Origin of the sequence: Pseudonocardia sp. Ae331_Ps2, from assembly GCF_001932405.1 — a bacterium.
In the GTDB taxonomy this organism is placed as follows: Bacteria; Actinomycetota; Actinomycetes; order Mycobacteriales; family Pseudonocardiaceae; genus Pseudonocardia.
In genome coordinates this window covers 208,947-432,878 of record NZ_MCIM01000001.1, presented here as the reverse complement: position 1 = coordinate 432,878, position 223,932 = coordinate 208,947, and the positions used below count along the sequence as shown (strand labels likewise).

Here is a 223,932-nt window from a genome sequence, read left to right as displayed (position 1 = left end):
GCCCACGACGGCCGGGCCGCCGACCTGCTGCTCGAGCAGCTGCGCCGGGTCGTGCCGGTGGTACGCGCCGACCTGGGCTGAGCCGGGCGCGGCGCCGTCGTTCACCGCCGGGCCCTCGTGCCCGCCGGATGGAGACGCATCATCCGGTCAGTCCGGTCCGCGATAGGTGTGCCCGGTGGGTGTGGTCGTGACGACGGCTCCGTCGGGTGTTCGGGTGACGTGCCATCCGGGTTGTTCGCGGATGTGGTTGTGGAACTCGCACACCCCTCGTCCGTTCTGCAACTCGGTGCGGCCGCCGTCGGCGGCGCGGTGGATGTGGTCGATGTGGCGGGCGGGGGCGTCGCAGTAGGGCTCGGTGCACCGGTTCCCGGCTCGGGCTTTCACGAGGGTGGCGAGCAGTCCGGTGAAGGTGCGTTGGCGTGAGTCGCCGCCGATGACCAGACCTTGGTCGGTGAGCAGGCGGCGTAGTGATGCGGTGCCTTCGCTGGTGGCGAGCAGCTCGACCGGGATGGGGCCGAGGCCGGGGATCTCCGCGGGGAGTGGGGAGGTGGGGTCGAGCAGGGCCTGGACGGGGACGGTGACCTGGACTTCGAGGTTGACCGCGGTTGCGGTGGTCTGTCCGGTGAGGCGTTCGACCAGGGTGTCGGCCATGATCTGCCCGCGGCTGCGGGTCAACGGTGCCGGGTCGACCTGGACCTGGATGAAGGCTTTCTGGAGTGCGGCGAGGCAGGCCGCGCCCTGTGCGGCGGTGAGGTAGGCGGTGAGGTAGCTCATCGCGTCCGGTGCCGGTCGCAGGGTGACCCGACGTTCGGCCGCGGCGGTGTGGACGCGGGCCCGGAAGCGTTCGGGGGCGATCTCGGCGACCAGGCGGCGGGTCATGGCGCGCAGGCGCCCGATGCCGTAGCGGGTGAGGTCGTGTGCGGCGAGGCGGGTGTCGACCTGCCTGCGCCGGTGTGGGTCGAGGTCGCGGCATTCGACGGCGATCGCGGTGACCTTCGCGGCGCTGAGCTGTCCGGCGGTGTGCAGGCCGCGGATGTGGTCGAGTCCGGTGTGCAGGTCGCGGGCGTTGGCGAGGCGGGTGCGGGCTTCGGTGGTGGAGATCCGGCAGGCGAGCTGGATCTGGGCGACGACACTGCGGTGGAGCCGCTCGGGGTCGGTCCGGGCGCGGTCGGTCCCGTCGGTCCGGTCGTCGGTGAGGTGGTTCTCGACGTGGGCCCGGGCGAACGCCCGGATCCGACTCGCCTGCAGTGCGGCGAGGGAGGCCTGGAGCGACTCGATCTGCTGGATCTGGTCGATCAGGTCCGTCTCTGTCAGCGCAGAGGTGTCGGCGGTGTGGGCGTGGTCGAGGAGAAATCGGAACAGATCGAGGTCACCGGTCGGGGACCCACCCGGGCCCACGCCGGTGGCATGGTCGGGTGGCTCTTGGGTCGCGGTCACACTGTCGACGATAGTCGAACACGTGTTCGGTCGCTAGTTTTCGTTCGCAATCGCGAATCTCTGACCTGCGAGGACAGGGCAGCAGAGTCATGCCCCGCCTACCCGCGAGGAGTCAACCGCGCGTTCGGCAGCTCCGGCGCCGGCAACGTCGACTCCCACGCGTCCGGGAACATCCCGAAGCGGCCACCGTCCCGCCCCCCGGCGGCACGCTCGTCCTGCCACTGCTCCCGGAAGGCCACGACCTCGTCGTGGGTGGAGCCGACGAAGTTCCACCACATCACGATCTGCTCGCCCAGCGGCTCCCCGCCGAGCAGCACCAGGCGGGCGCCGTCGTCGCCGGCGTGCAGGTCCAGGGTCGTCCGGCCCGGCGGGAGGTACACGAGCTCGGCGGCCGCGGTCGCGGTGCCGCTCACCTGCGCCGAGCCGGTGTCGACCAGCACACCGTGCTCGAACCCGGCGTCGACGTCCAGCGTCACCGACGCGCCGGCGGGCAGCACCACCTCGGCGCCGAGCAGCGGGGTGAACGTCGGTACCGGCGACGACGACCCGGCCAGCGATCCGAGGAACACCCGCAGCGCGGCGTCCCCGGCCTGCACCCGGGGCGGTGCGTAGTGCTCGAAGCGGGGAGTGGTCTCCCGGTGGGCGGCGGGCAGCGCCAGCCACAGCTGCACCCCGTGCAGCACCTCGGTGTCGGGGGTGGAGAACTCCGAGTGCGCGATGCCGGATCCCGCGGTCATCAGGTTCAGCTCACCCGGGCGCACGATCGCGTGCGCGCCGGTGGTGTCGCGGTGTTCGACCCGGCCGGTGAACAGCCACGACACCGTCGCGAGCCCGGTGTGCGGATGCCCCGGCACGGCCATCCCACCGGTGTCGGCGACCCGGTCCGGGCCGTAGTGGTCCAGGAAGCACCAGGCCCCGATCAGCGACCGGGTGCGCCGCGGCAGCGTGCGGCGCACCGTCATCGCGCGCGGCCCGCCCAGCGGCACGTCGCGCGGGGTCACCAGCTCCCCGTCGGCGGCGTCGCCCCCGCAGACGACCTCTTCCGGCGCGGTCTCGACGTTGCTCACCGCGCGCTCCTCCGGACGGCGGCGACGGCGTCGGGCGTCACCGGGTCGATGATGTCGGCATAGCCCTGATGGGTCGACACCCAGCGCCGCACGTACGGGCAGACCGGCACGATCCGCTTCCCGGCGGTGCGGGTGTCGTCCAGCGCGAACCGGACCAGGGTGCTCGCGAGCCCGCGCCCGGACAGCTCCGGATCGACCTCGGTGTGGTGGAAGATCCGCTGCCCGTGGTCGTCGACGTACTCGGCCCTGCCGACCACGGTGCCGTCGATCAGGATCTCGTAGCGGTGGTGGCCCGTGTCGTGGGTGACCACGGTGTCGTGGTCGGTGTCGTGGTCGGTGTCGCCGGACATGTACTCAGCCTCTCAGGACGCGCGGCGCCGCACCACGCGGCGCAGGTTCACCGGCTCCCGCAGGTGCCGGCCCCTGACGTCTCCGAACCCGTCATGCGGCGACGGTGTTCCGGGCGGGGGCCGTCTCGACGGTCACGACCACCGCCACCATCACCACCGCGGCCACGACCGGGGTGAACGGCGCGAACGCCGACAGCCCCAGCAGCACCGCCAGCAGGACGACGGCGGCGCTGCGGCCGGCGGCGAGCACGGGGCGCAGCGCCAGCGCCCACACCCCGAGGACGAACAGCGCGACCGGCACGGTCAGCGTCGCCCCGGCCGCGGCGGCGGACAGCCCGGTCCCGGTGGTGTCGACGTCGACGGCCACCTCGATGCCCGCCGAGAAGGCGCCGGCCGCGGCGAAGACGAGGTAGTGGCCGTAGCCGTGCACCAGCGCCCGCGGCATGGCCCGCAGGTGCTCGTGCTGGCTGTGGGCGAAGTAGACCCACCACATGCCCGCTGCCAGCACGAGCCCGCACGCCGAGAGCACCAGCAGCGGGCCGAGGTGCTCGGCGGAGGACAGCGCGTCGACCACGGCCGTCGTCGACGCCAGGATCGACTCACCCAGCAGGATCAGGGTGAACAGGCTGTAGCGCTCGGCGATGTGGTGCGGGTGCCACGGCGTCGACCGCGCACGCTCGGCGACCACCGGGACCGCCAGCTCGGCCAGTGCCAGCACGACGAACCACACCGGGTGCGGGGCGACGAGCACCCAGGCGATCCACAGCAGCTGGACGACGGCGATGCCGCCCGCGTAGCGGAGCGCGGTGGTCCGCAGCGCGGGGTGCGACCGCGCCGCCCGCAGCCACTGCGTGACCATCGCCAGCCGCATCACCACGTACCCGGCGACGAGCACGCCGTAGCCCTCACCGGCCATCGCCGAGGGCGTCCCCGCGGCCATGACCAGCGCGCCCGCCATCTGGACCAGGGTGGTGGCGCGGTAGAGCCAGTCGTCGACGTCGAAGGCCGAGGCGAACCAGGTGAAGTTCATCCAGGCCCACCAGATGCCGAAGAACACCATCAGGTAGGACCCGACCCCGGCGCCGACGTGCCCGCCGGACTCCTCGTGGTGCAACGCCGCCGACGACAGCGACACCGCCACCACGAACACCAGGTCGAAGAACAGCTCCAGCGGGCTGGCCACCCGGTGGGGCTCGTCCGGATCGCGGGGGCGCATCTCGCGCAGACCGAGGTTCACACCGCCCATCGTTGCGCGCCGCACTACCCTTCGGCAGCGCCGACACGGGAAAGGAGCCCACCGATGACCACACCGGACATTCGGCCGCGGGTGCTGCGACGGGAGGGTGACTCCGAGGTCGCTCCGATCGAGCTGTTCTTCGACCTCGTCTACGTGTTCGCGATCGTCCAGGTCTCGCACACCCTGCTCTACCACCTGACCCCGATCGGGGCGCTGGAGACGGCGGTGCTGTTCGCCGCGGTCTGGTGGCTGTGGAACTACTCGGCCTGGGCGATGAACTACCTGGACCCGGGACGCCCGTCGGTCCGGATGCTCAACGCCGGGCTGATGCTGGCGGCGCTGGGGATGGCGCTGGCCCTGCCGGGCGCGTTCGGCGAGTCCGGGCTGCTGTTCGCACTGTGCTTCGCCGCCGCCCAGATCGGGCGCCCGCTGTTCCTCGTCGTGACCATGCGCGGGCACGTCATGGCCCGCAACTACCGCAACCTTCTGGTGTGGAGCACGGCCGCGTCCGTGCTCGTCGTCGTCGGCGCGTTCCTACCGCCGGTGGCGCGGCTGGTCGTCTGGGTGCTGGCCGTCGCCGTCGACATGGCCGGGCCGCGGTTCGAGTTCCGGGTGCCGGGGCTCGGGCGCACCCCGATGGACGAGTGGCCGACCGACGTGGAGCACCTCGCCGAGCGCAACCGGCTGGTGTTCATCATCGCGCTCGGCGAGTCGATCCTGATCATGGGTTTCACGCTGTCGGAGATGGAGGACGTGACCCCCTACGCAGTGGTGATCACCCTGCTCGGCTTCGCCGGTCTGGTCGCGCTGTGGTGGTCCTACTTCGCGCTCGCCGGGCACGGCACCCGGGCGAGCTCCGGCGACGGGTCGACCCGTGCGGCGCGGGCCGCGTTCGCCTACGCGCACGGCCTGATGGTGGCCGGGGCGGTGCTGTTCGCGGTGGCGATCGACCTGCACCTCACGCACCCGGAGAACACCCCGGCGCTGGTGCTGACCTCGGTCGGCGGTCCGCTGCTCTACCTCGCGGGCAACAAGCTCTACCTGCAGGGCCGCACCGGGACGGTCGGGCGGTCGCGCTACGTGGCCGCCGCGATCCTGGTGGTGGCTGCGGTGGTCGCGCTGGTCGCCGGACACGCCCTGCCCGCGATCGCGATCGGGCTGGTCGTGCTCGCCGTGGTGATCGGCCTGGCGGTGGCCACCGAGCTGACCGAGCGGCGCGCCTAGTCCGGGTCGGCGGCGTCGCGCAGCGCGTTCTCCAGCACCTCGCTCAGCGCGGGGTGGATCCAGTACTGCACGTCGGCGAGGCGCTGCGCGGTCACGCCCAGCGCCATCGCCTGCACCAGCTGCTGGACCAGCGTCGACGCCTGCGGGCCGAGCAGGTGCGCCCCGAGCAGCGTGCCGTCCGGGGCGACGAGGACCTTGCAGAACCCGCGCTGCTCCTCCATCGCCCAGCCGAAGGCGACATCGGCGTACTCGTGGAACCCGACGCGGAACTCCAGGCCCTCCTCGCGGCACTGCTGCTCGGTGCGGCCGACGGTGCCGATCTGCGGGGTGGTGAACACCGCGGCCGGGACGAACCCGTGGTCGACCTCGCGCAGGTCGTCGGGGTGGGCGAGGTTGTGCCCGACGACCTCGGCCTCGTGGTTCGCGACGTGCTTGAGCGGGTGCGGGGACGAGATGTCGCCCAGCGCCCACACCCCGTCGGCGGTGGTGCGGCCGTGGGCGTCGACGACGACGCGGCCGGCGTCGTCGGTGTCGATCCCGGCCCGGTCCAGGTCGAGCCGGTCGGAGTTCGGGCGGCGCCCGGCCGCGACGAGCAGCCGGTCGGCCCGCACCTCGGTGCCGTCGTCGAGATGCAGCCGTACGTCGCCCGCACCGCCGGTGACCCTCTCCACCGTCCGTCCGGTGTGGACGGTGAAGCGCTCGCGGGCGGCGTCGGTGAACCGCGCCACGACGGTCTCGTCCATCCCGCCGAGCAGGGTGTCGGCGCTCTCGACGAGCGTGACCTCGCAGCCGAGCCCGCCGAACACGTGCGCGAACTCCGCTGCGATGTAGCCACCGCCGATGATCGCCAGGTGCCCGGGCAGCTCGTCGATCCGCATGATCGTGTCGGAGGTGTCGAACGGGACGCCCGAGTCGGCGACCGGCGGCGGGACCACCGGTCGCCCGCCGACGGCGAGCACGATCCGGTCCGCGGTGAACTCCGCGGTGCCGCCGTCGGCCAGGTCCACCGCCATCGCGCGTGGCCCGGTGACGCGGGCCGTGCCGTCGTAGACGGTGCCGTGGTCGCGGCGGTGGTCGCGGCCCTCGTCGCCGATCGGGTCGAGTCGGGAGAACACCCGGTCCCGGATGTCGCTCCAGCGGATCCGGTCGATCCGGGCGTCCACCCCGTAGGTCGACGCCGCGCGGACCGTCTCGGCGACCTCGGCGGTGTGGGCGAGCATCTTGGTCGGGATGCAGCCCACGTTGAGGCAGGTCCCGCCGAACCGGGTCGCCTCGACGTGGGCGACGTCGAGACCGTCGAACCGGTCGTCGACGATCGTGTTCCCGGATCCGGTGCCGACGACTGCGAGATCGTGATGGGCCACCCGCCGAGCCTAGGAAGACCGGCGCCCTCCCGCGCGTCGACGCCGGGCGGGGCCGTCACCGGGCGATCGGCGTGCGGTACCGGCACCGCACTGGCACCCTGACTGCGGCGGTGGCGCGGCGCCCCGCGGGAGGCGGCCGGTGATGACCGATCCGACGGAGGGCCCGGGGGGAGTGCCCGGCCTGTCCGCCGCGACCGCGGAGGGCGGTGGTCTGACCCTGGAGGCGGTGCCGCACCCGTCGGGTCCGGTGGTGCTGCACGCCGTCGGCGACGTCGACCTCGCGACCGCGCCGTTCCTGGCCGAGCAGGTGGGCGACTGGCTCGCCGCGGCCCCACGGATCGTGCTGGACCTGTCCGGGGTGGGCGTGTTCGCCTCGGCCGGGATCTCGGTGCTGCTCGACTGCCGGCACGCCGCCGTCGCGGCCGGGGTGGTCCTGGAGCTGTACTGCGGCGCGGCCCGCCAGGTCCGCCGGGTCCTGCAGGTCACCGGCACCTGCGAGCACCTGCGGGTGCTCGACCCGCACCCGCCGCCGGAGACCCCCGACGGCCGCGCCCCGCTGTTCCCGGTTCCCGACTGACCCCGGTCCTCAGCCGAGCAGCTCCCGGCCGGTCCGGTGCCGGTGCAGCACCTGGACGTCGGTCGTGCCCTCCCGCAGCGACGCCGAGGTGTCGGACATGTGCTCCAGCAGCGTGTCCGCGAAGGCGATGACGGCCGGTGTGGGGGCGATGTCGGCGCGGCGCGCCAGCGCCACCGTGCGGTGGATGGCCGGGTTGAGCACCGTGCGCCGCAGCCGCGGCCGCCCGATGAACGTCAGGTCCGGCACCACCGCCACCCCGGTGCCGGCCTCGACCATGCGCAGCACGGCGTCCATCTGGCCGCCCTCGACCGCGATCCGCGGCGTGACCCCGGCGACCGCGTAGGCCCGCAGGGTCACCTCCCGCAGGTCGTAGCCCTGGCGCACCATCACCAGGTCGTGGCGGGCGAGCTCGGAGACGGTCATCGACCCGCGCGGGGTCAGCGGCCTGCGTGCCCGTGGGGAGGCGACCGAGAGCCGTTCGCGGAGCAGGGGAGCGGTGTGCAGCGTCGGGTCCACCCCGTCGGGGGGCACGATGACCAGGGCGACGTCCAGCGCGCCCTGGACCAGTGCCGCCTCCAACGGCTGCGAGCCGTCCTCGGCCAGCTCGACGGCGATCTCGGGGTGCCGGGCGTGGAAGACCCGCAGCACGTCGGACAGCACGCCGATGCACAGCGACGGCGTCGCGCCGACCCGGACCCGGCCGCTGCGCAGGCCGACCATCTCGGCCACCGTCGTGCGGACCATGTCGGAGTCGGCGAGCATCCTCCGTGCCAGTGGCAGCACCGCCTCACCGGCCGGGGTCAGCGTGACGACCGACCCGCGGTTGATCAGCGGGGAGCCCAGCTCGTCCTCCAGCGCCCGCAGCGCGCGGCTCAGGGTCGGCTGGGCGACCCCGACCTGGTCGGCCGCCCGAGTGAAGCTGCGCACGTTTGCCACGGCGACGAAGTACATGAGCTGCTGAAGTGTCACATGCATAGCCTACGGCTATGACCGGAGACCGTTTCATGCATTGGACTGCCTTACCCGTTGGTATGTCCACTGGACGACGTGGTCACGATGTCCGAGAAGTCCCGGGCCGGCGGCGGAGCCAAGCCCGCCGCGCCCCGGCGTCCGCGCACGCCCAGTGCGCTGCTGAAGTTCGTGATGGCGGTGAGCGGCGTCGTGCTGCTCGGCTACGTCACGTTGCACATGATCGGGAACCTGAAGATCTTCTTCGGTCCCGAGGCGATCGATCACTACGCGGCCTGGCTGCGCACCATCCTGGAGCCGGCGCTGCCCTACTCGGGCATGCTCTGGATCGTCCGTGTGGTGCTCGTCGTCGCGGTGGTCGCCCACATCTGGTCGGCGACGGTGCTCGCCCTGCGCGCGCGCAAGGCCCGCCCGATCAAGTACGCGGGTGGCTCCTACCAGGTCAAGGGCAGCTACGCGGCCCGCACCATGCGCTGGGGCGGCGTGATCATCGTGCTGTTCGTCGTCTACCACCTGCTCGACCTCACCGCGGGCACGCTGAACCCGAACGGCGTGCACCTCGCGGTGGCGGACAACCTCGCGGCCGACTTCACCCCCGCCCGCTGGTACGTCACCCTGTTCTACGTCCTCGCCGTCGTCGCGCTGGGCTTCCACGTCCAGCACGGCATCTTCTCGGGCATCCAGACGCTCGGGTGGTCGTCGAACAGGCGTGAGCGCACCATCAAGGTGGTGTCGACGGTCTTCGCCGCCGTGCTGACCCTCGGCTTCATCTCGGTGCCCCTCGCCGTCACGTTCGGAGTGGTCTGACCCATGACTGACGCCTCGTCCCACCACATCTCCTACGCCGACTACACGACCGGTGAGCCGGTCGTCGACAAGGCGGTCCCCTCGGGTGCCATCGAGACCCGCTGGGAGCGCCGCCGATTCGGCGTCAAGCTGGTCAACCCGGCGAACAAGCGCTCGAAGAAGATCATCGTCGTGGGCTCCGGCCTGGCCGGCGGCTCCGCGAGCGCGACGCTCGGCGAGGCCGGCTACCACGTCAAGACGTTCTGCTACCAGGACAGCCCGCGGCGTGCGCACTCGATCGCCGCGCAGGGTGGCATCAACGCGGCGAAGAACTACCGCAACGACGGCGACAGCGTCTACCGGCTGTTCTACGACACCGTGAAGGGCGGCGACTTCCGCGCGCGGGAGTCCAACGTCCACCGGCTCGCCGAGATCTCGCGGCAGATCATCGACCAGTGCGTCGCGCAGGGTGTCCCGTTCGCCCGCGACTACGCCGGTCTGCTCGACAACCGCTCGTTCGGCGGCGTGCAGGTCTCCCGCACCTTCTACGCCCGCGGTCAGACCGGCCAGCAGCTGCTCATCGGCGCCTACCAGGCGCTGGAGCGCCAGGTGAAGGCCGGCACCGTCGAGATGTACGCCCGGCACGAGATGCTGGAGCTGATCGTCGTCGAGGGACGCGCCCGCGGCATCGTCGCGCGCGACATGGTCTCCGGCGAGATCGAGGTGCACACCGCCGACGCGGTCGTGCTCGCCTCCGGCGGCTACGGCAACGTCTTCTACCTGTCGACCAACGCCAAGGGCTGCAACGTCACGGCCTCGTGGCGGGCGCACCGCAAGGGCGCGTTGTTCGCGAACCCCTGCTTCACCCAGATCCACCCGACCTGCATCCCGGTCTCCGGCGACCACCAGTCGAAGCTGACCCTGATGTCGGAGTCGCTGCGCAACGACGGCCGCGTCTGGGTCCCGAAGAGGCTCGGCGACGACCGCGGGCCGAACGAGATCCCGCACGAGGAGCGTGACTACTTCCTCGAGCGCAAGTACCCGGCGTTCGGCAACCTGGTGCCCCGTGACATCGCGTCCCGGGCCGCCAAGGAGGTCTGCGACGAGAAGCGCGGTGTCGGTCCGTCGGGTCTGGGTGTCTACCTGGACTTCGACGACGCGATCCAGCGGCTGGGCCGCAAGGCCGTCGAGAACAAGTACGGCAACCTGTTCGAGATGTACGAGCGGATCACGGGGGAGAACCCCTACGAGGTCCCGATGCGGATCTTCCCCGCCGTGCACTACACGATGGGTGGCCTCTGGGTCGACTACGACCTGCAGTCGACCATCCCGGGCCTCTACGTGGCCGGCGAGGCGAACTTCTCCGACCACGGCGCGAACCGCCTCGGTGCGTCCGCGCTGATGCAGGGTCTGGCCGACGGCTACTTCGTCCTCCCGGTCACGATCGGCGACTACCTGGCCAAGAACGAGCTCGACGCCGTCTCCGACGACGCGCCCGAGGTCGTCGAGGCCGTGCAGTCGGTCACCGACCGGATCGACCAGTTCCTGTCGATCAACGGCACCCGCACGGTGGACTCGTTCCACCGCGAGCTGGGCCAGATCATGTGGGACTACTGCGGCATGGAGCGCACCGAGGACGGTCTGCGCAAGGCGCTGGACCGCATCCCCGAGCTCCGTCGCGAGTTCTGGAGCAACGTCAAGGTGCCGGGTACCGGCGCGGAGCTGAACCAGAGCCTGGAGAAGGCCGGCCGGGTGGCCGACTTCCTCGAGCTCGGTGAGCTCATGTGTCTCGACGCGCTCGTGCGTCGCGAGTCGTGCGGCGGTCACTTCCGCGCGGAGAGCCAGACCGAGGACGGCGAGGCGCAGCGCGACGACGAGAACTTCTCCTTCACCTCGGCCTGGGAGTACACCGGACGCGGGCAGGCTCCGGTCCTGCACAAGGAGGAGCTCACGTTCGAGTACGTGCACCCGACCCAGCGCAGCTACAAGTAGGAGGACCGACGGACATGAAGCTCAACCTGAAGGTCTGGCGCCAGCGCGACGCGGTCGACAAGGGGCGCCTGGTCACCTACACCGTCGACGCCGACGAGGACATGTCGTTCCTCGAGATGCTCGACGTGCTCAACGAGAAGCTGATCCTGTCCGGCGACGAGCCGGTCGCGTTCGACCACGACTGTCGCGAGGGCATCTGCGGCTCGTGCAGCATGGTCATCGACGGCCGTCCGCACGGCCCGCAGCGGGCGACCACCACCTGTCAGCTGCACATGCGGCACTACTCCGACGGCGACACGATCGTCATCGAGCCGTTCCGCTCGGGCTCGTTCCCGGTCATCAAGGACCTCGTCGTCGACCGCGCCGCGTTCGACAAGATGATCCAGGCCGGCGGCTACGTCTCGGTGAACACCGGGTCGGCGCCGGAGGCCAACTCCAACGCCGTGCCGAAGTCCGCCGCGGACCGCTCGTTCGCCGCGGCGAACTGCATCGGCTGCGGTGCCTGCGTCGCGGCCTGCCCGAACGGGTCCGCGTCGCTGTTCCTGGGCGCGAAGCTGACCCACCTGGGTGAGCTGCCGCAGGGTCAGCCGGAGCGCTACGAGCGCGTCGTCAGCATGGTGGAGGAGCACGAGGCCGCCGGGTTCGGTGGCTGCACCAACACCGGCGCCTGCGCCACCGCCTGCCCGAAGGAGATCCCGCTCGACGTGATCTCCCAGCTGAACCGCGACTACCTTGCGGCCACGGTGGGCGGCCGCAAGAAGTAGGACGCACCGTCGCGACGGCCCGGGCCACTCCTTCCGAGGGGTGCCCGGGCCGTCGTGCGTCGTGCGACGTGTGACCCACGTCTCGATGGAACGGCCAATCGCCATCCCGACGTAGATCACATGTGATCTGCGTCGTACTCTCTGGCGACCACCGCACCGTGCGTGCGGCGGGTGTTCACGAGGACACGACGTCGTGTCAGGTCTCTTCGGCGTCGTCGAGACGACAGGAGCTCCCGTACGTGTCATCCACCACTGACGCGTCCACCGGCCGGGCCACCATCGCCGCGCGCACGCTGCGCACGGACCGATGGTGGCTTCCCCCGCTGGCCACCTTCGTGGCGTTCGTCGCCTGGGTCGCGTACGCGACGGTGCGGGCGTTCATGCAGGACCACTACTTCGTCCCCGAGTACGGCTATCTGACGCCGTTCTACTCGCCGTGCGTCTCGACCGGCTGCTTCGAGGAGGCAGCGCACTTCGGCCGCTTCCTGCCCGACGTCTGGTGGCTGCCCTACGCGGCGGTCTCCCTGCCGTTCCTGCTGCTGTTCCGGCTGACCTGCTACTACTACCGCAAGGCCTACTACCGGGCGTTCTGGCTCTCCCCGCCGGCCTGCGCGGTCGCCGAGCCGCACCGGCGCTACACCGGTGAGACGCGCTTCCCGCTGATCCTGCAGAACGCGCACCGCTACTTCTTCTACATCGCCGGGATCATCACGCTGATCAACACCTACGACGCGGTGCTGGCCTTCGCCAAGCCCGGCGGCGGGTTCGGCCTGGGGCTGGGCAACATCATCCTGGTCGTGAACGTGGTGCTGCTGTTCGGCTACACGCTGTCGTGCCACTCGTGCCACTCGTGCCGCAGCGCCGTCGGCGGGCGGCTCAACCACTTCTCCAAGCACCCGGTCCGCTACAAGCTCTGGACCCAGGTCTCGAAGCTGAACACCCGGCACAACCAGTTCGCCTGGGCGACGCTGGTGAGCCTCGCCGTCACCGACTTCTACGTCATGGCCGTCTCCGCCGGCTGGATCAGCGACCTGCGGATCGTGGGGTGAGCACCGAGATGGACGAGCAGATCGAGCGGCACGACTACGACGTCGTCGTCATCGGGGCCGGCGGTGCCGGCCTGCGGGCGGCGATCGAGGCGCGGCTGCAGGGCAAGCGGACGGCGATCATCTCCAAGTCGCTGTTCGGCAAGGCACACACCGTGATGGCCGAGGGCGGCTGCGCGGCGTCGATGGGCAACGCCAACCCGAACGACAACTGGAAGGTCCACTACCGCGACACCATGCGCGGCGGGAAGTTCCTCAACAACTGGCGGATGGCCGAGCTGCACGCCAAGGAGGCCCCGGACCGGGTCTGGGAGCTGGAGACCTACGGCGCGCTGTTCGACCGCACGAAGGACGGGAAGATCAGCCAGCGCAACTTCGGCGGGCACACCTACCCGCGGCTGGCGCACGTCGGCGACCGGACCGGCCTGGAGCTGATCCGCACCCTGCAGCAGAAGGTCGTCTCGCTGCAGCAGGAGGACCTCGCCGAGACCGGCGACGCGGAGTCCCGGATCCGGGTCTTCCACGAGTGCACGATCACCGAGCTGTTCACCACCGACGGCGCGATCTCGGGCTGCTTCGGCTACTTCCGCGGCGACGGTCGGTTCGTGCGCTTCGACGCCCCGGCGATCGTGCTCGCCACCGGCGGCGTCGGGAAGAGCTACTCGGTCACGTCGAACTCCTGGGAGTACACCGGCGACGGCCACGCGCTGGCCCTGCGCGCCGGCGCGACGCTGATCAACATGGAGTTCCTGCAGTTCCACCCGACCGGCATGGTGTGGCCGCCGTCGGTGCGGGGCCTGCTGGTCACCGAGTCCGTCCGCGGCGACGGCGGCGTGCTGCGCAACACCGACGGCACGCGGTTCATGTTCGACTACGTGCCGGACGTGTTCAAGGAGCAGTACGCCACCACCGAGGAGGAGGGCGACCGCTGGTACACCGATCCGGACAACAACCGGCGCCCGCCCGAGCTGCTGCCCCGCGACGAGGTCGCCCGGGCCATCAACTCCGAGGTCAAGGCGGGCCGGGGCACCGAGCACGGCGGGGTGTTCCTCGACGTGTCCACCCGGCTCAAGCCCGAGGAGATCCTCAAGCGGCTGCCGTCGATGCACCACCAGTTCAAGGAGCTGGCCGACGTCGACATCACGAAGGAGCCGATGGAGGTCGGCCCGACCTGCCATTACGTGATGGGCGGGGTCGAGGTCGAGCCGGACACCGCGATGTCGAGGGTGCCCGGCCTGTTCGCGGCCGGTGAGGTCGCGGGCGGCATGCACGGCTCCAACCGGCTCGGCGGCAACTCGCTGTCGGACCTTCTGGTGTTCGGCCGTCGCGCCGGGCTGCACGCCGCGCAGCACGCGGACCGGGGACGGCCGGCCGTCGCCGAGGCCGACGTCACCGCGGCGCTGGAGCGGGCGATGCTGCCGTTCTCCGGTGCGACCGCCGGTGGGGAGAACCCGTTCGTCGTCCAGCAGGAGCTGCAGAAGACGATGCACGAGCTCGTCGGGATCATCCGCAAGGGCGAGGAGATGGAGCTCGCGCTCAAGAAGCTCGAGGACATCGCGACCCGCACCCGCACCGTCTCGGTGGAGGGGCACCGCCGCTTCAACCCGGGCTGGCACCTGGCCCTGGACCTGCGCAACATGTTGCTCGTCGCGCTGTGCACCGGGAAGGCGGCCCTGGAGCGCCAGGAGTCGCGGGGTGGGCACACCCGCGACGACTTCCCGGTCATGGACTCCGACTGGCGCCATGTGCTGCTGGTCTGCCGCGCCGTCGGAGAGGACGGCATCGAGCTGACCCGTCAGGAGCAGCTCCCGATGCGGCCCGACCTGTTCGACCTGTTCGAGATGGACGAGCTGAAGAAGTACTACACCGGTGACGAGCTGGGCGGTCACCGGGCCGATGCGGAGGGACCGCGATGAGCAGCCATCTCCACCACTTCCGCGTCTGGCGCGGCGACGACACCAAGGGCGAGCTGGTCGACTACCCGGTGGAGGTGAACGAGGGCGAGGTCGTCCTCGACGTCATCCACCGGCTGCAGGCCACCGAGGCCGGCGACCTGGCCGTGCGCTGGAACTGCAAGGCGGGCAAGTGCGGCTCGTGCTCCGCGGAGATCAACGGTCGGCCGCGGCTGATGTGCATGACCCGGATGAACACCGTCGACGACAGCGAGGTCGTCACCGTCACGCCGCTGCGCAGCTTCCCGGTGATCCGCGACCTCGTGACCGACGTGTCGTTCAACTACACCAAGGCCCGTGAGATCCCCAGCTTCACCCCGCCCGAGGGCGTCGCGCCGGGCGAGTACCGGATGGCGCAGGTCGACGTCGAGCGGAGCCAGGAGTTCCGCAAGTGCATCGAGTGCTACCTGTGCCAGAACACCTGCCACGTGGTCCGCGACCACGAGGAGAACAAGGAGGCGTTCGCCGGGCCGCGCTACCTGATGCGGATGGCCGAGCTGGACATGCACCCGCTCGACGCGCACGGCAACCGCGCCGTCGAGGCCCAGGAGGAGCACGGACTGGGGTTCTGCAACATCACCAAGTGCTGCACCGAGGTGTGCCCTGAGCACATCAAGATCACCGACAACGCGCTCATCCCGCTCAAGGAGCGCGCGGTGGACCGCAAGTACGACCCGCTGGTGTGGCTGGGGGACAAGATCTTCCGTCGCACCGGGAGCTGAACGTGTCCCCGCACCCCGGCGACGGCCGTCGCACCCGCCGCACGGGGTGCGGGGACCGCGCCGGAGGTGCGACGGGCCGCTCAGCCCTCCATCGACCGGCGGATCTCGGCGAGCCGCTCGGCCGCCCTGCGCTCGCGTTCGGCGAACGCGTCCTGGGCCTCCGCGGCGCGCACGTCGCCGCCTGCGAGGTCCTCGGCGGCCGCCGCGGTCGCGGCGCGTCCCTCGATGCGATCGCGCACGTAGGAGAACGTGGGGACGCCGTCGTCGGTGTAGTCGGTGACCGGCTCGACCGGGTCGGGCACGGCGGGGTCGGCAGGCTCCGGGTCGGGGACGGCGGGCAGGCGGGTCGGATCGGTCATCGGGCCTCCTCGGTTCCGCCGTCGACGGTAGGCGATGAGAACGCCGCGCGCGGACGGTCCACACCGGTATGACGACCTTTGCGCTGGTCCCCGGGGCGGGGACCGACACCTGGTACTGGGGCCCGCTGGTACGGGAGCTGACCCGGCGCGGCCACCGCGCCGTGCCGGTCGAGCTGCCCTGCGACGACGACGCCGCCGGACTGGAGGACTACGCCGACGCCGTGGTGGCCGCGGTCGAGGGTGCCGAGGACCTGGTGGTCGTCGCGCACTCCTTCGGCGGGTTCAGCGCGCCGCTGGTGTGCGACCGGATCGCGGTGCGCGAGCTCGTCCTGGTGACGGCGATGGTGCCGCAGCCGGGCGAGTCCGCGGCGCAGTGGGGCGCCGCGACCGGCTCCGGTGCGGCGCTCGCCGAGCAGGCCGCGCGCGACGGGCGCGACCCCGACGACGTCGTCGGGCTCTTCTACCACGACGTCGACGAGGCGGTCGCGAACGAGGCGCTGCGCCACGAGCGCGACCAGTCCGCGACGCCGTGGAACCAGCCGTGGCCGCGGGAGTCCTGGCCGGAGGTGCCGACCCGGTACCTGCTGTGCCGCGAGGACAAGCTGTTCCCGGCCGCGTTCGTCCGGACGATGCTCGCCCGCCGGCTGCGCGGCGTCGTGCCCGAGATGGTGTCGGGCGGGCACCACCCGATGCTGTCGCACCCCGGGGAGCTGGCCGCGGCGCTGCTCGGCCGCTGAGGACGGCCCCCGAGGACGGCCCCCGAGGACGGCCCCCGAGGGCGGGGGCCGGTGGCAGGCGATGATGACGCGGTGGCGCGCACACGGATCCGGGAGCTCGTGGTGGTGCACGACGCGGCCTGTGCGCCGTGCTCGCGGATCGCACAGGAGCTGCCGGGCTGCGTGCGGGTCCGGGTCCGGGCGCGCTCCTGCCGCGAGCCGCGGCTGGCCGAGATCTACCCGAACCTCCCGGCCGCCGTCGCCGGGTGCCGGACGCCGGCGGTCGGCGTGCTCCGCACCGACGGGCAGGTCCGCTGGTGGACCGGGATGAGCGGGGTGGTCGGCCTGGCTCCGGTCCTGCGACCCGGGGCGCTGCCGGCCGCGGTGCGCCTGCTGCGCGCGGCGGCGACGGCAGGTCGATGATCGTGGTCCGTCCCCGGAACGAGGAGGTCCCGCTCGTGGACACCGTCGCCCGCCCGCTCGACCACGGCCCCGGCCTGCTGTTCTGCCCCGGGAACCGGCCCGACCGGTTCGCCAGGGCACTCGCCGCGGCCGACGCCGTCGTCCTCGACCTGGAGGACGCGGTCGGCCCGGACGACAAGGACGGCGCCCGTGCCGCCGTCGTCGACGCCCTGGCGGGGCTGGACCACACCCGGGTGGTCGTCCGGGTCAACGCGCCCGGCACCCCCGCCCACGACGGCGACGTCGCTGCGCTGGCCGCCCACCCGGACCTCACGCTGATGCTGCCGATGGCGACGAGCGCGGCCGCGGTGGAGGCACTGGCTCCGCACCCGGTGATCGCGCTGTGCGAGACCGCGCACGGGGTGCTGGAGGCGCCGTCGATCGCGCGGGCGACGAACTGCGCGGGCCAGATGTGGGGCAGCGAGGACCTGCTCGCCGACCTGGGCGGCCGCACCGGGCGCGCGTCCGGCGGCGGCTACGGCCCGGCGCTGACCGAGGCCCGCACCCGGATCCTCTACGCCGCGCGTGCCGCGGGCCTCGACCCGGTCGACACCGTGCTGACCGACATCGCGGACACCGACACCCTGCTCGCCGACACCCTCGACGCGGTGGCCGCGGGGTTCGCGGCGAAGGCCTGCATCCACCCGTCGCAGGTCGAGGTCGTGCGCCGCGGGTTCCGGCCCACCGACGCCGAGGCCGAGCACGCCCGCGCCCTGCTCGCCGAGGCGCAGCGCCACCCCGGGGTGTTCCGGTTCGGCGGGGAGATGGTCGACGCGCCGGTGCTCGCCCGGGCCAGGGCGGTCCTGCGCCGCGCCGAGGCATAGACGGCGTCTATGGCAGAGCTCGGAAGCATCGATCGCGCGACGGGACTGCGCGTCGGTCCGGCGACGCTGTACCGGACATGGACATCACCACACTGGCCGGACAGGACCTGCTGATCGTCGGCGGCGGCTCGGGCATCGCCCGCGCGCTCGCCGCCGACGCCGTCGCCGAGGGGGCGACGGTCACCCTCGCCGGGCGCGACCCGCAGCGGCTCGCCCCGGTCGCGGACGCGGTGGGCGCCGCCACCGCCCGGATCGACCTGACCGACGAGGCGAGCATCGCCGCCTTTGCGGCGACCTCGGGGCCGCTGGACCACGTCGTGTCGCTCGCCGCCGCGCCCGCCAACGGGCCGGTCGGCGAGCTGGACCGCGACGCCGTCCACACCGCGTTCGACGCGAAGGTCGTCGGCCCGCTGCTGCTCGCCAAGCACCTCGCCCCACTCGTGCGCGGGTCGTTCCTGCTGTTCTCCGGCGTCGCGGCCTGGCGCCCGGCGCCCGGCCGTTCGGTGATGGCGACGACCAACGGCGCCGTCGCGTTCCTCGCCGAGGCGCTCGCCGTCGAGCTCGCCCCGGTCCGGGTCAACGCGCTCTCGCCCGGCATCGTCGACTCCGGCCAGTGGGACCGGCTCGGCGACGGCAAGGACGCCTTCCTCGCCGCCACGGCCGCGGCCAACCCGGCGCGGCGCACCGGCACCCCGGCCCAGCTGTCCGCCGCGGCCCGGTCGCTGCTCACCAACCCCTTCGTGACCGGCACGACCCTGCACGTCGACGGCGGTGGCCGGCTGGCCTGACCGGCGCCGCTCAGGGGGCGAGCTGCGCGGCGACGGCGGCGGGCACGGGCACCCCGCGCCGTCGCAGTGCGGCGACGAACGCCGCCACCACCGGGTCCCGGCCCGGCCGGGTCAGCGCGACGACCTCCCGGTCCTGCGCCGGGGCCAGCGCCCGCACCACACCCGGGGCACCCGCGGGCAGTGCCGTCACCGGCACCACCGCGACGCCCAGCCCGGCGTCGGCGAGCCGGGCCGCGGTCGTCGCGCTCCGGGTGCGGGTCACCGCGTCGAGGCGGACGCCGTGCGTGGCGGCGAGGGTGTCGAGCCAGCCGGCCAGGCCGTTGGCGGGGTCGTAGTGCACCACCGGGCCCTCGCCGAGCGCGACGACCGGGACCGGCCCCGGCGCCCCGGCGAGCGGATGGCGGCGGGGGAGCACCGCGACGAGCGGCTCGCGGCCGAGCACCTCGGCGTCGGCGCCGTCACGGCCGGGCGGCGGGCACACCCCCACGTCGGCCGCGCCGTCCGCCACCCGGGCGGCGATCTCGTCGGCGCTGGTCAGCTCGGTGAGCTCCACCCGGGTCCGGGCGGTGGCACCGGCGGCGGCCCGCAGCACCGGGGCGAGCAGACCCGCGGTCATCGTCTCCGCGCACGCCACCCGCAGCACCCCGGCGCCGCCGGCCGCGACCGTGCGCCCGGTGGTCAGCACCCGACCCGCGGCCTCCAGCGCGGCGACCGCGTCGGCGTGCACCGCCCGCCCCGCGACGGTCGGGCGCACCCCGCGCGGCAGCCGCTCCAGCAGCGGGGTCCCGACCTCGCGTTCGAGCTGGGCGAGCTGGTGGGACAGGGCGGGCTGGGACAGGTGCAGGGCCGCTGCCGCCCCGGTCACCGACCCGTGGTCGAACACGGCCACCAGGCATTCCAGCGCACGCAGTGTCGGCACGGCGACAACCTACGGGCACGGCGGCACGGTGATGACTAGCGTGGTCGCCGTGACGATCTCCGGGTACGGGTCGTGGCCGACACCGGTCACGTCCGAAGTGGTGGTGACGGCCGCGGTGCGGCTCGGGGAGGTCCGCCCCGACGGTGCGCCCGGCACCGAGGACACCGGGGTGGTGTGGGCCGAGGGCCGCGCCACCGAGGGCGGGCGGACCCAGCTGGTGCGCCGCACCGACGACGGCACCCGCACCGACCTGCTGCCGGCCGGGGCGAACGCGCGCTCGGCCGTCCACGAGTACGGCGGCGGCGCGTGGTGGCTGCACCCCGGCAGCCCCGGCACCGTCTTCTACGTCGAGTGGGCCGACCAGCGCCTGTACCGGCTCGACCGCGGCGGCGAGCCGGTCGCGCTCACCCCGGAGCCCGCGGTGCCCCGCGGTGACCGCTACGCTGACGGCGACGTCGCCCCCGACGGCACCTGGATGGTCGCGGTCCGCGAGCACCACCACGCCGAGCACACCCCGGCGGCCGAGGTCGTCAACGAGATCGTGCGGCTCGACGCCCGCGTCCCGTCGGAGCCGGAGGTGCTGGTCAGCGGCCCGGACTTCGTCGCAGCACCGCGGATCTCGCCGGACGGCGGCACCCTGGCCTGGCTGTCCTGGAACCACCCGTCGATGCCGTGGGACGACGTCGAGCTCACCGTGCGCGACCTGGCGTCCGGGGTGGACACCGTCGTCGCGGGTGGGCCGGGGGAGTCGGTCACCGAGCCGCAGTGGCAGCCCGACGGGTCGCTGACCTTCCTCAGCGATCGCACCGGCTGGTGGAACCTCTACCGGTGGCCGCCCGGCCAGGACATCGAGGCGCTCGTGCGCATCGACGCCGAGATCGGTGTGCCCGGCTGGGCGCTGGGCGGGTCGCGCTACGCCGTCCTGGAGGACGGACGCGTCGTGTTCGCCCGCTCCTCGCGAGGCTTCGACGCCCTGGTCGTGCGGGAGGTCGACGGCCGGATCATCGAGCTCGACACCCCGTTCACCGCGATCGGCTCGGTGCGCGCCGACGGGCCCTACGCCGTCGTCTGCGTCGCCGGGTCGCCCACCGCCGAGCCGGGCGTGCACCGCGTGGTGCCCGCCCCGGAGGGAGCCGGGGAGCCCGGCGCGGCCGGGGTGCAGACCCTGCGCGCCCCGCGCGACCTCGGCCTGCACCCGGAGACGGTGTCGGTGCCCGAGCCGATCACGTTCCTGTCCACCGACGCCGCGGGCGGCCCGCGCACCGGCTACGCGCTGTTCTACCCGCCGCTGGGGGCCCACGAGGCCCCCGAGGGCGAGCTGCCGCCGTTGCTGGTGGTCATCCACGGCGGCCCGACCGGCTCGGCGACGCCGGTCCTCTCGGTCGCCGTGCAGTACTGGACCAGCCGTGGGTTCGGGGTCGTCGACGTCGACTACGGCGGCTCCACCGGCTACGGGCGCGCCTACCGCGAGCAGCTGAAGGGGGCGTGGGGGATCGTCGACGTCGCCGACTGCCTGGCCGCGGCCCGCACGCTGGCCGACGCCGGACGCGTCGACCCGGCCCGGATGGCGATCCGGGGCGGCTCGGCGGGCGGGTTCACCACCCTGGCCGCGCTCGCCCGGGACGACACCCCGTTCTCGGCGGGGGCCGACCACTTCGGCGTCGCCGACCTGGCCGCGCTCGCCCGGGACACCCACAAGTTCGAGTCCCGCTACCTCGACGGGCTGGTCGGGCCGTGGCCCGACGCGGAGGCGGTCTACATCGAGCGGTCCCCGCTCACCCACGTCGAGCGGTTCTCGACCCCGCTGATCGTGCTGCAGGGCGACGAGGACGCGATCGTCCCGCCGAACCAGTCGGAGATGATCGTCGACGCGCTGCGCGAGCGTGGGGTGCCGGTCGCCTATCTGTTGTTCGCCGGTGAGCAGCACGGCTTCCGGCAGGCCGCGAACATCCGCCGGGCGCTCGACGCCGAGCTGGCGTTCTACTCCCGGGTGTTCGGGTTCGCGCTGCCGCCGGAGGAGGGCATCGAGCCGGTCCCCGTCGAGAACCTGTGAGTCCCGGGCACTTCGTCGCCCGCGTCACCCTGGACCCGGACGCGCCCACCGACGGCTACCCGTTCGACCTGGGGGTCGTGCGGTGGCTGCGGGCGCACGGCGGGCTCGCCCTCTACCCGGGTGTCACGTTCCTGGTGGGGGAGAACGGTTCCGGCAAGTCCACGTTCGTCGAGGCGCTGGCGGTCGCGCTGGGGCTGAACGCCGAGGGCGGCTCGCGGTCGTTCCGGTTCGCGACGCGGGCGAGCGAGTCCGACCTGGGGTCGCACCTGCGGCTGGCGCGCCGGCCCGGCCGGGAACGGAGCAGCTTCTTCCTGCGCGCCGAGTCGTACTACAACGTGGCGACGGAGGTGGAGCGCCTCGACCGGGAGGGCGGCGGGCCGCCGTTGGCCCAGGCGTTCGGCGGCACGCCGCACGAGCGCAGCCACGGGGAGTCGTTCGTCGCGCTGATGACCCACCGGTTCACCCCGCGCGGGCTCTACCTGCTCGACGAGCCGGAGGCCGCGCTGTCGGTCACCGGGGCCCTGGCGGTGCTGGCCCGGATGGTGGACCTGACCGCGCGGGGCAGCCAGTTCGTGGTCGCCACCCACTCGCCGGTCCTGCTCGCGCTGCCCGGCGCGACGATCCTGCAGCTCGACGACGACGGCGCGGTCCGCCGCGTCGGCTACGACGAGGCGCTCCCGGTCGCCCTGACCCGCAGCTTCCTCGCCGACCCGGACGCGTTCCTGCGGCACCTGTAGACGGCGACGGGCCCGGGAGGACGAGGTGTCCTCCCGGGCCCGGGCACCGGGGCTCAGACCGGGGCGCCGCCGGCGGGTGCCGGCGTCGGAGCGGCCTGCGGGGTGGCCTTGCGCGGCCCCTGCGACAGCCGCTTCTCCACCAGCCGCGACAGGCCGGTCAGGATCAGGCACAGCCCGATGTAGAGGACCGCGACGACCAGCGCGACCTGCAGGATCGGCGATCCGAGCTGCACCTGGCTGCCGAGCTGGCGGGCCACGAGCAGCAGCTCCTCGTAGAGGATCAGGAAGCCGAGCGCGGTGTCCTTGAGGACCACCACCAGCTGCGACAGGATCGTCGGCAGCATCGACCGGACCGCCTGCGGGAGCAGCACCGAGGACATCACCTGGGTCTTGCGCAGCCCCAGGGCGTAGGCGGCCTCGCTCTGTCCGCGCGGGACCGCGTTGATCCCGGCGCGGAACACCTCGGCGAGCACCGAGCCGTTGTAGAGCATCAGGCCGAGCACGACGGCCCAGAACGCGGAGATCTCGATGCCCGCGCCCTGCGACATCCCGTAGTACATGATGAAGATCAGGACCAGCAGCGGGACGGCGCGGAAGAACTCCACGACCACCGTGCACGGGACCCGGACCCAGGCGTGGTCCGACAGCCGTCCGGCGGCGAACACCGCCCCGAACACCAGCGACAGGACCGCCGCGACGAGGAAGGCACGGACGGTGTTCCACAGCCCGTCGAGGATGCGGACCTGGATCGCCTCGTAGGTGATCCAGTCCCACATCCGGCCGCTGAACTGGCCGGTGGCCCAGAAGCGGTAGAGGACGAACCCGAGGGCCGCCAGGATCACCGCGACCCCGACGACGCCGATCGTGCGGTTGCGGGCGCGGGCCGCGGGGCCCGGGATGTCGTAGAGGACCGAGCTCATCGGGCCACCCCCCAGCGGGCGTCGAGGCGGCGCTGGACCCAGGTCAGCGGGGCCACCAGGATCACGAAGATCAGCGCCACCCACAGCAGCCCGACGAGCACGTTGTAGCCGCGCTCGGAGAGGTTCTGGTAGATGCCGCCGGCCTGGAACACCGAGAAGCCGGACGCGATCGTGGTGTTCTTCAGCAGCGCGATCTGGATGTTCGTCATCGGCGGGACGGTGGCGCGCACCGCCTGCGGGAGCACCACCTGGCCGAGGGTCTGGGTGAAGGTGAAGCCCAGCGCCCGCGACGCCTCCGCCTGCCCGACCGGGACCGTGTTGATGCCCGACCGCACGACCTCGCACACGAACGCGGCGGTGTAGAGGCTCAGGCCGACGCTCGCGAGCGCGAAGAAGCTGAGCTGGACGAGCTCGAGCCGTGGGTAGGCGAACGTGAAGAAGAACAGCACCAGCGTCAGCGGGGTGTTCCGCAGGATCTGCACGTAGCCGGTGCCGAAGGCACGCAGCGCGGGGACGGGGCTGACCCGCATGCCCGCGATCAGCGTGCCCAGCAGCAGCGATCCGATCGCGGCGACGACGAAGAGGCCGATCGTGCCGGCGAACCCGCCGACGTAGAGGTCGAGGTTGTCCAGCAGGACATCCACCGGGCGGCTCTCCTTTCTCTGGTCCCGACGTGTCTGGACCCGACGCGGCCCGGCGGAGTGGTGACGAGGTCACCGCCCCACCGGGCCGCGGTCGGGATCAGTAGCGCTCGATGGCCGGCGGCTGGGCCTGGGTACCGGACTTGCCCAGGGTGCCGTCGTAGATGGTCTTCCAGGTGCCGTCGTCGATCGCGGCCTGCAGCAGGTCGTTGATCTTGTTGCGGAGCGCGGTGTCGGCCTTCGGGACGCCGATGCCGTAGGGCTCGGAGGAGAACTTCTCCCCGACGACCTTCAGCTGCTCCGGGTTCTGCGCGGCGTAGCCGAGCAGGATCGCGTCGTCGGTGGTGACGGCGTCGACCTGGTTGTTGATCAGCTGGTCGACGCACTGGGTGTAGGTCTGGAACTCCACGACCTGGTCGGTGAGCTTCTGGTCCTTCACCCGCTGGATCGGGGTGGAGCCGGTGACCGAGCAGACCCGCTTGCCCTGCAGCGTCTGCGGGCCGGTGATCGTGTTGTCGTCGGCACGCACGAGCAGGCTCTGGCCCGCGACGTAGTACGGCCCGGCGAACCCGACGCGCTGCTTGCGCTTGTCGTTGATCGTGTAGGTGCCGACGTAGTAGTCGACGTCGCCGCGCTCGATGTTGTCCTCGCGGGCCGCCGACGGGATGACCTTGTACTCGATCTGCTCGGGGGAGAAGCCGAGACCGCCCGCGACCATCCGGGCGATGTCGATGTCGAACCCGGAGAACTCGTTGGTGGTGGCGTCGCGGAAGCCCAGGTTCGGCTGGTCGTCCTTGACACCGATCACGACGCGGCCGCGCTGCTTCATGGCGTCGAACGTGGGGGAGCCCTCGACGGTCACGTTCTGCGCGACGGTCGGCTGGTAGCCCGAGCTCTCGGCGCCGGGTGTGCCCTCGCGGCCGCAGCCGGCCAGGGCGAGGGTGGCGGCCAGGGCGGCCGCCACCAGGATGCGGGTTCTCTTCACGGTTCGCTCCGCTCGTCGGGGGGTGGTGGTGGAAGGCGTCCTCAGTGCGAGAGGATCTTGCCGAGGAAGTCCTTGGCACGGTCGCTGCGCGGGGCGGTGAAGAACTCGTCCGGGGTCGCGTCCTCGACGATCTCGCCGTCGCTCATGAACACGACGCGGTGCGCGGCCCGGCGGGCGAAGCCCATCTCGTGGGTCACGACGACCATCGTCATGCCCTCCTTGGCCAGCGAGGTCATGGTGTCGAGCACCTCGTTGACCATCTCCGGGTCGAGCGCCGAGGTCGGCTCGTCGAAGAGCATCACCTTCGGCTTCATGGCCAGCGCGCGGGCGATCGCCGCGCGCTGCTGCTGGCCGCCGGACAGCTGCGCCGGGTACTTGTCGCGCTGGTTGGCGATGCCGACACGCTCCAGCAGCGCCAGACCAGTCTTCTCGGCCTCGGCCTTGGACACCCCGCGCACCTTCAGCGGTGCGAGGGTGACGTTCTCCAGGATCGTCTTGTGCGCGAACAGGTTGAACGACTGGAAGACCATGCCGACGTCGGCGCGCAGGGCGGCCAGCGCCTTGCCCTCCGCCGCCAGCGCGGTGCCGTCGATCTCGATCGTGCCGGTGTCGATCGGCTCGAGCCGGTTGATCGTGCGGCAGAGTGTGGACTTGCCGGAACCGGAGGGGCCGAGGACGACGACGACCTCCCCACGGGCGACGTCCAGATCGATGTCGCGCAGCACGTGGAGGTCGCCGAAGTGCTTCTGCACCCCGGCCATCCGCACCATGGGTGTGCTGGACGCGGGCGGGCTGGTCATGCTGCCTCCGGACATGGCGAGAGCCTGGACGGAACGGACATGCGAGTCCACCACCTTGAGGAACCTTTAGGGTCTCGGCCACGTAACGGAAAGGGCGGCCACCGGTGCACATCCTGCTGATCGAGGACGACGACCGGGTCGCCGCCGCGCTGCGCCCGGCACTGCACCGGCACGGGATGACCACGACCCGCCTGGACCACGGCCGCGGCGCTGTGGACCACCTCGACGGCGTCGACGTCGTGCTGCTCGACCTGGGGCTGCCCGACGCCGACGGGCTCGACGTCTGCCGGGCGATCCGCGCCGTCTCCGAGGTCCCGGTGCTGATGGTGACCGCTCGCGGCGAGGTCACCGACCGCATCGCCGGGCTGCACACCGGCGCCGACGACTACCTGGTCAAGCCCTACGACATCGGGGAGCTCGTGGCCCGGGTGCACGCGGTGCAGCGCCGCCGCAAGATCGGCGACGACGGCACCGTCGTCCCGGCCGGGTCGGCCCCGGTGACCGTCGGCGACGTCCGCGTCGACCCCGAGCGGTACGAGGTCACCGTCGCCGGGGAGCAGGTGGTGCTCACCCGCAAGGAGTTCCAGGTGCTGTCCCTGCTCGCCCGCGCCGACGGCGCCGTCTGCACCCGCGCCCAGATCGTCGCCGAGGTGTGGGGGCGCGGCTGGGCGGGCGCGAACCGGACCCTCGACGTGCACGTGGCGACCCTGCGGACCAAGCTCGGCCGCCCCGAGCTGGTGCGGACCGTCCGCGGCGTCGGGTACCGCTTCGCCGCCACCGAGGACTGAGAGGGGAACGGCGACGTGCGCAGCCGGCTGCTGCTGGTCGTGCTCGTGCTCGTCGGGCTGCTCGCCGCCGGGCTGGGCGTCCCGCTGGCCTGGACCGCCGCCCAGCGGGCCCAGGAGGAGGTCTTCACCGACCGCCTCACCGACACCATCTCCTTCGCCTCCACCGCCCAGCGCCCGCTCATCGAGACCCCCGCGGGCAGCTCCGCGCTCGCCACGTTCACCGACGAGATCACCCGCTACGACGACGTCTACGGCGTCGCGGTGCTCGTCCTCGACCGGACGGGGCGCACGGTGACCGCCTCCCGCCCGGCCGACCGGCTGCCCGAGCTGGGCGACTACGCCGTCGACCGGACCGAGGTCGCGCTCGCCGGGCGCCGCTCCTCGACCTACCCGCTGCTCATGCCGTGGGACGACCGGCCGCTGGTGCTGGCCGAGCCGGTACTCGTCGACGGCGAGGTCGTCGGCGCGGTGGTGACGGTGTCCCCGACCGACGCCCTGCGGGCCGAGGCGGTGCGCACCTGGTCGCTGATCGCCGGGGCCGCGGTGTTCGCGCTGCTCGCCGGGATCCTGGTCGCGCTGCCGCTGACCGCCTGGGTGCTGCGCCCGGTCCGCCGGCTCGACGAGGCGATGGACCGGGTCGGGACGGCCGTCCTCGCCGGGGGGCCGCCCGGTCCGCCGTCGCGGCGCAGCGGCCCGCCGGAGCTGCGCTCGCTGGCCGAGTCGTTCGACCGGATGACCGAGACGGTGCGCGAGGCGCTCGGCGCCCAGCGCGCGTTCGTCGCCGACGCCTCCCACCAGCTGCGCAACCCGCTCACCGCGCTGCGGCTGCGGCTGTCCAACCTCGACGGGCACGTCGACCCGGCCGCCGCCGACGACCACCTCGCGGCGATGGAGGAGGCCGAGCGACTGTCCCGGGTGCTCGACGGACTGCTCGCGCTGGCCCGCGCCGAGCGCGCGGTGGAGGACCCGGGCGTCGCCGAGGACACCGACCTCGACGTCGTCGTCGCCGAACGGGTGGACAACTGGCGGCCGCTCGCCGAGCACTCCGGGATCGAGCTGCGCCGCAGCGGCCCACGCGGCCTGCACGCCCTGATCGGCGAGCCCGCGCTGGAGTCGGTGCTCGACGCGCTGCTGGACAACGCGCTCAAGTACACACCGCCCGGGCGACGGGTGCGGGTCGCGACGCTGCGCACCGCCGACCGGATCGGGGTCAGCGTCGTCGACGGCGGCCCCGGCCTCGCGCGCGAGGACCGGGCGCGCGCCACCGACCGGTTCTGGCGGGCACCCGGGCAGGCCAACGTCGAGGGCAGCGGGCTCGGCCTGGCCATCGCGGTGCGGACCGCGGCCGCGGCCGGCGGGAGCCTGCAGCTGAGCGACGCACCCGGCGGCGGGCTCCGGGTCACACTGTGGCTGCGGCCCGCGCCCTCCGCGGTGCGTGACCGACCCCCGGCCCCCGGAGAGGACGTGTGAGGAATGCGGATCGGCGAGCTCGCGGAACGCACCGGCGTGAGCGCACGCATGCTGCGCTACTACGAGCAGCAGGGTCTCCTCGCCCCGACCCGCGGCAGCGGCGGCCAGCGGGAGTACGGGACACCGGAGGTCGAGCGCGTCGCCCTGCTGCGGACGCTGTTCGACGCCGGCCTGTCGAGCCGCACGATCGCCCGGCTGCTGCCGTGCGTGGACACCCCGAGCCTGCGGACCGCCGAGGACGCCTTCGCGACGATGGCCCGTGAGCGGGACCGGCTGCGCGAGGCGATGGGGACCCTCGGGACCGCCGTCGACGCCCTGGAACGCCTCATGGCCGGGAACAGCGAGCACCGGGCCGCCCTCGCCGCCGCGCGCCCGGCCGGGTCCGCCGACCGGTGACCTGGGACACGATCACTGGAACCTGACACCGGTGGCAGGTCATAGCGTGCCGGCGTGGTCAACGCATACGGATACCGCGCCTTCGGCGGCCCCGACGTCCAGGAGTTCCTCGACCGCCCCGCCCCGGTGCCGGGTGCGCACGAGGTCGCGCTCGCCGTCGCCGTCGCCGGGGTCAACCCCCTCGACCACGTCCTGCGCGCCGGCGGGGTGCCGATGATCAACGGGCACCTCCCGTTCCCCCAGGTCCTCGGGATGGAGGCCGCGGGGGTGGTCACGGCGGTCGGGACCGCCGTGACGGGCCTCGCGGTCGGGGACAGGGCGTTCGGGTTCGCCCTCACCGGCGCCGGGACCTACGCCACCGACACGTTGCTGCTCGGCTCGGCCACGGCCCGAACGCCGGACGCGCTGTCCGACGAGTGGGCGGCCACCGTGCCGGTCGCCGGGACCACCGCGCTCGACGTCGTCGACCAGCTGGCACTGCCGCGCGGTGGCCGGTTGCTGGTCAACGGGATCGGCGGGGGCGTGGGGCTGGCCGTCGCCCAGCTGGCCCGCGCCGGTGGGCTCGAGGTGATCGGTACCGCGGGCGTGACCAAGCGCGACGTCGTCACCGGGACCGGGGCGGTGTTCGTGGACCACCGCGCGCCCGGTGCGATCGACCGGCTGCGCGCGTTCGCCCCCGGCGGCTTCGACGGCGTCGTGGACCTCGTGGGCGGCGCGTCGCTGCGTGCCGTCGCACCGCTCGCCGCCACGCCACGGGCCGTGGTCTCGGTCGGGGACCCCACGGTCGGTGAGGTCGGCGGCGTCGTCGTGGAGCGCCACACCGACCGCCGGACCCTGGAGCGGGTCGCGGCGCTGATGGTGCAGGGCGTCCTCGACCCGCACGTCACGGCGGTGTACCCCTTCGACCGGGCGGCACAGGCCCTGGCGCGGGTGGAGGACGGGCACGCGACGGGGAAGACGGTGCTCGACCTGTCCGCGCGGGGTCAGCGAGGTCAGCGAGGTCAGTAGCCCTTGGTGGCCCGGTAGAACTCGACGGCGCCCTCGTGCAGCGGGATCGGCTGGGTGCCGATGGCCGAGCGCGAGTCGACGGTCACCGCGGCCGGGCTGGCCTGCGTCAGCCGGGGCTGCTCGTCGAAGGCCGCCCGGATCAGCGCGCGGGCCAGGTCGGCGTCCATCCCCTCGGTGACCAGCAGCGCGTTGCGCACCGACAGGCACGACACCGGGCCGGGCAGCCCGTAGGTGTTCGCCGGGACCGTCGCCACGGAGTAGACGGGGTACCGCTCGCGCATCCGGTCGAGCACCCCGCCGAGCTCCAGCAGCCGGATCGGGACCCGGGCGGCCAGCTCCCGCACGCCGTCGGTGGGCACCCCGCCGGACCAGAAGAACGCGTCGAGACGGCCCTCGACCAGCGCCGTCGCCGCGTCCGGCAGCCCCAGCTCCGCGCGGGTGCCCAGGCCCGCGACACCGATCCCGGCGACGTCGAGCAGCCGGATCGCGATCGGCTGGTAGCCGCTGCCGCCCGGGCCGATCGACACCCGTCGTCCGCGCAGGTCGGCGATGCTGCGCAGGCCGGAGTCGGCACGCACGACGAGGTGGGTGACGTCGTCGTAGAGCCGGGCCAGTGCGCGGGGCTCGGTCGGGCCGGTGACGCGCGCGGCGACGTCGGCGGCCACGTCGACCTGGCTGATCGCGACCGCCGCCCGCCCGTCGGTCAGCAGCTCCATGTTCTGTGCGCTGCCCGCGGTCTCCAGCACCCGGGGGGCGGCGGGGAGCCCGAGGCGTTCGTGCCAGATCTCGGACAGCGTGCGCGCGAGGTTGATGTACACCCCCGGCTGCACCCCGCCCGCGATCACCAGCGGCTCGGCGGGCCGCGGTCCGGTGCAGCCCGGGAGCACCGCCCCCGCACCCAGTACGACGCCCGCACCCAGCAGGGCGCGCCGCGTCAGCGGGGGACCGGACCGGTGCATCGGGCCATCATCCCCGACGGCCCCGTCCCGGCGCCGTTCGCCGGGGCGCCTACCCTCGGGTGTGTGAGCCGCAGCTACACCGTGCGCACCTACGGGTGCCAGATGAACGTGCACGACTCGGAGCGGATGGCAGGTCTGCTGGAGGACGCCGGGTACGCCCGGGCCGAGGACCCCGACACCGCCGACGTCGTCGTGTTCAACACCTGCGCGGTGCGGGAGAACGCGGACAACAAGCTCTACGGCAACCTCGGGCACCTGCGCCCGCGCAAGGTCGCCAACCCGGACATGCAGATCGCCGTCGGCGGTTGCCTGGCCCAGAAGGATCGCGACACGATCACCCGGCGGGCGCCGTGGGTCGACGTCGTGTTCGGCACGCACAACGTGCACGCACTGCCGACCCTGCTGGAGCGCGCCCGGCACAACGACGAGGCCCAGGTCGAGATCGCCGAGGCGCTCGAGGTGTTCCCCTCGACGCTGCCCGCGCGCCGCGACTCCGCCTACGCCGGCTGGGTGTCGATCTCGGTGGGCTGCAACAACACCTGCACGTTCTGCATCGTGCCGTCGCTGCGCGGCAAGGAGCGCGACCGCCGCCCCGGCGACGTGCTCGCCGAGGTGCAGACCCTCGCCGCCGACGGCGTGCTGGAGGTGACCCTGCTCGGGCAGAACGTGAACGCCTACGGCTCGGACATGGGTGACAGGCAGGCGTTCTCGAAGCTCCTGCGGGCCTGCGGCGAGGTCGAGGGGCTGGAGCGGGTGCGGTTCACCAGCCCGCACCCGCGCGACTTCACCTCCGACGTCATCGCCGCGATGGCGCAGACCCCGAACGTCTGCCCGCAGCTGCACATGCCCCTGCAGTCCGGCTCCGACGACGTCCTGCGCCGGATGCGTCGCAGCTACCGCTCGGAGCGGTTCCTCTCGATCCTGGCCGAGGTGCGGGAGTCGATCCCGCACGCGGCGATCACCACCGACATCATCGTCGGGTTCCCGGGCGAGACCGAGCAGGACTTCGCCGACACCCTCGACGTCGTCGAGCGGGCCCGGTTCGCCGCGGCGTTCACCTTCCAGTACTCGAAGCGGCCCGGCACCCCGGCCGCGGACCTGCCCGACCAGCTGCCCAAGGCCGTCGTGCAGGAGCGCTACGAGCGCCTCGTCGCGCTGCAGGAGCGGATCTCCTGGGAGGAGAACCGCACGCAGGAGGGCACGGTGGTGGAGCTGCTGGTGTCCACCGGCGAGGGCCGCAAGGACGCGGCGACCGCCCGCCTCACCGGTCGTGCCCGGGACGGGCGGCTGGTGCACTTCGCCCCCGGTACCGCGACCGGCATCCGGCCCGGGGACGTCGTCACCGTCCGGATCGACCGGGGCGCCCCGCACCACCTCGTCGCCGACGGCGGCGTGCTCACCCACCGCCGCACCCGCGCCGGCGACGCCGCCGAGGCCGGCGAGCGCCCGTCCGGGGCACCCACCACGCTGGGGCTGCCGGCGTTCGGCGCTCCGGCGTCCGAGCCGGCTCCCGCCGCGCCGTCCTGCGGCGTCCCCGCCACCACCGGAGGTCCCCGATGAGCGACGTGTCCCCGCAGACCCGCGCCGAGATCGACCGGGCCGGGCGCGGCGTCGCCCGCCGGATCGACCCCGGCTCGCGCGCCATGCTGATCGCGGTGGCGATCGTCGCCGCGGTCGCCGCGCTGCTGCTGCCGTGGGTGGCGGGCACCCCGGGCTGGCAGGTGCTGTCCTCGGGCACCTCCGGGCCGCTCCCGACGCTGTTCTCGTTCACGATGACCGGGTTCGCCGTCGTGGTGTCGGCCGCGGCGCTGCTGACCCGGCTGTGGGCACTCGCGTGGTTCGCGGCCTTCGGCTGCGGGATCTCCTCGGTGAACGGGCTGTGGGCGATCTGGTCGCAGCAGACCGGCGCCGAGGCCGGGCCCGGGTTCGGGATGGTCCTCGGCGTGGTCGCCGTGGTGCTGCTGACCTTCGTGTGGGCGGGCGCCGCGCTGCAGCGCGACTGACCCCCTACCGCTCGTCGACCGCCTGCTCGGCGGCGGTGAGCCACTCCCGCCACTGTGCCGCCTGCGCGCGGGCCTGCTCGGCGCGCCTGCGGTCACCGGCCGCCCCGGCCTTCTCCGCCTGCGCCTCGAACTGCTCGACCCGCGCCCGGAACTGCTCGACGCGTGCCTGGGTCTCGGGGTCGGTGCGGCGCCACTGCGCGTCCGCGGCGGCGGCGACCTTGTCCTCGATCCCGCGCAGCCGTCCCTCCAAGGTGCGGATCTCCTCGCGCGGGACCTTGCCGATGGCCTCCCAGCGCTCCTGGATCTCGCGCAGCCGGGCCCGTGCGCCGTCCGGGTCGGACAGGTCGATCGTCTCGGCCTCGGCGAGCAGCGCCCGCTTCGCCTCGGCGTTCTCGGCGAACTCGGTGTCGCGGGCGGAGAAGTGCTCGCCGCGGCGGGCGAAGAAGCGGTCCTGCGCGCCGCGGAAGCGGGCCCACAGTGCGTCGTCGGCCTCGCGGTGGGCGCGGCCCGCCGCCTTCCACTCGGTCATCAGGTCGCGGTAGGCGGCCGCGGTCGCGTTCCACTCGTCGGAGTCGGCGAGGGCCTCGGCCTGCGCGACGAGCTCCTCCTTGCGGGCCTTCGCGGTGACCCGCTGGCGGTCGAGGTCGGCGAAGTGGGAGCCGCGCCGCCGGTTGAACGCCTCGCGGGCCTTCGAGAAGCGCTTCCACAGCTGCTCGTCGGTCTTCTTGTCGACGCCGCGGATGGTGCGCCACTCGTCGAGGATCGCCTTGTACCGGTCCCCGGCCTGCTTCCACTGGGTGGAGTCCACGGCCATCTTCTCGGCCTCGACGGCGAGCGCCTCCTTGCGGGCGACGGCGTCGTGCCGGGCGCGCTCGCGCTCCTCCTTCGCCGCGCTGACGCCCTGCTCGGCGAGGCCGACCAGCTCGTCGAGCCGCGTGCGCAGGGCGGGCACGTCCCCGACCACGTGCGCGGAGTCGAGGCCGTCGCGCAGCGCGGTCAGCGCGGTCAGTGACGCCTTCGCATCCCCGCCGCCGGCGATCCGCGCGGCGAGCACCTCGGTCTCGGTGACCAGCGCGTCGAACCGCTTCGCGTAGTGCTCCAGGCCCTCGGCGGGCGGCCCGGCCTGGTAGGAGCCGACGACCCGCTCGCCGTCGGCGGTGACCAGGGTGATGGTGCCGTCGTCGTCGGCGCGGCCCCAGCGGCCCGGGTCGTCTGCCGCGGAGGGCACCGGGGACGGCAGGGCGGCGGGCGGTGCGGGTGGTGCGACCGCGGCCGGGGTGGGCACGGGTCGGGCGGCGGGCGGCGGTCCGGGCCGGGGCGGCCCCGGCTTCGGCGGGGTGGGCCGGGTGGGCTCGGCACCCTGTCCTGCAGCGTCGGTCGCGTGGGTCTCGGACACCGGTAGGTCCTCCTCGTTCGGCCCGCCGCGGGGCGGGCGCCCCGTGCGGACGTCCGTCCGGGGCCGTGCGCGCACCGGATCCTCGCGCGGTGCGGAGGCCGGAACGGCGATTCAAGCAGGTCCACCGCCCTCGGGGGAACCGCGTGCCCTCCGGCCGGGTACGGGAGTCGTGGCCGCGGGCGCTGATTACCCTCGGAGCCCGTGCCCGCCGCGATCGCCGTCCTGCCCCAGCCCCCGCTCCTCGTCCCCGCCCTGAGCGGCGACGCGGCGGTCGAGACCGAGGGGCTGCGCGAGGCCGTCGTCGCCGCGGTGACGGGTCTCGCCGCGGCGGCCCAGCGCTGGGTCGTCGTCGGCGCCGACCCCGGCGGGCGGCGCACCGTGGACCCGGGCACCCGCGGCACCTTCGCCGGCTACGGCCGCGACGTCCCCGTCGCGCTGCCCGGCCCGGCCGGTCCGGACGAGGGCGCCGAGCTGCCGCTGCCGCTGCTGGTCGCGGCCTGGGCGGCCCCGGCCGGGGTCGGCTCGGCGCGCGGCGAGCTCGTCGCACCGGACACCCCGGTCGCGGACTGCCTGGCGCTGGGCGCCGAGCTGGCCGGCGAGGGGGTGGGGCTGCTCGTCGTCGGTGACGGCGCGGCCAAGCACACCGCGAAGGCCCCCGGCGGGTTCGACGGCCGGGCCGAAGCGTTCGACGCCGTCGTCGCCGCCGCGTTCGACGCCGGTGATCCCGAGCCGCTCGCCCGGCTCGACCCGGACGGCGCCGCCGCGCTCTGGGCCTCGGGCCGCGCGCCGTGGCAGGTGCTGGCCGGTGCCGCGCGCGGGCGCTCCTGGACGGCGGCGCACCGGCACACCTCGATGCCCTACGGCGTCGCCTACCACGTGGCGCTGTGGGAACCGGCGTGAGCGCGCCACCACCGGCTGCACCACCGCCGGCCGCGCCGGCACCGGCCGCACCGCCGCTGGTCGCCGTCGTCGGGCCGACCGCGACCGGGAAGTCGGACCTGGGCCTGGAGCTGGCACTGGCGCTGGACGGCGACGTCGTCAACGCCGACGCCATGCAGCTCTACCGCGGTCTGGACATCGGCACCGCGAAGCTCGCCCCGCACGAGCGGCGCGGCGTCGTCCACCACCAGCTCGACGTCCTCGACGTCACCGAGACCGCCTCGGTCGCGGCCTACCAGCGGGCGGCCCGCGCGGTCATCGAGGAGCTGCGCGCCGCCGGGCGCACCCCGGTGCTGGTCGGCGGCTCGGGGCTCTACGTGCAGGCCGTGCTCGACGAGCTGGAGTTCCCCGGCACCGACCCGGAGCTGCGCGCCGAGCTGGAGGCCGAGCTGGAACGTGACGGGTCCGGCGCGCTGCACGCCCGCCTCGCCGCGGCCGACCCGGTCGCCGCCGAGCAGGTGCTGCCCTCGAACGGCCGGCGGATCGTCCGCGCGCTGGAGGTGATCGCACTGACCGGCAGGCCGTTCCGCGCGACCCTGCCCGGTGCCGGCGTCCCCCGCTACGACGCCGTGCTGCTCGGCGTGGACCGCGACGTCGCCGAGCTCGACGAGCGGGTCGCGCTGCGGGTGGACCGGATGCTCGACGACGGCCTGGTCGACGAGACCCGCGCGCTGCTCCCGCGCGGGCTCGCCCACGGCCGCACCGCGTCCCGCGCGCTGGGCTACCGGCAGGTGATCGAGGCCCTCGACCGCGACCCCGACCACCCCGACCTCGCCGTCGTCCGGGAGGAGACGGTCCGCGCGACCCGGCGGTTCGTGCGCCGCCAGCGCTCCTGGTTCCGCCGGGACCGGCGCATCCACTGGCTCGACGGCGCCGACCCGGACCTGGTGGCCTCGGCGCGTGCGGTGCTCGCTCGTAGGCTGGTGGCATGACCGGCGGCATCGCGTTCAGCAAGGGGCACGGCACGCAGAACGACTTCGTGGTGCTGCCCGACCCGGACGCCGCGCTCGACCTCACCCCGGCCCGGGTCTCCGCGGTGTGCGACCGCCGCCGCGGCCTCGGCGCGGACGGGGTGCTGCGGGTCGTGCGCTGGGCGAAGCTCGCCGGTGAGCCCGGCGTCGGGGAGCCCGTCGACGGCGTCGAGTGGTTCATGGACTACCGCAACGCCGACGGCTCGCTCGCCGAGATGTGCGGCAACGGCCTGCGTGTGTTCGCCCGCTACCTGCACGAGCGCGGCTGGGCCACGGGTGGCCCGGTCGGCACCCGCAACGGGGTGCTCGACACCGCCGTCGGGCCGGACGGGGTCTCGGTCGGGCTCGGGACGGTCGGCGTCGGCCCGGCGTCGGTCGCCACCAGCGGCGACGCGCGCTTCGACGGCATCGCCCTCGACGTCGGGAACCCGCACCTGGCCTGCGTCACCGCGGCCGACCCGGACACCCTCGACCTGACCCGCGCGCCCTCCTACGACCCGGCGCTGTTCCCGAACGGGGTGAACGTCGAGTTCCTGACCCCGCTGGACGGCCCCGCCGACGGCGGCCGCATCCGGATGCGGGTGCACGAACGCGGTGTGGGGGAGACCCGCTCCTGCGGCACCGGGACCGTCGCGGCCGCCGTGGCCGCGCTGCGGCACGCCGGGCACACCGCCGGGGACGTGCAGGTCACCGTTCCGGGCGGGTTGCTGCGGGTGACGGTGGAGGCCGGCACCGACGAGCGGACCGGGCCCACGACGCTGCACGGCCCCGCGGTGCTGCTCGCCTCCGGCGAGCTGGACCGTGCGTGGTGGGACGCTCCCGCCTGAGGCCCGCGAATCGGGGCGGACACGAGTCCCGCGACGTGGGAGGATGGGGGCAAGATGACTGATGCCCACACGCACCCCTCCGTGACCCCTTCCACGTCGAACCCGGTTCCGACGGGTGGCGAGCTCGACCTGGAGGAGCGCACGTCGCTGCGCCGGATCCACGGGCTGTCCACCGAGCTCACCGACATCACCGAGGTCGAGTACCGCAAGCTCCAGCTGGAGCGGGTCGTGCTCGTCGGTGTCTGGACCGAGGGCACGGCCGAGCAGGCCGACAACTCGATGACCGAGCTGGCCCGCCTCGCCGAGACCGCCGGTTCCGAGGTGATGGACGGCCTCGTGCAGCGCCGCTCCAGCCCGGACCCGGCCACGTTCATCGGCTCCGGCAAGGTCGAGGAGCTGCTCGGGGTCGTCCGCGCCACCGGCGCCGACACCGTGATCTGCGACGGCGAGCTGTCACCCGGCCAGCTCCGTCAGCTGGAGGAGCGGCTCAAGGTCAAGGTCATCGACCGGACCGCGCTGATCCTCGACATCTTCGCCCAGCACGCCCGCTCCCGGGACGGCAAGGCCCAGGTCGAGCTCGCGCAGCTGTCCTACCTGCTGCCGCGGCTGCGCGGCTGGGGTGAGGCGCTGTCCCGGCAGGTCGGTGGCCGGGCCGCGGGCGGCGTCGGTATCGGTGGCCGTGGCCCCGGTGAGACGAAGATCGAGCTGGATCGGCGCCGCATCCGCGCGCGGATGTCGAAGCTGCGCCGCGAGATCGGTGCGATGCGCCAGGTCCGCGAGACCCAGCGCGGCAGCCGTCGCCGCAACGAGATCCCCTCGGTCGCGATCGTCGGCTACACCAACGCGGGCAAGTCGAGCCTGCTCAACCAGCTCACCGACGCCGGGGTTCTGGTGCAGGACGCGTTGTTCGCGACGCTGGACCCGACCACCCGCAAGGCACAGACGCCCGACGGGCACGACTACACCCTCACCGACACCGTCGGGTTCGTGCGGCACCTGCCGCCCCAGCTCGTCGAGGCGTTCCGCTCCACGCTGGAGGAGGCCGCCCGGGCCGACCTGCTGGTGCACGTCGTCGACGGGTCCGACCCGCTGCCCGACGACCAGATCGCCGCGGTCCGTCAGGTGCTCGTCGAGGTGGGGGAGGCCGCGGGCGACACGATGCCCCCCGAGCTGCTCGTGATCAACAAGATCGACGCGGCCGGTGACCTCGCGCTGGCCCGGCTGCGGCACGCCCAGCCGGACGCCGTGTTCGTCTCGGCACACAGCGGCACCGGGATCGACCGGCTCCGCGAGCACATCGCCGAGCGCCTGCCGCGCCCGGACTACGAGGTCGACCTCCTGCTGCCCTACACCGAGGGTGCGCTGGTCGCGCGGCTGCACGACGACGGCGAGATCCTCGCCGAGTCCCACACCGCCGACGGCACCCGGATCCGGGCGCGGGTGAAGCCGGAGCTGGGCACCGCGGTGCTGCCGTTCGCGGTGGCGGGCTCTGCCGTCCCGATCGGGACCGGCGCCGACCTGCCGGCGACGGCAGCGGGCCACTGAATGGGCGGCCGGGTGGGCGGCCGCGTCCGGGGGTCGTGGCCCGCCGCCTGACCATTGTCGTCTGCCTGACCACTGTCCTCTGCCTGGCCGGTGCGCTCACGGGTGCGGCCGCGCCGCCGCCCGGGGCGCACCCGGTCTGCACCGTCGACGATCCGCGGCTGGCGGAGCTGTCCGGGCTGGTCGCGCAGGGCCCGCCCGGCGGAGCCCCGCAGCGGTACCACGCGATCGTCGACGGCGGGGGGACCGCGCGGACGTTCACCCTGGACCCGTCCGGCTGCGCAGTCACCGGAACCCGGCAGGCCGACGTCCCGGTCACCGACGTCGAGGACCTCGGGCTCGGGCCGGGCGGGGATCTCTGGCTCGCCGACACCGGTGACAACGGGGCACAGCGTGGCTCGGTCCGGCTCGTCGTGCTGCCCCCGGCCGGGCCGCCACGCGTGTACGACCTGGACTATCCGGACGGTCCGCGCGACGTCGAGGCGCTGCTGGTCGGCGACGACGGCGTGCCCCTGCTGGTGGACAAGACCACCGGGGCCGCCGGGGTGTACCGACCCGACGCACCGCTGCGCGAGGGCGGGGGCCCGGTCCCGCTGCGTCGGGTGGCACAGGTCGTGCTGCCCTGGTCGGGCACCGGTGGCGGGCCGCTCGGGGCTGCCGGATCCCGCACGATCACCGGCGGCGGGGTCTCACCGACCGTGGCCGACGGCGGACGCGCCGCCGTGCTGCGGACCTACACCGACGCCTGGGTGTTCCCGCTGCCCGTCGGCGGACCGGCGACGGCCGACGTGCTGGTCGCGGCGCTGGGCGGGGCACCACTGCCGGTGCCGTTGCCGGACGAGGCCCAGGGCGAGGCGATCGCCCCGGACGGCCGGGGTGCATTGCACTCCGGCAGCGAGGCCCGGGGCCCGACCGCGGCGGCGATCACCGTCGTCCCGGGCGCGGTGCCCGCGGCGACCGGCCCACGGGCACCGGTCGTGGCCCAGCCCGCCGAGGTGCCGGAGTACCGCACGTACCCGTCGTGGCTGCCCGCCGCGGGCGGGGCGGCGGTGCTCGCGGTGCTGCTGGTGACCGGTGCCGTCGCGATGTCCCTGCACGGACGGCGCCGCCGGTCCCGCTGACCGCGGGAACCGGGCGCCGCCGAGGAGGTCAGAGGCGGCGCAGGACCGCCACGACGCGGCCGAGGATCGACGCGTCGTCACCCGGGATCGGGTCGTAGGCGTCGTTCGCCGGCATCAGCCAGATGTGCCCGTCCTTGCGGCGGAACGTCTTCACCGTCGCCTCGCCGTCGATCATCGCGGCCACGATCTCGCACTGCTCGGCCACCGGCTGCTGACGCACGACGACCCAGTCGCCGTCGGTGATCGCGGCGTCGACCATCGAGTCACCCTTGACGTTGAGCAGGAACAGCGTGCCCTCGCCGACGATCTCGCGCGGCAGCGGGAACACGTCCTGCACGGCCTGCTCGGCCAGGATCGGGCCACCGGCGGCGATGTCGCCGATGAGCGGCACGAACGCCGGCGCCGGCCGCGCGGAACGCAGCTCGGCGGTGTCGGCGTCGGAGTCCGACCCGTCGGTGCCGGCGATCTGCTCCGGGCTGCGGACGTCGACCGCGCGGGTGCGGTTCGGGTCGCGCCGGAGGAAGCCCTTGCGCTCCAGGGTCCGGAGCTGGTGGTGCACCGACGAGGTGGACGTGAGGCCCACCGCGTCACCGATCTCGCGGACGCTGGGCGGGTAGCCGTACCGGTCCACCCAGTCCCGGATGACGGCCAGGACCTTCTTCTGCCGCGGGGTCAGGCCGCGGGTGTCGGTCGCGGGGTCGGGGAACTCCCGGACCGTCGCGGATCCCCGGTCCGCGGCGGTGCCGGTCACGCCGGGACCACCGTGTCCGGTGTCGTCCGCTGCCATCGCATTCGCCTCCTCGGGGTACTTACGGCGACGACCCTAGCCGTCGCGGGCCCGTTCGCCAAACATGCGTTCGAAGTCGCCCGGGGCGTGTCGTGGATTCCGTCGGGCCGTGGTGGTAGAACATCGCACAGGCGTTCGATCGAACACCGGTTCGATCGGTCTGGTTCGATCGGATGCCGTCCGCGTCGCCGTCCGGCCGCGCGGGGCGACCGGCAGCGGGAACGGCAGTGGGGGTGGCGATCGTGGACGCAGCGGTCATCGGGGGTATGACGGTCATCGGACGGGCTCCGGTCGGCACCGCGGCCGGCGCGGTGCGGCCCGTACCGACGCCGGGTCCCGTGCGCCGCGTGGTGGCGGCGGTGGGTGTCCTGCTGGCCTCGGCGGCCGCGGTCGTCGCGCTCGGGGTGGTCGCCGACGTCGCCGCCCACGGCCCGGCCGTGCCGCCCGCGGTCGGCGCGCCACGCTGAGAGCGTCTCCGGCACGTGCGGTGACCTGCGGAGACGCGGTTGTTGTCGGTGTCGGGTGCTACACCGCTCGTACGCCCGTTCGACCGGGCTCGGGGAAGGGCCGGTCGGGAGCGGGGGAGACGAGACCGCCCGGGGGACGGGCGGTCCGACGGCAGGAGGAACCATGCGAGAGCTCGACGAGCGGATCCGCGACCACGGCGCGGTCGGCTGCCTGACCGGTGCCCCCGCGCCCGGCACCCCCACCTCGCGCGCCCGGCGCGCCGCCCGGGAGCGGGTGCGGGCGGCGGAGGGTGTGGCCGGTCCGGCCGGTGCCGGCTCGTCGGCCGTCGCGCGCGCCGCGCACCGGTGGGCCGCCCACGGTGCACGGGAGCGCGCACTGACCGAGTCGGTCGCGCGGCACCCCGCCGCCCGTTCCCGGCGCGCCACGGCGTCCGGTGTCTCGGCAGCCGGTGTCTCGGTGCCTGGTGTCCCGGTGCCTGGTGTCTCGGCGCCCGGTGTTCCGACGTCCGGTCCGACGGCGCCTGGTCCGACGGCTCACGGTCCGACGGCTCACGGGCGTGCGGCCCGGACCGCGGCACCGGTCGGTCCGGCGGTCCCGCGTGGCGTCACCGGTGGTCCGAACGTCGCGGTCCGGACGCCCCGCTGCACCACCTCGGCGCCGGGCTCCACGGCGACCCTGGTGCGGCCCGCCCGGGTCGCGGCGCCGTCCGGTCCGCGGTCGGTGGCCGTGCCGGCGCCGCGCACGGTCCGTCCGCTGGACCGGCGTTGCCTGGTCCCGGCCCGCCCCCGCCCGGCCCGCAGCCGGGTCCGCGGGCGCCTGGAGCGGTTCCTGACCGGGGTCGCGGTGCTGCTGTGCGCCACGACCGCGGTGGTGGCGCTCGGGCTGCTGGGCGACGCGGCGGCGGGCTGGAACGCCCCCGCGGCCGCCGTGCCGTCGGTCGGTGCCGTGCGCTGAGGAGTGTCGGGGCCGCGGTGCGGTCTCGTGGGCTGGGCCGGTGGCCCGGAGTGGTGCCGGCGTGTCCGGCCCGGGTCATGCAGTGGTGCGGTGCCGACGTGTCGGGCTCCCGGGGCGGAGCCGGTCGGGCGTGCCGTGGTGCGGTGCCGGCGCGGCGACCGTGGTCACGGCGGTGGCGGTGCGGTGACGGTGTGGAGCGATCCGGCGCCGTGTCGGCGTCGCATCGGGTGACGGCATGCGCCGGGCCGGCACGCGGATGTCGGGCGGCGGTCGCCGGGATGTCGCCGGATCGTCGGCGGTGAGCCGCCGGGCGCGTCGGCAGGGCGTGTCCCCGCATCGGGTGGCCGCCGGTCGCGGTCCCCGCGGCGCGACGGACGGCGCCGCGCGTGACGTTCCTCGGCGCCACCAGCGCCGATGTCCCCCTCCATGATCGTCGGCGACGAGCCGGTCGCGGAACGTGGTGTGCAACGCTCGGATCCCGATCGGGCGAAGCTCGGCGCGGCGTGGGCCCCGGGATGGCGGACCCCTAGATGTAGGGGTTACATTGACGTTGTTCCGCCACTGGTTGGGGGGATGGATTGCTGCGGAGAGTTTCCGGAACGTTACGGGAGAGGGTGTGAGCGTCCATGCGCTGCCCGTTCTGCCGGCACCCGGATTCCCGCGTGATCGACTCACGGACCGCCGACGACGGGACCTGCACCCGTCGGCGCCGGTCCTGCACCTCGTGCGGACGCCGGTTCACCACGGTCGAGGAGGCCGTGCTCGCCGTCGTCAAGCGCAGCGGGGTGACCGAGCCCTTCAGTCGACAGAAGGTCGTCAGCGGGGTTCGGCGGGCGTGCCAGGGCCGGCCGGTCGACGAGGACGACCTGCAGCAGCTCGCCCACCGGGTCGAGGAGACCGTGCGGGCACGCGGGGCGGCGGAGCTTCCCAGCCACGAGGTCGGACTGGCGATCCTCGGGCCGCTGCGTGAGCTCGACGAGGTCGCGTACCTGAGATTTGCGAGCGTCTATCGCTCCTTCTCCTCCATCGAGGACTTCGAGAAGGAGATCGCCGACCTGCGTTCGGCGGCTGCCGGGGAAGCAGCCGACGACGAGGCCGGCCACAACCGGGACGGGTGAGCCGCTCGGCGGCACGGGTCCGGCGCGCACCCCGCGAGGGGGCGACCGGTACCGGCCGTCGTCGCAGGTCGTACCGGAGGGGAAGACCGTCCGCGCACCCCAGCGCGCGGGTGGTACACGGTGACAAGTGCGGAGGCATGCATGACCGAGACCGTCGGGGGCCCGACGACAGACACCGGTGAGAGCGCGGCTACCAAGCCGGCGCGCAGCCGCGGGAAGACCGGCGCCAAGCGCGCGCCCGGCCTGACCGTCCAGCGTGTCTTCACCACCGAAGGGGTCCACCCCTACGAGGAGGTGGAGTGGGAGCGCCGCGACGTCGTCATGACCAACTGGCGCGACGGCACGGTCAACTTCGAGCAGCGCGGCGTCGAGTTCCCGCGCAGCTGGTCGGTCAACGCCACCAACATCGTCACCAGCAAGTACTTCCGCGGCGCGGTGGGCTCGGACACCCGTGAGTCGAGCCTGAAGCAGCTCGTCGAGCGGGTCGTCGGCACCTACAAGCGGGCCGGTCTCGAGCACGGCTACTTCGCCACCGAGGGCGACGCCGAGATCTTCGACCACGAGCTGACCTGGATGCTGATCCACCAGGTGTTCAGCTTCAACTCGCCGGTGTGGTTCAACGTCGGCACCGCCAGCCCGCAGCAGGTCAGCGCCTGCTTCATCCTCTCGGTCGACGACACCATGGAGTCGATCCTGAACTGGTACCGCGAGGAGGGCCTGATCTTCAAGGGCGGCTCCGGTGCCGGCCTGAACCTCTCGCGCATCCGCTCGTCGAAGGAGCTGCTGTCCTCGGGCGGCACCGCCTCGGGCCCGGTCTCGTTCATGCGCGGTGCCGACGCCTCCGCGGGCACCATCAAGTCCGGCGGCGCCACGCGGCGCGCGGCGAAGATGGTCGTCCTCGACGTCGACCACCCCGACATCGAGGAGTTCGTCGAGACCAAGGCCAAGGAGGAGGCCAAGGTCCGCGTCCTGCGCGACGCCGGCTTCGACATGGACCTGGGCGGCTCCGACATCACCTCGGTGCAGTACCAGAACGCCAACAACTCCGTCCGCGTCACCGACGAGTTCATGCGCGCGGTCGAGGAGGGCACCGACTTCGGTCTGCGTGCCCGGATGACCGGTGAGGTCATCGAGCGCGTCGACGCCCGCAAGCTCTTCCGCGGCATCGCCGAGGCGGCCTGGAACTGCGCCGACCCGGGCATCCAGTACGACGGCACGATCAACGACTGGCACACCACCCCGGAGTCCGGCCGCATCAGCGCGTCGAACCCGTGCTCGGAGTACATGCACCTGGACAACTCCAGCTGCAACCTCGCGTCGCTGAACCTGCTGAAGTTCCTCGACTCCGACGACCGGGTCGACGCCGAGACCTTCGCCAAGGCCGTCGAGCTGATCATCACCGCGATGGACATCTCGATCTGCTTCGCGGACTTCCCGACCGAGCCGATCGCCGACACCACCCGGAAGTTCCGCCAGCTGGGCATCGGCTACGCCAACCTCGGCGCGCTGCTCATGGCGACCGGCCACGCGTACGACTCCGAGGGCGGCCGCGCGCTCGCCGGGTCCATCACCTCGCTGATGACCGGTGCCGCGTACAAGCGCTCCGCCGAGCTCGCCGGTGTCGTCGGTCCGTACGAGGGCTACGCCCGCAACGCCGAGGCCCACCAGCGGGTCATCCGCAAGCACGCCGCGGAGAACGACCGCATCCGCACCTTCGCCTCCAGCACCCCGGTGCAGAAGCTCGCCACCCAGGTCTGGAAGCAGTGCCAGGACATCGGTGAGGTCAACGGCTGGCGCAACGCGCAGGCGTCGGTGCTGGCCCCGACCGGCACGATCGGCCTGATGATGGACTGCGACACGACCGGCATCGAGCCGGACCTGGCGCTGGTCAAGTTCAAGAAGCTGGTCGGCGGCGGCTCCATGCAGATCGTCAACCAGTCGGTGCGCCGGGCCCTGGACAACCTCGGCTACCAGGCCGAGCAGGCCGAGGCGATCGTCGAGTACGTCGCCGAGCACGGCCACGTCGTCGACGCCCCGGGCATGAAGCCCGAGCACTACGAGGTGTTCGACTGCGCCATGGGCGACCGGACGATCGCCCCGATGGGCCACGTCCGCATGATGGCCGCCGCGCAGCCGTTCCTGTCCGGCGCCATCTCCAAGACGGTCAACATGCCCGAGCGGGCGACCGTCGAGGACGTCGAGCGGATCTACCTCGAGGGGTGGCGCCTCGGTCTCAAGGCCCTGGCGATCTACCGCGACAACTGCAAGGTCGGCCAGCCGCTGTCCGCGGGCAAGGGCGGCGACAAGAAGGCCGGCGGTGACACCGCGGAGGCCGAGAAGGTCACGGTCGTCGAGCAGCGGCCGGTCCGCAAGCGGCTGCCGAAGAAGCGGCCCAGCGAGACCGTGTCGTTCACCGTCGGCGGCGCCGAGGGCTACCTCACCGCCGGCAGCTACCCCGACGACGGCCTCGGCGAGATCTTCGTCAAGCTCGGCAAGCAGGGCTCGACCCTGGCCGGTGTGATGGACGCCTTCTCGATGTCGATCTCGGTGGGCCTGCAGTACGGCATCCCGCTGGAGTTCTACGTCTCGAAGTTCTCCAACCTGCGCTTCGAGCCGGCCGGGATGACCGACGACCCGGACGTGCGGATCGCGACCTCGGTGCTGGACTACCTGTTCCGCCGCCTGGCGCTGGACCACCTGCCGTACGAGAAGCGCGCCCAGCTGGGCATCTTCTCCTCCGACGAGCGGTCCGCCCAGGTCGAGAACGACTACGGCACCGGCGAGAAGCTCGACATCGAGGAGTTCCGTTCCTCGGTGCCGACGATCGAGGAGCGCAAGGAGGCCGGTGCCGAGCCCGCACCGGTCGAGGTCGGCAGCTCCACCGAGCTGCTCGAACTGCGGCTGGGCAAGGCCGCCGACGCCCCGCTGTGCATGACCTGCGGGACGAAGATGCGCCCCGCCGGGTCCTGCTACCTCTGCGAGGGCTGCGGCTCCACCAGCGGCTGCAGCTGAGCGACACCGCACCACACCGGGGCGGCTCCGACATCGGGGCCGCCCCGGCGCGCGTGGCGGTGCAGGATCGTCGGTGCAGGGATCGTCGGTGCAGGGATCGGAGACCGGGTGACCGAGGACCGCACCGCGGAGGTGGCCGGGCGCCTGCGCGTCGACCCGCGGGTGCTCGCCGTGCTCGTCGCCGCCCCGTGGCGCGTCGCGGACGGCCACGACACCGCGCCCGTCGCCGAGCCGCCGGGGGAGCGCGGCACCGTCTACGTGGGCGTCCCGTCCCCGGCGGAGCTGCGTGAGCTCGACCTGCCGACCGACGGGCTGCGGCACTTCGGGCTCACCCCGGCCGACCTGCGACGCGGCGGCTGGACCGATGCGGACCTGCGTTCGGCGGGGCTCCTCCCACCCGGCGCGGAGCCGGACCCGGTGGCCTGGTTCGTCGCGGGGGAGCCGCCGCAGCTGATGCTCGGGTTCGACCCGTCGGGGCCGGTGCTGCTCGCCCGACCGGAGCCCCGCTGGGACGGCCACCTCCCGGTGCTCGACCCGGCCGACGCCGTCGAGGTGCCGGTCCTGCCCGGCTGCGACGACCCGGACGGCGACCCCGGGCTCGCCATCCGCCAGGTGCGTGACGGGCTGCTGCGCCGGGCCCGGCGCCGGCTCACCCACTGCGTGATCTGCCTGCGCCCGGTGCACCGGGCCGCGACGGTGCACGGCGCCTGCCACGGGTGCGCCGGCAGCTGGCTCGGCGTCGTCCTCTGACGCCGGCCCGGGTCAGGTCGCCGACACCGGACCCGGCCGCGCCCCGGCACCGGCGGGCGGGGGAGGGCAGCGCAGCAGCTGACGCCACTGCTCGGGGCTCCACCGTGCCGGGTCGGTGGAGTCGAGGAACTCCTCCAGCACCCCCACGAACCGGGCCGGGTCGCTGTGGTGCGGGAAGTGCCCGGCGTCGTCGAACACCTCCAGCCGGCTGCCCGGCATCGCCGCGTGCGCGGTGTGGGCGTGCGCGAGCGGCACCACCGCGTCCCGGGCGCCCCACACCAGCATCGTCGGCATCCCGCGGGTCAGGTAGCAGCGGTCCAGCATGGTCACGACCTGCCCGCGCCAGTCGACGACGGCCCGCAGCGTCCGGATGAACGCCGCCCGCGACGTCGCGTCGGGCAGCGCGTCGACCAGCCGGAGCAGGTCGGCGGCGTCACGGCCGAGGTCGGCGCCGACCAGCCGCAGCGCGTCGAGGGCCCACCCGATCTGCCACCGCAACGGCGGCAGCTGCGAGGCCGCCAGCACCGCCTGCGCACCGGGCAGGCTGACCGCGCGCAGCAGCGGCGTCACGTCCGGGCCCGCCCCGCCGGTGCCGACCAGCACCAGGCGCTCGGTCCGGTCGGGGTACTGGTAGGCGAACTGCATGGCGACGCCACCGCCCAGCGAGTGCCCCACCAGCGTCGCGCGCGGGACACCGAGGACGCCGAGGAGGTCCCGCACGCCGTTGGCGTAGGCGGCGACCGAGTAGTCCGCGCGCGGCTTGTCCGAGTGCCCGTGCCCCAGCAGGTCAGGGGCGATCACCAGGTGCCGCCGGGCCAGCGCGGGGAACACCGCCTCCCACGTCGCCGAGCTGTCCCCGATGCCGTGCACGAGCACCACCGCCGGCCCGGACCCGGCCACCCGGAACGCCCGCCGGTAGCCGTGCACGGTGCGGAACCGCAGCTCCGAGTCCCGCGGCGGCACGACGCCGAGCCGGTCGCCGACCGGTGCCGGGCGCGAGGTGGGGGCCGCCATCGGACCGACGGTAGGACCGCCGCGTTACCCCGGTGTTGCCGTCGGCGAACGGCGCCACGGCACCTAGGGTCGGCGGCGTGAGCGAGCGCTACCGGGTCGTCCCGGCGTCCTACGTCCTGCTGTTGCGCGGCACCGGTGAGCGCACCGAGGTGCTGCTCCAGATGCGTGCCGGCACCGGGTTCATGGACGGCCACTGGGCCGCCGCCGCGGCCGGGCACGTCGAGGCCGGCGAGGACGCGGCCGCCGCCGCGGTGCGCGAGGCCCGGGAGGAGCTCGGCGTCACCGTCGACCCCGCCGACCTGGTCCCGCTCACGGCGGTGCACCGCACCGGGCGCACCGGGGACCCGGTCGACGAACGCGTCGACTTCTTCTTCACCTGCCGTCGCTGGACCGGCGAGCCACGCCGCGCCGAGGACGGGAAGACCGCGGGCCTGGACTGGTTCGCGCTCGCCGACCTGCCCGCCGACACGGTCCCGCACGAACGCGCGGTGCTCGACGCCCTGCGCGACGGCGACGTGGCCGCGGTCCGCAGCCACGGCTTCCGGTAGCGGCCTACTCCGGGTCGACGAGCTGGATCTCGACGGTGACGTCCGGGCTGTCGCTGTCGTCGGGGTCGATCGCCCAGTGCAGCACCCAGTCGACCTCGTAGTCGTCGCGCCGCCGGCCGGGTGGGGCGAAGTTGACCCACTCCCCGGCCCGGGGGAGCGTCTGGAACAGCCGGACGAAGTCGGGCTGCTGCCCGATCCTCACCCGCGCGGTGATCGGTGTCTGCGACGACGGGGAGCCCACGGCCCGAGATGCTGCCCGACCGGAGCGCCGCGCGCCACGCCCCGTCCGCACGCGGTTCAGGGCCGGACGGCGCCCAGGAACCAGCGGTCCACCGAGAACGGCTCGTCGCCGCAGGACGCGACGCCCGACGCCCACGCGTCGACCTCGGCCCGGGTGAGGCCGCACCGGCCCGGCGCGGCCTCGGCGACCATCTCCCGCAGCGCGGCGCCGTAGCCGGTGGAGGCCGGCCCGCGCATCGGCATCCGTCGTGTCCACTCCCCGTCGAACCCGGCGCGCTGCAGCAGCGGGCCCAGCTCGTAGGGCAGCCGCGACCGCGGCACCGTGCTGCACCACGCGTCGCGGATGCGGCGGTGCCGGTCCTGCCCCGGCCCGGGCCAGTGCAGCGAGGTCCAGTCCGTGTCCAGCACGAGCAGCCGCCCACCCGGGCGCAGGACCCGGTACAGCTCGGTGACGGTGGCCGGCAGGTCGTCGACGAACTCCAGGACCTGCAGGCAGGCCACGGCGTCGTACGGACCGCCGGGCAGCGAGCCCGGACCGGCCAGCGCGCGCTGGGTGACGACGGCACGGGTGCCGCACCGGCGTCGCGCCAGCGTCACCATCACCGGGTCCGGGTCGACCCCCGTGGCACCCGGACCGACGGCCCTGGCGACGTCGTCGAGCAGTTGTCCCGGTCCGGTCCCGACGACCAGGATCTGCTCGCCGGCCCGCGGGCCCAGCAGCTCCAGGGTCCGTTCCCGTTCGGTCCGGGCCTCGGGGTGTCGTAGGTGTCCGCGACCCTCCGTGCGCTCGCGGCGTCGACCGGCAGCATTCCGGCTCCCTAGTCTCAACCGCCGGTGTAGCGCGCCGACTCGATCAGCGCCTCCACCGACTCCGGTGGCACTCGGAACGAGCGCCCGAACCGCACCGCGGGGAGCTCCCCGGAGTGCACCAGCCGGTACACCGTCATCCGGGAGACCCGCATCCGGTCCGCCACCTCTGCCACGGTGAGGAACGGCGCGTCCTGCCCGGACCGTTGCTCCGGGATCCCTGCCGCCATGCTGCGTCCCTCCTTCGCCGACCCGCCCCCAGGCCGACCCTCTGATCACCGAACGCAGGGACGGTAGCGCGGATCGGGCCACCCTCCCGGTGCGATCGTGTACCACCCTCGGGTGGACTGTCCGGAAAATGTCGACTGTCGGTGCCCGGCCCGACACGTGGGGTGATGATGTGCCCCGCAGGAGGGTGCGGCGCCCCCGGATCCGGTCATCTATCGTCGGGCGGTGACCGCCGCTTCCACCGTGACCGATGACGACCCGGACGGCGACTGGACCGCGCCGGGCGTGTTCCGCAGCGCCCCCGGGGTGTACCGGATCCCGCTGCCGCTGCCGCAGGACGGGCTGCGGGCGGTGAACGTCTACGCACTCGCCGACGACACCGGCTGGACCCTGATCGACTCCGGCTGGGCGATCGACGAGGCCCGCGACCTGCTGGGCAAGGCGCTGGCGGCGCTGGGCTCCGGTTTCGGCGACGTCCGCCGCTTCCTGGTCACCCACGCTCACCGCGACCACTACACGCTGGCCTCGGTGCTGCGCCGCGAGTACGGCACCCGGGTGCTGCTCGGGGCGGGGGAGCGCCCGAACCTGGAGGTCATCACCGACCCGGCCCGGCCGCCGGGCGAACCCGACCGGTCCCGGCTGCTGCGTGCCGGTGCCGCCGGCATCGTCGACGAGCTCGGCCGGGCCGGGCCGTGGCCGCGTCCGCTCCCCGAGGAGTGGGAGGCCCCCGACGAGTGGGTCGCCGACCGCGCCGCCATCGCCGTCGCCGACCCGGCCGGCACGCGCACCCTGACCGCGGTGGAGACCCCGGGGCACACCCGTGGGCACCTCGTGTTCGCCGACGAGGCCCACGAGCTGCTGTTCGCCGGGGACCACGTGCTGCCCCGGATCACCCCGTCGATCGGCCTGCAGCCGTCGCCGGTGGCGAGCCCGCTCGGGCAGTTCCTCGACTCGCTGCGCCTGGTCCGGTCCCGGCCGGACGCGACCCTGCTGCCCGCGCACGGCCCGGTCGGTGGCGGCGCGCACGCTCGCGTCGACGAGCTGCTGGCCCACCACGAGGTCCGGCTCGCCCAGTGCCGCGACGCCGTCGCCGCGGGCCATCCGACCGCCGACGCGGTCGCCCGGGTCCTGCGCTGGACCCGGCGGGAACGCCGGCTGGAGGACATGGACCTGTTCAACCGGACCCTCGCGGTCCTGGAGACCGGGGCGCACCTCGACGTGCTCGCCGACCTCGGTGAGCTGCGCCGGACCGAGGTTCCCGACGCCGCCACCGGGGTCGCCGTCGCCACCTACACGGCCTGACCCGCGCGCCGGGCCGCGACACGCCGCGCACCGTTCACCCGGTAGTCGTGTCGGGGTGGCTCCCCGGAGCGGAATCGGGCAGAGTGAGGTCACCGGAGTCCACTCACGCCACGGAGGTCACCACACCCACACCCAGCACATCTGTACCGCGGGTCCCAGCACCGACCGCGCTGCGCCGAGGACGTAGGGGAAGACGATCCTCGTCGACGACAGCGGAGGTTGGCAGTGAGCACACGCGGAGTGGTGTTCGTCCACTCGTCGCCGACTGCGGTCTGTCCGCACGTCGAGTGGGCGCTCTCGGGCGTTCTCGGAACGCGGGTCTCCCTCGAGTGGTCCGCGCAGCCGGTGGCGTCCGGTCAGATGCGGGCCGAGTGCACCTGGAGCGGTCCCGCCGGTAGCGGCGGGGCGCTCGCGGGGGCGCTGAGGGCCTGGTCGATGCTGCGGTTCGAGGTGACCGAGGAGCCGAGCCCCGGCGTGGACGGGGAGCGGTTCATGCACGTCCCCGGCCTCGGCATGTGGCACGGTCGCACCAGCGCCAACGGCGACGTCGTGCTGCCCGAGGACCAGCTGCGCACGGTCATGGCCGAGCACAGCGGCGCCGGGCTGTCCCGGCGTCTGGACCAGCTGCTGGGCACCGCCTGGGACGACGAGCTGGAGTCCTTCCGCTTCGCCGGTGACGGCGCGGCGGTGACGCTGCTGACCCACCGGGTCGGCTGAGCCGGCCCGGGCCGGGCAGACTGTCGTCCCATGGGGGCGAGGAGTGAACGGCCGGGCCGCGATCACGGTCGGCGTCCTGCTGGTGGCACTGGTGGCCGTCGGCGGTGTCGCGTGGACGGTGTCCGGGACGACCCGCTCCGGCGTCGCCCCCGCGTCCGCGCCGCAGACGGTGCCCGACGACGGCGCGGGCAGCAGCGAGGTGACCATCAGCGCGGGCGCCGCCGAGCACCCGGCCGCCCAGCTGGTGATGCAGCAGGTGCAGCTCTACTTCAACGCGGTCAACGGCCGCGACCACGCGACCTGGACCCGCGTGGTGAACCCCGAGACCGCCGACCGGCAGCCCCGCGAGGCGTGGCTGGAGGGGATCGGGTCCACCGTCGACGGCACCATCCGCATCGACCGGATCGACTCCACGAGCGGCGGCGGTGTGCTCGCCCTGGTCCGCTTCATCAGCGTCCAGGACCCGAACGACGGACCGCCCGGCCTGCACGTCGGCCGGATCTGCTGGCAGGTCGCGTTCCCGATGGCGGGCTCGCCGCCGCGGATGGACGTCGGCGACCCCGACGGGATCCTGCGCGCCCCCTGCTGAGAGGGCCGTGCGGGTCCCCGGCCGGGGACCCGCACGCCAGGCGTCAGGCCTTGGTGAACACCAGCGAGGCGTTGTGCCCGCCGAAGCCGAACGAGTTGTTGACCGCGGCGTCCACGGTCATCTTCCGCGGCTCGCCGGCGACGACGTCCAGCTCGACCTTCGGGTCCTTGTCGGTGAGGTTGAGCGTCGCGGGGATGATGTCGTCGCGCACGCTGAGCAGCGCGATGATCCCCTCGACGGCCCCGGCCCCGCCCACGAGGTGCCCGAGCGCCGACTTCGGCGCGGTCAGCACCGGGTGGTCGCCGAACGCCCGCCGCACGGCCGTCGCCTCGCCCACGTCGCCGACCACCGTGGAGGTGGCGTGGCAGTTGACGTGGACGATGTCCGAGGCGGTCAGACCGGCCCCGGCCACCGCCTTCTGCATCGCCCGGATCTGGCCCTCGCCCTCGGGGTCGGGCCCGGTGATGTGGTAGGCGTCGGACGTCATGCCGACACCGGCGAGGCGGCCGTGCACGGTGGCACCGCGGGCCTTCGCGAACTCCTCGCGTTCGAGCACGAGCACGCCCGAGCCCTCACCGAGGACGAAGCCGTCCCGCCCGGTGTCGAACGGCCGGGAGGCGCCCTCCGGGTCGTCGTTGCGGGTGGACAGGGTCCGTGACTGCACGAACCCGGCCACGGTGATCGGGACGATGCAGGACTCGGCGCCGCCCGCGAGGACGACGTCGACCTCCCCGTCGCGCAGCAGCTTGTAAGCCCAGGCCAGGGCCTCGGCGCCGGTGGCGCACGCCGAGGCGGGGGAGTGCACCCCGCCCTTGGCCTTGTACTCCAGGCTCACGAGCGCGGCCGGCCCGTTGGGCATGAGCATCGGCACGGTCAGCGGCGAGACCTTGCGCAGCCCGTGCTCCTCGAGCAGGTCGTCCTGCGCGAGCAGCGTCGGTGCGCCGCCGATGCCCGCGCCGATGACGACGGCGAGCCGCTCGGCCTCGACCGCGGCCCCGTCCTCGCCGGGGACCGGGCCGAGTCCGGCGTGCGCCCAGGCCTCCTTGGCCGCGACCACCGCGACCTGCTCGCACCGGTCCATCCGGCGGGCCTGCACACGGGGCAGGATCTCGGTGGGCTCCACGGCGAGCTGGGCCGAGATGGACACCGGGAGGTCGAACCGCTCGACCCAGTCGGCCCGGGTGGCCCCGACCCCGGACTTCCCGGCGAGCAGCGCCTCCCAGGTGGAGGCGGCGTCCCCGCCGAGCGGGGTGGTGGCCCCGAAACCGGTGACGACCACTCCGTCGGTCATGACGTCTCCTTCTCCCCGGCGGACAGCTGCACGCCGGTACCGATCACTGGTGCTTGGCGATGAAGTCGACGGCGTCGCCGACGGTCTTCAGCTCGGCGAGCTGGTCGTCCGGGATCTTGGCGCCGAACTTGTCCTCGGCCTGCACGGCGATCTCCACCATCGACAGCGAGTCGATGTCCAGGTCGTCCACGAAGGACTTCTCGGGGGTCACCTCGGCGGTGTCGATGCCGGCGACCTCCTCGACGATCTCGGCCAGCCCGGTGAGGATCTCGGCGTTGTCAGCCACGATGGTTCTCCTTGCGCGATGGTTGGGTGCGGGTGCCAGGTCGGGGTGCCCGGTCAGGGGCAGACGACGACCTGTCCGGCGTAGGACAGTCCTGCGCCGAAGCCTACGAGGAGCAGCACGTCGCCGGACCGTACCCGGCCGGCCGTGCGCATGTGGTCCAGCGCCATCGGGATGGACGCGGACGAGGTGTTGCCGGAGTGCACGATGTCGTCGGCGACGACCATGTCCTCCCGGGCGCCCTTCTGGCGCAGCTTCTTGGCGACGGCCTCGACGATGCGGAGGTTCGCCTGGTGCGGGATCAGCACGTCGATGTCGGCGGGGGTGAGCCCGGCGCGCTCGATCGCGCCCAGCGCGACCGGCGCGATCGCCGTCGTCGCCCAGCGGAAGACCGCCTGGCCCTCCTGGTGCAGCTTGTTCGTGCTCTCGCCGAGGATCCGGATCGTGGAGGCGATGTCACCCGCGCTGCCCCAGACGACCGGACCGACACCCACCTCGTCGGGGCTCTCCGCCGGGCCCAACAGGGCGGCGCCCGCGCCGTCGGCGAAGATGATGCAGGTCGACCGGTCGTCCCAGTCGACCCAGTCCGACAGCTTCTCCGCGCCGATGACCAGCACGTGCCGGGCGGAGCCGGCGCGGATCATGTCCGAGGCGACACCGACGCCGTAGCTGAAGCCCGCGCACGCGGCGTTGAGGTCGAACGCGGCGACGCCGTTCGCGCCGACCCCGGTGGCGACCTGCGCCGCGGCGTTCGGGATCGGGTTCGGCATGGTGCAGGTCGCGACGACGACGGCGTCGAGCCCGGCCGGGTCGAACCCCGCGTCCTTCAGCGCCGCCGTTCCTGCCTCGACCGCCATGTCCGGCAGTAGGGTCTCGGCGTCGGCGATGCGCCGCTCGGCGATGCCGACGCGGCTGCGGATCCACGCGTCGTCGGTCTCCACCCGCTTCGCCAGGTCGGCGTTGGTGACGACGTGCTCCGGCTGGAAGCTGCCGACGCCCAGGATGCGGGCTCCGGCGACGGTGTCGGCCAGTCGCATGCGGCTCACTTCCCGTGCTCGGCGATCAGGTCGACGGCGGCGTCGAGCTGCTCGGGGGTCTTGAGGGCCAGCGTCGGGGTCCCCTTGACCGCGCGCTTGACGAGCCCGGTCAGCGTCGCGCCCGGGGGCAGCTCGAGGGTCGCACCGGTCCCGTGGTCGGCGAGGGTCTGCATGCAGGCGTCCCAGCGCACCGGCCGGGTGACCTGTGCGACGAGCCGGCGCAGCGCCTCGGCGCCGGTGTCGACGGTCCCGCCGTCGGCGTTGGAGAGCAGGGTGAGCGTCGGATCCGACACCGGCACCGACGACGCGTGGCTCTCCAGCGCGGCGCGCGCGGGCTCCATGTGCGCGGTGTGGAACGCCCCGGCGACCGGGAGCGCCTTCACCCGTGCCTTCTCCGGCGGCGACGCGACGAGCTCGGTGATCGCCTCCTTCGTCCCGGCGGCGACGATCTGGCCCGCCCCGTTGCGGTTGGCCGGGTCGAGACCCAGCTCGGCGAGGCGGGCCAGCACGATCTCCTCCTCGCCGCCGAGCACGGCGGCCATCGAGGTCGGCGCGACGGCGCAGGCGGCGGCCATCTCGCGGCCGCGGACCCCGGCGAGGGCGACGGCGGCGTCCTCGGTCAGCACACCGGCGATCGCGCAGGCGGTGATCTCGCCGATCGAGTGCCCGGCGACGAGGGTCCCGGACGGCAGCTCGACCCGCTCGCGCAGGCGGCGCGCGGCCAGCAGACCCAGCGTGACGATCAACGGCTGGGTGACCGCGGTGTCGGTGATCTCCTCCGCGTCGGCGGTGGTGCCGAGGCGCGTCAGGTCCAGCCCCACGGCGTCGGACCAGCCGGCGACGGCCTCCGCCGAGGCCGGGTCCTCCAGCCACGGAGCGAGCATGCCGGGGGTCTGGGCCCCCTGGCCGGGTGCGAGCAGGGCGATCACGAGGACATCACACACCTCTCGGGGTCGGGGCCGGGATACCGGTTACGACGAAGTCGGACCACCGAAGTTGTAGGAAACCTACGACACGCAGGTGTGACCGGGGCCTCGTTACCGATCCGTAGGGGCCGGTGTTTGTAGGGTTCACGACAACGCCCCGCCCGCCGGGACACGGACGCCGTCGACGTCGGGATCATGCTCCCCGGTCGGGTCCAGGGGAGTCAGCGGGGTGTGCGCGGCGACGGCCGGCCCGTCGGACGCGCGGGCGGTGCGGTCCGCGACGAGCGCGGCACGCAGCACGAACGCCTCCCGCGGGTCGGTGGGGGAGCGTCCGACGAGCTCGCCGATGCGCCGCAGCCGGTAGCGCACCGTGTTGGGGTGCACGTACAGCGCGCGGGCGCAGCCCTCCAGGTTCGCCCCGCCCTCCAGGTAGGCGGCCAGGGTGCGCAGCAGCTCGCCGCCGGTGTCGTACAGCGGGGCCAGGACGTCCTCGGCGAGCCGGCGCCGCGCCGCCGGATCGCCGTGCAGGGCCCGCTCCGGCAGGAGGTCGGCGGCGTCGACCGGGCGGGGCGCGTCGGGGTGCCCCGGGGCCGCGGCCAGTCCGGCCAGCGCCTCGGCGACGGCGCCGCCCGCGGTGGCCAGGTCGGTGCTGGGCGGGCCGGAGACGACCGGTCCGGGCCCGAAGTGCCCGGCGACCTCGGCGAGCACCCGCGCGGTGACCGCGCTCGTCCCCGGTGCCGGTCCGCGTCCGGCCGGTGCCCGGCGCGCAGAGGTGGTCTCGGCGAGCCGGTCGGCGACCCGGCGCGCGGGCCGCCCGGTCAGGTGCAGCAGGACCACCAGCCGGCGTCCCTGGACGCCGACGAGCACGTCGTGACCGAGCCGCGCGGCGACCCGGCGCAGCTCCACGATCAGCTGCGGGGACTCCGGGCCGGACCCGGGTGCGGAGCCGACCAGGCAGTGCACGGGGGCGGCCGGGTCCCAGCCGAGCGCGGCGGCCCGGGAGACGAGCGCGCCGTCGGTGTCGCCGCGCAGCACGGCGTCGACGACGAGTGCCTCCAGCCGGGCGTCCCAGGCGCCGCGGGACTCCGCGGCGCCGGCGTACACGGTGGCGGCGGCGAAGGCGATCTCCCGGCCGAAGCGCAGCACGGCCTCGGTCAGCTCGTGGCGCTCGGCGTCGTCGGCGAGCGGGGGCAGGTGCTCCTCGAACACGTCCGCGGCGATGCGCACGAGCTCGACGGTCTGGCGCAGGCTGATCCGCCGGGCCAGGTCGCGCGGCGCGATCCGGAACGCCTCGGCGGTCAGCGGGGTGGTGCGGTCCGGCTCGCGCAGCCAGGACACGAAGTTCGCGACGCCGGTCTGGGTCACCAGGGCCACGCCGGCGCGCTGGTCGGCGGGCAGCCCGGCGAACCACGAGCAGCGCCGCTCCATCTCCGCCAGACAGGCCGCGGCCAGCCTGGAGGAGGCGAGCTCGAGGCGGCGCAACGTCGCGTCCGCGACCGGGTGGCGGTGCACGTCGGGCAGCATGACACGACGATGGACGCACCCACAGGACACGTCACGCTCCGGCGCGCGGATTCGCGGGCGCGCACGCGGACCGGCTGGCTCGACTCGTGGCACAGCTTCTCCGCCGGCGCGCACTACGACCCGGCCAACACCCACTTCGGGCTGCTCCTGCTGCACAACGAGGACCGGCTCGTCCCGGGGCGCGGCTACGACGAGCACCCGCACCGCGACACCGAGATCCTCACCTGGGTCCTCGACGGCGAGCTGGAGCACCGCGACAGCGCCACCGGACGGACCGCACGGGTCGGGCCCGGCGGGGTGCAGTACCTGGGTGCCGGGTCGGGTGTGCGCCACTCCGAGCACGCGACGCCGGACGGGGGCGTGCGGTTCGTGCAGATGTGGGTGGTGCCCGAGGAGCCCGGCGGCGACCCGCGCCACCTCGTGCGGGAGGCGGACGAGTGGGCGCACGGCGACACGGTCGTCCTGGCCTCGGGGCTGGAACGGCACCGCGACGCGACCCTGCTGCCGCTGCGTCAGCGCGCGGCGGCGCTGTCGGTGGCACGGCTCGCGCCGGGATCGGCCACGGTGCTGCCGACCGCCCCGTTCGTGCACGCGTTCATGGCACGCGGGGACGCGACGCTGGAGGATGTGCCCGGAGACGCGCTCGCCACGGGCGACGCGGCCAGGGTCGTCGACGACGGCGGCCGGCGGGTCACCGCCGGGCCGGCCGGGGCCGAGCTCCTGGTGTGGGAGATGCACGCGGCGCTGGGGTGGTGACACCCGGGCACCGCGGAACGCGGCCGGGGCGCGGGCCTCGGCCGGTGCGGCCTGCTGCGGTCACCGCGCCGGGCGGGTGACCGGGCGGCTCAGAGCGGCGTGACCGCGCTGGCCTGCGGCCCCTTCTGCCCCTGCTCGATGTCGAACGAGACGCGCTGGCCCTCGTCGAGGCTCTTGTAGCCGTTCGTCTGGATTGCCGAGTAGTGCACGAACACGTCCGCACCACCACCGTCGGGGGCGAGGAAGCCGTAGCCCTTCTCGCTGTTGAACCACTTGACGGTGCCTTCTGCCATTACCGCTCCCTGGAGATCATCGGCCCGGAACACTCCGCCCCGGACCGCGGGCCAGCGGCGCACACGGTCGACGCCCTGGTCAGGACGGCGAGTCGCGAGGACGAGTGATCACCGCCACCGCCGTCGCGCGGAGCCTATCGTGATCTGCGCCGCCCTGGGAGGGGCGAAAACGGACGACGGCCCGCCTCCGGTGGGGGAGGCGGGCCGTCGCGGGCCGGGTGGGGTCAGGCGGCCCCGCCGTCGCCGATCTGCGGGCCGGCGGCCTGCGGGTCGTCGATCTTGTAGCCGGCCGCGGCCTCGGCAGCGGTCTCGGTCTTCACCAGGCCCTGCTTCGCCAGCAGCGACAGCGCGCCGCCGACGATGGACTCGGCGTCGACCGCGAAGTGCCGGCGCACGGCCGGACGGGTGTCGGACAGCCCGAACCCGTCGGTGCCCAGCGACAGGAACGGCGCCGGGGACCACTGGCGGATCTGGTCGGGGACCGCGCGCATCCAGTCCGAGACCGCCACGACCGGGGCCTCGCCGTTGTCGCCCTCGGCCAGCTTCTGGGTCACGTAGGGCACGACCGGCTCGTCGCCGGGCTTGAGCAGGTTGGCGTGCTCGGCGTCCACGCCGTCGCGGCGCAGCTCGCCCCACGACGTCACCGACCAGACCTCGGCACGGACGTCCCACTCGTCGGAGAGCATCTTCTGTGCGGTCAGCGCCCACGGCAGCGAGACGCCGGAGGCGAGCAGCCGCACCACCGGGCCGGTGCCCTCGGGAGCCGGGGCGAAGCGGTACATGCCGCGCAGGATGCCCTCGCGGTCCACGTTCTCCGGCTCGGCCGGCTGGCGGTAGGGCTCGTTGTAGACCGTCAGGTAGTAGATGACGTTCTCGGGCTTCTCGCCGACCATCCGGCGCAGCCCGTCCTGGACGATGTGCGCGACCTCGAAGGAGAACGCCGGGTCGTAGGCGACGACGGCCGGGTTGGTCGCCGCGAGCAGCAGCGAGTGGCCGTCGTTGTGCTGCAGGCCCTCACCGGTCAGCGTGGTGCGACCGGCCGTGGCGCCGACGAGGAAGCCGCGGGCCATCTGGTCCGAGGCGGCCCAGATCGAGTCGCCGGTCCGCTGGAACCCGAACATCGAGTAGAAGACGTAGACCGGGATCATCGGCTCGTCGTGCGTGGCGTAGGACGTGCCCGCCGCGGTGAACGACCCGACCGACCCGGCCTCGTTGATGCCCTCGTGCAGGATCTGGCCCTGCTCGGACTCCTTGTAGGCGAGCATCAGGTCGGCGTCGACCGAGGTGTAGTTCTGGCCGTTCGGGTTGTAGATCTTCTGGCTCGGGAACATCGAGTCCATACCGAAGGTACGGGCCTCGTCCGGGATGATCGGCACGAAGCGCGCGCCGATCTCCTTGTCCTTGATGAGCTCGCGCAGCAGCCGGACGAACGCCATCGTCGTGGCGACCTCCTGCTTGCCGGACCCCTTCTTGACGAAGTCGTAGACCTTGTCGCCGGGGAGCACCAGCGGCTTGCTGGCGGTCCGGCGCGACGGCAGCGGCCCGCCCAGCTGGCGACGGCGCTCCCGCAGGTACTGGATCGCCTCGTCCTTCTCGCCCGGGTGGTAGTACGGCGGCAGGTACGGGTCGGCCTCGAGCTGGGAGTCCGAGATCGGGATGCGCTGCTCGTCGCGGAACTGCTTGAGGTCGTCGAGCGTGAGCTTCTTCATCTGGTGGGTGGCGTTGCGGCCCGCGAAGTGCGTGCCCAGGCCGTAGCCCTTGATGGTCTTGGCCACGATGACGGTCGGCTGGCCGTGGTGCGCGGTCGCCGCGGCGTAGGCCGCGTGCACCTTGCGGTAGTCGTGGCCGCCGCGCTTGAGCTTCCAGATCTCGGCGTCGCTCATCGGCTCGACGAGGGACTTGGTGCGCGGGTCGCGGCCGAAGAAGTGGTCGCGGACGTAGGCCCCGTCGTTGGCCTTGTAGGTCTGGAAGTCGCCGTCCGGCGTGGTGTTCATCAGGTTGATCAGGGCGCCGTCGCGGTCGCCGTGCAGCAGGGCGTCCCACTCGCGGCCCCAGATGACCTTGATGACGTTCCAGCCGGCGCCCCGGAAGAACGCCTCCAGCTCCTGGATGATCTTGCCGTTGCCCCGGACCGGGCCGTCGAGGCGCTGCAGGTTGCAGTTGACGACGAAGTTCAGGTTGTCCAGACCCTCGTTGGCCGCGACGTGGATCAGACCGCGCGACTCGGGCTCGTCCATCTCGCCGTCGCCGAGGAAGGCCCACACCTGCTGCTGCGAGGTGTCCTTGATGCCGCGGCCGCTCAGGTAGCGGTTGAACCGCGCCTGCATGATCGCGTTCATCGGGCCGATGCCCATCGAGACCGTCGGGAACTCCCAGAAGTCCGGCATCAGGCGCGGGTGCGGGTACGACGGCAGGCCGCCGCCCGGGCCGGCGTGGCTGAGCTCCTGGCGGAAGCCGTCGAGGCGGTCCTCGGACAGGCGCCCCTCGAGGAAGGCGCGGGCGTAGATGCCGGGGGAGGCGTGCCCCTGGATGTAGATCTGGTCGCCGCCGCCCGGGTGCTCCTTGCCGCGGAAGAAGTGGTTGAAGCCGACCTCGTACAGGGTCGCCGACGAGGCGTAGGACGAGATGTGCCCACCGACGCCGATGCCCGGCCGCTGCGCGCGGTGCACGGTCATCGCAGCGTTCCAGCGCACCCAGCGCCGGTAGGTGCGCTCGACGTCCTCGTCGCCGGGGAACCACGGCTCACGGTCGGTCGGGATGGTGTTGACGTAGTCCGTCGCGGTCAGCGACGGGACGCCCACGTGCTTCTCGCGGGCGCGCTGCAGCATCGTCAGCATGAGGTAGCGGGCGCGCTGGCGGCCGGCGTTGTCGAGGACCGCGTCGAAGGACTCCAGCCACTCGGCCGTCTCCTCCGGGTCGATGTCCGGGAGGTGGGCTGCCAACCCGTCCCGGATGACGTTGACGCGGCGCGGCTCCCCGTTGTCGGTGTTGCCGGCCCTGCTGCTCTGCGCGGTCAAGGGTTCTCCCTGCCTGATTCCGTCGGTGGCCGGGATCGCCCGGCCCTGTCGTACCCGCCGCCGGCATGTGGGGCGACGTCGCCGGCCGGACTCGGCAGTCGTGGCCGTGGCTCGGTCCATCGTGCCTGTTCCGGCGCGGTCCCGAAACTCGTCGTTCACGAAGTCGGGCTCTTGCCGCGAGGATAGGTACTACTCGTACGTAACTGAACGGAGGGCGGGGTGACCTGCGCGTCACCGGGGCGCGAACCCCGGGCCGGTTGCATCGGGTCGGGCCCCCGTGATCGGATGCCCCATCCGATTTCGCGCGAAGGGTGGCGCCCGCACGCGGAACCGAAGACGATGGACTGCGTGAGCAGCGTGAAAGGGGAACGAGTGGTGACCGCGGCAGATGCCGGTGCGTCCGACATCGCGGCAAAGCTCGGCATCGAGCCGGGCATGATCGTCCAGGAACTCGGGTACGACACCGACATCGACGACCAGGTCAGAGAGGCCGTCGAGGACACGACCGGTGAGGAGCTCCTCGACGAGGACGCCCAGGAGGTCATCGACGTCGTGCTCCTGTGGTTCCGCGACGGGGACGGCGACCTGATCGACACCCTGGTCGACGCCCGAACACCCCTCTCGGACGAGGGATTCGTGTGGGTCCTGACACCCAAGACCGGCCGTGACGGCCACATCCAGCCCTCCGAGATCGCCGAGGCGGCTCCGACCGCCGGGCTGTCGCAGACGTCCAACGCGACGCTCGGGGACGACTGGGTGGGGTCGAAGCTCGTGCCGCCGAAGCAGGGGAAGGGCAAGCGCTGAGCCCAGTCGTCGAGGGCGCGGTCGCCCCGGACTTCGAGCTCCCCGACCAGAACCGGCAGCCGGTCTCGCTGGCGTCGGTGCTCGGGTCGGGGCGCTCGGCCCTGCTCGTCTTCTACCCGTTCGCGTTCTCCGGGATCTGTGGCGGGGAGCTCGAGGCCGTGCAGTCGACGCTCGGGGACTTCCAGAACTCCTCGGTCCAGGTGCTGGCGATCTCCTGCGACCCGACGTTCTCGCTGGCGGCCTGGGCCACGTCCGCGGGATTCGGGTTCCCGCTGCTGTCGGACTTCTGGCCGCACGGGGCCGTCGCGTCCTCCTACGGGGTGTTCGACACCGCGAAGGGGATGGCGTTGCGGGGGACGTTCCTGGTCAGACCGGACGGCACCGTCTCGTTCACCGAGGTGAACCGGCCGGGGGAGCCGCGGGACCAGGACGGGTGGCGGCGGGCGCTGTCGGCCGTGTGAAGATGTCCGTCCCGGGCGCGTAGCTCAGCGGGAGAGCACTCGGTTTACACCCGAGCGGTCGCAGGTTCGAACCCTGCCGCGCCCACGCATCTGACCAGCAGGTTTACTGCAATCAAGATCACCGCTCGGTCTTCGTGACACGTTTCGTGACACGAAGGGCTCGTGTCCTCGGTCGATGACATGGGCGAGGGCCGGTCGCCGGAGGCAGCGCGGGACGATCGACAGGCTGCCGAGCGGCCCGCTGCGCGTCCGCGTCTACGGCGGGCAGGAGCCGGTATCGGGGAAGCGGAACACCCTCGTCGGGGTGATCGAGCCCAGCCCGCGCCAGGAGGCCCGTGCCTAGGCCGCGCGCACCCGGCTCCTCAACGCCGTCGACGAGCAGCGCAGCCCCCGCACGAGCGCGACGCTGGACCAGCTGCTCGACCGGTACCTGGAGACCCTCGACGTTGGCGCGACCACGCACCGGGCCTACACCCGGTACCTGGAGCTGCATGTCCGTCCGTTCCTGGGGAGGACGAAGGCCGGCGCCGTCGGGGCGGAGGCGCTGGACTCGCTCTACGCCGAGCTGCGTCGCTGTCGCGACCACTGCTCGGGGTCGGCGTAGCGCGTCGATCACCGGACGCCGCGGGAGCACGAGTGCGACGGCCGGTGCCGTCCGCGCTGCTGTCGGCCGCTCGCGCCGGCGACGATCCGGCACCTCCACTTCGTGCTGAACGGTGCGTACTGGCGTGGGCGCGGTGTCAGCGTAGCTGTACTCGGGGGCGCAGATGCCGAAGCAGATCGAGTCCGGGGCAATGACGGTGGGGTGGGCACCTTCCTAGGGGCAAGGTGTTGGCCGCGGAGCAGGGGCTCGCGCCGAGCACGGTGCACCAGGCGTCCGAACTGCTGCGGGGGCGTTCTCGTCGGGGAGCCGGGGCGAGCGGCCGATCGTTGTCGCGCCGTCGACTGGGGAAGAGAATGTGGCTGCCGGGGGAGCCCTGGCCCACCTTGGCCTTGAATGAGCTTCCGTCCCGCCGTGAGCGTTCTGCTCTGTCGAGGGCGTTGAGACGCGGCGATCCGATCCCGGTCGCACAACGCGGCCTGGCCCTGCGGGTTGGTCGCGAGCAGACCCGGCTGAGCTGGCACTACCCGATACTCGTCATTGTCTGGGCGCTCAACGCCGTCAGCCGGGATGGCTGGGATCGGTACTTGCACCTCGGGCTCGTCGCCGGTTGGCTCGTTCTGTTGGGCTACATGGTGTGGTCGTCCGTCGGATGCGCGCCCGTGTCCGGGAACTGGAGAGCGAAGCATGACCACGGTGTGTCTGCCCATTCCCATCGTTTCGGCCGCGCCCTAGTTGTGATTGCGGTGGCCCTTCCCGTTCTGGTTTCCTCTGATCGGGTCGGTGCTCCTGGCGCCGCGCGGCCTATCGTCGTACCTATGGGCGCGTGGGGTACCGGCTTGTTCTCCAGTGATCTGGCGTGCGATGTACGTGATGAGTACCGGGAACTGCTCTCCGGCAAGGTGTCGGATGAGGAAGTGGAAACCCGCATCATCGCGGAGTATGCAGAGATCGAGGAGGACGACGTCCCCGAGTTCTGGATCGCGTTCGCGATGACTCAATTCAAGGTCGGGCGACTCAGCAGCGAAGTCCGCGAGCGAGCGGCGCGTTTCATGGCGAACGGATCGGACCTGGTGCGCTGGGAAGACTTCGGACCCAGGACGGTCGATCGACGCCGGGCAGTTCTGGAGAGAGTGGCCGAGCAGATTGCAGGCGAGCAGTCAGCACGGAGAACGATCCGCCGCGAATGGCGATACGAAACCGATCTCGAAGCGGGCGACGTTCTGGAGTATATGTCAGAAAGCGGCAGGGTGGCACTCTTTCGTGTCGTCGCAGTTCGTGCGGAGTACGGTAGATCTCCGCTTCTGCAGCGCCTCGACTTCGCCGGCGATATGAATCCAAGTCTGTCGGAGATCGAGGCGCTCCCGAACCGGTCGCACTCCGCACAGTCCCGCTATCGGTACGCGGCAACCTCAGTCGTCAAGTATCGGAAGCGTGACCTGGACTGGTGCGACGTCGGGTTTCGACGACTCGGAAGGGCGGCTGTACGTGCAGACGACGAGAGGTTCGTCCTCTGCTGGGAATTGCAGTGGGATCAGCTCTCGGCGGACCTCGAAGCTGTACTGACCGGCGCCGCGTCTGTCGATGAGTTCGCGAGACGCTGAGGATGTGCCCGGCCGTTACTGGCGTCTTCCGCGGCTCCGCGTCTGGCGGGTCGATACCCTCGCTGGAACCTTTTGTCGATCAGCGGATCGTCATCGCCGTGGCCCCTTGTGGGACTCCCAACGCATCGCGGGGGATCTCCCGTCATCGCATCGGTGACGGCGTCCTGATGCCTGGCTCAATCCTGCCTCCGGAGGCTCTGTGATCAATGCGATGTAGCCCGAGGGGTGCCTAGTGCCACCCTCGCGGTTCTCGTGGACTAAGGAATCGTGGAAGCCATCCGGGCGAATCGGCCGCCGGGTTGCTGGAGGGACCAGACCGGGCCGGACGACGGCGCACGGCCGCATGGCCAGGGACCTCGCCGAGCACATCAGCACCGGATCTTTGGCCCCGGATGCGCCGCTGGCGAGCGAGGCCGCGGAGATGCGGCAGTGCTGCGTCTCTCGCAACACGGCGCGGCGGGCGTGCAAGGGTGTTGTGTCCCGGCAGCTCGACCTTCGAGCGACAGCGATGCCCGGTCAGCTAGGTCATTCCTCCTCGAACTAGCCTGGCCAACGCTGTTCCGAGCTCGACCGGAACGGCGTTCCCGATTTGGCGGGCGATGGATACCTTGGCTCCACACCATTGATAGTCAAGTGGGAAGGTCTGTAGGATTGCACCTTCGGCGAGGGTGAGCGGGCGGTTTTCGCTCGGGTGGAGATAGCGTCCTTTCTCGGGCTTCACGAACTCGGTTCGGATCGTGACGGAGGGCTTACCCCAGTGCAGGCGGCCCATGACATCCAACGAGCCGGTCTTGTGCTTGCGCCAGCCCGAGGTTTGCAGTTCCCAAGGCAGGTCCGTGCGGTTTCCCCCCTCGGGGATGGCGGCGAACCGTTCAAGGGACAGCGGTTGGAAGTGGCGGGTTACATGGAGCTGAGCCGTCTTGAATGCTCCGGGGACGGAGCGGCCGTCGAAGTCGAAGATCTCGTCGGGCAGGTCGATGTGGCCCGGATCGACCGAAGCCGGGAGGCCGGCCAATGCCTGCCTGACGGTGGCGAAGCTCTCGGGTTGCGCCGCGAACCTGCCCCTGGGCTCGGGCAGGGGGTCACGGCTCGTGTGTCTGCCCAGTACGACGGCTCGCTTACGCAGCTGAGGAACGCCGAACTCGGCTGCGTTGAGGATGTAGGGCTGCAACTCGTAGTTCCGGAGCGGACCGTCGGGGCCGGTTGCGAGCTGCAGGAGGGCCCACTGCGGGGACTTGAAGAAGGCTGCGACGTTCTCGATGACGAAGTAGGAGGGCTGCACGGTCTCGACGACCCGGACATACTCGCGCCACAGGCGGTTCCGGTAGTCCAGTGGGTCCCGCCGACCGAGGTTCGAGAAGCCCTGGCATGGAGGCCCGCCGACGACGATGTCTGCCGCTGGGATCGACGACGTGGGCCAGTCCTCGATCCGTCCGTGGAAAAGGTGCTCGCGGCCGTAGTTCGCGGCGTAAGTCGCAGCTGCGGCTCGGTCTAGCTCGACCGACGCCACGACCTCAAAGGTGAAGGTGGTGTCGAGATCGCGGTTCGCATCGAGGAAACCCCTGGTCAGGCCACCACAACCCGCAAAGAGGTCGACGAGACGCAAGGCTGTCACGAGTGTAACCTAGCCGGCCGCACCGACAACCCTCCGCATGCCCGTCGGAGTGTCCTCGAACGGACTTGTGGTAGCACTCGGGACATCGTCAGAACCAGGGAGGACAGGGTGTCGAACGATCGTCCCGTGGCTTCCAGCGCCGCGGTCGCCGCGCGCATGAGAAGGGCCCGGCGCCGTGACACCGCGCCCGAGATGTTGGTCCGTAGGGAGGCACATCGGCGGGGTCTTCGCTACCGGGTCGACAAGGCGATCCCGGGGATGCCGCGTCGTCGTGCCGACATGATCTTCGCGGGTGCGATGGTGGCGGTGTTCGTCGACGGCTGCTTCTGGCACTCTTGTCCGGACCACACCAGCATCCCGCGCGCGAACCGGGAATGGTGGATCGCGAAGTTGGAGAAGAACCAGCAGCGCGACCGGACGACCGACACACATCTCCGCGAGCTCGGTTGGACGGTCCTGCGGTTCTGGGAGCACGACGATCCGGTGGCAGCGGTGGACGTCGTCGAGATGGCCGTTCGGGGTCACTGAGCGTGCAGGTCCGCCTCACGGATCGCGGCGACGGAGCCGGCCGCCTCACGTCGGATCTGCTCGCAGAGGTCGGCGTAGCCGAGGGCGTCGAACTCGATGACCGGAGCCGTCCGTAGGAGACGCTTGAGGACGTCGCGCAGCACTCGCCGGTCGGCGAAGCCGCCCTTGTCGACGCTCGGCCAGACGTCCGAGAGAGCACGGATGAGGGCTCGGCTCCCACCGAGCCCGGCCCGTCGAGCGAAGATCTGGTCGAAGTCGGCTTCGCCGAATGTTCCGATGAGGCGGTAGGGGTCGGTCTCGCTCGGCACAGCCGTGAGGTGGGCGCGCCACCACAGCCGACCCCAGACGTGTCGGGTGATGTCTGTGGCGAGGAAGCGGTCGCCGGTGGGCTCGCGGTAACGCCAGAACGACACGTCGGGCAGCACGACGAGAGCCAGGAATGCCCAGATCGGTCGGACGGACGCCTCGGCGGCGACCAGCCCCATCCGCGCGTGGAGCAGGCGGGCGATGTCGAGGTCGAAGTTGCTGTGGGAGCGGCGACGTCCGCCGCCGGGGAAACCGGCGTCCACGGCGACCTCGAGGACCCGGCCACGCAGGTTCTCGAGCTGCTCGCGGCGGACGCGGTGTCCGCCCGTCGCGGCGAACACGGCCGACGGGTGGGCGAAGGTGTGCTCGGTGGTCAGCTCCTCCACTGTGAGCTGCTGGTAGCGGTCGAAGAGTTCGGTGGCGGTGGAGTCGAGCAGTCGCGGATACAGGATGCTCATGTGCTCGCCAGCAGACCCGTGGCGTTCTGAATCCGGGTCGTGAACAGGATGGGTTCGTGCTTGCGTTCGCGGCGCAGTGCGTCGAGGTCCCGCTCGGGAAAGGTCGCAACCAGCACGGACGTGAGCAGCGCGCCTACGGTGCCGGCGGCGTAATCGTTCGCGGGGTCGAACTCGTCGTCGACGACGGCGCGTTCCACGAGGGACCGGACGACCTCGCTCTGCACGGTCGAGAGCACCAGCCGGTCCGCTTCCGTCGGATCCGCGGCGTTCTCCAGCGCGGAGGTCACGACGGGTCGTCGCTTGTTGGCGAGGAGCAGGATCGACCCGAGGGCCTGCGAGTCGAGATCCTCGCTGAGTTCGAGGTGCCACGCTGCACCGGACGGGTACCTCACCTGCTCGAAGTCGACGACGGCCAATGGGAACAGGACCGCGTCCCCCTGGAGCATCACCGAGTGCACCTCCCGCCAGAGGACACTGCCGGGACGGCTCGGTGCGGTCGCGGACGATCCCGCCTCGGCGGCTTGCAGGATCAGGCTCGTCTCGAGGTCGAGCCTCCCACCGAGCTCGTCGCCGGGCAGCTCGAAGTCGATCTCCAGCTCTGCCCCGTCGACAGCGGGCACAGGACCCTGCCAGGCCTGCCCGCGCAGCGACGAGTTCGCGGCCGCCCACACGACGGTGAGGGTGACCGCGGAACCGGCCGAGAGCCCGCAGGCTTCGCGGGCACGCAGCCCGTCCACGCGCATGGGTCGCTTCAGGTGGAGCACCGTCCCGTAGTCCCAGTCGGGTAGATCGAGCGGTAGCTCGTCGACCGAGTCGCCGGTGAGACGCAGCCACGGGCCGATGGTGACGACGTCGCCGGGTGGGCGTCGGTAGGGGTACGCGCGGCTCACGAGGAGGCGACCCCCTCGGCGCGGGTGCCGGTGACGACGAGGTCGGTGATGGTGTCCGGCACCGGCAGCACGACGAGCTCGACCTCCGACGGGCTCGCGACAACACAGGTCTCAGTCCTGCGCAGCCCCGCTTCTGTCGACCAGAACAGAACCTCGGGACGTGCCGCGCCCACGGGAGCGTCGTCCTCGCGTCCGCGTTCGCCGAGACCGACGGAGAGTCGGACCTGGAGGAGGACCGGGCCTGGCCCGGTCACCGAGAACCGCTGGGCGAGGACGACCTTTCCCTCTCGCTCGTCGACGGCCGGTTCGGTCAGCTCGGTGACCCGTACCCTGTCCCGGGGCGTCGGCGACGGACGCCCGCCGCCTCCGCTGCCGGCCCCGCGTCCGTCGCCACCCCCGGGCGAGTGGGCGTCGGGGCGGGCGAAGGCCGCGGCGACGATGCCCCCGAGAAAGTTGCTCGCGGCGCCGAGCGCTACCCCGGTCTCGGTGCGAACTGGGGCAGCTGCGGAGCCCTTGAACCGGGCGAGTTGCTCCTTGATCCGCCTGAACGTGACGTTCACGAACGTCTTGTCCTGACCGGCCAGTTGCTGGCTCACCCAGTCGTCGTGCGTCGGGGGCTCGCTGGCGGCGAACACATCGTCCAGATCGTCGGCCGCGCGGAAGACTCCCGCGTAAGCGCGGTTCACCGAACCCGTCTCCGTCTGCTCGAGGTACCGGACGACGAGCTCAGGGGAGCGCATCAGACAGATGTGGTGCGGGTCGCCCGGAACCCCCGCATATGCGGCCGCGAGGCCAGCGGAGTCAGCGGCCATGGGCAGGACGAAATCTTCCTTCACCGCGAAGGTACCGAGTTTCCGCTTCGGGCTCTTGCACTCCAGCACCTCGCCCTTTCCGTCCCGTTGCGCGCGGTAGGCCTCGACGAACATGTCCAACGGGTAGGTCTCCGCGGGGTCGGGAACCGGGAACGTCGTACCACTCGCCCGGACCTCGGCGACGAGCCGGTTGTCCCCGCGTTCGGGCAGCATGATCGGCCACAGCTGCCATGCGAGGGTGTTCGCGAGGTGCCGGGCCCCGTCGCCGACGTCCTCGAAGTCGTCGAGGTTCGGATCGAGGACGACGAGGGTGGTGCCGGTCTCGTTGTCGGCGAAGTGGAATAGGCCCAGGCTGCGGGCGACGGTGTCGGCCTCGGCACCGCGGAGCGGCTCGACGTGACCCTCCTGGACATCTCCCCACCAGTGCCGCCCGGTGAACGGGCGGGTGTCGTCGGTGGGGGTCTCGCGGCCGTCGAACGACTCCCGCATTGCGATGCCGATCAACCGGGACTCCAACCCGACGCCGGGGACGTCGGTCCGCGTGTAGACGAGGATCGTGCCTACTTTGGACATCCTGTATAGGACGGCCTTCCCGTAGCCGTAGGTGCCGCCGCCCTGGTGGGTGTCGCGCTTCTCGCCGACGTTGAGCACGAACGAGACCCAGTCGCGACGGTCGGCGGCGACTTCGTCGGCCCTGGTCGGCCCACCGAGGCCCTTCGTACCGCGGTCCACGACGGACAGCAGTCGTACGTTCGGAGTCCGGACGAGCCTGCCGATCCCGAGATTGGGTTCCCGGTTCGCAGGCGGGGTGAGCAGCCGTTCCCAGTTCGGCCGATGCGTCGGGGCCACCGTGGTGAGCTCCAGTCGGAACGACGTGGGTCTGTCACCGAGCCGCGCGTCCCACGAGTTCTGCGCCGTCTCCCGCACGAACACCGTCAGCGGGTCGACGGGCGGGCGACCGAGCTGGTTGCGAATGCCCTCGGATGCGATCGCGCCCGTCGGTGGAAACGGCTGGGACCACCAGCGTGGCGTGATCACGTCTGCTCCAGGAGAGTCTCGACGGGATCGGTGTCGGTGCGCGCTGCGACGGCCGGTGCGCTGTCGAGGTCCACGTCGTAGTCGACATGGTCGAGGCCCGCCAACTCCGCGTCTCCGGTCAGGCCTGCAGCGACGATGCGTGGGAAGCCCGGTCCGACCTCGAAGGTCCGCTGCTCGACGACCTCGAACACCCGACGCGAGTACACCTCGCGCTCCGACCGGGTGTAGCCGGCCTGCAGCAGGGCGCCGAGGAAGGTGGCCTCGTCGTCGGTGATGTCGAGGATCTCGTCGACTAGTTCGGGCACGGACCGTCCGCGGTCGGTACGCAGCCGGAACCAGGTCAGCAGGAGCCGGCCGTCACCTCCGTCGAGCTGGCCGAGGCCGTGGACCCGGGCGGTCCGGGACTCCGGTGAGGTCGTGCTCTTCACCTCCAGGGCGGTCGTGCCGCGGTGGAAGTCCTGCCTGCTCTTCAGCGGGCCGGTCCAGAAGGCGACCGCCCCCGGGTCGCGGTCGACCATCGCCCGTACGACGGTGAGCTCGCCGAACAGGCCGGCCAGCTCCTCGGGGCCGAGCGTGTGTCTGGAGCCGGAGAGCAACGCCCGCCAGTCGGCGAGGGTTCGCCGCAGTGCGGCGACGGCCCTCTCCGGGGCAGCGGCGATCCGCTCGACCACCTCGGCGCAGAGCGCGGTGAACAGGTCACGAAGTCTGTCGTCGACCAGCGCCAGCGAGGCATAGACCCGGTAGCTGGTCTCATCCTCCAGCACCTGCCGGCGCAGTGTGACCGCGCGCCCGTCGACGTCCTCCTGCAGCGTGTGCTTCCCGTCGATGGGGACGAGCAGGTGTCGGGCCCCGGTGTTCCGGACGCCGACCAGGACCGGGCCGAACTTCGTGTCGGTATCGGTGGATGCGGTCCGGAACAGGCTGACCACGGGCCTCGCCGCGGCCGCAGACCAGAGATCCTCGAGCCGGCTGCCGTTGACGGTCACTCGTCGTCCTGGTCGAGGATCGAGAGGTCCTCCTCCTCGACGAGGACCTTCGACAGGTCCGCGCTCATGTACTCGACGTCGGAGTCCTTGTCCTCGGGGCGCGGGAACACCAGCGCCACGCCCATCACGACGTCGTCGGTCGGTGCGGCGAGCGGAACGCGACCCTTCTTGGCGGTGGGCTCGGACCACGGATCGATCGGGTACATCAGCAGGAGACCCTCGTTCGGTCGCTGCTCCCGTCGCCTCGCATCGAGCTCGGAACGCTTGGGCTGGCTGCTCGCGATGTCGAGGTCGATCGCCTCGTCGCGGCTACCGGACAGGGTCTTGATGTCCGCGACGCCGTCGAAGTCACTGTCCTCGTCGTAGGACAGCCGTGCCCGTCGGACCATCCGGACCTCGACCCCGGAACCCAGGTCGCACCGCTTCGTGTCCGCCCTGGGCTGCGAGTTGCCGATGACGCCGACGCTCCAGCGGCCGAGAGAGCCTGCGCGGACCCGCTTGCGGATGTACTCGGCGATGCGCCCGGAGTCGCCGTCCGACGAGCGCTCGTGGAACGAGTACGACGTGAGGAACTCCAGCACGTGCTCGTGCGGGACATCGGTGAACAGTGCCGTCTCGTTCCGGGCAGTCCTCGCCGACCCGTCGCGCGCGGCGCGGCACACCAGGGTCCGGGCCGCGGCGGCGTTCGCCTCCAACCAGGAGAGGCCGTTATCGGAGACGTCGAAGAAGCGCGACTCCACCAGCTGTCCGCCGTAGGCCGCGACGGCGCGGACGGCGCTGGTCATCTTGGCTTTGGCGGTGATGCTCATCTTCGGGTGCGTCCTCAGGCGCACGGCGAAGTTCCGCGGCGTCACGCCCGGGTTCATGTACCGGTTGATGTCCAGCCGCATCTCGGCTTCGACCGTGGCCAGGTGGCTGAACCAGTCCATGAGCTCGTCCGTCATCCAGATGCGGGGCAGATCCGCGTAATGATTGCGGTAGCCGAACCAGCGGCCCATCTGCAGCAGGGTGTCGTAGGCGGACACGGCGCGGACGAACAGGCTGGAGACGAGGCCTTCGAGTGTGAGGCCGCGGCTCAGCGTGTTGCCGCCGACGGCGATGGCGGTGACGGGGCCCGACTCGTAGTCGAGCCGGTCGGTGCTGCGGTAGTTGTCGATCACGACCGTCGTGGCTTCGACGACATCGGGCAGCTCGACAAGGAGGTCCTCGAACGGGACGGTGGTCTCGCCGAAGTCGGCTGCGGGCACCCGCGCCGTCTCTTTGGCCCACGTCGTCCGCAGCCGGTCGAGTAGCCCGGGGTCCTTTGTGGTCAGGCCGGTGAGCATCCGATTCTTCAGCTCCAGCAGCGGATCCTTGAACCGCTCGTGCACGGCGGTCTCGGTAGTGGTGTGGATCAGCATCGTCGAGTGCTCGTTGCCGCCGCCTCGCAACTTGCGGGCGGCAGTGAGGTGTTCTCAGTAGCGGGTTGATCATGTCGTGCGGTCGTACTCGGTGTGGAGTAGTACGAGCGCAGCTGCGGTGATCGCGCCGGTGCGCCAGGGACATAGCGTGACTCGCCGCAACGCGGCGAAGGTGGTCTTGAGCAGGGCGTTTCCGCGTTCGGCCAGAGCACGAAGGGCTGAGTGCAGGGTGTTGACGGTGCGCTGGTTGACCGTCTGCCCGCGGCCGGGGGCGAGTTTGATGGGCACGGTGAGCCGGTCGGCTTCGCCTTCGTAGCCGAGGTCGCCCAGCGCGGCGTGGGTGTCGTCGGTGAACGCGGCCAGGCCCTCGAGCAGCCCGGGGTGGGTACGGGCGCAGCGGGTGTCGTGCTCGCGGCCCGGCCGCACGTCGCTGGTCCATAGCGGCCATCCATCAGGTGCGGTGAGGACCTGGATGTTCCCGCCGTGGCGGCGGTGCTTGCCCGACCACCACAGGTCGACCCCGGGGGTGAGGCCGAGCGCGCGGCACCGGTCGGTGGCGATCAGGGTGCCGTCGAGATTCACGTGGGTGTGCCCGGCTGTGCGGGCGGCGAGCAGGGCTCCGTGCAGGCCGGGTGCGGCCGCGGCGAGGACGTCGATGCCTTCGTGCAGGTAACGGTAGGCCGTTGCAGTGCTGATCGCGTTGTCACCGGCCAAACATCGGACCCGGGTAGCATCACAGAACCAGCGGATCACCAGCACTGCCTGGGCGAACGGGGTCAACGCCCGCCGCCGGGTGCCACGTCGACGGCGTTGAAGGACCAGGAGCCGCGCCAGATAGGCCACGGTGCGCTCCCCGATCGGGAGGACAGCGGTGTAGGTGACAGGATCAGACATGCAGGACCTCGGTGACGGTGTCGATCTGTGCTGGACCGAACCGATCTACCGGGGTCCTGCCCCGTTCCCGCTCATCTCACCACCCTCGGCGTGTCGCCACGACCTGCCACCCCGCTACTGAGAACACCTCAGTGGCCAGCCAGAACCACTCCACGGAGCGTCGTAGCGAGTGAGTCACGCCCGGGTAGAAGTCCGCGACGTCCTTCTTCGCCCGGGGCTTGAGGTCGTCGACCTCGTCGTCGGGGACGGTCCGGACCATGTCGAAGCCGCCGGGTAGGTCGGCCGGGTCCTCGCCGGGCAGTAGCTCACGCCCGAAGAGGATCTCGGTGCCCTGGTAGCCGATGGGCTGCGGCAGGTTGACGATGAAGTCGCGAGGGTAGAAGTCGGTCGTGTCCGCCGGGTTGATCAGCAGGTTTGCGAACGGGGTGGCCGTGTAACCGATGTCGCCGACCTTCGGGAACTTACTCATGACCTGGTGAAGTAGCGGGTTGATCTTCGCCGTGGCGACGGTGGACTGGTCGGCTTCGTCGTCGATGATCAGGGTCGGGGTCCTAGCGAGGTAGTCGCCGCCCTTGTCCAGCCAGTCGCGGAGCTTGCGGAGGACCGCGGCGTTCTTCTTGACCACCAGCAGCATGTGATGGCCCTTGGTTGCGAAGAAGACCTGCGGGTTGCCGCCCGGCGGGGTGAAGTCCTTCAACTCGGTGGTGACCTCGTGCCAGAGGTCTGGGTTGGCGTGCACGAGGTCGCCGGCGAGCCGGATCTGGGTCTGTCGACGCAGCGTGTTGTGGATGCCGGACAGCACGATGAAGAGTCGGTAGCCGCGATCCGCTGCCTTGGCCATGACTGCGGTGAAGTTCGTTGTCTTGCCGGACTGCACGAACCCCACGACGAGGCCACGGGTGCTGAACTTGTCCTGCTTGGGGTGGTCGAGCAAGGAGAGGATCTTGGTCGACGCTTCGTCGACCGACGCGATGTTGTCGGCACCGAAGTTCTTGGCCTGCAGCGACTTGACGACGGCAGGCCAGTTGCGGTCGGAGTCCTTCGGGCCCGTGTACCAGGTGGTTCGTCCATCCCGCCAGACCGACGGCGGCTGGTCGAGATTGCGAATTCTGACGGTCTCGCCTTCGTGCTTCTCCCGCACGGCCTTGATCAGAGGGGCCGGGACCATCATGGTCTCGAGCTCCTTGACGGCGTCCGCCGGTGAGCTCGTCTCGCAGTGCTTCAAGAAGACCTGGTAGGCCCGCTCGATCTGCTTCTCCGACAGTCCGTCAGCCACCCGGTTACCCCCACGTGTCCCCTTCGGATGTTCGAGAGAGTAATCAGCCAAGAGCAGCGGAGTGTTACTGGACCACTCGTGCGGGTGACCACGGCGAATTCAGGCGGTCGAAGCATCTAGCTCAACGAGTTCGGCGAATATCTCGGAGGGCTTCTTCCAGTTGTGGATCTTACGGGGTCGGTCGTTGATATCGCAAGCCACCATCGCCAGATACTTCGGGTCCGAGGTGATTTCCGTGCCTTTCGGGAAGTACTCGCGCACGATGCGGTTGAGGTTCTCGTTGCTGCCGCGTTCCCACGGCGAGTGCGGGTGGGCGAAGTACACCGGCATCGACCCCTTGGTGACGGCGGCGTGGCCGGCCATCTCCGCCCCGCAGTCCCAGGTCAGCGAGGCCCGCATGTGGGCGGGCAGGCCACTGGTGGCGGCGATGACCCCACGGCCGACGGTCAGCGAGTCGCGCCCGTGCAGCGGAACGAGCACGAGGAACCGGGAGGTGCGCTCGACCAGGGTCCCGACGGCGGTCTTGCCGTCCTTGCCGATGATCAGGTCACCCTCCCAGTGCCCGGGCACCACACGCCCCTCGGCGTTGACGGGGCGCTCGTCGATGTAGACGGGGTCCTTGATCCGCGGAGCCGGTGGTGGCTTCCGTCCGCCACGTCGAGTGGTGCGCCCGGAGCGCAGTGCGAGCAGCTCGCGGGCCAGGGTGGACACCGGGGTGGCATAGATCCACTGGTAGATCGCCTCGTGAGACACCCGGCAAGCCTGATCGTCGGGATACTCGGTCGGCAACCGGCCCGCGATCGAGGCCGGTGACCAGCCACGACGCAGCAGAGCGTGCACGATCCCGCGCAACCGCGGATAGCGGTCCACCGCGAGCTGCTTCGGGCGCGCCCGCGCCGCCTGGGCCCGTTCCTGCGCTGCCGCGGCCCGGTACTCGTGGCGTCCGCCGTGGCGACGGACCTCACGAGAGATCACCGACGGATCACGACCCACCACCGAGGCGATCTGCTTGTAGGACAAGCCTTCCGCCAGACCCCTCGAGATCTCCTCCCGATCCGACAACATCAACATTTCACGCACGGAACATCCTGTCCCGCCCAACTCGCCAAGATCAAGTGCTACGACCGGCAGAACTCACCCACCTGTTGCTCCTGCCTACGATGGTGGGCTCTCTGGTGGCGGTGATCCTGCGGGTCACGGTCCCTCGAGTTCCGTTCACGCTGAGAGTGGCATCTAGGTGTACTGACCAGAGACGTCGGTCGAGGTCATGTGACGACACGACCTTACTGATCTTGAATGGCGAGGACCTCCTGCGGAGGGTGTGGAGCTGTCAAAGGCGCCCATGCTTACAACCACAGAAGGTCCTTGGTGGGCCACGGCAACGCCCCGCTGGCCGAGTCAGACTGTGACCTGCCGAACCGTGCCGTGAGCGTGGCCCAGTTCAGCAGGCAGGGTGCGGACCATCTGTACCTGCCCCGGGCCGTCTCCTCCTCGGCGTATGGCCGTGTGGTCGGCTCCCAGGGGATCGATCTGAGGGCAGGACCTCATCTTCGTTTCCGAGAAAGAGTCTCTACGGCACCCAGGGCGGTTCAGGCCCCGGGGTCCTGAGCGACCAAGTCGCCCAGGACCCGGGCCAGCGTCGCTCGCGCCGGTTCGTCGAGCGCCGCGAACAGGCTGTCCAGCACTCCGGCGGCGATGCGGTGCCCCTCGGCCAGGGCGGCCCGCCCGGTCTCGGTGAGGGTGTGCTCGAGGCGTCGACCCCGCCCCGCCGTGCGCTCGATCAACCCGCGACCGAGCATCCGATTCGCGAGCGTGCCGAACGCCTGATCGCTCTGGAAGGTCGCCGTCGCGAGCGTGTGCCCGGATGCTCCCGGCATCCGGTCGATCGCGCGAAGGGCATCCCACTGCACGAGTGTCACGCCGGCCTCCTGCAGGGCGGCATCCAACGCCCGGTGGTTGCGGTACTGCGCCCGCTTGATCATCTGGCCGAGCAGTTCGAGATCCGTTGCCACGGTGCTACTGTATCAACATACTTAGATCAATATGTTGATACAGGAGTGACCATGGCTCGCCCCGACACCACCCGCACCGCGCTCGTCCTCCATGGAGGGGGTGGTCCTGGCACCGTCGCGCCGCTCGTCGAGCACCTCTCCGCGTCGATGCGCGTCATCGCCCCCACCCACCCCGGCTGGGACGGCACCCCCGGAGTGGACAGCGTCGCTTCCATCGCCGATCTCGCGACGCACTACCTCGCACGACTTCGTGAACAGGGCGAGTGCGGCGTCATCGTCGTCGGCTCGTCCATCGGCGGCTGGGTGGCACTCGAGATGGCGCTGCAGGCCGCGGCCGACGACCGGTTCGCCGGCACGGTGGGCGCAGTGCTCGACATCAACGGGACAGGTGCGGTCGTCGAAGGCGAGCCAGGTGCCGACTTCTTCGCCCTCGATGCGCGGGGGCTCGCCGAAGCGGCCTGGCATGACCCCGAGCGTGGCTACCGGGACCCGGCTTCACTGACGGACGAGCAGCGCGCCGTCCAGCAGTCCAACGGACGGGCGATGGCCGCCCTGGCCGGACCGACACTGAGCGATGCGACCCTCCTCGGCCGACTGGGGGCGATCGCAGTACCGACGCTGGTCGTGTACGGCGCCAGCGACCGGATCGTCACGCCTGCATACGGTCGCGCGGTCGCGGCGGCGATCCCGGGCGCGTCCTTCGCCGAGGTCCCCGCTGCCGGGCACCTTCCCCACCTCGAAGCGCCTGCCGCGACGTGGGCCGTTATCGACCCCTTCCTCGCTCGGCTCTGAGACCGGCCGAACCGGCACCTCACCGGTCGCGAGATCCTGGCGTCGAGCCGCTTGACCCGGCCCTCGGGGCCACCCGGAGCGTCGTCGTTGCCGGGCATGTGGCTCGGTTGACGAAGGAGGCGACGTGGACGAGTTCACGACCGGCGGGTTCGCCCGCGCCACCGGTCTGCCCCGCAAGGCGCTGCGGCTCTACCCATGCCAGGATCAGGAACCCCAGCAGACCGGCGACGGAGTTGAACACCGAGGTCAACGTCAGGGCCAGCGAGTCGCTCGACCCATCCTCCCGCGGACGACCCGACGGCTCGGAACGAGGCACTGCGGCGACGCTACGGGAGCCCCGGGGCGAGTGGCCGACCGGTCACACGTGCAGCTCCGAGCACTCGCCCCGGGCGATCTGCGCGCGGAACACGGCGTCGAGCGGGCTGCTCGGCTCGTCGTCGAGCGAATCGACGAACACCGCCACTATCCGCCCGTCCTGACCTGCCGCGATGCGCCCGAGCATCGCTCGCCACGCGGCGAGGTTCGGGTGTCGGTACATGAGCGCGGCCTCGGCCGGGGCCAGGAGATCCACCGCGCTCTGCAGAGCGGCGGGCGTCAGGTCGTAGGTTCCCGTGCCCGTCCGTCGGCCGGTGACGATCCCGAGGACCAGCGCGGGGAGGCGGTGCAGCCAGCCGACGTTGACCACCGGGAACGACCACCCGGTGCCGTCGTCCGTCGGGACGAACGCGACCCCGTAGGCGGCCGTCGGGGTCCAGCCGGGCATCCGGGCGGTGAACCGGTCCACCGCCGCCTGGATCAGCTCCGGTGTGGGCCACTGTTCGTCGAGACTCATGCCGCACAACTACCGGACTGCCACGGCCGCTCGGGAGCGGTTTTCCGGCGAGCGCGGACCCCGTGTCAGCGGGGGATTCCGCCCAGGTCTTGACCTGAAGCCGGGGTCAGCCCCGAAGCTCACCGCATGAGCACCTCGACGGCCTGTTGGGCCTACCTGTTCGAGCACCCCGGCGCCGATCCCGCGCGTGACCGCCTCGTCCTCGACTCCGGGGGGCAGCGCTCGCTGATCGTCGCCGTCGCCTCGACGGCGGACGCCCCCGCCGTCGCCGCCGGCCTCGTCCGCGACGAACAGGTCACGCTGATCGAGCTGTGCGGCGGCTTCGGCAGCGGTGACGTGGCCGCGGTCGCCGCCGCCGTCGGCGAGCACGCAGCCGTCGGGCACGTCGTGTTCGGGGTGGACCAGATCCCGGCTGCCGCGGCCTATGCGACGGCGGCCACCGCGGCGCTGTCGGCCGCCGCCTCCACCCCCGACGCGGCGTCCTCACCGGCACCCGGTCGCCGATAGCGCCGCCTGGTCCACGGCGTGCGTTCACCCCGTGCGCAGCCGGCTCGTCGGCGAGATGCGCACGGCGGAGCCGGCCGCGGGGGAGGGGCGCGCTCGCCGCGGGCCCCGTCGCGGCTTCGGCGGGGTCGGTGTGCCAGGGGACCTCGACCACCCGACGGTGATCAGCGACCGGACGGGCGAGGAGACACACCTAGGCCCGGTGCTCCGCGGGAGGGGGAAGACCGAGCGCGGCGAGGGCGGCGCCCGTCAGCTCGCCCGCCGCCACCGGGTAGCGCCGGAGGTGGGGGATCCGTGCGCAGTCGTCGACGATCGTCCTCGCGGTCCTGACCAGCGTCGCGGCGTCGGCGTCGGGCAGGTCGGGGCGGGCCGCCGAGAGCCATCGCTGCCACTCCGCCACCTCGTCGGCCTGGATGCGGTCGATGCGCTCGCGGGCGGCGTCGGGGAGGTAGAGCCGTTCGGTCAGCCGGACGGCGAGCAGGTCGGTCGCCTCGAGCGCGACGCGCACGTAGCCCGCTACGAGCAGGCCGAGGACCGCTTCGTCCGGGCCGGGGGTGCGTAGTGCGCGTGTCGTCTCCAGCGCGAGCCACTCGTGCAGCCGGGTGACGGCGGCGACCAGGATGTCGGCCTTGGTGTCGAAGTACCGGTAGAGGGCGGGCCCGACGACGCCGACCCGGCCGCCGATGTCGTCGATGCTCACCCCGGCGAAGCCCTTCGCGCGGAACTCCCGCGCAGCGGCCCCGACGAGCTGCTCGCGGCGGGAGGACGGCGCCCGGTCGGAGGTCCCCACCGAGCCGTCCGCGACGGTGGCCGCGGGGGCGGCGATCACCCGCCTGCTCGCCTCGGCCAGCTGCTGGGCGAGCCGGGCGCGGGGGAGCGGGGTGTCGTAGAAGCCCGCTCCGGAGATGATGCTGACGATGACCCAGCTGCGGAGGTCGGTCACCTCGGGGGACAGGTCGCCGCGGGAGGGGGAGAGGAGGAGCTCGTCGAGCTGCCTGCCGATCCAGCGGGTCCTGTCGCGGACAAGCTGGAAGTCCTGGGCGTCGAGGTGGCGGGCCTCGCGCTGCCACAACAGGGAGAGCCGGCGGCTGTCCAGCGCGGCCTCGGTGAGCGCGCCGAGCGTGGTGTCGAGGCCGCGCTCACCGGGCGGCAGCGCGGCCAGCGTCGTGATCGTGTCGACGACGTGCTGCTGGTCCTCGAGCACGACGTGCGAGAGCAGGGCCCGCTTGTTGGCGTAGTGGCGGTAGAGGGCCCGCGCGGTGATCCCGCTGGCCTCGGCGATGTCGTCCATCCGGACGGCGTGGAACCCGCGGAGGCTGAAGAGCTCCCCTGCGTTGCGGGCGATCTCGGCCCGCCGGTTGCGGGGCCGGGACCGCGGTGGCGCGCTCGCCGCGTCCATGCCGTGGTCTCCTCTCGCCGTCCCGATCCTAGCGAGGGAGACCACGGCCCGATCTCAGGTGGGCGTGCCCCGCCGCCCCACCGACGCGGTGGCGACGGCCCCCGTCGACTGCCCACGGACGAACTCCTCGACCGTGGTGGCGTTACAGCTCATGTACAGCGTGGCGAGGTCCTCGCCGCCGAACGCGCACGCGACCGCCTGCGCTCCGGTCACGGGGACCTTGTCGGTCAGCTCACCGCCCTCGACCACCCGGTAGAAGCCGGCGTCGTCCCCGGTGGTGAGCGCATTGCCGAACCACACCCCTCCGTCGGTGTCGAGGGCGATGCCGTCCGGCATGAACGTCTCGGGCAGCTGTGCCCAGACGTGCGGGTCCGACAAGGTCCCGTCGGGCGCGCGGTGGTAGGCGGTGATCCGGTGCAGGAAGGTCTCCGCGAGCAGGAGGCGCCCGTCGGACGTGAGCGCCATGCCGTTGGGGAACAGCACGTCGCCCTCGACACGCCGGACGGTGCCGTGGGGGTCGACGTGCGCCAACGCCGTTGGCCGCGGGTCCTCGGTTCCGACGGCGAACCCGAAGTTGCCGGCGTAGGCGTGCCCGTCGGACGTCACGAGCATGTCGTTCCCGGGGCCACCGGCGATGTCGCTGAAGTCGGCGTAGGTGCTCAGCGCGCAGTCCGTCCCGATCCGCTGGATCGTCGCGTCGGTCTGGGAGACCACCAGGGGGGTGCCGTCCGGCAGGAACCCCAGGCCCGACGGTGCGCCCGGAACCCGGGCGACCGTGGCGGCGTCCCCGTCGGGGGCGAAGGTCAGCACCGTGCCGGCGAAGAAGTCGCTGGCCCAGAGCGCGCCGTCGTGCCAGCGCAGGCCTTCGAGGAACTGGTGTCCGGTGGAGAACCCGGTCGGGGTGTGGAGCTTCATCGCGTCACTTCCGTGTCGATTCGAGGGTCGTGTGCTCGCGCGCCAGCTCGCGGAGCCGGAACTTCTGGATCTTGCCGCTGGGGTTGCGGGGCAGGTCGTCGACCAGGAGCAGGCGCTCGGGGAGCTTCTGGCGGGCCATCCGCCGCGCGGTCAGCCACTCGACGAGCGCCGGCAGGGTCACCTCGCGACCGGTCTGCGCGACGACGACGGCGCAGACCCGTTCCCCGAGCACCGGGTCGGGGGAGGAGACGACGGCGACGTCGGCGACCGCGGGGTGTTCGAAGAGGTGGTCCTCGATCTCCTTGGCGCTGATGTTCTCCCCGCCGCGGATGATGATGTCCTTCTGGCGCCCGGTGATCTCGACGTAGCCGTCGTCGTCGATGTGGGCGAGGTCGCCGGTACGCAGCCAGCCGTCGTCGGTGAAGGCCGCGGCGTTGAGCGAGGCGTCGAGGTAGCCGAGGAACAGCTCGGGCCCGCGCACCTGCAGCTCACCGTCCGGGGCGAGCCGTACCTCGGTGGCGCCGATCGGCCTGCCGTCGGTCCGCGCGCGCTTGTCCACGGGATCGTCGGCGTTGCAGGCCGTGGCCGTCGGGTACTCGGTGGACCCGTAGCCCCGGCTGACGGTGCAGCCCAGCGCCGTGGTCGCGGCCCGGACCAGCTCCGGCGGGACGTCGGCGCCGCCGCACGCGAAGACGCGCAGCGAGCTCACGTCGCGTTCGGCCAGCGAGGGGTGGTGGACGAGCCCGTGCAGGAACGGCGTGGCCGCGACCGTGAACGTGCACCGGTGCTCCTCGATGAGCTCCAGACCCCGACCGGGCTCCCACACGTCGAGCAGGACGACCGCGCTGCCCAGCATGAACGGCAGCTGCAGTCCGTAGAGGACACCGATGATGTGGCCGACCGGCGAGGGCATGAAGACGACGTCGGTCGCGGAGAGCCCGAAGAAGTCGATGATGCTGCGGTTCTCGTGGTCCAGGGTGTCGTGGCTGTGCAACGCGCCCTTGGGCGCCGAGGTCGTACCGGAGGTGTAGAGCAGCAGGGCGATGTCGTCCGGGGCCCGGGGCGTCCGGACACCGTCCGCCCGGCCCTCGCCGAGGAGAGCGTCGAAGCTCAGCGTGCCGTCCCCGCCGTCCACCACGACGACGGTCTCCAGCTCGGGGACCTCGTCGCGGATCTCGTCGAGCATGGCCGGGTAGTCGAAGTCGCGGAACAGCCGCGGGACCACGGCGACCTTCGAGCCGGCCTGGCGCAGGATGAACGCCGTCTCGCGGTGTCGGTAGATCGGGATGATCGGGTTGCTGACCGCGCCGAGCCGGATCGCCCCGAGGTGCACGACGACCGCCTCGGCCCGGTTGGGGAGCAGCCAGGACACGACGTCGCCGGGGCCGACCCCGCGCCCGTGCAGCGCCGAGGCGAACCGGTTCACCGCCTCGTCGAGCGCGCGGTAGGTCCAGCGCCGCCCCCGGTCGACGACGGCGGTCGCCTCGGGGCTGCGCGCCGCGGCCGTGGCCAGGTGGCCGTCGACGAGGTTCCCCGCCCAGTGACCGGCCTCGACGTTGCGCCGGGCCTGCTCGTCGTCGGGCCTGGTCGCTCTCATGACTGCCTCTCGGGGTCCAGGAGCGCCGCGCCGACGTGGTGCCGCAGCTCGGTCTCGTCGCCGTACCAGCCGCGCAGCGCCAGGGCGCGCCGGTAGTACCAGCTGACGTCGGTCTCGGTGGTGAAGCCCATGCCGCCGTGCAGCTGGATCGCGTCCTCGCAGACCCGGACGGCGGCGTCCGCAGCGTGTGCCTTGGCCGTCGAGGCGATCAGGTCCAGCTCCGGAGGCGACGCCCCGCCGGCGTCGGCGAGGGCGGCCAGGCAGAGGTTGTGCAGGCCGGTCGACCGCGCGGACATGTCGGCGACGAGGTGCTTGACGGCCTGGAAGCCGCCGATCGGCCGGCCGAACTGCTCGCGCTGCCCGACGTGGGCCACGGTGCGGTCCAGCGCGCCGCGGGCGAGACCGCCGAGCTCGCAGGCGAGCAGCAACCGGCCCCACGACCGGATCCGGTCCCCGAGCCCGTCGTCGGTGACCAGGGTGTGGGCCACCGCGCCGTCGAAGGAGACGGACGCGAACGCGACCCCCGGATCGGCACTGGCCAGGGGCTCGACGCGCACCCCGGGAGCGTCCGGGTCGACCAGGCAGACCGTCGTACCGTCGACGACGACGAGCACCCCCGCCTGCGCGGCGAACCGGACGGCGGCGACGGACCCGACGACCTCCCGCCCGGTGACCGCGACCGACCCGAGGTCGCCCGGGACCGACGCCCCGGGGTCGACGAGCGCGGGCGGTGTCCCGTCGGCGGCCGGGACGATCTGTTCGACCAGCGCCGGCAGCAGACTGTTCTCCAGCAGCGGCCCGGGAAGCAGGTGCCGTCCGTACTCCAGGAACACATGGCCGAGAGCGGCCGGTGGTGCGCCGATCCCGCCCCGGTCCTGCGGCACGGCCAGGGAGTACCAGCCCAGTCCGGCGAGCTCGGATGCCAGGCCCGCGTCCCAGCCCCCGCCGTCCAGGAGCGCACGCCGCCGTTCACCGGTGTGGGACCGGGTGAGGTAGTCGTCCACGGCGGACGCGAAGTCGTCGTGATCAGCCACGGGGCAGCCCCAGGAGTCGTTCGGCGACGATGGTGCGCTGGATCTGGGCGGAGCCGCCGTAGATGGACGCGGCCCGCGAGTAGAGGTGCTCACGGGCCCAGCGGTCGGACCGCAGGCCGCCGGGCCGGGCGCCGGGCACCGCGCGCAGTGCGCCCAGCAGCCCCGCGATCTCGGCGAACACGGTCTGCTCGACGTCGTTGAGCACGAGCTTGTCGACGGAGTCCAGCGGTGTCGGGCCGGCGTCGGCGACGAGCCGGGCGGTGGTCTGCCGGGTCTGCGCGTCGAGGACCCGCATGGCGACCTGTGCCCGCCCGACGGCGGCCCGGGCCCGGGCCCCGGCGACACCGTGCGCGCGGAGCTCGCCGACGGCGTCCTCCAGCGCGACCTCGAGCTCCACCCGGCGGCGCAGGGTGGCCGCCCCGCGCTCGCTGCCCAGCGTGTGGGTGGCGATCGTCCAGCCGTCGTTCTCGTCCCCGAGCAGGTTCCGCCGCGGTACCCGGACCTCGTCCAGGAAGACCTCGCAGAACTCCCGGTCGCCGGTCATCTGCCGGATGGGCCGGGCGGTGATGCCGGGGCTCGTCATGTCGACGAGCAGGTAGCTGATGCCCGCCTGCTTGCGCACGGTCGGGTCGGTACGGACCAGCAGCGCACACCACTGCGCCTCGTGCGCCCAGCTGGTCCAGATCTTCTGGCCGCTGACCACGTAGTCCTCGCCGTCGGCGACCGCGCGGGTGCGCAGGGAGGCGAGGTCGGACCCGGCGTCGGGCTCGGAGAAGCCCTGGCACCAGATGTCCTCGCCGGAGAGCATGCGGGGCAGCAGCTCGCGACGCTGCCGGTCGGTGCCGTAGCGGTCGATGGACGGCCCGACGACCTCCAGACCGATCAGGCCGACGGGCTGGGGGGCACGGGCCCGCACGAGCTCCTCGACGAACACCAGCTGGTGGGCATGGGTGAGCCCGCCACCGCCCGCCTCCCGCGACCAGGCGAGGCCCAGCCAGCCGGCGTCGGACAGGGTCTTCTGCCAGCGGCTCAGCACCGCGAACCGGGCGTCGGGGTCCGACGGGACCTCGGGGGCCCCGGTCGCGGCGAGCCGGGCCCGGGCCCGGGCCCGGAAGTCCTCCAGGGATTCCACGGTCACCGTCCCGTGTAGACCGGTTCGCGGCGTTCGAGGAACGCGTTCACGGCCTCCTTGGAGTCCTCGTAGCCGGACAGCTCACGGGTCCGGTCCTGCTCGAACTCGTAGCCGGACCTGAGGTCGCGGTACTCGATGCCGTTGAGGCTGCGCTTGGCCAGCCGCAGCGTGACGGGGCTGTGCCGGGCGATGGATCGCGCCAGCTCCCGGGCCTTCGCGAGGAGCTGCTCCTCCGGGACGATCTCGACGATGCCGCCGTAGGGCAGCAGCGTCTCGGCGGGGTAGAGGTCGCCGGTGTAGTGCATCAGCCGGACCACGCCCTGCGGCACGAGCCGGGACAGGTGCTTCGCGCCGCCCAGCACCCCGACGGTGACCTCGGGGGTGGCGAACCGGGCACCCTCCGCCGCGACGACGAGGTCGCACGATGCCGCGATCGCCAGACCCGTCCCCACGGCGGCCCCGTGGACCGCCGCGATCACCGGGTAGGCGGAGTCGTAGATCGCCCAGAACGCCTCCCGGGCCTGCTCGAGCTGCTCCGGGGCGTTGTCGGGGTCCAGGGTCCGGAACGCGTCGAGGTCGTTGCCCGCGCAGAAGTGCTTCCCCCGCCCGGCGAGCACGACGACGCGTGCTTCGGGGAGGTGACGCTCGACGTCGCCGAAGAACGCGCGGATCTCACGGTAGAACTGCTGGTCGACCGCGTTCACCGGCGGGCGGTCGAGCCACACGGTGGCCACCGGGCCCTCGGTCTCCCACTTCAGGAACTGCAGATCGCTCACGGGGTGTCCTCTCCTCAACGGTGGTAGGCGGCGGCGAACGCCTCGAGCTCGCGCGGGACGTCGCTGCCCGCGGGCTGGAAGTGGAGCCAGTCGCAGCCGGCCTTCTCCAGCTCGGCGAACCGGTCCCGCCACTGGTCACGGGTCAGCGCGAGCCCGGCCGCGGTGATCACCTCGCCGGTCACGAAAGGCCGGTCGATCTCGTTGACCCCGACCACGTGCCGGTCGTGCAGGGCGATGTGACGGACGCCCTCGGGGATGTGGTCGTAGGCCGCGGCCCACGCGTGGCCGCTCTCGCCGAGCAGCTCGTCGATCACCCCGTGCTCGACGGCCCAGTGCAGGAACAGCCCCGCGCCGTGGCCCGCGGCGTCGATCACGCGCTCGGAGCCCGGGTCCTCGCCCTCGTCGAGCACGGTGCCGATGAGCATCATCATCTGCGGCCCGAAGCCCGGCTCGGGCGCGGTGATCCGGAACAGCTCCGCGCCCAGGGACCGGGCGACCCCCGTGCCCTTCGGGCCTTCGCCCGCGACCCCCCAGGGGACCGAGATCGGCAGGGCCGGGCCGAAGCGGGCGTCGGGCTGGATGAGCTGCATGGTCGCGCCCTCCCACTCCACCTGCTCGCCGCGCAGCAGGGCCCGCACGACCTCGGTGTAGTGCTCGACCCGCGCCCACGGCACCGGTGGTCTGCCCATGGCGAGGCGGCCGGTGAAACCGCTCCCGATCCCGATGAGGACGCGGTCCGGCCCGGCCGTGTGCACCAGCGTGGTGATCGCCGAGGCGGTGACCATCGGGTGGCGCAGACTCGGGATCAGCACCCCCGGCCCCAGCACGATCCGGTCGGTCCGCTCCGCGGCCTGGTTCAGCACCATCCAGACGTCCGGGTACAGCGCGGGCGAGTCGTAGCACAGCGCCCTCTCGTAGCCGAGCTCCTCCGCGATGCGGATGTGCTCCGGAGTCTCCAGCGACGTGGCGAACGAGCATCCCAGCTTCATTGTCGGGTCTCCCGGTCGAAGGGGTCGGGAGTCGGAAGTTAGGGCCGATGGACATAGCTTGTCAATCAGCGATAACTGGATAGCATGGGCGAACAGATCGATCAGCAGTCGTCGATGCGCGAATGTCCATCACTGCTCACTGGGTCGACATGGAGGTCGAGATGCTGGTGCACTGTCTGACGCTCACGTTCACGGAGTCCGCGACCACGGCCGACGTCGAGGCGTTCCGGGACGCGATCGCGCGGCTGCCCGGCCAGGTCGGCGTCCCCCTGCGCACCCGGCAGGGTTCCGACCTCGGTGAGCGTCCGACGAACGCCGACTACGCGGTCGTCTCCGAGTTCGCGAGCGTCGAGGACTTCCGGACCTACCTCGCCCACCCGGCCCATCTCGCGGTGCCCCGGGACCACGTCCGGTCCGTGCACAGCGTCCAGTTCCACGTCGTCGAACCGGACTGAGCCTCGGTGGCCCGGGCTCCGGTGCTGACCCGTCGTTGCGCGCACCGGGCGCCGTCGGGCCCGTGGCGTGGCGGGCCGGTCAGCTGCGCGGGTCGCGTTCGGCCCGCTCGCGACGGAGCCGGTCGAGGTCGTCGGTGGCCAGCGCGTTCCAGAACCGCAGGGCCGCGTGCTCCATCTCCAGCCCCAGTTCGATGGTGATCATGCGCGGCTCGGCCCACTCCTCCCGGCCGTGCCCGAGCTGACCTCGGCGGGCCCGGACGAGCACGGGTACCGGATCGGCGCGGTGGTGCGGCAGCGCGCGGTCGAGCACGATCCGGCGGCCCGGGAGGCCCCGCTGATCGGGATGGCCCTGCCGTTCGTCGGGCATCGCGAGCTGCGCAGTGCGGGCCGGGACGGCATGAGGCCGGTCCCGGTGGGTCAGGTCGTGGCGGCCGGAGCCGGCCAGACGAAGCGGTCGTCCGCGGCGTAGTCCTCGCACCGGGCCTGCAGCGCTGCGGTGACCTGGTCGGGGGCGTCCGCCCCGACCAGGAGCCGGAACGGGCCGTCGGGTGCGTGGACGTGCTGGCGCAGGGCCTCGACCGCCTCCGCCACGGGCGCACCGAGCGGGCCTTCGGTCCGCCACGGCACCTCGGCCGTGCCGAACAGCTCGCGCCGCAGGTCGTCGTAGTCCGCCGACGGGCTCGCGAAGTGCATCCCCGAGCCCGCCCAGTCCGTGTCGAACCCGCCGAGCTGGGCCACGGTGACGCGGACGCCGAAGCGCGAAACCTCACCGGCGAGCGCCTGGGAGAAGCCCTCCAACCCCCACTTGCCCGCGTTGTAGAGACCGAGGGTGGGCATGGCGCCGACCGCGCCGGTCGTGGAGATCTGGACGATGTGCCCGGCGCCCCGGGCGCGCAGATGGGGGAGCACCGCCTGCGCGACCCACAGCGGGCCGAGCAGGTTCGTGTCCACGATGCCGCGCGCCTCGGTCTCGTCGACCTCCTCGATCGCGCCGACGAGGCCGTACCCGGCGTTGTTGACCACGATGTCGAGCCGGCCGAAACGCGCAATGCCGGAGGCGACCGCGGCTCGGACCGCGTCCCGCTCGCGGACGTCGGCGACCGCCACGTGCAGCGTCGACGGGAACTCCCGGTCCAGGTCGGCGAGTGCGTCGGCGCGGCGGACGGTGGCCACCACCCGTTCCCCGGCGTCGAGCGCGGCCCGGGTCAGCGCCCGGCCGAGGCCGCGGCCGGCGCCGGTCACGAACCAGACAGGTCGTTCGGTCACGGGGCTCTCCTCGGCGGGGCGGGCGCTCATGCCCACAACGATACGGAACGTTCCGTATCGATTGCTATCGTGGCCGGGTGGACGACGACAGCCGTGACCGCCCGTCGGCACCGGTCGGTCGCTCCGAACGGGCACGGACGGCCGCGCTCTCCGCGGCGCTGGCCCTGGCGACGGAGCTGCCGTATCCGCAGGTGACGATGGAGGCGATCGCCGCGCGTGCCGGTGTCGGCAAGGCGACCCTCTACCGGCGGTGGCCGCACCGGGGTGCCCTGCTGGTCGACGCCGTGGCCCACCGCAACGCGGCGGCCGCCGCCGGCGGCGGGATACCGGACACCGGTGACCTGGTCGCCGACCTGACCGCGGTGCTGCGGTCGGTCGTCGACGAGCTCGCGGACCCCGGATGGGACGCGCTCCTGCGGGCGCTGTGCGTCGAGGCGCTCGTCGACACCGGCATCGGGGCGCAGGTGCTGGAACAGGTCTTCGCCCCGCAGATCGCCCTGTTCGCCGACCGGTTCGCGACGGCGAGGGCCGCCGGTCAGATCGACGGCTCCGTGGGCGACGTCGAGGCGTTCGAGCTGGTCGTCGCGCCGGTCTTCCACCGGTGGCAGCTGCGGACCGGGGTGCTCGACCACGCCTACGGCGACGCCGTCGTGCGGCGCGCGTGCCGGGCGCTCGCGCCCTGAGCGCCCGGATGCGCCCCGCCGCGCGGGCGACCGGTCGACTCCGGTGCCTCGGTGACCGTGGAGCCGATCAGTGCCGCGACGCCGGAGCGAACCCGGGAACGCCCGCCCGCGCGGCCGACCCGAGGAACGCCCGGCGTTCCGCATCGATCCGTGCGGTGATGCCGGGCTCGGCGGTCGGGCCGAACCCGACCTCCGGCCGGGACCCGTCCAGCAGGGGGAACACGGCGTCACAGAACTCGTCCGGGTCGGCGCCGTGGGCCGCGCCCGGTCCGGCGAGGCCCGTCGCCACGGCGGGCGGGATCAGCTCGACGACCTGGCAGCGGGTTCCGTCCAGCGCCTCCCGGAGGGTCACGGTGTAGCTGTGCACCGCCGCCTTCGCCGCGCTGTAGACGGGGGCGAACGTCTGCGGGACGAAGGCGCCACCCGAGCTGACGTTGACCACGAGAGCGGGCCCGCCCCGGTCCAGCATCATCGGGACGAGCAGCCGGGACAGGTGCAGCGGAGCGGACAGGAGCACGTCGATCTCGTTCTGGACCTCCGACCACGGGGCGTCGTCCGCGGCGATCCCCACCCGCCGTTGGATACCCGCGTTGTTGACCAGGACGTCGAGCGCGGGCAGTACCCGGCGGCCGTGCTCGGCCAGCCGTTCACGCTCCGTGGGATCGGCCAGGTCACCGGCGAAGGTCTCGACACCCGGTTCGCCGGCGGCGACCGCGGCGAGCCGCCCGGCGTCCCGCCCGGTGACCAGGACCCGGTGTCCCGCTCGCCGGTAACGCCTCGCGAGCCCGAGACCTATGCCCGCGCTGCCTCCGGTGATCAGGACCGAGCGTGTGTCAGGTGTTGTCATGTAAATAATGGTGGACCTGCTGGGTTTACATGACAACCGGCCGGTAGGATGATCTGCATGACACCGCCGCTGGACGAGGCCGAGACCGCCCGGTGGGTCGCGTGGAAGCGCGCGAACGATGCCGTGAACGCTGCGGTCGCCACCGCGATCGGCGACGCGTCGGGGCTGTCGGTCGCGGACTTCTCGGTGCTGTCGCGGGTCGTCGAGCACGGGGGCGGACGGATGGCCCAGCAGGAGCTCGGGGACATGCTCGGATGGCAGCGGGCGCGGCTGTCGCGCCACCTGGGACGGATGGCCGAACGGGGGCTGGTCGACCGCGACACCGACGCCGACCGGCGGCGTCGGGTCGTCGTCACCGAATCGGGCCTGCGCTCGCTGCGGGCAGCCCGGCCCGCGCACGCCGACGCCGTCCGCCGGGTCTTGCTCGCCCCCACCTCCAGCCCGAGGGGCGACGAGTTCTGGGCCACGCTCGTCCGGCTCGCCGACCGGGAGGACCCCCGCGGTGGTGGGGCCGAACGGGGTGATGGCGACCGCGGTCCGTAACCGGTGCGCCTCCGATTCGTTGAATCGGGACGGCTACCGCAGGGGGGCGTCGTGTCAGGACCGAGATGGGACCCGGACTCGGGTCGCTGGGTGCTCGGGGACGAGTCGTCCCCGGTGGCCCGCCGCGGACGACGCCGGTCGGTCGAGGTGATGGACCGGTCGGGCGGCGATGTGGAGCGCCCGGCCCGTGATCTCTCGCCCGAGGACCTCGTCGCCGGGATCGTCTTCCCGCCCGCAGGGGAACCCGGGGGTCGATCGGTCGGGACGCGGGGTCGTCCCGGGTCGATGACGGAGCGTGACGATCTCGCCCGGCGAGGAGCGGGCCGGATCGACCACGGCTCCCGGCGCGGGCGTCGCCGTGCACCGGAGAGCGCCGGACCGGGCGCGCCCTCGTCCGACCGGACTCCCGGGGGATCACCGACCGAGGAGCCCTACCCCGAGGACCCGTACCCCGAGGACCCGTACGCCGAAGGAGCGCGTCAGAGCGCGACGGTGCGGCCCCGGCCGCACCCAGTGCGCCGGCCGCCGGCGGTCGTGTCCCCGCCCGGGCACGACCACAGTGGTCGTCCCCGCCACGGCGGCCGCCGGCGGGCCGAGGACCGCGACGGGAGTCGGTACGGCCTCGGCGGGTTCGCGACCGCCGGCCCCGGGGACGACCCGGACCCGTGGGACGGTCCGGAGACCGGACCGGTGCCCGACCTCCGTGCCGCCCGCCCCCGACGCGTCGACCGGGCCCCGGAGACGGCGTGGGACGCGCGCGGACTGCCGCTCGTCGAGGCCCGGCCGGCCGACCCGCACGACCTCGGGTACGACCCGCGCGACCTCGACCTCGACCTCGACACCGACCTCGACCGTGGCGCCGACCTCGACACCGACGCCGACGACATCGGGGTGGAGCCCGACGACCGCCCGGAGGACCCGCCGCGGCGCGGACGCCGACGGGCGGTGCGGGCGGAGCCCCGTCGACGCCGATGGCCGTGGGTCGTCGGCGTCGCCGCGGCGGCTGCCGCGGCCGTGCCGATCGGGTTCGCCGTGTTCGGCGGCACCGGGGACCAGACCCCGGCCGCGTGGCGGGAGGGGTCGGTCGCGTTCGGGGCGTCGACCGGCGGCGGCCAGCCCGGCGTCGTCCCGGCCGCCGACACCCCGGAGGCGGACACCGCGCCCCACGGCGCGCCGGCTCCCGACGCCGCCGGGGGCGCGCCGGGTGAGGTCACCTTCGAGGTGAACGGCTCCGGCACGTCACGGATGATCACCTTCGGCGGTGGGTCGTCGGTCGGCCAGGCCTCCGAGGTCCCGCTGCCCTGGCGGCGGGCCGTCACGGCCTCGGACGAGCCCGCCGAGTACTCGGTGATCGCCTCCGGCGGGGACGGCGAGATCTCGTGCCGGATCCTCGTCGACGGTGCCGTCATCTCCGAGGAGACGGCCGGGAGCGGTTACTCCGCGGTGTCCTGCGTCGCCCGGCACTGACCGGCGACCCCGGCGGGTGGTGCCGCGGTCAGTGTCCGGCCTCCCGGAACCGCTTCCGTGACTCCTCCAGCTCGGCCTCGGCCGCCGCCCGGTTCGCCCAGTCGGCGCCCTCCACACTCTTGCCCGGCTCCAGGTCCTTGTAGATCTCGAAGAAGTGCTGGATCTCCCGGCGGTGGAACTCGGGCAGGTGGTGGATGTCGCGCAGGTTCTCCAGCCGCGGGTCGTGGGCCGGGACGCAGAGGAGCTTGTCGTCGCCACCCGCCTCGTCGGTCATCCGGAACATGCCGATGGTGCGCACGAGCACGAGGACGCCGGGGAACAACGGCTCGCCGGTGGTGACGAGGAGTGCGTCGAGGGGGTCGCCGTCCTCCCCGAGCGTCTCCTCGACGAAGCCGTAGTCGCCCGGGTACTGGGTGGCGGTGAACAGGGTGCGGTCGAGCCGGATGCGCCCGGACTCGTGGTCCACCTCGTACTTGTTGCGGCTGCCCTTCGGCACCTCGACCAGCATGTCGAACTCCACGGGCTCCTCCGACGCGTTGGCGTCAGGACAAGGGCATACACGCTCGCCCGTCGGGGCGCACCCCGCGGAGGGGCGGGGACCGCGTGGCGCGCTCGGCGGTGCCCGTCGGCGGCGGGCGGTGCCCGCCCGGCACGGCCGCGCTCAGGGTCATCGGCCGTCGGTGACCCCGTCGGCCCAGCCGGCCCAGCCGGAGAAGTCCAGGGTCCCGGCTCGGTCGAGCCGATCGGCGAACGCGAACAGCGCCGGTGCCGCGGTCGGGTGGACGTCGAGGGCCTCACGCAGCTGCGCGCCGACGCAGGGCAGGTCGGTGAACACCGTCAGCCCCCACACCGTGCAGGCCTGGCCACCGGGTGCGCGGACGAGCGGTCCGAGCGCCCGGACCGCGGCGAGCAGCTCGGCGAGCAGCTCGTGGTGCGCCGGGTCGGTCGCGGCGGTGGCCACCGCACCGCCCGCGGCCCAGGCCAGGCCCTCGACCTCGTCGTCGGCGCGGTCGTCGACCCAGGCCGCCCGCAGCGGCCCGGCGAACCGGGTGACGGCGTCGGCGACGGTGGCCCGGCCGGCCAGCAGGTCCTCGACGAGGGCGCGGTAGGTGGCCTCGGCCTCGGCGAACTTCACGGAGCGCAGGCTAGTTCCTCCGGTCGGCGAAGCCGGCGGGCAGCTCTTCCGGGCCGACGGCGATGACCGACTCGTCGTCGACGCCGACGTGCTCGAACAGCGTGATCTCGGCGAACTCCGGGATCGTCTCGATGGGGTAGGTCGGCCCGGCGTCGCGCAGCTCGCGCATGCGGTCGAGGTGCGCGTTCTGGAAGCAGACGGTCTCCCTGCCGTCGTCGGCGACCCAGCGCGGGAAGAAGATGGTGCCGTGCAGACGCCGGCGGACCGGCATCACGCAGACGACGACCGAGGTGCCGGTCGGCTCGTTCCAGGACACCTTGTAGACGCCCTCGTCGAGCCGGACCAGGTCCACCTCCTGGTCCTTCACCCAGCGCCCGCCGACGTGGCCGCTGTGGATCCGGTAGTCGATGGTGTGGTCGTTCTTCACGTACATCTCGTACTGCCAGCCGTTCTCGTAGGTGTAGATGAACCGGTGGCCGACGACGGCGGTCAGATCGTTCTCGTCCATGTAGATAGTTTTGCTTCAAAACTGTTCTGTGGCAATGCGACGTGCGACACTGTGCCGGTGACGACGACCGCCGCGCTGCTCGTCCGTGAGCTCGGTCCGCTGCGGCGGACCCTGCTGCGCCGCGCCAGGACCGCCGCCGACCTGCCGGATCTCTCCGAAGCGCAGATCGAGCTGCTCCGCACGCTGGCCGCGGCCGGGCCGCTCGCCCCGAGCGAGCTGGCTGCGAGGCTGCGTCTGGCCCGCTCCACCGTCAGCAACCTGTTGCGCACGCTCACCGCCGACGAGTTCGTGCAGCGACGCGACGGCGCCGACCGGCGCACCGTGCTCGTCGCCGTCGCGCCGCGGGCGACCGAGGCACTGGGTCGCTACGACGCGGCGGCCGAGACCCTGCTCGGTGTGGCGCTGGACCGGCTCGCCCCGGCCGACCGCGCGGCGCTCGCCGTCGCCGCCCCGGTGCTGGCCCGGCTCACCGCGGCCCTCGACGCGGGCTGACGCGGCACTGTTGTCCGGACCTCGCCTCCTCCCTGCGGTGGAGGCGCGAATCGTCCTGTGGACCGATTCGCCGGAGCGCGCCGACGGGCAGGCTCGGAGACGTCCCCGAGCCACCTGCGAAAGGCCCCACGATGACGACCGAGTGCCCGGCCATGGTCCGCCTGAGCGACGCCATCGGCCGCACGGTCGCGGCCGGTACCGCCCGCGCCACCCTGCTGATGGACCTGTCGGGGACCCGCGCCATGGGGGAGGCGCTCCCGCGACGACGGCGCCCGCTGCCGGCCCTGGCCCGGGCCGTCCTGCGCCGGGTGCCCCGGCAGGTGGTGACCCGCGGCGTCCTCGACCTCGCCCGGCGCCGCGCCATGGCCGGCCACGACCACATCGCGTTCCTGCAGATCGATGACCAGGTCTGGAGCGGACGGCCGGGGCGCAGGCTCGACACGCTGGGCCTCACCGACCCCGGCCGGATCGTCACCCCGCTCGCGGCCTTCGACCGGCTCGCCGAGGTCACCGAGGCCGTCGACCACGGCGTCGTCCCCGACCGCGGCGAGCGGTGGCGACGGCTGACCGTCACCACCGCCGACGGCGAGCCGGGCGAGGTGTGGCTCGACGGCGCCCACGTGCGCCGGATCCGGCTCCCCGAGCAGCGGCAGGACTCGACCACGGTGACCCTCGACGCGTTCGGCACCGACGTCGACGACCGCGACTGGACCCGGCTGCCCGGCTGAGCTCCCGGTCAGCCGGCGGCCGCGGTCATCCGCTCGTTGTCCCGGCGCACCGAGCGCGCCGCGAGGAACAGCCCCACCGACGCGATCGCCATCGACAGCGGCACGATCACCGCGAGGGCCTGTCGCAGCCCGCTCGCCGCGGCCTCGGCCGCGCTCGCGCCCGCGGCCAGCGCGTCCGCGGCGAACGCGTCCGACAGCGCGCCGGCGATCACCGGCCCGACGGCGCCGCCGAGCAGGTAGAAAGCGGCGAAGAACACCGCCGTCGCCGTGGACCGCAGCCGTGGCCCGACGACGTCGGCGACGGCCGGGTAGGCCGAGGTGTAGTAGAGGTACTGCAACAGCCACCCGGCGCCGAACAGCACGACGAACGTGCCCGTCGCCTCCGGCCCCACGGACAGCGCGAACCAGGTCAGCGGGACCGACACCAGCGTCGCCACCGCACCGACCAGCACCCGAGCACCCGTCGAACGGCGGGCGGCCCGGTCGGAGACCCAGCCGCCGACGAGCAGCCCGACCAGCCCCGTCACGCCGACGACGACACCGGTCAGCACCGCCGCCCCGGTCAGGGACGCCCCGAAGTAGCGCTGGAACAGCGGCACGGTGAAGGTGTTGACCGAGTACGAGGCGAGGTTCGCGCCGATCCCGGCGATGATCAGGAACCACATGGTCGGGACGGCAAGGACCCGGCGGAACGGCCGGTCGACCGGCGTCGGCGGCGGCGTGGAGGCCGACGCCGACGCGGCCGCGGTCCTCGACGCCGGTTCGGACGCGCCGCGGCGGGGCTCGCGCACCAGGAAGAACCCGGCCGCGATCAGCAGCCCCGGGATCGCGGCCAGCACGAACGGCGCCCGCCACGTCCCGAACGCCTCGGCGATCGCGCCGACCGAGAAGTAGGCGAGGACGAGCCCGACCGGCAGCCCGAGCTGGAACAGCCCGAACGCCCGCGCCCGCTTCCCCGCCGGGTAGAGGTCGGCGATCGTCGAGTTCGCGGCGGGCGCGTAGCTGGCCTCACCGACACCGACGCCGACGCGCATCAGCAGCAGGGAGACGTAGTTCCAGGCCGCGCCGCTCGCGGCGGTCAGCAGGCTCCACGCCACGATGCCCCAGCCCATGATCCGGGCCCGCGAGCGGTGGTCGGCGAGCCGCCCGAGGGGGAGCCCGCAGACCGCGTAGACGACGGTGAACGCCGCCGCCAGGACGCCGATCTGCAGGTCGGAGAGCCCGAACTCCAGTTTGATCGGCTCGGCGACGATCGCCGGGACGGCCCGGTCGTAGAAGTTGAACGTGTTGGCGGCGAACAGCAGCGCCAGCACCCGGCCGGCGTTGGGGGCCTGTGCGCCCTGCTCGGTGGGCAGGAATCGTGCGCGTTCGGTCGTCATGTGGCCCCCGGTCCTCGGCGCGGCCGCGCCGTTGCGGCCACCCGGGACAGACTGCCCGACGGGGACGATTGCGTCACCGTCCACGTTCACGCCCTGCCCGTGGCCACCATCGACCGGGCACGGTCCGCGGGGCGGTCGTCCGGGCGCAGCCCGACCGGTCGCCGGGAGCGCGCCGCGGCCGCGGCGAGTGCCGTCGCGGCCGCGACCAGGGTCACCGGCACCGCGACGACCCCGACCGGGAGGACCCGGTGCAGCGAGCCCGTCGCCGCGACGGCGACGACGAAGACCGCGATGCGGGCGCCGGCGCCGGGGTTCCAGCTGCGCCCGGCCGGGTCGACCATGCCCGACACCCAGTTCGTGACGACCCCGGTGAAGTAGTTGGTGGGGGTGCCGGCCGGGCCGACCCGGCGCAGCGCCGCCCCCTGCAGGCCCATGGCCAGGGTCGCCGTCCCGATCATCGGCTCGACGGGGAAGGTGTGTCCGGGCCCGCCGAGCAGCCACGCGAGGCCGAACGCGGACAGGACCGCGAGCTCCAGGCCGAGCGTGACACCGACGGCGCCCCGGGCCGGCAGCCTCCGCTCGGCCAGACCGGCCGTCACGGTGCCGGCGACCACGCCCAGCACGTAGCCGCCCAGCGCCCAGGCCGCGGGAGCGAGCGCCGGGGCCGACCCCAGCCCGCGGCCGATCGCCACGAAGCTGCCGGTCATGGCGCTGACGACCACGTCGTGGAACGCCGTGAACGAGGCCCCGTCCAGGGCGCCTGCCGCCGCGGCCAGCAGCAGCGGTACCGCTGCGAAGATCCGTGCCGTCCGGGAGTCATGATCTGTTGAGAGCACGGCGGCAGCATTCGGCCGTTCGGCCTAACGCGACGCTAAGTGGTGGGCAATGGTCAGCTCACCTCCGACCCGGTGAGCCTCGTGGGTCGCAGACCTGACAGAACGCTGACGGGACCGCATGGGATGCGTGCCGCCGACAGCCTGGCCGAGTCCCCGCCCACCCGGCCTGCGCGGTGTGCCGAGGACCCGGATGGTTCGATCACCCCATGCTGCGTGCCGAGCGGACGAGCGTATGGCGCCGCGACTACGAGTTCACACAGGACGGTGCGCCGGTCAGCACCTTCAGCTCGCACTGGTGGCGCTCCGGCGGGCAGATCCAGGTCGAGGGCCGCGAGTACCGGATCGTATCGACCGTCTGGGGCAGGACCTACACGATGACCGACTCCGCGGGGAACGTCGTCGCCACGGCGGAGCGGGCTGGTCGCAAGCACTGGACCGTCACCGCCGACGGCCGGTCCTACCGCTTCCGCCGGGCCTCGGTGTGGAGCTCCGAGCAGCACCTCGTCGAGGGCGACAGGACCGTCGGGACGATCCGGAAGTCGAGCTGGTGGCGAGGCGGGGCCGAGGCGACCTTGCCGGGCCTGAGCCTGCCGGCGCAGCTGTTCGTCGTCGCGGTCGTGCTCTCGGTGTGGGAGCAGCAGAACGCGGCCGCAGCGTCGAGTGGGGGAGGCTGAACCGGTGGGCGAGTGTTCGGACGGATCTGTCCCCGGCCGGCGGCGCCGCGTCCGGCACGATGCCCGATCCGGGTCAGGACGCCACGACGCTCGCCGCCCGGAACGTCTCACCCGGCATGGCGCGGCGCACCTTCCAGGTGATCGCGATCGGCTTGCGGCCCTCGTGGGACACGTAGGTGCAGGCGCCTAGGCACAGGAACGGTGCGCCGGGGCCGATGTCGTCGCCGGGGGAGTCCCGGACGAACAGCACCACGTGGCTGCCCTGGTCGGCGTGGCCGAGGTAGCGGCGCCCCGTCCCCTCTCCGGAGAGGCCGTGTCCCGCCGGGCCCCGCGGCTCACGACCGCGGGCCACCCCGCGGCGGCCAGGACGCACGCCAGGTCCGCACCCGCACCCCGTCGGGGACGCGGCCGCCCGACAGGTCCCCGGCGCGCAGGCAGAAGTGCGTCCACATGTGCAACTGGATCTCCTTGCCGATCCGCAGCACGTCGAACGCCAGCGCCGCCGCCCGGTCCCCGGGCCGCGACCAGGTCTCGATGCGGAACCCGATTCCCCGGTCGTCGTCGCTCGCGGAGAACTCGATCTGCCCGGCCTCCAGATGACCGGCCAGTGTCGCGAACCGGAACGACGTCGCGTCGCGGTGCACCACCCGGACCGGCCCGTTCCACGGTGCCGGCATGAGCACCACGTACTCGTCACCCACGACGAGCTCACCGAGCCGCCCGCGCGTCTTGCGGAAGGTGACGACCTCGGACGGGGCGAGGCGGTCGAGGTCGGCGCACACCCGCTCCATCAGGGCGGCCGCGTCGAGACCGCTGTCGCGCACGTCGACGGTGAAGACGCGGTGCAGCAGCGGTCCGGACCCCTCCTCGACCGCCTTCACGTGCGCGTCGACCAGCTCCTCCGGCAGCGCCGGCGGCAGGTCGGAGGCATCGCCGACCGCCTCGGCGCGGTCGATGTGCGGCAGGCGGCGCAGGTAGCGCGTGGCGGTGAGGGCGAGTCCCGCGGGATAGCGCAACACCGCTCCGGCGCGGCGCACCGGGCCCGGCTGGGGCGTCGGTTCCGTGCGCCGTGCCGTGGTCAGCCGGGTCCGTTCCGCGTAGCGCTCCACCGCCGCCACCAGCCGTTCCGGGTCGGCGACGGTCACGGTGATCCCGGGGTGTCGCAGCGCGCCGAACGGGTCGAGTGCCGGGACGGGGCGGTGGAACCGGATGCACACACCCCGCTCGGTGGCGCTGCCGAACGTCACGCCCCGGTCGGCGAGCGACAGCCGAGCGCCGAGCGCCTTCACCGCGCGGAACGGGCCGGTGAGCTGGGCACCCGCCAGGTTCCGGACCGGTGTGGCGAGCGAGAAGAACCCGAAGCGGACCCGCAGGCCGTCGTCGTCGAGGTCGACGTGGGCGTCGGACTGATCGCCCACCCCGAACGGCAGCAGCGCCGCGCCGAAGCGCGGATCGAGGTCGAACGGGTGGCGTCGCGGCGACGCGTCGGAGTCGGGCACGCCCGCGGGTACCCGCTGCGCGCCGATCGACGCGGCGCGGCCCGTCCGGGTCACCCCCGTGCCCGCTTGAGGATCACCCCGATCTCGATGGTCTGCCCCGCTCCGACCGCGGGCACGATCGTCCCGACCGTCTCCCATCCCTGGGAGCCGAGCTCGTTGAGCTCCTGCTCCATGCCGGGATAGTCGAAGCCCTTCCAGCCGAGCTTGTACTTCAGCACCTTGTGTTCGAACATCGGACGTCCTCTCCGTGAACGGGTGGTCAGTCGGTGGCCCGCAGCAGTGCCGAGAGGCGGACGAGGACGTCCACCTGGGCCGGGTTGTAGAGCTCCCGCATCGCCGCGCTCGTCGTCTCCGCGAGGACCCGCGCGCCGCGCGGGGCGTCGTCGTCCGGGCCGGCCAGGTCCGGATGGGCCTCCTGGATTCGCCGCACGTACGGCGCCATCCGTTCGGCGAGGTCGGCGCGGGCTTCGGTGTCGGCGTCGGCGGGCAGGTGGTCGAACTCGCCGTCGGTCGGGTCGGCCGGCAGGTCACGCAGCAGCTCGCCGTAGGCGGTCAGCTTGCGCGGCCCCATGAACCGGCTCATGAGCAGCACCACCGACCGGTCGGACTCGGTCAGCGCGGCCGCCTGCGCCGGCGCCATGGCCACCGGCAGGTCCGCCGGAGCCCGGCGGTCGATGATGGTGGCGAGCTCGAGGCGGGCCCGCTGCAGCCGTTCGATCGTGGCCGCGAGCTCGGCGTCGAGCGTGCGCAGTGCCTGCTCGGGGTGGTCGCCCTCGTCGAGGGTGTCCGCGATCTGCGGCAGCGAGAACCCGAGATCGGCCAGCCGCTTGATGCGCAGCAGCCGCACGAGGTGCTCGACCCCGTACTGCTTGTAGCCGTTGGATCGTCGCTCGGGCTCGGTCAGCAGCCCCACCTGGTGGTAGTGCCGCACCGCCCGCAGGCTCGTGCCGGCCAGCTCGGCGACCTCCCGGGTGCTCCACGTCATGGGAGGAGCCCACACCGTGCCGTCGCGGCATGGTCAAGCCAGCAGTGACCTGGACCACACACCAGGGCCTTCGGCTTGAGTGTGCCGCAGCGGCACGGACTTCCCTCGTCGCAGCACACCACGACGAGGGAGGACGGCATGACCATGACCGAGCCGCCGCAGGACGAGACCCGCGACCGCGCCACCCCGAGCCTGCTCGACCAGATGGGCGGGACCGCGGGGTTCGTCTACTCGACGATCCCGGTGATCGTGTTCGTGACGGCGAACGCCTTCCTGTCCCTGCCTCTGACCATCGGCATCGCCGTCGCGACCGGTCTGGCCCTGTTCGGGTACCGGCTGCTGCAGGGAGAGAGGTTCAGCTCGGCGGTCGGCAGCCTGCTGGGCGTCGCGCTGGCGGCCGGGGTCGTCGCCTGGACCGGGTCGGCGCGCGACTTCTTCGCGATCGGCATCTGGGCCGCGCTGGCCGGGTTCGTCGTCACCGCCGGCTCGCTGCTGGTCCGCAGGCCGCTCACCGGCGTGATCTGGAACGCGATGCACGGCGGTAGGCACCCCTGGCGCTCGACGCCCGCGGTCCTGCGCGCCCACGACCTCGCCACGGCAGCCGCCGCGCTGGTGTTCGGCGCGCGGTTCGGGATCCAGCAGTGGCTCTACGTCGCCGAGTCCACCGGCGGGCTGGGCATCGCCCGGGTCGCCATGGGCACCCCGCTGACCGTGCTGGCCGCGCTGGTGGTCGTCTGGGCGTTCCGCCGCAGCACGAAGGCCCTCGTCCGGTGAGGGCGCTGCGACGCAGCCCGGCACTGTGGCTCACCGCCTACGGGCTGACCCTGCTCGGTGGCGGGATCATGGCGGCGGTCCTGCCGCTGCTGGTCCTGCAGCGCACCGGGGACGTGCTGGCCGCGGGCGTGCTGGCGACGGTGACGACGACGGCGTCCGCGCTGACCGGGCTGCTGTCGGGTCTGGTGGTCGACCGGGTCGACCGCAGGCTGGTCACCGTCGTCGCCGGGGTGCTCGGGGCCGCGGTGGTCGCGGCGCTGCCGGTCGTCGACGCGTTGTGGGGGCTGGGCATGACCGCCTTCCTGGTGCTCGGTGTGCTGGGTGCGGTCGTGCGGGTGCCCGCGATGACCGCGCAGGAGGTCCTGCTCCCGGCACTGGTCCGGCTCGACCCGCGCCCGGGCCGTCTCGACCGGCTCGTCGCGCTGCGGGAGAACCTGGCCAACGTCCTGCTGCTGGCCGGTCCGGCCGTCGGCGGCCTGCTGGTCGCGTTCGCCGGCCCGGCGTCGACGGTGCTCGTGGTGACCGCGGCGACGAGCCTGCTCGCGGCGCTGACCGCGGCACTGCTCGACCCACGGGCCGGTCGGGTCGAAGGGGTGCTGCGCACCGCTCCGGGGGGTGCGGTGCGCAGGGCCGTGCGGGATCTCGCGGAGTCGTGGGTGTTCCTGGCCGGGCAACGGCTGGTGCTCGGGGCGACGCTGGTGTCGGCGGTGCTGGTCGCGGTCATCGCGGCCCTGCAGACGACGCTGATGCCGGCCTACTTCACGGCTCTGGAGCTGCCCGCGCTCGCCGGGCTGACGCTCAGCGCACTCGCCGCGGGCGGCCTGGCCGGCTCCGTGCTGTACGCGGCGCTGGTGAACCGGGTGCGGCGCCGGACCTGGTTCGTGTTCGGGATGCTCGGCTTCGGAGCCGGCTTCGCGCTGGTCGGGAGCCTCGCCTCGCCGTGGCTCGTGCTCGGTGCCGCCGCGCTCGTCGGATTCACCAACGCCCCGGTCGGCGCGGTGCTCGGGGTGCTCACGATCGAGGCCACCCCGGACGCCCTGCGTGGCCGGGTCCTGGGCGCGCAGAACACCCTGCTGCTCGCCGCGCCGGCACTGACCGCGGCGCCGGTCGCGGCGCTGGCCTCGACCTCCGGCCTCGGCGGGGCCGGGATCGCACTCGCCGCGGTCGCGGTCGGCACCGCGCTCGTCGCGCTGGTGACGCCCGCGTTCCGTGACCTCGGTGAGCCCGGAGAACCCGGCGAGCCGGGTGCGGCCGACGCCCTCGCCCCGCCGGTGACGGCAGGTGTCCGGTGAGCCGGCGGCTGCGGCCGCTGCGTCGCCACGAGATCCTGCACCGTTCGCTGTACGCGACCCAGCTCCCCGAGACCGGCGGCCCCGGTGCGCAGTGGACCGTCGAGGTCGACATGTCCCGCGACTGGGATGCCCGCCTCTACCGCGACGGAGAGGAGGTCGGGCGGGCCGGGATGCCGGCGTCGCTGCCGGTGCCGGGCGGCCGGATCGAGGTCGACGCCGGCCTCTACGGCATCACCCGGATGCACCTGGTCACCGACGACGGCGGGGAGCGGCGGCTGCCCCCGGTGCCCGGGACGCTCGAGCACCGCCGCGCGCAGCTCGCCCGTCGCTCGCCCGCCGTGAGCCGCACGATCGCGGCGGTCGCCGTCGCCGTACTGCTGGTCAACCTCGTCCTGGCCGTCCCGGTGGCGCTGGAGCTGCTCACCGGCATCGACGCCGTCGCCGCCAGGTTCGGGACCTACACCTCGCCGATCACCCTTCCCGGCTGGCTGAACACGGGCCTCTTGGTCGCCGGTGTCGTCGCCGCGGCCGAGCGCGCGCTGACCTGGCGCCGCCACCGCGTCGTCGACGCCGAGACGATCTGGACCGCGTTGTGACCGCCGACCCGACCCTGGAGACCACCATGGCCCTGCCCGACCGGATCCCCGCCCGTGACCTGCTGCGGATGCCCGACCGCACCGCCGCGACCCTCTCCCCGGACGGCACCCGCATCGCCTTCCTGGCCCCGTGGAAGGGGCGCCTGAACGTGTGGGTGTCCGACGTGGACGGTGCTGGCGAGCGATGCGTCACCGCCGACGAGACCCGCACCGTGCTGCGCTACTTCTGGACCGACGACCCCCGTTACCTGCTCTACCTGCAGGACACCGGTGGTGACGAGAACTGGCACGTGTTCCGTGTCGACCTGACCGCGCCGGACGCGCCCGCGGTCGACCTCACGCCGTTCGAGGGCGCGACGGCGTTCGGTGTCGAGCAGCGCCCGGAACGCCCCGGGAAGCTGCTGTTGCAGAGCAACGCCCGCAACCCCGTCGAGTTCGACCTGTGCGAGCTCGACGTCGCGACCGGGGAGCTGACGGTGCTCGCGCAGAGTCCGGGCGGCGGGGACGGCTGGACCCTCGTCGGCGACGAGCTGCTGCGCGAGACCCTCACCGCGGACGGCGTCGGACGGGTGTGGCGCGGCGACGACCTGGTCGCGACCTTCGACGGCGACGCCCACCCGCTCGGCGTGTACCCCTACGAACCGACCCCGGACGGCACCGGCATCTGGGTCGGAACCTACGGCGACGGCGACCGCCTGCACCTCGGCCGGCTCGACACCGCCACCGGTGAGGTCACCGTGGTCGACCGGCACCCCGAGCACGACATCGACATCCGTGCCCAGATCTTCCCCAGCCTGCCGTCGGCGCTGATCCGCCACCGCGGCACCGGTGAGCTGCTCGGCGTCCGCTACCTCGGTGGGCGGCAGGAGATCCGGGCCTTCGACCCGGACTTCGCCGAGGTGCTCGCCGCGTTGCGCGACCTGTGCGACGGCGACCTGAGCGCGGTCTCCGGCGACGTCGAGGGCCGTCGGTGGGTGGCGACGTTCGTCCACGACCGCGACCCGCAGACCTGGTTCCACGACCGCGCCACGGGGGAGTCGCGGCTGCTGTTCCGCCAGCGCGCCGACCTCGACCCGGGGCAGCTCGCGCCGGTGGAGCCGGTCACGATCACCGCCCGCGACGGCCGGGAGATGCTCGCCTACCTGACGCTGCCGGTCGGTGTGGCGCCCGAGCGGCTGCCACTGGTGCTGATGCCGCACGGCGGACCGTGGGCGCGGGACTGGTGGGGCTTCGACCCGAGTGTGCAGCTGTGGGCCAACCGCGGCTACGCGGTGCTGCAGCCGCAGTTCCGGGGGTCCTACGGGTTCGGCCGCGCCCACATGGAGGCCGCGGTCGGGGAGTTCGCCGGCGCCATGCACGACGACCTGATCGACGCCGTCGACTGGGCCGTCGCCCGCGGGTACGCCGACCCGGACCGGGTCGCGATGTTCGGCGGCTCCTACGGCGGCTACGCCACCCTGGTCGGGATCGCGTTCACCCCGGACCGCTTCGCCGCGGCGGTGGAGTACGTCGGCATCTCCAACCTGGCGAACTTCCTGCGCACCGTCCCGGAGTTCACCCGCCCCGGCCTGGTCAACAACTGGTTCCGCTACGTCGGCGACCCGGCCGACCCCGCCCAGGAGGCGGACATGCTGGCCCGCTCACCGATCACCCGGGTCGACGACGTCCGCACCCCGCTGATGGTGGTGCAGGGCGCCAACGACGTCCGCGTGGTGCGCGCCGAGTCCGACAACCTCGTGGCGGCGCTGCGTGGGCGCGGGGTGGACGTGGAGTACCTGGTGTTCGACGACGAGGGCCACGCCATCGTCAACCCGGAGAACCTGGTGACGATGTTCGAGACGGCCGACCGGTTCCTTGCCACCCACCTGGGAGCCGACCGGGAGCGGTGAGCCGGTCTCCCGGACGTCCGCATCGCCCGAGCCGGACCCGACCCGTCCGCTCGGGGTGGTCGTCCCGCGGGCTCGGTGTGGTGGGCCCTCAGGGACGGAGCAGGGCTTTGCCTGCGATCTCGCGGTTCTCCAGGGCGGTGTGGGCGTCGGCGGCCTTGTCGAGGGCGAACTCCCTGCCCACCACCGGGTGCAGGTGCCCGGCGGCGGCCTCGGCGAGGACGCGTTCCTGGCGGGCGCGGCGGCCGTCGGCGAAGTCGGCGAGCTGTGCCACGCCGCGGACCTCCACGCCGGGGGCGGAGCGGGTGACGGGCGTCCCGCCCGCGTTGCCGTAGCCGGAGTACCGGCCGCCCTCGGCGACCAGCCCGAACGCCTCGGCGCCCAGGGTTCCGCCGACACCGTCGACCACCACGTCGATCTGGCCGACCCGGCGCCGGAGCGCGTCCGCCCAGCCGGGCTCGCCGTAGTCGACCGCCAGGTCTGCCCCGAGGGAGCGGACCAGGCCGAGCTTGGGTCCGCGCGCGGCCCCGATCACCCGCGCCCCCGCCCGGCGCGCGAGCTGCACGAGAACCGAACCGGCCCCGCCCGCCGCGGGCAGGACCAGCACCGTCTCGCCCGGGCGCACCCCCACCGCCTCGACGAGTGCGAGTGCCGTGCCGCCGTCGTGCAGGAGGGCCATCGCGTCGGCGAGGTCGAGCCCGTCGGGCACCGGGACCAGCGACGGGACCGGCGCCGCGACCTCCGCGGCGTAGGTGTCCGGCCCGTCGACGAGCACCCGTCGCCCGACCCACGAGGGCGCTACCCCGGGCCCGACCGCCAGGACCCGGCCCGCGTCGCCGCGGCCGGGGACGTAGGGCGGGGTGGTGCCGAATGCCGGCGCGGCGCCCCGCCGGATCAGGGTGTCCAGGAACAACACCCCGGCCACCTCGACCCCCACCAGCACCTCGCCCGGCCCCGGCACCGGCGTCGGCAGCTCCACGGGACGCAGCACCGACGGTCCACCGAATTCGTCCACCCTGATCGCACGCATGCGAGCAGGGTCCGACCTCAACTCGACGTCACGTCAAGGTCCTCCCCGTGCGGTGCCACCGTGACGGTCGTCCCGGCCGGGGTGTCGGGATGGATCACGGCGTGGTCGCCGTTCCCGAGCACCTCCACTCCCTAGGGGATGAGGACGACCTTGCCGGTGACGTGGCCGTCCTCGACGAGCGCCAGCGCGGCCCCGGCCTCGTCCAGCGGGCGGACCTCGCGCACCATCGTGTCGAGCTCGTTCTCGGCGACGAGCCGGGCCAGCGCGTCGAGCACGGCGGTGCTGCGGTCGCGGGTGACGTCGCGCCCGCCCAGCTGCGCGACCAGCGGCTTGTCCGCGATCGAGTACAGCGTCGCGGGTGGGACGAGCCCGGCCACCGCACGCAGCGCGTCGCCGCCGACGAGGTCCAGGGCGCCGTCGATCCCGCCCGGTGCTGCCGCGCGGATCCGGTCGGCGACGCCGTCGCCGTAGGCCACCGGTACGGCGCCGAACCCGGCGAGCAGGGCGTGCTTGCCGGGGCTCGCCGTGCCGACGACGGTCAGACCGCGGCGGCGGGCCAGCTGCACCAGCGGCAGACCGACCCCGCCGCCCGCCCCGTTGACCAGCAGCGTCGCCCCGGCGGGGAGGTCGAGGTTGGTGAGGGTGTCCCAGGCGGTGCCCGCGGCGACCGGCAGCACCGCCGCCTGTTCGGGGGAGACCCCGGGTGGGCGGTGCGCGGCGAAGCCGGCGATGACCCGCGCCCGCGGCGCCCACCCGCCCTGCATGTCCGGGCAGCCGCCGAACACCTCGTCGCCGGGGGCGAACCCGGTGACGCCGTCGCCGACCTCCAGCACGGTCCCGGCGACCTCGCGGCCGAGCACCGCGGGCCCGGCGACGCCGTAGTCACCGTCGCGCATCCGCCAGTCGCCCGGGTTGACCCCGGCCGCCCGGACCCGCACGAGCAGCTCACCCGGCCCGGGTCGCGGCTCCTCGACCTCGACGAACGCCTGCTGCTCCGGGCCACCCGCCGCCACGAACCCGTACCCGCGCACCCGCCACCTCCGTGATCGTTCCTTGGGGGCCCACGCTACGTCCGGCGGTCCCGGGCTGTGCGAAGATCACGATCCGGTATATCGTTAGCATATGCAACGGACTGTGCCGACCGCGTCCGAACGCCTCCTCCGGATCCGTGACCGGTTCGTCGCCTCCGACCCCGGCCTCGTCCGCCTCGTCTCGGCGGTCCGGGCCGTGCTGGCCATCGCCACCGCGCTGGGCGTGGAGTACCTCGTCGCGACGGCGACGGGCACCCCGCCGCTGGTGCCGATGATGCTCGGGGCGGTGGTGGCGATGCTGTCCTCGTTCGGGGTCGTCGACGCCACCCGCGCCGGGCAGGCGGTGACGCTGTGCTTCCTGGGACTGTCGATGCTCGCCGGGATGGGCGTGGCGCTGCTCGTCGACCGGAACCGGCTCGCGTCGCTGACCGCGTTCGTCGTGGTCGTGTTCGTCGCGGTCTGGGTGCGGCGCTTCGGGCTGCGGTTCTTCGTCTGCGGCATGGGCGGGTTCATGGGCTACTTCTTCGCCCTGTTCCTGAGCCTGCGCCCGGAGATGCTGCCCGGGGTGGCGTTCGTCGTCGCGGTCGCGATCGCCTGGGTGATGCTGCTGACGCTGGTGCTGCTCCCGGTCCGCAACGACCGGGTGCTCCGCCGGATGCTGCGCTCGTTCGAGGCGCGGCTCGCCGGTCTCGCCGGGACCGTGCTGGCCCTGGCCGAGCACGCCCCGGGTACCGCCGGGCGGGCCCGCGTCGAGGCCCGGCTGGCGAGTCTGCTGGTCCGCGTGAACGAGGCCGCGCTGGTCATCGACGGGCAGCTGGGGACCCCGGCCGCCGTCGCCGACGACGACGCCGCCCGGATCGTCCGCCGGGCGGTGTTCGACGCCGAGCTGGCCGTGACCGCACTGACCCGGGTCGGGCCCGACGCCCTCGACTGCGACGACGCCCGTGCGGTCCTCACCGCCCTGCACGGCGGCCGCTGGGACGCGGTGCGCGAACGGGCCGGACGGGTCGCCGACCGGGTGGCGGCCCCGGCGCCGCGCCGGCTCGCCGTCGACGCGACGGTGCTCGCCGACGCCCGCGCCGAGTGGACCGACGCCCTCGACGCGGTGCGGGAGGAGGGCGCCCGCGACACCGCGTTCGCCCCCGCCGTTCAGCTGTTCGGGGGCAACCTGCCCGGCTCGGCGGGCACGGTGACCCGGTTGCACCGCCCGCCGGACCCCGGCCGCCCCGCCTCACGGCTGTCGCTGACCACCCGCCAGGCGGTGCAGGTCGCGGTCGCCACCGCCCTCGCGATCGCGGTGGGCGACGCGCTGTCCGAGCAGCGCTACTACTGGGCGGTGCTGGCGGCGTTCATCGCGTTCACCGGCACCGCGACCGTCGCCGAGACGGTGCGCAAGGCGGCACACCGCATCGTCGGCACCATGATCGGCCTGGTCGGCGCGATCGCGCTCGTGCCGGTGCTGGGACCCGACGTCGCCGTGGTGCTTCCGGTGATCCTGCTCAGCATGTTCGGCGCGCTCTACCTGTTCCGGCTCTCCTACGCGCTGATGATCTTCTTCATCACGCTGATGCTCGGCGAGCTCTACGCGCTGCTCGGGACCTTCACGGTGGACCTGATGGTGCTGCGGCTGGAGGAGACCGTGGCCGGCGGCCTCGTCGGCTGCGCGGTGTCGGTGCTCGTGCTGCCCACCCGGACCCGGTCCGCCGCGGAGGAGGCCCGGCGCGGACTGCTCGACGCGCTGGCCGAGCTGCTGGGCACGGTCGACCGTGCGCTGCGCCGCCCCGGCCCGTGCGAGGACCTGCGTGCCGTGGCGCGCACACTCGACGCCGCGCTGCACCAGACGCTGCTGCTGGGGCGCCCGCTGGCACGGACCTGGCTGGGCTCCACCCACCGCGACGTCGTGCACGAGCTGACCGCCTGCACCGCCGTCGCCGAGCACGCGCGGCGCCTGGCCCGCTCCGCCGAAGGGGTGTCCGGGACCCCGGCACTGACCGCGGCCTGCGCCCGGCTCGCGCAGCTCACCGCGGACGCCGTCGCCGGGCGACCGGTCCCCGCGGGCAGCTGCGCGGGCGTGCTCGACCTGCTGATCGGCCCGGCCGGCGGGACCGGGCGCGGCGCCGCGCCCGCCCGTGAGGCGGGGCTGCTGGCCGCCGAGCTCCCGGCGCTGCTGGAGACCGTCGACGACGGGCCCGCCCCGGCCACGGTCGGGCGGGTCCGCGGCCCCGACGGCGCCCCCGCCGCGGCGACGGTCACCGTCGTCGACGGGGCGGGCCGCCAGCTGGACCGCGTCACCACCGGCGACGACGGCGGGTTCGCCGTCCGCGTGCCGGCCGGGACGCACCTGCTCGTCGCGGCCCCGGCCGTCGCCGGGCCCGTGCCGCACGGTGAGCACGTGCACCTCGCGCCGGGGACGGTGCTGCCGGACGTGGTGCTGGCCGCGCCCCTCACCCGTCCGGCGCCCGTGCCCGCCGGGGGCAGGGTCCCGCTGCGCGGACCGGCACGGGCGGTCGGGCGTGCGTGCGTCGGTCACGCCTGAGGACGGGCGCTCAGGTCGGTGGGGCCGGCTCACCGTCGCGCTCCGCGGCGAGCGCCTTCCCGGCGCGGACGAGCACGTCGAGCTGGGCGGTGTTGTACAGCTCGCGCATCGCACGGCCGAGGGTCTGCTCGGCCCGCTGCTCGCCGATCGGCGCGTCGGTGTTCGGCGCGACCAGACCGGGATGGGTCTCGTACAGCGCTCGCATGTACGGCACCATCCGGTCGGCGAGCTCCTGGCGGGTGGCCTCGTCGGCGTCGGCGGGGAGCGTGTCGAACCGCTCCTGCGCCGGGTCGGGGCGGGCCTCGGCCAGCATGTCCGCGACGGCCTGCAACCGCTCCGAGCCCAGCACTCGCGGCAGGACGAGGGTGAGCGACCGGTCGGCGTCGGACATCGGCTGGTCCGCGGCCGCGGCGAACTCGGCGGGCAGGTCGGTCGGTGCGGCGCGGTCCAGGATCAGCGCGAGCTCGGCGCGGGCCTGCTGCAGCCGCTCGATGGTGGCGGCCAGCTCGGCGTCCAGTGCGCGGGCGGCCTCCTCCGGGTGGGCGTCGGCGTCGTTCATCTCCGAGATCTGGGCCAGCGAGAACCCGAGGTCGACGAGCCGCTTGATCCGCAGCAGCCGCACCAGGTGCGCCACCCCGTACTGCTTGTAGCCGTTCGCGCGCCGATCGGGCTCGGCCAGCAGGCCGATCTCGTGGTAGTGCCGCACCGCCCGCAGGCTGGTCCCCGCCAGCTCGGCGACCTCACGGGTGCTCCAGGTCACGACGTCCCCCTCGTCCGGTTCCTGCTCCGCCCTCCACCTTGCCGCATCCGTCGTCCCGTCGGCGGGCAGACCCGGGTCCGGCCTGGATGTCAGACTGCGCCGGGGGGGAGGTCGGCGTGTCGGGCCCGCTCCGACCCCGGTCGACGACACCGTCGCCCGGTCCGTCCGTACCCGCGAGAGGACCTGGCTGTGACCGAGCACCTCATCCGCTACTCCGGCCGCGGCGGGTTCACCCCCGGCGTCGTCGCCGGGGCCCACGGCAGCACCGTCACCTTCGAGGACGGCCGCGAGCTGCTCGACTTCACCTCCGGTCAGATGAGCGCGATCCTCGGGCACGCGCACCCGGAGATCGTCGCGACCGTCCGCGAGCAGGTCGGGCGGCTCGACCACCTCTACAGCGGGATGCTGTCGCGGCCGGTGATCGAGCTGTGCGAACGGCTGTGCGCCTCGGTCGGCGGCGGCCTGGACCGGGCGATGCTGCTCACGACCGGCGCGGAGTCCAACGAGGCCGCGATCCGGATGGCCAAGCTCGTCACCGGCCGCCACGAGATCGTGTCCTTCGCCCGGTCCTGGCACGGGATGACCCAGGCCGCGGCGAACGCGACCTACGTCGCCGGCCGCGTCGGCTACGGGCCCGCCGCCCCCGGCAACTTCGCGCTGCCGGTGCCCGACCGCTACCGCCCCGACCTCGTCGACGACGCCGGGGAGCTCGACTGGCGCCGCCAGCTCGACCTCGGGTTCGCCCTGATCGACGCCCAGTCCGTCGGCAGCCTCGCCGCCTGCATCGTCGAGCCGGTGCTGTCCTCGGGCGGGGTCGTCGACCTGCCGCCGGGCTACCTGGCGGCGCTGCGCGACAAGTGCCACGAGCGCGGGATGCTGCTGATCCTCGACGAGGCCCAGACCGGTCTGTGCCGCACCGGCGACTGGTACGCCCACCAGCGCGACGGCGTGGTCCCCGACATCCTCACCCTGTCCAAGACGCTCGGGGCGGGACTGCCGCTGGCCGCCGTCCTCACCACGGCCGCGATCGAGCAGGTCGCGCACGAGCGCGGCTTCCTGTTCTTCACCACCCACGTCAACGACCCGCTCCCGGCGGCGGTCGGGCTCACCGTGCTCGACGTGCTCACCCGCGACCGGCTCGACCTGCGCGCCCGCGAGCTGGGCTCGCTGCTCCAGGACGGTCTGCGGGACCTGGCCCGCACGTCCGGGACGATCGGCGACGTCCGCGGCCGCGGCCTGCTGGTCGGGCTGGAGCTGGCGGGCTCCGACACCGACGCGCTCGGAGCGGCCGTCACCACGCGGTGCGCCGAGCTGGGGCTGCACATGAACATCGTGCAGCTGCCCGGCATGGGCGGGACGTTCCGGATCGCGCCGCCGCTGACCGCGACCGAGGACGAGATCCGCCGCGGCGTGGAGATCCTGGGCGCGGCCCTGGGCGAGGTGGGTCGACGCGGGTGACCCGGGTACCCGTCAGCCGGCCGTGACGAGCGTGCGGTCACCGTCGGGCCGGGCCCGGACCGCCGCCCCGGCCGGGTCGCCGTCGAGCAGCTCCAGCAGCTCGTCGTCGTCGCCGCGCCCGACGAACCGCGCGCCACCGTCGTCGAGCCGGCCGACGACGACCGCGTCCCGGCTGCCGTCGCGGCGGTGGCGCACCGTCCAGGTCTCGACGGTCGCCGCCCCGTCGGCCGCGGTCGTCGTCGGGACGGTGGCGACGGCGTCGAGCCGGGCCTGGATCGCGGCGCTGTCGTCGTCGCGCCAGGGGGTGGGGCGGGTGGAGTAGACCCCGGCGGAGTACTTCGACAGGAACCCGCCGTTCGCCCCGACCAGGCCGTAGGTGCCCGGGTCGGCCCGCAGGCGTCGCACGACCTCGGCGATCGCGTGCATCGCGTAGTCGTTCCCCGGTCCGCCGAAGAACGGCAGCCCACCGGTGACGGTGAGCCCGCGCGGGTCGTCGGCGGCCAGACCGAGCGGGTCGGCGACGCTGGACACCGCGATCGGGAAGCAGGAGTACAGGTCGATCGCGGACAGGTCGTCCACACCGGTCCCGGCCAGCTCCAGGGCGTGCCGTACGGCGGCCTCGGCGGCCGGGTAGGCGCCCAGGGCGGGGCGGTCGAGCACGGCCTTCTCGGTGAGGTCGGCGTGGCCGTGCAGGAACACCCACCGTTCCGGGGCGATTCCCAGGTCCCGGGCGGTGCCGACCGAGGTGAGGACGACCGCGGCACCCTGGTTGACCTGGTCGCGCGAGACCAGGAACCGCGGATACGGGTCGGTGATCATCCGGTTCCGGTCGTCGACGGTGACGAGTTCCTCGGCGGTGCGGACGCGCGGCGCGGCGGCGTGCGGGTGCCCGGCGGCGACCCGGGTGAACGGCGCGAACAGCGCGCCCATCCCGCGGGCGTAGGCGTCCCGGTCGAGCCCGAGCCGGGCCCGGCGGGCGTTCTCGCACAGCGCGTAGTACCCGGCCGGGGTGCGCACGCCGTGCTCCTCGGCGACCGGGCTGCGCAGCTCGGAGCCGTACCCGCGGTCCTCCAGCGTGCCGCCGACGTGCTCGCCGTGGTCGGGCCGCTCGTCGGTGGGGCGCGACATCATGTGCCGCACCGTCGACATCGCCTCGGCCCCGACCAGCAGCACCGCGCCGGCTTCGCCGCGGGCGATCGCGCCGGCGAACTCGGTGACCAGCCGTTGCGGGGACTGCCCGCCGACGACGTCGAGCACCGCCCGCTGCGGGTCGGCGCCGACCCGGCGGGCGACCGCGCGCGGGTAGTTGTCCGCCCGGCCCAGCGGCGCGACGGCGCCCGGGAGCGACATCTCGAACTGTCGCACCCCGGCGACGACGGTCAGCGCCGCCGCGACCGCCGACGGGTCCGCGCCGGTGTCGGCGAGCGCCGCGGCGGCCGCGGCGGCCCCGAGCCCGACCGGCGACAGGGCGGCGTAGCCGGGCTCGCCGATCCGCTCGGAGGCCTCCCCGACCCCGACGACGACGGGTGTGCGCGGGTCGAGGCTCATCGGACCAGCCCCGCGAGCGCGGCGATGCGCTGCTCGCACCCGCGCGCCATCTCCCGGGTGATCTCGCCCGCGCCGCGCAGCTCGGTGAACGCGCCGACGACCTGCCCGACGAAGAACGACTGCAGCTCCTGCGCGCCCGCGTTCCCGGCGTCGGCGGCGGCGTCGATGCTCGACCAGGCCTGCAGGGTCAGCAGCGGCTGCAGAGGCATCGGCAGCGGCGCCGGCGCGCCGGGTGCCTCCCAGGCGTCGTGGTAGGCGCTGCGCAGCTGCCGGGCGGGCTTGCCGGTACGGGCGGGGGAGCGGACGGTGTCGCCGCTGCCCGCGGCGAGGAACTTGCGCTTCACCGACTCCGGCGCCACGTCCTCCACACTGGACAGCCACACCGAGCCGCACCAGACCCCGGCCGCGCCGAGCGCGAGCGCGGCGGCCATCTGGTCACCCGAGGCGATGCCGCCGGCGGCCAGCACCGGACGGTCCCCGGCGATGCCGACGATCTCCGGGGTGAGCACGGTCGTCGCGATCGTGCCGGTGTGCCCACCGGCCTCGGTGCCCTGCGCGACGAGCACGTCGACCCCGGCCGCCAGCTGCCGTTCGGCGTGCCGCCGGGTCCCGACCAGGGCGGCGACGGCCATCCCGGCGTCGTGCGCGCGCTCCACGAGGTGCGGTGGCGCGGTGCCGAGCGCGTTCGCGACGAGCGCGGGCCGGTGCGCGAACACGGCGTCGAGCTGGGCCTCGGCGCCGCGCCGGCTCATCCCTGCCGCGATCGCGTCCCGCCCGGGGTCGGCTGGCAGCCGCGGGATGTCGTAGCAGTCCAGCAGGTCGTCGACGAACGCGAGGTGTTCGGCCGGGAGCTGAGCGCGCAGTGCGGCGACCAGGTCCTCCCGGTCGGCGCCGGGGTCGGCGGTCTTCTCCGGGACGAGCAGGTCGACGCCGTAGGGCCGCCCGTCGAGCTGCTCCTCGATCCAGTGCAGCTGCGCGTCGAGCTCGTCGGCGGTGTACGACACGGCCGCGAGCACCCCGAACCCGCCGGCCCGGCTCACCTCGGTCACCACCGCCGGGGACCGGTTGAACCCGACAATCGGGTGTTCGACGCCCAGCAGATCGGTCAGCGCTGTCCTGATCACACCGCCGAGCCTATTACGGACGGCCAGCGTCCAGAAGTGGGTCGGTGGTCACAACGCCGTCTGGCAGGATCGCCGCCGTGCCCCCGTCGCCGCGCCGCAGCGGACGTCCGCGCGACCCGGACGTCGACCGTCGCGCGCTCGCCGCCGCCCGCGAGGTCTACGGCGAACGCGGCTGGTCAGGGCTGTCGCTGGAGGAGGTGGCCCGCCGGTCGTCGATCGGGAAGGGGTCGCTGTACCTGCGCTGGCCGACCCGGGCCGCGCTGCTGGTGGCCGCGGTGCGCGACCGGGCCCGGTTCGTCGCCGACATCGACACCGGCTCCCTGCGCGAGGACCTGGTGACCTTCGCCGAGCAGTGGACGGCGTTCGCCACCAGTGACGACGGTCGCTTGGTCGAGCGCCTGCTCGTCGACTCCCACCGGGTCCCGGAGATCGCGGCCGCGCTCGCCGACGACGCCTACCCCGAGCACGTCCGCGGCGCCCGGACGATGGTGCGCCGCGGCATCGACCGCGGCGAGCTCCCCGCCGGGACCTCGGTGGCGCTGGTCGCGGACCTGGTCGCGGGGGCTGTGCGCAACCACGTCGCGACCACCCCCGCGCACCTCGCCGCCCGCGACGGCGGCCGCGGCTACGCGGCAGCGGTCGTCGACACCGTCCTGGCCGGGGTACGGGCGCGGGCTCAGCCCTCGCCGTAGGCGGCGGCGATCTCCTGCGGCCCTGCCCACCGGCGGTACGTGGGCCCCTGCGGCCAGCCCTCCGGCGAGTCCTGCCAGACCTCCTGGCGGCCGTAGGGCAGCACGTCGACCAGGGCGAACAGGTGGGAGAGCTGCTCGGTGCCGCGGCCGTCGGTGTGCCAGGTGCGGAAGACGCGGTCGCCGTCGCGCAGGAACACGTTGACCGCGAAGCCGCCGCCGGGTGGCGCGCCGACGTCGGTGCCGAAGCTGCTGTCGGCCGTCGAGTACCAGGTCATGGTGTTGCCGACGCGACGCCGGTAAGCGAGCGCCTCGTCGATCGGGCCCTGGGTGACGATCACGAAGCGGGCGTCGAACTTCTCCAGTCCGGCGAGCCGGGTGAACTGCGAGGTGAACCCGGTGCACCCGCCGCACTGCCACTCGGCGCCGTCGTGCCACATGTGGTGGTAGACGATCAGCTGCGGGTGGCCGTCGAAGATCTCGGCGAGGCGGACGGGGCCGTCCTCACCGTGCAGGACGTAGTCGGGCATCTCGACCATCGGCAGCCGGCGACGTGCCGCGGCGATGGCGTCGAGCTCGCGGGTGGCGGCCTTCTCCCGGACGCGCAGTGCGGCGAGCTCGCGCTCCCAGGTGGCGGTGTCGACGACAGGGGGCAGGGCGGTGGGCGGGGCGGCGGTCGGCTCGGTCATGTGAGAGGTGACCGGTGTCGCTTCCGGAACTCATCGCTCGCCGGCGGGCCCGGTCCGTAGTAGGTGTGCCCGGTGGGTGTCGTGGTGGCCACGGTCCCGTCCGGGGCGCGGGCGACGTGCCAGCCGGGTTGTTCGCGCACGTGGTTGTGGAACTCGCACACCCCGCGCCCGTTCTCCAACGTGGTGGGTCCGCCGTCGGCGGCGCGTTCGATGTGGTCGAGGTGGCGGACGGGGGCGTCGCAGTACGGTTCGGTGCAGCGGTGGCCGGCCCGGGCCCTGACCAGGGTGGCGAGCAGTCCGGTGAAGGTGCGCTTGCGGGAGTCGCCGCCGATCACGACGCCCTGGTCGGTCAGCAACCGGCGCACCGACGTGGCACCGTCGGAGGCGGCGAGCAGCTCGACCGGGACGGGCCCCAGCCCGGGGATCTCCGCCGGGAGCGGCGACCCGGGATCGAGGAGCGCCTGCATCGGCACGGTCACCTGGACCTCCAGGTCGACCGCGGTCGCGGACCTCTGCCCGGTGACGCGTTCGACCAGGGTGTCGGCAGCGACCTGTCCGCGGGTGCGGGTCAGCGGCTCGGGGCTCACCGAGAGTTCGGTGAAGGCCTTCTGCAGGGCGGCGAGGCAGGCCGCACCCTGCTCGACGGGGACGTAGGCGGTCAGGTAGCTCATGGCGTCCGGCGCCGGCCGGAGGGTGACCCGTCGTTCGGCTCTGGCGGCGTGGACGCGGGCGCGGAACCGGTCGGGGACGAGCTCGGCGACCAGCCGCCGGGTCAGCGCGCGGAGCCGGCCGATCCCGAGCCGCGCGAGGTCCCGGTGCGCGGCGAGGCGGGCGTCCACCGCGGCCCGCTGGGCGCCGGTCAGGCCGCGGCACTCGACGGTGACCGCGGCCACCTTCGCGGCGCTGAGCTCGCCGACCACGTGCAGCTCCCGGACGTGGTGCAGCCCGTCGTGCAGGTCACGGGCGTTCGCGACCCGGGCCCGTGCCTCGCCGGTCGGGATCCGGCAGGCCAGCTGGACCTGGGCGACCACACTGCGGTGGAGCTTCCCGGGGTCGGCCCCGTCCCCGGCGGTACCGGCGTCGGCGAGGCGGTTCTCGACGTGGGCACGGGCGAAGGCCCGGACCCGGGTGGCCTGCAGCGCGGCGAGCGAGGCCTGGAGGGACTCGATCTGGCGGACCTGGTCGACCAGCTGGGTCTCGGTGCACCCGGACAGGTCCTCGTGCGCGGCGTCCTGGACGGCGATCTGGGCCAGCAGCAGGTCGACCCGCAGGAACCCGCCCGCGCCCGTACCGGGGCAGTGGGTGGGTGGTTCCTGGACGGCGGTCACGACATCGACGATACTCGAACATGTGTTCGATCCGCTAGTCCGTGGTCGCGAGCCGCGACTGTGATGTCTCAGGACAGTCGCGAGCCGCGACCGGGGCGGGCACGGGGGAGCGGCCTCAGCCCCATTTCTCCCGCACCGAGGTGAAGACCTTCTGCCCGTGGGAGAACTCCACGACGTTGCCGTCCGGATCGGTCAGCTCGCAGATGTACCCCACGGGTCCCGGCATCTGCCGGGGTTCCCAGTGCAGGCACCCCGCGTCCCGGGCGCGGTCGGCTGCGGCGTCGACGTCGTCGCGGGTCGGCACCTCGATCCCCAGGTGGGCGAAGGGTCGCAGCAGCCCCAGCTCGCCGCCCTCGTCGGCGTCGAACGACACCAGGACCAGCACCATCGGCGTCTCGACCTGACCGGCGTTGGACAGCCAGGCGCTCCGCCCGGCGTCGTCGGAGAAGCGCTCGACGACCGTGAGGGGTGTCATCGTCGTGTAGAAGTCGATGGCGGCGTCGAGGTCGCCGGTCGGCAGCGCGACGTGGGTCCACCGCGCCTCGGTCAGATGTGCGTCGGTCACGGGGATTCTCTACCCGACGACGCCGCGGTCGTGCAGCCCGCCGATGGTGCGCTCGTCGAGACCGAGGACGTCGGCGAGCACCTCGTCGGTCTCCCGGCCCAGCTCGGGGGCGGCACCGGCGTCGCCGTGGTCGGCGTCCCACCGGATCGGCGAGCGCGCGGTGATCCCGGTGGCGCCGCCGGGCAGCGCCAGGTCTGCGAGCAGCGGGTGCCCACCCGCGCGGTGCTCGGCGACCACGTGCGTCATGCCCTGGTAGCGGCCCCACAGCACCCGCGCGGTGTTGAGCTCGGACTCGACGGTCGCCGAGTCGCGCGCGGCGAACCACGGCCGCAGCACCGCCGCGATCGTCTCGCGCAGCCGGTAGCGTTCGGTCTCCGAGGACAGGTCGGCGTCGAGCGCGGGCTCCAGGGCGGCGAACACGTCGCCGGTCCCGGTGACCGACACCAGCGCGTTCCACTGCGCCGGGGTCAGCGCGACGACCATCACCCGGTTCCCGTCGGAACAGGCGAAGTCGACGCCGAAGCTGCCGTAGACGTGGTTGCCGTGCCGCGGCCGCTCGTGCCCGCGCTCGGCGGCCTCGGAGAGCCAGCCCAGGTTCGCGACCCCGGCCAGCGCCACGTCGGACAGCGCGATCTCGGAGTACACCCCGGCGCCGGTGCGGGAACGCTGGTACACCCCGGCGAGCACGGCCGTCGCGACCGACATGCCGGTGACCAGGTCCCACGCCGGCAGCACGTGGTTGACCGGGGCCGCGCCCTCCTCGCTGCCGGTGATCTGCGGGATCCCGACCTCGGCGTTGACGGTGTAGTCGACGGCGGGACGGCCGTCCGGGTAGCCCTGCACACGCACGTGCACCAGGTCCGGGCGACGTGCGACGAGCGCGTCGTTGGCCATCCAGCGGCGGCCCACGACGTTGTCGACGAGGACGCCGCGGTCCCGGCCCGGCGCCGTCGCCAGAGCCAGGACGAGCTCGCGGCCCTCGTCGGAGCGCATGTCGATGCTGATCGAGCGCTTGCCCTTGTTCAGCGAGGCCCAGTAGTAGGAGTCGCCGGTGCCGTTCCCGGCGGCGGGCCAGCGACCGTGGTCGGGGCCGCCGCCGAGCGGGTCGACGCGGACGACCGAGGCACCGAGCTGCGCGAGCGTCATGCCACCGGTGGGACCGGCGACGAAACTCGCGCACTCGACGACGTGCAGACCGGAGAGCGGGCGCGACATGTCGACCATCCTGCCCGGGCGTGCGCGGCCGGACGGCTCAGAGGTGGTCGATCAGCCGCTGACGGGCCAGGCGCTCGACCATCTCGGGGAGCGCGGCGGCGGAGACGACGTCGAGGTCGCGGTGCGAGCCGCGTACGACGTGGTCGACGAGGTCCTGGGGGAATCGGCCGGCGAACTCGGCGGTGAGCCGGTCGACGGCGCCCCGGACGGTGGGGTCGGTGACGGGTGGGTGGACGGAGGCCTGCACAGGAATGGTCGATTCGGTTGAGGTGGTGTCCGGTACGCGGCGGAGTGCCGCACCGCGCGGGATCGCGCGGTGCCGGTACGGGGTCGTGGCACCGGCCGTGGCCGGGGCGCCGGGTCGGCGCCTCCCGGGGACGGTCCGGGCGGTTCGTCGGCCGCCGCGGCCGGAGTGTTACCGGGCGCGGTCGACGTGCACCACCATATCGGACATCCTCCTCGCGCGTCGACCGATTACGCCGGCCCCTGCTGATCGCGGTCCAGGTGGACCTCGCGGTCCGGCTCCACCGCGGCGACCCCGGTGACCGCGCGCAGGGCGTCCGGGTCGGCGCAGGTGCCGACGACCACGCCGACCCCCGTGAGCACCTTCTCCACCTGCAATCCGACGGCCGCACAGGCCCGCGCGACGTCGTCGGCGACGTGCCCGTCGGCCACCGACACCAGCAGCCTCCCGGTCGTGGTCATAGGCCCGGGGCCCGGACGAGGCCCGCGCCGACGTCGCCCGAGGGCAGCGGCAGCCGCTGGGCGGCCTGGGTGAGCTGCGTCCACAGGTCCCGCCCGCGGGCGCCGGTGCGCTGCGACCAGAGTGCCGCGATCCCGGAGACGTGCGGGGTGGCCATCGAGGTGCCCGAGATCGTGTTGGTGCGCTGGGGCATCGGCCACGACGAGTAGACGTCCACGCCGGGCCCGGCGATGTCGATCTGCCCGCCCTCGATCGCGGAGCTGGCCGCGGAGAAGTCGGCGATGGCCAGCGCGGCGTCCACCGCGCCGACCGCCATGATCGACGGGCTGTTCGCCGGGACGCCGACGAAACCGACGTTGCCGGTCGAGCGCTCGGCGTTGTTGCCGGCCGCGGCGACGATCAGGGTGCCCGCGTCGAGGGCGCGACGCCCGGCGTTCTCGTAGGCGGGGGAGACCTCGTTCAGGTCCGCGCCCAGCGACATCGACACGATGTGCGCGCCGGAGGAGATCGCCCACTCGATGCCCTCGAGGATGCCGGCGTCGGTGCCGGAGCCGTCGTCGCCGAGCACCTTCCCGACCAGGATCCTCGCCTCGTGGGCGATGCCGTATCGGCGTCCCGAACCCGGCGCGAGCGGCCCGCAGGAGGTGCCGGTGCAGTGCGTGCCGTGTCCCTGCACGTCGGCGACCTCCTGGCCGTCGACGAACGAGCGCGACTCGATCTGCCGGCCGGCGAAGTCGGGGTGGCCGAGGTCGAGGCCGGTGTCGAGGACGGCGACGGTGATCCCGGCGCCGGTCTCGACGGCGACGTCCGCGCCGGTGGCCTGCAGACCCCACGTGACCTGGTCGTTGTCGGCGAACCGGGTCGCGCCGGGTGCGTCCGCGGCCTCCGTCGCGGCGGCGCGCTCGGCCAGGAAGCCCGCCGCGTCGGCGAACCCGCGCAGGTAGTCGGCGCTGGGCCCGGACAGGGCGCGCAGCACGCGTTCGGGCTCCACGGACAGCACCCGGCTGTCGGCCCGCACCGTGCGCAGCCGCGCCGGGTCCAGCTCGGCGACGGCGACGCCGAGCCGGGCGAACAGGGTCGGGTGGGCCACCGGGGCGGCGTCGCGGCTGCTGGTCACCTCGGACAGCCCGGTCAGCTCCGCCACCGCCGAGCGGGTGGTGTCGTGGTCGGTCAGCAGGTCGTCGCTGAGCACCAGCAGGTACCGGCCGGTCAGCGTGCCTGCGGCCCGGCCCGGAACGGCCGCGTGCGGATCCACCATGTCGCCTCCGTCGATCGACGTCTCGGTCACCCATCGTGCCGCAGCGACCGCGCTCCGGCACGGTCTGCGGCCGCCCCGGCGCGTCCGGTCAGGATCTCGGCTCGACGGTGTCCGCCAGCAGCGCCTCGGCGACCACGTGCAGCTTCCGGTTCGTCTCGTGCGAGAGCCGGCGCAGCAGCGTGAACGCCTCGTCGGCGGAGCAGCCGCGCCGGGCCATGAGCGCCCCCTTGGCCTGCTCGATGCTGACGTGCCGGGCGAAACGGGCCCGCAGGTGCGTGTTCTCGGTGTCCAGCGCGCGGGCGAGCGCCGCGGCGGCGAGGTCGCGGCCGTCGGGGCCGGGGCCGAGCAGGCCGGTCACGTCCTCGACGTGGTGCAGCACCCCGACCACTCGTCCGTCCGGGGCCGCCAGCGGGGAGTTCACCGTGACCCACAGCCGTTCGACGAAACCGGGCGTGCCGGTCGCCGCGGGTACGTCGTGGCGCCGGACCGGCAGGTGGTCGCGCTGCCCGAGGCGCAGCACCCGCGACAACGACGCCGTCAGCATCGCGACGCCGTCGGCGCCGGGCCGCCGCGGGTCGTCCGGCAGCGCCTCCGCGAGCGGCTGGCCGGCCAGCTCGTCGGGCGTGCGCAGGGTCGCGGCGCAGAAGGCGCCGTTCGCCCCCACGATCGTGAGCTCGCGGTCGAGGATCGCGTAGGGGGAGCGTGTGGCACGGAACGCGGGATCGTCGCAGCAGGCGCGCAGGATCAGCGCGTCCGAGGACCCGGAAAACATCTCGACCTCCGCCGCGCCGGAACGCGACGGTTCGGCGGATGCCGCAGCGAGCGGCACCGGAGGCCAGGCCCGGCGCGACCGGCAGATGGTGTCTGCGCGGGAACGGTTCCCGGGGGAGACCCGGGATGCCGGGCCGGTTGCTTGACCCTGCGTGCGTGCGCCCGGAACCTGACGGTTCGTGGACGTCGGCGAGAACGTTAAGAGGTCGCGCGGATTGATCACAGCTGGGTCGCGGCCGGGTGTCGATGGTGAGGGGCGGGCACGGGCCTGTCGATCATGAAGTTGTTGACTCTTCGTGATCGTCTGGAGGCCGCGTGCCCGCCCTGCCATCATGGTTGACCGAGCCGTTGTGGGACCAGTTCGCCGCGCTGCTGCCGCCCCGGGGCGAGTTCGATCCCACTCATCCGTGGGGCTGTCACCGCCGCCGGATCGCGGATCGGGTCGTGTTCGACAAGCTCCTGCAGGTGCTGCGGTTCGGCTGCCCGTATCAGGGCGTCTCCGACAGCACCTGCTCGGCGACCACCATCCGCGATCGCCGTGACGAGTGGATCCGGCTCGGGGTCTTCGCCCAGCTACGCCGGATCGCCCTGGACGCCTACGACCGCATCGTCGGCCTGTTGCTTGACGACGTTGCCGTCGACGGCGCCATCACCAAGGCCCCCGGCGGCGGTGAGGTCGCCGGACCGTCACCGGTTGACCGGCGTAAACAGGGCATGAAGCGATCGGTGCTCGTCGAGGGCCATGGCATCCCACTGGGCCGGGTCCTGGCCGGGGCACACCGCCACGACTCCCCGCTACTGGGCCCCACTCTCGACCACCTCGACGCTCTCGGCCCGCTGCCCGACGACATCACCGTGCACCTCGACGCCGGCTATGACTCCGGTAAGACCCGCGACACACTCACCGAACGGGGCCTGCACAGCGAGATCGCGCGCAAGGGCGAGAAAGCACCGATCCAGGCCACCCAACGCTGGCACATCGAGCGCACCAACGCCTGGCACAACAGCTTCAACCGGCTGCAGCGCTGCTACGAACGCCGCGAAACCGTCGTCGACGCGTTCTTCGACCTCGCCGACACCATCATCACACTCCGTAGCCTGATCCGGCAGGCCTGGACCACGCACCGCTGGGACAGCCGACCACACCGCCGCCCATGATCATCCATCAATCCGCGCGACCTCTAAGACAGTGCGTCACGTGTGCTGACAGCGGGTGTCCGATTACGCCGGACGCCGCGTCCGCTGCGTCCGGATGCCGTGACCGGATAGTCCATTCCATATACGAGATTACGGTAGGCTCGCGCCGACCCCACCCGACCGCTTTCCAGGAGCAACGATGCTCGGTCTGATGCAGGACCGTCCGCTGACGCTGCCGCACGTGTTCCACCGTGCCGAGCAGTACTTCGGGCACAAGGAGATCGTCACCGCCACCCCGGCGGGGACGGTCCGCACCACCACGGTCGCCGAGTGGGCCGTACGGACCCGCCGGCTGGCCACCGTGCTCGACACCCTCGGCGTCTCCGCCGACGGCCGGGTCGGGACGTTCTGCTGGAACACCGACCGGCACCTGGAGCTGTACCTGGCGGTGCCGTGCACCGGCCGGGTCCTGCACACGCTCAACCTGCGGTTGTTCCCCGACCAGCTCGTCTACGTGGCCGACCACGCCGAGGACGAGGTCGTGTTCGTCGAGCGCTCCCTGCTCGGCCTGTTCTGGCCGCACGTGGACCGGATGACCACGGTGCGCCACGTCGTCGTCATCGACGACGGCGCGCCGACCGAGATCCCCGACGACCCGCGGATCCGGCTCTACGAGGAGCTCCTGGCCGCGGCCGAGCCCTTCGCGGGCCGGTTCGTCGTCGACGACGAGAACACCGCCGCCGCGATGTGCTACACCTCGGGCACCACCGGCAACCCCAAGGGCGTCGTCTACTCGCACCGCTCGACGCTGCTGCACTCGCTCGCGACGTTGTTCGCCGACGGTGTCGGGCTCCGCGAGCGCGAAGTGGTCCTGCCGGTCGTCCCGATGTTCCACGCCAACGCCTGGGGCCTGCCCTACGGCTGCCTGCTGGCCGGTACCTCGCTCGTGCTGCCCGGCCCCGGGATGACCCCGGACGCGCTGCTGTCACTGATCCAGGATCACCGGGTCACCGTCGCGGCGGGCGTCCCGACGATCTGGATGGGCCTGCTGCCCAAGCTCGGCGACTACGACTGCTCGTCGCTGCGGGTCCTGCTCTGCGGCGGCTCGGCGGTGCCGAAGTCCCTGTCCGAGGGCTTCCGTGCCGCAATCGGATTGCCGGTCCTGCAGGGCTGGGGGATGACCGAGACCTCGCCGGTGGCGACCCTGGGTGTGCTGCGCTCCCAGCACGACGACCTCTCCGACGACGAGAAGGCCACCGTGCGGGCGCTGCAGGGCCCGCCGGTCCCGCTCGTCGACCTGCGGATCGCCGACCCCGAGACCGGCGCCGAGCAGCCCTGGGACGGCACCAGCACCGGCGAGGTGCAGGTGGCGGGCCCGTGGATCGCCTCGGAGTACTACCGCGGCGAGGGCGGCGGCACGCAGTTCACCGCCGACGGCTGGCTGCGCACCGGTGACGTCGCCGTCGTCGACGGCCTGGGCTACGTCAAGCTCGTCGACCGCACCAAGGACCTGGTCAAGTCCGGTGGCGAGTGGATCAGCTCGGTGGAGCTGGAGAACGAGATCATGGCGCACCCGAAGGTCGCCGAGGCCGCGGTCATCGCGATCCCGCACGAGCGCTGGGTGGAGCGCCCGATGGCGTGCGTCGTGGTGAAGGACGGCGAGACCCTCACCGCCGACGAGCTCATCGCGTTCCTCACCGACCGGGTGGCCAAGTGGTGGCTCCCCGACGCCGTCGAGTTCATCGACGAGGTGCCCAAGACGAGCGTCGGGAAGTTCTCGAAGAAGACACTGCGGGAGAAGTTCGAGGGCTACCGGGTGGCCGCACCCGACGCCGGCTGACGGCGCGTACCAGCGGAAACGCCATCCGTCGGCCCCGGCCCCGTCCGTGGGTGTCCGGGGCCGACCGGTGCCGTGTGTGGGCGTCCACGGAACACTGACGGAACAGTGAGTCGGCCCCGTGACTCATGTAGACGGTCCGTCCAGGAGTGCCGCGATCCGCGCGTTGTGGGTCGCCCGCTCGCCGTCGATGCACTTATCGACGCCGACCGGGAGCCGTTCGAGATGACCCGCTTCGTGATGCGCGCCGACTCCGCCGCTCTGGACTAGGAAATGCCGGTGGAGGACCGATGACCGAGTCAGCGCGCGCCGTCCGCGAACGGCAGGACAGTGATCTTCCTGTGCTCGCCGCAGTGCTGGAGCGGGTCTACGCCCATGATGGGTACATGGTGGAGGGGATCGCTGATCCTCTGGCGTGGCTGGCGCACCCGTAGGAGATCTGGAGCTGGAACGCCGTCGTCGATGACGTCCAGGTCGGGCAGGTCACGGTCGCCGAGGCGCAGCCGGACGACGACGCGGCGCCCGCCTGGATCAAGAATACCGGCGGCCACGTCACCGACATCGCCGTCATGGCCCGACTGTTCCTGGACCCGGGGCATCGCGGGGCGGGCCTCGCGGGCTTCCTGATCCTCGCCCTGCGACACCACGCGCAGCTCATCGGCTGGACCGTGGTCGTCATGGCCAAGGACGCCGCTGCCGTCGGGTTCTACGACCGCTCCGGAGCCGAGCGCAGCGCCGAGGTCACCCACCGGTCCGGCGACGGCCTCACCGAGCCCGCACTGGTCTACATCTTTCCCGGCCCCGCTCGTCGCAGGCTAATCGCTAGTTCCGCTACCTCTGGAAATATGCCACGCTTGCCGAGTGCACAAGTACGTAGGCTCTGGTCCGTACTGCTATGCAAACTCCATATGCATGGCTGCGACTGACGAAATGCTATCGCCCGACCTGGTTGAAGTCTTATCGGGGTCTGCGTTTGGATTTGAGCTTGTTGACGACCGACCGCTTTTCAATCCTCCAGGCTGGACCCCGTTGAGGGGAATCAGTCAGGCGCTTCGGATTCTCGGGTTCGATTATCTGACTGAAAGTTTCGAGTCGCGCGAATCCGGACTGCTGCGCCTACGTGAACTCCTGGTCTCGGGCCTGGTGATTGTGGGTCCGCTCGACATGGGAATGCTCGGATATCACCCCGGTGCTGAAGGGCCGATTGGTGCAGACCACTATGTGGTCGCAGTGGATATCAATGAGTCTACGATCGTAGTCCACGACCCAGATGGATTCCCCTACGCGCATCTCCCGGTTAGCACGCTTCTCGACTGCTGGGGTAGTCACTCGCTCCCTTATAGCTCAGAGGTGCGTCATCTATGGGCCAGAATCGGCCGTGAAGACCCTGCTGTGAGTCGAGGCGAAGCTGTTCGTGCTTTCGTCTGCGAGATTCCTCATCATTACATTTTCGCTGCTGATGGCGAGCTGAGCTCGGCCCGCCACATGCGAGATTTCGCGCAACGAATAGCTGCAGACGGTGCGGGCGACGCGATCCGTATGCTGGCGCACTTCTCGCTACGTGTCGGGGCTCGTCGCCGCCTTGACGCGGCAAATGAGGTGTTCTCAGTAGCGGGTTGATCATGTCGTGCGGTCGTACTCGGTGTGGAGTAGTACGAGCGCAGCTGCGGTGATCGCGCCGGTGCGCCAGGGACATAGCGTGACTCGCCGCAACGCGGCGAAGGTGGTCTTGAGCAGGGCGTTTCCGCGTTCGGCCAGAGCACGAAGGGCTGAGTGCAGGGTGTTGACGGTGCGCTGGTTGACCGTCTGCCCGCGGCCGGGGGCGAGTTTGATGGGCACGGTGAGCCGGTCGGCTTCGCCTTCGTAGCCGAGGTCGCCCAGCGCGGCGTGGGTGTCGTCGGTGAACGCGGCCAGGCCCTCGAGCAGCCCGGGGTGGGTACGGGCGCAGCGGGTGTCGTGCTCGCGGCCCGGCCGCACGTCGCTGGTCCATAGCGGCCATCCATCAGGTGCGGTGAGGACCTGGATGTTCCCGCCGTGGCGGCGGTGCTTGCCCGACCACCACAGGTCGACCCCGGGGGTGAGGCCGAGCGCGCGGCACCGGTCGGTGGCGATCAGGGTGCCGTCGAGATTCACGTGGGTGTGCCCGGCTGTGCGGGCGGCGAGCAGGGCTCCGTGCAGGCCGGGTGCGGCCGCGGCGAGGACGTCGATGCCTTCGTGCAGGTAACGGTAGGCCGTTGCAGTGCTGATCGCGTTGTCACCGGCCAAACATCGGACCCGGGTAGCATCACAGAACCAGCGGATCACCAGCACTGCCTGGGCGAACGGGGTCAACGCCCGCCGCCGGGTGCCACGTCGACGGCGTTGAAGGACCAGGAGCCGCGCCAGATAGGCCACGGTGCGCTCCCCGATCGGGAGGACAGCGGTGTAGGTGACAGGATCAGACATGCAGGACCTCGGTGACGGTGTCGATCTGTGCTGGACCGAACCGATCTACCGGGGTCCTGCCCCGTTCCCGCTCATCTCACCACCCTCGGCGTGTCGCCACGACCTGCCACCCCGCTACTGAGAACACCTCATTGCGTCGCCGAGGCTCTCCGGCTATGCCTCGCCGGGCTACGAGCCGCCTCGTCCGCACGGCCGGGAACCGACCGCCGTGGAGGACGACGTGTTCGCCCTCGGCGTCGTCCTGCACGAGCTCTACGGCGGCCGGTTGGTACCGGGGGCCCACGGGGCTGCGTTGGTGGGGCGAGCGTGGCGGGCCTCGGCGGACCTGCAACGGCTGCTCCAGGCCATGCGGGACCGTCGGCGATGGCGGCGTCCACACCTGGTCGAGGTGATCGATCGCGTCCGCCGCGACCCGCTCCCGGCCTGCTGACGGCCGTGCGCCCGCCCGTGCCCGTGAGCACGGATCGGGCGCCCCCGGGGCGGTGTGGGACCGGCTCCGTGGCACCCCGGCTCCGCTGCCTAGACTCCCGACGGTCGGTGGGATCGGACGGAGTGAGGAGCGCGGGTGAGCGAGACGATCAAGGTGGCGGTCCTCGGCGCGAAGGGCCGGATGGGCAGCGAGGTGTGCCGGGCGGTCGAGGCCGCCGAGGACACCGAGCTGGTCGCCGCGCTGGACGCGGGCGACGACCTGTCCGCCCTCGACGGCGCCGACGTCGCCGTCGACTTCACCCACCCCGGCGCCGCGATCGCCAACATCCGCGAGTGCCTGGCGCGCGGGGTCGCCCCGGTCGTCGGGACCAGCGGCTTCGACGCCGCCAAGTTCGACGAGGTCCGCGCGATCCTCGACGAGCACGGCTCGGGCAGCGTGCTCGTCGCCCCGAACTTCGGGGTCGGCGCGGTGCTGATGATGCACTTCGCGGCGCAGGCCGCCCGCTTCTTCGACTCCGCCGAGGTCATCGAGCTGCACCACGCCGGCAAGGTCGACGCCCCGTCCGGCACCGCCGCGCGGACCGCGTCGGTGATCGGCGCGGCGCGGCGCGAGGCCGGTCTCGGCGAGGTTCCCGACGCCACCACCGACGACCCGCACGGCGCCCGTGGCGCGGTCGTCGAGGGCATCCACGTGCACGCGGTCCGGATGCCCGGGCTGATCGCGCACCAGGAGGTCGTCCTCGGCACCGACGGTGAGGTGTTCACCCTGCGCCACGACTCGATGAACCGGACCAGCTTCATGCCGGGCGTGCTGCTCGCGGTGAGTGCCGTACGCGAGCGCCCGGGGCTGACGATCGGGCTGGAGCCGCTGCTCGGGCTCGGATGAGTCCTCAGTCGACCAGGTGCAGGTCCAGCGTCCCGGCGTGGCGGACCTCGCGCAGCGTCGAGGATCCGGTGTCCAGCGTGCGCACCGCGCCGTCGGGCGCCCAGCCGGCGCGGCTGTAGAAGTTCCGTGAGGCGGTGTCGGCCTCGGGCACCCAGGTGCGCCCGGTGTCCGAGCCGGACGCCCGCAGCGCGGCCGCCACGGCGGCGAGCAGCCGCCCGCCGTGCCCGCGCCTGCCCCAGCGCGGCTCCACCAGCAGCGTGCTGACCTCGGCGATCGTCAGACCGTCGGCCCCGGCGTAGCGGGCGGCGGCGGCGAACCCGACGGTCTCGTCCCCCTCGACGGCGACGAACAGGTGGTAGCCGTCGCCGGCGTGCACGGCGTCGCTCCAGTGCGAGCGCGCGGCGTCCGAGGTGAGTCCCGCGAACGCCTCCTCGGGCAGCAGCCCGGCGTAGGCGGTGCGCCAGGTGCGGTCCTGGATCGCCATGATCGCGCCCACGTCGTCGTCGGTGGCGGGGCGGACGGTCGCGGTGGCCATGGGTCATGCCTACCGTGCGACCCCGCGGGCCACGTCACCGCCCGGGTCCACAGCGGGTCCACAGGGCGGTGCGATCCGGGGCCCATGTCCGGTTCCTACCGTCGTTCTCGTTCCGCACGACAGTCCCGCACGACGACGCACCGGAGGACCCGCCATGCCGCGCTACCAGGGCCGTGCCCTGCCCCGCCCCGCCGACGAGGTCGTCGACCAGGGTCTCGGGTTCGACCTCGGCACCCTGCTCAGCAGGCGCCGCATGCTGGCCGTGCTCGGCGTCGGCGCCGTCACCGCCGGGCTCGCGGCCTGCGGCACCGCGGCCCCGTCGGCGACGACCGCGACCTCGACCGGCGAGATCCCGGACGAGACGGCGGGCCCGTACCCCGGCGACGGCTCCAACGGCGCGAACGTGCTCACCGAGTCCGGGGTGGTGCGCAGCGACATCCGGTCGAGCTTCGGCACCGGCTCGGCGACCGCGGCCGGAGTGCCGATGACCCTGGAGCTCACGATCACCGACATGGCCGCCGCCGGCATGGCCGGTGCCGCGGTCTACGTCTGGCACTGCGACCGGGAAGGCCGGTACTCCCTGTACTCCGAGGGGCTGGAGGCCGAGAACTACCTGCGGGGGGTCCAGGTCGCCGGCAGCGACGGGGCGGTGCGCTTCACCAGCATCGTCCCGGCCTGCTATGACGGCCGCTGGCCGCACATCCACTTCGAGGTGTACCCCGCGCAGGCCGACATCACCGACGCCGGCAACGCGGTCGCCACCTCCCAGGTGGCCCTCCCGCAGGACGTGTGCGCCGCCGTCTACGCCACCGCCGGCTACGAGCAGTCGGTCACCAACCTGGCGAAGGTCTCGCTCGCCTCCGACAACGTCTTCGGCGACGACGGCGGGGCCCTGCAGCTCGCCACGGTCACCGGCGACCCGACCTCGGGCTACACGGTCGCGCTGACCGCAGCCGTCGACGTCACCACCCAGCCGGACGCGGGAGCCGCCCCGGGCGGTGGCCGGCCGGGTGCCGGTGGCCCCCCGCCCGGCAGCTGACCGGCCGGAGGTCACCCGACGCCGTGCCGGATCCTGTCGGTGCCCCGTGGCAGCATCCCGGCCGTGCGCACGATCTCCGCCGACGTCGCCCGTCGGACCTTCCTCGCGGCCCAGGGCTTCACCGATCCACGGCCGTCCGGGCCGGTCACCCGCCGCCACCTCGGCCGGGTGCTCGACCGGGTGAAGCTGCTCCAGCTCGACTCGGTCAACATCGCGGTGCGCGCGCACTACATGCCGCTGTTCAGCAGGCTCGGTGCCTACCCCACCGCCCTCCTCGACGACGCGGCCTGGTCACCGAGCGCGCGGCGACCGCGCCTGCTGGCGGAGACCTGGGCGCACGAGGCGAGTCTGGTCCCGGTCCAGGACATGCCGCTGCTCTCCCACGAGGCGCTGCCGCGGCGCTGGTGGAAGCACTACGGCCCGCTGCTGGAGAAGCACCCGTCCCTGGCGGGGGACATCCTCGACGTGGTGGCGGAGTCCGGGCCGCTGGGCGCCGGTGCGATCGAGAAGGCGCTCGCTCCGCACGGGCGGGCCGGTGAGGTGCGCCCGCGCCCGCCGGGGGCAACCTGGTGGGAGCGGTCGGAGGTCAAGCGGGTCTGCGAGTACCTGTTCGCCGTCGGCGAGCTGGCGGTCGGCACGCGTGTGCACTTCGAGCGCCGCTACGACCTGCCCTCGCGGGTGCTGCCGCCGGAGATCCTCGCGCTGCCCGCCCCCGACCCGGCCGACGCGGCGCGTGAGCTCGTCGCGCGGTCCGCCTCCGCACTGGGGGTCGGTACCGAGACCGACCTGCGCGACTACTACCGGCTCGGCCCGGAACGCACCCGCACCGCGATCGCCGAGCTGGTCGACGCGGGTGCCCTGGAGCCGGTGGGCGTGCGCGGCTGGGACCGGCCCGCCTACCGCGACCCGGCCGCCCGGGTGCCGCGCACGGTGATCGGGCGGGCGCTGCTGTGTCCGTTCGACCCGCTGGTCTGGGAGCGTGGCCGGACCGAGCGGATCTTCGGATTCCGCTACCGCATCGAGATCTACGTGCCGGAGCCGAAGCGGGAGTACGGCTACTACGTCTTCCCGTTCCTGCTCGACGGCGAGCTCGTCGGCCGGGTCGACCTCAAGGCCGACCGGGCGGCCGGCGTGCTGCGGGTGCCCGGGGCGTTCGCCGAGCCCGGGGCGACCGCCCCGCGCCCGCGGATCGCCGCCGAGCTGGCCGGTGAGCTCGCGACGATGGCGGGCTGGCTCGGGCTCGACGGCGTCGCCGTGGGGGAGCGGGGCGACCTGGCCGCGCAGCTGCGTGCCGAGGTCGCCGCCCGCTGACGGCTCAGGCGGGGTCGAGACGGAACACCGCGATCGCGTCCAGGTGCTCGGCGACCTGCTCCTCGGTGGCGTCGGCCGGTACCGGGAACGCCGCCAGGGCCCACGGCACGTCGAGCGCCCGCAGGTAGCCGACGACGGCCGCCGCGGCCTCGGCGCGGTCGGGCTCCACCGCCCGGTGCGGCTCGTCGCCCGCGGCGGAGCGGATCGCGCACTCCGGCGTCGCCCGCAGGTTGCGCACCCAGTCCCGCCCACCGGTGGGGGAGACCAGGTAGGTGGCACCGTCGTGCCCGACGACGCCGATCGGGGTGTCGCGCGGCTCCCCGCTGCGCCGCCCGCGGGTGCGCAGCACACGCAGTGCGTAGCCGCCGTCCGGGACGGGGGCCGGAGGCATCTGCAGGACCCGGGCGGTCATGGAGGCGTTCGTCGCGGCGATCTCGGTGCGGTCCACGGCGCCGATCCTACGCCGGTATCTCGCTCACCGATCATCTCGACGAGCGAGATACCGAGTGTGGGTCAGACCGCCACGGAGGCGCGGGTCACCAGGACGTCACCGCTGCCGGTGCGCCCGGACAGCCGCACCGCCGGCGCCGTCGGCGGGGCGTCGTGGCGGACGTCGAGCTCGGAGCGGGCACGGCCCGACCCGGTCGACAGGTCCAGCTCGGCGGCGACACCGGAGTGCACCCCGACCCGGACCGACCCCGACCCGGTGCCGAGGCGGACGTCACCGGACACCGCATCGGCGACGACCACGTCCCCCGACCCCGAGCGCACCTCCAGGTCCGCCGTGAGCTCGCCGACACGGATGTTGCCGCTGCCCGTTCGGATGCGCGACGCGCCGCCGAGCGATCCGGCCTCGACCCCGCCGGAGCCGGCACGCAGGTGGGCCCGGCCGGAGCACGTGCCCAGGTCGATCGACCCCGCACCGGTGGTGACGTCGGCGTCGCCGTGCACCTCGGCGAGCCGGGCCGCACCGGACCCGGTCCGCACCGCGGCCCAGGACGCGCGGCCGGTCAGCTCGACCGAGGCCGCGCCGGTCCGTACCGCGGGCCGCGACCCGGCGGGCGCGGAGATGGTCACCACCAGCGGCACCGCGCCGAGGGCGGCGTCGTCCGGACCGCGCACCACCAGGCGTCGCGTCTCCGCCGACCACTCGACGGTGACGGCGTCGACGGCGTCGGCCGAGGGATCGCCGGTGGCCTCCCAGGGGGCACCGACGATCGGGTCGAACCCGCGCCCGGACCAGCCCGCCCCGGCCTGGGGGACGCCGGCGCGGCCGGTCATCGAGCTGCCGATCCAGTCCAGCAGCCCACCGAGGCCGCCGGACCAGGGCGCGGCGCTGCGGTCGGCGGTGATCTCCGCGCGCACCTCGTCGGCTCCCTCGACCAGGTCGATCCGGACCCGGCCTGCGCCGGTCGTCACCTCGATCTCGGCGGCACCGGCGCAGTCGAACCGCTCGCTGCGGGAGGGCGTGCCGGTGCCGGCGTCCCCGGTGCCCGCACCGCCGGGGGCCGTGTCGCCGGTCGACGAGTGGCCGGTCGGCGGGTGGCCGGCGTCGCCGTTGCTCGCACCGGTGGCGCCGGCGCCGGTGCCGTCGGTGTGGGCGCCGCCGTCGTGCGTGGCGTCAGCGCCGGCGTCGTCCGGCTCGACGGGGCCGGTCTGCTCGTCGCTCATCCCTGCACCCATCCCTTCAGGCTGCGCCCGTCGCGGTGCGGTCGGCCGGTGCGCCCCTCCGCGCCGGCCAGCGCCCCCTGGACGGCCTGGGACACCCAGGTGTTGAGCGAGACGCCCTGCGACTGGGCGGCCCGCTCGGCCTGGGCCTTGATCTGCTCGACGATGCGCAGGGTGACCCGGCTGATGTCACCGGCGTCGCCGGAGAACGGCGAGCCGCCGGTCGCCGGGCCTCCGGAGGAGGTCGGACCACCGGAGGCGGCGGTGCCGCCGAACGGGAAGCCGCCGAAAGGGGACGTCCCCTCGCCCGCCGGGGTGGGGTCCGGGGTGGGTGCGTGTCCGGGCTCCGGGTCGCCGCCGGACACCGACACGCGCACCTCCCGGCCGTGCAGGCGGACCTCGACAGAACGGTCGCCGAGCGCGGCGGTCGCCTCCGAGGCCAGGTCCGACAGTGCGTTCATGATCGCGAGCCGGGCTGCGGGCTCGATCGCGGAGCCGAGCAGTGCCGCGGTGCGGCGGGTCTGCTCGTCGCCCGCGGCCGCCGCGGCGGCGAGGTCGTCGCGCAGCTGCGCGACGTACGGCGTGAGGTCCATGACACCACTATGGCGTCACTGATGACATCACACCACCGGTTCGTGGCGTCGGCCGCGACGTCGCAGCGTACCGGGGGTGCCGTGGCCGCCACCGTGGGTGCGGGCGCGGGGCCCGGCGGGTGCCGGGCACGCCGGTCGTTACCCTCGCGGCATGCCGGAGACCGCGCCGAAGACCGTCCCGCTGACCGTGCAGCTCGTCGCGAAGACCGAGTTCACCCCGCCCGCGGACGTCCCGTGGTCCACCGACGCCGACGGCGGCCAGGCGCTGGCCGAGTTCGCCGGCCGCGCCTGCTACCAGTCGTGGGGCAAGCCGAACCCGCGCACCGCGACCAACGCCGGCTACATCGCCCACATCCTCGAGGTCGGGCACCTCTCGGTCCTCGAGCACGGCTCGGTCAGCTTCTACCTGACCGGCATCTCGCGCTCGCTGACCCACGAGCTGATCCGGCACCGGCACTTCTCCTACTCCCAGCTCTCCCAGCGCTACGTCCCCGAGCGGGACGCCGCGATGGTCGAGCCGGACGTCATCGCCCAGGACCCGGAGCTGCACGAGCTGTTCCTGCAGGCCTCGGCCGACGCGCTCGCCTCCTACGAGAAGCTCCTCGAGGGGCTCGAGGCGCGCTTCGCCGACGTGCCGAACGGGACGCTGCGGCGCAAGCAGGCCCGTCAGGCCGCGCGGTCGGTGCTGCCGAACGCGACCGAGACCAAGATCGTCGTGACCGGGAACTACCGGGCGTGGCGGCACTTCATCGCGATGCGCGCCTCCGAGGCCGCCGACGTCGAGATCCGCAAGCTCGCCGTCGAGTGCCTGCGCCAGCTGCAGGCCGAGGTGCCGAACGTGTTCGCGGACTTCCAGATCCAGACCCTCGCCGACGGGACCGAGATCGCCTCCAGCCCGCTGGTCGCGGAAGGCTGAGCGAGGCTTGCCGAGCGAGCATCGGTGCTGAGCGAGGCTTGCCGAGCGAGAGCTCAGGCGAGGACGGCGTGCACCCGTCGTCGCAGGTCCGGCAGGTCCCGCACGACGAACCCGCGTCCCTCCTTCTCCAGCAGGCCCTCGGCGACCAGTCGGGACAGCTCCCGGCTGGTCGTGACCCGGGTGAGTCCCACGAGCAGCCCCAGCTCGTCGACGGCGGGGCGGATCGACAGCCGGGCCACCTCGTCGAGCGCGATCTCGCCGTAGGCCTCCACGAGGTGGCCGAGCAGCAGGATGATCCGCTCGCGGGCGGGCAGTCCCTCGATGAGCACGTGCAGCTGCATGACCCGCTGTTTGTAGGCGATCCGACGGGTGATCTCGAGCAGGAGTTCCGGCTCGTCGCGGGCAGCGGTCAGCAGCGCGTCGCGGGTCACCGAGACGATCTCCGACGGCAGGGTGCAGACCGAGGCGAGGTGGCGGGGCCGTCCGTCGACGCAGGCCGCCTCGCCGAGGGTGGCGCCGGGCTCGGCGTAGGCCAGCGAGCGTTCCGAGCCGTCGGGACGGTGCAGGTAGATCCGCACCCGCCCGGAGACGACGAGGTGGAACCGCGACGACAGCTGGCCCTGGGTGTAGACGTGCTCGCCACGGGCGTAGTGGCGGGGGCTGCCCAGCTCCGCGATCCGGGCGGTCACCGAGGTCCACGGTGCGGTCAGGAACGGTGAGACCGGGTGGTCGTCGGGATCGGGTGCGGGCAGCGCCCGCACGGTGCCGTCCGGCCTCCGCGCCGCGCTGCTCATGGTCCCGCCTCCCGGCCGTCGCCGATGGTTCGTCCGGACGGTAGCGGGCCGGGGCGCCCGCGGGTAGGCGGACGGCCCGGACGCCGAGGGGTGCGTCCGGGCCGTCGGGTCCGGGGGTGCCGGCCGGCGGCCGCCGGCACCGGGTGGGTGCGGGGCGGCCCGCCCGGACGGGCCGCCCCGGTGGCCGGTCAGGCGGCCGCGAGCTGCGCGTCCTGCTCGGCGAGGGAGTCCGCGTCGGTCTGCGGCAGGGCCAGCGTGCAGAGCAGGCTGAGCAGCGAGACCGCCGAGAGCAGCAGGCCGATGCCGAGGCTGCCCAGCGTCGACGCGGCGAGTGCCGCGGCGAACAGCGGGACCACGCCGCCGCCGAACACGCCGGCGAGGTTGTAGGCGATCCCGGCGCCGGTGTAGCGGAAGCGGGTCGGGAACAGCTCCGGCAGCTGGGCGCCGATCGGCCCGTAGGCGATGCCGACGACGCCGAGCACCAGCGACAGGCCCAGCCCGAACGACCACACCGTCCCGATGTCGATGATCGGGAACGCGACCAGCCCGGCGGCGACCGAGGCGATGTTGCCGCCGACGACCATCTTCCGTCGCCCGACCCGGTCGGACAGGATCGCCGAGGCGATCGTCGTCAGGGCGAAGACGATGCCGCCGACGATGCCCATGGCCAGCACCGACGGGCGCGGCAGCTGCAGCTGCTGGGTGCCGTAGCTGGTCAGGTAGGTGACGCCGATGTAGAAGAAGGCGAACACCGCGGTGGTCGAGCCCGCCCCGAGGAGCACCGCGGCCGGCCGGGTGGTGAACACCTCGGTGATCGGGAGCTTCGTCGACACCGGGCCGCTGTTGCGGAAGCCCGCCGTCTCCTCCAGCGCGAGCCGCACGTAGAGCCCGACCGCGACGAGCAGCACCGAGCCGATGAACGGGATGCGCCAGCCCCAGGCCAGGAACGCCTCGTTGCTCATGGTCAGCGCGGTGACCAGGAAGGTCGCCGAAGCCAGCGCGAAGGCCACCGACGGGCCGAGCTGCGGGAACAGCGCGTACTTCCCGCGGGCCTTGGTCGGCGCGTTCTCCGCGGTGAGCAGGGTCGCCCCGGCCCACTCGCCGCCGACGGCGAGGCCCTGCAGGATGCGCAGCACCACGAGCAGGATCGGCGCCAGGACGCCGATCGTGCCGGTGGTGGGCAGCAGGCCGATCGCGAGCGTCGAGAAGCCCATCAGCAGGAGCGTGGTGACCAGCGTGCCCTTGCGGCCGAGGCGGTCGCCGAAGTGGCCGAACAGCACCGACCCGAACGGCCGCGCGACGAAGGCGACACCGAACGTGGCCAGCGCGAGTGCGGTACCGGCCGCCGCCCCGAGCTCGGGGAAGAAGACCTTGTTGAACACCAGGGCCGCGGCGGTCCCGTAGATGAAGAAGTCGTAGAACTCGATGACCGTGCCGGTCATGCTCGCGAGCGCGATCCGGCGCATCGACCGCGGTGGCTGCGTGGTGGCAGCGTTCGTCACGTGTGTTCTCCCCGTCGAGAAGCGATGAGTGGGACGGATCGGAGTATCCGTACACGGACGGGTGAGATCTGTATCACCAGCTACACAAGACGTGCGTTGCGTCGGATTTCTGTCGACCGTCGTCGCGGTGCGGTCGCGCACGTCCGGCACTACGTTGGGGACGGTGAGCCTCGCCACCGCCGAACGTGCCGCCCTCTGCGCCGAGTTCGAACGCTCCGGACCAGACCGACCGACGCTCTGCGAGGGCTGGAACGCCCGCGACCTGCTCACCCACCTGCTGGTCCGGGAGCGGCAGCCGTGGAGCGCCGGGGGGATCGTGCTGCCCGCCCTGTCGGCGATGACCGACAAGGCGATGGACGGCTACGCGTCCGCGGCCTGGCCGAACATGATCGACGACCTGCGCAAGGGCCCGCCCGCATGGTCGCCGTTCAAGGTCGGCAAGATCGACGAGATCGCCAACGGTGCCGAGTTCTTCGTCCACCACGAGGATCTGCGCCGCGGGGAGCCCGGCTGGGAGCCCCGCCCGTCCGACCCGGGGCGCGACGGGCAGCTGTGGAACCTGCTGCACACCCAGGCCAGGCTGCTGTTCCGGCGCAGCCCGGTGGGCGTGGTCCTGGCCCGCCCGGAGGGCGCGACCCAGGTCGTCGCGACCGGGTTCGGCGTGGTCACGGTGACCGGCGAGCCCGCCGAGCTGGTGCTGCACGCCTTCGGTCGGGACGCGGCGCGGGTCGAGGTGACCGGTCTGCCCGCCGACGTGGAGGCCTACCGCGGCGCACCGACCGGGATCTGACCGGGATCCGTCGGTACCGGGCGGTACCGTCACCAGTCATGAGCACCGGTCCCGATCCCGCCCCCGGCGGGCAGCAGCACCCGCCGCGCCGACCGTTCGGCGAGGTGCTGACCGCGATGGTCACGCCGTTCGACGCCGACGGCGAGCTGGACCTGGCCAAGGCCGAGGAGCTGGCGACCCACCTGGTGGACCTCGGCAACGACGGGCTCGTCGTCAACGGCACCACCGGCGAGGGCCCGACCACGTCGGACACCGAGAAGTCCGAGCTGATCCGCGCGGTCGTGTCCGCGGTGGGGGATCGGGCGACGATCGTCGCCGGGGCCGGTACGTACGACACCGCGCACTCGATCGAGCTGGCCCGCAGCGCGGAGCGCGCCGGTGCGCACGGGCTGCTCGTGGTCACGCCGTACTACTCCCGGCCGCCGCAGGAGGGCCTGCTCGCGCACTTCACCGCGGTCGCCGACGCGGGCGACCTGCCGGTGATGCTCTACGACATCCCGCCGCGCAGCGTCATCGGCATCGACGTCGACACCTTCCAGCGCCTGGCGCAGAACCCCCGCATCGTCGCGGTGAAGGACGCCCGCAACGACCTGCGCGTCGGCACCGAGGTGCTGGCCACCACCACGCTCGCCTACTACTCCGGCGACGACCCGGTGAACCTGCCGTGGCTCTCGGTCGGGGCGGTCGGCTTCGTCAGCGTGATCGGCCACGTCGTCGCCGACCGGCTGCGCGCCATGATCGACGCCTACCACGCCGGTGAGCACCAGCGGGCCCGCGCGCTGCACTACGCGATGCTCCCGGTGATCCGCGGGATGGGTCGGGTCGGTGGCGCGGTGTTCGCCAAGACCGCGCTGCGCCTGCGGGGCATCGACGTCGGTGACACCCGGCTGCCGCTGCCGCCCGCCAGCGAGGACCAGATCGCCGCGATCGCCGGGGACCTCGCCGTCGCCGGGGTGGCGCTCGACCCGCAGGCCCGCCCGAACCTCCCGCTGTACCAGCCGGGCCACGGCGCCCTGGGCGGCCGCACCGCGGCGGACCTCGGCGCCGAGGTCGCCTACCACCGGACGTAGGTCCCCCGGTCGCCGTCGCGCGCCCGGCCCGACCCGCGGCGCCGCGACCCGACCCCCTGACACGAACCCGAGAACACGAACCCATGTGAGGCACGAACCCCTGTGAGTCCCCAGCGCAACGACCGACGCAACCGGCCCGGCCGGTCGCTCTCCGCGCCGCCGGAGCACATCGAGCGTCCGGAGCTCCCGGACGGCCCGCCACCCGCCCTCGCGCAGGGCGGCCTGCGCGTCTACGCGCTCGGCGGCATCGGTGAGGTCGGTCGCAACATGACCGTCTTCGAGTACGAGGGCCGGCTGCTCATCGTCGACTGCGGCGTGCTGTTCCCCTCCGACTCCGAGCCGGGCATCGACCTGATCCTGCCCGACTTCCGCACCATCGAGGACCGCCTCGACGACATCGACGCGCTCGTGCTCACCCACGGCCACGAGGACCACATCGGTGCCGTGCCGTGGCTGCTGCGGATGCGCCCGGACATCCCGGTCGTCGGGTCCCGGTTCACGCTCGCCCTGGTCGCGGCGAAGTGCAAGGAGCACCGCCTGACCCCGCACCTGCAGGAGATCCGCGAGGGCGACCGCGTCTCCCACGGCGGGTGGGACTGCGAGTACTTCGCGGTCAACCACTCGATCCCCGACGCCGTCGCCGTCGCTGTCCGCACGCCAGCCGGGCTGCTGCTGCACACCGGTGACATCAAGCTCGACCAGCTCCCGCTCGACGGGCGGCTCACCGACCTGGGCGGGTTCTCCCGGCTGGGTGAGGAGGGCGTCGACCTGTTCCTGGTCGACTCCACCAACGCCGAGGTGCCGGGCTTCGTCACCCCCGAGGCCGACATCGGGCCCGTCATCTCCGACCTGGTCCGCCGGGCGCCGTCGCGCATCATCCTGGCCTGCTTCGCCAGCCACGTGCACCGTGTCCAGCAGGTGCTCGACGCCGCGCAGGCCCACGGCCGCAAGGTGTGCCTGACCGGACGATCCATGGTCCGCAACATGGGCCTGGCCGACGACCACTCGCTGCTGAACATCCCGCCGGGGCTGCTCGTCGACATCGACGAGGCGATGCGCCTGCCCGACGAGAAACTGGTCCTCGTCTCCACCGGATCGCAGGGTGAGCCGCTCGCCGCGCTGTCCCGGATGGCGCGCGGGGACCACCGCAGCATCACGATCCGCCCGGACGACACGATCATCCTGGCCAGCTCGCTGATCCCCGGCAACGAGACCGCCGTCTTCGGCGTGATCAACGGGCTGACCCGGCTCGGCGCCACCGTGGTGCACCAGGGCAACGCCAAGGTGCACGTCTCCGGGCACGCCCCGGCCGGCGAGCTGCTGTTCCTCTACAACGCGGTGCGCCCGTCGAACGTCATGCCGGTGCACGGGGAGTGGCGCCACCTGCGGGCCAACGCCGCGCTCGCGCGTCGCACGGGGGTGCCGGAGGAGTCGGTGGTCATCGCGGAGAACGGCGTGGTCGTCGACCTCGTCGACGGCCGTGCGGCGATCACCGGCCGGGTCGAGGTCGGCCAGGTCTACGTCGACGGGCTGTCGGTCGGCGATGTGGGGGAGACCACGCTCGGTGACCGCATCGCGCTCGGCGAGGGCGGTTTCATCGCGATCAACGTGGCGATCGACCACAAGACCGGCCGCGCGCTGTCGCGCCCGACGCTGTCCGGGCGCGGGTTCTCCGACGACCCGAAGGCGCTCGACGCCGCCCAGGCGCTGGTCGAGGACGAGCTGTCCCGGCTGGAGAACGAGGGCGTCACCGACCCGCACCGGATCGCCCAGGGCGTGCGGCGCGTGGTCGGCCGCTGGGTGTCCGACACCTACCGTCGCCGCCCCATGATCGTCCCCACGGTCATCGCGGTGTGAGCGTGTGGAGGGGTCGTCGACCCCTCCACAGCCGCGTCGGTCCCCGGTTCGATCACCGAACCGGGCTACCGTGTGTGACATGGCAGGACGCACGGGCACGGGCAGGACCACCACGACTGCGGCCGCGGGCCGCGGCTCGGGGCGGTCGGGCTCGCGTGCGTCCACCGCCCGCAGGCGTCCGTCGGCAGGCCGGAGGCCGCCGGCCCGGCGCCAGGGCCCCGACCTGGTCGACCGCGGGATCGACGCGGTCGGCCGGGGGGTGGCCAAGACCGTCCGCGCCTCCGGGCGCGCGGTCGGGCGCACCCGCGAGATCGACCCCGCGCACCGCCGCGACGGCATCGGGTTCGGCATGCTCGTGCTCGCCGTCATCGCCGCCGCCGGGCTGTGGTGGCAGGCTGGCGGCTCGGTCGGCTACTGGTTCACCTTCCTCGTGCAGGCGGTGATGGGGCAGGCCGGCGTCGCGCTGCCGGCGATCCTGCTGGGCATCGGCATCGTGCTGGTCACCACCGAGGGGCACCCGGAGGCCCGGCCGCGGATCGTGACCGGCAGCCTGCTGCTCGCCCTCGGCGTGCTCGGGTTGGTGCACCTGGGCGCCGGAGCGCCCGCCGAGCCCGACGCCTGGCGCGGCGCGGGCGGCGCGCTCGGCTACGTCGCGGGGACCCCGCTGAAGGCCGGGCTCAGCCTGTGGACGGCCGTCCCCGTTCTCGTCCTGCTGACCCTCTACTCGGTGCTGCTGGTCACCGGGATCCCGGTGCGGGAGCTGCCGGACCGTGTCCGCAGGCTCACCGGGCAGCTGCCGCCCGAGCAGGACGGCGAGGGCGAGTCCGGCGCGGACCGCCCGCGCACGGTGGCCGACGCCGTCGCCGAGCGGGAGAGCCGTGCCGAGGACGCCGACCAGACCCCGAAGCGGCGTCGCCCGGCGCGGCGCAGGCAGGGGGCCGCGGAGGCCGACGCGTTCCGGGTGGAGGAGGGCGAGCACGCCCCGGCCCCGGTGGACCCGTCGCTGCCCGGTGCCCCGGAGGAGGACGTCCCCGCCGCCGTCCCCGCGGCCGCCGCGCCGCCGGCGAAGAAGCCGCGCAAGCCCGTCGTCGAGACGCCGCAGGTGGCCGACGAGCCGATCGAGGGCGAGCAGCTCTCGATGGCGATCCGCCAGCCGCAGTCCGACACCGAGTACATCCTTCCGCCGGCGGACACCCTGGAGTCCGGCCCGCCGCCGAAGTCCCGCAGCTCCGCCAACGACGCGATGATCGAGGCGATCACCGGGGTCCTCGACCAGTTCAACGTCGACGCCCAGGTCACCGGCTTCACCCGCGGCCCGACGGTCACCCGCTACGAGATCGAGCTCGGCCCGGCGGTGAAGGTCGAGAAGATCACCCAGCTGCAGCGCAACCTCGCCTACGCCGTCGCCAACGACAACGTGCGGCTCCTCGCGCCGATCCCCGGCAAGTCCGCCGTCGGCATCGAGGTGCCCAACACCGACCGCGAGATGGTCCGCCTCGGCGACGTCCTGCGCTCGGGCAACGCCCGCGCCGAGCAGCACCCGATGGGCATCGGCCTGGGCAAGGACATCGAGGGCCACTACCTCGTCGCGAACCTGGCGAAGATGCCGCACCTGCTGGTCGCGGGCTCCACCGGCTCCGGCAAGTCCAGCTTCGTCAACTCGATGCTGGTGTCGCTGCTGACCCGGGCCACGCCGGACGAGGTCCGGATGATCCTCATCGACCCGAAGATGGTCGAGCTGACGCCCTACGAGGGCATCCCGCACCTGATCACGCCCATCATCACCCAGCCGAAGAAGGCCGCCGCGGCGCTGGCCTGGCTGGTGGAGGAGATGGAGCAGCGCTACCAGGACATGCAGGCCAACCGGGTCCGGCACGTCGACGACTTCAACCGCAAGGTCCGCACCGGGGAGATCACCGCCCCGCCCGGATCGGAGCGGGTGTACCGGCCCTACCCGTACATCATGTGCATCGTCGACGAGCTCGCCGACCTCATGATGACCGCCCCGCGCGACGTCGAGGACGCGATCGTCCGGATCACCCAGAAGGCGCGTGCGGCCGGGATCCACCTGATCCTGGCGACCCAGCGGCCGTCGGTGGACGTCGTCACCGGTCTGATCAAGACCAACGTCCCGTCCCGGCTGGCGTTCGCGACGTCGTCACTGACCGACAGCCGGGTCATCCTCGACCAGCCGGGCGCGGAGAAGCTGATCGGCATGGGCGACGCGCTCTACCTGCCGATGGGCGCCGGCAAGCCGGTCCGCATGCAGGGCGCCTTCGTCGACGACGACGAGATCTCCAAGGTCGTCGCGTTCACCAAGGAGCAGGCCGAGCCCAGCTACACCGAGGGCGTCACCGCGCAGAAGGCCGGCGAGAAGAAGGAGATCGACGCCGACATCGGCGACGATCTCGACCTGCTGCTGCAGGCCACTGAGCTGATCGTCACCTCGCAGTTCGGGTCGACGTCGATGCTGCAGCGCAAGCTGCGGGTCGGGTTCGCGAAGGCGGGCCGGCTGATGGACCTGCTGGAGACCCGCAACATCGTCGGGCCCTCGGAGGGCTCGAAGGCCCGCGACGTGCTGGTCAAGCCGGACGAGCTGGAGGGCGCGCTCCTCCTGATCCGGGGCGGCGGGACCGCCGACGGCGGCGAGGTCGCCGCCGACGACGAGTGCCCCCCCGCCGGGTGACGGTCTCGGGCGGTGATGATCCCGACACCGCCGGTGATCGACATTTCGGGCTCACGGCTTAACGGGACGGTCACGTTCGTGCCACAGTGGCCTCGGGTCGCCGTCCGGTGATCGCACGTCGTGCTGCCCGTCGACGCCGGGCAGGGGAGGTACTGGCTGGTGTTCTGGAGGAAGAAGGACCGTCGTCGCCCGGCGCGGGGCACCACCGACCGGCACGCCCTCGTCCCGATTCCGCTGACCGGCGGGGTGCTGTCCGGCCAGGTCCGCGACCAGCAGGGCGGTGCGCTGGCCGGCACCGAGGTGTCCGTGATGGACCCCGCGGACCGGCGTGCCGTGTACGTCGAGACCGACCCGTTCGGCCGGTTCGCCGCGTCGCTGATGCCCGGCCGGTACCGGGTGCGGGTCGAGGCGGGCGGCTACCAGCAGGTCACCGACGTCGTCGAGGTGTCCTGGGGCGAGCCCGCCGACATGGGCCACATCGTCCTCGGTGAGGACCCGGCGCTGCGCCCGCCGCGGCCCGGTGTCTTCGTCATCGACGGCGACCACAGCTCGGTCCGCTTCGTCGCCCGGCACATCGGGATGTCCAAGGTGTACGGCCGGTTCAACCGGTTCCAGGGGCAGATCCGGATCGCCGAGCCGTTCGAGGAGTCCTCGGTGGACGTCGTGATCGACGCGGCCAACGTCGCCGCCCGCGACACCCACCTGCGCTCCGCCGACTTCCTCGACGTCGAGCGCTTCCCCGAGCTGCGCTTCTCCAGCGTGCGCTTCGCCGCGCACGGCGGGAACCGGTGGACGGTGGACGGCGACCTGACCCTGCACGGCCTGACCAGCGACGTCTCGCTGGACACCACCTTCCTGGGCTCGGCGGAGTGGAACGGCGACCGGGTCGGTGCGATCGCCACCACCCAGCTGCACCGGGAGCACTACACGCTCAACTGGCAGCAGACCATCGCCAAGGGCCTGCCGGTGGTCGGGTCGACGATCCGGATCCAGCTCGACGTGCAGGCGGTCCGGCAGTCCTGACCCCGCACGGCTCGGTACTCGAGGCTCGGTACTCCGCGCTCAGTACTCGGGGAGCGTGAGGGCCGTCGCGGCGGTCGCGGCCCAGTGCTCGACGAGCCCGGGCGCGGCGGCGTCCGGGGCGGTGAGGTCCCGGACCCGCGCGGCGTTGGTCAGCGCGAGCTCCTGGTTGGCCTCCACCCAGTCGCGCATCCGCCGTTCGTGGGCGGCGGCCGCCGGTCCGGGATCGCCGCCGGAGCACGCGAGCTCCCCGGCCAGCACGTAGGCGCCGACCACGGCGAGCGTGGTGCCCTGACCGGACAGCAGCGTGGGGCACCAGGCGGCGTCGCCGAGGAGCGCGACCGGACCGCGCGACCAGGTCGGCAGCCGGACCTGGGTGATCGGGGTGAGGTACAGGTCCTCGGCGCGGTCCATCCCCGCGAGCAGCTCGGGCAGCCACCAGCCCCCGCCGGCGAAAAGCCGTGTCACCAGCGCGCGCTGCGCCCCGAGGTCGCGGTGGTGGTAGGTGGCGTCCGGGTCGGAGAAGCCGAGCATCACCCGGACCTCGGTGTCGTCGCGGGCGGTGTAGAGCCCGGCCATCGCGTCCGGCCGCTGGAGGAACACCTGCCAGCGGCTCAGCCCGAAGGTGTTGGGCAGGGTGAACACGGCGACGTGCTGGCCGAGGGGGACCAGCCGGCCGTCGTCGTCGGGGCCGAGAGCCAGGCGCCGGACGCCGGAGTGCTGGCCGTCGGCGCCCACCACGAGGTCGTAGTGCTCCTCGGTGCCGGAGGCGAAGCGCACCCGGGCCCCGCCCGCCGGGTCCGGATCGAGCGCGACGACCCGGTCGCCCCACCGGTGCTCGACGCCGTCGAGCGCGCCGGTGAGCAGCGCGGCGAGGTCGTCGCGGAGGATCTCGACGTCGTCGCTCGCGACCGGCCCCCCGGTGAGTGTCACCTCGGTGCTGCGGAAGACCTCGGTGCCGTCCTCGTCGACCAGGGACATGCCGTCCATCGCGGTGCGGGCGGCGCGCAGTGCGGCTCCGAGCCCCATCCGGTCGACGACGGTCAGCGCGGGCCCCCGGACGTCGACGGCCTGCCCGCCGGGCCGCGGCCTCGGCGCCGACTCGACGACGACCGGGTGGAACCCGTGCCGGCGCAGCCACCACGCGAGCGTCGTCCCTGCGATACCGGCCCCGCTGATCAGGATGTCGGTCATGTGTCCTCCTCGGTACGGTGTACGCATCGACGATGCCGCTGCGAGCTGGGATGACGGGTGTCGTGTAGCGGCACAGGTGGTACAGGGAGGTGGCCGGTGGACGGTTCGCCCACGGATCGGGTCGCGGCCGCGGTGCGTGCCCGTGTCGAGTCGGGGGATCTGCGGCCCGGGGACCGCGCGCCGTCGGTGCGCGCGCTGGTGGCCGAGCACGGTGTCGCGATGTCCACCGCGGCCCGGGCGCTGTCCCGGCTGCGCGAGGAGGGTCTGCTGCGGACGACGGCGCGGGTCGGGTCGGTGGTGGCGGAACGGGCCACGCCTGCGGGCACCGCTCCGCCACCGGACACGGCCCGGCTGGTGCGGACCGCGATCGGCATCGCCGACGACGAGGGCCTGGCCGCGCTGTCCATGCGGCGCCTCGCCGGGGCGTTCGGCGTGCCGACGATGTCGCTGTACCGGCTGGTGCGCAGCCGGGACGAGCTGCTGCTGGCGATGCTCGAGACGGTCTTCGCCGAGCTGGTGCTGCCCCCGGCCGACGGGCCGTGGCGGGCCCGGCTGGAGGGCGCTGCGCACGCCCAGTGGCGGGTGCACCGGCGGCACCCGTGGCTGGCGCGGGTGCTGTCGCTGTCCCGGCCGCAGGCGCTGCCGTCGCTGCTGCGCTTCGCCGAGTTCGAGCTGGCCGCGCTGGAGGAGGTCGTCGCGGACCCGGTGGAGCGGTTCGACCTGCACCTGGCGCTGACCGGATTCGTGCGGGGGATGGCGCTGACCCTGGCCGCGGAGCAGGAGGCGCAGGCCGACACCGGCGTCGACGCCGACACCTGGTCCGAGCACGACCCGGGGCTGCGGGCCGCGCTGCGCCGTCACGGCGGGCCCGCGCTGCGCCGGGTCGGCGACTACCCGTACGACCTGCAGCGGGTGTTCGACACCGGGATCGCCCGGCTCCTCGACGGGATCAGCTGAACCCCTGCTGCCGCCACGCCTCGTAGACGGCGACGGCGGCGGCGTTGGCCAGGTTCAGCGAGCGGTTCGACGGCCGCATCGGCAGCGCCACCGTGCCCGTCACCCAGTCCGCCGCCGCGACCTCGGGCGGGAGTCCGGTCGACTCGCGGCCGAACAGCAGCACGTCCCCGCAGGAGTAGGCGACGTCGGTGTAGCGGACCGGCGCACCCGGCACGAACGCGAACACCCGCGCCCCGGCGGCCCGCACCCAGCCGGCGAACGCGGCCGTGTCGTCGTGCACGACGATCTCGGCGAGATCGGCGTAGTCGAGCCCGGCCCGGCGCACCGAGCGTTCGTCGAGGGAGAAGCCGAGCGGCCGGACCAGGTGCAGCTCGGCGCCGGTGTTCGCGGCGAGCCGGATCGCGTTGCCGGTGTTCGGCGGGATCTCCGGGGTGTGCAGGGCGAGGCGGACCACGCGCTACTCGTACCAGGTGCCCGCGCTCCAGTGGTTCCCGTCCGGGTCGGCGATCTCGAACAGACGGCTGCCGTACTCGGCGTCGAAGGGCGCGTGCACGACGGTGGCCCCGGTCGCGACGGCGCGGGCGAACAGGGCGTCCGGGTCGTCGCAGACCAGGTGGACGGCGGCGCCGCCCGGCGGGCGGCACCCGTCGTGGGTGGGGCCGAGCATCACGCCGCCGGGGGCGCCGGTCGACCCGGGGCGTACCAGCTCGGCGTGGACGATGGCGCCGTCGTCGCCGGTGTGGACGGCACGCTCGGTGAAGTCCAGCGCCGAGGTCAGGAACGTGACCAGGGCGCGTGGGTCGGGGCTGGACAGGCTGGGCCAGAGGCCGGGCAGGTCGCTCATGAGGACGAGGGTGCCGAGGCCGCGCGGGCCGGTCGTGGACGAATCGGAGCCGCCGGCGCGACCCGCTCGGCCCGCCAGCTCAGCGCGGTCGTCCCCGCGAGCTCGCGGAAGTCGCGGGCCAGGTGCTGCTGGTCGCTGTAGCCGCAGGTCGCGGCCAGCTTGGCGAGTGGGGGAGCCGACGGGCGGCGCAGCAGCGTGCACGCCCGCTCGAACCGGATGACCCGTGCCGCGGCCTTCGTCGCGAGCCCGGTCTCGCGTCGCAGCCGTTCACCGAGGTGGCGTGGCGACCAGCCGACCTCCCCGGCGACGTCGGCGACACGCGCCGTCCCGCCGCTGCGGACCAGCAGCTCCCAGGCGTGCACGACCTCCGGCGCCGGCTCGCCGGGGCCGTCCCGGGCGTCGGCGACGCGGCACAGCGCGGCGTCGAGCAGTGCGCACCGCCCGGCCCACCCCGGCTCGGCGCGCAGTCGGTCGAGCAGGGTGTCCAGGTCGGGGAGGAGCAGCGCGAGGTCGACGACGTCGCCGGCCAGCTCGCCGGCGGGCAGCCCGAGCAGCGTGCGGGCGCCGCGCCAGGTCATCTCCAGCTGCATCCCGGACTGCGGGGCGCCGGCGGCGAGCAGCGCGGGCGCGGTGTGCAGACCGGCCGCCGATGCGGTGAACCGGCCCGGGCCGCGTCGCGGGTCCGGAGCCGCGAGCAGGTCGACCGTGCCGTCCAGGCAGAGCACGACGGTCAGGTGGGCGCTCGACACGCCCTGGTGCGTCCCCGCCGGACCCGCGGGCGAGGACCAGCACCAGATCCCGGAGACCAGCGGGCGCAGACGTGCGGAGGGACGCCAGCGCCGGGCCCCGTCGGACATGCGGGCCAGGGTAGCGGCGCGGGCGGGGTCAGAGCGTGAGCAGCATCCGCACGTTGCCCAGGGTGTTCGGCTTGACGTGGGCGAGGTCGAGGAACTCGGCGACGCCGGCGTCGTAGCTGCGCAGCATGGCCGCGAACACCTCGGCCGACACCGGCGTCCCGTCGATCTCGGCGAAGCCGTGCCGGGCGAAGAACTGCTTCTCGAAGGTGAGCACGAACAGCCGCTCCAGGCCCAGCTCGCGCGCGCCGTCGATCAGCGCGGAGACGATCCGGTGCCCCACCCCGCGACCCAGCACCGACGGCGACACCGCCACCGTGCGGATCTCGCCCAGGTCCTCCCACAGCACGTGCAGCGCGCCGCAGCCGACGACCACGCCGTCGACCTCGGCGACCAGGAACTCCGGGACCGCCTCGTAGAGGGTGACGGTCTCCTTGGCCAGCAGGACGGTGCCCGCGTACTCGTCGACGAGCTCACGGATCCGGCGGACGTCGCGGGTGCGGGCGCGGCGGACGATCACGTCGGGGACCGGGGCGGACACGGGGTCGGGCACGGCAGGAGAGCCTAGACCGGGGTCGCCGACGGCGCCGTCTACCCTGGTATTCGTGGCTTCCCCCGAGACTGCGCCCCGGCGCGCCGCCCTGCTGACCCTGGGCTGCGCGCGCAACGAGGTCGACTCCGAGGAGCTCGCCGGTCGTCTGGCCGGGTCCGGCTGGGAACTGGTCGACGCCGAGGACGGCAGCCCCGACGTCATCGTCGTCAACACCTGCGGGTTCGTGGAGCAGGCGAAGAAGGACTCGATCGACACGGTGCTGGCCGCGGCGGACGTGGCACGGCCCGCCGGGGCGAAGGTCGTCGCGGTCGGGTGCCTGGCCGAGCGCTACGGCGCCGAGCTCGCCGCCGACCTCCCCGAGGCCGACGCGGTGCTCGGCTTCGACGCCTACCCCGAGCTCGCCGAGCGGCTCGGCGACGTCCTGGGCGGGCACGCCCCGGCCCCGCACGTCCCCACCGACCGTCGCAAGCTCCTCCCCATCTCGCCGGCGGAGCGCCCGGCCGCGACCGCGGACGTCTCGGTCCCCGGCCACGACTGGGTGCCCGACATCGCGCGCACCCGCCTGTCCGGCGGGCCGGTGGCCTCGCTCAAGCTGGCCTCGGGCTGCGACCGCCGCTGCGCGTTCTGCGCGATCCCGAGCTTCCGCGGCAGCTTCGTGTCCCGCCCGCCGGCCGACGTGCTCGGCGAGGCGGCCTGGCTCGCCCGGCAGGACGTGCGCGAGCTCGTGCTGGTCAGCGAGAACTCCACCAGCTACGGCAAGGACCTCCCCGGCGGCACCCGCGCGCTGGTCGACCTGCTCCCGCAGCTCGCCGCGATCGAGGGCGTCGAACGGATCCGGGTCGCCTACCTGCAGCCCGCCGAGCTCCGGCCCGACCTGCTGCGCGTCATCGCGACCACGCCGGGCGTCGCGCCGTACTTCGACCTGTCGTTCCAGCACGCGTCGGCGCGGGTGCTGCGCCGGATGCGCCGGTTCGGGTCGCGCACCGACTTCCTCGACCTCTGCGAGCGCATCCGCGCGCTGGCGCCGGAGGCCGGGATCCGCTCCAACGTCATCGTCGGGTTCCCCGGCGAGACCGAGGAGGACCTCGCCGAGCTGGAGGCGTTCCTGGCCGGCGCCCGGCTCGACGCCGTCGGGGTGTTCGGCTACTCCGACGAGGACGGCACCGAGGCCGAGGGCTACGACGGCCACGTCGATCCGGCCGAGGTCAGGGCCCGCGTCGCGCGGATCTCGGCGCTGGTCGACGAGCTGATGGAGCAGCGTGCCGAGGAGCGCATCGGCACCGAGGTCGTCGTGCTGGTCGAGTCCGCCGAGGGCGACGAGGACGACTGCACCGGTCGTGCCGCCCACCAGGGCCCCGACGCCGACGGCGAGTGCACCGTCGTCGCGGCGGCGCAGGACGGCCCCGAGCCGGACTCGCTGCGTCCCGGTGACCTCGTCCGCTGCCGCGTCGTGGACACCGAGGGCGTCGACCTGCTGGTGGAGGCCCTCGAGCTGATCGACCCGAACGCACCGGCCGCCGCCGTCCCGGCGGCCTCCGCGGCCGGATGAGCTCGCACCCGGCCGGGGGCGCCGCCGGAGTCGGCGACCCGCCCCTGCTGAACATCGCGAACGCGCTGACGGTCCTGCGGCTGCTGCTCGTCCCGGTGTTCGTGGTCGCGCTGTTCGTCGGCGGCGGCGAGGACGTGGTGTGGCGGCTGGTCGCGTTCGCGGTGTTCGTCGTCGCGGCGGCCACCGACCGGCTCGACGGCCAGCTGGCCCGCAGCCGGGGGCTCGTCACCTGGTTCGGCGCACTGGTCGACCCGATCGCCGACAAGGCCCTGATGGGCGCGGCCCTGATCGGGCTGTCGATCCTCGGTGTGCTGCCCTGGTGGGTGACGATCGTGATCGTCGTCCGCGAGCTGGGCATCACCGTGCTGCGCTTCGTCGTCATCCGCCGGCACGGCGTCATCCCGGCCAGCCGCGGCGGCAAGGCCAAGACCGTCGCCCAGACGGTCGCGATCGGGCTGTTCCTGCTGCCGCTGCCCGAGCTGCTGGGCCCCGGCACCACCGCCGCGACCGCCGTGCTCGTGCTCCAGTGGGCGGTGATGGCCGTCGCGCTGGTGCTCACCGTGGTGACCGGCGCCGACTACGTCCGCAAGGCCGTCCGGCCCCGGGCCGCCTGACCTGCGGGGACGATCCGGCGCCCGTGCGGCGTTGAGGTGTTCGCCGTGGGCGTACAGCGTCACGGCGCGGAGGAACCGGAGAAGTCGGTACGGTGAGACATCACCGGATGTCCGGGGAGCAGTCGAGGAGGGCACATGCTGCTGCGGGAAGCGATCGGCAGTGGGCTGCGTGAGGTGCGCACGGCGCGCCGGCGCACGCTGCGCGACATCTCGCGGGCCGCGCGGGTGAGCCTCGGGTACCTCTCCGAGGTCGAGCGCGGGCGCAAGGAGCCCTCCAGCGAGCTGCTCGCGGCGATCTGCGAGGCACTCGGGGTCTCCGTGCCGGACCTGCTGACCACCGTCGCCGCCGAGATGGCGACGGCGACCTCCGCCGCGGCCGCGAGCCGCCGTGACGACGTGCTCGTCCCGATCGGGCAGCGTCACGCCGAGCTGCGGCTGGCCGGCCGGCCGGGTTCCGTGGTCGCCGCACCGGCGTCCTCGGGCGGCCCGGTGGCCTCGGCCGCCTGATCGCACCGCCGACCCCGGCCGACCGCTCCTGCGCGGTAGGGTGCGGGCAGACCGGCAGCGATGCCAGGATGGACAGGGCCGGAGGCCCGGTTCCGACCACGGGGGGAACGCGGGGTCGGTCCGGGGTCCGCACGCCCGCCGTGGTGGCGGGCACGGTCGCGAGCGAACGCAGGCGGAGGACGCGCAGAGATGGCCAACGGATTCACCAAGTTCTTCAGCTATCTGTCGGCCCTGTTCTCGTCGAAGGTCGACGAGCACGCCGACCCGAAGGTGCAGATCCAGCAGGCCATCGAGGACGCCCAGCGCCAGCACCAGCAGCTGTCGCAGCAGGCCGCCGCGGTGATCGGCAACCAGCGTCAGCTGGAGATGAAGCTGAACCGGCAGCTGGGTGAGATCGAGAAGCTGCAGTCGTCGGCGCGGCAGGCACTCGTGCTGGCCGACCAGGCCCGCTCCCAGGGCGACGAGCAGAAGGCCCAGCAGTACGAGCAGTCGGCGCAGACCTTCGCGACCCAGCTGGTGACCGCGGAGCAGGGCGTCGAGGACCTCAAGACGCTGCACGACCAGTCGATCGGTGCCGCCGCCCAGGCCAAGCAGGCCGTCGAGCGGAACTCGATGATGCTGCAGCAGAAGATCGCCGAGCGCACCAAGCTGCTCAGCCAGCTCGAGCAGGCCAAGATGCAGGAGCAGGCCGCGAAGTCGCTGCAGCAGATGAGCGAGCTGTCCGCGCCGCGCAACGCGCCCTCGCTCGACGAGGTCCGCGACAAGATCGAGAAGCGGTACGCCACCGCGCTCGGGTCCGCGGAGCTGGCCCAGAACTCGGTGCAGGGCCGGATGCTGGAGGTCCAGCAGTCGACCACCGACATGGCCGGCATGTCGCGGCTGGAGCAGATCCGGGCGTCGATGTCCGGGGCGCCGATCGCCGGTGGCCAGCAGGCCCCGCAGGTCGGCCAGGGCGAGGCGACCCAGCAGCTGCCGTCCTCGCCGGCACCGGCCCAGCAGCAGAACACCCAGAACCAGCAGCAGCCCGGCACCGCCTGAGCCGCTCAGCCGTTCCACACCGTCCGCCGCGGTCCCGATCCCGGGGTCGCGGCGGACGTGTGTCCGGGCCCGCCCGGGCCGGTCGATGCGGCTCCGGGCCTGCTCCGGCCGTCGGTCGCGACGTGGCCGACGTGGTCAGGGCGTGCGGGCCGCGCCGGGCGGCGGCCGCCCGGGTGCGCCGCGGCGCGGGCCGGTGCCGCGGCGCACCGGGCGCGGCGACGGCCCGGCCTGGCAGCGCGGGCACCAGTAGGTGACCCGGGCCCGGTGGTCGTCGCCCTGGTCGGCGGTCCGGATGCGGGTGCCGCAGCGGCGGCACGGCCGCCCGGCCCGTTCGAACACCCAGTGCGCCTCGCCCGCGGCCAGCGAGCCGGTAGTGGTCTGCTCCGGGCGGTCCTTGTTCGACGACAGCAGCCGCCGCGACAGGTCGATGACCCCGGGCAGGTCGGGTACGTCGCGGACCGGCACCCACGGGGTGAGTCCGAGCAGGAAGCAGATGTCGTTGCGGTAGAGGTTGCCGAGGCCGGCCATGACCCGCTGTTCGAGCAGCACCAGCCCGAGCGGGTGGTCGGCGCGGGCGGTCATCCGGCGCAGCGCCTCGGCGTCGTGGGCGGGCCCCCAGGCCGGGTCGAGCAGGTCGGGTCCGAGATGCCCGACGAGGGTGTGCTCGTCGTCGGTCGGGAGCAGCTCCAGGTCGTGCAGGGCGAACCCGACGGCGACCCGGTCGGCGGTCGCCAGCACCGCGCGCGCCTCGTGGGCGACCCGGCGCCAGCGCATCCCGGGCCGGTACAGGTGCCAGGAGCCGTCCATCCGGAAGTGGCTGTGCAGGCTGCGGCCGTCGTCGAAACGGGTGAACAGGTGCTTGCCGACGGAGACGACGCCGGTGACGGTCAGCCCGGCCAGGTCGTGCTCGACCAGCCGCGGGTGGCGCAGCTCGCCGCGCAGCAGCTCGTGCCGGGCCAGCGCGGCGTGCAGCCGCTTGCCGGCCAGGTACACGGTGTCTCCCTCGGGCACGATCGCGACGCTACCCGGGCCGGCCGGACCCGGCCCGGGCTCGGCGGACGACCCGGCCGGGCCCGGGCGCCCGGCTGGGTCGACGGCTGGGTCGACGGCTCAGTCGAGCACGAGTGTCCGCAGCTGCGGCCACACCTGCGACCACGGATGCGTCATGCCCTCGCCCAGCCAGATGCGGTTGCCGTCGCCGAGGTCGGCGACCGGCCGCAGCGCCACCCCGGTGGGCGCGAGCAGGCCGGGGTCCTTCCCGAGGAAGATCACGACGTCCTGGTCGTCCGGGGGCGGGTCGAAGTAGCCGTAGCTGCGGTTGCCGCTGTACCCGGGGGGCAGGCCCAGCGCGGGGTCGGCGGTGTCGACGTAGGCGGCGAAGATGTAGGAGTCGCCCACCACGACCGCACGGTCGCGCCGGTCCGGGGGCAGCCCGTCGCGCACCCGGGCGACCTCGGTGACGATCCGCTCCGGCACGGCGGGGTCGGCCGCGGCGACGCTCGCGGACAGCATCGCCGTGGCGAGGGCGACCGACAGCACCCCCGCGGGCCACGCCATCCAGGACCACCGTCGTCGCCCGGCCTCGCGCCGCTGCTGGAACCACACCGCACCGAGCGCGGCGACGGCGCCGTGCAGCCCGCAGAGGTAGTAGGCGCGCCCGACGGTCACCGCGAACACGACCCACAGCAGCAGGAAGGTGACCGCCACGAAGCGGTAGGGCCGCAGCCGCGGCGCCGTGAACGCCGCGACCGCGCCGACCACCACGAGCACCGTGCCGAGCAGGCCCGCCAGCAGCAGCATCGCCACCGCGTTCGGGCCCGGCCCGCCGAACAGGATCGACTCCTGCGCGACGACCGCGGTCATCCGCAGCTGCGGCCAGCCGTGCACGGCCTGCCACACCAGCGTCGGCGACGCGATCAGCGCCCCGACCAGCGCGGCCCACCAGAACGCCGGCCGGCGCAGCATCGCCCGCGGCCCGGCCACGCCGATCGCGACCACCAGCACCGCGCCGAGCAGGATCACCTGGAACTTCGTGAGCGCGGCCAGGCCGAGCAGCGGCCCGACGGCGAGGAGCAGCCGGTCGTCGCGGACCCGGGTCCAGCGGACCAGCAGCCACAGCAGCAGCGCCCACTGCAGCGGTTCGAGCGAGTACGGCGTCACGAAGTGCCCGAACATCGTCACCCACAGCCCGGTGGCCTGGGCGAGCGCGGTGAGCACCTGGGCCCTGCGGTCCCCGCCCAGCTCGCGGGCGATCAGCGCCGCGACGACGACCGCGCCGGCCGTCGACAGGGACGGCACGATCCGCAGCACCCCGTTCACCCCCGGCGCGAGGGCGTCGGCGAGCCCGGCCAGTGCCGGCGCGACCGGCGGCTGGTCGGCCGATCCCCAGTCCAGGTGGTGACGCCCGATCGCGAGCATCAGCGCCTCGTCGAACCAGTGCCCGCGGCCCAGCGCCCCCATCACGAGGTGGACGGCGGCCACCACCGCGGCGACGATCCCCACGGGCAGCCGCGCGAGCGGAGGGACGGCCGCGGGTGCGGCGTCGGAGTCCCGGACCGTGGTCGACGACGTCATGTGTCCCCCCGAGCGACGACGTGGGCGCCGTCGGTCCCGGGCCCGGCGCCATCAGACCCCGGCGGGTCCCTCCGGCGCAGCGGGCATCGGGTGGTCGACGATCGACTTCGGTCTACCGGCGGCCCATCCTCGGGTCAGCCGCGCGGGGCGCTGCGGGCGATCCGGAGCGCCCACAGCACCAGCGGGACCTGCAGCGGCAGCCGCCCCCAGCCGATTGCCCGGTACAGCGGAGCCTTGCGGTTCCAGTGCAGCGCCATCGACACGTTCGCCGGGAACACCGCCGCGAACAGCGCGGCCGCGGCCCAGCCGCCCGCACGCCGGGTCCGCGGAAGCGCGACCGCCGCGGCGACGGCACCCTCGGCGAGCCCGGAGGCGTAGGTCCAGAACCGGGGCTCACCGGGCAGGCTGCGCGGCACGATCGAGTCGAACGGCTCGGGCCGCACCGCGTGCAGGACGGCGGCGGTGCCGAGCAGCCCCGCGAGCCCGACGGCGAGGCGCCGGTCGCGGGACGGGGTGGTGGGGGAGCGACGGATCATGACCGGGATGGTGCCACCCGGCCGGGCGGTCAGCCGATCGGCGCCGGGAGCCGGTCGACCTCGTAGGTCAGGCCGATCGTGTCGCCGGTGGCGGGGTCGTGCAGCTCCACCCGCCAGGCGTCGGCGAACTGGTCGACCCCCGCCTTCATCGCGACGGTCCCCGACAGCAGGACGGTGCCGGGCACCAGCCAGCCGCGCTCGCGCAGCACCTCGACCCAGTAGGCGGGCGGCAGCAGGGCTGCCAGCGTCGCGTCCTGCACGAGCGCCTCGGTGCCGTCGTGGTCGCCGCCGTGACGGACCCACGCGCGCAGGGTGATGTCGTCGAGCCGGTCGGCGACCTCCGAGAGCCGCCAGGCCTTGCGCCCCAGGACGTCGAGACCGGCGTTCTTGCTCCAGGCCACACCGTGCACCTCCAGCGCGCGGTCGGTGTGGTCGCACGCGACGGTCAGCAGCGGGTCGGTGACGTCGTCGCCGACGACCAGTGCCCACTCCGCCTCGCCGGAGGTCCGGTCGTGCTGGGCGGGGACCCGGTCGGTCTGCGACGCCAGGTACGGCGAGACCGGGTACAGCGCGGGCACCGTGTCCGGGGCGGGCACACCCAGCTCGGCCAGCTCGGCGACGTGCGCGGCGACCTCCTCCTGGGCGCGGCCGGCGTAGCCGGCGTTGAAGACCCGGTGGACCTCCACCGAGCGGGTGTCGCCGTCGGGCAGGGTCAGCTCGAGCGTCACGGGGGACCTCCGTCAGATGTGTACGTCGCGTTACCGATGCGCACGAGGGTTGCGCACACACTGTGTATACAGCAAGTATGAGCCTCGTCCACCCCACCGCCCCGACCCCGGGAGCCCGCGATGACCTCGCCCTCCGCCTCCTCGTCACCACCGGTCGACCGCCGTGACCTGCGCAAGGCCTTCGTCGCGAGCCTCACCGGCACCTCGCTCGAGTGGTACGACTTCGCCGTCTACTCCGCGGCGGCCGCGCTGGTGTTCCCGGTGCTGTTCTTCCCGGCCGCGGACCCGGTGACCGGTCTGCTGCTCGCGTTCTCCACCTACGCCGTCGGCTACGTCTCGCGCCCGCTCGGCGGTGTCGTGTTCGGCAGGCTCGGCGACGTCATCGGCCGCAAGCAGGTCCTGGTCATCACGCTCGTGCTGATCGGCGTCGCGACGTTCCTCATCGGGCTGCTGCCGACCTACGGCACGATCGGCGTCGCGGCACCGATCCTGCTGGTGCTGCTGCGCTTCGCCCAGGGCGTCGGCGTCGGCGGGGAGTGGGGCGGCGCGGTCCTGCTCTCCAGCGAGTTCGGCGAGCCGCGCCGGCGCGGGTTCTGGGCCTCGGCCGCCCAGGTCGGGCCGCCCGCGGGGAACCTGCTGTCCAACGGCGTCCTGGCCCTGCTCACCCTGCTGCTGACCGACCAGCAGTTCCTGGACTGGGGCTGGCGGCTGGCGTTCCTGCTGTCGGCGGTGCTGGTGGCGTTCGGGCTGTGGATCCGGCTCAAGCTGGAGGACACCCCGGTCTTCCGCGCGATCGCCGAGTCCGGTGACCGGCCGTCGGCGCCGGTGCGCGAGGTGTTCACCGCCGAACGCCGCCCGCTGCTCGCCGGGATCCTCAGCCGGATCGGTCCGGACGTCAGCTACGCCCTGTTCACCGTCTTCGTGCTGACCTTCGCCACCACCCACCTCGGATTCTCCCGGTCGGAGGTGCTCGGCGCGATCCTGATCGGCTCGGCGCTGCAGCTGCCCGCGATCCCGCTGGCCGGGGCGCTCACCGACCGGTTCAACCGGCGCCTGGTCTACGGCGTCGCCGCGGTCGGGGGAGCGGTGTGGCCGTTCGTCTTCTTCCCGATGATCGCGGGCGGCTCGTTCGCGCTGCTCGTCGTCGGCATCGTGGTCGGGCTCGGCCTGCACTCGTTCATGTACGGGCCGCAGGCCGCGTTCGTCACCGAGCAGTTCTCACCGCGGCTGCGCTACACCGGCAGCTCGCTGGCCTACACCATCGCCGGCGTGGTCGGGGGCGCCGTCGCGCCGCTGGCGTTCACCGCGCTGTCCGGCGGGTCGGGGAACTGGGTGCCGGTCGCGCGGCCTACCTGGCCATCGCCTGCGCGCTGACCGTCGTCGGGCTGGTCATCGGTCGCGACCCGGACCACGACGAGGACGAGGCCTACCTCGCCCTCACGCCCTGAGCAGCACGCGCAGGGTGAGCTGCAGGTGCTCGTCGATCGCCTCCGCCGCCGCGTCCGGGTCGTCGCCGGCCAGCGCCGCGACGATCCGGTCGTGCTCGGCACAGACCGCCTGCCGCCGGTCCTCGGTCCGGAACAGCGCGGTCACGCCCACCCGGCGCTGGCGCACCCGCAGCCCGGCGTAGGTCCGCGAGAGCAGCGCGTTCCCGGTGGCGTCGACGAGCGCCTGGTGGAAGACCATGTCGAGCTCGATGAACTCGGCCGGGTCCCCGCCGGCACCGGCGAGCTCGCGCTGCCGGTCCAGGGCAGCGTTCATCGCCTCGAACGGCACACCGTCGGCGCCCATCGCCGCGCGCGCCGCGTGCTTCTCCAGGACCCCGCGCAGCTCCATCAGCTCGGAGATCTGCCGGCCGGTCAGCGGCGGCACGTAGGCGCCGCGACCGGGCAGCATCTCGACCAGGCCGTCGGCCACGAGCAGCAGCAACGCCTCACGGACCGGGGTTCGCGACACCCCGATCCGGCCGGCGAGCTCGTTCTCGTTGAGGAACGTGCCCTGCACCCGCGGGTCCACCAGGACGGTCTCGCGCAGGTAGTGCAACGCGCGGTCGCGACCGGACTCCCGTGACGTCGGCATACGACACGTATACACCGAACCACCCCAGGAGACGCCATGCGGATCGCCCTCGTCCAGATCGCCGCCACCACCGACCCGGCGGAGAACCTCACCCTGGTCGCCGACGGCGTCGCCGGTGCGGCCGCCCGGGGCGCGCGGCTGGTCGTGTTCCCCGAGGCCACCCAGTGCCGCTTCGGCGTGCCGCTCGGCCCGGTCGCCGAGCCCCTCGACGGCCCCTGGGCGTCCCGCGTCCGCGAGATCGCCGCCGGTGCGGGGGTCACCGTGGTCGCCGGGATGTTCACCCCCGCCGACGACGGCCGCGTCCGCAACACCCTGCTCGTCACCGGCCCGGGCGTCGAGGAGCACTACGACAAGATCCACCTGTTCGACGCGTTCGGGTTCGCCGAGTCCGACACGGTCGCCCCGGGGGACCGGCCGGTCACGGTCACCGTCGACGGGGTGACGGTCGGCCTCGCGACCTGCTACGACCTGCGGTTCGCGGGCCTGTTCCAGACCCTCGGCGACGCCGGTGCGCAGGTCGTCCTCGTGCCCGCGTCCTGGGGCGCGGGGCCGGGCAAGCGGGAGCAGTGGGAGCTGCTGGTGCGCGCCAGGGCCCTCGACACGACGGCCTTCGTGGCTGCCTGCGACCAGGCGGACCCGGAGGCGGCGGGGCGCCCGGTCCCCGGTGGCGCCCCGACCGGGATCGGGGCGAGCACGGTCGCCGGCCCGACCGGCTCGGTCGTCGCGGCGCTGGACGCCGCACCGGGGACCCTGGTGGTGGACCTGGACCTCGACGCGGTCACCGCGGCCCGCCGGGCGATCCCGGTCCTGGCCAACCGGCGGTACTGACCCGGGGTGCGCGGTGTCGCCGGTCAGGCCCGCAGCCGCAGCCCCTTCGGCGTCACCCGGAACCCGGCCTCGGTGAGCACCTCCGACAGCGCCGAGGCCAGCGAGTCCTGTCCGTCGGCGCGCTCGACGGCGAGCGATCCCAGCCAGCCCTCGTGCACCGCCCCGGCGAGCGACTCGGCCCCGGCGCGCAGCTCGTCACGGTCCTCGGTGAACGACAGCAGCGACTTCCCGCCGCGTTCGACGTAGAGCGCTGGCGCCCCGTCGACGAGGGTGACCAGGGCGCCTGCCTTGCGACCGGGGCGGTGCCGGGTCTCGCCGGTCGTGTCCGGCCACGGCAGGGCGGCGCCGTAGGGCTGGGCGGGGTCGGTGGCGGCGAGCACCACCCGGGACAGGTCGCGCCACGCCTCCCGCGGCGCCTGCGGGCGGCGGCCGGCGCCCCCGTCGAACTCGGCGTGGCGACCCGCGCCGCCGAGCCCGCCCAGGCCGCCGCGCAGGTCGTCGGGCACCCCTGCGTACGGGTCGTCGGTCCCGGGGGAGCCGGACGCGTCACCGACGAGGTCGCCAGGCAGCGGGTCCCCGTCCCCGGCGTCACCGGCGGACCCGGTGGGATCCGGATGGCCGTCGTGCGGGGCGTGGCCGCCGGGCTCCGAGAGGTCGTCGGGGTCGGGGACGGACGGGCCGGGACGGTCGGCGGGGTCGGCGATGACCGCCCCGGGACCGGCGCCGAGGCGGCGCGGGCCGGTCTGCGGGGAGGTGGAGGGGGCGTCGAAGGTGCCGGCGAGGGCCCGGACCCGGTCGATCGCACCCGGTACCGCGAACTGCGCCGCGCCCAGCCCCTCGACGATGTAGCCGCGTCGGCACCGGCCGGACTCCTCCATCGCCCGGAGCACCTTGTAGACCGCGGCGAACCCGCCCGTGACCCGCTCGGTGCCCAGCGCGCCCCGGGTCAGCACGCCGTGACGCTCCAGGAACGCCTCCGCCGCAGCGTGCGCACGGCGGGTCGGGTCGGGCTCGCGCGGCACCGCCACCGACCAGCGCCCGCCGACCGACGGCGGCCCGGTCCGGCTGGGCATCGACGGCCGCCCCGCACGCAGCTGTGCGTAGCGTCCGCGGGCCGGTCGCCGCGCCGTGCGATGCGCCCCGCCCTGCCGCCCGGAGGCGCCCCGTCGTGAGCCGCCCCCGGACAGCCGGGCCCGCAGCGGGCCGAGCGTGTCGTTGGTGAGCGCACCCGCCCAGACCAGGTCCCAGACGGCGGCGACGACGTCGTCGTCGGAGGGGGCCGGCTCGCCCTGCTCGGTCAGCAGGACCCCGGCCCGGGTCGCGAGCTCGCGGAAGAACAACGCACCGCCCCCGGAATCGGGCGCCGCCCCCGGGTCGGTCAGCGCGGCCGGGTCGGTCAGCCCGAGCGCGGCCAGCACCGCGGTGTGCAGCGGGGTGCCCGCGGTGTCGAGGTCCGGGGCGGGCAGCAGCAGGTCCGCCACGTCGGCCGGGGCCAGCGCGAGCCAGCCGTCCTGCCCGGACAGCGCGCCGCACCCGACCCAGGTCACCTCACCGGCGGCGGTCAGCTCGTCGAGCAGCGCGGGGGTGTAGCCCGGCAGCCGGGCGGGCAGCACCAGCGACTCGACCGCGCTCGCCGGCAGCGGCGCCCCGGCGAGCTGCTCGACCACACCGAGCACGTCCTCCGCGCCCGGTGCACGGCGCACCCGGCCGCGCCGCTCGGAGCCCGACCGCACCTGCACGCCCTGCCACTGCGGCAGGAACCGCCCCAGCGCCCGCTGCTCGACGGGCTCGACCTCGTGGCGCAGCTTCGCAAGCGACGCGCGCCGCAGCCGGCGCAGCACCTCGGCGTCGCAGTACTCCGGCTCACCGCCGGACCCGGCGGGCACCGAGGCCTGCGGCCGCAGCTCGCCCTTCATCAGCCGCCCGGTGCCGGTGAGCCGTTCCAGCACCCCGGCGACCACGGCCACTCCCAGTCCGAAGCGACGGGCGAGCTCGGCGGCGGTGAACGGTCCGTGCGTACGTGCCCAGCGCAGCACGAGGTCCCCGAGCGGGTCGGGCACCGGCTCGGTGAAGGCCTCCGGCACCCCGACCGGCAGCGCCGTGCCCAGCGCGTCCCGGATGCGCCCGGCGTCCTCGATCGCGATGAAGCGCTCCTCACCGGCGATCCGCACCCGCAGCGCCCGGCGGTCGCGCTCCAGCTGCTCCAGCCACGCCGGGTCGACGCCGCGGGCCCGCGCGTCGGCCTCGGACAGGTCACCGACGAAGCGGAGCAGGTCCGCGGCACCCTCCACGTCACGGGCGTGCCGCTCCGGGTCGGTGCGCTGCAGCTGCCCCTCGATCTCGGCCAGCATCTCCGGGTCGAGCAGCTCCCGGATCGCCTCGGAGCCGAGCAGCTCCGCCAGCAGTGTCGAGTCCAGCGACAGGGCGGCCGCGCGCCGCTCGGCCAGCGGCGCGTCGGCCTCGTAGAGGAACATCCCGACGTAGCCGAACAGCAGGCTGCGCGCGAACGGCGACGGCTGCGCGGACTCGACCTCGACGACCTTGACCCGGCGCGCGGCGACGTCGCCCATCAGCTCGCGGAGCCCGGGCAGGTCGTAGACGTCCTGCACGCACTCCCGCATCGCCTCCAGGGTGATCGGGAACTGCTCGAACTTGCCCGCCACGCCCAGCAACTGTGCCGAGCGCTGGCGCTGCTGCCACAGCGGGCTGCGGCGGCGCGGGTCGCGGCGGGGCAGCAGCAGCGCCCGCGCGGCGCACTCCCGGAACCGGGAGGCGTAGAGCGCCGAGTTCCCCAGCTCCGCGACGACGATCTGCTCGATCTCGCCCGGTTCCAGCAGCACGTCCTCCGCGTTCGGGACGACCTCGGTGCCGTTGTCGTCGACCGCGTCCGGCAGGCGCAGCACGATCCCGTCGTCCGCGCCCGACGCGCTCACCTCGACCCCGCGTCGCTCCCGCATCCGGGCCGCGATCGCCAGTGCCCACGGCCCGTTGACCTGAGCACCGAACGGCGAGTGCACGACGAGACGCCAGTCGCCCAGCTCGTCGCGGAACCGCTCCACCAGGATCGTGCGGTCGCTCGGCACGTGCCGGGTCGCCTCACGCTGCTCGCGCAGATAGGACAGCAGGTTGTCGCAGGCCCACGCGTCGAGCCCGGCCGCGGTGGCGCGCTCGCGGGCCTCGGCGTCGGCCAGCCCGGACATCTCGCGCACGAACGCGCCGACCGCCCGGCCCAGCTCCAGCGGCCGCCCGATCGACTCGCCCTTCCAGAACGGCATCCGGGCGGGCACCCCCGGCGCCGGGGTGACGATCACGCGGTCGTGGGTGATGTCCTCGACCCGCCACGACGAGGTCCCCAGCAGGAACGTGTCCCCGACGCGGGACTCGTAGACCATCTCCTCGTCGAGCTCACCGACCCGCGACCCGGCGCCGTCCGCGCCGCCCGGGGTCATCACGGTGAACAGGCCGCGGTCGGGGATGGTGCCGCCGGAGGTGACGGCCAGGCGCTGCGCGCCCGGGCGCCCGCGCAGCTCGTCGGTGACCCGGTCCCAGGTGATGCGGGCGCGCAGCTCGCCGAACTCCTCGGACGGGTAGCGCCCGGCCAGCATGTCGAGCACCGAGTGCAGCGCGGAGTCCGGCAGTGCTGCGAACGGGGCCGCCCGACGGATCGTCGCGGCCAGGTCGGACAGCTGCCACGGCTCCATCGCGACCATCGCGACGATCTGCTGGGCCAGGACGTCGAGCGGGTTCCGGGGATAGCGGGTGGACTCGATCGACCCGGTCGTCATCCGTTCGGCGACGACGGCGCAGGACACGAGGTCCCCGCGGTACTTCGGGAACACGACACCCTCGGACACCGCGCCCACCTGGTGCCCGGCGCGCCCGACCCGCTGCAGCCCGGACGCGACCGACGGCGGTGCCTCGACCTGCACGACCAGGTCGACCGCGCCCATGTCGATGCCCAGCTCCAGGCTGGACGTCGCAACGACGCACGGCAGCACGCCGGACTTCAGCTCCTCCTCGACCAGGGTCCGCTGGTCGCGCGACATCGAGCCGTGGTGGGCCTTGGCGACCGTCGGTGCGACCCCGCCGCCCACCCCGGACTGCCCGACCGCCTCGGCAGGGAACGCGCCCGGCGCGGTGTCGAGGTCGGCGGCCTCCTCCAGTGCGGTCTCCTCCAGTGCGGCCGCCTCCTGCTCGGCGGCGAGCTCGTTGAGCCGGGAGGTCAGCCGCTCGGCGAGCCGGCGGGAGTTGGAGAACACGATCGTCGACCGGTGCTCGCGCACCAGGCCGAGCAGCCGCTCCTCGACGGCGGGCCAGATCGAGGGCCTGCGTGCGGTGCCCGCGGCGGACCCGACGACCTCCTCGTCGGTGCTGCCCGGCGCGGGCCGCTCGTCGAGCGCGGCCAGGTCGGGCACCGGGACCTGGACCTCGACCCGGATCGTCTTGGGGATCGTGGGCTGCACGACCTCGACCGGGCGCGTACCGGACAGGAACGTCGAGACCTCGTCGACCGGGCGCACGGTCGCCGAGAGCCCGATCCGCTGCGGGGTGGCCTCGGTGATCTCCTCGAGCCGTTCCAGCGACACCGCCAGGTGCGCCCCCCGCTTCGTGCCGGCGACGGCGTGCACCTCGTCGAGGATCACGGTCGTCACCCCGCGCAGCGACTCCCGCGCGGCCGAGGTGAGCAGGAGGAACAGCGACTCCGGAGTGGTCACCAGCACGTCCGGCGGGGTGCGCTGGAACTGGCGCCGCTCGTCGGCCGGGGTGTCGCCGGTGCGCATCCCGACGGTGATGTCCGGCACCGGCTCGTCGAGCCGCTGCGCGGCCTGGCGGATGCCGGTCAGCGGCGAGCGGAGGTTGCGCTGCACGTCGACGGCGAGGGCCTTGAGCGGGGAGACGTAGAGGACCCGGCAGCGGTGCTTGCGTTCGGCGGGCGGTGGCGTCGCCGCGAGCCGGTCGAGCGCCCAGAGGAACGCGGCCAGGGTCTTGCCGGACCCGGTCGGCGCGACGACGAGGGCGTTGCGCCCGGCCTGTGCCGCGGACCAGGCGCCCTCCTGGGCCGCGGTGGGCGCGGCGAAGGCCCCCTCGAACCACTGGCGGGTGGCGGGGGAGAAGCCCTCGAGTGCGGTCACGCCGACCATCATGCGGGTGGGGTCCGACAGTCACCCGCCGAGCACCCGCCGAGCTCCCGTCGGACCGGGCGTGACCTGCGAGGTCAGCGGGCGGCGTCGGCCCTGGTACGGGGCCAGACCTCCGCGGCGTCCTCGGCCGGGAACTCCGCGACGACCGCCGCGACCGTCCAGACCATCGACGCCAGGAAGTCCACGCCCAGGGCGTCGACGTAGTGCGAGGTCTCGCGGGCGTCGGCCGGGTCGACGAGCGGGGCGATGGTGTAGCGCGCCCGGGCCGCGTAGCGCGGGCCCAGGTTCTGCCCGATCCAGGCCAGTGCCCGCTCGGAGCGGTCGTCGTGGTCGACCAGCGCGGCGCGGGCGGCGTCGTACCAGTCGGCCAGCACCAGGAAGGCCAGCGACCAGCCGGGCGGCGTGGTGTCCGGCGGCACGTCCCGGTCGACCGCGGTCAGCCGGCGCACGGCGAACCGGGCCGGATCGGGCCCCGGCGCGGCGAGCGTCTCGCGGACCGCCCCGGCCAGCACGTCGGACACCATGCGGTAGGCGTTCCGCAGCTCCGCGTCGTCCGCGCCCGCCGACCTGCGTGCGTTCGGGGTCGTCCCCGCCATGTCCACCGTCCTCCGCTCGTGTGGCCGGGCCGGAGCGTAACGCCCTGGCGCACGGCGGCCGTCGCACGGCAGCATCCGTCCGTGACCGCCGCACCCGACGCCGTCTCCCCGCCCCAGAACCCCGCGCAGCCCCGGCTGCTGACGGTTCTCGCGATGGTGCAGGTGCTCGGTGGACGTGGCGATGAACCTGGCCGGTGCCGCCGCCGGAATCGTGGCCGGGGTGCTCGTGACGGTGTCGTCCTACGCGCTGCTCGGCGCGGTGGCGGTCGTGGTGACGGTGCCGTTCCTGCTGGTGGCGGTGCGTTCGGCCGGTGCGGGACGCCCGGCGGCCGGCTGAGCGAGACCCTCAGCGACGGCGCTGGTGGAGCCACCAGCGCACCAGCACGACCAGTGCGGACAGCAGCGCGAGCAGGGACACGATCTGCCACGCCAGTGGCGAGCCGATGCCGGTCGTCGCGAGGACCTCGTCGGCGACGTCGACCGGGACGGTGGCGAGCAGTTCGGACATATCACCCAGGCTACCTGCTCCGGGGCGTCATCGGGCGGACGCCGCACGGAACGGGTGACCCGTCTACCCTCGCGGACGTGCGACTGAGCCACTTCCGGGAACTGATGGAGGGCGAGTTCGGGCCGGTGCGGGCGGCGTCGCTGTCCCGCGACCACGTCTTCTCCGAGCTCGGCGGCCGGACCGTCGAGCAGGCGATCGAGGCCGGCGTCGACCTGCGCCGGATCTGGCGCGCGGTGTGCGCGGCCTACGAGGTCCCACCCGCACGGCGGTAGCGGCGTTCCGGGCGGTCGTGCTGACCGCTCGGCTCCCGTGGGCGCCCGGTCGGCGTGTCGCGGTGTCGGATCGAACGCGTGTTCGTCTACGGTTCCGGCAGGGCTTGCGGTACCGGTCCTGCGGCGTGGTGTCGGACGAGTTGTCCACAGGCGCCGATCCGGGCCCGAAACTGTCAGGGGTACCCCATACCGTTGTGGTGTGCCTCCCCGAAAGACACCAGCAGGACCCGACCGTCGACCACCAGCGAGGAGTCAAGAGATGTCCGCTCCGGACCGCGGCAAGGCGCTCGAACTCGCCCTCGCCCAGATCGAGAAGAACCACGGCAAGGGATCGGTGATGCGCCTGGGCGACCAGGCCCGCGTCCCGATCAGTGCCATCTCCACGGGCTCCATCGCGCTCGACGTCGCGCTCGGCGTCGGGGGCATCCCGCGCGGCCGGGTCGTCGAGATCTACGGCCCGGAGTCCAGCGGTAAGACCACGGTCGCGCTGCACTGCGTGGCGAGCGCGCAGGCCGCGGGCGGTGTCGCCGCGTTCATCGACGCCGAGCACGCGCTCGACCCGGAGTACGCCAAGGCGCTCGGTGTCGACACCGACGACCTGCTGGTCTCCCAGCCGGACACCGGTGAGCAGGCGCTGGAGATCGCGGACATGCTGATCCGCTCCGGCGCGCTCGACATCATCGTCATCGACTCGGTGGCCGCGCTCGTGCCGCGTGCCGAGATCGAGGGCGAGATGGGTGACAGCCACGTCGGTCTGCAGGCCCGGCTGATGAGCCAGGCGCTGCGGAAGATCACCGGTGCCCTCAGCAACTCCGGCACCACGGCGATCTTCATCAACCAGCTGCGCGAGAAGATCGGCGTGATGTTCGGGTCCCCGGAGACCACGACCGGTGGTAAGGCGCTGAAGTTCTACGCGTCGGTCCGCATGGACATCCGCCGCATCGAGACGCTGAAGGACGGAACCGACATGGTCGGCAGCCGGACCCGGGTCAAGGTCGTGAAGAACAAGGTGGCCCCGCCGTTCAAGCAGGCGGAGTTCGACGTGCTCTACGGCGTCGGCATCTCCAAGGAGGGTTCGCTGATCGACGTGGGCGTCGAGCAGGGGATCATCCGCAAGTCCGGCGCCTGGTACACCTACGAGGGCGACCAGATGGGGCAGGGCAAGGAGAACGCCCGCAAGTTCCTCAAGGAGAACCCGGACGTCGCCGCCGAGGTCGAGAAGCGCATCAAGGAGAAGCTGGGGATCGGCGCGGTCGTCGACGCCGAGGAGACCAGCCCGGTCGAGCCCCTCCCGGCCCCGGTCGACTTCTGAGCGTGACCGGCGACCACGACGGGTCCGGAGGCACGTCCGGACGGGACGGTGCGGAGCCGACCGGGCCCCGCACCGTCCCGCTCGACGACCTGTTCGGCGTGACCCCGTCGGGTGCCGACGCACCGGATCCGCCTGCGATCCGGACCGTCGATCCGACCGGCGACGAGCCGGGGGAGCCCGCTGCGGAGCCCTCGTCCGTCCCCGGGTGGGACACGAGTCCGCACCAGGTCTCCTTCGCGACGCTCAGCGGCACCGACGGGTCCCCCCCGACGATCACCGACCCGTCGGCGGCCCGGCCGACGGATCCGGCGGCCGACGCTGCGACGGACGGGGTGGCGGAGCCCGCCCCGGTCCGCAGGCTGACCTTCGACGACCCCGCCCCCGGCCCCGCTGCGGGCAGCGGCACGGACGGTGGTGGCGACGGATCCGGCGCGCCCCGCGTGGTCTCGTTCGAGGAGCTCTCGGGACGGGGCACACACCGCGGCGGAGCCCGCCGCGACCGTGCGACCCCCCGCCGGCGCCCGACCACCGCAGCGGCCGTGACCGGTGCGGGTACCGCGGCGGCCACGACCACTCCGCACGCCGCGGCCGACCTGTCCCGGAGCACCGGACCTGCTGGGCCGGGCACCGAAGCGACGGGCACCGAGAAGACGGGCGCCGCCTCCCGTGGCCGTCGTCGCGGCGAGGGTCGTGGCCGGGGGAGCCGCCGGAGCGAGGAGCGCACCCCGCGCGTCGAGACACCGCAGGAGCAGGAGAGCCGCGCCCGCGACATCTGCCTGCGCCTGCTCACCGACCGCGCCCGCACGGTCAAGGAACTCGGCGACGCGCTGCGCCGCAAGGAGATCCCCGACGAGGTCGCGCACCGCGTCCTCGAGCGGTTCGACGAGGTCGGCCTCGTCGACGACCAGGCCTTCGCCGAACAGTGGGTCCGGTCCCGGCACCGTCACCGCGGCCTCGGCAAGCGGGCGATCGCGATGGAGCTGCACCGCAAGGGCGTCGACCGCGAGATCGCCGACGAGGCACTCACCGGCATCGACGACGCCTCCGAACGTGACCGGGCCCGTGAGCTCGTCGTGCGGCGGTTGCGGAGCCTGCCCGTCGGGAGCCGCGAGGAGCGGCAGTCCAGTGCCCGCAAGCTGGTCGGCATGCTCGCGCGCAAGGGCTACGGCCCCGGGGTCGCCTACGGGGTGGTCAAGGAGGAGATCGCCGCCGCCGGTGCGGACGCCGACGAGCTGGGTGAGGCCCCGCCCGAGGACTGACCCGTCCCCGGCGGGACCCGCCGGCCGGTCACGACCGCAGGTACCAGGCGAACCAGTCGCGCATCGTCGGCGTGAGGTAGTGGGTCGGCGGCACCTGCTCGGCCGGGAACAGCGAGAACCCCTGCGGGGCGTGCCCGGGCCGGTCGTGGAAGTAGGTCCCGCTGACCCAGGCCGGGTTGATGTCCAGCTCCATGCCGCGGACCACCCCCGCGTCGGCGAGCAGCCTGCCCAGCGTGCACACCGACAGGGCCGGCCCGGCGACGTAGACCTCGGTGCCGTCGGCGGTCACGCCGAACCCGGAACGGTGGACGAACGCGTTCTGTCCGATCGTGCTGCCCCACTCCGCGGTGCCGCCCGTGGCGCACGTCGGGTTCACCGCGCCGTCGTCGACGAGCGGGAGCAGGTTCTGCCGCACGCTCGCGACGTCCGGTCCCATCCCGACCTCGGTACCCCAGGCCCCGACGTCGGCCCGGCCGTCGGTGTGCAGGACCAGGCTGGCCTTGCCGGGCAGCAGCGGCGCGACCGTACGGCCCTCGGCGTAGTAGCCGTTGTGACTGGGGTCGGACAGCTTGAACCCGCCGTTGAACGCCACCGCCACCCCGTCACCGGCCCGTCCGGCCAGCGACGTCGACGCACGCCAGTGCCCGGCCGGCTCGCCGACGCCCGGATGCAGGGTGCCCCGCACCAGCGCGGGATCCATCCGCAGCACCCCGGCGAGGTAGGAGGTGTGGGTGTCGTCGACCCGCAGGGTGGTCACCTGCACCGCGGGCCGCCCGTGGTCGGCGACCACGGTCTGCCACACGCCCTCCCCGGGCAGCGGAGCACCGGCCGCGACCGGGGCGAGCGGCGGTGTCGTCGCCGGGTCGGGCAGCGCACCCGGAGCCCGCGGGATCCCACCGGCCGGGGTACCGCCCTCGGACGGCGCGTCCGCGGCGTACTGGAGCTTTTCCAGACCGGTCACCAGCCAGTTCAGCCCGTGGTCGCGGGCCCACTCGGCGGTCGCCTCGATCGGACCGGTCCCGGGGGGCGCGGCCAGGGTCACCGCGCCGATCCCGGCCCCCGCGCCGCCGAGCAGCACCACGAGCACCGCCAGGGCCGCGCCCGCCCGGCGCCGACGCCGGCGTCGCCGCGAGGGCCCCGACGCCGGAGCGATCTCGACGGTGGTCTCGACCGCGCTCATCGCCGCACCGCCGGATCCGGGGTGGCCCCGTCCCGCCCGCCGGTGGCCCCCGCCGTCGTACCCGGGGCCACGGCCCCCGGCGGGACCAGCGTCTCCAGCACCATGCGCCGTCGTCCTCCTGCGTCGTGGCGGCATGATCCGCCGCCGCGGTGGAGCCTTCCGGTCGTTGCGCAGAGCAACCCCAGAGAACGCTGAGCGATCACTGAGAGTCGGCGACCGGGCCACGGCGCGGAGAACCGGCCCTGCGTGCCGATCGGTGGTGTGCAGTGGGCGATTGCGTGCATAAGATGCCCGCCGAGCCGCAGTTCGTGATCCATGAACGGCGCGAGGTGTCGATCCCGGGAGGGTGTTCGTGAGGATCCGAGGACGAGTGGCCGGGGCCGCGCTGGCGGTGACGGCGCTGTTCGCAGTGGCGGGCTGCGGCGGGGGAGACGGTGACGGCGGGACCGCCGCCCAGCCGAGCGGGCAGGCGCAGGGCGGCACGCTGACGGTGTTCGCCGCGGCGTCGCTGACCGGCACCTTCGGTGACCTGGAGAAGAAGTTCGAGGCCGCCAACCCCGGCACCGACGTGGTGTTCAACTTCGCCGGGTCCTCGGCCCTGGCCCAGCAGATCAACCAGGGCGCCCCGGCCGACGTGTTCGCCTCGGCCGACCAGAACAACATGACCAAGGTGACCGACGCGGGCAACGCCCAGGGGCAGCCCGAGGTCTTCGCCACCAACACCCTGCAGATCGCGGTCGCGCCGCAGAACCCGAAGCGGATCGCGTCGCTGCAGGACCTGACGAAGCCGGACCTGCGGACGGTGGTCTGCGCCCCGCAGGTGCCGTGCGGCTCGGCGACGGAGAAGGTCGAGCAGGCCGCCGGCGTGGACATCAGGCCGGTCTCCGAGGAGCAGGACGTCAAGTCGGTGCTGCAGAAGGTCACCACCGGCAACGCCGACGCCGGGCTCGTCTACCGGACCGACGTCACCGCGTCCGGCGGGCAGGCGCAGGGGGTCGACATCCCGCAGGCGTCGCAGGCGGTCAACGAGTACCCGATCGTCGTCCTGAAGAACACGAGGAACGCCGAGCTGGCGCAGAAGTGGGTGCAGTTCGTGAACGGCGACGAGGGCCGTCAGGTCCTCGGGGCGGCCGGCTTCGGCGCCCCGTGACCCCGGGTCAGGGCGCGGGGACCGACACCCGTCCCACGAGCCAGGGGTAGGAGTCCGCCAGCGCCTGGGAGAACAGGTCGAAGTCGTGCCCACCCCCGGGCACGATCACCAGCCGGTTCTCCACACCGGCCCGGGTCGCCACCGCCGACAGGGTGCGTGCGGCGGCGGCCGGGTCGGTGTCGGCGTCGCCCGCCTCGAACCAGCCGGCGATCCCGGGGGCGCGGTTCGCGGCCAGCAGCGTCGCCGGGTCGTGCGCGGCGAACGCGGCCTGCGACCCGCCGAACAGCTCGGCGACGGTGTCCGGGACCCCGCCGTTGGAATCCCCGACCCGAGGGCCGAGCAGCCCGGCGTAGTCGCCGAACGTGGCGAAGACCGTGGGGTGGCGCAGTGCCAGCATCACCGCGCAGCTGCCGCCCTCGGACAGTCCCGCGACCGCCCACGCCGGTCCCGGTGGCCGGGTCCCGAACAGCCTGCTCACCACCCGCGGCACGTCGCGGGTCAGGTAGGTCTCGACCTTCGCGGTCGGGGAGTCGACGCACTCGGAGTCCGCGGTGTAGGTGCCGTTGACGTCGGGCATCACCAGGATCGGCGCGACCCCGTGGTGCTGGGCGGCCCAGGCATCGGCGACGTCGGCGGCGCCCCCGGAGTCCACCCAGTCCACCGGACGTCCGGGGGTCCCGTGCAGCAGCACGATCACCGGCAGCTGCGGCCGGGGTCGCTGGTACCAGGCGGGCGGCACCCACACGACCGCGGGCCGGGCCGCGAAGTGCGACGCCGTCCCCGGGATGGGGACCTCCACGACCTGACCGGTCGCCGGGACCTTCCGGCTCAGCAGCAGCTGCGCGACCCCGATCCCCTCGGCCGGTCCGGTCCCGGCCACGTCACCGACGGTCCGGAGGTAGTCCAGCGCGGCGTTCACCCCGACCAGGGTGTTCGCCAGCAGCACCACCGCGACGACGCCCGTCGCGCCCAGCCGGGCGAGGATCCGCAGCGACCGGTGCCGGGACCGCCCGGCCCGCCGCACCCCCAGGACGACCAGCACGAGGACCACCACTCCGGCGAGGACGAACCCCGTCACGAACGGCCACGTGGTGATCGGGACCGCGTCGATCCCGGTGGTGCCGGCGTCCATGGACGGTTCTCCTCGTGTCGTGCCCGCGAGATCATCCCGTGCCGCCGTGAGGCCCGGGTGAGAACCCGGTGAGGATCCGCTGAGTTCACCGTCCCGACGGGTGATGCCGGTCCGGTCGCCGCGGACGTGGCGTCGACGATCACAGGGCAGCCGGTGAGAGGCCGGCCGGTGGGCAGAGCAGCCGGTGAGGGGCCGGGCGGGAACCGACCGCCCTCAGCGCGGCGCGCCGTGCCAGCGCCACCGGACGGGGGCGGGCACACCGCGCCACGACGCCCGGCCGGTGTGGTGGAGCAGCGCCCCGGCCGGGTCGTCGCCCGCGTCGACGCCGGGCCACAGCCGGGCGAGCACGTCCCGGCACGGCTCCGGGGGCAGCGTCCACCCCGGGGCGGTCGTGCGGGTGATGTCGTGGGTGTGCACCAGGACCTCGACGACGCCCATCGCCGCGAACCCGGCCGCGTCCGCGTCGCCGAACGGGTGCCAGCCGCGCACCCCCGGCGGCGCGGTCCGGACGGCCGCGGCGAGCATCGCCCCGCCCGTCGCGACGACCTGCAGCAGCCCGGCGGTGCCGACGCCCTCGGGCACCACGATCTCGAACGGCGGGTAGCGGTCGGAGGGGGCGAGCGCCACCTGGGCCGCGTAGCCGAACAGGTCGTCCGCGACGTGCACCGCGGTGTCCCGGCACGACCACTCCAGCGGTCCGGCCGGGGCGGACCAGCCGTCGTCGGGCACCGGCTCCAGGGCCCGGACCAGGACCGCCACCGCGTCCTCGACGTCCTCCGCGCGCATCGGTGCAGCGTGCCCTGCGGGCGGCCGCCCGGGCCAGCGCATTAGGATTCCGCGGTGGCCCACGAGGACGAACGCATCGCACTGCTGCTCGACTACGAGAACCTCGCGATCGGCGCCCGCGACGGGCTCGGGGTCGTGCCGTTCGACTTCGGCCCGGTGGCCGACGCGCTCGCCGAGCGCGGGCGGGTCGTCGTCCGCCGCGCCTACGCCGACTGGTCCTCCTTCGACGAGGACCGCCGCCTGATGGCCCGCGCCCAGGTCGAGCTCATCGAGATCCCGCAGCGGATCGGCGGCTCCCGCAAGAACGCGGCGGACATCAAGCTCGCCGTCGACGCGATAGAGCTCGCCTACGAGCGGGGGTTCATCACCACCTTCGCCATCGGCACCGGCGACTCCGACTTCACCCCGCTCATGCACAAGCTGCGTGAGCTGGACAAGCGCGTCATCGGGATCGGCGTGCAGTCCTCGACCTCGGCGCTGCTGCCGCCCGCCTGCGACGAGTTCCTGTTCTACGACCGGCTCCCCGGTGTCGAGCCGACCCAGGCGCCCGCGCCGCCGCGTCGTCGCCGGGGGAGCCCCCGCCCCGCACCGGCTCCGGCCGCGGGACCGGTCCCGACGCCCGCCCCGGTCGCGACCCCGGAGCCGGAACCGGTCCCGGTCGTCCCGCCGGACCCGTTCGACGTCACCTTCTCCGACGGCAGCGACGACACCGCCACCACCGGGGCCGAGGAGCGCGACCTCGCGGGCCTCGTCGTCAGCACCCTCGGCGGGCTGACCCGCCAGGCCGACGGTCCGGTCCTGGCGTCCCGGCTCAAGCGCGCGATCCTGCGCAAGGACCCGACCTTCGACGAGTCCGACCACGGGTTCCGCGGCTTCGGCGAGCTGCTGCGCCACCTGCAGGACCGCGGCGCGGTCACGCTGACCACCGGTGCGGCGCAGGGCGACCCCGAGGTGGCGCTGCCCGACGACCCGGACGCCGACCACGACGCGTTCGCGCTGCTCGTCGACGTGGTGCGGGAGATCGCCGCGGCCGGGGACCCGCCGCAGCTGTCCGGGCTGAAGAACCAGCTCCGGAAGCGGGTGCCGGACTTCTCCGAGAAGCGCTACGGCTTCGGCAGCTTCCTGTCCTTCGCGAAGGCGGCCCGCGCCCGGGATCTCATCGAGATGGAGTGGAGCGACGACACCGGCGACTACGTGCTGCGCCCGACGTCCTGACCACACACGACGGTGCCCCCGCCGACGAGGTCGGCGGGGGCACCGTCGTGGTACTGCGGGGACTCAGCGGCCGGTGGCCTTGTGGGTCCCGCGCTGGAACAGCTTGCCCGCGCGCGCGGTGACCGCACCGGTCACGCCGAACGCGGTGGCGACCGCCCCGGCGGCGACGCGGCTGGTGAACCGGATCGGGTTCAGCGGCTTGTAGACGCGCAGGGCGAAGTCGTCGAGCTGCGAGGCGGCACGCTCACCGTTCTCGTACAGCCTGCGGGCCAGGCGGGCCCCCTGGTCGTCGAGGTCGTCCTCGACGCGAGCGCTCACCCGTGCGGCCCGGTCCGCGGTGCGCACCGCGGACTCGGCGCCCTGGTCGGCGACGGCCTTGACGGTCTCGGCGGATCGCTCCGCGGACGCCCGGGCCTCGCCGGCGACCTGCTTGCCGGTCCGCTCGGCGGTGCCGGCGAGCTGCTCACCGGTGGCCTTGGCCGCCCGGGCCGCGGCCTTGCCGGCGTTCTTCGGGGCCTTGCCGTTCGTGTTGACCTTGCGCGCCTCGGCGGCCACCGTGTCGGCGCCCTCCTTGACTGCGTCGGCGGCCTTCGAAACGCCGTCACCGGTCTCGCCGGCGACCTTCTTGGCGGTCGTCCGGGTGTCGGAGCCGATCGAGTCGGCGGCCTTCCCGGTCGTGTCCGCGGCCTTCGACGCGGTGTCCTTGACCGCGGCGGCGGTGGCGCCCGCGGCGGCTTTCGTGGCGGTGCCGGCGTCGGCGTCGGGCTCGATGGAGCGGCGCTCGCGCACCGAGCCGTCGGTACCGTGGACGACGAGGTTGCCGCCGCCGTCGTTGGCGATGATCTCCACCGCCCGGGTGATGGCCTCGGCCTGGGTGCTCGTACGGGCACTCGGGCGTCGGGCGTCTTCCTTCTCGACGGTCCAGCCGTCGTCGACCGGCTTGACGTGGCGGTCGGCCATGGCGGGTTCCTCCCCTGTACGGGACTGACTGGGCGAACCGGGGTATCCGGAACGGTCTTCTCCCGTTGGGCATGCCCGACGATCGCTGAGCGTAAACGCAGGTCAGCGATGCGTGGTGAGCGTCTCGTTCCGTCGCGTGACCGCGATCACGGCAGCCAGGGCGCCGAGGACGAGGGGCGTGACGACGAGTACCCCGCCGTGCAGGACGAAGGCTTGGGTGAGCGCCGCACCGATCATCAGCAGGACGAGCCCGGTGGCGGCCGGGGCGGCGAGGCGCGGGATGCACAGCCCGATCCCGCCGGCCAGTTCGAGGAAGGCGACGACGTAGCGCAGCCACTGGCCGAGGCCGATCCCGTCGAAGATCGCGACGGCGAACGGGTCGCCCCAGAACTTCGGCAGGGCAGAGGCCAGGACGAAGAACAGTCCGAGCAGGATCTGGAGCACCCACAGTGCGCGGTGCGCGGCGACCGGCATGCGGCGGGTGGGGGAGGGGGTGGTCATGGTGCCTCCGTGAGCACGGCCCCGGCGGCTCCGGGGCGCTCACCACCTATGACCGGCGGGCCCCGGCGATCTCATCGGTCGCGCGGGCGGGGACTACACCACCGGGCATCGGGCCCGCGGCGCGTGGCCGCGGTACCCGATGACCCGATGGTGCCCGGCATCGACAGGGGCTCCCGGTTCTGCAGATGCCGGTCACGGGGTTCAACGCCCGACCTGCCGTCGGGTTGTGGGTGCAGTGGTCCTTGTCTTGCCCGCCACCGTGAGCGGCGCCGCGCCCGCGACGGGCGGGAGCAGCTCGCGGTGGGCGTCCGATGAGGAGCAGTGCGTCACGACCGCCGGTAGAAGACCGGCGACGGACGGAGTGACGCAGGCCATACTGGTCACATGCGTGATGAGCGGTGGCGGGTCGAGGTCGGTACGGAGAACGCGGCGTGGCTGGCGACGGAGTGCCGCACCGCGTTGCTGGCCCGGGAGTACCGGCCGGTCGACGTGGGCGACGGCGTCGTCGAGTTCGACCGGCTCGCGCTCGGCGCGATCCGCGAGCTCGGCGAGGAGGAGGACGGCTACATCTCCGACGACGCCGAGGGCGTGCGGATCTGGATCGGCGACGACGCCTTCGAGCTGATCCGCATGGACTGACCGGACGGACATCCGGACGGACGCCCCGACATACACCCGGACACACGCGAGGGGCCCGGCCGGTGCGGCCGGGCCCCTCGGGGTGCGTACGACGTCAGGCGATCTGCCGGTCACCCGGGTTGATCGGGCGGGGCAGGACGGAGCGGCCGGTGAGCCACTCGTCCACACCCGCTGCCGCGGAGCGGCCCTCGGCGATGGCCCACACGATCAGCGACTGGCCGCGGCCGATGTCACCGGCGACGAACACGCCGTCGACCGAGGACATGTAGCGCTCGTCGCGGGCGACGTTGCCGCGCTCGTCGAGGTCGACCTGGAGGTCGTTCAGCAGGGCGCCCTTCTCCGGGCCGACGAAGCCCATCGCGAGCAGCACCAGCTGCGCCGGGAGCTCCCGCTCGGTGCCCTCGACGGGCTCGAAGCCGGACTCCCCGCGCTTCACCTCGACGATCCGGATGCCGGCGAGCTTGCCGTCGGCGTCCTTCACGAACTCGGTCGTGTTGACCGAGAACAGCCGCTCGCCGCCCTCCTCGTGGGCCGAGGAGACGCGGTAGACCATGGGGTAGGTCGGCCACGGCATGTTCTCGGTGCGGTGCTCCGGCGGGGTCGGCATGATCTCCAGCTGGGTCACCGAGCGCGCACCCTGACGGTGCGAGGTGCCCAGGCAGTCGGCGCCGGTGTCACCGCCGCCGATGATCACGACGTCCTTGCCCTCGGCGGAGATGGGCGGTGCGTCGAGGTCGCCCTGCTGCACGTGGTTGGCCCACGGCAGGAACTCCATCGCCTGGTAGACGCCCTCGGCGTCGCGGCCCTCGGCGGGCAGGTCGCGCCACGCCGTCGCGCCGCCGGCGAGGACGACCGCGTCGAAGTCGGCGCGCAGCTGCTCGACGGTGATGTCGGTGCCGACGTCGACCGAGGCCCGGAAGTGGGTGCCCTCGGCGACCATCTGCTCCAGGCGCCGGTCCAGGCGCGCCTTCTCCATCTTGAACTCGGGGATGCCGTAGCGCAGCAGCCCGCCGATGCGGTCGGCCCGCTCGAACACGACGACGTCGTGCCCGACCCGGGTCAGCTGCTGGGCGGCGGCCAGCCCGGCCGGCCCGGACCCGACGACGGCGACCTTCTTCCCGGTCTTCACCTCCGGGACCATCGGGGGCACCCAGCCCTCGTCCCACGCCTTGTCGATGATCTCGATCTCGACCTGCTTGATCGTGACCGCGTCGTCGTTGATGGCGAGCACGCACGCCGCCTCGCACGGGGCGGGGCACAGCGTCCCGGTGAACTCCGGGAAGTTGTTCGTGGCGTGCAGCCGCTCGATCGCCTCGCGCCAGTCCCGGCGGTAGACCAGGTCGTTCCACTCGGGGATGAGGTTCCCCAGCGGACAGCCCTGGTGACAGAACGGGATGCCGCAGTTCATGCAGCGCCCGGCCTGCTTCTCGAGGGTCTGCTTCGGGAAGTCCTCGTAGACCTCGCGCCAGTCCATCAGCCGCAGGTCCACCGGCCGCCGGGTCGGCGTCTGCCGGGGAGTGGTCATGAAGCCCTTGGGGTCACCCATGAGCAGCCTCCATGATCGCCTGGTTGACATCGCGGCCCTCGCGCTCGGCGTTCTCCGTCGCGAGCAGCACGCGCTTGTAGTCCTTGGGCATGACCTTGCCGAACCGCTCGACCGCGTTGTCCCAGTCGGTGAGCAGCGCGTGCGCCACCGCGGAGCCGGTCTCGGCGTGGTGCCGCTCGACGAGGTCGTGCACGATCGACCGGTCCTCGTCCGCGAGCGGGTCGAGGTCGACCATCTCCGGGTTGACCCGGTTGCGGTCGACGTCGAGCAGGTAGGCGACGCCACCGGACATGCCGGCGGCGAAGTTCCGCCCGGTCCGCCCGAGGACGACGACCCGGCCACCGGTCATGTACTCGCAGCCGTGGTCACCGACGCCCTCGACGACGGCCACCGCACCCGAGTTCCGGACGCAGAACCGCTCGCCGACGACACCGCGGATGAACATCTCGCCCGAGGTCGCGCCGTAGCCGATCACGTTGCCGGCGATGACGTTCTCCTCGGCGGGGAACGGCGACGACGGGTCCGGCCGCAGGGTCAGCCGGCCACCGGACAGCCCCTTGCCGAAGTAGTCGTTGGTGTCGCCCACCAGCCGCAGCGTGATGCCCTTGGGCACGAACGCACCGAAGCTCTGGCCGGCCGAGCCGGTCAGCGTGATGTCGATCGTGTCGTCGGGCAGGCCCTTGCCGCCGTGTGCCCGGGTCAGCTCGGACCCGAGCATCGTGCCGACGGTGCGGTTGACGTTGCGCACCGGCAGGTCCAGCCGGACCCGGTCGCCGTTGCGCAGTGCGCCCTCGGCCAGCTGGATCATGGTGTTGTCCAGCGCCTTGTCCAGGCCGTGGTCCTGCTCGCGGGTCCGCTTGCGCGGCGCGTCGTCCGGCACGTCGGCGATCTTGAAGATCGGCGAGAGGTCCAGGTGCTTGGACTTCCAGTGCTGGGCCGCGGTGTCGACGTCGAGCACGTCGGCCCGGCCGATCGCCTCGTCGAGCGAGTGGAAGCCCAGCTCGGCGAGGATCTCGCGAACCTCCTGCGCGACGAACCGCATGAAGTTCACGACGTACTCGGCCTTGCCGTTGAACTTCTTGCGCAGCTCCGGGTTCTGCGTCGCGACGCCGACCGGACAGGTGTCGAGGTGACAGACGCGCATCATGATGCAGCCCGACACGACCAGCGGGGCGGTCGCGAAGCCGTACTCCTCGGCGCCGAGCAGCGCCGCGATGACGACGTCACGGCCGGTCTTGAGCTGGCCGTCGGCCTGCACCGTGATCCGGTCGCGCAGCCCGTTGGCCATCAGCGTCTGCTGGGTCTCGGCCAGGCCGAGCTCCCAGGGGCCGCCGGCGTGCTTGATCGAGGACAGCGGCGAGGCGCCGGTGCCGCCGTCGTGGCCCGAGATCAGCACGACGTCGGAGTGCGCCTTGGACACACCGGCCGCCACGGTCCCGACGCCGACCTGGGACACCAGCTTCACGTGGATGCGGGCCCGCGGGTTGGCGTTCTTCAGGTCGTGGATGAGCTGCTTGATGTCCTCGATCGAGTAGATGTCGTGGTGCGGCGGCGGCGAGATGAGGCCGACGCCCGGCGTCGAGTACCGAGTGGTCGCGATCCACGGGTAGACCTTGCTGCCGGGCAGCTGACCGCCCTCACCGGGCTTGGCGCCCTGGGCGATCTTGATCTGGATGTCGTCGGCGTTGACCAGGTACTCGGAGGTGACGCCGAACCGGCCGGACGCCGCCTGCTTGACCGCACTGCGCCGCGAGTCGCCGTTGGGGTCCGGGGTGAAGCGGTCCGGGTCCTCGCCGCCCTCACCGGTGTTGGACCGGCCGCCGATGCGGTTCATCGCGATCGCCAGGGTCTCGTGCATCTCCTGGGAGATCGAGCCGTAGGAGATCGCGCCGGTCGCGAACCGGGTCATGATCGACTCGATCGACTCGACCTCGTCGATCGACACGGGCTCGCGCCCGTCCTTGAAGCGGAACAGGCCGCGCAGCGTCATCAGCCGCTTCGCCTGGTCGTCGACGGCCTTCGTGTACTCCTTGAAGACCTCGTACTTCCCGGCCCGGGTGGAGTGCTGCAGCTTGAAGACGGTCTGCGGGTTGAACAGGTGCAGCTCGCCCTCGCGGCGCCACTGGTACTCGCCGCCGACCGGCAGCGCCCGGTGCGAGGCACGGACGTCGTCGGCGGGGTAGGCGCGCCGGTGGTGGGCCAGGACCTCCTCGGCGAGGACGTCGAAGCCGACGCCGCCGATCCGCGACGCGGTGCCGCGGAAGGCCGCGTCGATGACCTCGGAGCCCAGGCCGACGGCCTCGAAGATCTGCGCACCGGTGTAGGACGCGACCGTCGAGACGCCCATCTTCGACATGGTCTTGCGGACACCCTTGCCGAGCGCCTTGACCAGGTTCTTCGCCGCGGTCGGGCCGTCGACGCCGGGGATGTCGCCGCGCTCGGCGAGGTCCTCGACCGTGGCCATCGCCAGGTACGGGTTCACCGCGGAGGCGCCGTAGCCCAGCAGCAGCGCGATGTGGTGGACCTCGCGGGCGTCCGCGGACTCCACGACCAGCCCGACCCGGGTACGCGAGCGCTCCCGGACCAGGTGGTGGTGCACGGTGCCGGTGAGCAGCAGCGACGGGATCGGCGCGTGCTCGGCGTCCACCCCGCGCTGGGACAGCACGATCAGGCGGGCCCCGTTCTCGATCGCGCGGGACACCTCCTGCTTGATCTCGGCCAGCCGCGAGAGCATGCCCTTGCCGCCGTCGCGGGCGGTGAAGGTGCCGCGGACGACGTGCGAGGCGAAGCCGGGGAACTCCCCGTCGTCGTTGATGTGGACGATCTTCGCCAGGTCGTCGTTGGTCAGCACCGGGAACGGCACGACGATGGTCCGACAGTGCGCCGGCGTCGCGTCGAGCAGGTTCTGCTCCGGCCCGAGCTGGCTGAACAGCGAGGTGACGAGCTCCTCGCGGATCGCGTCCAGCGGCGGGTTGGTGACCTGGGCGAACAGCTGGATGAAGTAGTCGTAGAGCTGGCGCGGGCGCTCGGCGATCGCGGCGAGCGGCGCGTCGTTGCCCATCGAGCCGATCGGCTCGGCCCCGGACACCGCCATCGGGCGGAGCAGGACGTTGAGCTCCTCCTCGGTGTAGCCGAGGGCCTGCTGGCGCAGGTTGAGCGTCTCGTGGGTCGGGGTCTCGCGGGTACGGGCGGGCAGCTCGTCGAGCCGGATCAGGCCGGCGTGCAGCCAGTCGGCGTACGGGTGCTCGGCCGCCAGCGCGCCCTTCACCTCGTCGTCGTCGACGATCTTGCCGAGCTCGGTGTCGATGAGGAACATCCGGCCCGGCTCGAGGCGGCCCTTGCGGACGACCTTGTCGGGCGCGACGTCCAGCACGCCGACCTCGGAGGCGAGCACGACCAGGCCGTCCTCGGTGACCCAGTAGCGGGCCGGGCGCAGGCCGTTGCGGTCGAGGACCGCACCGATCCGGGTGCCGTCGGTGAACGCCACCAGGGCCGGTCCGTCCCACGGCTCCATCAGGGTGGAGTGGTACTCGTAGAACGCCCGCCGGGCGGGGTCCAGCTCGGTGTTGTGCTCCCAGGCCTCCGGGATCATCATCAGCACCGCGTGCGGCAGGCTGCGACCGGACAGGTGCAGCAGCTCCAGGACCTCGTCGAAGGTGGCCGAGTCCGACGCGTCCGGGGTGACGATCGGGGTCAGCCGCGACAGGTCGCCGGGCAGGTTCGCGGACTCCAGCAGCGACTCGCGGGCCGCCATCCAGTTCCGGTTGCCGCGCAGCGTGTTGATCTCACCGTTGTGCGCCACGTAGCGGAACGGGTGCGCCAGCGGCCACGCCGGGAACGTGTTCGTCGAGAAGCGCGAGTGCACGATCGCCAGCGCGGAGGTCACGCGCTCGTCGTTCAGGTCGGGGTAGAACGCCGCGACCTGCGGCTCGGCGAGCATGCCCTTGTAGATGACGGTGCGCGGCGACAGCGACGGGAAGTAGGTCTCGGTGTCGTGCTCGACCCGCTTCCGGAAGCAGAACGCGCGGCGCTCCAGGTCGATGCCGGCGGGCGCGCTCTCCGGGGCGTCCCCGGTCAGCTCCACGCCACCGACGAACAGCTGCCGGAAGCCCGGCATGGCGTTCCGGGCGATGGAGCCCAGGTCCGCGGCGTCGGGGTCGGTCGGGAGCTCGCGCCACCCGAGGACCGTGAGGTCCTCCTCGGCGGCGAGCGCGTCGATCCGCTCGATCGCCGCGGCGGCCTCGGCCTCGTCACGCGGCAGCATCGCGATGCCGGTGGCGTAGGCGCCCTCCGCGGGCAGGTCGAAGTCGGTGACCTCGCGGTAGAACGCGTCCGGGACCTGGATCAGGATCCCGGCACCGTCACCGGTGTTGTACTCGGCGCCACGTGCACCGCGGTGCTCCAGTCGCAGCAGGGCCTCGATGGCCTTCTGCACGATGGCGTGGCTGCGCTTGCCGGTGACGTCGGCCAACATGGCCACACCGCAGGCGTCGTGCTCGTGATCGGCGGCGTAGAGCCCACCGGGCGAGGGGCGACGCGTCTGGTCACTGATCGCGGCCAACTGCTCCTCCTGTCGTCTCGGTGCACCTGGAGCCACCCGCATCGGACGACCCGGACAGGCAAGCTCGCTGCGGTCCGAAAAGGGTTCTCAGAGTACAGCGCGCAGCCCGAGTGGGACGTGCGACGAGGGCCGTTCAGGTGCACCGTGCCGCCGGGTGGGTGACCGGCGGACGGAATCTTCCTCCGGGCACGCCGAGCGGCCGGGCGCTGACTTCCAGTACCCGGCCGTTCCTGCGGCACGGTTCGACCGCACACCCCGGCGAGTGCGGTCTGGCGAGTGCACAGAGTCGCACGTCGCAACCGTGGTGCGCTACTGAGAGCGGCCCACCTGTCCCGTGATGTGGATCGCTGACCATGCGAGCAGGTCAACGTTGCCGTCCCGTGTCCGGACGGTGAGCCGAGCGTGACCATCCGTCGGGAAGTGCCGTCTACTGCGTGGGATCGCCGTGCGGGAGCGGGTCGTTACGCGCCGCGTCCCGGGAACCGGGGGAGACTGGGCGCGATGAACGCGTCGCCGCACACGCCCGCCGCCGGGCCGCCGCCGTCCTCACCCGACCGGGTGTCCGACGAACGGGTCGCCGCGGTGCTCGCCGATGTCGCCACGATCGGTCCCTGGTTCGCGGTGGCGACGCCCGCCGCGTCCGGCACCGTCCGGTGGGACGCGCTCTACGCCGCGCCCGTGGTCGGTGGCCCGGACCCGCTCGGCCGGCGGATCGACGAGGTCACCACCGCGCTCGGCGGGGACCGGCGGGTCGGGGCATCGGTCGCGGTGATGGGGCTCGCGGCGCGGATCGTGTCCATGCCCTTCGCGGCCGTGGCCCTGCACGGTGTCCTCCCGTCGCTCGGGGAGCTGCGCCGGGACCCGGGCGCAGCCGACCCGTGGGCGGCCGCCCTGCCCGCCGGGACCACCGGCATCGCCACCCCGGACGTCGCCGTCGACCCGGCGGGCGCCGCGGACCTGCTCGCCCGGGAGCTCGCCGACGCCCATCTGGAGCCGCTGTACGCCGCCGTCGCCGTCCGCGCCGCGGTGTCGCCGCGGGTGCTGCGCGGCAACGTGGTGTCCTCGATCGGCGGGGCGGCGCGGGTCATGGAGGCCGTGCGGCGCCCGGACCGGCGTCGGTACCTGGCCCTGCTCGACGCGCTCGTCGACCACCCGGTGCTGCGCGGGCCGTTGCCCTCGGGGGCGACCGGGCGCCTGCTCCGTCTCGACGACACCGACCCGGACACCGAGTGGGCGTTCCGGCGCCGCTCCTGCTGCCTCTACGTCCGCGCCCCCGGCGGCGGGACCTGCGGCGACTGCGTGCTCGCCGGCCGCGCCTGACCGGGACACCGCACCGCCCCCGGACACCGCCCCCCGGCACCGCCCCGTCCTCCGGCGCGGCCCGGCAGCGCCCCGGGTCGCAGGCAGCGCAGGCGGCGCAGGCGTGCCAGGGCGGCGCCGGGCGGAGCTCAGGCCGGCAGCACGATGTCGGCGACGGTGACCCGCACCCGGGCGTCGAGGCCGCACACCGTCGCGACCTCCTCGGCCACCTCCCGGCGCACCCGTTCGGCCAGCTCGGCGCAGTTCGTGCCGAACCGCACACCCACCGTCACCCGGATCTCGGCCTCGTGCCCGTGCACCGACGCGACCAGGCCCTGCACCCGCAGCTCCTCGGGCACCGGGTCGCGGGGCAGCCAGTCCGCGGCCAGTCCCAGCAGGGTGTGCGCGACGTCGCCCATCAGCGCCACGACCCCCGGGACCCGCCGGACCCGTCGCGCCGCCACCCGCGCGACGGCCAGGTCGGAGACGGACACCGTCGTCGGCCCGCTCATGCCGGCTCCTCCCAGAGGTCCTCGACGAGGATGTCCACCCCGGCGATCGGCACGCCGAGCGTGCGGTCCCCGGCCGAGATCATCATCTGCCGGACGCGGGCGGTGACCGACGCGAGGTCGACGCCGAACCGCGCGGCGACCGTCACCCGCACCCACACCGCGGGCGGGCCGTCCGCGGAACCGTCCGGGTCGCGGAGCTGCTCGATCCGGCAGCGGCGGGCCCGCAGCCCGTCCATCGTGTCCACGACGTGGCGCAGCGCCGCCTCGGCGGTTGGCCTGCCGAGCCACGCGTCCGGGCCGAGGGTGAGCAGCTCGTGCGGGCGCAGGTCCGCGACGACCGCGCCCATCACCTGTTCCAGCACCGACGGCGGCGGCCGCAGCGGCTCGGCCGCCATCCTCGCCACCAGCCCGCCGAGCCGGTCGTGGTCGGCGCGTGCGCGCACGCAGTGCGGACAGGTCAGCTCGTGCTCGTCGAGCACGCCCTCCTCCGCGTGGTCCCAGACGTCGGCGGCGTCCCGGCCGCAGGCCAGCGGCTCGACGCGGTCCGCCCCGGTCCTCCCTACCGCCATGCCCGCATCCTCTCCGCCAGTGCTCCGCGCGCCCGGTGGATCCGGCCGCGGACGGCGGTCTCGCCCGCCCCGGTGATCTGGGAGATCTCGCTGTAGCCCAGCCCCTCCAGCTCCCGCAGCACCCACGCCGTGCGCTGATCCTCCGGCAGCGACGCGACCGCCCGCGACAGTGCCGCCATCTCCGCGTCGACCTCGGCGGCCCGCTCCGGGGTGGGGGAGCGGTCGTCGGCCGGCGCGCCCGGACCGTCGTCGGTCGGGAGCGGGTCGGTCCGTCGTCTCCGCCGTGCCAGTGCGGTGCAGCGGTGGGTGACGATCCGGTACATCCAGGTGGAGAAGGCCGCCTCGCCGCGGAAGGTGCCGATCCGCCGCCAGGCGTCGATGAGCGCGTCCTGCAGGGCGTCCTCGGCGTCGGTGGCGTCGCCGAGGACCCGGACCGCGACCCGGAACAGGGCGTTCTGGTGGCGGCGGGCCAGCTCCTCGAACGCGCCGACGTCGCCGTCCTGGGCCCGGACGACCAGCGTGGTCTCGTCCAGCTCGGCCCGCGACGGCACCCGTGCCGGCTGTGCCGACGGCACGTCAGGGCTCGGTGGTCGGGCGGCCGGTGGGCCGCTGACCTGCGCGTTCACCATGGACGGCCCCGTCGGGGTGTGAGCGGTGGAAGGTGGGGGTAGTCCCCACTCGTCGAGGACGGTAGCGACCGGCGGGCACCCCCGCCCGCCGGACACGCGACCGGGAAGCAGGTGAGTTCCATGGGTCTCGGAGACAAGATCAGCAACAAGGCCGAGGAGCTGGGTGGCAAGGCCAAGGAGGCCACCGGCGAGGCGACCGACGACAAGGACCTGCAGGCCGAGGGCAAGGCCGACCAGGCCACCGGCAACCTGAAGCAGGCCGGCGAGAAGCTCAAGGACACCTTCAAGAGCTGACCCGCGCACCACGACGGCGGCGGCACCCCACAGCGGGGTGCCGCCGCCGTCGTCTGTCGCTAAGGTCCGGCCCCGTGACCGACCCCGCCGCAGGACCCGGCCCGCAGGCCGTCGCGGACGCCGTGCTGGCCCACCCCTCGGTGCTGCGCCTCGACGGCGGCCCGTTCGGCGCGATCGCGTCGTACCTGCCCGGGCACCGGGTCCAGGGTGTGCGGCTGGCCGACCCGGTCGAGATCGCCGTCGTCCTCCGGCTGGGCAGGCCCTTCGCGGAGGTCGCCGACGAGGTCGCCGACCGGGTCCGCGCCGTCCTCGGTGACGACACCCTGGCCGTGGACGTGACCGTCGCCGGCGTCGGTGCGGCCGGCGGTGTCGAGGGCCCCGCCGCACCGTGACCCGCGCCCGGGCCGTCGCACGGTGACCGGGCTCGCCTAGACTCGCGCGAGCCCCGCCGTCACCGGGCGCGTCCCACGTACCCGGCGGCCGGTGGCACGGGACGCCCGGCGCGAGAGCCGGGATCGTCCGGCGCCGGCGGGCGGGGCCACCGACCGGGGGCCGCGCGAGCCGCGGCCCGATGCATCACTCGTACCGCCCCAAGGAGTTCCACCGTGAAGAGCACCGTCGAGCACCTCAGCCCGACGCGCGTCCGGATCAACGTCGAGGTGCCGTTCGACGAGCTCAAGCCCGACTTCGACCGCGCGTACAAGAAGATCGCCCAGCAGGTCCGCATCCCCGGCTTCCGCCCGGGCAAGGCGCCGGCCCGCATCCTGGAGGCCCGGATCGGCCGTGGCCCCGTCCTGGACGAGGTCGTGAACGCCGCGATCCCGGTGAAGTACCAGGAGGCCGTGGTGACGTCCGAGGACGTCAAGCCGATCGGCCGGCCCGACATCGAGGTCACCGAGATCGCCGACGGCGAGCGCATCGCGTTCACCGCCGAGGTCGACGTCCGCCCCGAGATCACCCTCCCCGACCTGGACGGCCTGACCGTCGAGGTCGACGAGACCGAGGTGACCGAGGACGAGGTCACCGAGCAGCTCGACCAGCTGCGCGCCCGTTTCGGCACCCTGGCCGGTGTCGACCGCCCGGCGCAGAAGGGCGACTACGTCCAGATCGACCTCTCCGCCGCCGTCGACGGCACGCCGATCGAGGAGGCCACCACGACCGGCTTCTCCTACGAGGTCGGCCAGGGCGGTCTCATCGACGGCATCGACGAGGCCCTCGAGGGCATGTCGGCCGGCGAGGAGAAGACCTTCACCTCGAAGCTGGTCGCCGGCGAGCACGCGGACTCCGACGCGGAGATCACCGTCAAGGTGACCACCGTGAAGGAGCGCAACCTCCCCGACGCCGACGACGAGTTCGCCCAGCTGGCGTCGGAGTTCGACACCCTCGACGAGCTGACCGAGAACCTGCGCGAGCGCCTGGGCCGGTCCAAGCGGATGGAGCAGGCCGCGCAGGCCCGCGACCGTCTCCTGGACAAGCTCGTCGAGGACACCGAGGTGCCGCTGCCGGAGTCGGTCGTCGCGGCCGAGGTCGAGACCCGCACCCACGACGCGGTGCACGCCTTCGACCACGACGAGGACAAGTTCGGCGAGTTCCTCTCCTCGCAGGACAAGACCCGCGAGCAGTTCGACACCGAGACGCGCGAGGAGGCCGAGAAGGCCGTCCGCTACCGCCTCGTGCTCGACACCCTGGCCGACCGCGAGGAGATCTCGGTCGGGGACCAGGAGCTCACCGAGCGGATCATGTACCAGGCCCAGCAGTACGGCATGGCCCCCGAGCAGTTCGTCCAGCAGATCCAGCAGGCCGGCCAGCTCGGCGTGATCTACCAGGACGTGCGCCGCTCCAAGGCGCTGATCACCGCCGTGCGCGCGGCGACCGTCACCCTCCCGGGTGGCGAGGTCGTCGACCTGTCCGACCTGCTCGGGCCGGACGAGGACGAGACCACCGTCGAGGAGGTCCCCGCGACCGATGTGGACGGTGCCGCCGACACCGCCGACGAGGCCGCCGACACCGCCGACACCACCGCGGAGACCACCAGCGACGAGGCCTCCGACAAGGCCTCCGACAAGGCCGACGCGAAGGCCTGACCGGCCGTCGTCACCCGGCCTCGCACGACGTGCCGTGCGCTGTCGGCGAACATCGGGCGTCGTTCCCTACGCGGGGCCCCCGCTCCGCGTAGGGTCGGCCCCGAACCGGTCCCCACCGGACCGTGAACGGGTTCGCAAGACCCGACACCGGAGAACCGAGAGCGATCCAGAGGAAGACTCCGGGACCCCCTCCCACGGCGTCCGCGCCGCGGGAGCGGGCCCGACTTCGGAAAGCAGGGTGAAGTGAGCCAGCAGGACACCGGCCCGTCCGCGGGCCGCGGCACCGGGCCGCAGATGCGGTCCGGCATCAGCGCTATGTCGCTGTCCGACTCCGTGTACGACCGCCTGCTCCAGCAGCGCATCATCGTGCTCGGTCAGCAGGTGGACGCGGAGATCTCGAACCGCATCGCGGCGCAGATGCTGCTGCTCGCGGCCGAGGACCCGGACAAGGACATCGAGCTCTACATCAACTCGCCCGGTGGCTCGGTCACCGACGGCATGGCCATCTTCGACACGATGAACCTGATCCCGTGCGACGTGGCGACCACGGCGATGGGCATGGCCGCGTCGATGGGGCAGTTCCTGCTGTCGGCGGGCACCCCGGGCAAGCGCTCGGCGCTGCCGCACGCGCGGATCATGATGCACCAGCCGTCCGCCGGCGTCGGCGGCACGGAAGCCGACATCACCATCCAGGCCGAGCAGTTCCGCCGCACCAAGCGGGAGATGGCGGAGCTGATCGCCCAGCACACCGGTCAGTCGGTCGAGACCATCGAGCGTGACTCCGACCGCGACCGCTGGTTCTCCGCGCAGGAGGCCAAGGACTACGGCTTCGTCGACCACGTCGTCACGCACGCGGGCCGGATCGGCGAGCAGAACGGGAGCGCCCAGTGAGCACCTTCGACCCGCGCCACCCGGAGTCGATGACCGACCTGCGCGGCCCCGGCGGCTGGGCGCCGGACCTGGCCCGTTCCCGGTACGTGCTCCCGTCGTACGTGGAGCGCACCAGCTACGGGGTCAAGGAGTCGAACCCGTACAACAAGCTCTTCGAGGAGCGCATCATCTTCCTCGGTGAGCAGATCAACGACACCTCGGCGAACGACACCATGGCCCAGCTGCTGGTGCTCGAGTCGCTCGACCCGGACCGCGAGATCTCGCTGTACATCAACTCGCCGGGCGGGTCGTTCACGTCGCTGATGGCGATCTACGACACGATGCAGTTCATCCGGCCCGACATCCAGACCGTCTGCCTCGGGCAGGCGGCGTCGGCGGCGGCCGTGCTGCTGTGCGCCGGTACCCCGGGCCGCCGCATGGCGGTCGAGAACGCCCGCATCCTGATCCACCAGCCGGCCACCCAGGGCGTGTACGGCCAGGTGTCGGACCTGGAGATCCAGGCGGCGGAGATCTCCCGCATCCGCAAGCGGATGGAGGAGGTCATCGCGCGGCACTCCAACCGGACCGCGGAGCAGGTGCGCGAGGACATCGACCGGGACAAGATCCTCACGGCCGAGGAGGCCAAGGACTACGGCCTGGTCGACGAGATCGTGCAGAGCCGCAAGCTGTCCGGTACCGCCGGCGGCAAGTGACACCCGGGTCACCGGCGGCCGGATCCGGCCGCCGGTGACCGCCCGGCGACCCGCCGGGGAACCGGACACCGCTTCCGGTCCCCGTGCGGGCCGCGGGCAGGTACCGTCAACCCGGCACGGGGCGACGGGCGCGACGCGAGAACGCCGGACCAGGACTGGGGATCGACACCTATGGCACGCATCGGCGACGGCGGGGACCTGCTCAAGTGCTCGTTCTGCGGGAAGAGCCAGAAGCAGGTCAAGAAGCTCATCGCCGGCCCCGGCGTCTACATCTGCGACGAGTGCATCGATCTCTGCAACGAGATCATCGAGGAGGAGCTGGCCGAGGCCGGTGAGGTCAAGCTCGACGAGCTGCCCAAGCCCACCGAGATCCACGAGTTCCTCGACCAGTACGTCGTCGGTCAGGCCACCACCAAGCGCACGCTGTCGGTGGCGGTCTACAACCACTACAAGCGCATCCAGGCCGGCGAGCGCAGCCGTGCCGCGGGCGGCGACGCCTCCGACGGCATCGAGATCGCCAAGTCGAACATCCTGATGCTCGGCCCCACCGGCTGCGGCAAGACCTACCTGGCGCAGACGCTGGCCAAGATGCTCAACGTCCCGTTCGCCATCGCCGACGCGACCGCCCTCACCGAGGCCGGCTACGTGGGCGAGGACGTCGAGAACATCCTGCTCAAGCTCATCCAGGCCGCCGACTACGACGTGAAGCGCGCCGAGACCGGCATCATCTACATCGACGAGGTCGACAAGATCGCGCGGAAGTCGGAGAACCCGTCGATCACCCGTGACGTGTCCGGCGAGGGCGTGCAGCAGGCGCTGCTGAAGATCATCGAGGGCACCACCGCGAGCGTCCCGCCGCAGGGCGGTCGCAAGCACCCGCACCAGGAGTTCATCCAGATCGACACGACGAACGTCCTGTTCATCGTGGCCGGCGCCTTCGCCGGGCTGGAGCGGATCATCGGCGAGCGGGTCGGGCAGTCCGGCATCGGCTTCGGCGCCGACATCCGCTCGAAGAAGGACCTGGACTCCGCGGAGCGCTTCGCGGAGACCCTCCCCGAGGACCTGATCAAGTTCGGCCTGATCCCCGAGTTCATCGGCCGGCTCCCGATCGTCGCCTCGGTGACCTCGCTCGACAAGGACGCCCTGGTCAAGATCCTGACCGAGCCGCGGAACGCCCTGGTGAAGCAGTACCGCAAGCTGTTCGAGATGGACGGCGTGGAGCTGGAGTTCGCCGAGGACGCCCTCGACGCCGTGGCCGACCAGGCGATCCTGCGTGGTACCGGCGCCCGTGGCCTGCGGGCGATCATGGAGGAGGTCCTCCTCCCGGTGATGTACGACATCCCCAGCCGCGACGACGTGGCGAAGGTCGTCGTGACCGCCCAGACGGTGAAGGACAACGTCAACCCGACGATCGTCCCGCGCCAGCCGCAGCGCCGGGAGCGCCGCGACCGCTCGGCCTGAGCCGCCGCACGCACCGACCCGACGCCGGTCCCACCAGCAGGTGGGACCGGCGTTGTCGTATCGAGACCGGCTCGGGTTGCCGCACCCTTCCGCACTACTTAGCGTTGCTCCGTCAACAGTCGACGGAGGGGCGAGATGTCCGGATTTCTCACGCGTGAGCGCATCGTCGCTCCACCCGGATGGAGCCGTTGGCTCGTCCCACCGGCGGCGCTGTCCATCCACCTGGCGATCGGCCAGGTCTACGCCTGGAGCGTCTTCAAGACCCCGCTGGCGACCGCGCTCGACCTGTCGGGCGTCGCCACGGCGCTGCCCTTCACCCTCGGCATCATCATGCTGGGGCTGTCCTCGGCGCTGTTCGGCACGAAGGTCGACAGCAACGGCCCGCGCTGGGCGATGGTCGTCGCGTCGAGCTGCTTCGTCGCCGGGTTCCTCATCTCGGGTCTCGGCCTCTACGCCGAGCAGTACTGGCTGGTCGTGCTGGGCTACGGCTTCGTCGGCGGCATCGGCCTGGGCATCGGCTACATCTCGCCGGTCTCCACGCTGATCAAGTGGTTCCCGGACCGCCCCGGCCTGTCCACCGGCCTGGCGATCATGGGTTTCGGCGGTGGCGCGCTCATCGCGACCCCGCTCACCAACTCGCTGCTGTCGGCGTTCGGCGGCTCCGGTGACGACGCCACGTCCTCCGGCATCGGGTCCACGTTCCTCACGATGGGCCTGATCTACCTGGTCTTCATGTCGGTCGGCTGGATCCTCATCCGGGTGCCCGCCGAGGGCTGGACGCCGCCGGGCTGGGACCCGTCGACGGCCAGGAAGAGCGGGATGATCTCGACCGGGAACGTCTCGGCGAACAACGCGATCCGCACGCCGCAGTTCTGGCTGCTGTGGGTGGTGCTGTGCTTCAACGTCACCGCGGGCATCGGCATCCTGGAACGGGCCTCACCGATCTTCCAGGACTTCTTCGCCGAGAACGGCGCCACGGCCACCCTCGCCGCGGCGGCCGGCGGGTTCGTCGCGATCCTGTCGCTGGCGAACTCGGCCGGGCGCATCGCCTGGTCGTCGCTGTCGGACGTGCTGGGCCGCAAGAACATGTACCGCATCTACCTGGGCGTCGGCGCGCTGCTGTACCTGCTGATCACGCTGATCCCGAACCAGTCGCGGGCGCTGTTCATCGTCGCCGCGGTGCTGATCCTGTCGTTCTACGGCGCCGGGTTCGCCACCGTCCCGGCGTACCTGCGGGACCTGTTCGGCACCTACCAGGTCGGCGCGATCCACGGCCGGCTGCTGACGGCGTGGTCCACCGCGGGCGTCCTCGGGCCGCTGATCGTCAACGCGATCGCCGACGCGCGGATCGACGCCGGCGTCGAGGGCCCCGCCCGGTACACGACCGCGTTCGTCATCATGATCGTCCTGCTGGTCATCGCGTTCGTCTGCAACGAGCTGATCAAGCCGGTCGACGGGAAGTTCCACGAGCCCACGGCGGCGGCCGCCCAGGGCCCCACACAGCAGAAGGAGACCGCGTGAGCAGCGTTGCCGAGACCGGCGGGTCGTCGACCTGGGGGCCGGTGCAGTGGGTCGGCGCCGTCCTGGCCTGGTTGTGGGTCGGCGTGCCGTTCGCCTACGGGCTCTACGAGCTCGTGCTGAAGATCCCCGCGCTGTTCGGCTGAGACTTCGCTTCCCGTTCACCCGGACGGTCCGGATCGTCCTCACCCGTCCGGGTTAGAACGGCGGGCGTGGCTCTTTCCCGACGCTCCCTGTTCCGCACCGCGGCCGCCGGTGGTCTCGCCGGCGCCGCGGCCCTCGTCCTGCCGGGCACGGGTGCCGCCGCCCCCGCGCTGGTCCGCTCCGGCCGGCCGCTGCTGACCCACGGTGTCGCGGCCGGTGACGTCCGGCCCGGCTCCGGGCTCGTCTGGACGCGGGCCGACCGGCCGTCGCGGATGGTCGTCGAGGTCGCGGGCTCGCCGGACTTCCGGCGGGCACTGCGCATCCCCGGCCCGGTGCTGACCCCGGCCACCGACCTCACCGGCAAGCTGCGGGTCCCGGCGACGCGGGGGCGGGTGCACTACCGCGTCGTCGCCGAGCCGCTCGACGGCGGCCCCGCGAGCGCCCCGCTGGCCGGCTCCTTCCGGGCGGTCCCCGGCCGCGGCGAGCCGGTGCGCATCCAGTGGTCCGGCGACGTCGTCGGGCAGGGCTGGGGCATCGACCGCGCCACCGGCGGCATGCGGATCTTCTCCGCCATGGCCGACCGCGAGCCCGACCTGTTCCTGCACTCCGGCGACACCGTCTACGCCGACGGCCCGCTCACCGAGACCGTCACGCTCCCCGACGGCCGGGTGTGGCGCAACGAGATGACCGAGGCGAAGGCGAAGGTCGCCGAGACCCTCGCCGAGTTCCGCGGCCAGTTCGCCTACAACCTGCGCGACGACAACCTGCGCCGCTTCGCCGCCTCGGTCGGCCAGATCGTGCAGTGGGACGACCACGAGGTCACCAACAACTGGTACCCCGGCGAGATCCTCACCGGTGAGGTGGGGGAGCGCTACACCGAGAAGCGGGTGGACGTGCTCGCGGCCCGCGGGTTCCGCGCGTTCCACGAGTGGCAGCCGGTCGACCCGCGCACCGCCGTCGACGGACGGGTGTACCGGCGGATGCCGTTCGGCCCGCACGTCGAGGTGTTCGTGCTGGACATGCGCACCTACCGCAGCGCGAACTCCGCCAACACCGGCCGTGGCGAGCGGATCCTCGGGCAGGCCCAGGCCCGCTGGCTCGTCGACGCGCTCGCGTCGTCCCGGGCGACCTGGAAGATCGTCGCCTCGGACATGCCGATCGGGGTCCTGGTGCCCGACGGCGACACCGCCTGGGAGGCCGTCGCCAACGGCGTGCCCGGACCGCCGAGCGGGCGCGAGTCGGAGATCGCCGGGGTGCTCGCCGGGATCCGCCGGCGGCGGGTCCGCAACGTCGTGTGGGTGACCGCCGACGTGCACTACACCGCCGCCCACCACTACGCCCCCGAGCGCGCCGCGTTCACCGACTTCGACCCGTTCTGGGAGTTCGTGTCGGGCCCGCTGCACGCCGGGGCCTTCGGCCCGAACGAGCTCGACCCGACGTTCGGCCCGCGGGCGGAGTTCGTGCGCGGACCGTCCCGGCAGGGCGCGAGCCCGCTGGAGGGGTTCCAGCACTTCGGGGAGCTCGACGTCGCCCCGGACGGCGCGACCCTGGAGGTCCACCTGCGCGACCAGACCGGTGTCTCCCTCTGGACGACCACGCTCCGCCGGACCTGACGCTGTCGCCGGGGGACCGGTGACCGGTGGTCGGCCGGTGTCGGAGGGGTGGGCGGGACGGGCCGGGGCAGCCGGAGGGGCGGGACGGCCGGAGGGGCGAGAACGGGCCTGGGCGGTCGCCGTCGTGGCCCGGTCGCTGTGGTGCCCCGGGTCCCCGCCGTCCCCGGGGGCCTGCCGCGGCCTGATGACCGGCCGCCCACCGCTGGACGGCGCCGCACCCCGACCCGAGAGCCCCGCACCCCACCCGAGGTCGCCGCACCCCAGCCGAGGTCGCCGCACCCCACCCGAGGTCGCCGCACCCGTCGCGGGGGGTGCGTCAGCCACTCGCGGGGTGCGCGAGGCCCCTCCGGCCGCCTCGGCGGCGCCCGGCACCCCGGCGCGCCCGACGATGCTCGCCACCCCGGGGTGCCGTCGCGGTCCGGTACTCCGCCGCGCCCGGCGGCCTCCGGCCCTCGACCGGCAGCGACCGCCGCATCCCCGGCCGGTCGGCCGCGTTCACACCCCCTGGCCGGCGTCCACACCCGGTGCAACGGGTGTGGACGCCGGCCAGGGGGTGTGGTTGCGGGGCGGCGGCGGGTCACGCCGGAGGGGCGGCGTCCGGGTCCGTGGGCCGCCGGTCCGCGACGGCGGGTGCGGGGGCGGTGGACGTCGCGGCCAAGACGGCCGGGGGCGTCGGGACCGCGACGGGGGTGGCCGGGGCCCCGGCCGTGCGCGCACCGGTGTCGGAGGTGGTGTCCGGGTCCGTGGCGGGCGCGGCGGAGTAGGCGGCGGAGAGCCGCCGGTAGGGGCGGCTCGCCAGGGCGGCGAGGGTCAGGACCACGCCGAGGGCGCCGCAGACGACGAACACCAGGGCGATCGCACGCGCGGTGCCGGTGCCGAACCACGACCCGATCGCGGCCGCACCGGCGCCGTCGTCGCTCATGAACGGCACGACCACCAGCTCGGTGAACGGCGCCAGCAGGAATGCGGTCAGCGGCGACGCGGCCTGCTCCACGCTCTGCGCGAACCCGAAGACCCGGCCCTGCCACCCGTAGGGCACGACCCGCTGCAGCACGGTCTGCTCGGCGGCTTCGGCGAACGGCATGAGCAGCATGAACACCGCCATGCCCAGGGCCAGCAGGACGATCGAGGCGTGCAGCGGGAACAGCATCGTCGCGGCCCACAGCACGGTGTTGACCAGCAGCAGGGTCCGGACCGGGCGGCTGCCCAGCCCGATCCGGGCGACGAGCAGCCCGCCGACGATCACCCCGGCGGACAGCACGCCCCACAGCAGCCCCCAGGCCGCGACCGACATCATGGACAGGCCGTAGGGGTCCATCAGCGCCATGAACGCCCCGCCGAGCAGGTTGTTCACGCAGGAGAACGCGATCAATGCGGGCAGCCCCGGCACGCTCGCGACGAGCCGGACGGTGCCGCGCAGGTCGAGCCCGCCCCGCTCGTCGACGGTCACGGCGACGGCCGGACCGGCCGGTGCGGGCACGGCCGGGATCCGGACCCGGGCCAGGTGCAGCAGCGACGCGACGAGCACGACGAGCGCGGCGACGAGCACCGTGCGCATCCCGTCGACCGCGACGAGCAGCCCGGACGCGACCGAGGTGACCAGGAAGGACACCCCGGTCGCGGTGCCGACCAGCCCGTTGGCTCGGTCCCGGACCGGGGCCGGGACGAGCAGGGTGACCAGCGTCGGCAGCGCGATGGTGCGCAGGTTCCCGGCGATCACCCCCAGCATCAGCGCGACGACCAGCGTCCACAGCAGCGGGCTCGTGGGATCGCGGAAGGCGTCGGCGGGCGCGAGCAGGAGCAGCGCCAGGCACAGCGCGTAGACCACGGCCGACACCGCCGCCGAGACCTGCATGACCGCGCGCGTGCCGAACCGGTCGACGACCCCGCCGAACGGGATGCCGGTCAGCGCCGTCGCCACCAGGAAGATCCCGGCGATGATGCCGGTCGCCGCGACCGACCCCGTCTCCAGGAACACCCAGAACGTCACGGCGAACCACACCGTGAAGTTCACGACCGACACCACCAGGGTGCTCACCAGCAGGTGTGCGAAGACCCGTTGGGTGCCGTGCCGGAGGTCGAGCTGCGTCATGGTCCACCGTCCTCTCGGGGGACGGACCGGTGCGGTTCCCGGAAGTCATCGTCCGGAGGTGGACCCTGCGGGCTGAACCCGGCTTCAGGTCAAACTCAGGCGGTCATGTCGAGGTGCGCGATCACCTTCGTCGGGCGGATCCGGACGAGGAGCTCGCCCGGCACGCCGTTGCGCCGGCCGAACTCCTCGGCCCGGTCCGCGCCCATGTAGCGCCCGCCCAGCGCGGTGGCGGTGCGCAGGAGCTCGTCGGGGTCCCCGCTCGTCTCGGCCACACCCTGCACCTGCACGAAGGCGTACGGCGGCTCGGGCAGGTCAGCGGTGAGCACGACGCGCGGGTCGCGGACGATCGCCCTGCCCTTCGCGGAGTCGGCGCCGGTGTTGAACACGATCGCGTCGTCCTCGACGAGGAACCAGACCGGCGCGACGAGCGGACGCCCGTCCTTCGCCGTCCAGCCGAGCATGCCGGTGCGGGTGCCGTGGGTGAGGAACTCGACGACCTCGGGGGTCAGAACGGTCATGCGGGCGAGCCTAGGCCCGGAAACCGGATGACGGTGGCGTCGTCACCGTGCTGGGGTGCGGACATGGCGAGCACGACGACCGCCGGTGTCCACCGCCGCCCCGTACCGCGGGTGGTCACGGTCCTCGCGCTCTGCGTGTTCGTCCTCGGGACCAGCGAGTTCGTCCTCACCGGCCTGCTGCCCGAGGTGGCCGCGGACCTCGGCGTCGACATCCCCGCGGCCGGGTACCTGATCTCCGGGTTCGCGGTCGGGATGGTCGTCGGGGCCCCGGCCGCGGCGGTGGCGACGCTGCGGCTGCCCCGGCGCACGACGCTCGTCGCGATGCTGCTCGCCGTGGCCGTGCTGCACGTCGTGGGGGCACTGTGCACCGGCTACCCCCTGCTCATGGCGGTCCGGGTGCTGACGGCGGTGGCCACCGGCGGGTTCTGGGCGGTCGCGGCGGTGGTGACCGTGTCCTCGGTCGGGCCGGGTGACCGCGCGCGGGCGCTGTCCCGGCTGCTGGCGGGGGTGACGGTGTCGAACGTCGTCGGCATCCCGCTGGGCACCGTGCTCGGTCAGCAGTTCGGCTGGCGCGCGACGTTCTGGGCGATCGCGGCGCTGGCCCTGCTCGGGGTGGCCGGGGTGGGGGCCCTGGTGTCGCGCAGCGGGGGCGGGGAGCCGCCGCGACGACTGTCCGCCGAGCTCGTCGCCTTCCGCAGGCTCCGGCTGTGGGTCGCGCTGGGCACGACCGCGCTCTACCAGGCGGGCATGATCGCGATGCTCGCCTACCTCGCGGCGCTGCTCGTGTTCGTGGCCGGGCTCGCCCCGGGGTGGGTGCCCGTCGTGCAGTTCGGCGCCGGGCTGGGCTCGATCGGGGGGATCCTGCTCGGGGGTCGCCTGGCCGACCGTCATCCGTGGCCGACGCTGTTCGGGGCGCTGTGCGGTGCCGCGACCCTGCTCGCACTGCTGGGGACCACGGCGACGCTGCCCGGAGCAGCACCGGCGATCGCGGTCGGGCTCGGGTTCGTCGCCTTCGTCGCGTCGGCCCCGCTGAACGCCCGGGTCTTCGCGCTGGCCGGGTCGGCGCCGACGCTGGCGAGCGCGACCAACACCTCGGCGTTCAACGTCGGCAACGCGCTCGGCCCGGCGCTGGGCGGGCTCGCCATCGCCGGGGGCCTCGGACTGACCGCCCCGCCGCTGGTCGGCGCGGTGTTGGTGGTCGGTGCGGTCGTCCTGGCCCTGGTCTCGGTGCGGCTGGACCGCCGCCACGGTGCGCCGTGATGCCGTCCGCGCCCGGGGCGGGCAGGCTCCGGGGTGTGGACGACGAGGCGTCGCGGTACCCGGCCGTCGGAACCCTGCTCGGCGGCCAGGTCGACGGCGTCACCTGCGGTCCGTCGGTGCTGGTCGTGACCGCGGCGCTGACCGGCTCGGGGTGGCCCGGCGCGGTGGCGGGCCGGTTCGCCGCCGCGCAGCGGACGGCGCACCGCCAGGCCAACCGGCTCTGGCCGCGTGCGCTGGGGACGACGCCGTGGGGGATGCGGGCGTGGCTGCGCCGGCACGCGCCCGCCGCCGGACCGTTCCGGATCCGCCCGGCGACCCGCGACGCGCTCGCCGCGGTGCCCGCCGCCGTCGGCCCGGTCCCGCTGCTGGTCGGGTCCCGGTGGCTGCCGCGGCACTGGGTTCTGGTCCTGGGCATCGACGACGACGGCCGGTGGCGCGTCTACGAGCCCGGCTCCGGCCGGGTGCGGGCCCTCGATCCGGGCCTGCTCCGCCGGGCGGACCCGACGGCCGTCGCGGCGGTGCTGGGATGGCCGCGGCCCTGGTGCCTGCTGCTGCCCACGGGTCGGGCGTAAACGCGCGGTGATCCGGACGTAACGGACGCGGGTGAGGGTGTGGACATGGCTCCCCCCGATCCCCGCCCGCTGCTCGCCGCACTCGGCCGGCGCGACTTCCTCCGTGCGGCCGCGGCCGTGACCGCTGCCGGGGGACTGGTCGGCTGCAGTGCCTCCGTGGCCCCCGCCCCGGTGGCCGCGACCCTGCCGGACGGGCCGCTGCAGCCCGGCGTGGGCGACATCCCCGGCGACCACTACCTCGGGTCCGACCCGGCGGACGTGCGCTGGGGCTACGTCCCGGCGATCGGGGCCGCCCCGGTGCTCACGATGCGGTCGGGGCAGACGGTCACCATCGACACCGTCTCCCACGAGGGCATCCTGGAGGACCAGGGCCGGGACCCGGTCGCCTGGTTCGGGCGCCACGGGGTCGCGGCCGACGGCGTGCTGTCCGACGCCGTCGCGGTCGCCAGGGACTACCGCCGCACCCCGCGCGACTTCGACGCCGACGGCCCGCACGTCATCACCGGCCCGGTGTTCGTCGAGGGCGCGCGCCCCGGCGACGTCCTCAAGGTCGAGACCCTGTCCGCGGTGCCCCGGGTGCCCTACGGCGTGGTCTCCAGCAGACACGGGAAGGGGGCGCTCGGCCGCACCGCGTCCGGCGCGCCGCCCGCCGGGATCACCCTCGACGAGGTGATGCCGCCACCGGCCGCCGACGGACGTGCGACCGGCGACCCCGCGCGCTACGGCAACGTCTCGGTCTTCACCGCCGTCCGCGACGGCGCGGACGGCCCGGAGGCCTACCTGCCCTTCGGCGAGGGCCAGGAGGTGTCGTTCGGGCTGCGCCCGTTCATGGGCACCATGGGGGTGGCCCACGCCGCGGCGGACGCCGAGAACGCCCCCGAGCTGAACTCGATCCCGCCGACCCTGGGCGGCGGCAACATCGACATCCGGCTGCTCGGCCCGGACTCGGCGTTCTACCTGCCGGTCCGCGCGGAGGGGGCGCTGTTCCACGTCGGCGACCCGCACCTCGCGATGGGCGACGGGGAGGTCGCGCTGACCGCGCTGGAGGGCTCACTGCGTGCCACGTTCCGGCTCACCGTCTGCCGGCCGGGGGAGGGCACGGCCCCCTCGGTGGCCTTCGGCTACCCGTTCGGCGAGACCCCGGACGCCTGGGTGCCCATCGGGCTCTCCGACCCGGACGGGAGCACCGGCGGCCAGGGGACCGACCTCGACGTCGCGATGCGCCGGGCCGTGGTCAACGCACTCGACTTCCTGCAGGACGACCGGGGCATGGACCGGGCGACGGCGTACGCCTACCTCTCCGCGGCCGCCGACTTCGCGGTCTCGCAGGTGGTGGACCGGACGGTCGGGGTGCACGGGGTCATCCCCAAGGCGCACTTCCGGTCCTGAGCGCGGCGGTCCGGGGGCCGGGAACCGGGTCGCCGTCGACTCGTAGACTTGACATGTGACCGAGACCCTGCCAGCGCGTACCGCCGACCTGCCCGCCAAGTGGACCCCGGGCGAGGTAGAGGGCGACATGTACCGCCGCTGGGTCGACGCCGGGTACTTCCGGGCCGACCCGTCGTCGGACGCCGACCCGTTCTGCATCGTCATCCCGCCGCCGAACGTCACCGGCAGCCTGCACCTGGGCCACGCGATGGACCACACGCTCATCGACGTCCTGACCCGGCGCGCCCGGATGCAGGGGCGCGACGCGCTGTGGCTGCCCGGCATGGACCACGCCGGGATCGCGACCCAGTCGGTCGTCGAGCGCCGGATGGCCGCCGCGGGGGAGCCGGACCGGCACGCGATCGGCCGTGCGGCGTTCGTCGAGAAGGTCTGGCAGTGGAAGGCCGAGTCCGGCGGCTCGATCCTCGGGCAGATGGAGCGCCTGGGCGACGGCGTCGACTGGTCCCGCGAGCGCTTCACCCTCGACGAGGGCCTGTCCCGCGCGGTCGCCACCGTCTTCAAGAAGATGTTCGACGACGGGCTGATCTACCGGGCCGAGCGCCTGGTCAACTGGTCCCCGGCGCTGCGCTCGGCGATCTCCGACATCGAGGTCGACCACATCGAGACCGAGGGCGAGCTCGTCTCGATGCGCTACGGCGACGGCGACGCTTCGGTCGTCGTCGCGACCACCCGGATCGAGACGATGCTGGGTGACACCGCGGTCGCCGTCCACCCCGACGACGAGCGCTACGCGCACCTGGTCGGCACCGAGATCGAGATGCCGATCACCGGGCGGATGATCCCGGTCGTCGCCGACGACTACGTCGACCCGGAGTTCGGCTCCGGAGCCGTCAAGATCACCCCGGCGCACGACCCGAACGACTTCGAGGTCGGCCGCCGCCACGACCTGCCGATGCCGACGATCATGGACGAGACCGGCACCATCGCCGGGACCGGCACCCGCTTCGACGGCATGGACCGGTTCGAGGCGCGCGCCGCGATCCGCGAGGAGCTGCGCGCGCAGGGGCGCATCGTCGCCGAGAAGCGGCCGTACCTGCACTCGGTCGGGCACTGCTCGCGCACCGGCGTCCCGATCGAGCCGCGGCTGAGCCTGCAGTGGTTCGTCAAGGTCGAGCCGCTCGCCCGCTCGGCGGGGGACGCCGTCCGCTCCGGCGAGACCGTCCTGCACCCGAAGGAGCAGGCCAAGCGGTACTTCGACTGGGTCGACAACATGCACGACTGGACGATCAGCCGGCAGCTGTGGTGGGGACACCGCATCCCGGTCTGGTACGGCCCGGCCGGCGAGGTCGTCTGCGTCGGGCCGGACGAGCAGCCGCCGTCCGGCGAGGGCTGGCGCCAGGACCCCGACGTCCTCGACACCTGGTTCTCCTCCGGGCTGTGGCCGTTCTCCACGCTCGGCTGGCCGGAGCAGACCCCGGACCTGGCGAAGTACTACCCGAACTCGGTCCTGGTCACCGGCTACGACATCCTGTTCTTCTGGGTCGTCCGGATGATGATGTTCGGCACCTACGTGATGGGGAAGGCCCCGTTCCGCGACGTCTACCTGCACGGGCTCATCCGCGACGAGCACGGCAAGAAGATGTCGAAGTCCAAGGGCAACGTCATCGACCCGCTCGCGCTGATCGACACCTACGGCGCGGACGCGCTGCGCTTCACCATCGCCCGCGGCTCCAACCCGGGCACCGACATGTCGCTGTCGGAGGAGTGGGTCGCCGGGTCCCGGAACTTCACGACCAAGCTCTGGAACATCACCCGGTTCGCCCTGTCCAAGGGGGCGGACCCGGCCCTGCCGCTGCCCGCCGAGGCCGACCGCACCGACGCCGACCGCTGGATCCTGGGCCGCCTGGCCGAGGTCCGCGCGCAGACCGACGAGCTGCTCGACGGCTACCAGTTCGCGAAGGCGACCGAGGGGCTCTACCACTTCGCGTGGGACGAGCTGGCCGACTGGTACGTCGAGCTGTGCAAGACCCAGCTCGACGACCCGGCCACCGAGCCGGGCACCCGGGCGATCCTCGGGCACGTCCTCGACGCGCTGCTGCGGATGCTGCACCCGATCGCGCCGTTCGTCACCGAGGCGCTGTGGACCGCGCTGACCGGCGGCGAGACCGTCGTGACCGCGGCCTGGCCGACGGCCGGGGACACCGGTGCGCCGGTCGACCCGGCCGCCACGGCCCGGGTCACCGACGCGCAGAAGGTCATCACCGAGGTCCGCCGGTTCCGCACCGAGCAGGGGCTGCCCGACCGCAAGGCCGTCGCCGCCCGCCTGACCGGTCTCGGCGACGCCGGGCTGGCCGCGCACGAGCGCGCGCTGCGGTTCCTCACCCGCCTCGACCCGGCCGGTGACGGCTTCTCCACCACCGCGAGCCTGGAGATCGCCACCTCGGGCGGCCCGGTCACCGTCGAGCTGGACACCTCGGGGGCGATCGACGTCGCCGCCGAGCGGGCCCGGCTCGGCCGCGACCTCGCCGCCGCGGAGAAGGAGCGTGACCAGGCGGACAAGAAGCTGGGCAACCCGAAGTTCACCGAGAAGGCGCCGGCCGAGGTCGTCGACGGGATCCGTGCCCGGCACGCGACCGCCGTCGCCGACATCGACCGCATCACCGCGCGGCTCGCCGCGCTCCCGGAGGCCTGATCCCGCCGTGGCGAGGGAGAACGACGACTACGGCCACGACCTCGGGAACGACTTCACCGAGGAGGACTCGCCGACCTACGGCGGGGACCGGTGGGCCGAGGGCGGCTTCGGCCGCGACACCGAGGACGACCGCGACCCGGACGGCGACACCGAGGACGACCGCGACCCGGACGGCGACACCGACCGGGCCGCCGACACCGACGACGCGAACGACGGGGACGAGGCCGACGACGGCGAGGACCGGTCGGACGCCGCCGCACGGGGCGCGGACGACGAGCGCGACGCCCCGGTGGACGCCCAGGAGGCGGTGATCGCGGCCGTCCTCGACGAGATCCGCGGCAGCGGGGACCCCGACGTCGTCCCGGCCCAGTCCACCGTCGCCGGCTACGCCGAGTTCCTCGCCGTCGACGCGGCGCTCGACCGGCGCTGGCCCGAGTCGGTGATGGAGCCGTCGCTGGACCGGATGCAGGCCCTGTGCGACGCCCTCGGTGACCCGCAGCGCGGCTACCCGATCGTGCATCTGACCGGCACCAACGGCAAGACCTCCACCTCCCGGATGGTCGACGCGCTGCTCACCGAGATCGGGCTGCGGACCGGGCGCTACACCAGCCCGCACCTGCAGCGCGCCACCGAGCGGATCAACCTCGACAACCGGCCGGTCACCCCCGAGCGCTACGTCGCCGCCTACCGCGAGGTGGAGCCGCTGGTCGAGCTCGTCGACGCCAAGCGCGGCGACGGGCCCGCGCTCAGCAAGTTCGAGGTGCTCACCGGGATGGCCTTCGCCGCCTTCTCCGACGCCCCGGTCGAGGCCGCGGTGATCGAGGTCGGGCTCGGCGGGCGCTGGGACGCCACCAACGTCGCCGACGCGCACGTCGCCGTCGTCCTGCCGGTGGGGCTCGACCACGCCGAGTACCTCGGCGACGACATCACCGACATCGCCCGCGAGAAGGCCGGGATCATCAAGGAGGGCTCGGTCGCCGTCCTCGCCGCCCAGGACCGGAAGGTCGCCGAGATCCTGCTGGAGCGCTGCGCCGAGGTCGGCGCGCAGGTCGCGCGGGAGGGCGCCGAGTTCGGCGTGGTCGAGCGGGAGATCGCCGTCGGCGGGCAGCGTCTGGAGCTGCAGGGTCTGTCCGGCCGCTACGACGAGATCTTCCTGCCGCTGCACGGTGAGCACCAGGCGTCGAACGCGGCGGTCGCGCTGGCCGCGGCCGAGGCGCTCGTCGGCGCCGGCACCGCGCAGCCCCTCGACCCCGACGCGGTCCGCGCCGCGTTCGCCTCCGTCCGCTCACCCGGGCGGCTCGAACCCGTCGAGGGCGGGCCGGACCGGCCGACCGTGCTGCTCGACGCCGCGCACAACCCCGCCGGGGCGCAGGCGCTGGCCGGCGCGCTCGGCACCGAGTTCCGCTTCACCCGGCTGGTCGGCGTGATCGGGGTGCTGGAGGGCAAGGACGCCCGCGGCATCCTGGAGGGCCTGCAGCCCGCGCTGCACGAGGTCGTCGTCACCACCAACTCCTCGCCGCGCGCGATGGACCCCGACGCGCTGGGCGCGCTCGCGGCCGAGGTGTTCGGCTCCGAGCGGGTCAGCGTCGAGCCGTCGCTGGCCGAGGCGCTCGAGCAGGCCCGGGAGATCGCCGAGGAGGCGGGCGGGTCGGGGGTCGGCGTCGTCGTCACCGGGTCGGTCGTCACCGTCGGCGAGGCGCGGGCACTGTTCGGGAAGGAGCCGGAGTGAGCGACGTCCCGGGCGTGCCCGAGGGTGTGCGGCCGCCGCCCACCGACCCGATGAAGGGCGCCCGCGGGGTGTTCGCCGCGACGCTGATCCTGGAGGCGATCGTCGTCCTCCTGGCGCTGCTGGTGCTCCCGCGCTTCGGCACCGGATCGACCGCGCTCGGCTTCGGTGTCGTGGCGGGCATCGCCGTCGCGATGATCCTGGCGTCGGGGGTGCAGCGACGGCCGTGGGGTCTCACCGCCGCGCTGGTGCTGCAGGCGGCCCTGCTCGTCGCGGCGCTGGTGTTCCTGCCGTCGCTGGTGGTGATCGCGGCGGTGTTCATCGTCGTCTGGGCGGTGCTGGTGTGGATGCGGCGCGAGGTGGCCCGGCGGATGGCGGCGGGGACGTTGCCGTCGCAGCAGCAGGACTGAGCCGCGGCGGTATCACATCCGGTATCGTCGGGACATGGCCATGACGTTGCGCCTGACCGACGCCGAGTCCGAGTCGCTGCGCGCTCGCGCGGAGGCCGAGGGGCGTTCCATGCAGGAGGTCGCCCGAGCGGCGGTCCGGGAGTACGTGGCCCGTCACGACCACGATGCCGAGGTCGACCGCGCGGCTGCCTGGGTCACCGACAACTTCCGAGAGGCCCTGGACCGGCTCGGCCGGGCGTGACCCGCTACCTGTCCCTGGCCGACGTGCTGCGCTTCGCCGCGGAGGCACTCGGGCAGGAGCCGGTGGTCCGCGACTTCGGGCTCCTGGAGTCGGCGCTCGCCCGGCCCGCGACCGTCCTGTTCGGCCAGGACGCGTACCCGACCCTGCACCTCAAGGCAGCGGCCCTGGTGCAGAGCATCTGCGGCATTCACGCCCTGGTGGACGGGAACAAGCGACTCGCATGGGCGTCCACCGCCGTGTTCCTGGTGCTGAACGGGTGCCCGCCGCGGCCCGACCAGGATGCCGTGTTCGACCTGGTGGTCGCGGTGTCGGAGGGCAGCCTGCGGGACCTGCCCGCGATCGCCGCCGCGCTGACGGAGCTCACCGGGAGCCAGGAGGCGGGCGAGTGACGGTGGGTGACGGACCCCGGTCGGGTCGTCGCTACCCTGTCGCACGTGACTGAACGCACTCTCGTCCTGGTCAAGCCCGACGGCGTCGCGCGCAAGCTCGTCGGCGAGGTCGTCTCGCGCATCGAGCGCAAGGGCCTCGATCTGGTCGCCCTCGACCTGCGCACGGTGGACCGTGAGCTGGCCGCCCAGCACTACGCCGAGCACGACGGCAAGCCCTTCTTCGAGGAGCTGCTGTCGTTCATCACCTCCGGCCCGGTCCTGGCCGCGGTCGTCGAGGGCCCCCGCGCCATCGCCGCCTGGCGGCAGATCGCCGGCGGCACCGACCCGGTGGAGAAGGCCACCCCCGGCAGCATCCGTGGCGACCTCGCCCTGGAGACCGGTTCCAACCTCGTGCACGGCTCGGACTCCCCGGAGTCGGCCGACCGGGAGATCAAGCTCTGGTTCCCGAACCTGTGACCGCAGGCGTCCCGGCCGTCCGCCGGGTCGTCGAGCCCCACCCCGGCGCCGCCGCCGCGCTCGGTGATCTCTGGATCGCCGTGACCGAGGCCGGCGGCGCCGTGGACTTCGTGCCCGGCGCCGACCCGGACGAGATCCGCGCACTGGCGGTGCAGACCATCGACGCCGTCCGCTCCGGCGCCTCCCGGATGTTCGTACTGGGGGAGGAGACCGCCCCGATGGGCACGGTCCTCCTGGTCCCGAACACCGGCATCGCCGCGCACCGCGCCGACGTGCAACGCCTCATGGTCCGCCCGGACCTGCAGGGACGTGGTCTCGGCACGGTCCTGCTCGGAGCGGCCGTCGCCCACGCCCGTGGGACGGGCCTGGCGATGCTGACCCTCGGCGCCCGCGGCGGCACCCCGCTGCCCGCGTTCTACGCCGCACGCGGCTTCGTCGAGTACGGCAGGCTGCCGAACGGGGTGCGGCTCTCCCCGGAGGACGCGCGCGACGTGCACCTGTTCTTCCTCCCGCTCGCCTGACCCGGCCCGCGGGAGTGATCGATTCCCCCCGACAGCCGGATGGCAGAGGCCCCCGCCGCGGTCCACCATGTGGGCATGACCGTGCTGACCCCCCGCCCGACGACCGCGGATCTGGTCCGTGGGGTGGTCGTGGCGGTCCTGGCGATCCTGCAGGTGCTCGTGTCGGCGTTCGGGGGGTCGGCGATCGGCGCCGTCGCGCGCGACTACGACACCCCGCTGCTGGCCGCGGGCTGGGCGTTCGCCATCTGGGGCCCGATCTACCTGGGCGTGCTGGTCTACGCCGGCTACGCCCTGCTGCCCGGCCAGCGCGGCCGCGAGGTGCACCGCCGCATCGGCTGGTGGGTCGCGGCGACCGCGGTGCTCAACCCGCTGTGGATCGCGGCCTTCTCGAACCGGTGGGTGGTCACCGCCGAGGTGCTGCTGGTCCTGCTCGTCCTCGCGCTCGCCGTCGTGTACGGACGACTGTCCCGCAGCGTCGCCGACGGGTGGCCGGAACGGTTGGCGACACGGCTGCCGCTGGCGATCTACCTCGGCTGGTCCTCGGCCGCGCTCGTGCTGGGCCTGATGGCGGCCGGCGTCGCGGTCGGGCTGCCGTCGGACGGGGTGCTCCCGCAGGTCGCGGCGATCCTGCTGCTGGTGATCCTCACCGCGGTCGCGCTGTCGGTCGTCGGCTCCACCACCGGGTTCGCCGGCTTCGCCGGGGCGCTGTGCTGGGCGCTGCTCGGCATCGTGGCAGGCGACCGGCCGATCGCCGTGACCGTCGTGGCGGCGGTCGCCGCGGGGGTGATCGCGGTGCAGGCGGTGCGCCGGATCACGCGATCGGTCCAGCCCGCCCGGCTCGCCCTGGGCTGAGAGGAAAGCCGCACCGGGTCACCGGTCCCGCTTGCTACCGTCGCACCGGCAGGAGCAGCGGTACCAGGGAGGCCCGTCTTGATCACCGGAAGCATCGTCGCGATCGTGACCCCGATGCACGACAGCGGCGAGGTCGACCACACGGCCCTCGGCGAGCTCGTCGAGCGGCAGATCGACGCGGGCACCGCCGCGATCGTCTCGGTCGGCACGACCGGTGAGTCGTCGACGCTGTCGGTGCTCGAACACACCGAGGTCATGCGGCGCACCATCGAGGTCGCGAACGGCCGCGTCCCGGTCATCGCCGGCACCGGCGCGAACTCCACCGACGAGGCCATCCACCTGACCCGCGCCGCGCGGGCGGCGGGCGCCGACGGGGCGCTGCTCGTGACGCCGTACTACAACAAGCCTCCGCAGGAGGGTCTCTACCAGCACTTCAAGCGGATCGCCGAGACCGTCGACATCCCGCAGTACCTCTACAACGTCCCGGGCCGCACGGCCTGCGACATGCTGCCGTCGACGGTGGCCCGGCTCGCGGAGATCCCGAACATCGTCGGCCTCAAGGAGGCCAAGGGCGACCTGGACCGGGTCCGTGAGCTCGTCGCGCTGGGCCTGGACGACTTCGCGCTGTACTCCGGCGACGACGGCACCGCCCGCGCGTCGATGCTCGCCGGGTTCCACGGCGACATCTCGGTCACCGCGAACGTCGCCCCGGAGACGATGGCCCGCATGTGCAAGGCCGCCGTCGCCGGCGACGCCGAGACCGCCTCCGCGCTCGACGCCGACCTCGCGGGTCTGCACGCGGCGCTGTTCTCCGAGCCGAACCCCATCCCGGTGAAGTGGGCGCTGACCGAGCTGGGGCTCATCCCCGGCGGGATCCGGCTGCCGCTGGTGCCGCTGGACGAGTGGCACCACGAGGACGTCCGCGCCGCGCTGCGGGCCGCGGGCCTGCTGTCCTGAGCTCCGGGCGCCCCGGGGCGCTCCGGGGCGCTGTGTGCGCTCCGCGGTTGCCGACCGGTGCCGCCGGTCCTCAGGAGTCGCCCGACCCGCCGGTGTCCTCGGACGTCGCCGTCGTCGGCCCCGCGCTGGTGGTCTTCACGTTGCGCACGATGTCGCGGCCGAAGGTGACGTCGACCCGCTCGGCCACGGCCAGCTCCAGCACGGCGATCATCACCTCGCCGGAGATGCGGCGCATCCGCTCGATCGTCTCGTAGACGCGCGGCCACTGGTCGTCCGGGCGGCCCTCGGCGTCGAAGGGCTGCCAGATCTCGCCGAGGAACAGGTCGACGTAGAGCTTCGCGACGGCGTCGGCGTGCTTGCGCAGCTGCTCCACGACGTCGAGCGAGCGGGTGATCGGGATGCCGAGCCCGGTCAGCTCGGCCGCGGCGTTCATCAGCCGCGGGCTGATCTCCTCGTAGGTGTCGTCGCCCAGCTCGCGCAGCAGGCCCATCTTGACCCCGCGCTTGGCGACGGCGACGTCGGTGCTCTGGTACCGCTCGGCGAGCTCGGCGAGCTGCACGATCTGCCGGTCCTCGGGCGCGAACAGCGCACGCACGGTCCGGATGAACTGCACCACCTGCTCGGTGGAGCCGCCGGTGGTGTCGAGCAGCTTCTTGATCGTGTCGAGCTTGACGCCCTCGTCCTGCAGGTCCTGGATCAGCTCCAGACGTGCCGCGTGCCCGGGGCCGTAGTAGCCCGTGCGGGCCTTGACCTGCGGCGGAGGCAGCAGCCCCCGGGACTGGTAGGCACGGATGTTGCGCACCGTGACACCGCTGGACCGCGCCAGCTCGTCGATGGTGCGCCAGTCCGCCGTCTCCGGGTCCTCGACCATGACACGGAGATTAACAGCCGAGCATGTGACACGGGAATCAGAGGGGGGCGATTGCTATGTGACATCAGATGGTGCAGAGTTCATGTCATGTTCCGATCCGCTCCTGGCACGACCTCGCGGGGCCGGGGCCTGCTGGCCGCCGCGAGCGCTCTCACGACTCCGCTGCTGCCCGAGGACTTCCTGACCCTGGTCGACCCGCTCTGGTCGACGACGTCGCTGCGCGGCCGGGTCGTCGCCCGTCGCCGCGAGACCGGGCGGGCGGTCTCGGTGACCATCGAACCCGGGTGGGCCTGGGCCGGGCACCGCGCCGGCCAGTACGTCGGCATCGGCGTCGACGTCGACGGCGTCCGGTTCACCCGGAGCTACTCGCTCACCTCCCCGGAGGGCGCCGAGCACCTCACGGTGACCGTGCAGGAGGTCGACGGCGGCGCCGTGTCGCCCACCCTGGTCCGCGACCTGCCGATCGGCACGATCGTCGAGCTGGAGCAGGCCGCCGGCGAGTTCACCCTGCCCGACCCGCTCCCGGAGAAGCTGCTGTTCGTCACCGCGGGCAGCGGCATCACGCCGGTGATGGGCATGCTCCGCACGCTCGACCGCGCCGGGACGATGCCCGACGTGGTGCTGGTGCACGGTGCCCGCACGCCGGAGGACACGATCTTCCGCGCCGAGCTCGCCGGACTGGCCGCGCGGCACCCGTCGCTGCGGGTTGTGCTGCGCCACAGCGCCGTCTCCGGGCGGCTCGACCCCGCGACGATCGACACCGTCGTCGCCGACCGGGCGGACCGCACCGTCTACGCCTGCGGCCCCGACGGCCTGCTCGACGCCCTGGAGGGCGCCTGGGACGGCATCGTGGCCGAGCGCTTCACCCCGCCGGCCCGCGCCACCGAGGGCACCGGCGGCACCGTCGACCTCGGCGGCGGCGACGTCGTCGTCGAGCCGGGGCAGAGCCTCCTCGAAGCCGGTGAGGCGGCCGGGAAGCTCATGCCCAGCGGCTGCCGGATGGGCATCTGCTTCGGGTGCGTGCTGCCGCTGCGCGAGGGCAAGGTACGCGACCTGCGCACCGGCGAGGCGCACGGCGAGCCCGGCGACCTCGTCCAGACCTGCATCAACTCCGCGTGCGGGCCCGCCCGCATCGACCTTCCCTGATCCTTCCGCCCTTGATCTTCCGCTCCGACCGAAGGAGGTCCTCATGACCGCCGTCCTGGAGAACCCCGCGCACCTCGAGCCCGGCCCGGAGGAGACCGGCCGCGAGCAGCACCCGCAGCGCCCGGTGCTGGAGCTCGTGCCCTCCTCGCGTCGCGAGGACGTGCAGGCCACGACCGAGCTGACCGCCGAGCAGATCGAGGAGCTCGGCCGCCGGCTCGACGCCATCCGCGACCGTGTCCTCGCCGAGCGCGGCGCGTCCGACGCCGAGTACATCCGCGGCGTCATCCGCAAGCAGCGGGCGCTGGAGATCGGCGGCCGCGCGCTGCTGTTCGCCGGGGTCCTGCCGCCGGCCTGGATCGCCGGTACCGCCATGCTCTCGATCGCCAAGATCCTCGAGAACATGGAGATCGGGCACAACGTCATGCACGGCCAGTGGGACTGGATGCGTGACCCGAAGATCCACTCGTCGACCTGGGAGTGGGACAACGTCTCGTCCTCGGCGGAGTGGAAGCACTCGCACAACTACATGCACCACACCTACACCAACGTCGTCGGCAAGGACCGCGACGTGGGCTACGGGATCCTGCGCCTGTCCGAGGAGCAGCGGTGGACGCCGTACTACCTCGGGAACCCGCTCTACAACTTCCTGCTCAGCCTGTTCTTCGAGTACGGCGTCGCGCTGCACGACCTCGAGGTCGAGAAGGTCGTGGCGGGGCAGAAGCCGCTGAGCCGGGTGTGGGAGCAGGTCAAGTCGATCGGCCGCAAGACCGGGCGCCAGATCCTGAAGGACTACGTCGCGTTCCCCGCGCTGGCCGGGCCGTTCTTCCTGCCGGTGCTCGCGGGCAACGTGACCGCGAACCTGGTGCGCAACGTGTGGTCGCACGCGGTGATCTTCTGCGGGCACTTCCCGACCGGGGCGGTGCAGTTCACCGAGGAGCAGCTCGAGGACGAGAGCCGCGGCGAGTGGTACGTCCGTCAGCTGCTGGGCTCGGCCAACCTCGACGGCGGCCGGTTCTTCCACCTGATGACCGGGCAGCTGAGCTTCCAGATCGAGCACCACCTGTTCCCCGACCTGCCCAGCAACCGCTACGCCGAGATCGCCCCCGAGGTACGGGAGCTGTGCCGGGAGTACGGGCTGGAGTACACGACCGGGCCGCTGTGGAAGCAGTACATGCAGGTGCTCGGCACGATCAACCGACTGGCCCTGCCGAACGGCAAGCGCTGACCGCGGCCGCGCTGCTCGTCCCGCGGCGGCGGACCGGATCCCGGCCCGCCGCCGTCGTGGGCGCAGGGCGGGCCATACAGGTCCGGGACGACGTCGAGGAAGCCGTGCACCTGCGCGATCCGGCCGTCGCCGTTGGTCACGACGACGTCGAACCCGACCACCGGGGGCTCGGCACCCGAGGCGAAGACCTCCGGCGGCGCCGCCTGCCAGCGGAACCGCGCGTGGTCGTGGTGCGCGTCGACCTCGCCGTCCAGCCGGAACTCGAACCCGGCCAGCTTCTCCCGGGCCGCGCCCAGGAACCCGGCGACGCCGTCGTGCCCGGTGACGTCGGCGAGCGGGTCGGTGTAGCGGACGTCGGTGGTGAACAGCTCGGCGACGCGGGCCTTCCGCGCCGCCGGGTCGGCCTCGTTGAACGTCGCGACGTAGCGCTCGGCGAGGGTGGTGAAGTCGGTCATCCCTACCTCCTGGGTGGTGTGGTCCGGTCGGCACCGAGCCTGCTGCCGCCGGCGCCGCGGCGCGATGACCTGCGGGGTAATCGGATCCACCTACCCCGCAGGTAGTCGTCGCGGCGTCCGGGCCGGGCTAGCGTCGGGCCGGTGAGCGACACCGACGCGCGCCCCGCCCGCACCGCCGGACCGGGGGAGATGCTGCGGTTCTGGCGGGGCCGCCGCCGGCGCAGTCAGCTCGACCTGGCACTGGCGGCGGGGGTCTCGGCGCGGCACCTCAGCTTCGTCGAGACCGGGCGTTCGGGCGCGAGCCGGGAGCTGCTGGGCGCACTCGCCGAGGCGTTGGAGATCCCGCTGCGGGAGCGGAACGCGCTGCTGCTGGCCGCCGGCTACGCGCCCGCCTACGCCGAGCGGTCGCTCGACGACCCGGATCTCGCGCCCGTGCGGGACGCGCTGGCGCGGCTCGTCGCCGGGCACGATCCGTACCCGGCCCTCGTCGTGGACCGGTGGGGCGACGTCCGGCTCGCCAACGCCGCGGCCTCGGCGCTGCTCACCGGCCTCGACCCGGCGGTGCTCGGGCCGCCGCCGAACGTGCACCGGGTCTGCCTGCACCCCGCCGGGCTCGCGCCGCGCATCCGCAACCTGGCCCAGTGGCGGGAGCACCTGCTGCACCGGCTCGAACGGCAGGTGCGGATGACCGCGGACCGGCGGCTCGTCGCGCTGCTCGCCGAGTGCCGGGGCTACCCCGGACCGGGGGAGACCGCGCTGCCGTCGCCGGGCTCGGACGTGCTGCTGCCGCTGGTCCTCGACACCGACGACGGCACGTTGACGTTCCACTCGGTGATCTCGACCTTCGGCGCACCGCACGACGTCACCCTCGCCGAGCTGGCGTTGGAGACCTTCCTGCCCGCGGACGACGCGACGCGCGCCGCCCTCACCCGCCGCGCCGGCCGCTGAGCCCCGCTCAGCCCGCGACACCCGAGGACAGCGACAGCACCGGCACCGTCCCGTTCAGCACCGAGTCCCCGATCACCTGCTGCTTGTAGACGATCGGGTTGTGCACCGCGAGGGTGCGGGCGTTGCGCCAGTGCCGGTCCAGCGCCCGGTCGACGTCGACCGTGGAGGCGCCACCCACCTCGAACAGCTCCGAGGTCGCGTCCAGGACCAGCTGGGGCACGGTCGACTGGGCCCGGTACACGTCGAGCTCGGCCGTCGGGCCGTGTCCGGGATCGGTGAGCGCCCGCTCCAGCGAGGCCGCCGCGGCGTCGACCACGGCGGCGACGGTGAACGCGGCTGCGTCGACCCTGCCGACGACCTGCTGCACCAGCGGGTCGTCCTTGGGCAGGTCGGCGTTGCCGTAGGGCCAGTTGCGGCGCCGGTCGCGCACGTAGCCGGCGGCGTCGTCGGCGGCGCGCCGGGCGATCCCGGCCAGTGCCGCGAGCTGGACGAGCTGCAGGAACGCCTGCCGGACCGGCTGGTGCACGTCGGTCGGCGCGGGCCGCACCTGGACCGGGTCGACCTCCACCGCGATGAACCGGGTGGTGCCGCTGGCCGTGAGCTTCTGCCCGAAGCCGCGCCAGTCGTCGACCCGCTCGACACCCGGGGCGGTCGTCTCGACCAGCACGGTCACCCGCTCGCCGTTCTCGTCGAGGGCGACGACGTCGACCAGGTCGGCGTAGAGGGTCCCGGTGCAGTAGAACTTCTCGCCGTCGAGCAGGAGCCTGTCCCCGTCGCGGCGGAGCACCGTGGTGGCGGAGTTGCGCACCACCCCGCCGCGCTCGGAGATGGCGTTGCCGACCAGCCGTCCGGCCGCGATCTGCTCCACCCGCCCGCGCAGCACCGGGTCGTCCGCGGCGCCTGCCGACCACAGCTCGGTGAACAGGAGGTGGGTCCGCAGAGCCTGCGGGATGTTCGAGTCCGCCGCACCCAGCTCGACGAGCAGCCCGAACAGCTGGCGCAGCGAGGCGCCCGCGCCGCCGGCCTCCACCGGCAGCCGGACGGCGCCGAACCCGGCGTCGCGCAGGGCGGCGATCTCCGCCACGGGCAGGCGCCGGTTCAGCTCGCGTTCGACCGCACCGGCGGCGATCCGGTCGAACAGCGGGCGGAACCGGGCGTGCAGCTCGGCGTCGGTCACGGACACGGGGGTCTCCTGGGAGCTCGGGGACGACACACGTGGGGAACAGGGTCGGGAGGCGAGCGTAGGTCTCCCGCCCCGTGGGCCGCCGTGACCCGCGCCTCAGCCGGTGTGCGGGCGGCCGACGGTCCGTGTCCGGTCGGACACGACCCGCCGGTTCGCCCCGAACGGAGGTGGCTACCCTGGTGCAGCGTGGCACCCACCTCCGTCTTCCCCGCCCTGGAGCCGATCCTGCCCCGCGTCGCCAAGCCGGTGCAGTACGTCGGCGGTGAGGGGAACTCGCAGGTCAAGCCGTGGGACTCCGCGGCCGTCCGCTGGGCACTGCTCTATCCGGACGCCTACGAGGTCGGCCTGCCCAACCAGGGCGTCCAGATCCTGTACGAGGTCCTCAACGAGCGCGCCGACGCGCTGGCCGAGCGCTGCTACGCGGTCTGGCCCGATCTCGAGGCCCTGATGCGCGAGTCGGGGGTGCCGTCGTTCACCGTCGACGCCCACCACGCGGTCGGTGACTTCGACGTCCTCGGCGTCTCCTTCTCCACCGAGCTCGGCTACACCAACCTGCTCACCACGCTCGACCTGGCGGCGATCCCGCTGCACGCCCGCGACCGCGACGAGACCCACCCGGTCGTCGTCGCCGGCGGGCACGCGGCGTTCAACCCGGAGCCGGTCGCGGACTTCGTCGACGTCGCCGCGCTCGGTGACGGCGAGGAGGTCGTCGGCGACATCACCGACGTCGTGCGCGACTGGAAGGCGCAGGGACGCCCGGGTGGGCGCCGGGAGCTGCTGCTGCGGCTGTCGTCGACGCCGGGCTGCTACGTGCCCTCCCTCTACGACGTGACCTACGCCGAGGACGGCCACATCGCCGCGGTCACCCCGGTCGACGAGCGGGTCCCCGCCACCGTCCAGAAGCGCACCACCATCGAGCTCGACGAGTGGCCGTACCCGAAGAAGCCGCTGGTCCCGCTGGCCGAGACCGTCCACGAGCGGGCCAGCGTCGAGATCTTCCGCGGCTGCACCCGCGGCTGCCGGTTCTGCCAGGCGGGGATGATCACCCGCCCGGTGCGGGAGCGGTCGCTGCAGGGCGTCGGGGAGATGGTCGACGCCGCCGTGCGGGCCTCGGGCTTCGACGAGGTCGGTCTGCTGTCGCTGTCGAGCGCCGACCACTCCGAGATCGCCGAGATCACCAAGGGCCTCGCCGACCGCTACGAGGGCACCAACACCTCGCTGTCGCTGCCGAGCACCCGGGTCGACGCGTTCAACATCGACCTGGCCAACGAGATCTCCCGCAACGGCCGCCGCTCCGGGCTGACCTTCGCCCCCGAGGGCGGCTCCGAGCGGATCCGCCGGGTGATCAACAAGATGGTCTCCGAGGACGACCTGATCCGCACCTGCGCCGAGGCGTTCTCCCAGGGCTGGCGGCAGGTGAAGCTGTACTTCATGTGCGGGCTGCCCACCGAGACCGACGAGGACGTCCTGGAGATCGCGGGCATGGCGCACCGCGTGATCAAGGCGGGCCGCGAGGCGTCCGGGCGCAACGACGTCCGCTGCACCATCTCCATCGGCGGGTTCGTGCCCAAGCCGCACACCCCGTTCCAGTGGGCCGCCCAGTGCGCCCCGGAGGTCGTCGACGCCCGGCTGCGCAAGCTGCGCGAGGCCGTCAACTCCGACCGGCGGATCGGGCGCAACATCGGCATGCGCTACCACGACGGCGAGCCATCGCTGATCGAGGGACTGCTCGCCCGCGGCGACCGCCGGGTCGGCGCCGTCATCGAGAAGGTCTGGCGCGACGGCGGCCGGTTCGACGGCTGGTCCGAGCACTTCTCCTACCGCCGCTGGGTCGACTCCGCCGCCGAGGCGCTGGAGCCGCAGGGTGTGTCGCTGGACTGGTACACCGTCCGCGAGCGCGGGGCCGACGAGATCCTGCCCTGGGACCACCTCGACTCCGGCCTGGAGCGGGACTGGCTGTGGGAGGACTGGCAGGACGCGCTGGCCGGCCGCGAGCAGGACGACTGTCGGTGGACGCCGTGCTTCGACTGCGGCGTGTGCCCGTCCACCGGGACCGACATCGAGGTCGGCCCCAGCGGGACCACCCTGCTGCCGCTGACCGTGGTCAACCCGACGGCCTCGGCCGCGGGGTCGCTCGGGGACGCACGCCCGGGTGACTGAGAACGGCTTGTCCTCGATCCCGGACCCGGCCCTCGCCGGCGCCGACGGGTCGTCCTGGGAGTACGGCGGCAGACGCCTGCGGGTCCGGGTCGCCGACGAGCGCGACGTCGCCGCGCTCGGCAGGCTGCGTCGGCTCTGGCTGGAGGAGCGCGCCGGGCGGCCGGTCGAGGACCCCTCGTTCGCCGAGTCCTTCGCCGCCTGGTGGCGGGTCGAGCAGCCGCGGCGCGCGTTCTGGGTGGCCGAGGCGGGCAGCGACCGTGCCGGCTGGACACCGGTCGGGTCGATCAACGTGCTGGAGACCGTCCAGATGCCCCGCCCCGGGGCCCGCGGCACGCGCAGCGGGCAGGTCGGCAACGCCTTCGTCCTGGCCGCGTTCACCGAGGCCGGCGTGCCGCGGGCGCTGCTCGCCGCGGTCGTCGCCCACGCCAGGGCCCGTGGGTACCGGCGGCTGATGCTGGCCCCGACCGCGGGCAGCGCCGCGTTCTACCGACGTGCCGGGTTCCGGCCGGCCGGTGACACCCTGCTGGTCCTGGGCGACTGAGGGGGCCGCCCTCGCGTTCGCGTCCGTCCGGTCGGCTCCGTCCCGTGGTGTCCGGATCGGATACGCGACGGTCACAGGGGCACGTGATCTCACGGGAAACGTCGAACTAGGGTCTGGCCGCACCGGGCGCGACGGCGTCCGGATCCGGCGTGGGGGGACCACATGGCGACGACGCACGACCCGGCGGGCAGCAACCGCCCGGACTTCTCCCACGAGGAGGAGGGCTACCACAAGGGTCTGGGGAAACGGCAGCTCCAGATGATCGCCATCGGAGGTGCGATCGGAACCGGACTGTTCCTCGGTGCGGGCGGCCGGCTCGCCTCGGCGGGCCCCGCGCTGGCGCTGGTCTACGCGGTCTGCGGCGTGTTCGTGTTCCTGATCCTGCGGGCGCTCGGTGAGCTCGTGCTGCACCGGCCGTCGTCGGGGTCGTTCGTCTCCTACGCCCGCGAGTTCTACGGCGAGAAGGCGGCCTACGTGGCCGGCTGGCTGTACTTCCTCAACTGGGCCTTCACCTCCATCGTCGACGTGACGGCGATCGCGCTCTACATGAAGTTCTGGGGCGCCTTCTCCGACGCCCCGCAGTGGCTGATCGCCCTGATCGCCCTGGTCGTGGTGCTGGCGGCGAACCTGGTCTCGGTGAAGCTGTTCGGCGAGCTGGAGTTCTGGTTCGCGCTGGTCAAGGTGATCGCACTGGTGGCCTTCCTGGTGGTGGGCACGGTGTTCCTCGCGGGACGGTTCCCGATCCAGGGCGCCGAGACCGGCATCTCGGTGATCACCGACAACGGCGGTCTGCTGCCCAACGGCCTGCTCGCCGCGGTGGTCATCACCCAGGGCGTGGTGTTCGCCTACGCCGCGACCGAGCTGGTCGGCACCGCGGCGGGGGAGACCGAGAACCCGGAGAAGGTGATGCCCCGAGCGATCAACTCCGTGATCGCGCGCATCGCGCTCTTCTACGTCGGCTCGCTGGTGCTGCTCGGCCTGCTCCTGCCCTACACCGCCTACCGCGAGGGCGTCAGCCCGTTCGTCACGTTCTTCGACTCGATCGGCGTGCCCGGTGCCGGCACCGTGATGAACCTGGTGGTTCTGACCGCCGCGCTGTCCAGCCTCAACGCGGGGCTGTACTCGACCGGTCGCATCCTGCGCTCGATGGCGATGAACGGGTCGGCGCCGGGCTTCACCGGCCGGATGAACAAGTCGGGCGTGCCCTACGGCGGCATCGGCCTGACCGCGGTGATCACCCTGCTCGGCGTCGGGCTGAACGCGGTGGTCCCCGAGCAGGCCTTCGAGATCGTGCTGAACATCGCCTCGCTGGGCATCCTCGCCAGCTGGGCCACGATCGTGCTCTGCCAGATCCGGTTCGTGCGGATGACCGAGTCCGGCATCCTCACCCGGCCCTCGTTCCGGCTGCCCGGCTCGCCGTGGACCGGCTACGCGGTCCTGGTCTTCCTGCTCGGGGTGCTGGTGCTGATGGGCTTCGACTACCCGGTCGGGACCTTCACCGTCGCCTCCATCCCGGTGCTGGCGGTGCTGCTGACGATCGGCTGGTTCCGGGTGCGGACCCGGGTCCGCGAGGCCGCACAGGAGCGGATGGGCTACACCGGCGCCTTCCCGGTCCGCGCCGACCGGCCGCACCCGCCGCACCGCGGCTGACCGGACCGGGCCCGGTCTCTAGACTCCGAGCCGTGGCACGCGTGAAGGCAGGAGCGGCGGCGAACCCGGCACCCCCGACGGTGCAGCGGGTCCGCCTGCGCTTCGCCAAGCGCGGCCGGCTGCGGTTCCTGTCGCACCGCGACGTCGCCCGCAGCTTCGAGCGCGCCGTCCGCCGGGCCGGCGTCCCGGTCGCGCACTCGCACGGCTTCAGCCCGCATCCGCGGCTGTCCTGGGTCGGGGCCGCCCCGACCGGTGCGGCCAGCGAGGCCGAGTACGTCGAGATGGGCCTGACCCGCGAGGTCGACCCGGAGCTGGTCCGCGCGGCGATGGACCAGGCGCTGCCCGACGGGCTCGACGTCGTCGCGGCCGCGACCGCGGTCCCGCCGGCGCTGGCCGACCGGATCGACGCCGCCCGCTGGCGGCTGGAGGTCCGCGGCATCGCCGTCGAGGAGGTGCGGGCCGCGGTCGAGGCGTTCACCGCGCAGGAGTCGGTCGTGGTGACCCGGCTGACCCCGTCCGGCCGCAAGGAGATCGACGTGCGTGCGGCCGTCGTCACTCTGCTCGTCGAACCGCAGGTGAACGACCCGGAGGGCGATCGTGACCCGTCCGGGTCGGCGGGTTCGCCGTCCCCGGTCACCGACTGTGCGATACTGACGGCGGTCGTACGGCTGACGACACCGACCGTTCGACCCGATGACGTACTGGGCGCGCTCACCGTCGTCGCAGACCTGGCGCCGCCGGTACCGGTGACGGCCACCCGGTTGGCGCAGGGCCTGCTCGACGACGCGGGCGACCTGGTGGATCCGCTCGGTGCGGTCCCGGTGACCCGGGCCCGCCCGGACGCTTCCTGACCCGGACGGCGCACCGCCTCCGGTCCGGCGTTGAGCACCATCCCCGGAGATCGGGGAGCGACACCAGATGTGCCGCACCGCGCAACCCGCGCGTGCTGCGGAACGTACGCGCAAGGTCCCTGCGTGGCCGCCTCCGACGCGAGGCGCCCGGGGGCGAAGGAGCTGAATGTCCGTGAACGACACGCCCGCCGGTGACACCGGCGGGCTCTCCGAGCTGCCGGAGAAGATGCGGGTCCACGCCCTGGCCAAGCTGCTGGGGACCGCGAGCCGAGACGTCCTCGCCGCCCTGTCCGGGCTCGGCCAGGAGGTCCGCAGCGTCCAGTCCAGCATCACCCGGGCGACGGCCGAGCAGGTCGTCGCCGCCCTGCGTCCGGGCACCGAGCCCGCCGCGGCGTCGGCCGACCGGGCCCCCGAGCCGGCCGTCACCGACGCGCCCGACCCGGTGGTCACCGAGGTGCTCGCCGCACTCGACCTCGGTGCCGGCACCGACAGCAACACCGACACCGGCACCGGCACCGCCGCCGGCCCGGATGCCGCCGCGGCCCCCGCCGACCCGTTCACGACCGGCTCCGCCCGGGCCCGTGGCGCGGCCGCACCGGCGCTCGCCCCGGTCTTCGCGGTCCCGATGTTCCAGGCCCCGGCCGCCCCGGGTGCCGCTCCCGCCGCGACCCCGGAGCCCGTGGGCCGCGACACCGCGGCCGAGCAGGCCGAGGACGGCCCCGGCGACGGCGCCCCCCGCAAGGGACGGAAGGGCCGTCGCCGCAAGGACCGCGACGCCGCCGCGACCGACGCCGCCGCGACCGACGCCGCCGTGACCGACGGCACTGCCGGCACCGACAGTGCTGACGGTGCCGGCAGTGCTGCCAGTGCCGACAGCACCGGCGACGCCGGCGACCCGGACCGTGTGGACGTCCCGGCCGGGGACTCCGCCGACGACCGGGCCGAGGACCGGCCCGATTCCGACGACGACGGTGACGACGAGAACGGCAACCGCCGTCGTCGCCGCCGGGGCCGCCGTGGCCGTGGCCGCGGCAAGGGCGGCGAGGACTTCGGCGAGGACGGCGGCGACGACTCCGACGACTCCGAGGACCCCGGCTCCGAGGACTCCGGGGCGGACTCCGGGTCCACCGGGGCCGGCTCCGAGGACTCCGACTCCTCGGACGACTCCGACGACTCCGAGGACCAGTCCTCGGTCGGCTCGCGCCGGCGGCGGCGCCGTCGTCGGCGCGGGGGGTCCGAGGTCGAGGACCGTTCCGAGGACGACCCGCCCAACACCGTCACCCGGGTCCGCGAGGCCCGCAGCGAGTCCCGCCAGGACTCCGGATCGTCCTCCGACGACCAGGTCCAGGGCGTGCGCGGCTCCACCCGGCTCGAGGCCAAGCGCCAGCGCCGCCGGGACGGCCGCGACGCGGGCCGTCGCCGCCCGCCGATCCTGTCCGAGTCGGAGTTCCTGGCCCGGCGCGAGTCGGTCGACCGCCAGATGGTGATCCGCCAGCGCGCCGACCGCACCGAGATCGGCGTGCTCGAGGACGGCATCCTGGTCGAGCACTTCATCACCGGTGGCAACTCCGGCAGCTCGATGGTCGGCAACGTCTACCTCGGCCGCGTGCAGAACGTGCTGCCGTCGATGGAGGCGGCGTTCGTCGACATCGGGCGCGGCCGCAACGCCGTGCTCTACGCCGGTGAGGTCGACTGGGACGCCGCCGGACTCAACGGCAAGGCGCGCAAGATCGAGCAGGCGCTCTCCTCGGGCGACCAGGTCCTGGTGCAGGTCACCAAGGACCCGGTCGGTCACAAGGGTGCCCGGTTGACCACGCAGATCTCCCTCGCCGGTCGCTTCCTGGTCTACGTCCCCTCCGGTGGCGCAGCGGGGATCTCCCGCAAGCTGCCCGACACCGAGCGTAAGCGCCTCAAGGAGATGCTGAAGGAGATCGTCCCGGCCGACGCCGGCGTGATCATCCGGACCGCCTCCGAGGGCGTCTCGCACGAGGCACTGGAACGCGACGTCCGCCGGCTGCAGGCGCAGTGGGAGGTCGTCAAGGAGAAGGCGAACAAGACCGGCCCCGGCGCGCCCAAGGCGCCGACGCTCCTCTACGAGGAGCCGGACATGCTGGTCAAGGTCGTGCGCGACCAGTTCAACGAGGACTTCTCGAAGCTGATCGTGTCCGGCGCCGACGCCTGGGACACCGTGTCCGGCTACGTCGAGCACGTCGCGCCCGAGCTCGCCGACCGGATGCACCGCCACACCGGCCCGTCCGACGTCTTCACCGAGTACCGGATCGACGAGCAGCTGCTCAAGGCGCTGGACCGCAAGGTCTGGCTGCCCTCGGGCGGCACGCTGGTGATCGACCGGACCGAGGCGATGACCGTCGTCGACGTCAACACCGGCAAGTTCACCGGCTCCGGCGGCAACCTCGAGGAGACCGTCACCCGCAACAACCTGGAGGCGGCCGAGGAGGTCGTCCGCCAGCTGCGGCTGCGCGACATCGGCGGGATCATCGTCGTCGACTTCATCGACATGGTGCTCGAGGCGAACCGGGACCTGGTCCTGCGCCGCCTCACCGAGTGCCTCGCCCGGGACCGCACCCGTCACCAGGTCGCCGAGGTGACCTCGCTCGGCCTGGTCCAGATGACCCGCAAGCGGGTCGGCGGCGGGCTGCTGGAGCACTTCTCCACCACCTGCGAGCACTGCCGCGGGCGGGGCGTCATCGTCTCGACCGACACCGGGCCGGACCACCAGCACGGCCGCTCCGGCAACGGCGCCCAGCACGGCAACGGTTCCGGGAACGGGCACGGTTCCGGGAACGGGAACGGGAACGGGAACGGCTCGGGCAACGGGCACGGCAGCGGCTCCGGGAACGGTGGCCACGCCGACTCCGAGGGCGGCGGCCGCCGCAAGCGGCGTCGGGGCGGCAACGGCAACGGGGACTCCGGCCAGGGCGAACCGGGTGACGGTGGCTCCGGCCGCCAGGACCCGGGTCGCCAGGACACCGCGCGCCACGACACCGCGCGCCAGGAGGCCGACCGCAACGGCTCCGGCCACCGCAACGGCTCCGACCGTCCGGACGGGCGCGTCGGGGACCGGGACCGTGCCCGGGACGACTCCGGCGACACCGAGCGCGTCGACGCCGCCGCGGCGGTCGCGGCCGTCGCCGCGGGCAGCACCCCGAAGGGCGACGACGGCGCGGCCGCCGGAGCCACCGGGGTCTCCGTGCCGGCCACGGCCGACACCACCACCGTCGACGCCGCCCCCGCACCCGCACCGGCCGACGACGAGACCGTCGTCGCCGAGCCGCGCGGGGAGCTGACCGGTTCCGCGGCCCCCGTGGTCGCCGAGCCCACCGGTGCCCCGCAGGCCGCGGCCCCGGCCCGGGACGCGGCCCCGGAGCCGACGGCGACGGGGTCCGCCCCGGAGCCCGAGGCACCCGCACCGCGCCGCCGCCGGGCCAGCCGTTCCGCCGGCCCGGTCCGCGGTGGTGAGCCGGTGGTCATCACGACCGCCTCCACGCCGGAGGAGTCCACTCCGCCGGCCGCCACGGCGACACCGGCCGACGCGGGACCGGCGGCCGTCCCGGCCGTCGCCGCGCAGCCGGAGCCCGCCGCGGTCGTCACCCGTACCCGCCGTTCGCGCCGGGCGGCCTCCCGCCCGGCGGGTCCGCCCCAGGACGGAGGGTGACAGTGACCCCGCCGGAGAGCACTCCGACGGGGTCGCGTAACCTTGACCGACAGAAGCCACGCCTCTGCACACGACAGTGTTCGGCACGGGGGCCGTGGTGTGCGCGCCGGCCCCGGCGCGAGCTGTCACAGCCCGAGCGCACCAGATGCGCCCCCGATGTTCAGGAGTCGTGCGTCAGCGATGTACGCGATCGTCAAGACCGGCGGCAAGCAGTACAAGGTGGCCGTCGACGACGTGGTCACCGTCGAGAAGCTCGACGGTGAGCCCGGCGCCGAGATCATTCTGCCCGCCGTGCTGCTCGTCGACGGCGACCAGGTGACCACCGACGCCAGCGGCCTCACCTCCGCGGTGACGGCCACCGTCGTCGAGCACACCAAGGGTCCGAAGATCCGGATCCACAAGTTCAAGAACAAGACCGGGTACCACAAGCGTCAGGGGCACCGTCAGCCCCTGACGAAGGTCCAGGTCACCGCGATCGGCAAGTAAGGAGCCCGCGTCATGGCACACAAGAAGGGTGCGTCCAGCTCCCGTAACGGTCGCGACTCCAACGCCCAGTACCTGGGTGTGAAGCGTTTCGGCGGCCAGTCGGTCAAGGCCGGCGAGATCCTCATCCGTCAGCGCGGCACCGCCACCCACCCGGGTGTCAACGTCGGGCGCGGCAAGGACGACACGCTGTTCGCCCTCGCCGCCGGGACCGTCGAGTTCGGTTCCAAGCGCGGCCGCAAGACCGTGAACATCGTGCCGGCCGAGGTCTGAGCGACCCGCCAGCACAGCGACGCCGACGGCGGGTCACCCCGGTAACGGGGGGCCCGCCGTTCGTCGTGTCACCACCCACCGCGGCCCCGCCGCGGTACGACACCGACAGGAGCACCGTCATGTCCCGGTTCGTGGACCGCGTCGTGCTGCACGCGACCGCGGGTGCCGGGGGCAACGGCTGCGCCTCGGTACACCGCGAGAAGTTCAAGCCGCTCGGCGGCCCCGACGGCGGCAACGGCGGCCGGGGCGGCTCGGTCGTGCTCGTCGTCGACGCGGGCGTGCACACGCTGCTCGACTACCACCACCGCCCCCGCGCGGAGGCGAAGAACGGCACCCAGGGGCAGGGGGCGTTCAAACAAGGCGCCAACGCCCCGGACCTGGAGCTGCGGGTGCCCGACGGCACCGTCGTGCTCGACGCCGATGGCGAGGTCGTCGCCGACCTGGTCGGCGTCGGCACCCGGTTCGTCGCCGCCGAGGGCGGACGGGGCGGGCTCGGCAACGCCGCGCTGGCCTCCGCCGCCCGCAAGGCCCCCGGGTTCGCGCTGCTCGGCGAGCCCGGCGACGAGGTCGAACTGACCCTGGAGCTGCGCAGCCTCGCCGACGTCGGCCTCGTCGGGTTCCCCAGCGCGGGCAAGTCCTCGCTGGTCGCGGCGCTGTCCGCGGCCCGTCCGAAGATCGCCGACTACCCGTTCACCACCCTCGTGCCGCAGCTCGGCGTGGTCAGTGCCGGCGACGACACCTTCACCGTCGCCGACGTCCCTGGCCTCATCCCCGGCGCCGCCGAGGGCCGTGGCCTCGGCCTGGAGTTCCTGCGCCACATCGAGCGCTGCTCGGTGCTGGTGCACGTCGTGGACTGCGCGACCTTCGAGACCGAGCGCGACCCGGTGTCCGACATCGAGGCGCTGGAGACCGAGCTGGCGCACTACGCCGAGGCGCTCGGCACCAGCGCGCTGGGGGAGCGGATCGACCAGCGGCCGCGTCTGGTCGCGCTCAACAAGATCGACGTCCCGGACGCCGCCGACCTGGTCGACATGGTCCGCGACGACCTGACCGAGCGCTTCGGCTGGCCGGTGTACGCGATCTCCACCGCGTCCCGCGCCGGCCTGCGGGAGCTGAGCTTCGCGATGGCCGAGCGGGTCGCCGCGGCCCGCGCCGCGCGCCCGGAGGCCGAGCCGAGCCGGATCGTGCTGCGCCCGCGCGCCGTCGACGACACCGGCTTCACCATCACACCCGACCCGGAGCTCGACGGCGGGTTCATCGTGCGCGGGGAACGCCCCGAGCGGTGGATCCGCCAGACCGCGTTCGAGAACGACGAGGCCGTCGGCTACCTCGCCGACCGGCTCGCCCGGCTCGGCGTGGAGGAGGCGCTGGCCAAGGCCGGAGC

219 protein-coding genes, 1 tRNA gene and 3 pseudogenes (2 of these 223 running past the window's edge) are annotated in these 223,932 nt (G+C 73.4%); 119 read left to right on the top strand and 104 right to left on the bottom strand.

The genetic code is table 11. The features are described from left to right. A protein-coding gene (locus tag Ae331Ps2_RS02150) for an ACT domain-containing protein (RefSeq protein WP_075311078.1) crosses the window boundary here: on the top strand, positions 1-81 show its end. It extends 195 nt beyond the left edge of the window; 81 of the gene's 276 nt are visible here — the last part of the coding sequence; the start codon falls outside the window, past its left edge; it ends in the stop codon at positions 79-81. 66 nt (positions 82-147) lie between these two features. Here the strand turns inward: Ae331Ps2_RS02150 and Ae331Ps2_RS02145 are convergent, their stop codons facing one another. The 4 genes from Ae331Ps2_RS02145 to Ae331Ps2_RS02130 all read right to left on the bottom strand — a co-directional run bounded on the left by Ae331Ps2_RS02145 (position 148) and on the right by Ae331Ps2_RS02130 (position 4,100). Beyond that, the gene (locus Ae331Ps2_RS02145; RefSeq protein ID WP_075329681.1) at positions 148-1,437 is read right to left on the bottom strand and encodes a DUF222 domain-containing protein; all 1,290 of its coding nucleotides are present in this window, start codon (positions 1,435-1,437) and stop codon (positions 148-150) included. Between the two features lie 98 nt (positions 1,438-1,535). After that, the gene (locus Ae331Ps2_RS02140) at positions 1,536-2,504 is read right to left on the bottom strand and encodes a pirin family protein (protein WP_075311082.1); all 969 of its coding nucleotides are present in this window, start codon (positions 2,502-2,504) and stop codon (positions 1,536-1,538) included. Next, positions 2,501-2,854 (bottom strand): GNAT family N-acetyltransferase, encoded by a 354-nt coding sequence (locus tag Ae331Ps2_RS02135; RefSeq protein ID WP_075311083.1) that lies wholly within the window; start codon positions 2,852-2,854, stop codon positions 2,501-2,503. Before Ae331Ps2_RS02135 ends, Ae331Ps2_RS02140 begins: the two co-directional genes overlap by 4 nt. A gap of 91 nt (positions 2,855-2,945) precedes the next feature. Next, entirely contained in the window at positions 2,946-4,100 is a 1,155-nt protein-coding gene (locus Ae331Ps2_RS02130) for a low temperature requirement protein A (protein ID WP_170918313.1), read from the bottom strand. 54 nt (positions 4,101-4,154) lie between these two features. Here Ae331Ps2_RS02130 and Ae331Ps2_RS02125 point away from each other — a divergent pair, with 54 nt between their 5' ends. Beyond that, positions 4,155-5,315 carry a low temperature requirement protein A gene (locus Ae331Ps2_RS02125; protein WP_075311085.1) on the top strand — a complete coding sequence of 387 codons (1,161 nt, stop codon included), beginning with the start codon at positions 4,155-4,157 and terminating at the stop codon, positions 5,313-5,315. Here the strand turns inward: Ae331Ps2_RS02125 and Ae331Ps2_RS02120 are convergent. Further along, on the bottom strand, positions 5,312-6,679 hold the full coding sequence (locus tag Ae331Ps2_RS02120; RefSeq protein WP_075311087.1) for a mycothione reductase: 1,368 nt from the start codon (positions 6,677-6,679) through the stop codon (positions 5,312-5,314). The genes Ae331Ps2_RS02125 and Ae331Ps2_RS02120 overlap by 4 nt on opposite strands. Positions 6,680-6,821: 142 nt before the next feature. Between Ae331Ps2_RS02120 and Ae331Ps2_RS02115 the strand changes: the two genes are divergently transcribed. Further along, a complete protein-coding gene (locus Ae331Ps2_RS02115) occupies positions 6,822-7,256 on the top strand; it encodes an STAS domain-containing protein (RefSeq protein WP_083695147.1) in 435 nt (144 codons plus the stop codon). Between the two features lie 9 nt (positions 7,257-7,265). Here Ae331Ps2_RS02115 and Ae331Ps2_RS02110 read toward each other — a convergent pair whose 3' ends face one another. After that, positions 7,266-8,225, bottom strand: a complete 960-nt coding sequence (locus Ae331Ps2_RS02110; RefSeq protein WP_043278006.1) for a LysR family transcriptional regulator — start codon at positions 8,223-8,225, stop codon at positions 7,266-7,268. An 87-nt stretch (positions 8,226-8,312) separates the two neighbouring features. On the opposite strand from Ae331Ps2_RS02110, the gene Ae331Ps2_RS02105 reads away from it, so the two are divergent. The 6 genes from Ae331Ps2_RS02105 (at position 8,313) to Ae331Ps2_RS02080 (ending at position 15,487) form a co-directional block, all read left to right on the top strand. Further along, positions 8,313-9,032, top strand: coding sequence for a succinate dehydrogenase cytochrome b subunit (locus Ae331Ps2_RS02105; RefSeq protein WP_082375760.1), 720 nt, complete (start codon positions 8,313-8,315; stop codon positions 9,030-9,032). Positions 9,033-9,035: 3 nt separating this feature from the next. Then, entirely contained in the window at positions 9,036-11,003 is a 1,968-nt protein-coding gene (locus Ae331Ps2_RS02100) for a fumarate reductase/succinate dehydrogenase flavoprotein subunit (RefSeq protein WP_020623677.1), read from the top strand. 14 nt (positions 11,004-11,017) lie between these two features. Then, positions 11,018-11,767 (top strand): succinate dehydrogenase/fumarate reductase iron-sulfur subunit, encoded by a 750-nt coding sequence (locus tag Ae331Ps2_RS02095; protein WP_020623678.1) that lies wholly within the window; start codon positions 11,018-11,020, stop codon positions 11,765-11,767. 239 nt (positions 11,768-12,006) lie between these two features. Continuing rightward, positions 12,007-12,816 carry a hypothetical protein gene (locus tag Ae331Ps2_RS02090; RefSeq protein ID WP_075311089.1) on the top strand — a complete coding sequence of 270 codons (810 nt, stop codon included), beginning with the start codon at positions 12,007-12,009 and terminating at the stop codon, positions 12,814-12,816. A gap of 8 nt (positions 12,817-12,824) precedes the next feature. Further along, positions 12,825-14,729: a fumarate reductase/succinate dehydrogenase flavoprotein subunit gene (locus Ae331Ps2_RS02085; protein ID WP_075312978.1), complete on the top strand. Its 1,905-nt coding sequence runs from the start codon at positions 12,825-12,827 to the stop codon at positions 14,727-14,729. Beyond that, complete coding sequence (locus Ae331Ps2_RS02080; RefSeq protein WP_075311091.1) at positions 14,726-15,487, top strand: succinate dehydrogenase/fumarate reductase iron-sulfur subunit; 762 nt, start codon at positions 14,726-14,728, stop codon at positions 15,485-15,487. The genes Ae331Ps2_RS02085 and Ae331Ps2_RS02080 overlap by 4 nt, the downstream gene beginning before the upstream one ends. Positions 15,488-15,567: 80 nt before the next feature. Here Ae331Ps2_RS02080 and Ae331Ps2_RS02075 read toward each other — a convergent pair whose 3' ends face one another. Continuing rightward, positions 15,568-15,846 carry a hypothetical protein gene (locus tag Ae331Ps2_RS02075; RefSeq protein ID WP_075311093.1) on the bottom strand — a complete coding sequence of 93 codons (279 nt, stop codon included), beginning with the start codon at positions 15,844-15,846 and terminating at the stop codon, positions 15,568-15,570. A 68-nt stretch (positions 15,847-15,914) separates the two neighbouring features. Here Ae331Ps2_RS02075 and Ae331Ps2_RS02070 point away from each other — a divergent pair, with 68 nt between their 5' ends. From Ae331Ps2_RS02070 to Ae331Ps2_RS02055, 4 genes are all read left to right on the top strand, one after another. Continuing rightward, the gene (locus tag Ae331Ps2_RS02070; protein WP_075311095.1) at positions 15,915-16,583 is read left to right on the top strand and encodes an alpha/beta fold hydrolase; all 669 of its coding nucleotides are present in this window, start codon (positions 15,915-15,917) and stop codon (positions 16,581-16,583) included. Between the two features lie 72 nt (positions 16,584-16,655). Then, positions 16,656-16,985: a hypothetical protein gene (locus Ae331Ps2_RS02065; protein WP_020623684.1), complete on the top strand. Its 330-nt coding sequence runs from the start codon at positions 16,656-16,658 to the stop codon at positions 16,983-16,985. Between the two features lie 2 nt (positions 16,986-16,987). Continuing rightward, positions 16,988-17,848: a CoA ester lyase gene (locus Ae331Ps2_RS02060; protein ID WP_249265642.1), complete on the top strand. Its 861-nt coding sequence runs from the start codon at positions 16,988-16,990 to the stop codon at positions 17,846-17,848. Positions 17,849-17,925: 77 nt separating this feature from the next. Next, entirely contained in the window at positions 17,926-18,636 is a 711-nt protein-coding gene (locus Ae331Ps2_RS02055; RefSeq protein WP_075311097.1) for an SDR family oxidoreductase, read from the top strand. A gap of 10 nt (positions 18,637-18,646) precedes the next feature. Here Ae331Ps2_RS02055 and Ae331Ps2_RS02050 read toward each other — a convergent pair whose 3' ends face one another. After that, positions 18,647-19,555 carry a LysR family transcriptional regulator gene (locus Ae331Ps2_RS02050; RefSeq protein ID WP_075311099.1) on the bottom strand — a complete coding sequence of 303 codons (909 nt, stop codon included), beginning with the start codon at positions 19,553-19,555 and terminating at the stop codon, positions 18,647-18,649. 49 nt (positions 19,556-19,604) lie between these two features. On the opposite strand from Ae331Ps2_RS02050, the gene Ae331Ps2_RS02045 reads away from it, so the two are divergent. Both Ae331Ps2_RS02045 and Ae331Ps2_RS02040 read left to right on the top strand, forming a co-directional pair. Next, positions 19,605-21,608: a prolyl oligopeptidase family serine peptidase gene (locus Ae331Ps2_RS02045; RefSeq protein ID WP_233147623.1), complete on the top strand. Its 2,004-nt coding sequence runs from the start codon at positions 19,605-19,607 to the stop codon at positions 21,606-21,608. Then, positions 21,605-22,345 carry an AAA family ATPase gene (locus Ae331Ps2_RS02040; protein WP_075311103.1) on the top strand — a complete coding sequence of 247 codons (741 nt, stop codon included), beginning with the start codon at positions 21,605-21,607 and terminating at the stop codon, positions 22,343-22,345. The genes Ae331Ps2_RS02045 and Ae331Ps2_RS02040 overlap by 4 nt, the downstream gene beginning before the upstream one ends. 53 nt (positions 22,346-22,398) lie before the next feature. On the opposite strand, the gene Ae331Ps2_RS02035 is transcribed toward Ae331Ps2_RS02040, so the two are convergent. The 4 genes from Ae331Ps2_RS02035 to Ae331Ps2_RS02020 form a co-directional block, all read right to left on the bottom strand. Beyond that, the gene (locus tag Ae331Ps2_RS02035) at positions 22,399-23,265 is read right to left on the bottom strand and encodes an amino acid ABC transporter permease (protein ID WP_075311105.1); all 867 of its coding nucleotides are present in this window, start codon (positions 23,263-23,265) and stop codon (positions 22,399-22,401) included. Next, a complete protein-coding gene (locus Ae331Ps2_RS02030) occupies positions 23,262-23,909 on the bottom strand; it encodes an amino acid ABC transporter permease (RefSeq protein WP_075311107.1) in 648 nt (215 codons plus the stop codon). Before Ae331Ps2_RS02030 ends, Ae331Ps2_RS02035 begins: the two co-directional genes overlap by 4 nt. Before the next feature lie 97 nt (positions 23,910-24,006). Further along, positions 24,007-24,891 (bottom strand): glutamate ABC transporter substrate-binding protein, encoded by an 885-nt coding sequence (locus Ae331Ps2_RS02025; protein WP_043276813.1) that lies wholly within the window; start codon positions 24,889-24,891, stop codon positions 24,007-24,009. A 41-nt stretch (positions 24,892-24,932) separates the two neighbouring features. Beyond that, positions 24,933-25,661: an amino acid ABC transporter ATP-binding protein gene (locus tag Ae331Ps2_RS02020; protein WP_020622568.1), complete on the bottom strand. Its 729-nt coding sequence runs from the start codon at positions 25,659-25,661 to the stop codon at positions 24,933-24,935. 134 nt (positions 25,662-25,795) lie between these two features. On the opposite strand from Ae331Ps2_RS02020, the gene Ae331Ps2_RS02015 reads away from it, so the two are divergent. The 4 genes from Ae331Ps2_RS02015 to Ae331Ps2_RS02000 are packed head-to-tail and all read left to right on the top strand — an operon-like array spanning position 25,796 to position 29,353. Beyond that, positions 25,796-26,479 (top strand): response regulator transcription factor, encoded by a 684-nt coding sequence (locus Ae331Ps2_RS02015; RefSeq protein WP_075311113.1) that lies wholly within the window; start codon positions 25,796-25,798, stop codon positions 26,477-26,479. 15 nt (positions 26,480-26,494) lie between these two features. Next, positions 26,495-27,949: a HAMP domain-containing sensor histidine kinase gene (locus Ae331Ps2_RS02010; protein ID WP_075311115.1), complete on the top strand. Its 1,455-nt coding sequence runs from the start codon at positions 26,495-26,497 to the stop codon at positions 27,947-27,949. A 3-nt stretch (positions 27,950-27,952) separates the two neighbouring features. After that, positions 27,953-28,345: a MerR family transcriptional regulator gene (locus Ae331Ps2_RS02005; protein WP_075311117.1), complete on the top strand. Its 393-nt coding sequence runs from the start codon at positions 27,953-27,955 to the stop codon at positions 28,343-28,345. Between the two features lie 54 nt (positions 28,346-28,399). Beyond that, positions 28,400-29,353, top strand: coding sequence for an NADP-dependent oxidoreductase (locus tag Ae331Ps2_RS02000; RefSeq protein ID WP_075311119.1), 954 nt, complete (start codon positions 28,400-28,402; stop codon positions 29,351-29,353). Here the strand turns inward: Ae331Ps2_RS02000 and Ae331Ps2_RS01995 are convergent. Further along, positions 29,347-30,312 (bottom strand): TAXI family TRAP transporter solute-binding subunit, encoded by a 966-nt coding sequence (locus Ae331Ps2_RS01995; protein WP_075311121.1) that lies wholly within the window; start codon positions 30,310-30,312, stop codon positions 29,347-29,349. The genes Ae331Ps2_RS02000 and Ae331Ps2_RS01995 overlap by 7 nt on opposite strands. A 63-nt stretch (positions 30,313-30,375) precedes the next feature. Between Ae331Ps2_RS01995 and miaB the strand changes: the two genes are divergently transcribed. Both miaB and Ae331Ps2_RS01985 read left to right on the top strand, forming a co-directional pair. Beyond that, a complete protein-coding gene (miaB, locus tag Ae331Ps2_RS01990; protein ID WP_075311123.1) occupies positions 30,376-31,872 on the top strand; it encodes a tRNA (N6-isopentenyl adenosine(37)-C2)-methylthiotransferase MiaB in 1,497 nt (498 codons plus the stop codon). Next, entirely contained in the window at positions 31,869-32,315 is a 447-nt protein-coding gene (locus Ae331Ps2_RS01985; protein WP_075311125.1) for a hypothetical protein, read from the top strand. The genes miaB and Ae331Ps2_RS01985 overlap by 4 nt, the downstream gene beginning before the upstream one ends. Before the next feature lie 4 nt (positions 32,316-32,319). Here the strand turns inward: Ae331Ps2_RS01985 and Ae331Ps2_RS01980 are convergent, their stop codons facing one another. After that, entirely contained in the window at positions 32,320-33,600 is a 1,281-nt protein-coding gene (locus tag Ae331Ps2_RS01980) for a DUF349 domain-containing protein (protein ID WP_075312982.1), read from the bottom strand. 312 nt (positions 33,601-33,912) lie between these two features. Between Ae331Ps2_RS01980 and Ae331Ps2_RS01975 the strand changes: the two genes are divergently transcribed. Genes Ae331Ps2_RS01975 through Ae331Ps2_RS01955 form a run of 5 tightly spaced genes read left to right on the top strand, consistent with a single transcriptional unit; the run spans position 33,913 to position 39,111 of the window. Beyond that, positions 33,913-34,611 (top strand): hypothetical protein, encoded by a 699-nt coding sequence (locus Ae331Ps2_RS01975; protein ID WP_075311127.1) that lies wholly within the window; start codon positions 33,913-33,915, stop codon positions 34,609-34,611. After that, the gene (miaA, locus tag Ae331Ps2_RS01970; RefSeq protein ID WP_369804841.1) at positions 34,608-35,582 is read left to right on the top strand and encodes a tRNA (adenosine(37)-N6)-dimethylallyltransferase MiaA; all 975 of its coding nucleotides are present in this window, start codon (positions 34,608-34,610) and stop codon (positions 35,580-35,582) included. The genes Ae331Ps2_RS01975 and miaA overlap by 4 nt, the downstream gene beginning before the upstream one ends. Next, entirely contained in the window at positions 35,579-36,448 is an 870-nt protein-coding gene (gene dapF / locus Ae331Ps2_RS01965; protein WP_020624396.1) for a diaminopimelate epimerase, read from the top strand. Before miaA ends, dapF begins: the two co-directional genes overlap by 4 nt. Before the next feature lie 54 nt (positions 36,449-36,502). Next, positions 36,503-37,993 (top strand): GTPase HflX, encoded by a 1,491-nt coding sequence (gene hflX, locus Ae331Ps2_RS01960; protein ID WP_075329680.1) that lies wholly within the window; start codon positions 36,503-36,505, stop codon positions 37,991-37,993. A gap of 35 nt (positions 37,994-38,028) precedes the next feature. Continuing rightward, a complete protein-coding gene (locus Ae331Ps2_RS01955) occupies positions 38,029-39,111 on the top strand; it encodes a hypothetical protein (RefSeq protein ID WP_075311131.1) in 1,083 nt (360 codons plus the stop codon). Between the two features lie 28 nt (positions 39,112-39,139). Here the strand turns inward: Ae331Ps2_RS01955 and lexA are convergent, their stop codons facing one another. Further along, positions 39,140-39,898 carry a transcriptional repressor LexA gene (lexA, locus tag Ae331Ps2_RS01950; RefSeq protein ID WP_075311133.1) on the bottom strand — a complete coding sequence of 253 codons (759 nt, stop codon included), beginning with the start codon at positions 39,896-39,898 and terminating at the stop codon, positions 39,140-39,142. Between the two features lie 242 nt (positions 39,899-40,140). On the opposite strand from lexA, the gene Ae331Ps2_RS01945 reads away from it, so the two are divergent. The 5 genes from Ae331Ps2_RS01945 (at position 40,141) to Ae331Ps2_RS01925 (ending at position 46,200) form a co-directional block, all read left to right on the top strand. Continuing rightward, positions 40,141-40,365 carry a hypothetical protein gene (locus Ae331Ps2_RS01945; protein ID WP_139318963.1) on the top strand — a complete coding sequence of 75 codons (225 nt, stop codon included), beginning with the start codon at positions 40,141-40,143 and terminating at the stop codon, positions 40,363-40,365. Between the two features lie 163 nt (positions 40,366-40,528). Then, positions 40,529-41,320, top strand: a complete 792-nt coding sequence (locus Ae331Ps2_RS01940) for a hypothetical protein (RefSeq protein WP_075311135.1) — start codon at positions 40,529-40,531, stop codon at positions 41,318-41,320. 626 nt (positions 41,321-41,946) lie between these two features. Beyond that, complete coding sequence (gene nrdR, locus Ae331Ps2_RS01935) at positions 41,947-42,438, top strand: transcriptional regulator NrdR (protein WP_020623044.1); 492 nt, start codon at positions 41,947-41,949, stop codon at positions 42,436-42,438. A 141-nt stretch (positions 42,439-42,579) separates the two neighbouring features. Next, complete coding sequence (locus Ae331Ps2_RS01930) at positions 42,580-45,450, top strand: vitamin B12-dependent ribonucleotide reductase (RefSeq protein WP_075311137.1); 2,871 nt, start codon at positions 42,580-42,582, stop codon at positions 45,448-45,450. A gap of 108 nt (positions 45,451-45,558) precedes the next feature. Further along, positions 45,559-46,200, top strand: a complete 642-nt coding sequence (locus Ae331Ps2_RS01925; protein ID WP_075311139.1) for a hypothetical protein — start codon at positions 45,559-45,561, stop codon at positions 46,198-46,200. 12 nt (positions 46,201-46,212) lie between these two features. Here the strand turns inward: Ae331Ps2_RS01925 and Ae331Ps2_RS01920 are convergent, their stop codons facing one another. Then, on the bottom strand, positions 46,213-47,214 hold the full coding sequence (locus tag Ae331Ps2_RS01920; protein WP_083695141.1) for an alpha/beta fold hydrolase: 1,002 nt from the start codon (positions 47,212-47,214) through the stop codon (positions 46,213-46,215). Positions 47,215-47,291: 77 nt separating this feature from the next. On the opposite strand from Ae331Ps2_RS01920, the gene Ae331Ps2_RS01915 reads away from it, so the two are divergent. After that, positions 47,292-47,762, top strand: a complete 471-nt coding sequence (locus Ae331Ps2_RS01915) for an NUDIX domain-containing protein (protein ID WP_075311141.1) — start codon at positions 47,292-47,294, stop codon at positions 47,760-47,762. A gap of 4 nt (positions 47,763-47,766) precedes the next feature. On the opposite strand, the gene Ae331Ps2_RS01910 is transcribed toward Ae331Ps2_RS01915, so the two are convergent. The 3 genes from Ae331Ps2_RS01910 to Ae331Ps2_RS01900 are packed head-to-tail and all read right to left on the bottom strand — an operon-like array spanning position 47,767 to position 49,039. After that, positions 47,767-48,003, bottom strand: coding sequence for a hypothetical protein (locus tag Ae331Ps2_RS01910; RefSeq protein ID WP_020623049.1), 237 nt, complete (start codon positions 48,001-48,003; stop codon positions 47,767-47,769). A 56-nt stretch (positions 48,004-48,059) separates the two neighbouring features. Further along, positions 48,060-48,830 carry a methyltransferase domain-containing protein gene (locus Ae331Ps2_RS01905; RefSeq protein WP_075311143.1) on the bottom strand — a complete coding sequence of 257 codons (771 nt, stop codon included), beginning with the start codon at positions 48,828-48,830 and terminating at the stop codon, positions 48,060-48,062. Further along, positions 48,827-49,039 (bottom strand): helix-turn-helix domain-containing protein, encoded by a 213-nt coding sequence (locus Ae331Ps2_RS01900; protein WP_020623051.1) that lies wholly within the window; start codon positions 49,037-49,039, stop codon positions 48,827-48,829. The genes Ae331Ps2_RS01905 and Ae331Ps2_RS01900 overlap by 4 nt, the downstream gene beginning before the upstream one ends. Positions 49,040-49,262: 223 nt before the next feature. Between Ae331Ps2_RS01900 and Ae331Ps2_RS01895 the strand changes: the two genes are divergently transcribed. The 3 genes from Ae331Ps2_RS01895 (at position 49,263) to Ae331Ps2_RS01885 (ending at position 51,645) form a co-directional block, all read left to right on the top strand. Continuing rightward, complete coding sequence (locus Ae331Ps2_RS01895; protein WP_075311145.1) at positions 49,263-50,339, top strand: MBL fold metallo-hydrolase; 1,077 nt, start codon at positions 49,263-49,265, stop codon at positions 50,337-50,339. Between the two features lie 225 nt (positions 50,340-50,564). Continuing rightward, positions 50,565-51,056, top strand: a complete 492-nt coding sequence (locus Ae331Ps2_RS01890; protein ID WP_075311147.1) for a DUF3145 domain-containing protein — start codon at positions 50,565-50,567, stop codon at positions 51,054-51,056. A 43-nt stretch (positions 51,057-51,099) separates the two neighbouring features. Continuing rightward, complete coding sequence (locus Ae331Ps2_RS01885) at positions 51,100-51,645, top strand: hypothetical protein (RefSeq protein WP_075311149.1); 546 nt, start codon at positions 51,100-51,102, stop codon at positions 51,643-51,645. Between the two features lie 43 nt (positions 51,646-51,688). Here the strand turns inward: Ae331Ps2_RS01885 and Ae331Ps2_RS01880 are convergent, their stop codons facing one another. The 5 genes from Ae331Ps2_RS01880 to Ae331Ps2_RS01860 all read right to left on the bottom strand — a co-directional run bounded on the left by Ae331Ps2_RS01880 (position 51,689) and on the right by Ae331Ps2_RS01860 (position 56,706). After that, positions 51,689-52,936 carry a beta-ketoacyl synthase gene (locus tag Ae331Ps2_RS01880; protein ID WP_020623055.1) on the bottom strand — a complete coding sequence of 416 codons (1,248 nt, stop codon included), beginning with the start codon at positions 52,934-52,936 and terminating at the stop codon, positions 51,689-51,691. Between the two features lie 43 nt (positions 52,937-52,979). Next, positions 52,980-53,222, bottom strand: a complete 243-nt coding sequence (locus Ae331Ps2_RS01875) for an acyl carrier protein (protein WP_020623056.1) — start codon at positions 53,220-53,222, stop codon at positions 52,980-52,982. Positions 53,223-53,275: 53 nt separating this feature from the next. Next, positions 53,276-54,256 carry a beta-ketoacyl-ACP synthase III gene (locus Ae331Ps2_RS01870; RefSeq protein ID WP_075311151.1) on the bottom strand — a complete coding sequence of 327 codons (981 nt, stop codon included), beginning with the start codon at positions 54,254-54,256 and terminating at the stop codon, positions 53,276-53,278. 5 nt (positions 54,257-54,261) lie between these two features. Further along, a complete protein-coding gene (locus tag Ae331Ps2_RS01865) occupies positions 54,262-55,185 on the bottom strand; it encodes an ACP S-malonyltransferase (RefSeq protein ID WP_075311153.1) in 924 nt (307 codons plus the stop codon). Between the two features lie 141 nt (positions 55,186-55,326). After that, the gene (locus Ae331Ps2_RS01860; RefSeq protein ID WP_075311155.1) at positions 55,327-56,706 is read right to left on the bottom strand and encodes a CdaR family transcriptional regulator; all 1,380 of its coding nucleotides are present in this window, start codon (positions 56,704-56,706) and stop codon (positions 55,327-55,329) included. 9 nt (positions 56,707-56,715) lie between these two features. Between Ae331Ps2_RS01860 and Ae331Ps2_RS01855 the strand changes: the two genes are divergently transcribed. Continuing rightward, entirely contained in the window at positions 56,716-57,462 is a 747-nt protein-coding gene (locus Ae331Ps2_RS01855; RefSeq protein ID WP_075312988.1) for a pirin family protein, read from the top strand. Between the two features lie 89 nt (positions 57,463-57,551). Here the strand turns inward: Ae331Ps2_RS01855 and Ae331Ps2_RS01850 are convergent, their stop codons facing one another. Both Ae331Ps2_RS01850 and aceE read right to left on the bottom strand, forming a co-directional pair. Then, entirely contained in the window at positions 57,552-57,755 is a 204-nt protein-coding gene (locus Ae331Ps2_RS01850; protein ID WP_020624180.1) for a cold-shock protein, read from the bottom strand. Positions 57,756-57,979: 224 nt separating this feature from the next. Continuing rightward, the gene (gene aceE / locus Ae331Ps2_RS01845; RefSeq protein WP_075311157.1) at positions 57,980-60,772 is read right to left on the bottom strand and encodes a pyruvate dehydrogenase (acetyl-transferring), homodimeric type; all 2,793 of its coding nucleotides are present in this window, start codon (positions 60,770-60,772) and stop codon (positions 57,980-57,982) included. Positions 60,773-61,144: 372 nt separating this feature from the next. Here aceE and Ae331Ps2_RS01840 point away from each other — a divergent pair, with 372 nt between their 5' ends. The 5 genes from Ae331Ps2_RS01840 to Ae331Ps2_RS01825 all read left to right on the top strand — a co-directional run bounded on the left by Ae331Ps2_RS01840 (position 61,145) and on the right by Ae331Ps2_RS01825 (position 64,242). Next, positions 61,145-61,576 (top strand): DUF3052 domain-containing protein, encoded by a 432-nt coding sequence (locus Ae331Ps2_RS01840; RefSeq protein WP_020624178.1) that lies wholly within the window; start codon positions 61,145-61,147, stop codon positions 61,574-61,576. Next, on the top strand, positions 61,573-62,037 hold the full coding sequence (locus Ae331Ps2_RS01835; RefSeq protein WP_075311159.1) for a peroxiredoxin: 465 nt from the start codon (positions 61,573-61,575) through the stop codon (positions 62,035-62,037). The genes Ae331Ps2_RS01840 and Ae331Ps2_RS01835 overlap by 4 nt, the downstream gene beginning before the upstream one ends. 13 nt (positions 62,038-62,050) lie before the next feature. Further along, positions 62,051-62,122: transfer RNA gene (locus tag Ae331Ps2_RS01830), tRNA-Val, on the top strand. A 90-nt stretch (positions 62,123-62,212) separates the two neighbouring features. After that, positions 62,213-62,380, top strand: coding sequence for a hypothetical protein (locus Ae331Ps2_RS31780; protein ID WP_158071511.1), 168 nt, complete (start codon positions 62,213-62,215; stop codon positions 62,378-62,380). Positions 62,381-63,456: 1,076 nt separating this feature from the next. Continuing rightward, positions 63,457-64,242, top strand: a complete 786-nt coding sequence (locus Ae331Ps2_RS01825) for a hypothetical protein (RefSeq protein ID WP_075311161.1) — start codon at positions 63,457-63,459, stop codon at positions 64,240-64,242. Between the two features lie 520 nt (positions 64,243-64,762). On the opposite strand, the gene Ae331Ps2_RS01820 is transcribed toward Ae331Ps2_RS01825, so the two are convergent. Beyond that, positions 64,763-65,857 carry a DNA cytosine methyltransferase gene (locus tag Ae331Ps2_RS01820; RefSeq protein ID WP_075311163.1) on the bottom strand — a complete coding sequence of 365 codons (1,095 nt, stop codon included), beginning with the start codon at positions 65,855-65,857 and terminating at the stop codon, positions 64,763-64,765. Positions 65,858-66,013: 156 nt separating this feature from the next. Between Ae331Ps2_RS01820 and Ae331Ps2_RS01815 the strand changes: the two genes are divergently transcribed. Then, a complete protein-coding gene (locus tag Ae331Ps2_RS01815; protein ID WP_075329814.1) occupies positions 66,014-66,385 on the top strand; it encodes a very short patch repair endonuclease in 372 nt (123 codons plus the stop codon). Here the strand turns inward: Ae331Ps2_RS01815 and Ae331Ps2_RS01810 are convergent. The 9 genes and pseudogenes from Ae331Ps2_RS01810 to Ae331Ps2_RS01770 all read right to left on the bottom strand — a co-directional run bounded on the left by Ae331Ps2_RS01810 (position 66,379) and on the right by Ae331Ps2_RS01770 (position 76,457). Next, positions 66,379-67,149: a DUF6339 family protein gene (locus Ae331Ps2_RS01810; RefSeq protein ID WP_075311165.1), complete on the bottom strand. Its 771-nt coding sequence runs from the start codon at positions 67,147-67,149 to the stop codon at positions 66,379-66,381. The two genes, Ae331Ps2_RS01815 and Ae331Ps2_RS01810, sit on opposite strands and share 7 nt — an antisense overlap. Beyond that, positions 67,146-68,039, bottom strand: coding sequence for a hypothetical protein (locus Ae331Ps2_RS01805; RefSeq protein ID WP_083695140.1), 894 nt, complete (start codon positions 68,037-68,039; stop codon positions 67,146-67,148). Before Ae331Ps2_RS01805 ends, Ae331Ps2_RS01810 begins: the two co-directional genes overlap by 4 nt. Next, positions 68,036-69,889, bottom strand: coding sequence for a hypothetical protein (locus tag Ae331Ps2_RS01800; RefSeq protein ID WP_075311167.1), 1,854 nt, complete (start codon positions 69,887-69,889; stop codon positions 68,036-68,038). Before Ae331Ps2_RS01800 ends, Ae331Ps2_RS01805 begins: the two co-directional genes overlap by 4 nt. Then, positions 69,886-70,875 (bottom strand): PD-(D/E)XK motif protein, encoded by a 990-nt coding sequence (locus tag Ae331Ps2_RS01795; RefSeq protein WP_075311169.1) that lies wholly within the window; start codon positions 70,873-70,875, stop codon positions 69,886-69,888. The genes Ae331Ps2_RS01800 and Ae331Ps2_RS01795 overlap by 4 nt, the downstream gene beginning before the upstream one ends. Then, positions 70,872-72,308: pseudogene (locus Ae331Ps2_RS01790) on the bottom strand (Z1 domain-containing protein); the annotation flags it as partial. The pseudogene Ae331Ps2_RS01790 and the gene Ae331Ps2_RS01795, both read right to left, overlap by 4 nt. A 36-nt stretch (positions 72,309-72,344) precedes the next feature. Continuing rightward, the gene (locus tag Ae331Ps2_RS01785; protein ID WP_075313133.1) at positions 72,345-73,169 is read right to left on the bottom strand and encodes a transposase family protein; all 825 of its coding nucleotides are present in this window, start codon (positions 73,167-73,169) and stop codon (positions 72,345-72,347) included. Between the two features lie 76 nt (positions 73,170-73,245). After that, positions 73,246-74,445, bottom strand: a complete 1,200-nt coding sequence (locus tag Ae331Ps2_RS01780) for a hypothetical protein (RefSeq protein ID WP_075311173.1) — start codon at positions 74,443-74,445, stop codon at positions 73,246-73,248. A gap of 99 nt (positions 74,446-74,544) precedes the next feature. After that, complete coding sequence (locus Ae331Ps2_RS01775) at positions 74,545-75,516, bottom strand: IS30 family transposase (protein ID WP_075308805.1); 972 nt, start codon at positions 75,514-75,516, stop codon at positions 74,545-74,547. 518 nt (positions 75,517-76,034) lie between these two features. Beyond that, positions 76,035-76,457: a MarR family winged helix-turn-helix transcriptional regulator gene (locus Ae331Ps2_RS01770; RefSeq protein WP_075311175.1), complete on the bottom strand. Its 423-nt coding sequence runs from the start codon at positions 76,455-76,457 to the stop codon at positions 76,035-76,037. A gap of 51 nt (positions 76,458-76,508) precedes the next feature. On the opposite strand from Ae331Ps2_RS01770, the gene Ae331Ps2_RS01765 reads away from it, so the two are divergent. Then, positions 76,509-77,249: an alpha/beta fold hydrolase gene (locus tag Ae331Ps2_RS01765; RefSeq protein ID WP_075311177.1), complete on the top strand. Its 741-nt coding sequence runs from the start codon at positions 76,509-76,511 to the stop codon at positions 77,247-77,249. Between the two features lie 358 nt (positions 77,250-77,607). Here Ae331Ps2_RS01765 and Ae331Ps2_RS01760 read toward each other — a convergent pair whose 3' ends face one another. Next, the gene (locus Ae331Ps2_RS01760; RefSeq protein WP_075311179.1) at positions 77,608-78,081 is read right to left on the bottom strand and encodes a hypothetical protein; all 474 of its coding nucleotides are present in this window, start codon (positions 78,079-78,081) and stop codon (positions 77,608-77,610) included. 126 nt (positions 78,082-78,207) lie between these two features. On the opposite strand from Ae331Ps2_RS01760, the gene Ae331Ps2_RS01755 reads away from it, so the two are divergent. Then, on the top strand, positions 78,208-78,588 hold the full coding sequence (locus Ae331Ps2_RS01755) for a DUF6506 family protein (RefSeq protein ID WP_075311181.1): 381 nt from the start codon (positions 78,208-78,210) through the stop codon (positions 78,586-78,588). Between the two features lie 190 nt (positions 78,589-78,778). Here the strand turns inward: Ae331Ps2_RS01755 and Ae331Ps2_RS01750 are convergent, their stop codons facing one another. From Ae331Ps2_RS01750 to Ae331Ps2_RS01720, 7 genes are read right to left on the bottom strand one after another with little or no spacing between them, the layout of a single operon-like run. Continuing rightward, complete coding sequence (locus tag Ae331Ps2_RS01750) at positions 78,779-79,984, bottom strand: TetR/AcrR family transcriptional regulator (RefSeq protein ID WP_075311183.1); 1,206 nt, start codon at positions 79,982-79,984, stop codon at positions 78,779-78,781. 54 nt (positions 79,985-80,038) lie between these two features. Continuing rightward, positions 80,039-80,899 carry an SMP-30/gluconolactonase/LRE family protein gene (locus Ae331Ps2_RS01745; protein WP_075311185.1) on the bottom strand — a complete coding sequence of 287 codons (861 nt, stop codon included), beginning with the start codon at positions 80,897-80,899 and terminating at the stop codon, positions 80,039-80,041. Between the two features lie 4 nt (positions 80,900-80,903). Continuing rightward, the gene (locus tag Ae331Ps2_RS01740) at positions 80,904-82,496 is read right to left on the bottom strand and encodes an AMP-binding protein (RefSeq protein WP_075311188.1); all 1,593 of its coding nucleotides are present in this window, start codon (positions 82,494-82,496) and stop codon (positions 80,904-80,906) included. Continuing rightward, the gene (locus tag Ae331Ps2_RS01735) at positions 82,493-83,530 is read right to left on the bottom strand and encodes an acyl-CoA dehydrogenase family protein (protein ID WP_075311190.1); all 1,038 of its coding nucleotides are present in this window, start codon (positions 83,528-83,530) and stop codon (positions 82,493-82,495) included. The genes Ae331Ps2_RS01740 and Ae331Ps2_RS01735 overlap by 4 nt, the downstream gene beginning before the upstream one ends. Further along, a complete protein-coding gene (locus tag Ae331Ps2_RS01730) occupies positions 83,523-84,662 on the bottom strand; it encodes an acyl-CoA dehydrogenase family protein (RefSeq protein WP_217695635.1) in 1,140 nt (379 codons plus the stop codon). The genes Ae331Ps2_RS01735 and Ae331Ps2_RS01730 overlap by 8 nt, the downstream gene beginning before the upstream one ends. 2 nt (positions 84,663-84,664) lie before the next feature. Next, positions 84,665-85,438 (bottom strand): enoyl-CoA hydratase-related protein, encoded by a 774-nt coding sequence (locus tag Ae331Ps2_RS01725; RefSeq protein WP_075311194.1) that lies wholly within the window; start codon positions 85,436-85,438, stop codon positions 84,665-84,667. A gap of 14 nt (positions 85,439-85,452) precedes the next feature. Next, the gene (locus Ae331Ps2_RS01720; RefSeq protein ID WP_075311196.1) at positions 85,453-86,427 is read right to left on the bottom strand and encodes an LLM class flavin-dependent oxidoreductase; all 975 of its coding nucleotides are present in this window, start codon (positions 86,425-86,427) and stop codon (positions 85,453-85,455) included. A 122-nt stretch (positions 86,428-86,549) separates the two neighbouring features. On the opposite strand from Ae331Ps2_RS01720, the gene Ae331Ps2_RS01715 reads away from it, so the two are divergent. Next, entirely contained in the window at positions 86,550-86,882 is a 333-nt protein-coding gene (locus tag Ae331Ps2_RS01715; protein ID WP_083695133.1) for a Dabb family protein, read from the top strand. Between the two features lie 79 nt (positions 86,883-86,961). Here the strand turns inward: Ae331Ps2_RS01715 and Ae331Ps2_RS32955 are convergent, their stop codons facing one another. Then, positions 86,962-87,249 carry a hypothetical protein gene (locus tag Ae331Ps2_RS32955; protein WP_233147618.1) on the bottom strand — a complete coding sequence of 96 codons (288 nt, stop codon included), beginning with the start codon at positions 87,247-87,249 and terminating at the stop codon, positions 86,962-86,964. 50 nt (positions 87,250-87,299) lie between these two features. Then, a complete protein-coding gene (locus tag Ae331Ps2_RS01705) occupies positions 87,300-88,178 on the bottom strand; it encodes an SDR family NAD(P)-dependent oxidoreductase (protein WP_075311200.1) in 879 nt (292 codons plus the stop codon). A 47-nt stretch (positions 88,179-88,225) separates the two neighbouring features. Between Ae331Ps2_RS01705 and Ae331Ps2_RS01700 the strand changes: the two genes are divergently transcribed. Continuing rightward, positions 88,226-88,831, top strand: a complete 606-nt coding sequence (locus tag Ae331Ps2_RS01700) for a TetR/AcrR family transcriptional regulator (RefSeq protein ID WP_075311202.1) — start codon at positions 88,226-88,228, stop codon at positions 88,829-88,831. A 67-nt stretch (positions 88,832-88,898) separates the two neighbouring features. On the opposite strand, the gene Ae331Ps2_RS01695 is transcribed toward Ae331Ps2_RS01700, so the two are convergent. Next, positions 88,899-89,678, bottom strand: a complete 780-nt coding sequence (locus Ae331Ps2_RS01695; protein ID WP_075311204.1) for an SDR family NAD(P)-dependent oxidoreductase — start codon at positions 89,676-89,678, stop codon at positions 88,899-88,901. A 57-nt stretch (positions 89,679-89,735) separates the two neighbouring features. Here Ae331Ps2_RS01695 and Ae331Ps2_RS01690 point away from each other — a divergent pair, with 57 nt between their 5' ends. Both Ae331Ps2_RS01690 and Ae331Ps2_RS31775 read left to right on the top strand, forming a co-directional pair. Further along, entirely contained in the window at positions 89,736-90,221 is a 486-nt protein-coding gene (locus Ae331Ps2_RS01690) for a MarR family winged helix-turn-helix transcriptional regulator (RefSeq protein WP_063718602.1), read from the top strand. Between the two features lie 690 nt (positions 90,222-90,911). Next, a complete protein-coding gene (locus tag Ae331Ps2_RS31775) occupies positions 90,912-91,688 on the top strand; it encodes an MmpS family transport accessory protein (RefSeq protein ID WP_170918314.1) in 777 nt (258 codons plus the stop codon). A gap of 28 nt (positions 91,689-91,716) precedes the next feature. Here the strand turns inward: Ae331Ps2_RS31775 and Ae331Ps2_RS01680 are convergent, their stop codons facing one another. The 3 genes from Ae331Ps2_RS01680 to Ae331Ps2_RS01670 form a co-directional block, all read right to left on the bottom strand. Continuing rightward, a complete protein-coding gene (locus Ae331Ps2_RS01680) occupies positions 91,717-92,208 on the bottom strand; it encodes an inorganic diphosphatase (RefSeq protein ID WP_020622612.1) in 492 nt (163 codons plus the stop codon). A gap of 147 nt (positions 92,209-92,355) precedes the next feature. Further along, positions 92,356-92,823 carry a hypothetical protein gene (locus Ae331Ps2_RS01675; RefSeq protein ID WP_075311206.1) on the bottom strand — a complete coding sequence of 156 codons (468 nt, stop codon included), beginning with the start codon at positions 92,821-92,823 and terminating at the stop codon, positions 92,356-92,358. A gap of 10 nt (positions 92,824-92,833) precedes the next feature. Continuing rightward, positions 92,834-93,331, bottom strand: a complete 498-nt coding sequence (locus tag Ae331Ps2_RS01670; protein ID WP_075311208.1) for a phenolic acid decarboxylase — start codon at positions 93,329-93,331, stop codon at positions 92,834-92,836. A gap of 57 nt (positions 93,332-93,388) precedes the next feature. Between Ae331Ps2_RS01670 and Ae331Ps2_RS01665 the strand changes: the two genes are divergently transcribed. Both Ae331Ps2_RS01665 and Ae331Ps2_RS01660 read left to right on the top strand, forming a co-directional pair. Beyond that, positions 93,389-93,823: a MarR family transcriptional regulator gene (locus Ae331Ps2_RS01665; protein ID WP_170917091.1), complete on the top strand. Its 435-nt coding sequence runs from the start codon at positions 93,389-93,391 to the stop codon at positions 93,821-93,823. Between the two features lie 131 nt (positions 93,824-93,954). After that, positions 93,955-94,551, top strand: a complete 597-nt coding sequence (locus Ae331Ps2_RS01660; RefSeq protein WP_075311210.1) for a hypothetical protein — start codon at positions 93,955-93,957, stop codon at positions 94,549-94,551. Between the two features lie 8 nt (positions 94,552-94,559). Here Ae331Ps2_RS01660 and Ae331Ps2_RS01655 read toward each other — a convergent pair whose 3' ends face one another. Both Ae331Ps2_RS01655 and Ae331Ps2_RS01650 read right to left on the bottom strand, forming a co-directional pair. Further along, a complete protein-coding gene (locus Ae331Ps2_RS01655) occupies positions 94,560-95,930 on the bottom strand; it encodes an MFS transporter (protein WP_075311212.1) in 1,371 nt (456 codons plus the stop codon). Between the two features lie 86 nt (positions 95,931-96,016). Next, entirely contained in the window at positions 96,017-96,766 is a 750-nt protein-coding gene (locus tag Ae331Ps2_RS01650) for a DUF1275 family protein (RefSeq protein ID WP_075311214.1), read from the bottom strand. A gap of 206 nt (positions 96,767-96,972) precedes the next feature. Here Ae331Ps2_RS01650 and Ae331Ps2_RS01645 point away from each other — a divergent pair, with 206 nt between their 5' ends. After that, positions 96,973-97,440, top strand: a complete 468-nt coding sequence (locus Ae331Ps2_RS01645; RefSeq protein WP_020623323.1) for a hypothetical protein — start codon at positions 96,973-96,975, stop codon at positions 97,438-97,440. Between the two features lie 73 nt (positions 97,441-97,513). Here the strand turns inward: Ae331Ps2_RS01645 and Ae331Ps2_RS01640 are convergent, their stop codons facing one another. The 4 genes from Ae331Ps2_RS01640 to Ae331Ps2_RS01625 are packed head-to-tail and all read right to left on the bottom strand — an operon-like array spanning position 97,514 to position 99,924. Next, positions 97,514-97,813 (bottom strand): hypothetical protein, encoded by a 300-nt coding sequence (locus Ae331Ps2_RS01640; protein WP_175581828.1) that lies wholly within the window; start codon positions 97,811-97,813, stop codon positions 97,514-97,516. Continuing rightward, a complete protein-coding gene (locus Ae331Ps2_RS30905; protein ID WP_249265646.1) occupies positions 97,776-98,993 on the bottom strand; it encodes a DUF1990 family protein in 1,218 nt (405 codons plus the stop codon). The genes Ae331Ps2_RS01640 and Ae331Ps2_RS30905 overlap by 38 nt, the downstream gene beginning before the upstream one ends. Next, complete coding sequence (locus tag Ae331Ps2_RS01630; protein ID WP_020623321.1) at positions 98,990-99,172, bottom strand: DUF4177 domain-containing protein; 183 nt, start codon at positions 99,170-99,172, stop codon at positions 98,990-98,992. The genes Ae331Ps2_RS30905 and Ae331Ps2_RS01630 overlap by 4 nt, the downstream gene beginning before the upstream one ends. 26 nt (positions 99,173-99,198) lie before the next feature. Continuing rightward, complete coding sequence (locus Ae331Ps2_RS01625; RefSeq protein ID WP_075311216.1) at positions 99,199-99,924, bottom strand: MerR family transcriptional regulator; 726 nt, start codon at positions 99,922-99,924, stop codon at positions 99,199-99,201. Positions 99,925-100,062: 138 nt separating this feature from the next. Between Ae331Ps2_RS01625 and Ae331Ps2_RS01620 the strand changes: the two genes are divergently transcribed. From Ae331Ps2_RS01620 to Ae331Ps2_RS01605, 4 genes are read left to right on the top strand one after another with little or no spacing between them, the layout of a single operon-like run. Next, positions 100,063-100,698 carry a DUF3159 domain-containing protein gene (locus Ae331Ps2_RS01620; RefSeq protein WP_075311218.1) on the top strand — a complete coding sequence of 212 codons (636 nt, stop codon included), beginning with the start codon at positions 100,063-100,065 and terminating at the stop codon, positions 100,696-100,698. Next, positions 100,695-101,990, top strand: a complete 1,296-nt coding sequence (locus Ae331Ps2_RS01615; RefSeq protein WP_233147616.1) for an MFS transporter — start codon at positions 100,695-100,697, stop codon at positions 101,988-101,990. Before Ae331Ps2_RS01620 ends, Ae331Ps2_RS01615 begins: the two co-directional genes overlap by 4 nt. Next, positions 101,987-102,586: a hypothetical protein gene (locus Ae331Ps2_RS01610; protein WP_083695132.1), complete on the top strand. Its 600-nt coding sequence runs from the start codon at positions 101,987-101,989 to the stop codon at positions 102,584-102,586. The genes Ae331Ps2_RS01615 and Ae331Ps2_RS01610 overlap by 4 nt, the downstream gene beginning before the upstream one ends. After that, on the top strand, positions 102,583-104,475 hold the full coding sequence (locus Ae331Ps2_RS01605) for a S9 family peptidase (RefSeq protein ID WP_233147615.1): 1,893 nt from the start codon (positions 102,583-102,585) through the stop codon (positions 104,473-104,475). Before Ae331Ps2_RS01610 ends, Ae331Ps2_RS01605 begins: the two co-directional genes overlap by 4 nt. Before the next feature lie 88 nt (positions 104,476-104,563). On the opposite strand, the gene Ae331Ps2_RS01600 is transcribed toward Ae331Ps2_RS01605, so the two are convergent. Together Ae331Ps2_RS01600 and Ae331Ps2_RS01595 are read right to left on the bottom strand one after the other, a co-directional pair. Next, entirely contained in the window at positions 104,564-105,463 is a 900-nt protein-coding gene (locus Ae331Ps2_RS01600) for a zinc-binding dehydrogenase (protein WP_349289810.1), read from the bottom strand. A gap of 170 nt (positions 105,464-105,633) precedes the next feature. Continuing rightward, on the bottom strand, positions 105,634-106,533 hold the full coding sequence (locus Ae331Ps2_RS01595) for an NADP-dependent oxidoreductase (RefSeq protein ID WP_075311222.1): 900 nt from the start codon (positions 106,531-106,533) through the stop codon (positions 105,634-105,636). Positions 106,534-106,624: 91 nt separating this feature from the next. Here Ae331Ps2_RS01595 and Ae331Ps2_RS30190 point away from each other — a divergent pair, with 91 nt between their 5' ends. Next, entirely contained in the window at positions 106,625-109,069 is a 2,445-nt protein-coding gene (locus Ae331Ps2_RS30190; RefSeq protein WP_139318966.1) for an FUSC family protein, read from the top strand. Between the two features lie 10 nt (positions 109,070-109,079). Here the strand turns inward: Ae331Ps2_RS30190 and Ae331Ps2_RS01580 are convergent, their stop codons facing one another. Then, positions 109,080-109,829, bottom strand: coding sequence for a MerR family transcriptional regulator (locus tag Ae331Ps2_RS01580; protein WP_075313002.1), 750 nt, complete (start codon positions 109,827-109,829; stop codon positions 109,080-109,082). A 183-nt stretch (positions 109,830-110,012) separates the two neighbouring features. On the opposite strand from Ae331Ps2_RS01580, the gene Ae331Ps2_RS01575 reads away from it, so the two are divergent. Beyond that, positions 110,013-111,287, top strand: coding sequence for an aspartate aminotransferase family protein (locus tag Ae331Ps2_RS01575; protein WP_075313004.1), 1,275 nt, complete (start codon positions 110,013-110,015; stop codon positions 111,285-111,287). Positions 111,288-111,299: 12 nt separating this feature from the next. Here the strand turns inward: Ae331Ps2_RS01575 and Ae331Ps2_RS01570 are convergent, their stop codons facing one another. Together Ae331Ps2_RS01570 and Ae331Ps2_RS01565 are read right to left on the bottom strand one after the other, a co-directional pair. Next, entirely contained in the window at positions 111,300-112,835 is a 1,536-nt protein-coding gene (locus Ae331Ps2_RS01570) for an acetyl-CoA acetyltransferase (protein WP_075311224.1), read from the bottom strand. Next, positions 112,832-113,959, bottom strand: a complete 1,128-nt coding sequence (locus tag Ae331Ps2_RS01565) for a nitronate monooxygenase family protein (RefSeq protein WP_249265357.1) — start codon at positions 113,957-113,959, stop codon at positions 112,832-112,834. Before Ae331Ps2_RS01565 ends, Ae331Ps2_RS01570 begins: the two co-directional genes overlap by 4 nt. Positions 113,960-114,036: 77 nt before the next feature. Here Ae331Ps2_RS01565 and Ae331Ps2_RS01560 point away from each other — a divergent pair, with 77 nt between their 5' ends. Further along, on the top strand, positions 114,037-114,651 hold the full coding sequence (locus Ae331Ps2_RS01560) for a TetR/AcrR family transcriptional regulator (protein WP_020622439.1): 615 nt from the start codon (positions 114,037-114,039) through the stop codon (positions 114,649-114,651). Here Ae331Ps2_RS01560 and Ae331Ps2_RS01555 read toward each other — a convergent pair. From Ae331Ps2_RS01555 to Ae331Ps2_RS32950, 8 genes are all read right to left on the bottom strand, one after another. After that, positions 114,636-115,337 carry a DUF899 family protein gene (locus tag Ae331Ps2_RS01555; RefSeq protein WP_075311226.1) on the bottom strand — a complete coding sequence of 234 codons (702 nt, stop codon included), beginning with the start codon at positions 115,335-115,337 and terminating at the stop codon, positions 114,636-114,638. The genes Ae331Ps2_RS01560 and Ae331Ps2_RS01555 overlap by 16 nt on opposite strands. Further along, a complete protein-coding gene (locus tag Ae331Ps2_RS01550) occupies positions 115,334-116,665 on the bottom strand; it encodes a DUF222 domain-containing protein (protein WP_075311228.1) in 1,332 nt (443 codons plus the stop codon). Before Ae331Ps2_RS01550 ends, Ae331Ps2_RS01555 begins: the two co-directional genes overlap by 4 nt. A gap of 115 nt (positions 116,666-116,780) precedes the next feature. Further along, a complete protein-coding gene (locus Ae331Ps2_RS01545; protein WP_075311230.1) occupies positions 116,781-117,230 on the bottom strand; it encodes a VOC family protein in 450 nt (149 codons plus the stop codon). Positions 117,231-117,239: 9 nt separating this feature from the next. Next, positions 117,240-118,445, bottom strand: a complete 1,206-nt coding sequence (locus Ae331Ps2_RS01540; RefSeq protein ID WP_075313008.1) for a CoA transferase — start codon at positions 118,443-118,445, stop codon at positions 117,240-117,242. A gap of 37 nt (positions 118,446-118,482) precedes the next feature. Continuing rightward, a complete protein-coding gene (locus tag Ae331Ps2_RS01535; RefSeq protein ID WP_020622443.1) occupies positions 118,483-118,692 on the bottom strand; it encodes a hypothetical protein in 210 nt (69 codons plus the stop codon). 227 nt (positions 118,693-118,919) lie between these two features. Then, the gene (locus tag Ae331Ps2_RS01530; protein ID WP_020622444.1) at positions 118,920-119,150 is read right to left on the bottom strand and encodes a hypothetical protein; all 231 of its coding nucleotides are present in this window, start codon (positions 119,148-119,150) and stop codon (positions 118,920-118,922) included. Next, positions 119,147-120,406, bottom strand: a complete 1,260-nt coding sequence (locus tag Ae331Ps2_RS01525; protein WP_083696130.1) for a S8 family serine peptidase — start codon at positions 120,404-120,406, stop codon at positions 119,147-119,149. Before Ae331Ps2_RS01525 ends, Ae331Ps2_RS01530 begins: the two co-directional genes overlap by 4 nt. An 88-nt stretch (positions 120,407-120,494) precedes the next feature. Continuing rightward, the gene (locus Ae331Ps2_RS32950) at positions 120,495-121,178 is read right to left on the bottom strand and encodes an ANTAR domain-containing protein (RefSeq protein ID WP_075313012.1); all 684 of its coding nucleotides are present in this window, start codon (positions 121,176-121,178) and stop codon (positions 120,495-120,497) included. A gap of 314 nt (positions 121,179-121,492) precedes the next feature. Between Ae331Ps2_RS32950 and Ae331Ps2_RS01515 the strand changes: the two genes are divergently transcribed. The 4 genes from Ae331Ps2_RS01515 to Ae331Ps2_RS30900 all read left to right on the top strand — a co-directional run bounded on the left by Ae331Ps2_RS01515 (position 121,493) and on the right by Ae331Ps2_RS30900 (position 125,771). Beyond that, positions 121,493-122,335 (top strand): IS5 family transposase, encoded by an 843-nt coding sequence (locus Ae331Ps2_RS01515; RefSeq protein ID WP_075305978.1) that lies wholly within the window; start codon positions 121,493-121,495, stop codon positions 122,333-122,335. 178 nt (positions 122,336-122,513) lie between these two features. Beyond that, positions 122,514-124,154: a long-chain fatty acid--CoA ligase gene (locus tag Ae331Ps2_RS01510; RefSeq protein WP_075311232.1), complete on the top strand. Its 1,641-nt coding sequence runs from the start codon at positions 122,514-122,516 to the stop codon at positions 124,152-124,154. A 434-nt stretch (positions 124,155-124,588) separates the two neighbouring features. Continuing rightward, positions 124,589-125,077, top strand: coding sequence for a GNAT family N-acetyltransferase (locus tag Ae331Ps2_RS34110; protein WP_369804878.1), 489 nt, complete (start codon positions 124,589-124,591; stop codon positions 125,075-125,077). Continuing rightward, positions 125,064-125,771 carry a hypothetical protein gene (locus Ae331Ps2_RS30900; RefSeq protein ID WP_139318967.1) on the top strand — a complete coding sequence of 236 codons (708 nt, stop codon included), beginning with the start codon at positions 125,064-125,066 and terminating at the stop codon, positions 125,769-125,771. Before Ae331Ps2_RS34110 ends, Ae331Ps2_RS30900 begins: the two co-directional genes overlap by 14 nt. Here the strand turns inward: Ae331Ps2_RS30900 and Ae331Ps2_RS01500 are convergent, their stop codons facing one another. Further along, positions 125,772-126,596: a transposase family protein gene (locus tag Ae331Ps2_RS01500; protein ID WP_075313133.1), complete on the bottom strand. Its 825-nt coding sequence runs from the start codon at positions 126,594-126,596 to the stop codon at positions 125,772-125,774. Between the two features lie 208 nt (positions 126,597-126,804). Here Ae331Ps2_RS01500 and Ae331Ps2_RS01495 point away from each other — a divergent pair, with 208 nt between their 5' ends. Beyond that, positions 126,805-127,026: a hypothetical protein gene (locus Ae331Ps2_RS01495; RefSeq protein ID WP_075311236.1), complete on the top strand. Its 222-nt coding sequence runs from the start codon at positions 126,805-126,807 to the stop codon at positions 127,024-127,026. Between the two features lie 135 nt (positions 127,027-127,161). Beyond that, positions 127,162-127,911, top strand: coding sequence for a 4-hydroxy-tetrahydrodipicolinate reductase (dapB, locus tag Ae331Ps2_RS01490; protein ID WP_075311238.1), 750 nt, complete (start codon positions 127,162-127,164; stop codon positions 127,909-127,911). Positions 127,912-127,915: 4 nt separating this feature from the next. Here dapB and Ae331Ps2_RS01485 read toward each other — a convergent pair whose 3' ends face one another. Then, positions 127,916-128,446, bottom strand: a complete 531-nt coding sequence (locus Ae331Ps2_RS01485) for a GNAT family N-acetyltransferase (protein ID WP_075311240.1) — start codon at positions 128,444-128,446, stop codon at positions 127,916-127,918. 154 nt (positions 128,447-128,600) lie between these two features. Between Ae331Ps2_RS01485 and Ae331Ps2_RS01480 the strand changes: the two genes are divergently transcribed. Continuing rightward, positions 128,601-129,485, top strand: a complete 885-nt coding sequence (locus Ae331Ps2_RS01480; protein ID WP_075311242.1) for a 3,4-dioxygenase subunit beta — start codon at positions 128,601-128,603, stop codon at positions 129,483-129,485. Positions 129,486-129,548: 63 nt separating this feature from the next. Next, positions 129,549-130,796, top strand: coding sequence for a winged helix-turn-helix domain-containing protein (locus tag Ae331Ps2_RS01475; RefSeq protein ID WP_075313014.1), 1,248 nt, complete (start codon positions 129,549-129,551; stop codon positions 130,794-130,796). A gap of 4 nt (positions 130,797-130,800) precedes the next feature. On the opposite strand, the gene Ae331Ps2_RS01470 is transcribed toward Ae331Ps2_RS01475, so the two are convergent. The 3 genes from Ae331Ps2_RS01470 to Ae331Ps2_RS01460 form a co-directional block, all read right to left on the bottom strand. Continuing rightward, the gene (locus tag Ae331Ps2_RS01470; protein ID WP_139318968.1) at positions 130,801-131,244 is read right to left on the bottom strand and encodes a nitroreductase family deazaflavin-dependent oxidoreductase; all 444 of its coding nucleotides are present in this window, start codon (positions 131,242-131,244) and stop codon (positions 130,801-130,803) included. Positions 131,245-131,309: 65 nt separating this feature from the next. Further along, positions 131,310-132,467 (bottom strand): DUF4097 family beta strand repeat-containing protein, encoded by a 1,158-nt coding sequence (locus Ae331Ps2_RS01465; protein ID WP_083695126.1) that lies wholly within the window; start codon positions 132,465-132,467, stop codon positions 131,310-131,312. Beyond that, positions 132,464-133,057 (bottom strand): toxin-antitoxin system HicB family antitoxin, encoded by a 594-nt coding sequence (locus Ae331Ps2_RS01460; RefSeq protein ID WP_075311244.1) that lies wholly within the window; start codon positions 133,055-133,057, stop codon positions 132,464-132,466. Before Ae331Ps2_RS01460 ends, Ae331Ps2_RS01465 begins: the two co-directional genes overlap by 4 nt. 151 nt (positions 133,058-133,208) lie before the next feature. Here Ae331Ps2_RS01460 and thyX point away from each other — a divergent pair, with 151 nt between their 5' ends. After that, positions 133,209-133,973, top strand: a complete 765-nt coding sequence (gene thyX / locus Ae331Ps2_RS01455) for an FAD-dependent thymidylate synthase (protein ID WP_020627863.1) — start codon at positions 133,209-133,211, stop codon at positions 133,971-133,973. A 53-nt stretch (positions 133,974-134,026) separates the two neighbouring features. Here thyX and Ae331Ps2_RS01450 read toward each other — a convergent pair whose 3' ends face one another. Beyond that, on the bottom strand, positions 134,027-134,767 hold the full coding sequence (locus tag Ae331Ps2_RS01450) for a Crp/Fnr family transcriptional regulator (RefSeq protein ID WP_060712822.1): 741 nt from the start codon (positions 134,765-134,767) through the stop codon (positions 134,027-134,029). 188 nt (positions 134,768-134,955) lie between these two features. Further along, positions 134,956-136,269 (bottom strand): MFS transporter, encoded by a 1,314-nt coding sequence (locus tag Ae331Ps2_RS01445; protein ID WP_083695124.1) that lies wholly within the window; start codon positions 136,267-136,269, stop codon positions 134,956-134,958. Between the two features lie 163 nt (positions 136,270-136,432). Between Ae331Ps2_RS01445 and Ae331Ps2_RS01440 the strand changes: the two genes are divergently transcribed. From Ae331Ps2_RS01440 to Ae331Ps2_RS01420, 5 genes are all read left to right on the top strand, one after another. Further along, positions 136,433-137,059 (top strand): TIGR03085 family metal-binding protein, encoded by a 627-nt coding sequence (locus Ae331Ps2_RS01440; RefSeq protein ID WP_060712821.1) that lies wholly within the window; start codon positions 136,433-136,435, stop codon positions 137,057-137,059. 38 nt (positions 137,060-137,097) lie between these two features. Beyond that, positions 137,098-138,129: a 4-hydroxy-tetrahydrodipicolinate synthase gene (gene dapA, locus Ae331Ps2_RS01435; protein ID WP_020623227.1), complete on the top strand. Its 1,032-nt coding sequence runs from the start codon at positions 137,098-137,100 to the stop codon at positions 138,127-138,129. 168 nt (positions 138,130-138,297) lie between these two features. Next, positions 138,298-139,986, top strand: coding sequence for a ribonuclease J (locus Ae331Ps2_RS01430; RefSeq protein WP_043277545.1), 1,689 nt, complete (start codon positions 138,298-138,300; stop codon positions 139,984-139,986). Between the two features lie 79 nt (positions 139,987-140,065). Further along, positions 140,066-142,672 carry a DNA translocase FtsK gene (locus Ae331Ps2_RS01425; RefSeq protein ID WP_083695122.1) on the top strand — a complete coding sequence of 869 codons (2,607 nt, stop codon included), beginning with the start codon at positions 140,066-140,068 and terminating at the stop codon, positions 142,670-142,672. A 120-nt stretch (positions 142,673-142,792) separates the two neighbouring features. After that, positions 142,793-143,695 carry a YceI family protein gene (locus Ae331Ps2_RS01420; protein ID WP_249265648.1) on the top strand — a complete coding sequence of 301 codons (903 nt, stop codon included), beginning with the start codon at positions 142,793-142,795 and terminating at the stop codon, positions 143,693-143,695. A gap of 39 nt (positions 143,696-143,734) precedes the next feature. Here Ae331Ps2_RS01420 and Ae331Ps2_RS01415 read toward each other — a convergent pair whose 3' ends face one another. Then, a complete protein-coding gene (locus Ae331Ps2_RS01415; protein WP_075311250.1) occupies positions 143,735-144,886 on the bottom strand; it encodes an FAD-dependent monooxygenase in 1,152 nt (383 codons plus the stop codon). A gap of 96 nt (positions 144,887-144,982) precedes the next feature. On the opposite strand from Ae331Ps2_RS01415, the gene Ae331Ps2_RS01410 reads away from it, so the two are divergent. Beyond that, complete coding sequence (locus tag Ae331Ps2_RS01410) at positions 144,983-145,843, top strand: GntR family transcriptional regulator (RefSeq protein WP_075311252.1); 861 nt, start codon at positions 144,983-144,985, stop codon at positions 145,841-145,843. On the opposite strand, the gene Ae331Ps2_RS01405 is transcribed toward Ae331Ps2_RS01410, so the two are convergent. From Ae331Ps2_RS01405 to Ae331Ps2_RS01390, 4 genes are read right to left on the bottom strand one after another with little or no spacing between them, the layout of a single operon-like run. Beyond that, on the bottom strand, positions 145,836-146,297 hold the full coding sequence (locus Ae331Ps2_RS01405; protein ID WP_075311254.1) for a tRNA (cytidine(34)-2'-O)-methyltransferase: 462 nt from the start codon (positions 146,295-146,297) through the stop codon (positions 145,836-145,838). The two genes, Ae331Ps2_RS01410 and Ae331Ps2_RS01405, sit on opposite strands and share 8 nt — an antisense overlap. Positions 146,298-146,300: 3 nt before the next feature. Then, positions 146,301-146,687, bottom strand: a complete 387-nt coding sequence (locus Ae331Ps2_RS01400) for a VOC family protein (RefSeq protein ID WP_075311256.1) — start codon at positions 146,685-146,687, stop codon at positions 146,301-146,303. After that, complete coding sequence (locus Ae331Ps2_RS01395) at positions 146,684-147,544, bottom strand: helix-turn-helix transcriptional regulator (RefSeq protein ID WP_083695119.1); 861 nt, start codon at positions 147,542-147,544, stop codon at positions 146,684-146,686. The genes Ae331Ps2_RS01400 and Ae331Ps2_RS01395 overlap by 4 nt, the downstream gene beginning before the upstream one ends. Positions 147,545-147,572: 28 nt before the next feature. Further along, positions 147,573-148,094, bottom strand: coding sequence for an amino-acid N-acetyltransferase (locus Ae331Ps2_RS01390; RefSeq protein ID WP_249265349.1), 522 nt, complete (start codon positions 148,092-148,094; stop codon positions 147,573-147,575). 52 nt (positions 148,095-148,146) lie between these two features. Between Ae331Ps2_RS01390 and rimO the strand changes: the two genes are divergently transcribed. The 4 genes from rimO to Ae331Ps2_RS01370 all read left to right on the top strand — a co-directional run bounded on the left by rimO (position 148,147) and on the right by Ae331Ps2_RS01370 (position 151,802). Continuing rightward, positions 148,147-149,643 carry a 30S ribosomal protein S12 methylthiotransferase RimO gene (gene rimO, locus Ae331Ps2_RS01385; protein WP_083695117.1) on the top strand — a complete coding sequence of 499 codons (1,497 nt, stop codon included), beginning with the start codon at positions 148,147-148,149 and terminating at the stop codon, positions 149,641-149,643. Then, a complete protein-coding gene (gene pgsA, locus Ae331Ps2_RS01380; RefSeq protein WP_020623216.1) occupies positions 149,640-150,257 on the top strand; it encodes a CDP-diacylglycerol--glycerol-3-phosphate 3-phosphatidyltransferase in 618 nt (205 codons plus the stop codon). The genes rimO and pgsA overlap by 4 nt, the downstream gene beginning before the upstream one ends. Positions 150,258-150,392: 135 nt before the next feature. Beyond that, positions 150,393-150,764, top strand: a complete 372-nt coding sequence (locus Ae331Ps2_RS01375; protein WP_020623215.1) for a helix-turn-helix domain-containing protein — start codon at positions 150,393-150,395, stop codon at positions 150,762-150,764. A gap of 189 nt (positions 150,765-150,953) precedes the next feature. Further along, positions 150,954-151,802 carry a PspA/IM30 family protein gene (locus Ae331Ps2_RS01370; protein WP_075311258.1) on the top strand — a complete coding sequence of 283 codons (849 nt, stop codon included), beginning with the start codon at positions 150,954-150,956 and terminating at the stop codon, positions 151,800-151,802. Positions 151,803-151,937: 135 nt separating this feature from the next. Here Ae331Ps2_RS01370 and Ae331Ps2_RS01365 read toward each other — a convergent pair whose 3' ends face one another. The 4 genes from Ae331Ps2_RS01365 to Ae331Ps2_RS01350 form a co-directional block, all read right to left on the bottom strand. Next, positions 151,938-152,813: a DNA-formamidopyrimidine glycosylase family protein gene (locus Ae331Ps2_RS01365; protein WP_075311260.1), complete on the bottom strand. Its 876-nt coding sequence runs from the start codon at positions 152,811-152,813 to the stop codon at positions 151,938-151,940. A 99-nt stretch (positions 152,814-152,912) separates the two neighbouring features. Beyond that, complete coding sequence (locus Ae331Ps2_RS01360; RefSeq protein ID WP_075311262.1) at positions 152,913-154,376, bottom strand: glycosyltransferase family 39 protein; 1,464 nt, start codon at positions 154,374-154,376, stop codon at positions 152,913-152,915. Positions 154,377-154,510: 134 nt separating this feature from the next. Beyond that, positions 154,511-154,912, bottom strand: a complete 402-nt coding sequence (locus Ae331Ps2_RS01355; protein WP_075311264.1) for a MauE/DoxX family redox-associated membrane protein — start codon at positions 154,910-154,912, stop codon at positions 154,511-154,513. 29 nt (positions 154,913-154,941) lie between these two features. Then, positions 154,942-155,640: a DUF2848 domain-containing protein gene (locus Ae331Ps2_RS01350; protein ID WP_020622815.1), complete on the bottom strand. Its 699-nt coding sequence runs from the start codon at positions 155,638-155,640 to the stop codon at positions 154,942-154,944. 120 nt (positions 155,641-155,760) lie between these two features. Between Ae331Ps2_RS01350 and Ae331Ps2_RS01345 the strand changes: the two are divergent. Continuing rightward, a pseudogene (locus Ae331Ps2_RS01345) lies at positions 155,761-157,088 on the top strand (MFS transporter). Here Ae331Ps2_RS01345 and Ae331Ps2_RS01340 read toward each other — a convergent pair. Then, entirely contained in the window at positions 157,078-157,719 is a 642-nt protein-coding gene (locus tag Ae331Ps2_RS01340) for a GntR family transcriptional regulator (protein ID WP_020622813.1), read from the bottom strand. The pseudogene Ae331Ps2_RS01345 and the gene Ae331Ps2_RS01340 overlap by 11 nt on opposite strands. A 36-nt stretch (positions 157,720-157,755) precedes the next feature. Between Ae331Ps2_RS01340 and Ae331Ps2_RS01335 the strand changes: the two genes are divergently transcribed. Continuing rightward, positions 157,756-158,547, top strand: a complete 792-nt coding sequence (locus Ae331Ps2_RS01335) for a carbon-nitrogen hydrolase family protein (protein WP_075311266.1) — start codon at positions 157,756-157,758, stop codon at positions 158,545-158,547. 23 nt (positions 158,548-158,570) lie between these two features. On the opposite strand, the gene Ae331Ps2_RS01325 is transcribed toward Ae331Ps2_RS01335, so the two are convergent. After that, on the bottom strand, positions 158,571-163,688 hold the full coding sequence (locus Ae331Ps2_RS01325) for an ATP-dependent helicase (protein ID WP_369804867.1): 5,118 nt from the start codon (positions 163,686-163,688) through the stop codon (positions 158,571-158,573). A gap of 74 nt (positions 163,689-163,762) precedes the next feature. After that, positions 163,763-164,284, bottom strand: a complete 522-nt coding sequence (locus Ae331Ps2_RS01320; protein ID WP_075311270.1) for a hypothetical protein — start codon at positions 164,282-164,284, stop codon at positions 163,763-163,765. A gap of 169 nt (positions 164,285-164,453) precedes the next feature. Here Ae331Ps2_RS01320 and Ae331Ps2_RS31770 point away from each other — a divergent pair, with 169 nt between their 5' ends. Beyond that, positions 164,454-164,621, top strand: coding sequence for a hypothetical protein (locus tag Ae331Ps2_RS31770; RefSeq protein ID WP_158071465.1), 168 nt, complete (start codon positions 164,454-164,456; stop codon positions 164,619-164,621). Between the two features lie 9 nt (positions 164,622-164,630). Here the strand turns inward: Ae331Ps2_RS31770 and Ae331Ps2_RS31765 are convergent, their stop codons facing one another. Continuing rightward, positions 164,631-164,792 carry a hypothetical protein gene (locus Ae331Ps2_RS31765; RefSeq protein WP_020624151.1) on the bottom strand — a complete coding sequence of 54 codons (162 nt, stop codon included), beginning with the start codon at positions 164,790-164,792 and terminating at the stop codon, positions 164,631-164,633. Between the two features lie 77 nt (positions 164,793-164,869). Between Ae331Ps2_RS31765 and Ae331Ps2_RS01315 the strand changes: the two genes are divergently transcribed. The 3 genes from Ae331Ps2_RS01315 (at position 164,870) to Ae331Ps2_RS34105 (ending at position 167,635) form a co-directional block, all read left to right on the top strand. Then, entirely contained in the window at positions 164,870-165,064 is a 195-nt protein-coding gene (locus Ae331Ps2_RS01315) for a DUF3046 domain-containing protein (RefSeq protein ID WP_043278601.1), read from the top strand. Positions 165,065-165,323: 259 nt separating this feature from the next. Then, complete coding sequence (gene recA / locus Ae331Ps2_RS01310; protein ID WP_020624149.1) at positions 165,324-166,376, top strand: recombinase RecA; 1,053 nt, start codon at positions 165,324-165,326, stop codon at positions 166,374-166,376. Between the two features lie 2 nt (positions 166,377-166,378). Next, entirely contained in the window at positions 166,379-167,635 is a 1,257-nt protein-coding gene (locus tag Ae331Ps2_RS34105; RefSeq protein WP_075311271.1) for a regulatory protein RecX, read from the top strand. Between the two features lie 28 nt (positions 167,636-167,663). On the opposite strand, the gene Ae331Ps2_RS01300 is transcribed toward Ae331Ps2_RS34105, so the two are convergent. After that, positions 167,664-168,815: a hypothetical protein gene (locus Ae331Ps2_RS01300; RefSeq protein WP_075311272.1), complete on the bottom strand. Its 1,152-nt coding sequence runs from the start codon at positions 168,813-168,815 to the stop codon at positions 167,664-167,666. 352 nt (positions 168,816-169,167) lie between these two features. On the opposite strand from Ae331Ps2_RS01300, the gene modA reads away from it, so the two are divergent. Then, positions 169,168-169,965 (top strand): molybdate ABC transporter substrate-binding protein, encoded by a 798-nt coding sequence (gene modA / locus Ae331Ps2_RS01295; protein WP_075313024.1) that lies wholly within the window; start codon positions 169,168-169,170, stop codon positions 169,963-169,965. A 7-nt stretch (positions 169,966-169,972) separates the two neighbouring features. Here the strand turns inward: modA and Ae331Ps2_RS01290 are convergent, their stop codons facing one another. Next, positions 169,973-171,097 (bottom strand): alpha/beta hydrolase family protein, encoded by a 1,125-nt coding sequence (locus tag Ae331Ps2_RS01290; RefSeq protein WP_075329678.1) that lies wholly within the window; start codon positions 171,095-171,097, stop codon positions 169,973-169,975. Between the two features lie 213 nt (positions 171,098-171,310). After that, positions 171,311-171,883: a maleylpyruvate isomerase N-terminal domain-containing protein gene (locus tag Ae331Ps2_RS01285; RefSeq protein WP_043278606.1), complete on the bottom strand. Its 573-nt coding sequence runs from the start codon at positions 171,881-171,883 to the stop codon at positions 171,311-171,313. Between the two features lie 54 nt (positions 171,884-171,937). Between Ae331Ps2_RS01285 and Ae331Ps2_RS01280 the strand changes: the two genes are divergently transcribed. Next, positions 171,938-173,098 carry a PIN domain-containing protein gene (locus Ae331Ps2_RS01280; RefSeq protein WP_020624143.1) on the top strand — a complete coding sequence of 387 codons (1,161 nt, stop codon included), beginning with the start codon at positions 171,938-171,940 and terminating at the stop codon, positions 173,096-173,098. Between the two features lie 63 nt (positions 173,099-173,161). Here the strand turns inward: Ae331Ps2_RS01280 and Ae331Ps2_RS32395 are convergent, their stop codons facing one another. Both Ae331Ps2_RS32395 and Ae331Ps2_RS01270 read right to left on the bottom strand, forming a co-directional pair. Beyond that, positions 173,162-174,058 carry a DUF2188 domain-containing protein gene (locus Ae331Ps2_RS32395; RefSeq protein ID WP_020624142.1) on the bottom strand — a complete coding sequence of 299 codons (897 nt, stop codon included), beginning with the start codon at positions 174,056-174,058 and terminating at the stop codon, positions 173,162-173,164. 102 nt (positions 174,059-174,160) lie between these two features. Continuing rightward, positions 174,161-174,559 (bottom strand): DoxX family protein, encoded by a 399-nt coding sequence (locus Ae331Ps2_RS01270; protein ID WP_075311274.1) that lies wholly within the window; start codon positions 174,557-174,559, stop codon positions 174,161-174,163. A gap of 384 nt (positions 174,560-174,943) precedes the next feature. Here Ae331Ps2_RS01270 and Ae331Ps2_RS01265 point away from each other — a divergent pair, with 384 nt between their 5' ends. Next, a complete protein-coding gene (locus Ae331Ps2_RS01265; protein ID WP_020624140.1) occupies positions 174,944-175,198 on the top strand; it encodes a hypothetical protein in 255 nt (84 codons plus the stop codon). A 94-nt stretch (positions 175,199-175,292) separates the two neighbouring features. Here the strand turns inward: Ae331Ps2_RS01265 and Ae331Ps2_RS01260 are convergent, their stop codons facing one another. Both Ae331Ps2_RS01260 and gltB read right to left on the bottom strand, forming a co-directional pair. Continuing rightward, positions 175,293-176,744 (bottom strand): glutamate synthase subunit beta, encoded by a 1,452-nt coding sequence (locus Ae331Ps2_RS01260; protein ID WP_020624139.1) that lies wholly within the window; start codon positions 176,742-176,744, stop codon positions 175,293-175,295. After that, complete coding sequence (gene gltB / locus Ae331Ps2_RS01255; protein ID WP_371335793.1) at positions 176,737-181,218, bottom strand: glutamate synthase large subunit; 4,482 nt, start codon at positions 181,216-181,218, stop codon at positions 176,737-176,739. The genes Ae331Ps2_RS01260 and gltB overlap by 8 nt, the downstream gene beginning before the upstream one ends. Before the next feature lie 588 nt (positions 181,219-181,806). On the opposite strand from gltB, the gene Ae331Ps2_RS01250 reads away from it, so the two are divergent. Continuing rightward, positions 181,807-182,625, top strand: coding sequence for a (2Fe-2S)-binding protein (locus tag Ae331Ps2_RS01250; RefSeq protein WP_075311275.1), 819 nt, complete (start codon positions 181,807-181,809; stop codon positions 182,623-182,625). A 128-nt stretch (positions 182,626-182,753) separates the two neighbouring features. On the opposite strand, the gene Ae331Ps2_RS01245 is transcribed toward Ae331Ps2_RS01250, so the two are convergent. From Ae331Ps2_RS01245 to Ae331Ps2_RS01235, 3 genes are read right to left on the bottom strand one after another with little or no spacing between them, the layout of a single operon-like run. Then, on the bottom strand, positions 182,754-183,116 hold the full coding sequence (locus tag Ae331Ps2_RS01245; protein WP_075311276.1) for an Asp23/Gls24 family envelope stress response protein: 363 nt from the start codon (positions 183,114-183,116) through the stop codon (positions 182,754-182,756). Further along, the gene (locus Ae331Ps2_RS01240) at positions 183,113-183,685 is read right to left on the bottom strand and encodes a hypothetical protein (RefSeq protein WP_020625708.1); all 573 of its coding nucleotides are present in this window, start codon (positions 183,683-183,685) and stop codon (positions 183,113-183,115) included. The genes Ae331Ps2_RS01245 and Ae331Ps2_RS01240 overlap by 4 nt, the downstream gene beginning before the upstream one ends. Next, positions 183,676-184,260: an RNA polymerase sigma factor gene (locus Ae331Ps2_RS01235; protein WP_233147472.1), complete on the bottom strand. Its 585-nt coding sequence runs from the start codon at positions 184,258-184,260 to the stop codon at positions 183,676-183,678. The genes Ae331Ps2_RS01240 and Ae331Ps2_RS01235 overlap by 10 nt, the downstream gene beginning before the upstream one ends. Positions 184,261-184,434: 174 nt before the next feature. Here Ae331Ps2_RS01235 and Ae331Ps2_RS01230 point away from each other — a divergent pair, with 174 nt between their 5' ends. The 9 genes from Ae331Ps2_RS01230 (at position 184,435) to Ae331Ps2_RS01195 (ending at position 193,011) form a co-directional block, all read left to right on the top strand. After that, entirely contained in the window at positions 184,435-184,608 is a 174-nt protein-coding gene (locus Ae331Ps2_RS01230) for a CsbD family protein (RefSeq protein ID WP_020625706.1), read from the top strand. A 74-nt stretch (positions 184,609-184,682) separates the two neighbouring features. Continuing rightward, positions 184,683-185,000 carry a hypothetical protein gene (locus tag Ae331Ps2_RS01225; protein WP_075311278.1) on the top strand — a complete coding sequence of 106 codons (318 nt, stop codon included), beginning with the start codon at positions 184,683-184,685 and terminating at the stop codon, positions 184,998-185,000. A 213-nt stretch (positions 185,001-185,213) separates the two neighbouring features. After that, positions 185,214-186,692, top strand: a complete 1,479-nt coding sequence (gene tig / locus Ae331Ps2_RS01220; RefSeq protein ID WP_075311279.1) for a trigger factor — start codon at positions 185,214-185,216, stop codon at positions 186,690-186,692. A 294-nt stretch (positions 186,693-186,986) separates the two neighbouring features. Continuing rightward, a complete protein-coding gene (locus Ae331Ps2_RS01215) occupies positions 186,987-187,583 on the top strand; it encodes an ATP-dependent Clp protease proteolytic subunit (protein WP_043280209.1) in 597 nt (198 codons plus the stop codon). 29 nt (positions 187,584-187,612) lie between these two features. Next, positions 187,613-188,275, top strand: coding sequence for an ATP-dependent Clp protease proteolytic subunit (locus Ae331Ps2_RS01210; RefSeq protein WP_075313027.1), 663 nt, complete (start codon positions 187,613-187,615; stop codon positions 188,273-188,275). Between the two features lie 171 nt (positions 188,276-188,446). Beyond that, positions 188,447-189,736: an ATP-dependent Clp protease ATP-binding subunit ClpX gene (gene clpX, locus Ae331Ps2_RS01205; protein ID WP_075311281.1), complete on the top strand. Its 1,290-nt coding sequence runs from the start codon at positions 188,447-188,449 to the stop codon at positions 189,734-189,736. A 135-nt stretch (positions 189,737-189,871) separates the two neighbouring features. Further along, positions 189,872-191,257, top strand: coding sequence for an OFA family MFS transporter (locus tag Ae331Ps2_RS01200; protein WP_075311283.1), 1,386 nt, complete (start codon positions 189,872-189,874; stop codon positions 191,255-191,257). Continuing rightward, positions 191,254-191,400, top strand: a complete 147-nt coding sequence (locus Ae331Ps2_RS31760; RefSeq protein WP_020625699.1) for a hypothetical protein — start codon at positions 191,254-191,256, stop codon at positions 191,398-191,400. Before Ae331Ps2_RS01200 ends, Ae331Ps2_RS31760 begins: the two co-directional genes overlap by 4 nt. Positions 191,401-191,466: 66 nt before the next feature. After that, a complete protein-coding gene (locus Ae331Ps2_RS01195; protein ID WP_075311285.1) occupies positions 191,467-193,011 on the top strand; it encodes an alkaline phosphatase in 1,545 nt (514 codons plus the stop codon). Positions 193,012-193,588: 577 nt separating this feature from the next. On the opposite strand, the gene Ae331Ps2_RS01190 is transcribed toward Ae331Ps2_RS01195, so the two are convergent. Further along, on the bottom strand, positions 193,589-195,103 hold the full coding sequence (locus tag Ae331Ps2_RS01190; protein ID WP_075311287.1) for an MFS transporter: 1,515 nt from the start codon (positions 195,101-195,103) through the stop codon (positions 193,589-193,591). A 95-nt stretch (positions 195,104-195,198) separates the two neighbouring features. Further along, complete coding sequence (locus Ae331Ps2_RS01185; protein ID WP_075311289.1) at positions 195,199-195,621, bottom strand: PPOX class F420-dependent oxidoreductase; 423 nt, start codon at positions 195,619-195,621, stop codon at positions 195,199-195,201. A gap of 63 nt (positions 195,622-195,684) precedes the next feature. On the opposite strand from Ae331Ps2_RS01185, the gene Ae331Ps2_RS01180 reads away from it, so the two are divergent. From Ae331Ps2_RS01180 to dapA (Ae331Ps2_RS01125), 12 genes are all read left to right on the top strand, one after another. Further along, positions 195,685-196,881, top strand: a complete 1,197-nt coding sequence (locus Ae331Ps2_RS01180; protein WP_075311291.1) for an MFS transporter — start codon at positions 195,685-195,687, stop codon at positions 196,879-196,881. Next, positions 196,881-197,453 carry a hypothetical protein gene (locus Ae331Ps2_RS01175; protein ID WP_139318970.1) on the top strand — a complete coding sequence of 191 codons (573 nt, stop codon included), beginning with the start codon at positions 196,881-196,883 and terminating at the stop codon, positions 197,451-197,453. The genes Ae331Ps2_RS01180 and Ae331Ps2_RS01175 overlap by 1 nt, the downstream gene beginning before the upstream one ends. A gap of 45 nt (positions 197,454-197,498) precedes the next feature. Further along, a complete protein-coding gene (locus tag Ae331Ps2_RS01170) occupies positions 197,499-198,842 on the top strand; it encodes an acetamidase/formamidase family protein (RefSeq protein ID WP_051050458.1) in 1,344 nt (447 codons plus the stop codon). Positions 198,843-198,897: 55 nt separating this feature from the next. Further along, positions 198,898-201,534 (top strand): valine--tRNA ligase, encoded by a 2,637-nt coding sequence (locus Ae331Ps2_RS01165; RefSeq protein ID WP_075311293.1) that lies wholly within the window; start codon positions 198,898-198,900, stop codon positions 201,532-201,534. 7 nt (positions 201,535-201,541) lie between these two features. Beyond that, positions 201,542-203,263, top strand: coding sequence for a folylpolyglutamate synthase/dihydrofolate synthase family protein (locus Ae331Ps2_RS01160; RefSeq protein WP_075329677.1), 1,722 nt, complete (start codon positions 201,542-201,544; stop codon positions 203,261-203,263). After that, positions 203,260-203,670, top strand: a complete 411-nt coding sequence (locus Ae331Ps2_RS01155) for a DUF4233 domain-containing protein (RefSeq protein ID WP_020627666.1) — start codon at positions 203,260-203,262, stop codon at positions 203,668-203,670. The genes Ae331Ps2_RS01160 and Ae331Ps2_RS01155 overlap by 4 nt, the downstream gene beginning before the upstream one ends. Positions 203,671-203,704: 34 nt before the next feature. Further along, positions 203,705-203,911, top strand: a complete 207-nt coding sequence (locus Ae331Ps2_RS01150; protein WP_051050452.1) for a ribbon-helix-helix protein, CopG family — start codon at positions 203,705-203,707, stop codon at positions 203,909-203,911. Further along, positions 203,908-204,300, top strand: a complete 393-nt coding sequence (locus Ae331Ps2_RS01145; protein WP_075311297.1) for a type II toxin-antitoxin system death-on-curing family toxin — start codon at positions 203,908-203,910, stop codon at positions 204,298-204,300. The genes Ae331Ps2_RS01150 and Ae331Ps2_RS01145 overlap by 4 nt, the downstream gene beginning before the upstream one ends. Positions 204,301-204,345: 45 nt before the next feature. After that, positions 204,346-204,756: a nucleoside-diphosphate kinase gene (ndk, locus tag Ae331Ps2_RS01140; protein ID WP_043281923.1), complete on the top strand. Its 411-nt coding sequence runs from the start codon at positions 204,346-204,348 to the stop codon at positions 204,754-204,756. Continuing rightward, entirely contained in the window at positions 204,753-205,277 is a 525-nt protein-coding gene (locus Ae331Ps2_RS01135) for an N-acetyltransferase (protein WP_075311299.1), read from the top strand. The genes ndk and Ae331Ps2_RS01135 overlap by 4 nt, the downstream gene beginning before the upstream one ends. Before the next feature lie 75 nt (positions 205,278-205,352). Next, positions 205,353-206,129, top strand: coding sequence for a hypothetical protein (locus Ae331Ps2_RS01130; protein WP_075329676.1), 777 nt, complete (start codon positions 205,353-205,355; stop codon positions 206,127-206,129). A 78-nt stretch (positions 206,130-206,207) separates the two neighbouring features. Then, positions 206,208-207,086, top strand: coding sequence for a 4-hydroxy-tetrahydrodipicolinate synthase (dapA, locus tag Ae331Ps2_RS01125; RefSeq protein WP_020627660.1), 879 nt, complete (start codon positions 206,208-206,210; stop codon positions 207,084-207,086). A gap of 70 nt (positions 207,087-207,156) precedes the next feature. Here dapA (Ae331Ps2_RS01125) and Ae331Ps2_RS01120 read toward each other — a convergent pair whose 3' ends face one another. Further along, positions 207,157-207,957 (bottom strand): MerR family transcriptional regulator, encoded by an 801-nt coding sequence (locus Ae331Ps2_RS01120; RefSeq protein ID WP_075311301.1) that lies wholly within the window; start codon positions 207,955-207,957, stop codon positions 207,157-207,159. 87 nt (positions 207,958-208,044) lie between these two features. Here Ae331Ps2_RS01120 and Ae331Ps2_RS01115 point away from each other — a divergent pair, with 87 nt between their 5' ends. Further along, positions 208,045-209,103 (top strand): ferredoxin reductase, encoded by a 1,059-nt coding sequence (locus tag Ae331Ps2_RS01115; RefSeq protein ID WP_083695107.1) that lies wholly within the window; start codon positions 208,045-208,047, stop codon positions 209,101-209,103. A 43-nt stretch (positions 209,104-209,146) separates the two neighbouring features. Continuing rightward, a complete protein-coding gene (locus Ae331Ps2_RS01110) occupies positions 209,147-210,328 on the top strand; it encodes an acyl-CoA desaturase (protein ID WP_020627657.1) in 1,182 nt (393 codons plus the stop codon). Positions 210,329-210,450: 122 nt separating this feature from the next. Here Ae331Ps2_RS01110 and Ae331Ps2_RS01105 read toward each other — a convergent pair. Beyond that, a pseudogene (locus tag Ae331Ps2_RS01105) lies at positions 210,451-210,783 on the bottom strand (nuclear transport factor 2 family protein); the annotation flags it as partial. Between the two features lie 189 nt (positions 210,784-210,972). Here Ae331Ps2_RS01105 and Ae331Ps2_RS01100 point away from each other — a divergent pair. Further along, entirely contained in the window at positions 210,973-211,731 is a 759-nt protein-coding gene (locus Ae331Ps2_RS01100) for a helix-turn-helix domain-containing protein (RefSeq protein ID WP_075313031.1), read from the top strand. 7 nt (positions 211,732-211,738) lie between these two features. Here the strand turns inward: Ae331Ps2_RS01100 and Ae331Ps2_RS01095 are convergent, their stop codons facing one another. Next, the gene (locus tag Ae331Ps2_RS01095; RefSeq protein ID WP_233147473.1) at positions 211,739-212,914 is read right to left on the bottom strand and encodes an acyl-CoA dehydrogenase; all 1,176 of its coding nucleotides are present in this window, start codon (positions 212,912-212,914) and stop codon (positions 211,739-211,741) included. Positions 212,915-213,100: 186 nt separating this feature from the next. Here Ae331Ps2_RS01095 and Ae331Ps2_RS01090 point away from each other — a divergent pair, with 186 nt between their 5' ends. The 8 genes from Ae331Ps2_RS01090 to obgE all read left to right on the top strand — a co-directional run. Further along, positions 213,101-215,074 carry a TIGR03960 family B12-binding radical SAM protein gene (locus Ae331Ps2_RS01090; protein WP_020627653.1) on the top strand — a complete coding sequence of 658 codons (1,974 nt, stop codon included), beginning with the start codon at positions 213,101-213,103 and terminating at the stop codon, positions 215,072-215,074. After that, positions 215,067-215,615 (top strand): GNAT family N-acetyltransferase, encoded by a 549-nt coding sequence (locus Ae331Ps2_RS01085; protein ID WP_020627652.1) that lies wholly within the window; start codon positions 215,067-215,069, stop codon positions 215,613-215,615. The genes Ae331Ps2_RS01090 and Ae331Ps2_RS01085 overlap by 8 nt, the downstream gene beginning before the upstream one ends. A gap of 162 nt (positions 215,616-215,777) precedes the next feature. Beyond that, positions 215,778-217,265: an amino acid permease gene (locus tag Ae331Ps2_RS01080; RefSeq protein ID WP_020627651.1), complete on the top strand. Its 1,488-nt coding sequence runs from the start codon at positions 215,778-215,780 to the stop codon at positions 217,263-217,265. Between the two features lie 41 nt (positions 217,266-217,306). Then, positions 217,307-218,116: a TIGR03936 family radical SAM-associated protein gene (locus Ae331Ps2_RS01075; RefSeq protein ID WP_170917159.1), complete on the top strand. Its 810-nt coding sequence runs from the start codon at positions 217,307-217,309 to the stop codon at positions 218,114-218,116. 172 nt (positions 218,117-218,288) lie between these two features. Next, positions 218,289-221,792 carry a translation initiation factor IF-2 N-terminal domain-containing protein gene (locus tag Ae331Ps2_RS01070; RefSeq protein WP_371336305.1) on the top strand — a complete coding sequence of 1,168 codons (3,504 nt, stop codon included), beginning with the start codon at positions 218,289-218,291 and terminating at the stop codon, positions 221,790-221,792. 180 nt (positions 221,793-221,972) lie between these two features. After that, positions 221,973-222,278 (top strand): 50S ribosomal protein L21, encoded by a 306-nt coding sequence (rplU, locus tag Ae331Ps2_RS01065; protein ID WP_020624746.1) that lies wholly within the window; start codon positions 221,973-221,975, stop codon positions 222,276-222,278. 12 nt (positions 222,279-222,290) lie between these two features. Further along, positions 222,291-222,548 carry a 50S ribosomal protein L27 gene (rpmA, locus tag Ae331Ps2_RS01060; protein ID WP_020624745.1) on the top strand — a complete coding sequence of 86 codons (258 nt, stop codon included), beginning with the start codon at positions 222,291-222,293 and terminating at the stop codon, positions 222,546-222,548. Positions 222,549-222,667: 119 nt separating this feature from the next. Beyond that, positions 222,668-223,932, top strand: the 5' portion of a protein-coding gene (gene obgE, locus Ae331Ps2_RS01055) for a GTPase ObgE (RefSeq protein WP_075311309.1). Its footprint extends 235 nt past the window's final position; only the first 1,265 of its 1,500 coding nucleotides appear in the window; its start codon is at positions 222,668-222,670; its stop codon lies beyond the right edge, outside the window.

Bases quoted from the DNA above. Each gene is read 5' to 3' on its own strand.
- Ae331Ps2_RS01930 (WP_075311137.1), top strand. From the start codon at position 42,580: ATGACCGAGACCGTCGGGGGCCCGACGACAGACACCGGTGAGAGCGCG.
- Ae331Ps2_RS01465 (WP_083695126.1), bottom strand. From the start codon at position 132,467: ATGAGCGACGAGCAGACCGGCCCCGTCGAGCCGGACGACGCCGGCGCT.
- Ae331Ps2_RS32950 (WP_075313012.1), bottom strand. From the start codon at position 121,178: ATGTTTTCCGGGTCCTCGGACGCGCTGATCCTGCGCGCCTGCTGCGAC.
- Ae331Ps2_RS01570 (WP_075311224.1), bottom strand. From the start codon at position 112,835: ATGAGCCTCGACCCGCGCACACCCGTCGTCGTCGGGGTCGGGGAGGCC.
- Ae331Ps2_RS01100 (WP_075313031.1), top strand. From the start codon at position 210,973: ATGCTGCGGTTCTGGCGGGGCCGCCGCCGGCGCAGTCAGCTCGACCTG.
- Ae331Ps2_RS02130 (WP_170918313.1), bottom strand. From the start codon at position 4,100: ATGGGCGGTGTGAACCTCGGTCTGCGCGAGATGCGCCCCCGCGATCCG.
- Ae331Ps2_RS01480 (WP_075311242.1), top strand. From the start codon at position 128,601: ATGCCGCGCTACCAGGGCCGTGCCCTGCCCCGCCCCGCCGACGAGGTC.
- Ae331Ps2_RS01530 (WP_020622444.1), bottom strand. From the start codon at position 119,150: ATGACCACGACCGGGAGGCTGCTGGTGTCGGTGGCCGACGGGCACGTC.
- Ae331Ps2_RS01415 (WP_075311250.1), bottom strand. From the start codon at position 144,886: ATGACCGACATCCTGATCAGCGGGGCCGGTATCGCAGGGACGACGCTC.
- Ae331Ps2_RS01755 (WP_075311181.1), top strand. From the start codon at position 78,208: ATGAGCACCTCGACGGCCTGTTGGGCCTACCTGTTCGAGCACCCCGGC.
- Ae331Ps2_RS01940 (WP_075311135.1), top strand. From the start codon at position 40,529: ATGCGAGAGCTCGACGAGCGGATCCGCGACCACGGCGCGGTCGGCTGC.
- Ae331Ps2_RS30900 (WP_139318967.1), top strand. From the start codon at position 125,064: ATGGCTGCGACTGACGAAATGCTATCGCCCGACCTGGTTGAAGTCTTA.
- Ae331Ps2_RS01695 (WP_075311204.1), bottom strand. From the start codon at position 89,678: ATGACAACACCTGACACACGCTCGGTCCTGATCACCGGAGGCAGCGCG.
- Ae331Ps2_RS02095 (WP_020623678.1), top strand. From the start codon at position 11,018: ATGAAGCTCAACCTGAAGGTCTGGCGCCAGCGCGACGCGGTCGACAAG.
- Ae331Ps2_RS01370 (WP_075311258.1), top strand. From the start codon at position 150,954: ATGGCCAACGGATTCACCAAGTTCTTCAGCTATCTGTCGGCCCTGTTC.
- Ae331Ps2_RS31765 (WP_020624151.1), bottom strand. From the start codon at position 164,792: ATGTCCGAACTGCTCGCCACCGTCCCGGTCGACGTCGCCGACGAGGTC.
- Ae331Ps2_RS01245 (WP_075311276.1), bottom strand. From the start codon at position 183,116: ATGAGCGGGCCGACGACGGTGTCCGTCTCCGACCTGGCCGTCGCGCGG.
- Ae331Ps2_RS01325 (WP_369804867.1), bottom strand. From the start codon at position 163,688: ATGGTCGGCGTGACCGCACTCGAGGGCTTCTCCCCCGCCACCCGCCAG.
- Ae331Ps2_RS01215 (WP_043280209.1), top strand. From the start codon at position 186,987: ATGCGGTCCGGCATCAGCGCTATGTCGCTGTCCGACTCCGTGTACGAC.
- Ae331Ps2_RS01120 (WP_075311301.1), bottom strand. From the start codon at position 207,957: ATGGTCGAGGACCCGGAGACGGCGGACTGGCGCACCATCGACGAGCTG.
- dapA (WP_020623227.1), top strand. From the start codon at position 137,098: ATGAGCACCGGTCCCGATCCCGCCCCCGGCGGGCAGCAGCACCCGCCG.
- Ae331Ps2_RS01555 (WP_075311226.1), bottom strand. From the start codon at position 115,337: ATGACCGAGCCGACCGCCGCCCCGCCCACCGCCCTGCCCCCTGTCGTC.
- Ae331Ps2_RS01825 (WP_075311161.1), top strand. From the start codon at position 63,457: ATGGGCGCGTGGGGTACCGGCTTGTTCTCCAGTGATCTGGCGTGCGAT.
- Ae331Ps2_RS01540 (WP_075313008.1), bottom strand. From the start codon at position 118,445: ATGTCGCGCCCGCTCTCCGGTCTGCACGTCGTCGAGTGCGCGAGTTTC.
- Ae331Ps2_RS01460 (WP_075311244.1), bottom strand. From the start codon at position 133,057: ATGGACCTCACGCCGTACGTCGCGCAGCTGCGCGACGACCTCGCCGCC.
- Ae331Ps2_RS01190 (WP_075311287.1), bottom strand. From the start codon at position 195,103: ATGACGCAGCTCGACCTCCGGCACGGCACCCAACGGGTCTTCGCACAC.
- clpX (WP_075311281.1), top strand. From the start codon at position 188,447: ATGGCACGCATCGGCGACGGCGGGGACCTGCTCAAGTGCTCGTTCTGC.
- Ae331Ps2_RS01210 (WP_075313027.1), top strand. From the start codon at position 187,613: ATGACCGACCTGCGCGGCCCCGGCGGCTGGGCGCCGGACCTGGCCCGT.
- Ae331Ps2_RS01880 (WP_020623055.1), bottom strand. From the start codon at position 52,936: ATGACCGACGGAGTGGTCGTCACCGGTTTCGGGGCCACCACCCCGCTC.
- Ae331Ps2_RS01230 (WP_020625706.1), top strand. From the start codon at position 184,435: ATGGGTCTCGGAGACAAGATCAGCAACAAGGCCGAGGAGCTGGGTGGC.
- Ae331Ps2_RS02100 (WP_020623677.1), top strand. From the start codon at position 9,036: ATGACTGACGCCTCGTCCCACCACATCTCCTACGCCGACTACACGACC.
- Ae331Ps2_RS02085 (WP_075312978.1), top strand. From the start codon at position 12,825: ATGGACGAGCAGATCGAGCGGCACGACTACGACGTCGTCGTCATCGGG.
- Ae331Ps2_RS01355 (WP_075311264.1), bottom strand. From the start codon at position 154,912: ATGATCCGTCGCTCCCCCACCACCCCGTCCCGCGACCGGCGCCTCGCC.
- Ae331Ps2_RS01185 (WP_075311289.1), bottom strand. From the start codon at position 195,621: ATGACCGTTCTGACCCCCGAGGTCGTCGAGTTCCTCACCCACGGCACC.
- nrdR (WP_020623044.1), top strand. From the start codon at position 41,947: ATGCGCTGCCCGTTCTGCCGGCACCCGGATTCCCGCGTGATCGACTCA.
- Ae331Ps2_RS02135 (WP_075311083.1), bottom strand. From the start codon at position 2,854: ATGTCCGGCGACACCGACCACGACACCGACCACGACACCGTGGTCACC.
- Ae331Ps2_RS01760 (WP_075311179.1), bottom strand. From the start codon at position 78,081: ATGAGTCTCGACGAACAGTGGCCCACACCGGAGCTGATCCAGGCGGCG.
- Ae331Ps2_RS32955 (WP_233147618.1), bottom strand. From the start codon at position 87,249: ATGCCCGACGAACGGCAGGGCCATCCCGATCAGCGGGGCCTCCCGGGC.
- Ae331Ps2_RS01150 (WP_051050452.1), top strand. From the start codon at position 203,705: ATGGCCATGACGTTGCGCCTGACCGACGCCGAGTCCGAGTCGCTGCGC.
- Ae331Ps2_RS01260 (WP_020624139.1), bottom strand. From the start codon at position 176,744: ATGGGTGACCCCAAGGGCTTCATGACCACTCCCCGGCAGACGCCGACC.
- Ae331Ps2_RS01660 (WP_075311210.1), top strand. From the start codon at position 93,955: ATGACGACCGAGTGCCCGGCCATGGTCCGCCTGAGCGACGCCATCGGC.
- Ae331Ps2_RS01775 (WP_075308805.1), bottom strand. From the start codon at position 75,516: ATGTTGATGTTGTCGGATCGGGAGGAGATCTCGAGGGGTCTGGCGGAA.
- Ae331Ps2_RS01340 (WP_020622813.1), bottom strand. From the start codon at position 157,719: ATGCCGACGTCACGGGAGTCCGGTCGCGACCGCGCGTTGCACTACCTG.
- Ae331Ps2_RS01360 (WP_075311262.1), bottom strand. From the start codon at position 154,376: ATGACGTCGTCGACCACGGTCCGGGACTCCGACGCCGCACCCGCGGCC.
- Ae331Ps2_RS02020 (WP_020622568.1), bottom strand. From the start codon at position 25,661: ATGGTGCGGATGGCCGGGGTGCAGAAGCACTTCGGCGACCTCCACGTG.
- Ae331Ps2_RS01200 (WP_075311283.1), top strand. From the start codon at position 189,872: ATGTCCGGATTTCTCACGCGTGAGCGCATCGTCGCTCCACCCGGATGG.
- Ae331Ps2_RS01250 (WP_075311275.1), top strand. From the start codon at position 181,807: ATGAACGCGTCGCCGCACACGCCCGCCGCCGGGCCGCCGCCGTCCTCA.
- Ae331Ps2_RS01110 (WP_020627657.1), top strand. From the start codon at position 209,147: ATGACCGCCGTCCTGGAGAACCCCGCGCACCTCGAGCCCGGCCCGGAG.
- Ae331Ps2_RS01765 (WP_075311177.1), top strand. From the start codon at position 76,509: ATGGCTCGCCCCGACACCACCCGCACCGCGCTCGTCCTCCATGGAGGG.
- Ae331Ps2_RS01625 (WP_075311216.1), bottom strand. From the start codon at position 99,924: ATGACGTGGAGCACCCGGGAGGTCGCCGAGCTGGCCGGCACGAGCCTG.
- Ae331Ps2_RS01855 (WP_075312988.1), top strand. From the start codon at position 56,716: ATGGACGCACCCACAGGACACGTCACGCTCCGGCGCGCGGATTCGCGG.
- Ae331Ps2_RS02075 (WP_075311093.1), bottom strand. From the start codon at position 15,846: ATGACCGATCCGACCCGCCTGCCCGCCGTCCCCGACCCGGAGCCTGCC.
- Ae331Ps2_RS01375 (WP_020623215.1), top strand. From the start codon at position 150,393: ATGCTGCTGCGGGAAGCGATCGGCAGTGGGCTGCGTGAGGTGCGCACG.
- Ae331Ps2_RS01425 (WP_083695122.1), top strand. From the start codon at position 140,066: ATGGCAGGACGCACGGGCACGGGCAGGACCACCACGACTGCGGCCGCG.
- Ae331Ps2_RS01525 (WP_083696130.1), bottom strand. From the start codon at position 120,406: ATGGTGGATCCGCACGCGGCCGTTCCGGGCCGGGCCGCAGGCACGCTG.
- Ae331Ps2_RS01115 (WP_083695107.1), top strand. From the start codon at position 208,045: ATGTTCCGATCCGCTCCTGGCACGACCTCGCGGGGCCGGGGCCTGCTG.
- Ae331Ps2_RS01130 (WP_075329676.1), top strand. From the start codon at position 205,353: ATGACCGTGCTGACCCCCCGCCCGACGACCGCGGATCTGGTCCGTGGG.
- Ae331Ps2_RS01285 (WP_043278606.1), bottom strand. From the start codon at position 171,883: ATGCGCGCGGAGGACGTCGAGGACGCGGTGGCGGTCCTGGTCCGGGCC.
- Ae331Ps2_RS02035 (WP_075311105.1), bottom strand. From the start codon at position 23,265: ATGAGCTCGGTCCTCTACGACATCCCGGGCCCCGCGGCCCGCGCCCGC.
- Ae331Ps2_RS01870 (WP_075311151.1), bottom strand. From the start codon at position 54,256: ATGCGACTGGCCGACACCGTCGCCGGAGCCCGCATCCTGGGCGTCGGC.
- Ae331Ps2_RS01715 (WP_083695133.1), top strand. From the start codon at position 86,550: ATGTCCATCACTGCTCACTGGGTCGACATGGAGGTCGAGATGCTGGTG.
- rplU (WP_020624746.1), top strand. From the start codon at position 221,973: ATGTACGCGATCGTCAAGACCGGCGGCAAGCAGTACAAGGTGGCCGTC.
- Ae331Ps2_RS01720 (WP_075311196.1), bottom strand. From the start codon at position 86,427: ATGAAGCTGGGATGCTCGTTCGCCACGTCGCTGGAGACTCCGGAGCAC.
- Ae331Ps2_RS01785 (WP_075313133.1), bottom strand. From the start codon at position 73,169: ATGTCTGATCCTGTCACCTACACCGCTGTCCTCCCGATCGGGGAGCGC.
- Ae331Ps2_RS02115 (WP_083695147.1), top strand. From the start codon at position 6,822: ATGACCGATCCGACGGAGGGCCCGGGGGGAGTGCCCGGCCTGTCCGCC.
- Ae331Ps2_RS01510 (WP_075311232.1), top strand. From the start codon at position 122,514: ATGCTCGGTCTGATGCAGGACCGTCCGCTGACGCTGCCGCACGTGTTC.
- Ae331Ps2_RS01485 (WP_075311240.1), bottom strand. From the start codon at position 128,446: ATGGCCACCGCGACCGTCCGCCCCGCCACCGACGACGACGTGGGCGCG.
- Ae331Ps2_RS02080 (WP_075311091.1), top strand. From the start codon at position 14,726: ATGAGCAGCCATCTCCACCACTTCCGCGTCTGGCGCGGCGACGACACC.
- hflX (WP_075329680.1), top strand. From the start codon at position 36,503: ATGACTGATGCCCACACGCACCCCTCCGTGACCCCTTCCACGTCGAAC.
- Ae331Ps2_RS01400 (WP_075311256.1), bottom strand. From the start codon at position 146,687: ATGAGCGACCTGCCCGGCCTCTGGCCCAGCCTGTCCAGCCCCGACCCA.
- Ae331Ps2_RS01750 (WP_075311183.1), bottom strand. From the start codon at position 79,984: ATGGACGCGGCGAGCGCGCCACCGCGGTCCCGGCCCCGCAACCGGCGG.
- Ae331Ps2_RS02105 (WP_082375760.1), top strand. From the start codon at position 8,313: ATGTCCGAGAAGTCCCGGGCCGGCGGCGGAGCCAAGCCCGCCGCGCCC.
- Ae331Ps2_RS01690 (WP_063718602.1), top strand. From the start codon at position 89,736: ATGACACCGCCGCTGGACGAGGCCGAGACCGCCCGGTGGGTCGCGTGG.
- rpmA (WP_020624745.1), top strand. From the start codon at position 222,291: ATGGCACACAAGAAGGGTGCGTCCAGCTCCCGTAACGGTCGCGACTCC.
- Ae331Ps2_RS30190 (WP_139318966.1), top strand. From the start codon at position 106,625: ATGCAACGGACTGTGCCGACCGCGTCCGAACGCCTCCTCCGGATCCGT.
- Ae331Ps2_RS02070 (WP_075311095.1), top strand. From the start codon at position 15,915: ATGACGACCTTTGCGCTGGTCCCCGGGGCGGGGACCGACACCTGGTAC.
- Ae331Ps2_RS01740 (WP_075311188.1), bottom strand. From the start codon at position 82,496: ATGAGAGCGACCAGGCCCGACGACGAGCAGGCCCGGCGCAACGTCGAG.
- Ae331Ps2_RS01985 (WP_075311125.1), top strand. From the start codon at position 31,869: ATGAGCGACGTGTCCCCGCAGACCCGCGCCGAGATCGACCGGGCCGGG.
- Ae331Ps2_RS01500 (WP_075313133.1), bottom strand. From the start codon at position 126,596: ATGTCTGATCCTGTCACCTACACCGCTGTCCTCCCGATCGGGGAGCGC.
- Ae331Ps2_RS01320 (WP_075311270.1), bottom strand. From the start codon at position 164,284: ATGGCGGGGACGACCCCGAACGCACGCAGGTCGGCGGGCGCGGACGAC.
- Ae331Ps2_RS01745 (WP_075311185.1), bottom strand. From the start codon at position 80,899: ATGAAGCTCCACACCCCGACCGGGTTCTCCACCGGACACCAGTTCCTC.
- Ae331Ps2_RS01995 (WP_075311121.1), bottom strand. From the start codon at position 30,312: ATGCACCGGTCCGGTCCCCCGCTGACGCGGCGCGCCCTGCTGGGTGCG.
- Ae331Ps2_RS01815 (WP_075329814.1), top strand. From the start codon at position 66,014: ATGAGAAGGGCCCGGCGCCGTGACACCGCGCCCGAGATGTTGGTCCGT.
- Ae331Ps2_RS01860 (WP_075311155.1), bottom strand. From the start codon at position 56,706: ATGCTGCCCGACGTGCACCGCCACCCGGTCGCGGACGCGACGTTGCGC.
- Ae331Ps2_RS01620 (WP_075311218.1), top strand. From the start codon at position 100,063: ATGACCATGACCGAGCCGCCGCAGGACGAGACCCGCGACCGCGCCACC.
- Ae331Ps2_RS01705 (WP_075311200.1), bottom strand. From the start codon at position 88,178: ATGAGCGCCCGCCCCGCCGAGGAGAGCCCCGTGACCGAACGACCTGTC.
- Ae331Ps2_RS02055 (WP_075311097.1), top strand. From the start codon at position 17,926: ATGGACATCACCACACTGGCCGGACAGGACCTGCTGATCGTCGGCGGC.
- Ae331Ps2_RS01080 (WP_020627651.1), top strand. From the start codon at position 215,778: ATGGCGACGACGCACGACCCGGCGGGCAGCAACCGCCCGGACTTCTCC.
- dapF (WP_020624396.1), top strand. From the start codon at position 35,579: ATGACCGGCGGCATCGCGTTCAGCAAGGGGCACGGCACGCAGAACGAC.
- Ae331Ps2_RS01900 (WP_020623051.1), bottom strand. From the start codon at position 49,039: ATGGCGGCAGGGATCCCGGAGCAACGGTCCGGGCAGGACGCGCCGTTC.
- recA (WP_020624149.1), top strand. From the start codon at position 165,324: ATGTCCGCTCCGGACCGCGGCAAGGCGCTCGAACTCGCCCTCGCCCAG.
- lexA (WP_075311133.1), bottom strand. From the start codon at position 39,898: ATGGCAGCGGACGACACCGGACACGGTGGTCCCGGCGTGACCGGCACC.
- Ae331Ps2_RS01450 (WP_060712822.1), bottom strand. From the start codon at position 134,767: ATGAGCAGCGCGGCGCGGAGGCCGGACGGCACCGTGCGGGCGCTGCCC.
- Ae331Ps2_RS01655 (WP_075311212.1), bottom strand. From the start codon at position 95,930: ATGACGACCGAACGCGCACGATTCCTGCCCACCGAGCAGGGCGCACAG.
- Ae331Ps2_RS01810 (WP_075311165.1), bottom strand. From the start codon at position 67,149: ATGAGCATCCTGTATCCGCGACTGCTCGACTCCACCGCCACCGAACTC.
- pgsA (WP_020623216.1), top strand. From the start codon at position 149,640: ATGAGCTCGCACCCGGCCGGGGGCGCCGCCGGAGTCGGCGACCCGCCC.
- gltB (WP_371335793.1), bottom strand. From the start codon at position 181,218: ATGTTGGCCGACGTCACCGGCAAGCGCAGCCACGCCATCGTGCAGAAG.
- Ae331Ps2_RS01170 (WP_051050458.1), top strand. From the start codon at position 197,499: ATGGCTCCCCCCGATCCCCGCCCGCTGCTCGCCGCACTCGGCCGGCGC.
- Ae331Ps2_RS01645 (WP_020623323.1), top strand. From the start codon at position 96,973: ATGCTGCGTGCCGAGCGGACGAGCGTATGGCGCCGCGACTACGAGTTC.
- Ae331Ps2_RS01920 (WP_083695141.1), bottom strand. From the start codon at position 47,214: ATGGCGGCCCCCACCTCGCGCCCGGCACCGGTCGGCGACCGGCTCGGC.
- Ae331Ps2_RS01395 (WP_083695119.1), bottom strand. From the start codon at position 147,544: ATGTCCGACGGGGCCCGGCGCTGGCGTCCCTCCGCACGTCTGCGCCCG.
- Ae331Ps2_RS32395 (WP_020624142.1), bottom strand. From the start codon at position 174,058: ATGGCCGACCGCCACGTCAAGCCGGTCGACGACGGCTGGACCGTCGAG.
- Ae331Ps2_RS02125 (WP_075311085.1), top strand. From the start codon at position 4,155: ATGACCACACCGGACATTCGGCCGCGGGTGCTGCGACGGGAGGGTGAC.
- Ae331Ps2_RS01850 (WP_020624180.1), bottom strand. From the start codon at position 57,755: ATGGCAGAAGGCACCGTCAAGTGGTTCAACAGCGAGAAGGGCTACGGC.
- Ae331Ps2_RS01180 (WP_075311291.1), top strand. From the start codon at position 195,685: ATGGCGAGCACGACGACCGCCGGTGTCCACCGCCGCCCCGTACCGCGG.
- Ae331Ps2_RS01630 (WP_020623321.1), bottom strand. From the start codon at position 99,172: ATGTTCGAACACAAGGTGCTGAAGTACAAGCTCGGCTGGAAGGGCTTC.
- Ae331Ps2_RS01300 (WP_075311272.1), bottom strand. From the start codon at position 168,815: ATGAGCGCGGTCGAGACCACCGTCGAGATCGCTCCGGCGTCGGGGCCC.
- thyX (WP_020627863.1), top strand. From the start codon at position 133,209: ATGCCGGAGACCGCGCCGAAGACCGTCCCGCTGACCGTGCAGCTCGTC.
- Ae331Ps2_RS01175 (WP_139318970.1), top strand. From the start codon at position 196,881: ATGCCGTCCGCGCCCGGGGCGGGCAGGCTCCGGGGTGTGGACGACGAG.
- Ae331Ps2_RS01290 (WP_075329678.1), bottom strand. From the start codon at position 171,097: ATGGACGCCGGCACCACCGGGATCGACGCGGTCCCGATCACCACGTGG.
- Ae331Ps2_RS01335 (WP_075311266.1), top strand. From the start codon at position 157,756: ATGCGGATCGCCCTCGTCCAGATCGCCGCCACCACCGACCCGGCGGAG.
- Ae331Ps2_RS01270 (WP_075311274.1), bottom strand. From the start codon at position 174,559: ATGACCACCCCCTCCCCCACCCGCCGCATGCCGGTCGCCGCGCACCGC.
- Ae331Ps2_RS01240 (WP_020625708.1), bottom strand. From the start codon at position 183,685: ATGGCGGTAGGGAGGACCGGGGCGGACCGCGTCGAGCCGCTGGCCTGC.
- Ae331Ps2_RS01670 (WP_075311208.1), bottom strand. From the start codon at position 93,331: ATGGACGAGAACGATCTGACCGCCGTCGTCGGCCACCGGTTCATCTAC.
- Ae331Ps2_RS02005 (WP_075311117.1), top strand. From the start codon at position 27,953: ATGCGGATCGGCGAGCTCGCGGAACGCACCGGCGTGAGCGCACGCATG.
- Ae331Ps2_RS01265 (WP_020624140.1), top strand. From the start codon at position 174,944: ATGCGTGATGAGCGGTGGCGGGTCGAGGTCGGTACGGAGAACGCGGCG.
- Ae331Ps2_RS31780 (WP_158071511.1), top strand. From the start codon at position 62,213: ATGACATGGGCGAGGGCCGGTCGCCGGAGGCAGCGCGGGACGATCGAC.